At 45.8% G+C, this 230,686-nt stretch carries 206 protein-coding genes, 9 pseudogenes and 2 riboswitches (1 of these 217 cut by a window edge); of the genes and pseudogenes, 157 read left to right on the forward strand and 58 right to left on the reverse strand.

Annotation, left to right across the window (positions count from 1 at the left end):
- The 3 genes from groEL to ACZ07B_RS19415 form a co-directional block, all read left to right on the forward strand.
- On the forward strand, positions 1–876 hold an 876-nt coding region (gene groEL / locus ACZ07B_RS19405), incomplete at its 5' end, for a chaperonin GroEL (RefSeq protein ID WP_464877565.1).
- Between the two features lie 803 nt (positions 877–1,679).
- Positions 1,680–2,750 (forward strand): DNA sulfur modification protein DndB, encoded by a 1,071-nt coding sequence (locus ACZ07B_RS19410; protein ID WP_157796815.1) that lies wholly within the window; start codon positions 1,680–1,682, stop codon positions 2,748–2,750.
- 1 nt (position 2,751) lies between these two features.
- On the forward strand, positions 2,752–3,810 hold the full coding sequence (locus tag ACZ07B_RS19415) for a DNA sulfur modification protein DndB (RefSeq protein ID WP_144483648.1): 1,059 nt from the start codon (positions 2,752–2,754) through the stop codon (positions 3,808–3,810).
- 327 nt (positions 3,811–4,137) lie between these two features.
- On the opposite strand, the gene gutR is transcribed toward ACZ07B_RS19415, so the two are convergent.
- Positions 4,138–6,633: a glucitol operon transcriptional regulator GutR gene (gene gutR / locus ACZ07B_RS19420; protein WP_464877566.1), complete on the reverse strand. Its 2,496-nt coding sequence runs from the start codon at positions 6,631–6,633 to the stop codon at positions 4,138–4,140.
- A 201-nt stretch (positions 6,634–6,834) separates the two neighbouring features.
- On the opposite strand from gutR, the gene gutB reads away from it, so the two are divergent.
- The 7 genes and pseudogenes from gutB to ACZ07B_RS19455 all read left to right on the forward strand — a co-directional run bounded on the left by gutB (position 6,835) and on the right by ACZ07B_RS19455 (position 14,152).
- On the forward strand, positions 6,835–7,896 hold the full coding sequence (gutB, locus tag ACZ07B_RS19425) for a sorbitol dehydrogenase (RefSeq protein ID WP_350416410.1): 1,062 nt from the start codon (positions 6,835–6,837) through the stop codon (positions 7,894–7,896).
- A 72-nt stretch (positions 7,897–7,968) separates the two neighbouring features.
- On the forward strand, positions 7,969–9,360 hold the full coding sequence (locus ACZ07B_RS19430) for an MFS transporter (RefSeq protein WP_350416411.1): 1,392 nt from the start codon (positions 7,969–7,971) through the stop codon (positions 9,358–9,360).
- 94 nt (positions 9,361–9,454) lie between these two features.
- On the forward strand, positions 9,455–10,417 hold the full coding sequence (locus tag ACZ07B_RS19435) for a carbohydrate kinase family protein (RefSeq protein ID WP_128737608.1): 963 nt from the start codon (positions 9,455–9,457) through the stop codon (positions 10,415–10,417).
- A gap of 195 nt (positions 10,418–10,612) precedes the next feature.
- Positions 10,613–11,295: pseudogene (locus ACZ07B_RS19440) on the forward strand (PspA/IM30 family protein).
- A 65-nt stretch (positions 11,296–11,360) separates the two neighbouring features.
- A complete protein-coding gene (locus ACZ07B_RS19445) occupies positions 11,361–12,386 on the forward strand; it encodes a TFIIB-type zinc ribbon-containing protein (protein WP_041336778.1) in 1,026 nt (341 codons plus the stop codon).
- The gene (locus ACZ07B_RS19450) at positions 12,386–13,150 is read left to right on the forward strand and encodes a TPM domain-containing protein (protein WP_123374294.1); all 765 of its coding nucleotides are present in this window, start codon (positions 12,386–12,388) and stop codon (positions 13,148–13,150) included. The genes ACZ07B_RS19445 and ACZ07B_RS19450 overlap by 1 nt, the downstream gene beginning before the upstream one ends.
- A 30-nt stretch (positions 13,151–13,180) precedes the next feature.
- Positions 13,181–14,152 carry an SPFH domain-containing protein gene (locus ACZ07B_RS19455; protein ID WP_464877567.1) on the forward strand — a complete coding sequence of 324 codons (972 nt, stop codon included), beginning with the start codon at positions 13,181–13,183 and terminating at the stop codon, positions 14,150–14,152.
- 46 nt (positions 14,153–14,198) lie between these two features.
- On the opposite strand, the gene ACZ07B_RS19460 is transcribed toward ACZ07B_RS19455, so the two are convergent.
- The gene (locus tag ACZ07B_RS19460) at positions 14,199–15,224 is read right to left on the reverse strand and encodes a potassium channel family protein (protein ID WP_003242752.1); all 1,026 of its coding nucleotides are present in this window, start codon (positions 15,222–15,224) and stop codon (positions 14,199–14,201) included.
- Between the two features lie 584 nt (positions 15,225–15,808).
- Between ACZ07B_RS19460 and iolT the strand changes: the two genes are divergently transcribed.
- Positions 15,809–17,230 (forward strand): myo-inositol transporter IolT, encoded by a 1,422-nt coding sequence (gene iolT, locus ACZ07B_RS19465; protein ID WP_217018784.1) that lies wholly within the window; start codon positions 15,809–15,811, stop codon positions 17,228–17,230.
- A gap of 47 nt (positions 17,231–17,277) precedes the next feature.
- Here iolT and bdhA read toward each other — a convergent pair whose 3' ends face one another.
- Positions 17,278–18,318, reverse strand: coding sequence for a (R,R)-butanediol dehydrogenase (gene bdhA, locus ACZ07B_RS19470; protein ID WP_029946299.1), 1,041 nt, complete (start codon positions 18,316–18,318; stop codon positions 17,278–17,280).
- A gap of 437 nt (positions 18,319–18,755) precedes the next feature.
- Between bdhA and walM the strand changes: the two genes are divergently transcribed.
- Together walM and ACZ07B_RS19480 are read left to right on the forward strand one after the other, a co-directional pair.
- Entirely contained in the window at positions 18,756–19,127 is a 372-nt protein-coding gene (walM, locus tag ACZ07B_RS19475) for a cell wall metabolism protein WalM (RefSeq protein WP_003234013.1), read from the forward strand.
- Positions 19,128–19,192: 65 nt separating this feature from the next.
- Positions 19,193–20,239 (forward strand): PD40 domain-containing protein, encoded by a 1,047-nt coding sequence (locus ACZ07B_RS19480; RefSeq protein ID WP_088325382.1) that lies wholly within the window; start codon positions 19,193–19,195, stop codon positions 20,237–20,239.
- A 33-nt stretch (positions 20,240–20,272) separates the two neighbouring features.
- Here ACZ07B_RS19480 and ACZ07B_RS19485 read toward each other — a convergent pair whose 3' ends face one another.
- From ACZ07B_RS19485 to ACZ07B_RS19515, 7 genes are all read right to left on the reverse strand, one after another.
- On the reverse strand, positions 20,273–20,431 hold the full coding sequence (locus ACZ07B_RS19485; RefSeq protein WP_134156770.1) for a hypothetical protein: 159 nt from the start codon (positions 20,429–20,431) through the stop codon (positions 20,273–20,275).
- Between the two features lie 189 nt (positions 20,432–20,620).
- Complete coding sequence (locus ACZ07B_RS19490; protein WP_003234008.1) at positions 20,621–20,830, reverse strand: cold-shock protein; 210 nt, start codon at positions 20,828–20,830, stop codon at positions 20,621–20,623.
- A gap of 82 nt (positions 20,831–20,912) precedes the next feature.
- A complete protein-coding gene (locus ACZ07B_RS19495) occupies positions 20,913–21,728 on the reverse strand; it encodes an alpha/beta fold hydrolase (protein WP_029317396.1) in 816 nt (271 codons plus the stop codon).
- Between the two features lie 12 nt (positions 21,729–21,740).
- Positions 21,741–22,730 carry a DUF4003 domain-containing protein gene (locus tag ACZ07B_RS19500; RefSeq protein ID WP_216996351.1) on the reverse strand — a complete coding sequence of 330 codons (990 nt, stop codon included), beginning with the start codon at positions 22,728–22,730 and terminating at the stop codon, positions 21,741–21,743.
- Positions 22,731–22,828: 98 nt separating this feature from the next.
- Positions 22,829–24,370: an outer spore coat copper-dependent laccase CotA gene (cotA, locus tag ACZ07B_RS19505; RefSeq protein WP_014479048.1), complete on the reverse strand. Its 1,542-nt coding sequence runs from the start codon at positions 24,368–24,370 to the stop codon at positions 22,829–22,831.
- Between the two features lie 151 nt (positions 24,371–24,521).
- Positions 24,522–25,931 (reverse strand): GABA permease, encoded by a 1,410-nt coding sequence (gene gabP / locus ACZ07B_RS19510; protein WP_041351472.1) that lies wholly within the window; start codon positions 25,929–25,931, stop codon positions 24,522–24,524.
- Positions 25,932–25,968: 37 nt separating this feature from the next.
- The gene (locus ACZ07B_RS19515) at positions 25,969–26,256 is read right to left on the reverse strand and encodes a hypothetical protein (protein WP_464877568.1); all 288 of its coding nucleotides are present in this window, start codon (positions 26,254–26,256) and stop codon (positions 25,969–25,971) included.
- 73 nt (positions 26,257–26,329) lie between these two features.
- On the opposite strand from ACZ07B_RS19515, the gene mneS reads away from it, so the two are divergent.
- The 22 genes from mneS to purD all read left to right on the forward strand — a co-directional run bounded on the left by mneS (position 26,330) and on the right by purD (position 50,543).
- A complete protein-coding gene (gene mneS / locus ACZ07B_RS19520) occupies positions 26,330–27,202 on the forward strand; it encodes a manganese transporter MneS (protein WP_015382984.1) in 873 nt (290 codons plus the stop codon).
- A gap of 151 nt (positions 27,203–27,353) precedes the next feature.
- Positions 27,354–28,316, forward strand: coding sequence for an AAA family ATPase (locus ACZ07B_RS19525; RefSeq protein ID WP_160831930.1), 963 nt, complete (start codon positions 27,354–27,356; stop codon positions 28,314–28,316).
- Positions 28,316–29,512, forward strand: coding sequence for a DUF58 domain-containing protein (locus ACZ07B_RS19530; RefSeq protein WP_024571785.1), 1,197 nt, complete (start codon positions 28,316–28,318; stop codon positions 29,510–29,512). The genes ACZ07B_RS19525 and ACZ07B_RS19530 overlap by 1 nt, the downstream gene beginning before the upstream one ends.
- A 21-nt stretch (positions 29,513–29,533) precedes the next feature.
- A complete protein-coding gene (locus tag ACZ07B_RS19535) occupies positions 29,534–31,741 on the forward strand; it encodes a DUF4129 domain-containing transglutaminase family protein (protein WP_216996353.1) in 2,208 nt (735 codons plus the stop codon).
- A 162-nt stretch (positions 31,742–31,903) separates the two neighbouring features.
- The gene (gene guaA, locus ACZ07B_RS19540; protein ID WP_024571783.1) at positions 31,904–33,445 is read left to right on the forward strand and encodes a glutamine-hydrolyzing GMP synthase; all 1,542 of its coding nucleotides are present in this window, start codon (positions 31,904–31,906) and stop codon (positions 33,443–33,445) included.
- A 143-nt stretch (positions 33,446–33,588) separates the two neighbouring features.
- Positions 33,589–33,690, forward strand: a riboswitch (purine riboswitch).
- Positions 33,691–33,825: 135 nt separating this feature from the next.
- On the forward strand, positions 33,826–35,148 hold the full coding sequence (gene pbuG / locus ACZ07B_RS19545) for a hypoxanthine/guanine permease PbuG (RefSeq protein ID WP_217003357.1): 1,323 nt from the start codon (positions 33,826–33,828) through the stop codon (positions 35,146–35,148).
- A gap of 174 nt (positions 35,149–35,322) precedes the next feature.
- Positions 35,323–36,126 carry a hypothetical protein gene (locus tag ACZ07B_RS19550; RefSeq protein WP_014479057.1) on the forward strand — a complete coding sequence of 268 codons (804 nt, stop codon included), beginning with the start codon at positions 35,323–35,325 and terminating at the stop codon, positions 36,124–36,126.
- 158 nt (positions 36,127–36,284) lie between these two features.
- Positions 36,285–36,452: a Fur-regulated basic protein FbpA gene (locus ACZ07B_RS19555; RefSeq protein WP_003244066.1), complete on the forward strand. Its 168-nt coding sequence runs from the start codon at positions 36,285–36,287 to the stop codon at positions 36,450–36,452.
- A gap of 213 nt (positions 36,453–36,665) precedes the next feature.
- Positions 36,666–37,220, forward strand: a complete 555-nt coding sequence (locus ACZ07B_RS19560; protein ID WP_015482896.1) for a DUF2179 domain-containing protein — start codon at positions 36,666–36,668, stop codon at positions 37,218–37,220.
- On the forward strand, positions 37,220–37,417 hold the full coding sequence (locus ACZ07B_RS19565) for an NETI motif-containing protein (protein WP_003219403.1): 198 nt from the start codon (positions 37,220–37,222) through the stop codon (positions 37,415–37,417). Before ACZ07B_RS19560 ends, ACZ07B_RS19565 begins: the two co-directional genes overlap by 1 nt.
- A 79-nt stretch (positions 37,418–37,496) precedes the next feature.
- Positions 37,497–37,598: riboswitch (purine riboswitch) on the forward strand.
- A gap of 141 nt (positions 37,599–37,739) precedes the next feature.
- Positions 37,740–38,228, forward strand: a complete 489-nt coding sequence (gene purE, locus ACZ07B_RS19570) for a 5-(carboxyamino)imidazole ribonucleotide mutase (RefSeq protein WP_041056904.1) — start codon at positions 37,740–37,742, stop codon at positions 38,226–38,228.
- On the forward strand, positions 38,221–39,363 hold the full coding sequence (purK, locus tag ACZ07B_RS19575) for a 5-(carboxyamino)imidazole ribonucleotide synthase (RefSeq protein ID WP_464877569.1): 1,143 nt from the start codon (positions 38,221–38,223) through the stop codon (positions 39,361–39,363). The genes purE and purK overlap by 8 nt, the downstream gene beginning before the upstream one ends.
- Entirely contained in the window at positions 39,360–40,655 is a 1,296-nt protein-coding gene (gene purB, locus ACZ07B_RS19580; protein ID WP_014476028.1) for an adenylosuccinate lyase, read from the forward strand. Before purK ends, purB begins: the two co-directional genes overlap by 4 nt.
- 72 nt (positions 40,656–40,727) lie before the next feature.
- Positions 40,728–41,453, forward strand: a complete 726-nt coding sequence (purC, locus tag ACZ07B_RS19585) for a phosphoribosylaminoimidazolesuccinocarboxamide synthase (protein ID WP_038428521.1) — start codon at positions 40,728–40,730, stop codon at positions 41,451–41,453.
- A complete protein-coding gene (purS, locus tag ACZ07B_RS19590; RefSeq protein ID WP_003219409.1) occupies positions 41,446–41,700 on the forward strand; it encodes a phosphoribosylformylglycinamidine synthase subunit PurS in 255 nt (84 codons plus the stop codon). Before purC ends, purS begins: the two co-directional genes overlap by 8 nt.
- Entirely contained in the window at positions 41,697–42,380 is a 684-nt protein-coding gene (purQ, locus tag ACZ07B_RS19595; RefSeq protein ID WP_015715440.1) for a phosphoribosylformylglycinamidine synthase subunit PurQ, read from the forward strand. The genes purS and purQ overlap by 4 nt, the downstream gene beginning before the upstream one ends.
- Positions 42,364–44,592: a phosphoribosylformylglycinamidine synthase subunit PurL gene (gene purL, locus ACZ07B_RS19600; protein WP_464877570.1), complete on the forward strand. Its 2,229-nt coding sequence runs from the start codon at positions 42,364–42,366 to the stop codon at positions 44,590–44,592. Before purQ ends, purL begins: the two co-directional genes overlap by 17 nt.
- Positions 44,568–45,998: an amidophosphoribosyltransferase gene (gene purF, locus ACZ07B_RS19605; protein ID WP_003233947.1), complete on the forward strand. Its 1,431-nt coding sequence runs from the start codon at positions 44,568–44,570 to the stop codon at positions 45,996–45,998. The genes purL and purF overlap by 25 nt, the downstream gene beginning before the upstream one ends.
- 101 nt (positions 45,999–46,099) lie before the next feature.
- On the forward strand, positions 46,100–47,140 hold the full coding sequence (purM, locus tag ACZ07B_RS19610) for a phosphoribosylformylglycinamidine cyclo-ligase (protein WP_464877571.1): 1,041 nt from the start codon (positions 46,100–46,102) through the stop codon (positions 47,138–47,140).
- Entirely contained in the window at positions 47,137–47,724 is a 588-nt protein-coding gene (purN, locus tag ACZ07B_RS19615) for a phosphoribosylglycinamide formyltransferase (protein WP_021481301.1), read from the forward strand. The genes purM and purN overlap by 4 nt, the downstream gene beginning before the upstream one ends.
- Complete coding sequence (gene purH, locus ACZ07B_RS19620; protein WP_032722973.1) at positions 47,721–49,259, forward strand: bifunctional phosphoribosylaminoimidazolecarboxamide formyltransferase/IMP cyclohydrolase; 1,539 nt, start codon at positions 47,721–47,723, stop codon at positions 49,257–49,259. Before purN ends, purH begins: the two co-directional genes overlap by 4 nt.
- Positions 49,260–49,274: 15 nt before the next feature.
- A complete protein-coding gene (gene purD / locus ACZ07B_RS19625; RefSeq protein ID WP_041851230.1) occupies positions 49,275–50,543 on the forward strand; it encodes a phosphoribosylamine--glycine ligase in 1,269 nt (422 codons plus the stop codon).
- 39 nt (positions 50,544–50,582) lie between these two features.
- Here purD and ACZ07B_RS19630 read toward each other — a convergent pair whose 3' ends face one another.
- Positions 50,583–51,002, reverse strand: coding sequence for an Lrp/AsnC family transcriptional regulator (locus tag ACZ07B_RS19630; protein WP_327826211.1), 420 nt, complete (start codon positions 51,000–51,002; stop codon positions 50,583–50,585).
- Between the two features lie 143 nt (positions 51,003–51,145).
- Here ACZ07B_RS19630 and ACZ07B_RS19635 point away from each other — a divergent pair, with 143 nt between their 5' ends.
- Positions 51,146–52,420 (forward strand): APC family permease, encoded by a 1,275-nt coding sequence (locus ACZ07B_RS19635; protein ID WP_464877572.1) that lies wholly within the window; start codon positions 51,146–51,148, stop codon positions 52,418–52,420.
- A gap of 14 nt (positions 52,421–52,434) precedes the next feature.
- On the opposite strand, the gene ACZ07B_RS19640 is transcribed toward ACZ07B_RS19635, so the two are convergent.
- Complete coding sequence (locus ACZ07B_RS19640) at positions 52,435–52,662, reverse strand: YgaP family membrane protein (protein WP_124059962.1); 228 nt, start codon at positions 52,660–52,662, stop codon at positions 52,435–52,437.
- A gap of 128 nt (positions 52,663–52,790) precedes the next feature.
- On the opposite strand from ACZ07B_RS19640, the gene ACZ07B_RS19645 reads away from it, so the two are divergent.
- Genes ACZ07B_RS19645 through ACZ07B_RS19655 form a run of 3 tightly spaced genes read left to right on the forward strand, consistent with a single transcriptional unit; the run spans position 52,791 to position 55,872 of the window.
- On the forward strand, positions 52,791–54,533 hold the full coding sequence (locus tag ACZ07B_RS19645; protein WP_464877573.1) for an adenine deaminase: 1,743 nt from the start codon (positions 52,791–52,793) through the stop codon (positions 54,531–54,533).
- Between the two features lie 26 nt (positions 54,534–54,559).
- Positions 54,560–55,555, forward strand: a complete 996-nt coding sequence (locus ACZ07B_RS19650) for a DUF3048 domain-containing protein (protein WP_069837340.1) — start codon at positions 54,560–54,562, stop codon at positions 55,553–55,555.
- A gap of 2 nt (positions 55,556–55,557) precedes the next feature.
- Positions 55,558–55,872: a YerC/YecD family TrpR-related protein gene (locus tag ACZ07B_RS19655; RefSeq protein WP_003219429.1), complete on the forward strand. Its 315-nt coding sequence runs from the start codon at positions 55,558–55,560 to the stop codon at positions 55,870–55,872.
- 37 nt (positions 55,873–55,909) lie between these two features.
- Here the strand turns inward: ACZ07B_RS19655 and ACZ07B_RS19660 are convergent, their stop codons facing one another.
- Positions 55,910–57,487 (reverse strand): FMN-binding glutamate synthase family protein, encoded by a 1,578-nt coding sequence (locus ACZ07B_RS19660; protein WP_336805513.1) that lies wholly within the window; start codon positions 57,485–57,487, stop codon positions 55,910–55,912.
- A 264-nt stretch (positions 57,488–57,751) separates the two neighbouring features.
- On the opposite strand from ACZ07B_RS19660, the gene pcrB reads away from it, so the two are divergent.
- From pcrB to ACZ07B_RS19685, 5 genes are all read left to right on the forward strand, one after another.
- Complete coding sequence (pcrB, locus tag ACZ07B_RS19665) at positions 57,752–58,438, forward strand: heptaprenylglyceryl phosphate synthase (protein ID WP_015715449.1); 687 nt, start codon at positions 57,752–57,754, stop codon at positions 58,436–58,438.
- A 61-nt stretch (positions 58,439–58,499) separates the two neighbouring features.
- Positions 58,500–60,719 (forward strand): DNA helicase PcrA, encoded by a 2,220-nt coding sequence (gene pcrA, locus ACZ07B_RS19670; RefSeq protein WP_101169924.1) that lies wholly within the window; start codon positions 58,500–58,502, stop codon positions 60,717–60,719.
- 23 nt (positions 60,720–60,742) lie between these two features.
- Positions 60,743–62,749 carry an NAD-dependent DNA ligase LigA gene (gene ligA, locus ACZ07B_RS19675; RefSeq protein WP_024573222.1) on the forward strand — a complete coding sequence of 669 codons (2,007 nt, stop codon included), beginning with the start codon at positions 60,743–60,745 and terminating at the stop codon, positions 62,747–62,749.
- A 15-nt stretch (positions 62,750–62,764) separates the two neighbouring features.
- A complete protein-coding gene (locus ACZ07B_RS19680) occupies positions 62,765–63,955 on the forward strand; it encodes a CamS family sex pheromone protein (RefSeq protein WP_076458660.1) in 1,191 nt (396 codons plus the stop codon).
- A gap of 161 nt (positions 63,956–64,116) precedes the next feature.
- A complete protein-coding gene (locus ACZ07B_RS19685; protein WP_217020600.1) occupies positions 64,117–65,127 on the forward strand; it encodes a phosphotransferase enzyme family protein in 1,011 nt (336 codons plus the stop codon).
- A gap of 37 nt (positions 65,128–65,164) precedes the next feature.
- On the opposite strand, the gene ACZ07B_RS19690 is transcribed toward ACZ07B_RS19685, so the two are convergent.
- Positions 65,165–65,863 (reverse strand): MgtC/SapB family protein, encoded by a 699-nt coding sequence (locus ACZ07B_RS19690; RefSeq protein WP_010886431.1) that lies wholly within the window; start codon positions 65,861–65,863, stop codon positions 65,165–65,167.
- A 106-nt stretch (positions 65,864–65,969) separates the two neighbouring features.
- Entirely contained in the window at positions 65,970–67,448 is a 1,479-nt protein-coding gene (gene opuE / locus ACZ07B_RS19695) for a proline transporter OpuE (protein WP_003242814.1), read from the reverse strand.
- 413 nt (positions 67,449–67,861) lie between these two features.
- Here opuE and gatC point away from each other — a divergent pair, with 413 nt between their 5' ends.
- Genes gatC through gatB form a run of 3 tightly spaced genes read left to right on the forward strand, consistent with a single transcriptional unit; the run spans position 67,862 to position 71,069 of the window.
- The gene (gene gatC / locus ACZ07B_RS19700) at positions 67,862–68,152 is read left to right on the forward strand and encodes an Asp-tRNA(Asn)/Glu-tRNA(Gln) amidotransferase subunit GatC (RefSeq protein ID WP_003219442.1); all 291 of its coding nucleotides are present in this window, start codon (positions 67,862–67,864) and stop codon (positions 68,150–68,152) included.
- 15 nt (positions 68,153–68,167) lie between these two features.
- The gene (gene gatA, locus ACZ07B_RS19705) at positions 68,168–69,625 is read left to right on the forward strand and encodes an Asp-tRNA(Asn)/Glu-tRNA(Gln) amidotransferase subunit GatA (protein WP_003242878.1); all 1,458 of its coding nucleotides are present in this window, start codon (positions 68,168–68,170) and stop codon (positions 69,623–69,625) included.
- A gap of 13 nt (positions 69,626–69,638) precedes the next feature.
- Positions 69,639–71,069, forward strand: coding sequence for an Asp-tRNA(Asn)/Glu-tRNA(Gln) amidotransferase subunit GatB (gene gatB / locus ACZ07B_RS19710; RefSeq protein WP_003219444.1), 1,431 nt, complete (start codon positions 69,639–69,641; stop codon positions 71,067–71,069).
- A 14-nt stretch (positions 71,070–71,083) separates the two neighbouring features.
- On the opposite strand, the pseudogene ACZ07B_RS19715 reads toward gatB, so the two are convergent.
- Positions 71,084–71,954 (reverse strand): annotated as a pseudogene (locus ACZ07B_RS19715) (TetR/AcrR family transcriptional regulator).
- Between the two features lie 131 nt (positions 71,955–72,085).
- Here ACZ07B_RS19715 and srfP point away from each other — a divergent pair.
- The 4 genes from srfP (at position 72,086) to ACZ07B_RS19735 (ending at position 79,209) form a co-directional block, all read left to right on the forward strand.
- On the forward strand, positions 72,086–75,244 hold the full coding sequence (gene srfP / locus ACZ07B_RS19720) for a surfactin resistance protein SrfP (protein ID WP_217020604.1): 3,159 nt from the start codon (positions 72,086–72,088) through the stop codon (positions 75,242–75,244).
- Positions 75,245–75,394: 150 nt separating this feature from the next.
- On the forward strand, positions 75,395–76,306 hold the full coding sequence (locus ACZ07B_RS19725) for a diacylglycerol kinase (RefSeq protein WP_003233894.1): 912 nt from the start codon (positions 75,395–75,397) through the stop codon (positions 76,304–76,306).
- Between the two features lie 254 nt (positions 76,307–76,560).
- Positions 76,561–77,943, forward strand: a complete 1,383-nt coding sequence (rlmD, locus tag ACZ07B_RS19730; RefSeq protein ID WP_464877574.1) for a 23S rRNA (uracil(1939)-C(5))-methyltransferase RlmD — start codon at positions 76,561–76,563, stop codon at positions 77,941–77,943.
- Between the two features lie 102 nt (positions 77,944–78,045).
- Complete coding sequence (locus tag ACZ07B_RS19735) at positions 78,046–79,209, forward strand: MrcB family domain-containing protein (RefSeq protein WP_268556194.1); 1,164 nt, start codon at positions 78,046–78,048, stop codon at positions 79,207–79,209.
- Positions 79,210–79,404: 195 nt separating this feature from the next.
- On the opposite strand, the pseudogene ACZ07B_RS19740 reads toward ACZ07B_RS19735, so the two are convergent.
- From ACZ07B_RS19740 to ACZ07B_RS19750, 3 genes and pseudogenes are all read right to left on the reverse strand, one after another.
- Positions 79,405–79,620 (reverse strand): annotated as a pseudogene (locus tag ACZ07B_RS19740) (hypothetical protein).
- A gap of 127 nt (positions 79,621–79,747) precedes the next feature.
- Positions 79,748–80,131 (reverse strand): Imm50 family immunity protein, encoded by a 384-nt coding sequence (locus ACZ07B_RS19745; RefSeq protein WP_070548667.1) that lies wholly within the window; start codon positions 80,129–80,131, stop codon positions 79,748–79,750.
- A gap of 15 nt (positions 80,132–80,146) precedes the next feature.
- Positions 80,147–81,895 carry a T7SS effector LXG polymorphic toxin gene (locus ACZ07B_RS19750; RefSeq protein WP_464877575.1) on the reverse strand — a complete coding sequence of 583 codons (1,749 nt, stop codon included), beginning with the start codon at positions 81,893–81,895 and terminating at the stop codon, positions 80,147–80,149.
- A gap of 210 nt (positions 81,896–82,105) precedes the next feature.
- Here ACZ07B_RS19750 and ACZ07B_RS19755 point away from each other — a divergent pair, with 210 nt between their 5' ends.
- From ACZ07B_RS19755 to ACZ07B_RS19925, 35 genes and pseudogenes are all read left to right on the forward strand, one after another.
- Positions 82,106–83,128: a hypothetical protein gene (locus ACZ07B_RS19755; protein ID WP_464877576.1), complete on the forward strand. Its 1,023-nt coding sequence runs from the start codon at positions 82,106–82,108 to the stop codon at positions 83,126–83,128.
- 142 nt (positions 83,129–83,270) lie between these two features.
- Complete coding sequence (locus ACZ07B_RS19760; protein WP_445214540.1) at positions 83,271–84,113, forward strand: hypothetical protein; 843 nt, start codon at positions 83,271–83,273, stop codon at positions 84,111–84,113.
- A 164-nt stretch (positions 84,114–84,277) separates the two neighbouring features.
- Complete coding sequence (gene rapH, locus ACZ07B_RS19765; protein ID WP_015715464.1) at positions 84,278–85,408, forward strand: response regulator aspartate phosphatase RapH; 1,131 nt, start codon at positions 84,278–84,280, stop codon at positions 85,406–85,408.
- Positions 85,398–85,571 (forward strand): phosphatase RapH inhibitor PhrH, encoded by a 174-nt coding sequence (gene phrH / locus ACZ07B_RS19770; protein WP_003242557.1) that lies wholly within the window; start codon positions 85,398–85,400, stop codon positions 85,569–85,571. Before rapH ends, phrH begins: the two co-directional genes overlap by 11 nt.
- Positions 85,572–85,730: 159 nt before the next feature.
- Positions 85,731–86,450 (forward strand): YebC/PmpR family DNA-binding transcriptional regulator, encoded by a 720-nt coding sequence (locus ACZ07B_RS19775; protein ID WP_464877577.1) that lies wholly within the window; start codon positions 85,731–85,733, stop codon positions 86,448–86,450.
- A 133-nt stretch (positions 86,451–86,583) separates the two neighbouring features.
- Positions 86,584–87,030, forward strand: a complete 447-nt coding sequence (yeeK, locus tag ACZ07B_RS19780) for a spore coat protein YeeK (RefSeq protein WP_015715466.1) — start codon at positions 86,584–86,586, stop codon at positions 87,028–87,030.
- Positions 87,031–87,145: 115 nt separating this feature from the next.
- Positions 87,146–87,730, forward strand: a complete 585-nt coding sequence (locus tag ACZ07B_RS19785) for a TetR/AcrR family transcriptional regulator (RefSeq protein ID WP_464877578.1) — start codon at positions 87,146–87,148, stop codon at positions 87,728–87,730.
- Positions 87,731–87,808: 78 nt separating this feature from the next.
- The gene (locus ACZ07B_RS19790; RefSeq protein WP_032722988.1) at positions 87,809–88,255 is read left to right on the forward strand and encodes a nuclear transport factor 2 family protein; all 447 of its coding nucleotides are present in this window, start codon (positions 87,809–87,811) and stop codon (positions 88,253–88,255) included.
- Complete coding sequence (locus tag ACZ07B_RS19795) at positions 88,252–89,097, forward strand: NmrA family NAD(P)-binding protein (RefSeq protein WP_464877579.1); 846 nt, start codon at positions 88,252–88,254, stop codon at positions 89,095–89,097. Before ACZ07B_RS19790 ends, ACZ07B_RS19795 begins: the two co-directional genes overlap by 4 nt.
- 146 nt (positions 89,098–89,243) lie before the next feature.
- Positions 89,244–89,492, forward strand: a complete 249-nt coding sequence (gene cotJA / locus ACZ07B_RS19800) for a spore coat-associated protein CotJA (protein WP_464877580.1) — start codon at positions 89,244–89,246, stop codon at positions 89,490–89,492.
- Entirely contained in the window at positions 89,476–89,739 is a 264-nt protein-coding gene (gene cotJB, locus ACZ07B_RS19805; RefSeq protein ID WP_003219491.1) for a spore coat protein CotJB, read from the forward strand. Before cotJA ends, cotJB begins: the two co-directional genes overlap by 17 nt.
- 14 nt (positions 89,740–89,753) lie before the next feature.
- Positions 89,754–90,323 (forward strand): spore coat protein CotJC, encoded by a 570-nt coding sequence (gene cotJC / locus ACZ07B_RS19810; RefSeq protein ID WP_003233850.1) that lies wholly within the window; start codon positions 89,754–89,756, stop codon positions 90,321–90,323.
- Between the two features lie 124 nt (positions 90,324–90,447).
- The gene (locus ACZ07B_RS19815) at positions 90,448–90,990 is read left to right on the forward strand and encodes a GNAT family N-acetyltransferase (RefSeq protein WP_014479097.1); all 543 of its coding nucleotides are present in this window, start codon (positions 90,448–90,450) and stop codon (positions 90,988–90,990) included.
- 22 nt (positions 90,991–91,012) lie between these two features.
- Positions 91,013–91,311: pseudogene (locus ACZ07B_RS19820) on the forward strand (YesK-like family protein).
- Between the two features lie 114 nt (positions 91,312–91,425).
- Positions 91,426–92,055, forward strand: coding sequence for a YesL family protein (locus tag ACZ07B_RS19825; RefSeq protein ID WP_072173406.1), 630 nt, complete (start codon positions 91,426–91,428; stop codon positions 92,053–92,055).
- Complete coding sequence (gene yesM, locus ACZ07B_RS19830) at positions 92,052–93,785, forward strand: two-component system sensor histidine kinase YesM (RefSeq protein WP_086343545.1); 1,734 nt, start codon at positions 92,052–92,054, stop codon at positions 93,783–93,785. Before ACZ07B_RS19825 ends, yesM begins: the two co-directional genes overlap by 4 nt.
- On the forward strand, positions 93,785–94,891 hold the full coding sequence (yesN, locus tag ACZ07B_RS19835) for a two-component system response regulator YesN (protein WP_021481266.1): 1,107 nt from the start codon (positions 93,785–93,787) through the stop codon (positions 94,889–94,891). Before yesM ends, yesN begins: the two co-directional genes overlap by 1 nt.
- Positions 94,892–94,995: 104 nt before the next feature.
- Positions 94,996–96,279, forward strand: a complete 1,284-nt coding sequence (locus ACZ07B_RS19840; protein WP_464877581.1) for an ABC transporter substrate-binding protein — start codon at positions 94,996–94,998, stop codon at positions 96,277–96,279.
- A complete protein-coding gene (locus ACZ07B_RS19845; protein WP_003233835.1) occupies positions 96,276–97,205 on the forward strand; it encodes a carbohydrate ABC transporter permease in 930 nt (309 codons plus the stop codon). The genes ACZ07B_RS19840 and ACZ07B_RS19845 overlap by 4 nt, the downstream gene beginning before the upstream one ends.
- Positions 97,206–97,208: 3 nt before the next feature.
- Positions 97,209–98,099, forward strand: coding sequence for a carbohydrate ABC transporter permease (locus ACZ07B_RS19850; protein ID WP_015252615.1), 891 nt, complete (start codon positions 97,209–97,211; stop codon positions 98,097–98,099).
- 15 nt (positions 98,100–98,114) lie between these two features.
- Complete coding sequence (gene yesR / locus ACZ07B_RS19855) at positions 98,115–99,149, forward strand: rhamnogalacturonyl hydrolase YesR (RefSeq protein ID WP_019712810.1); 1,035 nt, start codon at positions 98,115–98,117, stop codon at positions 99,147–99,149.
- Between the two features lie 22 nt (positions 99,150–99,171).
- Positions 99,172–101,457 carry a transcriptional regulator YesS gene (gene yesS / locus ACZ07B_RS19860; RefSeq protein ID WP_464877582.1) on the forward strand — a complete coding sequence of 762 codons (2,286 nt, stop codon included), beginning with the start codon at positions 99,172–99,174 and terminating at the stop codon, positions 101,455–101,457.
- Positions 101,458–101,470: 13 nt separating this feature from the next.
- A complete protein-coding gene (gene rhgT / locus ACZ07B_RS19865; RefSeq protein WP_464877583.1) occupies positions 101,471–102,169 on the forward strand; it encodes a rhamnogalacturonan acetylesterase in 699 nt (232 codons plus the stop codon).
- A complete protein-coding gene (locus ACZ07B_RS19870) occupies positions 102,162–102,824 on the forward strand; it encodes a YesU family protein (protein ID WP_217003328.1) in 663 nt (220 codons plus the stop codon). The genes rhgT and ACZ07B_RS19870 overlap by 8 nt, the downstream gene beginning before the upstream one ends.
- Complete coding sequence (locus ACZ07B_RS19875) at positions 102,821–103,447, forward strand: YesL family protein (RefSeq protein WP_464877584.1); 627 nt, start codon at positions 102,821–102,823, stop codon at positions 103,445–103,447. The genes ACZ07B_RS19870 and ACZ07B_RS19875 overlap by 4 nt, the downstream gene beginning before the upstream one ends.
- 138 nt (positions 103,448–103,585) lie before the next feature.
- Positions 103,586–105,430, forward strand: a complete 1,845-nt coding sequence (gene rhgW, locus ACZ07B_RS19880; RefSeq protein WP_464877585.1) for a rhamnogalacturonan lyase — start codon at positions 103,586–103,588, stop codon at positions 105,428–105,430.
- Between the two features lie 45 nt (positions 105,431–105,475).
- Complete coding sequence (gene rhgX, locus ACZ07B_RS19885; protein ID WP_217020626.1) at positions 105,476–107,314, forward strand: rhamnogalacturonan exolyase; 1,839 nt, start codon at positions 105,476–105,478, stop codon at positions 107,312–107,314.
- A 158-nt stretch (positions 107,315–107,472) separates the two neighbouring features.
- The gene (locus tag ACZ07B_RS19890) at positions 107,473–108,126 is read left to right on the forward strand and encodes a rhamnogalacturonan acetylesterase (RefSeq protein WP_217020628.1); all 654 of its coding nucleotides are present in this window, start codon (positions 107,473–107,475) and stop codon (positions 108,124–108,126) included.
- 7 nt (positions 108,127–108,133) lie between these two features.
- Entirely contained in the window at positions 108,134–110,125 is a 1,992-nt protein-coding gene (yesZ, locus tag ACZ07B_RS19895) for a beta-galactosidase YesZ (protein WP_217020630.1), read from the forward strand.
- A gap of 43 nt (positions 110,126–110,168) precedes the next feature.
- Complete coding sequence (locus tag ACZ07B_RS19900) at positions 110,169–112,742, forward strand: exo-rhamnogalacturonan lyase family protein (protein ID WP_464877586.1); 2,574 nt, start codon at positions 110,169–110,171, stop codon at positions 112,740–112,742.
- Positions 112,743–112,863: 121 nt separating this feature from the next.
- Positions 112,864–114,372, forward strand: coding sequence for an extracellular solute-binding protein (locus ACZ07B_RS19905; RefSeq protein ID WP_464877587.1), 1,509 nt, complete (start codon positions 112,864–112,866; stop codon positions 114,370–114,372).
- A gap of 54 nt (positions 114,373–114,426) precedes the next feature.
- The gene (locus ACZ07B_RS19910) at positions 114,427–115,383 is read left to right on the forward strand and encodes an ABC transporter permease (RefSeq protein WP_014479122.1); all 957 of its coding nucleotides are present in this window, start codon (positions 114,427–114,429) and stop codon (positions 115,381–115,383) included.
- Between the two features lie 13 nt (positions 115,384–115,396).
- On the forward strand, positions 115,397–116,284 hold the full coding sequence (locus ACZ07B_RS19915) for a carbohydrate ABC transporter permease (protein ID WP_003242715.1): 888 nt from the start codon (positions 115,397–115,399) through the stop codon (positions 116,282–116,284).
- Between the two features lie 8 nt (positions 116,285–116,292).
- Positions 116,293–117,633, forward strand: a complete 1,341-nt coding sequence (gene lplD, locus ACZ07B_RS19920; protein WP_130573215.1) for an alpha-galacturonidase LplD — start codon at positions 116,293–116,295, stop codon at positions 117,631–117,633.
- Between the two features lie 74 nt (positions 117,634–117,707).
- A complete protein-coding gene (locus ACZ07B_RS19925) occupies positions 117,708–118,403 on the forward strand; it encodes a DUF421 domain-containing protein (RefSeq protein ID WP_069964043.1) in 696 nt (231 codons plus the stop codon).
- A gap of 36 nt (positions 118,404–118,439) precedes the next feature.
- Here ACZ07B_RS19925 and hmoA read toward each other — a convergent pair whose 3' ends face one another.
- The 3 genes from hmoA to ACZ07B_RS19940 form a co-directional block, all read right to left on the reverse strand.
- Positions 118,440–118,766 (reverse strand): heme-degrading oxygenase HmoA, encoded by a 327-nt coding sequence (gene hmoA / locus ACZ07B_RS19930; protein ID WP_124059987.1) that lies wholly within the window; start codon positions 118,764–118,766, stop codon positions 118,440–118,442.
- A gap of 103 nt (positions 118,767–118,869) precedes the next feature.
- A complete protein-coding gene (locus tag ACZ07B_RS19935; RefSeq protein WP_003233803.1) occupies positions 118,870–119,232 on the reverse strand; it encodes a VOC family protein in 363 nt (120 codons plus the stop codon).
- Between the two features lie 91 nt (positions 119,233–119,323).
- A complete protein-coding gene (locus tag ACZ07B_RS19940; RefSeq protein ID WP_064671886.1) occupies positions 119,324–119,866 on the reverse strand; it encodes a hypothetical protein in 543 nt (180 codons plus the stop codon).
- A 197-nt stretch (positions 119,867–120,063) separates the two neighbouring features.
- Here ACZ07B_RS19940 and ACZ07B_RS19945 point away from each other — a divergent pair, with 197 nt between their 5' ends.
- From ACZ07B_RS19945 to ACZ07B_RS19960, 4 genes and pseudogenes are all read left to right on the forward strand, one after another.
- On the forward strand, positions 120,064–120,936 hold the full coding sequence (locus ACZ07B_RS19945; RefSeq protein WP_116316367.1) for an STAS domain-containing protein: 873 nt from the start codon (positions 120,064–120,066) through the stop codon (positions 120,934–120,936).
- 154 nt (positions 120,937–121,090) lie between these two features.
- Positions 121,091–121,258 (forward strand): YezD family protein, encoded by a 168-nt coding sequence (locus ACZ07B_RS19950; RefSeq protein ID WP_003244522.1) that lies wholly within the window; start codon positions 121,091–121,093, stop codon positions 121,256–121,258.
- 109 nt (positions 121,259–121,367) lie between these two features.
- Positions 121,368–122,012: a Bax inhibitor-1/YccA family protein gene (locus ACZ07B_RS19955; RefSeq protein WP_464877588.1), complete on the forward strand. Its 645-nt coding sequence runs from the start codon at positions 121,368–121,370 to the stop codon at positions 122,010–122,012.
- Between the two features lie 63 nt (positions 122,013–122,075).
- A pseudogene (locus ACZ07B_RS19960) lies at positions 122,076–122,219 on the forward strand (DMT family transporter); the annotation flags it as partial.
- 23 nt (positions 122,220–122,242) lie between these two features.
- On the opposite strand, the pseudogene yetL reads toward ACZ07B_RS19960, so the two are convergent.
- Positions 122,243–122,572, reverse strand: a pseudogene (gene yetL / locus ACZ07B_RS19965) (transcriptional regulator YetL); the annotation flags it as partial.
- Here yetL and ACZ07B_RS19970 point away from each other — a divergent pair.
- A pseudogene (locus ACZ07B_RS19970) lies at positions 122,567–122,776 on the forward strand (oxidoreductase); the annotation flags it as partial. The pseudogenes yetL and ACZ07B_RS19970 overlap by 6 nt on opposite strands.
- A gap of 35 nt (positions 122,777–122,811) precedes the next feature.
- On the opposite strand, the gene ACZ07B_RS19975 reads toward ACZ07B_RS19970, so the two are convergent.
- Complete coding sequence (locus ACZ07B_RS19975; RefSeq protein ID WP_161621417.1) at positions 122,812–123,882, reverse strand: DUF3900 domain-containing protein; 1,071 nt, start codon at positions 123,880–123,882, stop codon at positions 122,812–122,814.
- A 149-nt stretch (positions 123,883–124,031) separates the two neighbouring features.
- On the opposite strand from ACZ07B_RS19975, the gene cypD reads away from it, so the two are divergent.
- From cypD to ACZ07B_RS20010, 7 genes are all read left to right on the forward strand, one after another.
- Positions 124,032–127,217: a bifunctional P-450/NADPH--P450 reductase gene (gene cypD / locus ACZ07B_RS19980; protein ID WP_464877589.1), complete on the forward strand. Its 3,186-nt coding sequence runs from the start codon at positions 124,032–124,034 to the stop codon at positions 127,215–127,217.
- Positions 127,218–127,918: 701 nt separating this feature from the next.
- On the forward strand, positions 127,919–129,838 hold the full coding sequence (gene ltaS1 / locus ACZ07B_RS19985; protein ID WP_024572622.1) for a lipoteichoic acid synthase LtaS1: 1,920 nt from the start codon (positions 127,919–127,921) through the stop codon (positions 129,836–129,838).
- 237 nt (positions 129,839–130,075) lie between these two features.
- Positions 130,076–130,840: a glucose-1-phosphate cytidylyltransferase gene (locus ACZ07B_RS19990; RefSeq protein ID WP_076458618.1), complete on the forward strand. Its 765-nt coding sequence runs from the start codon at positions 130,076–130,078 to the stop codon at positions 130,838–130,840.
- Between the two features lie 6 nt (positions 130,841–130,846).
- Complete coding sequence (locus tag ACZ07B_RS19995) at positions 130,847–131,815, forward strand: GDP-mannose 4,6-dehydratase (RefSeq protein ID WP_003244102.1); 969 nt, start codon at positions 130,847–130,849, stop codon at positions 131,813–131,815.
- Positions 131,816–131,838: 23 nt separating this feature from the next.
- The gene (locus tag ACZ07B_RS20000) at positions 131,839–132,750 is read left to right on the forward strand and encodes a putative nucleotide-diphospho-sugar transferase (RefSeq protein ID WP_017695588.1); all 912 of its coding nucleotides are present in this window, start codon (positions 131,839–131,841) and stop codon (positions 132,748–132,750) included.
- 28 nt (positions 132,751–132,778) lie between these two features.
- On the forward strand, positions 132,779–133,957 hold the full coding sequence (locus ACZ07B_RS20005; protein ID WP_003233779.1) for a glycosyltransferase family 2 protein: 1,179 nt from the start codon (positions 132,779–132,781) through the stop codon (positions 133,955–133,957).
- A complete protein-coding gene (locus ACZ07B_RS20010; protein WP_015482937.1) occupies positions 133,958–134,893 on the forward strand; it encodes a putative nucleotide-diphospho-sugar transferase in 936 nt (311 codons plus the stop codon).
- A gap of 29 nt (positions 134,894–134,922) precedes the next feature.
- On the opposite strand, the gene ACZ07B_RS20015 is transcribed toward ACZ07B_RS20010, so the two are convergent.
- The 3 genes from ACZ07B_RS20015 to ACZ07B_RS20025 all read right to left on the reverse strand — a co-directional run bounded on the left by ACZ07B_RS20015 (position 134,923) and on the right by ACZ07B_RS20025 (position 138,449).
- The gene (locus tag ACZ07B_RS20015) at positions 134,923–136,152 is read right to left on the reverse strand and encodes an MFS transporter (RefSeq protein WP_003233775.1); all 1,230 of its coding nucleotides are present in this window, start codon (positions 136,150–136,152) and stop codon (positions 134,923–134,925) included.
- 111 nt (positions 136,153–136,263) lie between these two features.
- Entirely contained in the window at positions 136,264–136,971 is a 708-nt protein-coding gene (locus ACZ07B_RS20020; RefSeq protein ID WP_464877590.1) for a YjjG family noncanonical pyrimidine nucleotidase, read from the reverse strand.
- Positions 136,972–137,063: 92 nt separating this feature from the next.
- The gene (locus ACZ07B_RS20025) at positions 137,064–138,449 is read right to left on the reverse strand and encodes an amino acid permease (RefSeq protein ID WP_029946523.1); all 1,386 of its coding nucleotides are present in this window, start codon (positions 138,447–138,449) and stop codon (positions 137,064–137,066) included.
- Positions 138,450–138,698: 249 nt separating this feature from the next.
- Here ACZ07B_RS20025 and yfmT point away from each other — a divergent pair, with 249 nt between their 5' ends.
- The 7 genes from yfmT to ACZ07B_RS20060 all read left to right on the forward strand — a co-directional run bounded on the left by yfmT (position 138,699) and on the right by ACZ07B_RS20060 (position 145,872).
- Positions 138,699–140,156, forward strand: a complete 1,458-nt coding sequence (gene yfmT, locus ACZ07B_RS20030; protein WP_464877591.1) for a benzaldehyde dehydrogenase — start codon at positions 138,699–138,701, stop codon at positions 140,154–140,156.
- Positions 140,157–140,625: 469 nt separating this feature from the next.
- Entirely contained in the window at positions 140,626–141,030 is a 405-nt protein-coding gene (locus ACZ07B_RS20035) for a methyl-accepting chemotaxis protein (protein WP_369888597.1), read from the forward strand.
- 133 nt (positions 141,031–141,163) lie between these two features.
- The gene (locus ACZ07B_RS20040) at positions 141,164–143,053 is read left to right on the forward strand and encodes an ABC-F family ATP-binding cassette domain-containing protein (RefSeq protein ID WP_464877592.1); all 1,890 of its coding nucleotides are present in this window, start codon (positions 141,164–141,166) and stop codon (positions 143,051–143,053) included.
- Between the two features lie 122 nt (positions 143,054–143,175).
- The gene (locus ACZ07B_RS20045) at positions 143,176–143,622 is read left to right on the forward strand and encodes a YfmQ family protein (protein ID WP_003243426.1); all 447 of its coding nucleotides are present in this window, start codon (positions 143,176–143,178) and stop codon (positions 143,620–143,622) included.
- A gap of 124 nt (positions 143,623–143,746) precedes the next feature.
- Entirely contained in the window at positions 143,747–144,169 is a 423-nt protein-coding gene (locus ACZ07B_RS20050) for a MerR family transcriptional regulator (protein ID WP_043857940.1), read from the forward strand.
- Between the two features lie 65 nt (positions 144,170–144,234).
- Entirely contained in the window at positions 144,235–145,425 is a 1,191-nt protein-coding gene (locus ACZ07B_RS20055) for an MFS transporter (protein ID WP_264240322.1), read from the forward strand.
- A gap of 291 nt (positions 145,426–145,716) precedes the next feature.
- On the forward strand, positions 145,717–145,872 hold the full coding sequence (locus ACZ07B_RS20060) for a hypothetical protein (RefSeq protein ID WP_086343561.1): 156 nt from the start codon (positions 145,717–145,719) through the stop codon (positions 145,870–145,872).
- Between the two features lie 119 nt (positions 145,873–145,991).
- Here the strand turns inward: ACZ07B_RS20060 and ACZ07B_RS20065 are convergent, their stop codons facing one another.
- Complete coding sequence (locus ACZ07B_RS20065) at positions 145,992–147,548, reverse strand: ABC-F family ATP-binding cassette domain-containing protein (protein ID WP_134156879.1); 1,557 nt, start codon at positions 147,546–147,548, stop codon at positions 145,992–145,994.
- Between the two features lie 172 nt (positions 147,549–147,720).
- Here ACZ07B_RS20065 and ACZ07B_RS20070 point away from each other — a divergent pair, with 172 nt between their 5' ends.
- Both ACZ07B_RS20070 and ACZ07B_RS20075 read left to right on the forward strand, forming a co-directional pair.
- The gene (locus tag ACZ07B_RS20070; protein WP_015715493.1) at positions 147,721–148,851 is read left to right on the forward strand and encodes a DEAD/DEAH box helicase; all 1,131 of its coding nucleotides are present in this window, start codon (positions 147,721–147,723) and stop codon (positions 148,849–148,851) included.
- 68 nt (positions 148,852–148,919) lie between these two features.
- Positions 148,920–149,366, forward strand: coding sequence for a GNAT family N-acetyltransferase (locus ACZ07B_RS20075; protein WP_217003318.1), 447 nt, complete (start codon positions 148,920–148,922; stop codon positions 149,364–149,366).
- Positions 149,367–149,414: 48 nt separating this feature from the next.
- On the opposite strand, the gene ACZ07B_RS20080 is transcribed toward ACZ07B_RS20075, so the two are convergent.
- From ACZ07B_RS20080 to ACZ07B_RS20105, 6 genes are all read right to left on the reverse strand, one after another.
- Positions 149,415–150,434, reverse strand: a complete 1,020-nt coding sequence (locus tag ACZ07B_RS20080; protein WP_130573227.1) for an NADP-dependent oxidoreductase — start codon at positions 150,432–150,434, stop codon at positions 149,415–149,417.
- Between the two features lie 104 nt (positions 150,435–150,538).
- The gene (yfmF, locus tag ACZ07B_RS20085) at positions 150,539–151,339 is read right to left on the reverse strand and encodes a Fe(3+)-citrate ABC transporter ATP-binding protein YfmF (RefSeq protein ID WP_003233737.1); all 801 of its coding nucleotides are present in this window, start codon (positions 151,337–151,339) and stop codon (positions 150,539–150,541) included.
- A 12-nt stretch (positions 151,340–151,351) separates the two neighbouring features.
- Positions 151,352–152,353 carry a Fe(3+)-citrate ABC transporter permease YfmE gene (gene yfmE / locus ACZ07B_RS20090; RefSeq protein ID WP_003243506.1) on the reverse strand — a complete coding sequence of 334 codons (1,002 nt, stop codon included), beginning with the start codon at positions 152,351–152,353 and terminating at the stop codon, positions 151,352–151,354.
- Positions 152,350–153,351 carry a Fe(3+) dicitrate ABC transporter permease FecD gene (gene fecD, locus ACZ07B_RS20095; protein ID WP_015482945.1) on the reverse strand — a complete coding sequence of 334 codons (1,002 nt, stop codon included), beginning with the start codon at positions 153,349–153,351 and terminating at the stop codon, positions 152,350–152,352. The genes yfmE and fecD overlap by 4 nt, the downstream gene beginning before the upstream one ends.
- Positions 153,352–153,423: 72 nt before the next feature.
- Complete coding sequence (gene yfmC / locus ACZ07B_RS20100; protein WP_464877593.1) at positions 153,424–154,371, reverse strand: Fe(3+)-citrate ABC transporter substrate-binding protein YfmC; 948 nt, start codon at positions 154,369–154,371, stop codon at positions 153,424–153,426.
- Positions 154,372–154,480: 109 nt separating this feature from the next.
- Positions 154,481–154,849 (reverse strand): YfmB family protein, encoded by a 369-nt coding sequence (locus ACZ07B_RS20105; protein WP_003233730.1) that lies wholly within the window; start codon positions 154,847–154,849, stop codon positions 154,481–154,483.
- A gap of 242 nt (positions 154,850–155,091) precedes the next feature.
- Between ACZ07B_RS20105 and ACZ07B_RS20110 the strand changes: the two genes are divergently transcribed.
- The 10 genes from ACZ07B_RS20110 to nosA all read left to right on the forward strand — a co-directional run bounded on the left by ACZ07B_RS20110 (position 155,092) and on the right by nosA (position 165,382).
- Entirely contained in the window at positions 155,092–155,439 is a 348-nt protein-coding gene (locus ACZ07B_RS20110; RefSeq protein ID WP_003233729.1) for a YflT domain-containing protein, read from the forward strand.
- A gap of 190 nt (positions 155,440–155,629) precedes the next feature.
- The gene (locus tag ACZ07B_RS20115) at positions 155,630–156,892 is read left to right on the forward strand and encodes a pectate lyase (protein ID WP_003244025.1); all 1,263 of its coding nucleotides are present in this window, start codon (positions 155,630–155,632) and stop codon (positions 156,890–156,892) included.
- A 126-nt stretch (positions 156,893–157,018) separates the two neighbouring features.
- On the forward strand, positions 157,019–158,455 hold the full coding sequence (locus ACZ07B_RS20120; RefSeq protein ID WP_015383080.1) for an anion permease: 1,437 nt from the start codon (positions 157,019–157,021) through the stop codon (positions 158,453–158,455).
- 127 nt (positions 158,456–158,582) lie between these two features.
- Entirely contained in the window at positions 158,583–160,211 is a 1,629-nt protein-coding gene (yflR, locus tag ACZ07B_RS20125) for a two-component sensor histidine kinase CitS (RefSeq protein ID WP_134156891.1), read from the forward strand.
- The gene (gene citT, locus ACZ07B_RS20130; protein WP_038427522.1) at positions 160,183–160,863 is read left to right on the forward strand and encodes a two-component response regulator CitT; all 681 of its coding nucleotides are present in this window, start codon (positions 160,183–160,185) and stop codon (positions 160,861–160,863) included. The genes yflR and citT overlap by 29 nt, the downstream gene beginning before the upstream one ends.
- A gap of 2 nt (positions 160,864–160,865) precedes the next feature.
- The gene (locus ACZ07B_RS20135; RefSeq protein WP_003233718.1) at positions 160,866–161,825 is read left to right on the forward strand and encodes a tripartite tricarboxylate transporter substrate binding protein; all 960 of its coding nucleotides are present in this window, start codon (positions 160,866–160,868) and stop codon (positions 161,823–161,825) included.
- Positions 161,826–161,851: 26 nt separating this feature from the next.
- On the forward strand, positions 161,852–161,977 hold the full coding sequence (locus ACZ07B_RS20140) for a hypothetical protein (RefSeq protein ID WP_003233716.1): 126 nt from the start codon (positions 161,852–161,854) through the stop codon (positions 161,975–161,977).
- A gap of 43 nt (positions 161,978–162,020) precedes the next feature.
- The gene (gene citM, locus ACZ07B_RS20145) at positions 162,021–163,322 is read left to right on the forward strand and encodes a citrate transporter CitM (protein ID WP_003242978.1); all 1,302 of its coding nucleotides are present in this window, start codon (positions 162,021–162,023) and stop codon (positions 163,320–163,322) included.
- 55 nt (positions 163,323–163,377) lie between these two features.
- Positions 163,378–164,172 (forward strand): MBL fold metallo-hydrolase, encoded by a 795-nt coding sequence (locus tag ACZ07B_RS20150; RefSeq protein ID WP_129137515.1) that lies wholly within the window; start codon positions 163,378–163,380, stop codon positions 164,170–164,172.
- A 118-nt stretch (positions 164,173–164,290) separates the two neighbouring features.
- Positions 164,291–165,382, forward strand: coding sequence for a nitric oxide synthase (gene nosA / locus ACZ07B_RS20155; protein WP_440671356.1), 1,092 nt, complete (start codon positions 164,291–164,293; stop codon positions 165,380–165,382).
- On the opposite strand, the gene ACZ07B_RS20160 is transcribed toward nosA, so the two are convergent.
- The gene (locus ACZ07B_RS20160; RefSeq protein WP_003243829.1) at positions 165,373–165,648 is read right to left on the reverse strand and encodes an acylphosphatase; all 276 of its coding nucleotides are present in this window, start codon (positions 165,646–165,648) and stop codon (positions 165,373–165,375) included. The genes nosA and ACZ07B_RS20160 overlap by 10 nt on opposite strands.
- 66 nt (positions 165,649–165,714) lie before the next feature.
- Between ACZ07B_RS20160 and ACZ07B_RS20165 the strand changes: the two are divergent.
- Positions 165,715–166,381, forward strand: a pseudogene (locus ACZ07B_RS20165) (MOSC domain-containing protein).
- A gap of 40 nt (positions 166,382–166,421) precedes the next feature.
- Here the strand turns inward: ACZ07B_RS20165 and ACZ07B_RS20170 are convergent.
- The 4 genes from ACZ07B_RS20170 to map all read right to left on the reverse strand — a co-directional run bounded on the left by ACZ07B_RS20170 (position 166,422) and on the right by map (position 168,123).
- Positions 166,422–166,559: a YflJ family protein gene (locus ACZ07B_RS20170; protein ID WP_003233704.1), complete on the reverse strand. Its 138-nt coding sequence runs from the start codon at positions 166,557–166,559 to the stop codon at positions 166,422–166,424.
- Positions 166,560–166,715: 156 nt separating this feature from the next.
- Positions 166,716–166,871 (reverse strand): hypothetical protein, encoded by a 156-nt coding sequence (locus ACZ07B_RS20175; RefSeq protein ID WP_464877594.1) that lies wholly within the window; start codon positions 166,869–166,871, stop codon positions 166,716–166,718.
- Positions 166,872–166,977: 106 nt separating this feature from the next.
- Positions 166,978–167,292 (reverse strand): DUF3243 domain-containing protein, encoded by a 315-nt coding sequence (locus ACZ07B_RS20180; RefSeq protein ID WP_003233700.1) that lies wholly within the window; start codon positions 167,290–167,292, stop codon positions 166,978–166,980.
- Between the two features lie 81 nt (positions 167,293–167,373).
- The gene (gene map / locus ACZ07B_RS20185) at positions 167,374–168,123 is read right to left on the reverse strand and encodes a type I methionyl aminopeptidase (RefSeq protein WP_003233698.1); all 750 of its coding nucleotides are present in this window, start codon (positions 168,121–168,123) and stop codon (positions 167,374–167,376) included.
- Between the two features lie 171 nt (positions 168,124–168,294).
- Here map and nagE point away from each other — a divergent pair, with 171 nt between their 5' ends.
- Positions 168,295–169,653 carry an N-acetylglucosamine-specific PTS transporter subunit IIBC gene (nagE, locus tag ACZ07B_RS20190; RefSeq protein WP_014479158.1) on the forward strand — a complete coding sequence of 453 codons (1,359 nt, stop codon included), beginning with the start codon at positions 168,295–168,297 and terminating at the stop codon, positions 169,651–169,653.
- 33 nt (positions 169,654–169,686) lie between these two features.
- Here the strand turns inward: nagE and ltaS are convergent, their stop codons facing one another.
- A complete protein-coding gene (ltaS, locus tag ACZ07B_RS20195; RefSeq protein WP_003233694.1) occupies positions 169,687–171,636 on the reverse strand; it encodes a lipoteichoic acid synthase in 1,950 nt (649 codons plus the stop codon).
- A gap of 100 nt (positions 171,637–171,736) precedes the next feature.
- Here ltaS and ACZ07B_RS20200 point away from each other — a divergent pair, with 100 nt between their 5' ends.
- The 3 genes from ACZ07B_RS20200 (at position 171,737) to ACZ07B_RS20210 (ending at position 173,825) form a co-directional block, all read left to right on the forward strand.
- Positions 171,737–171,874 carry a hypothetical protein gene (locus tag ACZ07B_RS20200; protein ID WP_086343571.1) on the forward strand — a complete coding sequence of 46 codons (138 nt, stop codon included), beginning with the start codon at positions 171,737–171,739 and terminating at the stop codon, positions 171,872–171,874.
- Between the two features lie 18 nt (positions 171,875–171,892).
- Positions 171,893–172,285, forward strand: a complete 393-nt coding sequence (locus tag ACZ07B_RS20205; RefSeq protein ID WP_003233692.1) for a DnaJ family domain-containing protein — start codon at positions 171,893–171,895, stop codon at positions 172,283–172,285.
- A gap of 124 nt (positions 172,286–172,409) precedes the next feature.
- On the forward strand, positions 172,410–173,825 hold the full coding sequence (locus ACZ07B_RS20210; protein ID WP_015252561.1) for an alanine/glycine:cation symporter family protein: 1,416 nt from the start codon (positions 172,410–172,412) through the stop codon (positions 173,823–173,825).
- Here ACZ07B_RS20210 and ACZ07B_RS20215 read toward each other — a convergent pair.
- Genes ACZ07B_RS20215 through ACZ07B_RS20230 form a run of 4 tightly spaced genes read right to left on the reverse strand, consistent with a single transcriptional unit; the run spans position 173,822 to position 177,814 of the window.
- Positions 173,822–174,898, reverse strand: coding sequence for an endospore germination permease (locus ACZ07B_RS20215; RefSeq protein WP_464877595.1), 1,077 nt, complete (start codon positions 174,896–174,898; stop codon positions 173,822–173,824). The two genes, ACZ07B_RS20210 and ACZ07B_RS20215, sit on opposite strands and share 4 nt — an antisense overlap.
- Before the next feature lie 23 nt (positions 174,899–174,921).
- A complete protein-coding gene (locus tag ACZ07B_RS20220; protein ID WP_003233686.1) occupies positions 174,922–175,122 on the reverse strand; it encodes a hypothetical protein in 201 nt (66 codons plus the stop codon).
- A gap of 15 nt (positions 175,123–175,137) precedes the next feature.
- On the reverse strand, positions 175,138–176,292 hold the full coding sequence (locus ACZ07B_RS20225) for a Ger(x)C family spore germination protein (protein WP_047182277.1): 1,155 nt from the start codon (positions 176,290–176,292) through the stop codon (positions 175,138–175,140).
- Complete coding sequence (locus ACZ07B_RS20230) at positions 176,273–177,814, reverse strand: spore germination protein (RefSeq protein WP_134156903.1); 1,542 nt, start codon at positions 177,812–177,814, stop codon at positions 176,273–176,275. The genes ACZ07B_RS20225 and ACZ07B_RS20230 overlap by 20 nt, the downstream gene beginning before the upstream one ends.
- A gap of 188 nt (positions 177,815–178,002) precedes the next feature.
- Between ACZ07B_RS20230 and treP the strand changes: the two genes are divergently transcribed.
- The 4 genes from treP to ACZ07B_RS20250 all read left to right on the forward strand — a co-directional run bounded on the left by treP (position 178,003) and on the right by ACZ07B_RS20250 (position 182,716).
- Positions 178,003–179,415 carry a PTS system trehalose-specific EIIBC component gene (gene treP / locus ACZ07B_RS20235; protein ID WP_003233682.1) on the forward strand — a complete coding sequence of 471 codons (1,413 nt, stop codon included), beginning with the start codon at positions 178,003–178,005 and terminating at the stop codon, positions 179,413–179,415.
- Between the two features lie 70 nt (positions 179,416–179,485).
- Positions 179,486–181,174: an alpha,alpha-phosphotrehalase gene (treC, locus tag ACZ07B_RS20240; RefSeq protein WP_464877596.1), complete on the forward strand. Its 1,689-nt coding sequence runs from the start codon at positions 179,486–179,488 to the stop codon at positions 181,172–181,174.
- Between the two features lie 20 nt (positions 181,175–181,194).
- The gene (gene treR, locus ACZ07B_RS20245; RefSeq protein ID WP_429107163.1) at positions 181,195–181,911 is read left to right on the forward strand and encodes a trehalose operon repressor; all 717 of its coding nucleotides are present in this window, start codon (positions 181,195–181,197) and stop codon (positions 181,909–181,911) included.
- A gap of 139 nt (positions 181,912–182,050) precedes the next feature.
- Positions 182,051–182,716 carry an NAD(P)H-dependent oxidoreductase gene (locus ACZ07B_RS20250; RefSeq protein WP_029317487.1) on the forward strand — a complete coding sequence of 222 codons (666 nt, stop codon included), beginning with the start codon at positions 182,051–182,053 and terminating at the stop codon, positions 182,714–182,716.
- 36 nt (positions 182,717–182,752) lie between these two features.
- Here the strand turns inward: ACZ07B_RS20250 and ACZ07B_RS20255 are convergent, their stop codons facing one another.
- Positions 182,753–187,141 carry a multifunctional 2',3'-cyclic-nucleotide 2'-phosphodiesterase/3'-nucleotidase/5'-nucleotidase gene (locus tag ACZ07B_RS20255; protein ID WP_464877597.1) on the reverse strand — a complete coding sequence of 1,463 codons (4,389 nt, stop codon included), beginning with the start codon at positions 187,139–187,141 and terminating at the stop codon, positions 182,753–182,755.
- Between the two features lie 242 nt (positions 187,142–187,383).
- Here ACZ07B_RS20255 and yfkM point away from each other — a divergent pair, with 242 nt between their 5' ends.
- Positions 187,384–187,902 carry a general stress protein 18 gene (gene yfkM / locus ACZ07B_RS20260; protein ID WP_464877598.1) on the forward strand — a complete coding sequence of 173 codons (519 nt, stop codon included), beginning with the start codon at positions 187,384–187,386 and terminating at the stop codon, positions 187,900–187,902.
- Between the two features lie 37 nt (positions 187,903–187,939).
- Here yfkM and ACZ07B_RS20265 read toward each other — a convergent pair whose 3' ends face one another.
- Complete coding sequence (locus ACZ07B_RS20265; RefSeq protein ID WP_464877599.1) at positions 187,940–189,142, reverse strand: MFS transporter; 1,203 nt, start codon at positions 189,140–189,142, stop codon at positions 187,940–187,942.
- A 92-nt stretch (positions 189,143–189,234) separates the two neighbouring features.
- The gene (locus tag ACZ07B_RS20270; RefSeq protein WP_010330293.1) at positions 189,235–189,450 is read right to left on the reverse strand and encodes a DUF1128 domain-containing protein; all 216 of its coding nucleotides are present in this window, start codon (positions 189,448–189,450) and stop codon (positions 189,235–189,237) included.
- Between the two features lie 202 nt (positions 189,451–189,652).
- On the opposite strand from ACZ07B_RS20270, the gene yfkJ reads away from it, so the two are divergent.
- From yfkJ to ACZ07B_RS20285, 3 genes are read left to right on the forward strand one after another with little or no spacing between them, the layout of a single operon-like run.
- Positions 189,653–190,123 (forward strand): protein-tyrosine-phosphatase, encoded by a 471-nt coding sequence (yfkJ, locus tag ACZ07B_RS20275; RefSeq protein ID WP_024573443.1) that lies wholly within the window; start codon positions 189,653–189,655, stop codon positions 190,121–190,123.
- A gap of 17 nt (positions 190,124–190,140) precedes the next feature.
- A complete protein-coding gene (locus tag ACZ07B_RS20280; protein ID WP_003233665.1) occupies positions 190,141–190,461 on the forward strand; it encodes a hypothetical protein in 321 nt (106 codons plus the stop codon).
- Positions 190,462–190,484: 23 nt separating this feature from the next.
- On the forward strand, positions 190,485–191,312 hold the full coding sequence (locus ACZ07B_RS20285) for a YihY family inner membrane protein (protein ID WP_014479170.1): 828 nt from the start codon (positions 190,485–190,487) through the stop codon (positions 191,310–191,312).
- A gap of 198 nt (positions 191,313–191,510) precedes the next feature.
- On the opposite strand, the gene ACZ07B_RS20290 is transcribed toward ACZ07B_RS20285, so the two are convergent.
- Positions 191,511–192,686 (reverse strand): MFS transporter, encoded by a 1,176-nt coding sequence (locus tag ACZ07B_RS20290; RefSeq protein ID WP_151870334.1) that lies wholly within the window; start codon positions 192,684–192,686, stop codon positions 191,511–191,513.
- Between the two features lie 167 nt (positions 192,687–192,853).
- Between ACZ07B_RS20290 and cax the strand changes: the two genes are divergently transcribed.
- Together cax and ACZ07B_RS20300 are read left to right on the forward strand one after the other, a co-directional pair.
- Complete coding sequence (cax, locus tag ACZ07B_RS20295) at positions 192,854–193,909, forward strand: calcium/proton exchanger (RefSeq protein WP_014476152.1); 1,056 nt, start codon at positions 192,854–192,856, stop codon at positions 193,907–193,909.
- A gap of 70 nt (positions 193,910–193,979) precedes the next feature.
- Positions 193,980–194,774, forward strand: coding sequence for a YfkD famly protein (locus ACZ07B_RS20300; protein ID WP_003233657.1), 795 nt, complete (start codon positions 193,980–193,982; stop codon positions 194,772–194,774).
- A gap of 38 nt (positions 194,775–194,812) precedes the next feature.
- Here ACZ07B_RS20300 and mscC read toward each other — a convergent pair whose 3' ends face one another.
- Positions 194,813–195,655 (reverse strand): mechanosensitive ion channel protein MscC, encoded by an 843-nt coding sequence (gene mscC / locus ACZ07B_RS20305; protein ID WP_010886444.1) that lies wholly within the window; start codon positions 195,653–195,655, stop codon positions 194,813–194,815.
- Entirely contained in the window at positions 195,656–196,777 is a 1,122-nt protein-coding gene (gene yfkAB, locus ACZ07B_RS20310; protein WP_003233655.1) for a radical SAM/CxCxxxxC motif protein YfkAB, read from the reverse strand. It abuts the gene before it with no gap.
- A gap of 144 nt (positions 196,778–196,921) precedes the next feature.
- On the opposite strand from yfkAB, the gene ACZ07B_RS20315 reads away from it, so the two are divergent.
- Positions 196,922–197,107 (forward strand): SE1561 family protein, encoded by a 186-nt coding sequence (locus tag ACZ07B_RS20315; protein ID WP_003223132.1) that lies wholly within the window; start codon positions 196,922–196,924, stop codon positions 197,105–197,107.
- Between the two features lie 100 nt (positions 197,108–197,207).
- Positions 197,208–197,999 carry a delta-lactam-biosynthetic de-N-acetylase gene (gene pdaA, locus ACZ07B_RS20320; protein WP_014479173.1) on the forward strand — a complete coding sequence of 264 codons (792 nt, stop codon included), beginning with the start codon at positions 197,208–197,210 and terminating at the stop codon, positions 197,997–197,999.
- 36 nt (positions 198,000–198,035) lie between these two features.
- Here the strand turns inward: pdaA and ACZ07B_RS20325 are convergent, their stop codons facing one another.
- Positions 198,036–198,896: an NAD(P)-dependent oxidoreductase gene (locus ACZ07B_RS20325; protein ID WP_464877600.1), complete on the reverse strand. Its 861-nt coding sequence runs from the start codon at positions 198,894–198,896 to the stop codon at positions 198,036–198,038.
- A gap of 98 nt (positions 198,897–198,994) precedes the next feature.
- Positions 198,995–199,954 carry a magnesium/cobalt transporter CorA gene (gene corA / locus ACZ07B_RS20330; protein WP_003233650.1) on the reverse strand — a complete coding sequence of 320 codons (960 nt, stop codon included), beginning with the start codon at positions 199,952–199,954 and terminating at the stop codon, positions 198,995–198,997.
- A gap of 117 nt (positions 199,955–200,071) precedes the next feature.
- Here corA and ACZ07B_RS20335 point away from each other — a divergent pair, with 117 nt between their 5' ends.
- The 12 genes from ACZ07B_RS20335 to ACZ07B_RS20390 all read left to right on the forward strand — a co-directional run bounded on the left by ACZ07B_RS20335 (position 200,072) and on the right by ACZ07B_RS20390 (position 213,447).
- Positions 200,072–200,935 carry a DNA-3-methyladenine glycosylase family protein gene (locus ACZ07B_RS20335; protein ID WP_464877601.1) on the forward strand — a complete coding sequence of 288 codons (864 nt, stop codon included), beginning with the start codon at positions 200,072–200,074 and terminating at the stop codon, positions 200,933–200,935.
- A 113-nt stretch (positions 200,936–201,048) separates the two neighbouring features.
- Positions 201,049–202,449 (forward strand): 23S rRNA (uracil(1939)-C(5))-methyltransferase RlmD, encoded by a 1,401-nt coding sequence (rlmD, locus tag ACZ07B_RS20340; RefSeq protein ID WP_003233644.1) that lies wholly within the window; start codon positions 201,049–201,051, stop codon positions 202,447–202,449.
- A 604-nt stretch (positions 202,450–203,053) separates the two neighbouring features.
- A complete protein-coding gene (locus ACZ07B_RS20345) occupies positions 203,054–203,338 on the forward strand; it encodes a YfzA family protein (protein ID WP_024572064.1) in 285 nt (94 codons plus the stop codon).
- Positions 203,339–204,063: 725 nt separating this feature from the next.
- Complete coding sequence (locus ACZ07B_RS20350; protein WP_464877602.1) at positions 204,064–205,041, forward strand: tRNA dihydrouridine synthase; 978 nt, start codon at positions 204,064–204,066, stop codon at positions 205,039–205,041.
- 195 nt (positions 205,042–205,236) lie between these two features.
- Complete coding sequence (locus ACZ07B_RS20355) at positions 205,237–205,689, forward strand: DUF6884 domain-containing protein (RefSeq protein ID WP_014479178.1); 453 nt, start codon at positions 205,237–205,239, stop codon at positions 205,687–205,689.
- 29 nt (positions 205,690–205,718) lie between these two features.
- On the forward strand, positions 205,719–206,408 hold the full coding sequence (locus tag ACZ07B_RS20360) for a YfjL-like protein (RefSeq protein WP_024572067.1): 690 nt from the start codon (positions 205,719–205,721) through the stop codon (positions 206,406–206,408).
- 231 nt (positions 206,409–206,639) lie between these two features.
- On the forward strand, positions 206,640–207,641 hold the full coding sequence (acoA, locus tag ACZ07B_RS20365; protein WP_464877603.1) for an acetoin:2,6-dichlorophenolindophenol oxidoreductase subunit alpha: 1,002 nt from the start codon (positions 206,640–206,642) through the stop codon (positions 207,639–207,641).
- 3 nt (positions 207,642–207,644) lie between these two features.
- The gene (gene acoB / locus ACZ07B_RS20370) at positions 207,645–208,673 is read left to right on the forward strand and encodes an acetoin:2,6-dichlorophenolindophenol oxidoreductase subunit beta (RefSeq protein WP_024572068.1); all 1,029 of its coding nucleotides are present in this window, start codon (positions 207,645–207,647) and stop codon (positions 208,671–208,673) included.
- A 13-nt stretch (positions 208,674–208,686) separates the two neighbouring features.
- Positions 208,687–209,883 (forward strand): acetoin dehydrogenase complex dihydrolipoyllysine-residue acetyltransferase, encoded by a 1,197-nt coding sequence (gene acoC / locus ACZ07B_RS20375; RefSeq protein WP_029946307.1) that lies wholly within the window; start codon positions 208,687–208,689, stop codon positions 209,881–209,883.
- Between the two features lie 20 nt (positions 209,884–209,903).
- On the forward strand, positions 209,904–211,280 hold the full coding sequence (gene acoL / locus ACZ07B_RS20380) for an acetoin dehydrogenase complex dihydrolipoyl dehydrogenase (RefSeq protein WP_124060001.1): 1,377 nt from the start codon (positions 209,904–209,906) through the stop codon (positions 211,278–211,280).
- A 116-nt stretch (positions 211,281–211,396) separates the two neighbouring features.
- The gene (gene acoR / locus ACZ07B_RS20385) at positions 211,397–213,214 is read left to right on the forward strand and encodes an acetoin dehydrogenase operon transcriptional activator AcoR (protein ID WP_464877604.1); all 1,818 of its coding nucleotides are present in this window, start codon (positions 211,397–211,399) and stop codon (positions 213,212–213,214) included.
- 53 nt (positions 213,215–213,267) lie between these two features.
- A complete protein-coding gene (locus tag ACZ07B_RS20390; protein WP_003244276.1) occupies positions 213,268–213,447 on the forward strand; it encodes a small acid-soluble spore protein H in 180 nt (59 codons plus the stop codon).
- Positions 213,448–213,483: 36 nt separating this feature from the next.
- Here ACZ07B_RS20390 and ACZ07B_RS20395 read toward each other — a convergent pair whose 3' ends face one another.
- Genes ACZ07B_RS20395 through ACZ07B_RS20415 form a run of 5 tightly spaced genes read right to left on the reverse strand, consistent with a single transcriptional unit; the run spans position 213,484 to position 216,766 of the window.
- Positions 213,484–213,813 (reverse strand): YnfA family protein, encoded by a 330-nt coding sequence (locus ACZ07B_RS20395; RefSeq protein ID WP_010886445.1) that lies wholly within the window; start codon positions 213,811–213,813, stop codon positions 213,484–213,486.
- 49 nt (positions 213,814–213,862) lie between these two features.
- Positions 213,863–214,420 carry a YfjD family protein gene (locus ACZ07B_RS20400; protein ID WP_167560151.1) on the reverse strand — a complete coding sequence of 186 codons (558 nt, stop codon included), beginning with the start codon at positions 214,418–214,420 and terminating at the stop codon, positions 213,863–213,865.
- A gap of 23 nt (positions 214,421–214,443) precedes the next feature.
- Positions 214,444–215,211 carry a hypothetical protein gene (locus ACZ07B_RS20405; protein WP_464877605.1) on the reverse strand — a complete coding sequence of 256 codons (768 nt, stop codon included), beginning with the start codon at positions 215,209–215,211 and terminating at the stop codon, positions 214,444–214,446.
- 11 nt (positions 215,212–215,222) lie between these two features.
- Positions 215,223–216,446, reverse strand: coding sequence for a hypothetical protein (locus ACZ07B_RS20410; protein WP_445214512.1), 1,224 nt, complete (start codon positions 216,444–216,446; stop codon positions 215,223–215,225).
- A gap of 5 nt (positions 216,447–216,451) precedes the next feature.
- Positions 216,452–216,766: a WXG100 family type VII secretion target gene (locus ACZ07B_RS20415; RefSeq protein WP_003243177.1), complete on the reverse strand. Its 315-nt coding sequence runs from the start codon at positions 216,764–216,766 to the stop codon at positions 216,452–216,454.
- 335 nt (positions 216,767–217,101) lie between these two features.
- Between ACZ07B_RS20415 and glvA the strand changes: the two genes are divergently transcribed.
- The 8 genes from glvA (at position 217,102) to ACZ07B_RS20455 (ending at position 226,987) form a co-directional block, all read left to right on the forward strand.
- Complete coding sequence (gene glvA, locus ACZ07B_RS20420; RefSeq protein ID WP_014476180.1) at positions 217,102–218,451, forward strand: maltose-6'-phosphate glucosidase; 1,350 nt, start codon at positions 217,102–217,104, stop codon at positions 218,449–218,451.
- A 64-nt stretch (positions 218,452–218,515) separates the two neighbouring features.
- Positions 218,516–219,280, forward strand: a complete 765-nt coding sequence (gene glvR, locus ACZ07B_RS20425) for a MurR/RpiR family transcriptional regulator GlvR (RefSeq protein ID WP_038428631.1) — start codon at positions 218,516–218,518, stop codon at positions 219,278–219,280.
- A 14-nt stretch (positions 219,281–219,294) separates the two neighbouring features.
- Complete coding sequence (gene malP, locus ACZ07B_RS20430; protein ID WP_003233606.1) at positions 219,295–220,878, forward strand: PTS maltose transporter subunit IIBC; 1,584 nt, start codon at positions 219,295–219,297, stop codon at positions 220,876–220,878.
- Positions 220,879–220,983: 105 nt separating this feature from the next.
- Positions 220,984–222,705: an ABC transporter ATP-binding protein gene (locus ACZ07B_RS20435; protein WP_464877606.1), complete on the forward strand. Its 1,722-nt coding sequence runs from the start codon at positions 220,984–220,986 to the stop codon at positions 222,703–222,705.
- Complete coding sequence (locus ACZ07B_RS20440) at positions 222,699–224,513, forward strand: ABC transporter ATP-binding protein (RefSeq protein ID WP_042978122.1); 1,815 nt, start codon at positions 222,699–222,701, stop codon at positions 224,511–224,513. Before ACZ07B_RS20435 ends, ACZ07B_RS20440 begins: the two co-directional genes overlap by 7 nt.
- Positions 224,514–224,666: 153 nt before the next feature.
- A complete protein-coding gene (gene catD, locus ACZ07B_RS20445; RefSeq protein ID WP_003244204.1) occupies positions 224,667–225,071 on the forward strand; it encodes a DoxX family oxidoreductase CatD in 405 nt (134 codons plus the stop codon).
- A gap of 17 nt (positions 225,072–225,088) precedes the next feature.
- Positions 225,089–225,946, forward strand: a complete 858-nt coding sequence (gene catE, locus ACZ07B_RS20450) for a catechol 2,3-dioxygenase (RefSeq protein WP_464877607.1) — start codon at positions 225,089–225,091, stop codon at positions 225,944–225,946.
- 96 nt (positions 225,947–226,042) lie between these two features.
- Positions 226,043–226,987 carry an AraC family transcriptional regulator gene (locus ACZ07B_RS20455; RefSeq protein ID WP_124060006.1) on the forward strand — a complete coding sequence of 315 codons (945 nt, stop codon included), beginning with the start codon at positions 226,043–226,045 and terminating at the stop codon, positions 226,985–226,987.
- A 66-nt stretch (positions 226,988–227,053) separates the two neighbouring features.
- On the opposite strand, the pseudogene ACZ07B_RS20460 reads toward ACZ07B_RS20455, so the two are convergent.
- Positions 227,054–227,212, reverse strand: a pseudogene (locus ACZ07B_RS20460) (MFS transporter); the annotation flags it as partial.
- A gap of 146 nt (positions 227,213–227,358) precedes the next feature.
- Between ACZ07B_RS20460 and ACZ07B_RS20465 the strand changes: the two are divergent.
- The 3 genes from ACZ07B_RS20465 to lnrJ form a co-directional block, all read left to right on the forward strand.
- Entirely contained in the window at positions 227,359–228,300 is a 942-nt protein-coding gene (locus tag ACZ07B_RS20465; RefSeq protein ID WP_464877608.1) for a sugar phosphate isomerase/epimerase family protein, read from the forward strand.
- Between the two features lie 9 nt (positions 228,301–228,309).
- Positions 228,310–229,491: a Gfo/Idh/MocA family protein gene (locus ACZ07B_RS20470; protein ID WP_464877609.1), complete on the forward strand. Its 1,182-nt coding sequence runs from the start codon at positions 228,310–228,312 to the stop codon at positions 229,489–229,491.
- Positions 229,492–229,614: 123 nt separating this feature from the next.
- Positions 229,615–230,686, forward strand: the 5' portion of a protein-coding gene (gene lnrJ, locus ACZ07B_RS20475; RefSeq protein ID WP_464877610.1) for a two-component system sensor histidine kinase LnrJ. It continues 131 nt past the right edge of the window; only the first 1,072 of its 1,203 coding nucleotides appear in the window; its start codon is at positions 229,615–229,617; the stop codon falls past the right edge of the window.

Genomic DNA, 230,686 nt, shown 5'->3' on the forward strand with positions numbered 1-230,686 from the left:
GAAGGCGAAGCACTTGCAACACTTGTTGTGAACAAACTTCGCGGCACATTCAATGCAGTGGCTGTTAAAGCTCCTGGCTTCGGTGACCGCCGTAAAGCAATGCTTGAAGACATCGCTGTCCTTACTGGCGGAGAAGTCATCACAGAAGATCTTGGCCTTGACCTGAAATCTACTCAAATCGCTCAATTGGGACGCGCTTCTAAAGTTGTCGTTACTAAAGAAAACACAACAATCGTTGAAGGCGCTGGCGAAACAGACAAAATTTCTGCCCGCGTGACTCAAATCCGCGCTCAAGTGGAAGAAACAACTTCTGAATTCGACAGAGAAAAATTACAAGAGCGTCTTGCTAAACTTGCTGGCGGCGTAGCTGTCATCAAAGTCGGCGCTGCGACTGAAACTGAGCTGAAAGAGCGTAAACTTCGCATCGAAGACGCCCTGAACTCAACTCGCGCAGCTGTTGAAGAAGGCATCGTATCCGGTGGGGGTACAGCGCTTGTAAACGTATATAATAAAGTCGCTGCAGTTGAAGCTGAAGGCGATGCTCAAACAGGTATCAACATCGTGCTTCGCGCGCTTGAAGAGCCAATCCGTCAAATCGCACACAATGCTGGTCTTGAAGGATCTGTCATCGTTGAACGCCTCAAAAACGAAGAAATCGGCGTAGGCTTCAACGCTGCAACTGGCGAATGGGTAAACATGATCGAAAAAGGTATCGTTGACCCAACGAAAGTTACACGCTCAGCTCTTCAAAACGCTGCGTCTGTAGCTGCAATGTTCTTAACAACTGAAGCCGTTGTCGCTGACAAGCCAGAAGAAAACGCTGGCGGCGGAATGCCTGACATGGGCGGCATGGGCGGTATGGGTGGAATGATGTAATCATAGCCCCTAAAACCCAGTAAAAATGGGGTTTCTAGACTCTTATCTACTCTAAAAATAACCGAATAGTAACAAAAGGGTAACATTTTCTTGAATAAGGGTAGAGGTTTTCCATGAGTTCTTTGAACTTTTGGGAAGCCTCTTTTTTTCTCTTTTGTTACAAGTAAATAAACAATATGATGTTCATTTCCTTCTATATTATAAAATAAATTCATTAAGAACCTTCATCAGTCAAGATATTATTTTTCCATATTACAAAAGTGGAATCATAAAAACTGTAACAATTCTCCCGAAACCTCTACCACTTCTCTTTTTTAATGATTTAAAACTCAATATATTTGAATCTATTGCGTTTGGTTTTTAGGACGTTTTAAACTTTCGGTAATGAACATTTGGATATTGATTCGAAGCAGTTGCGCATTGTACGGTTAAAATGAAAGATATATTAAAAAAGATTGTTTATCGAATCACTCGAATTAAAGAAAATTGTGTTGGAAGGGACTTTTTTGTACTTGGCCAGGTCGAATTTTGGAAATGAATAAGCAGGTTCTTTTTTGATTTTATAATTTAAGGAACATAAGCAGCTGTTAGACAAGGATTTTAAATATAGTAATACATTTGAAGAAGAAGTTATATAAACTATAACAATGTTAATTATACAAACAAAACTATGAGAAAGATTAATTAAAAAGCTTGAATAAAAAAATAAAGCGAAGGTTTACTTTTTTATGTAAAATCAAACATTTTTGGACAATCATTGTGTATAATTATTACAGAACCTAGAAAGAAAGGGGATTTTCAGGGTGGATTTAACGGGAATTTCAAGAAGGAGTAGTAATTTTATAACTTTAAAAGGTGTTATAGGAAAACAATTTAACCACCAAGTAATATCTATTCAATGTACTGTAAATGAGGTTTTGAAGTTTTTAGAGATAGATCAAGATGTTCAAAGAGAAGCAGATGAAAATAAAATTTCAAGTATAAAAAAATATATTCAATATGGATTAGAAGGAAATGATATTTATTTTCCCCCTCTTATATTTTCAGCTAGAGGGCAAGGAATTTATGATGAGGACCAACTACAATATAGGTTGCAATCTGACGAAAAATTGGTGATTTTAGATGGTCAGCACCGTATAAAGGCGTTTGAAATTTTGAAAAGACAGCTTCAATCACAAAATGATTTGACTAGCTTGGATAAAGTAAAAGATTTTCCTCTAACTATCCAAGTTTTTGTTGATTTATCTATCGATAAAGAACGTCAATTATTCACAGATATAAACTCAAAATCATCTCCAGTAAATAACACCCTGTTAATTATGTATAAAGAAAATGATCTTTATGGACAGCTAGTTAAAGAAATTGTCTATAATCATCCAACTATACCTGAGGATCTTTTTGAGATTAGATTAAAGGCAACACGATCAAAACTACTAACAGCAGCTACGCTATACCTAGTAGCAATAGCTTTGAATGATGGGGGATTTAGTCGAGATTCACGTAAAACAATAAATGAAAATAATTTTTCACAATATAAATTCAAAACAGAAAAATTTCTTACACTACTAAGAAAGTATGCCCCAATTGATGCCTTAGATAGGGATAAATATGTGATTTTTTACCCTAATGTAATTCTAGGAATTGCTAAGTTTGTCAATTTAGCACTTAAGGAATATCCGGATATAACCATGGAAGATTTGTTTGAAAATGTTGTAGGGAAAATTAACTGGTCACACAAAAATAAAGATTTTGATCGGTTAGCTACAAATTACAATTCCCAAACAAAAAAATACAAATTTGGTGCAAGAGGGAAATCAACAGTTGAAATGTCTAAGTTTTTGTTAACCCTTTACTGTAATTCGAGGGGGAAATAATATGTCAACAGTTACTATATTTGGAACTATAGATATTATAAATGGAAATAAAGAAAAAGGGATGCTCTCATCTCAAATGAAAATAAGAGATATTTTAGAGCTTTATAAAATTGATAAAAATATAAATAGGGATATATCATATGGAAGAATTCCGAAAATTGTTAAATACCTTGAGAACCAAGATAATGAAATGGGTATTTTCTTTCCGGCTATGGTTTTTTCGTTCAGAGGTAACCCAATTAATTATTATAGTAAGGATTTCGAGTTAGAATTGCCACTTGAAAAAAAACTTATTGTAATTGACGGCCAACATCGTATAAAAGCAATGGAGCGGCTTTTAGAAAACACAGATGATAAAAATAGAAGGGAGAAAATATTAAATTCATTTCTTACAGTTCAGATATACTTTGGACTACAAATTGAAGACGAAAAGAATTTGTTTGCTGATATTAATTCTAATGTTAAAAAAGTTTCAATGTCTCTAATAACTAAATTTGATACTAGAGATGTTTTAAATGTACTAGTTACAGAGCTATATGAGGTTTGTGATGCACTTCAAACTGCTAAAATTGAATTTAATAAAAGTAGGTTAGCTAGACCAGGAAATGATTATTTTTCAACTAGCTCTCGACTTAAGGAATTAATCAGCATAATACTTTTTGGGAAAAAGAATCCAAACCAGAAAGACACTGCTAACTTAACACAACAATATGATGATATAATTGTTTTTTTAGACAAGTTGTTTACAGAACTCTTTAGGAATTTACCACCTAATCCAGGAAACGTTTTAGAAAATATACTTGGGCATTATGCAACACAACATGCTCTTGGATATTATATAAATGATGCAATAATTATAAATGAAACAAAAATTGAATGGATAACTAGTTGGGAAGAAGATATTGAAGCACTATCCCAAATTAGTTGGAATGTCACGAATTCATTGTGGAAGAAATTTTTAATAGTGACAAGAAAAAATACTCCTTATGAATATTCAACGATTGAGGAATATCAATCAAATCAATTGTTTGATGTAATAAAAAATGAAATAAATTCTTAATTTTTATAGGAAGAGTATTTGTTAAATCTTCATTAAAGAAAAAGGAATTGTGGATAAAGTGGAGTAACAAAAAGGTAATATAACCTTATGTTACTCCATTAAGTTATTAAATAGTTTTATATCTCCCATCTAAAGAAAAAGCGTTTATAACCCGGATTAGTTTGCATGCGTAATTAACATCTTTTATAACTTGAAGGTAATAGAGGTAGTCTGAAATGTATTAAAAATCAGTTTGTCAAAAAAGATTTCTCATGTCTTTCTTTTATATAGAAAGTAAAAAGATTATTAAACTCTTTTTGTGAAAAAGAAAACGCATTGAGTCCAATTTTATATCGTGACATTTCTCACAATCACCTTATGAAATTGTTCCACCTCACCCCGAATCCCAATCGCAGGCTCCCACGAATCAATCAAACGAATCGCTTTCTGATTAGCTTCCATCGCTTTCGTTTTCTCTCCTTTACGGTTCAACAGCTGCGCCATCCCGTAAAAATAATAGATCAACTCAACCTGATTCGCGTTTTGTTTGTCATAGAGCATTTGCTCAAAGGCTTCTTCTGCTTTCTCAAACTGATCAGACTTCACGTAAGCGACACCCAGATTAAAATAGGCTTCTATCGTTTTTTCGCCGCCGTACGTGGAGCTGATTTCATTTGCGGCTCCGTATAATTGAATGGCTTCTTCATGATGACCTCTCGCAAAGCTTAAGTCACCGCGAACAAGCAGAACCCTATGTTGAATCGTAGGGGAAATCGCTTGATCTTCGATTTTGTTTAAAATGGTCTTTGCTTTTTCCTGTTGCCCGGCTTTTAAAAACAGCCTTGCTTTGAGTGCGTGTCCCCAAACCTTTAGATCATGGGCATCGTGAGCGTCAGATTGTTCCAGAATCTTCAGGCCGGCTTCTATTTGCTGAAGCGCTCCGTCTAAATCATTGACTTCCATCAATGCCCAGCCTGAGGTGTCGATTCGGAAGAACGCTTCTCGTGTGTGTTGGCCTAATTGATGGGCGGCGTCGGCCGCTTTACGTCCGTATTCGATTCGCAGGGGCAGGTTGATTCTGCTTAGAAAATGGCTAATTCGGGTGATGAGTTCGATTAGGATTTCTTTTTGATCGGTGTCGCTTGCCCATTGGATGACCTTTAAGATGTTTGGCCAATCTTGTTTCATTTGATCTAAATTCCGTCCCAGCAGGTAGCTCCAATAGATAGAGTTGGGCTGTTCCCGTTTTAAATGGGTTTCGGCATAATCAACATAATAGTGCGCCCAGCGATTGCGGGCTTCTTTTTCATATTCGTGCTGTTCGGACAAGTGCTGTTCTCCGTAAGCGACAACGGTTTGGTGCGCTAAGTATTGTATCCTGCCTTGGCTTCGTTCCGGCTGAATCAGCGCATATGACCGCATTTGTTCCATAGCGTAATGAAAACGGCGGGCGTCTAATCCGGCTGCTGCCGCCATGCTTTTTTCATCAGGCGGCTTGCTGAAAAAGCAAAGCGTCTGCCATAGCTTTCGCGTATCTTCATTGCATCTATCCCAGGTGCGGCCAAAGAGGAATTCAAACAATTCCAGCAGTGAGTAGCCTGCTTTTCCAAGCTCATGAATCAACTGCTGAGCGGGGATGTCATCGTCTGACATATAGGCGATGCTGAGTGCCATGGCTTTCGGGTTTCCGGCAGTCGCTGAAATGAATTCGTTTTTCAGGTCAGTCGATAGTTGTAACAGCTGCTCTAGCTTTTCCCGTTTACGTGGGAGGTTGCATGTTTGTAAGCAGTGATGCACTTCTTGTTGAAAAAAATCCAAGGCATCTGTTTGGTCAAGACAGCTTAGCTGGATGGCCACCATTTCTCCGAAGCTTTCCAGATAGGTCTGCTTTACGTTTTCCCGCGCTGTGAGGAGGACTTTCACTCCTTGCGGAAGGCTGGTGATAAATTCATGAATGTCACGTTCTGCGGTATCGATGCTGTCAACGATCAGCAGGATCGGTTTTTCTCTAGTGTAATTGGCTAACGCATTGCGGACGACAAACCGTTTTTCATTGATTGATTTATCGATTTGTTCTGTGCGTCCGAGCTGATAGGCGATCGTATTTAAAAAATCGCTAAAGCTCAATCCTTTCCAATCAGCGCTAACCCAAATGATACTGTTGAACGCCGGCCAAACTGAAGTATCGTCGACACAGGAATAGGCGGCTTCAAGAGCGATTGTGGTTTTTCCCATGCCGGCCCAGCCGGTGATTAAACAGACTGGTGATGGAGAAAGCATCCATTGCCGTATCGCTTCCATATCAAAGCTGCGTCCGATAAAGCGTCCGGACCAGCGTGAGGGTAAATTATGCGTGATAGGCTGTTCTGTAAGCGCATTCTCTTCATGGCCGGGTCTGTCATGAAACAGCCGTTTTACTACATTTTCAATTTCGTCTTCACTCGGAGCCCCGAATAATCCGTCTTTTCGCAGTATTTTCGCTTTTTTCAAACAAGATGCTGCCCATACAGGCAATGCGGGTTTGATGACTGGGATAGTGGTGGCTTCCAGCAGGTCGGTCAACCACTCGATATCCAAGTCGGTCTTTTCGAGAATGATCCAGATCATCCCGAACAGTTTTCCGTCGTCAATTCTTCCGGGAATGTAGTTTGCCCCCATCTGTCCGATCCAGCTTTTGATCGTGTTTGGGGAAACCCCCAGCTGGAGCGCGATTTTATCTATGTAAGACTGCCCTGTTTTTTCGTTCTTTTTCCTTCTGACTTTATAATCAGGATGAAGTTTTAGCGTTTTGACGCCAGGTGCCAGCAGTTGTGCAAATTGTTTTCGGTTTTCAAGTTCAGCCATAAGCCTGCACCTCCTATTAGTACTATTTTATCAATCCAGCGTTTTTTGTATATGAAAAAATAAAAGTACAGTGCCGCTGTCCTTTTATACAGCAGGAAAGGCTGTTGAACGTATTGAAAAGCAGATAAAATGGGGGCAGTAACAGAGAAAACAAAAATGTATGCACTTACATTTTATTTTCTAAAGAAAGGAATTTGCCAAATGACTCACACAGTACCTCAGAACATGAAAGCGGCTGTTATGCACAATACAAGAGAAATCAAAATCGAAACATTGCCTGTGCCTGACATCAATCATGATGAAGTGTTGATTAAGGTGAAGGCTGTCGGAATTTGCGGATCAGATCTGCATTACTATACAAATGGACGAATCGGCAACTATGTAGTGGAAAAACCATTTATCCTTGGCCATGAATGCGCGGGTAAAATCGCCGCTGTCGGATCATCTGTCGATCAATTCAAGGTGGGAGACCGCGTCGCTGTAGAGCCGGGTGTTACGTGCGGACGATGTGAAGCGTGCAAAGAAGGACGCTATAATCTTTGCCCGGATGTACAGTTTTTGGCTACACCGCCGGTAGACGGTGCGTTTGTCCAATATATTAAAATGCGTCAGGACTTTGTTTTTTTAATCCCAGATTCACTTTCTTATGAAGATGCTGCTTTGATCGAGCCGTTTTCTGTCGGCATCCATGCGGCGGCCAGAACGAAGCTACAGCCCGGATCAACGATTGCGATTATGGGGATGGGCCCTGTTGGGTTAATGGCTGTTGCCGCAGCTAAAGCATTTGGGGCAGGCACAATCATTGTCACCGACTTAGAGCCGCTGCGGTTAGAAGCTGCGAAAAAAATGGGAGCGACTCATATTATTAATATACGTGAACAGGATGCACTTGAAGAGATTAAAACGATCACGAATGATAGAGGCGTTGATGTTGCTTGGGAAACAGCAGGGAATCCAGCGGCATTGCAATCCGCACTGGCTTCTGTGCGCCGGGGCGGAAAATTGGCGATTGTCGGTTTGCCTTCACAGAACGAGATTCCGCTCAATGTGCCGTTTATTGCGGATAACGAGATTGATATTTACGGGATCTTCCGTTATGCCAATACGTATCCGAAGGGAATCGAATTTCTCGCTTCCGGCATTGTGGACACGAAGCATCTAGTAACGGACCAATATTCGCTGGAGCAGACGCAAGATGCGATGGAACGGGCGCTTCAATTTAAGAATGAATGTTTAAAAGTGATGGTGTATCCAAATCGCTGAGTGAACAGGGAGGATCTTCGTATTCTCCCTCTTGTTTACTGGTAATGAAAACGGATTCTTGGGGTGGGAAATATGATTGAAACAGAAAAAGTAACGGCAATGAATGCGAAGCGTCAGTCAAAATCCAGTACCGGACTGTCCTGGTTTGAACGAATCGGTTATGGATTCGGCGATATGTCTTATAATATTATCTTTCAGTTTGTAAACGCATACTTATTATTTTATTATACAGACGTCGGCGGCATTCAGCCTGCGGTGATCGCAACTTTGTTTCTTGTTGTGCGTGTGCTGGATGCTATTTTTGACCCGATCATGGGATTGATTTTAGATAAAACGAATACAAGGTGGGGAAAAGCAAGGCCATATTTGCTGTGGGTGGCATTTCCTTTTGCGCTATTCACATTCTTATGTTTCACGACGCCTCATTTCGGTGAGACCGGAAATATGGTATATGCGTATGTCACCTATATTCTGCTTGGGATGTCCTTTAGTATGCAAACGATCCCGGTGAACAGCTTAACGGGGCGGATGACGAATTCTGTGGAGGAGCGAACGGTTCTGACCACAACCCGGATGATTTTGGTGTATATCGGCATTCTTTTATCCATTTCCTGTGCGACACCGCTTGCAACTGCTATCGGAGGAGAGGATCAGGCGTTTGGATTTCAGATGACGGCGCTCATCTACGCGGCGGTCAGCATTGTTTTGAATCTATTCAGTTTCTTTACTGTCCGGGAGCGGATTCAGCCTAAAAAGAGAAAAAAACAAGGGATCCAAAAGACGTTATCCGTTTTATTCCAAAACAAACCCTTGCTCATGTTAATTTCATCATTTTTGGCTTTTGCGATCGGGTTTAATATTAAGCTCAGCACGATGGTGTATTATTTTACGTATAACGTAAACCATAAAGAGTTCGTGTTTATGGGCACCGTTTTATTTTTCGGGGCAGCGCTGATCAGCAATTTGTTTATTCCTTTCTTTTCTGAGAAGTGGGGCAGAAAACAAGTCATGATCATCACGGCAGCTCTATCGCTTATTTCTTATGCCGGCCTGCATTTTACGCCGTATTCTTCAATTCCACTCATTTTCATTTGGCTTTTCGCTTCGGGATTTTTCACAACGCCTTTAAATACGCTTGCTTGGGGAATGGTTGCGGATTGTGTCGATTATGCGGAATGGAAAACCGGAATTCGCGCGGATGGTGTGGTGATTTCGAGCATGAGCTTTATTAATAAGCTGGGTGTTGCGTTAGCCGGGTCATTTTCGGCCATTTATTTAGGAATCGCCGGGTATGTGGCGAATACAGACCAGACAGTTGCGTCGTTGAATGCGATCAAAAATATGAATGCTTTGATTCCGGGATTTTTCATTTTGCTTTCTATTATTCTTATCGCCTTCTATCCTTTAACGGAAAAAAGATATAAACACATCATCTCTGAGCTGGAGCAAAGGTCTGCGAGATAAATATATGTAAAATTTTTAATATTCAATGTTGTATTTATGGCAAAATGTAATATACTGAGACTGTAATCTAGACTTTATAAATGAGTGTGATAATATGCGTAGTCATTCTGTAGTTTGTATTGGGGAATTGTTGATTGATTTCTTTTGTACCGATGTTGACGTTGATTTAATGGAAGGGCGCCATTTCCTGAAAAGTGCCGGCGGGGCACCGGCGAATGTGTCAGCAGCGATTGCCAAGCTGGGCGGAGACGCCGCTTTCAGCGGAAAAGTAGGAAAGGATCCGTTTGGGTATTTTCTGAAGCAAACATTGGACGCTGTACACGTCGATACCTCTATGCTGGTGATGGATGAGAAAGCGCCTACAACGCTTGCTTTTGTTTCATTAAAACAAAATGGAGAGCGTGACTTTGTTTTTAATAGAGGTGCGGACGCTTTGTTTACGCTGGAGGATATTGACCAGGAAAAACTAAACGGAGCGAAAATCCTTCATTTCGGCTCTGCGACGGCACTGTTATCAGATCCATTTTGCTCAGCCTATTTACGGCTGATGTCGATTGCGAAAGACAATGGACAGTTTATTTCGTTTGACCCTAACTACCGTGAAGATTTATGGAGGGGAAGAGTCTCAGAGTTTGTAAGTGTTGCGAAAAAAGCGATCGCTGTAAGTGATTTTGTGAAAGTCAGTGACGAGGAACTTGAGATTATCAGCGGTGTGAAGGATCATGAAAAGGGAGTCGCGATCCTTCATGAGATCGGAGCCAACATTGTCGCTGTGACACTTGGGAAAAGCGGAACGCTTCTTTCCAATGGAAAAGACCGTGAAATCATTCCAAGCATTCCGGTGACATCAATTGACTCAACAGGGGCGGGAGATGCTTTTGTCGGTGCGGCTTTATATCAATTGGCAAACACGGATCAGATTCAATCTGTAGATGCTGATTTTGTGAAACTGCGTGAGATTGTGGCGTTTGCCAATAAGGTCGGAGCTCTTGTGTGCACTAAAATTGGAGCGATTGATGCACTGCCGAGCTTGGATGAGATCGAAGTTTCTTTGTAAATCATTGAAGATGTTTCTTGAAAGTCTTTGGACTTTTGGGGGCATCTTTTTTTATTGCTTACATTTTTGTTCAGGTAAAAAGTTGTATATTTTTTGTTTGAAATGTCATTTTTTATTAAAAAAGTGAAACTTTTAACGATAATAAATAGTATATGTAACAAGGGTTACCGAATTAGCTTTAGGAGGAACGTTATAATGAGTATAATTGGAAGATTTAAAGATATTATGTCTGCGAATATCAATGCTTTATTGGACAAGGCTGAAAATCCGGAGAAAATGGTAGATCAATATTTAAGAAATATGAATAGCGATTTGGCTAAGGTTAAGGCAGAAACAGCAGCTGTTATGGCTGAGGAGCAGAGAGCAAAAAGAGAATATCACGAATGCCAGGCGGATATGGAAAAGATGGAAAGCTATGCAATGAAGGCGCTGCAAGCTGGGAATGAGAGCGATGCGAGAAAATTTCTTGAAAGAAAAACATCTTTGGAGTCAAAGCTTTCTGAGCTGCAGGCGGCGAATCAAATTGCTGCAACCAATGCCGCACAGATGAGAAAGATGCATGACAAATTGGTATCTGACATTGGAGAGCTGGAAGCACGTAAAAATATGATCAAGGCGAAGTGGGCAGTAGCGAAAACGCAAGAAAGAATGAACAAACTGGGCGCTTCTGTTTCAAGTACAAGCCAATCAATGTCTGCATTCGGCCGAATGGAGGACAAAGTAAATAAGGCACTTGATCAGGCCAATGCAATGGCTGAACTGAACAGCGCTCCGCAGGATGATATGGCTGATCTGACTGCAAAGTATGACACTGGCGGTTCAAGCCAGGTTGATGATGACTTGCGGCGTTAAAAGCGAAAATGATGCTCGATAAGTAATACATAGGAGGCCGCAGCTTTCGGCTGCGGCGTCATTTTATCATAAGATGTGAGAGGGAACGGTAATGATAATATCTTATAAGTGTCCGAACTGCGGCAGTGATATGGCATTTGACAGTGAAACCGGCTCGTTATCCTGCGGCAGCTGCGGAAGACAGGACAATATTGAAAGCCTTCCGAAAGAAAACATTGCGGCACGGTTTTCTGATGATGAAGCAAAAGAATATCAATGTGAAAACTGCGGTGCCGTTTTGATCACGGAAGCTGAAACGACAGCAACGACGTGCAGCTTCTGCGGAGGTGCTGCAATACTTGCCGATCGTTTATCAGGACATTTGGCGCCGGCGAAGGTCATTCCATTTACAATCAGCAAGCAAGAAGCGGAGCAGGCATTTCGAAAGTGGTGCAAAAAAGGCCTTCTGACACCAAGAGGTTTCATGTCTGCCGATCGCATTAAAAGCATCACCGGCATGTATATTCCGTTTTGGATGTTTGATTTAAATAGTGAAGTACAGGTGAGAGCAAACTGTACCAGAGTCCATCAATATGAAGAAGGAGATTATATTTGCACGGAAACAGAGCACTTTGAAGCGTTTCGTGATATCAATCTCGATTATTTGAAAATCCCTGTCGATGCCTCTGAAAAAATGAAAGACGAATTAATGGACAAATTGGAGCCTTATTCATACGAAGAGCTGAAGGACTTTCAAACGGCATATTTGGCCGGTTATATTGCGGAAAAGTACAATTATACCGATGAGGAGCTTTTTCCGAGGGCAAAAGAGAAAATCAGCAGTTATATAGATTCATACATCCATTCTACTTTTTCCGGATATACGTCAGTCAATGTGAGGGACAAACATATTCACACGAAAAACGTGAACAGCTTTTACGTTTTGCTTCCCGTTTGGATGGTCAGTTACGATTATGAAAGAGCGGAGCATATCTTTGCGATGAACGGGCAAACAGGAAAGGTTGTTGGAAAGCCGCCGATCAGTCGAGGAAAAGTGGCAGCATGGTTTAGCGGAATAGCAGGCGGGACATTTCTTGCGTTGAAGCTCGTCTCATTGATGATGGGAGGCGGATTTTGATGCGGGGATTTTTAGGGAAAGCGATCTTTGGTGTGCTGGCTGTCTTCATCATGATGCCTTTACTGGGTATCGAAGCGGCAAGAGCCTCTGAATCGCAGCAGCATGTGTACGATCGCGCTCATCTATTGTCAAAAGCGGAGATCGGAAAACTTGAATCTCTCTCGGCAGAGCTGGGTGCAAAGAGAGACACTGATTTCATCATTATTACGACTAAAAGCACAAATGGTGAAGATATTGCCGATTATGCCGGCGATTTTTATGATCGTTACGGAAAAGGCAGTACAGCCATTTTGACCATTGATATGACAAACAGAGAAGTGTTTATCGCAGGCTTCAAAAAAGCCGAACAGTATTTGGACAACAGCAGGCTCAATAGCATCAGAAATACGATTTCATCTGATTTATCCAATGAAAATTATTTTAAAGCTTTTGAGACATATATTCAGCTTTCCTATAAAGATATGGGCATAAAACCGGGAGTAAACCCCGACAACATATTCTTTACATGGTGGTTTCAGCTGATTGCTGCCATCGCAGTCGGGGGAATTGCGGTTTCAATCATGCTTTATCATGCAGGCGGCAAAGTAACGGTTAATGGAAATACATATATGGATCAGCGTACGTCTGATGTGATTGATCAATACGACACTTATATTAGAACGACTGTAACAAGAGAAAGAAAACCATCAGATAAAGACAGCGGCAGCGATGGCGGTGTTACGAAAGGCGGTACGTCATACAGTGGGAGCCGGGGCAGTTTTTAAATGTAAGAAATAGAGAAAGGGAGAGGCGTAATGTCGTTTTTCAGAAATCAATTAGCGAATGTAGTAGAGTGGGAAGAATTTAGAGATGATATGATTTTTTATAAATGGAACAATCGTGAAATCAAAAAAGGGAGCCGTTTAATCATTCGTCCCGGACAGGATGCTGTCTTTTTGAACAATGGGCGGGTTGAAGGAGTCTTTCAAGATGATGGCGATTATGATATTGAATCAGAAATTATTCCATTCCTTTCAACGTTAAAGGGCTTTAAGTTTGGCTTTAACAGCGGCATGCGAGCTGAGGTGCTGTTTGTCAATACGAAGGAATTTACCGTAAGATGGGGAACAAAACAGGCGATAAATATTCCGGCAGCGGGAATGCCAGGCGGGGTACCCATTCGCGCAAACGGCACATTTAATTTCAAGGTGCAGGACTATATCAGCCTGATTGATAAAATCGCTGGCGTGAAAGATCAATATTTTGTAGAGGATATTAAAACCCGTATCATTTCTATTCTGGATCAGCTTCTCATGAAGTGGATCACAAGAGAAGGGAAAGATATGTTTAATCTTCAAGCAAACGCTTTTGATATTGCCAAGGGAATTCAAGAGGACTTAGATATGCAATTAATAAGCGACGGGATGACGGTCACTGGTTTTCAAATCATGAGCTTTAATTACCCTCAAGAGGTTCAAGATATGATTACAAAGAACGCTTCCTACGGTATGGTTGGGGATGTGAACAGATACCAGCAAATATCAATGACGGATGGAATGGCATCCGGAAAGATGAGCGGAGGCGGAGCGGCTTCGGATATGGCTGGAATGATGATGGGAATGAATATGGCCAATCAGATGATGAACCAAATGAATCAAAATCAGCAGGCACAGTCATCAGGCCCACAGTCAACTGGCAGCGGAAGCAAACCGAATTTCTGTCCAAACTGCGGAACAAAAACGGGCGAAGCCAATTTTTGTCCGAATTGCGGACAGAAGCTTGTGTAAGACTTATACAGTGAAAAGTCCGGAGTGATCAGCACTCGGGACTTTTTTATTTAGGAGAATAAGCGTTACCTATTGCTTGCTCCTGAACAGGCCATTTTCGAGCCCCCGCTTGGATAATTCCCAGCAGCAATTGACGACGTTCCTTTATTGAATTGACGGCAATTTGAAATGTTTGCTTTGATAAAGCCGGTATGCCTGATTGTTGAAGCTTTGAGATGTCTGGTTCCGGCGGCGCTTGTTCTGCAGGATGGATATAGGCAGTATGAACGGTATCCAGATAGTTTTTGATACTTGAGCGCGCTTCTTTGATATGAAGCTGATTCGGCTGATATTGTTCAGGAATTCCGTATTTGAAAATGGTTAGGGCCTCATCCAATACAGCAACAGCTATAATGGATGATTCCTGATGCTGCGTGCTGTGGTAAAAATGAAGGATGGGGAAGGCGTTATGCTGAGCGGTCAGCTTTCCCAGTTCTGATGAGGCAGCGACAAGAAGAAAATCAATGTCGTGAAAATCTTTGCCATTCCATGCATTATGGACGATTTCTGTTCCGTCATGCCCTAGACTTAATACACTTTGGGCAAAGGAGCGTTTTTGATTAACCGCACTCAAGACGGAAATCAAATACGTGACAGAAAACGTGATGGTAAGCAGTCCTTGAGCTGTTTCAATAATCGTGACAAGCTTCCATAGGCCTCCGTTCGGAGCGAGGTCGCCATTTCCTAATGTAAACATGACATAGCCGGAAAAATAAATTCGGTCTGACCAGGAAGCCGGTTCTTTTGATTGAGTTTCCATAAGTGAGTGAGGGTCACTCGAGTAAATCAAAACCCACCCGCTCCAAAATAGACTGATCCATATCACTAACGTCAGGCATAACAGCAGAGGACCAGCCATACTTAGAACCTTTGCGTGGTCACCGCTGATTTTGCGGCAGCCCTTCCACAGCCAGGCAGACAGGCATCTTGTGATCGGGCCGGCACCGCTCTCTAACCATAACGTGGTCCATAAAAAATCAATCATCCCCGCTGTCAATAATAAAAGGCCTGCAATGATATAACCCTCATTCATTTTGGTTGCCTCCCTTAAGTCAGCCTTCTTTTATTTTCTTCTCTATTTCCTTTTATCCTGAGTCTGAAACAATTGAACGAATGTTTGATTTTACAGAGAAAAATAGGTGGGAGTTACCCAACACTTACTCATTTTTCGATATGAACAGAAAATCACAGGATTTTTGACTTGATTCACACATTTTCATGAAGAAAAACGTTCATTTTCCCCTTGAATTGGTGATTTTCCTTTTATAGAGTAAAAAATTTTCAGAAATTTATATTGACTGAAAGCGTTTTTATAATTATGATAATATCAGATATAACAAAAATATCACTATAACATCACTACAATTGAACTATTAAGTGACTAATAAATACCAAATGAACGAGGTTATGCACAAAGAAATGACCATTGTTCTTTTAATGAGAAATGAAATCGCTTCCATCGGGATTGACATGCTAAGAAGAAGGGAAGGTTATGAGGTTATTGGATAAAAACATGAACAACTATTTTCTGAAGCCTGCTTACGAAATGTGAGGAAGGCAGCAGCCCTGGAATAAGTTTTTGACATACGCATTTTGAAAAAGACTGGGGGAAACAGTATGAATAAACAAGGCAATCAAATGTCATTTTTACGTACAATTATTTTAGTCTCCACTTTCGGCGGGCTTCTTTTTGGCTATGATACCGGTGTGCTCAATGGAGCTTTGCCGTATATGGGAGAGCCGGATCAGCTTAATCTCAATGCCTTCACAGAGGGTCTTGTCACCAGTTCACTTCTTTTTGGAGCGGCACTGGGTGCTGTGTTTGGCGGCAGGATGTCTGATTTTAACGGCCGCCGCAAAAATATTTTGTTCCTCGCTGTTATATTTTTTATTTCAACGATCGGGTGTACGTTTGCTCCAAATGTTACGGTCATGATTATTTCCCGTTTTGTGCTTGGTATTGCGGTCGGGGGTGCATCCGTAACGGTGCCTGCCTATTTAGCAGAGATGTCTCCTGTGGAAAGCAGGGGACGGATGGTGACGCAGAACGAATTGATGATTGTATCAGGACAGCTTTTGGCCTTTGTTTTTAATGCGATCCTTGGCACAACAATGGGAGACAACTCCCATGTGTGGAGGTTTATGCTGGTCATTGCGTCACTTCCAGCCTTGTTCCTGTTTTTCGGCATGATCAGAATGCCCGAGAGTCCCCGCTGGCTTGTTTCTAAAGGAAGAAAAGAAGATGCTTTGCGTGTATTGAAAAAAATCAGAGACGAAAAGCGGGCAGCAGCTGAGCTGCAAGAAATCGAATTCGCTTTCAAAAAAGAAGATCAGCTTGAAAAAGTGACGTTTAAAGATCTTTCAGTCCCATGGGTGCGTCGTATTGTGTTTATTGGATTAGGGCTTGCGATTGTACAGCAAATTACAGGTGTGAATTCGATTATGTATTATGGGACTGAAATTCTAAGAAATTCCGGTTTCCAAACGGAAGCCGCTTTAATCGGAAATATTGCGAATGGCGTGATTTCGGTATTGGCAACATTCGTCGGAATCTGGCTGCTGGGAAGAGTGGGGCGCCGGCCGATGCTGATGACAGGCTTGATCGGTACGACAACAGCGTTATTGCTAATCGGGATATTCTCACTTGTACTTGAAGGATCTCCGGCACTTCCATATGTAGTCCTGTCATTAACGGTCACATTCCTTGCTTTTCAGCAGGGGGCCATTTCACCAGTGACTTGGCTGATGTTATCTGAAATTTTCCCGCTTCGCCTTCGCGGACTGGGAATGGGTGTTACGGTATTCTGTCTGTGGATGGTGAATTTTGCAGTCAGTTTCACGTTTCCGATATTGCTGGCAGCCATCGGGCTGTCCACAACGTTCTTTATCTTCGTTGGATTAGGAATTTGCTCTGTTCTATTTGTGAAGAAGTTTTTACCGGAAACGAAAGGACTTTCGCTTGAGCAGCTGGAGGAAAACTTCCGCGCTTATGATCACGGCGGGGCGAAGAAGGATTCTGGGGCTGAAGTGATTGGATAATTAAAAAAAGAATCCGCACCCGAGTGCGGATTCTTTTTGGTTTCAAATTAGTTAGGTCTGACAAGGATTTTAACTTGGTTTTTCTCTTTTATAAGAGCCCCGAAGCCTTCCTCGATCAAATCATCTAGTACGATTTTTTTCGTTACGAGTTTGTCAGCTGAGAAATAGCCTTCTTTCATTAATGACAGTACAGCCGGGAAGATGTCGCGGTATCCGATAATTCCTTTTACTGAACGTTCTTTGATCACGATATCGTTCGGATGGATTTCAGCACCTTTTTCCCAAATACTGACGATGACGGTTTCACCGGCAATTGTAGTGGACTGGATGGCTTGTCGTAACACCACTGGGACACCAGTGACTTCAAATGCTACGTCAACACCGCCTCCTGTACGTTCTGCAATCTCAGCGACTACATCGTCTGTTTTAGACGGATCAACGATGATCGCGCCAAGCTCCTCAGCTTTTTGCTGGCGTTCAGGAGAAAGCTCAACAGCGTAAATATCAGTTGCACCGGCAGCCTTCAGCGCTTCAATGACAAGAAGTCCGATCGGGCCGCAGCCGAATACAGCCGCTTTGTCGCCTGCTTTGAGTTTGCTTGAGCGGACAGCGTATAGAGCAACTGCAGAAGGTTCAACGAGCGCGCCTTGTTCATATGATAATTCATCAGGAAGTTTGAACAAAAGCTCTTCATCTACAGAGACGTATTCAGAGAAACCGCCGCCTCCGCCGGCTAAGCCGAGGAATCCCATTTGTTCATCAAGGTTGTAGGCGCCTTGGTGGCCGTGTGTAGCAAAAATCGGCTCGACTACGACGCGGTCTCCAACTTTATAATTTTCAACGCCTTCTCCGACTTCGACAACTTCACCGGAGAATTCATGCCCCATTGTGACAGGTGCCGTTTCATTTGTTAATGGGTGCGGTTTGTCAACCGGAATAAAGATCGGGCCGCCCAGATATTCGTGTAAATCACTTCCGCAGATGCCGCACCATTTGACTTTGATCTTTACTTTTCCCGGCTCCGTTTTTGGCTCTTCGATATGTTCAATACGGATATCCTTTTGGTTATGCCATCTTGCTGCCTTCATGGATTACCACTCCTATAACTTTTGATGTGAGTAATTCCGCACCGGTCAATATGAACTGTTCACAAAATCGCCATTTTTAAAACCAAAAAAGAAATGAAATTTTTATATAATATAATCTACGTTTTTTTGAAAAAAGAAACTTTGAAGAAAAAAGGGTCTCGCACACTCTTTTTTCTTTATATGAGAGTATCAATCGTTTACATAGCTATGAATTTGGTTTGAACAATACGGTAATGGTTCGTTCATATTGAATGCGACAACTACTCTATCAATAATTATAACGCTAATACTGCTATTATAATAGGATAATCTTCCATGGTTTATTTTAGCAGAGGTAACTTTTTTGACTTTGTAACATTACTGTAAGGATATTGAAATAAAAAATAGCTGGTTGATCGTGTATAATCTTCCTAGATGTTAACAAACAGGGGGACGAAATGTTGAAGAAAGTCATTTTAGCCGCTTTTATCTTAGTAGGAAGTACTTTGGGAGCTTTTAGTTTTTCATCAGATGCCAGTGCGAAACATGTGAACGGAAATATTACTTGGTATAATGGAGTCGGGAAAAAAGGCTCTTCAGGTAAGAAACTTGGACATTGGGATTGTGCGACCAAAATCGGATTTGATGTTCCTAGAAACGGGACAAAAATCAGAGCTTATGCAAAAGCGAAGCCTAAAAAGGTGATTACGGTTTATAAAAATGATGTTGGCAGAATGCCTAATGCAGTGCTGGATGTTAGCCCTAAAGCGTTTAAAGCGCTTGGATATCCATTAAGCAAAGGTAAAGTAGCGGGGCATTACAGCTATTAGTGTACATATATAATCTGGAAAGCAAGAAGTCACATTCTTGCTTTTTCTATTGGTGGAGATAAAAGATGAAAAAAAGAATCATATTATTGTTAGCAGTGATAATAGCGGCAGCTGCCGCGGGGGTTGCGTTTTATTTTACAAAGGATAAAGGCCATGAGAAGGCTGCTGATGTTTCAGTCAATACCGAAAGCGGTGATGAGCTGCTGGTTTCAATTACAGATACGGATCTGCTGACAAAGTATTATGAAAATGACAAGGTGATCCATGAGGAGAAGCTGACCAGCTATCCGGCATTTGCCTTGGATCAAAAACAGCAGGTGCTCTATTATACGGGCAATAATGAACAGAATGAAATGAGGCTTTTTAAATTGGATCTGAAGTCTCATAAAAAAACGATGCTTTATAAAGGCGCGGAGAGTGCGGACAGTTTATTTTTATCAAAGGACCGTTCAACCATCTATTTCCGCTTAGGAAAAGCGGACGAAAGCAATTTTCGGATCGCCGCTTTTGATCTGAAGACGAAAAAGTATAAAAATCTTTATCCAGCCGCTAATGATCAGGATGACACCGTCAGCAGCTTCTTTTATAACCAAAAAAACGATTCATTTGCATTGCTTCATTATTCTGTAGAAGAAGACTACAAGAAAACAGATGAAGCAAACGAAAAGGGTATCGACCCTGAACCGACAACGATTCATTTTGCGGAAGGCCGTCAACATAAATTTAATGAGCTGAAAAGCCTGAACCAATTTATCAGCGATATTGCTGTTTCTGATGATGATAAACGTATTTTATTCACATCATATACGCAAAAAGGAACGGAGCAAACCGCTTCTATTCAGATGCTCAATGCGGATACGAAAAAGTATGAAAGCATCATCTCAAATCAAAAATCATTTAAGCTGTTAATTGACGCACAGCCTCAGTTCTCTAAGGATGGAAAGAACATTTATTTTCTTGCCGAAGCCAAGGGGGCTAAAAAACTGAAGGATGAAACAGGGCGTGAAGCTAAGGTGCGGACGATTTATTCCTATAGCCTTGAAAATAAGACCTTCAAAAAAGTATGGGAAAATCCAAACGGCATCATCAACAGCTTTTCTGTGATTAACTAATAAAAACCACTCGGCATGAGCTGAGTGGCTTTTTTAATGGATGAGGTGCAGAGCTAATGATCCGAGCCATTTAAAGATATGAATCAGAGGTGCCGACAAAAACAGAAGTTCAACATATGAGTTCATTGCAACATTCAGCTTTTTGAACGCAGCTCTTTTTTTCAAGTCTTTTTGCTGCTGGTTTGAGATCACGTTATCACTCCTCTTATATCCATATTATACCATTGAAACAGACAAAAAAGCCCTAAACGTTTACAGTTTTGGGCTTCTTTCTTCGTATTTGGCCTCTTGCAATGAGAGGCTTTTATTCTGAAATATAGAATTTTGTCTCCGTTCGGGGTTTGTTTGCTTGCAGGAGACTGCATTTGTTATAGGGAAGAACTAGCTTGTTTTCGTTTGGCTGTTGTTTTGGAGATTCACTAATGAACGGATGCCGTCGACCATTTTACTTCCGCATAAAGGGCACAATGGCGTATCACTGCTGGCGAAGTTTTTTCGGGTCCAGCCATTACAGTCTTCTTTTGTGCATTCCCAAGTACTCACATCTTCTTTTGGCAGCGGTTCTTGATTTCGTTTGTTATAGTAAGACATAAAGTCACTTCTTCCCTCATGTATTTTACTGCACACTTCTTATTGTCTCATACTTTTCCCTAATCTCCTAATTCCTTTTTCTTTATGACTTTCCAATAACCCCATCTAAAAAGGAGAGGAGTGTGCTGTTAAAAGCATCTGGCTCTTCTAAAAACGGGCAATGGCTGCTTTTAGGAAAGGTAACGAGTGTCGCGTTTGGAATATTGCTGCGCAAGTGTTCCCCAGCTGCTGTAGAGAAAAATTTCTTGTCTTCCCCGAAGCACAGCAATGTCGGCACATTGATGTTTTGGAGGGTGCCCCGGTAATCAGCGGCCGTTTGGTTAAATAAAATCGTGCTAGAAATGGCAGCCGGCTGTTTGAGGATTTCTGCCAGCATCCATTCTGTTTCGGTCTCGGCAGGCGGTTCTGCGAACATATTCTGGATGAAGCTTTCGTAGAAAGGCAGCGGGTCAGTTTGAATGGCGTGCATCGCTGTTTTTAAGCCGTCAAAATCAAATGGACCATGTTCCCAGCCCTCCCATTGATAGTCCGAAGCGGATTGATCGATGATCACAGCGGCTTGAATGTTATCATTCCCAAACTGATTGAGATAATCCCATACGACAAAAGCACCCATTGACCAGCCGGCAAGAACGACATGATCAAGCTCCATTGCATTTAGAAATTCCCTTATGTCACGGGCATATTGGGAAATGGTGTGGCCGTGAAGCACTTTGTCAGATTCGCCGTGTCCTCTAAGATCAAGACGAATACATTGATAATTGGCAGAAAGCGCCGAAAATTGTTTGTGGAAAAATTGTCCGCTCATCAGCACCCCATGTATAAACAGGATCGGCGTCCCGCTCCCGTGAGTTTCATAGTAAAGGCGTGTCTGATCTTCTAATGTGATGTATGGCATGTTTCTCCTCCTTTAGTTTCCATCATGAGTATGGCTGGCTGCTGTTGAGCTGATGATGGCAGCTGTCGCGGCTGCCTGCTGCGCTTGAATGACTGTTTCGATAGCGGTGTATAGTCCTGATTCCATCAGCAGATTTTTCTCCATATGCTCACTGAGATAGAGGCTGACAGCAATTTTAAAATTCATTTCCTTTTGCCATTTAAAAGCTTTTTCCTGGTTTAATTCGTCAGTGATGCACAAAACCGTTTTGATATCTGGCTCTTCCAGAAATGTGAGGAGAGCAAGGTCTGGATAATGATAATCCTTTGGTTTTTTGACAGATTCAGTGATCGATTGATATATCTGTTTGCAAGCGGAAACAAGCATTTCGGGCTCTTTTTCACTTTGCAAGGCCAGAATATGGCTGACCTGATGTAAGTACTGTCCTTTTTTAAAGCCGTTGGCTGCCAGCAGCTGATAGCATGTTTCCGCCTTCTGTAGCGCCTGCAAACCTTTTTCGTTTTCTCCAAGCAGTATGGCAAGCGGAACATTCTGAGTTGAAGTGAGGAAATAATGATTTTTCTTCATCTGCTGATAAACAGCTAGCCCCAAGTTCATCTGTTCTTTTTGGTTTGTCGTTTCAGATTTGCCGGTGAGCAAGATCAGAGCGGAAAGGTATGTGAACATATCCCGCTTATATCCTAGCTTCACCATTTCATTGTATACATCGATGAAAGTATGAAATGTTTGTTTTGCCTTATGCTGAAAATGAATGTCCAGAATAGATGCAACAGTAAAGCGGTGGTGTGAATTGAGTGTTGAGAAGCTGCCGATGTTTGATTTGATATAGCTGCTCAAATCATAAAAGCGCTGAAAATCAAACTCTCTTTTATTCACAATATATGCAGAAGAAATGAGCATTAATATCTGATCGTGTGAAACTTTCCATTTTAATTTTGATTTTAATTCAGCATAAATGGAAATGTATTGCTTTATTTTTTCATGTAGGTCGTGTGTCAGCATAAAAAGCAGCTCCTTTTTGCTGTTTTTACGTATTACGATAAATAGGGCCAAAGGTTTCATAAAGAAAAAACTTGCCTGCTAGAGGCAAGTTTGTCGGGTTATTTATGGGGATCAGTTATATCCATCGGTCTCATCATGTCATAGTCTTCATGCTCTAGAATATGGCAATGCCATACGTATCGTCCGCTGTACGGACCGAATGTCGCCGCGATTCTCAGGACTTCACCTGCATGCGCTTGAATGGTGTCTTTCCAGCCCTTTTCACTTGGCGGCGGCGGGACAGCCGGACCGGTATAGGACAATTCCCCGCTCTCTTGATAACGGGCGATATCAAACGGCCGCCGGTCTAATACACGGAAGGAGACTAGATGCAGGTGGATCGGATGTGTTCCGCGTGTCGGGTTGATAATGGACCATATTTCAGTTGTGCCGACTTTTGGTGCTTCTGTGACGGGATCGTGCCAGCGTTTGTTATTAAGCAGAAGGACGGGTCTGCCGTATTCGTCCTGGGTGCCTGCCAGTTTTAGCGTTCTGATGTTTTGTATTCTTTCATGCTGTACTGAAGGGTATGAGGCGAGGTACTTCGGCTTTCTGCTTTCGTCTTTTTGTGCCAATGGTTTTGTGACTCTGAATTGCATGATATTCGCATCTGTTTCAGGATTGACGTCACCGCCGCAGCCCGCGCTGTTTGCCAAAATGATCGATTCTCCTTCATATGCTGTGAAGTCAATGATGATATCGTAACGTTCAGCAGGCGCAAGGCTGAAAGAATTCAGTTTAACAGATCGCGGCAGGAGACCTCCATCTGAACCAATCTGAATAAACTCTCCGCCATTATCGAGTGACAGGTTATAGGTTCTTGTATTGGAGGCGTTGATGACTCGGAATCGGTATTTCCTCGGCTCGACCTCCAAGTATGGCCATACCTTCCCGTTGACGAGTATGGTTTCTCCGCAAAAAGCCGGAACGATTGAAGGATTAGGCAGTGACGGAGAAGGGTTTTCCGGTGCGCTCGGATAAAACAAAGAACCATCCTCATTGATCGTGCGGTCTGTGATAAGAAGCGGCACATCGTATTCGTCTGAAGGCAGTTTTAAGCGTTTTTCCTTTGGGTCATGAATGATATAAGCACCGACAAGTCCAGCATAGACATTTAGCCTGGTGAGCGCCATGGCGTGATCGTGATACCACAATATAGCCCCGCGCTGCTGGTTGGGATAATGATAAACCTCTCTTTTGAAATAAGGTCCTGTTTGTTCAAAGTCTTTGGAAAACCAAGCCTCCGGATACCCGTCACTATCATCTGGCGTGACGCCGCCGTGTAAATGAACAACAGTCTTTACCTCGGGCTCTTCATGCTGGCTGTCACTGTGATGAATGGTGTGATCAATTGGAAGGAAATGCGTGGAAGGAAGGTTATTCATCCATTTTACATATACGTTTTCATTTCTTTTAACCTCAATGGTCGGCCCCGGAAATAAGCCGTTGTAGCCCCACAGGCGGGTTGGAGGGAGATCGCGATGGAGCTGATGAGTGCATTCCTCCATGGTGACTTCGTAGTATGTTTTTTCTTTTGATTGCTGTACTGGCTTTAGTGTATCTGGGATTGGGAGAGCATCCACAAATTTTTCAAGTGTCATTTTCATCTGTCCTTATCTAAATTTTCCAAATTGGTATTATAGTTAATGACAATAAGGACGTGATGGTTACAAAAAATCTTCGTGCTGCAGCCCGCCCGAAGAAGAAAATAACAAAATCCTAAACGACAGGCCGTTTAGGATTTGATCAGCATTAAGGCAGGATATCGGGCTGCTGCTGTGTAACTGGGTTGGCAGCCGCTTTCTCGCTCACCTTGCGTTTTCTGAACACAAGGTAAGAAATCAGAACGATTCCCGTGATGACGCCTGTCAGCAGCAGCTCGTCTCTCATGGAATCAATAAACGCCATGGACACTAAAATTCCGCAAATGGCGATGATGGTCAAGTAGGTTAGGAAAGGGAAGAGCCACATTTTGATCTTCAATGCTTCTGGGTTTGTTTTTTCGAGTTTTTTTCGCATTTTCAGCTGGGAAACAGCGATGACAAGATAGACGAGTAAAGCGATTGCGCCTGATGAGTTGACTAAGAATAAAAAGACGGTATCCGGTGAAAAATAGTTCATTACGACCGCGATATAAGAGAAAAATGTCCCGGCCACAATGGCTTGTACGGGAACGCCTTTTTTGCTCAATTTCATAAAACGGCGCGGCGCTTCGTTTCTTTCTGCAAGAGAATACAGCATTCTGGATGTGGTGTACAAACCTGAATTCAGGCAAGAGAGTACAGCTGTGAGGACGATAAAGTTCATAATCTGTGCGGCTGCCGGCACTCCTATATGCTCAAGTACAGCGACGAAAGGGCTTTCTAAAATATTTGCTGAATTCCATGGCAAAAGCGCCACGACAATGGCGATTGAGCCCACGTAAAAGACGATGATGCGCCATACAACGGATCTGGTTGCTTTTGTCACAGATTCGATCGGGTTCGATGTTTCCCCTGCTGCAATGGCAACGATTTCAGTTCCCATAAAAGAGAAGATGACAACGACAATGCCGAGCAATACGGAGCTGATGCCTTCCGGGAAAAATCCGCCTTTGCCTGTAAGATTCGATAAACCGACTGGCTCACTGCCCGGTGCAAAGCCAAAAATAAAGGCGAAACCAACGATTAGAAAAGCAATGATAGTCACAACTTTAATGAGGGAGAACCAATATTCAAACTCACCGAAAGACTTAACGGAGTAGACGTTTGTCAGGGTGAGCACAATGGTCAAGATCAAACTTGTCAGCCACAGCGGAATATCATGGAACCAGTATTGAATAATGCCAGCACCGGCAATGGCTTCGATCGCGATGACGATCACCCAGAAAAACCAGTACAGCCAGCCGATTGTAAATCCTGCCCACGGTCCGATGGCGTCGTGAGCGTATTGAGAAAACGATCCGCTCGTCGGGTTTACGGCAGACATCTCACCGAGCATTCTCATAATAAAAATCACCAATAATCCGGCTAACGCGTAAGAAACAACGGCACCCGGACCGGTCGAGTGAATCACTGAACCGCTGCCTACAAATAGGCCGGCTCCGATTACACCGGCAATCGAAATCATTGTCATATGGCGGGTCTTTAATTCCTTTTTTAATCCTGATTGAGACTGGTTCATAAGTTACCTCCTTTTAAAATGCAATCATTACTGAATATTATGATAATTGAAACTCTATCATAAATATACAGTTTGTCGAAAATTCGTGTAAGAAAATATAACGTTTTATTTCAAATTTGTAGTGTTTTGTTTGCGCTTTCATCGGATGCGTGGAAAAAATGTTTCGTTTTTTATTCGCTGTGTGATTTTGCGTACTATTTACAATTCGATAGAATACGAGAAGCACTGGTGTCATTGGGTTTGATGGGCTTTTTGGCGGAGCAAATAAATTGGATGAGAGAAAAAGTGTTCCATCATCACTATTTTTCTGTGGCAGGTGAATCATGTTTCTGTAGACCCACTGCGGTTCAGCTTTGTAAGATAATAATAGGAAAATGTGAGCGGGGAGGAGGTTTTGTATGGAGAGATATGATGAACTGAAAAAGGGAGAATCCGGGGCGCTGGTCAGCATTGCCGCGTATCTTGTTCTTTCCGCAATTAAACTGATCATCGGTTATCTTTTTCACTCGGAAGCACTTACGGCAGACGGGTTAAATAACACAACTGACATTATTGCTTCTGTTGCTGTGCTGATTGGCCTGCGCATCTCTCAAAAGCCTCCTGACGAAGATCATCCATACGGCCACTTTCGAGCAGAAACGATTGCATCGCTTATCGCATCGTTTATTATGATGGTTGTCGGACTGCAAGTGCTGTTCAGCGCCGGAGAATCTATTTTTTCTGCTAAACAAGAGACGCCGGATATGATTGCTGCTTGGACGGCAGCGGGCGGGGCAGTCCTGATGCTGATCGTTTATCGGTACAATAAAAGGCTGGCCAAAAAGGTGAAGAGCCAGGCGCTCCTTGCTGCGGCTGCTGATAATAAATCAGACGCATTCGTCAGTATCGGCACATTTATCGGCATTGTGGCTGCTCAATTCCATCTTGCTTGGATTGATACGGTCACTGCGTTTGTGATCGGTCTGCTTATTTGCAAGACCGCATGGGATATCTTTAAAGAGTCATCTCACTCTTTGACAGATGGATTCGACATAAAAGACATTTCCGCTTATAAACAGACAATCGAAAAAATCTCCGGTGTGAGCCGTTTAAAAGACATAAAAGCAAGATACTTGGGCAGTACGGTTCATGTTGATGTGGTGGTTGAGGTATCGGCAGATTTAAATATTACGGAAAGCCACGATATAGCCAATGAAATTGAGCGGAGAATGAAGGAGGAGCATGCGATTGATTATTCGCATGTTCATATGGAGCCTTTAGAACACAAATAATTGAGCTTCCTGCCACAGGAAGCTTTTTTTGTGTGTTTTGGCCAGCTTTATTGGAAACAATTTGCTAGAATCGTTTTTTTATACAGATTGCTTTTTGTGGTAAAGTTAGGTTACATTATGATGAATTTTGTAGATGACTAGGAGGAAAAGAATGGCATATCAAGAAGACCTGCATCCTTTGCTGGGGAAAGCAGTTGAACATATTAATAGAGTAATGGTTGGAAAACGAGACATCGCCATACTCAGCTTAGCAGCCCTTCTTGCCAAAGGGCATGTGCTGCTTGAGGATGTACCCGGAGTCGGAAAAACGATGATGGTCCGCGCGCTGGCAAAGTCAATCGGCGCCGATTTCAAAAGAATCCAATTCACTCCGGATTTGCTGCCATCTGATGTAACAGGGGTATCTATCTATAATGCGAAAACGATGGAGTTTGAATATCGTCCCGGCCCGATTATGGGAAATATCGTGCTGGCCGATGAAATCAACCGTACCTCTCCGAAGACACAGTCGGCTTTGCTCGAAGCGATGGAAGAGGGAAGCGTCACGGTAGATGGCCATACGATGCAGCTTGCCGCTCCTTTTTTTGTGATGGCAACGCAAAACCCGGTCGAATATGAAGGAACCTATCCTTTGCCGGAAGCCCAGCTTGACCGTTTTTTATTCAAACTTCGGATGGGTTATCCGTCCTTTAATGAAGAGCTTGACGTCTTATCTCTTCAGGAAAAAAGCCATCCGATTGAGACGCTTGAGCCGGTTATTGCAAAAGAAGACTTCATCCGTTTACAGAGGGAAGTGCAGAATGTCCGTGCTGATGACAGCATTAAGGAATATATCGTTGAAATCGTGCAGAAAACGAGACAGCATCCTTCTGTTCAATTAGGCGTCAGTCCGCGCGGCTCAATCGCCCTCATGAAAGCGGCACAGGCATACGCGCTGCTGCATTATCGCGACTATGTCATCCCGGATGATATTCAATATTTAGCTCCTTTCACGCTGCCGCACCGGATGATGCTTCATCCTGAGGCGAAATTTGAAGGGATTCAGGCAGAAGCGATTGTAAGGGAGATCATGTCAGCTGTGAAGGTGCCGGTTCAAAGGTCGTCGGTCCGCTAATGAATAAGAAATGGCAATGGCTCGTTTATGGTTGGAAGCTGATTATATTAACTTTATTGACGGCTGCTGTTTTTTCTTATGCGATGTTTCAGGGCGGCTTTGTCAGCTGGTTTTTGTTTTACGCGTTTCTCCCTTTTGTCTTGTATGCCGGGCTGCTGGCCTTGTATCCGCTCCGTTCTTTTCAGGCTACACGGCAAATGGATAAAACACAATTGCATGCGGGGGACAGGCTGGGCGTAACGGTTACGCTGAGAAGGAAGCTGCCATTTCCCCTGATGTATATGGTGATTGAAGATTGCCTGCCAGAAGGTATTGAGTCCTTCAACCGAGACGAAACCGCGGCCAAACGGCTCGTTTTTCCTTGGTTTAAGCGGAGCATGACGATGTCGTATGAATTAGCTCGGGTACCGCGCGGAGAGCATCACTTTCATTCTGTCAGGGTGCGAACCGGGGATGTTCTTGGCTTGATTGAAAAAACAGCATTTTTTGAGCTGGATGATACCCTGTTTGTTTATCCATCCTTTCAGCGTTTTTCCTATCAGGTGAATGAGAGGCATCAGGAAGACGGTGTAAGCGGTTCTTCTCCTATTCATCAGCACCATTCCTCAGTCGCAGCAAGTGTGCGGAATTATCAGCCGGGAGACCGGTTTGCTGCGTTAGATTGGAAGACCTCTGCACGGCGGAGCCAGCTGATGACGAAGGAATTTGAGCCTTCTCGCAGCAAAAATCTGTTTCTGCTGATGGACCGTTTTTCCTCAGACGCATTCGAAGAGGTCGTTTCAGTGACAGCTTCGATTCTTCATTCTGTTTTAAAAAACGGCGCGGGTGCTGGTCTGGCTTCCATCGGGAAGGAAAAAAACATTTTCCCTATTCAGGAAGGGGATCAGCATTTTAAGCACATGCTTCGGCATTTAGCCATCGCTCATTGTGATGCGGCAGACCCGATAAGCCGATATGCACGGGAAGAGCTGGGAAAGCCATCTGTTCGCCAAGCTGATCAAGTTGTTGTCACGGGACAGTTAACGGAAGATATGCTGCACCTCGCAGAAATAGGAGGCGGCCGGGTTACGGTGATACTGGCAAAAGAGAAAGATGCTGAGCTCTCTCAAGCTGAAAATGTCATGATTGAACGCATGATGAAACGCCAAATCAGAGTTCGGGTCATGAGGGGCGGGCGAGTTTCGCGTGTTGTTTAGAAAGAGAGGTGACTAGCTCACATGCCGCACGATGATCACAAGGGAAGCCGTTTGAGCTTGCTGTTATTTTATTTTCTGGCTTTTTTATTGCTGTGGGAGTGGCTCAGGCCGCTTGACAGTTTTACTGAAACGAAACATACAGGCTTTTTTAGTGTCTTTATCGGTTTGACGTTTCTGCTGACTTTTTTCAGGATGAGGTGGTTTGTCACCGTTCCTTTTTGTGTCATATTTACATTGATCTCGATACACATCCTGTTTTATCAAGGATCTATATTCGACTTGAGCTGGGTCAGCTCTTTTTTGCAGGATGTCTATCTGAATATCACGCTGATTCAATCTGGGCAATGGAATGACATGATTCCTTCATTTCGGACCCTGCTGTTTTTTGTGCTGCTGTGGCTGCTGGTCTATCTCCTGCATTATTGGGTGATTTACCAGAGAAGAATTTTGTTTTTCTTTATGATGACAGTAGCGTATATTACGATTCTTGATACCTTTACGCCATATGATGCTACTTTTGCCGTCATCCGTATCGTGCTGATCGGCTTCTTTATGCTGGGCCTTTTATACTTGGAGCGCATTAAGCTGATGGAAAGAATCACACTGCCAAAAACATCTGTCCTGAAATGGTTTCTTCCTTTATCTGTATTGGTTTTGGCTGCAACGGGATTCGGACTCGCCGCTCCAAAATCAGAGCCGGCTTGGCCTGATCCGGTGCCTTTTCTTAAAAAAATCACTCATCAAGACCGCGTGTCTGCAGGGGAAAGCAAAATCGGATACGGGAATCATGATGAATCACTCGGCGGCCCGTTCCAGCAGGATGCTACACCTGTTTTTACATGGCAGGGAAAAGAGCGTACGTATTTCCGTGTGGAAACGAAGGATACGTATACCGGGAAAGGCTGGATTGAAACAGACACAGGCATGTCGTATCAGCTTAGCAATGGAAAAGTTGAAAATCTGTGGTTTGACCATAAGGTTGCGACAGAGCGCCGCACCGTCCGTGTAAAAGTTGATAAGCACTACGGGTATAACCATCTGATGTATCCGATTGGTGCGGAAACCATTCAGCCAAAGCAGGCTGTCTCACTTGAAATGAACGGCAACACGGAGCAAATTTCTCCGATCAGTGAACAAGCCGGTGAAATCAGAAATATGGGGAATTATACTGTAACGTACAATTCCCCGGTCTATAAGCTGGATGAACTGAGAAAGGTAAAAGTGAGAAAAAACAGTGAGGAGTACACATTCAGCGATCGCTACATGCAGCTTCCAGATTCACTGCCAGAGCGGGTGAGAACCCTTGCGATCAAACTGACTCAGGATCACGACAATATGTTTGATAAGGTGAAAGCGGTTGAGGACTATTTAGGGTCAAATGCGTTCACATATGAAACAGAAAACGTGACCATTCCTAAGAATGATGAAGATTATGTCGATCAATTTCTCTTTGAAACGAAAATGGGTTATTGTGATAACTTTTCTTCCGCCATGGTGGTGCTCTTGCGCTCGGCCGGGATTCCGGCCCGCTGGGTAAAGGGTTATACGTCCGGCGAATACAAAGAAGCAGGAAACAAAAATGGCAACATCTACGAAGTGACAAATAACAATGCCCATTCCTGGGTAGAGGTGTATTTCCCGGAACAGGGCTGGGTTACATTTGAGCCGACTAAAGGGTTTACAAATCCGGCTGAATTTACTTCTTCTGACACAAAGGACTCCGGCAGCGATAACAGCAGCTCGCCGAAGAAAGCAAAACAGAAAGAAGAGAAAAAACAGCCGCAAAAAGAGGAAAAACAAAAGGAAAAGCGGGAGCCAGCTGTTTCTAAAAAGCCGTCCGCTTCACATACCAATGCCGGTGCGGGCTTGTATGCAGCGCTTGCGATTCTTGCAGTCCTCCTGGTGGCAGCTGTATTGCTGTATGTTTTCCGCTCGTTATGGATTCCTGTTTTCGCCGTGAGGAAACTGAAGCGGCGCAGCGATCAGCACGCGTTTTTTGAGGCATATGGCGCGCTGCTGAAACAACTGAAGAGAAAAGGACTGCCGAAACGAGACAGTGAAACGCTGCGTGATTATGCAAAACGAATCGATGAAAAATACGACATAGAAGACATGTCAAAGCTGACATTAAGCTATGAAAGGGCGCTTTACAGAAATGAAGATTCTTCGGCGCTATGGAATGATTCGAGAGAGTTATGGGAAAATTTAATTAAAAGAAGATGGTCTTGACCACTTATCGACGTGTTGTTAGAATTAGTGAATATTATCGGAGTCTGGGAGCGAGTTGGCCTGACTCCGGCAAACGGCCTTGCCAAAGAGGGCGGAGCGAGCTTCATATCTGTCCTCGTTTTTTTCTGTGTCAAAAAACTTAGAGGAGATTAGGTGACAACCATGACAAAGTTAGTGAATGAAATGATTCTTGTCCTTGATTTCGGCAGTCAGTATAACCAGCTGATTACACGCCGTATCCGTGAATTCGGTGTATACAGCGAGCTGCATCCACATACATTGACGGCTGAAGAAATTAAAAAAATGAATCCAAAAGGAATTATTTTATCCGGCGGTCCAAACAGTGTGTATGATGAAAATTCTTTCCGCTGTGACGAGAAAATCTTCGAGCTTGATATTCCTGTTTTGGGAATTTGCTACGGCATGCAGCTGATGACTCATTACCTTGGCGGTAAAGTTGAAGCGGCAAGCCAGCGTGAATACGGAAAAGCAAACATCCACATCGAAGGCACACCTGATTTGTTCAGAGATCTTCCGAATGAACAAGTGGTTTGGATGAGCCACGGCGATTTGGTTGTAGAAGTTCCTGAAGGCTTCACTGTTGACGCGACAAGCCATCACTGCCCGAACTCAGCAATGAGCAAAGCAGACAAAAAATGGTACGGCGTTCAGTTCCACCCGGAAGTGCGCCACTCCGAATACGGCAATGATCTTCTGAAAAACTTTGTATTCGGTGTTTGCGAATGCGAAGGCGAATGGTCAATGGAGAACTTTATCGAAATCGAAATGCAAAAAATCCGTGAAACGGTCGGAGACAAACAGGTTCTTTGCGCGCTAAGCGGCGGCGTTGATTCCTCTGTTGTTGCTGTTTTGATTCATAAAGCGATCGGCGACCAGCTGACTTGTATCTTTGTAGACCATGGTCTTCTCCGTAAAGGCGAAGCTGAGGGTGTTATGAAAACATTCAGCGAAGGCTTTAACATGAACGTGATTAAAGTAGACGCACAAGATCGATTCTTAGATAAACTAAAAGGCGTTTCTGATCCTGAGCAAAAACGCAAAATCATCGGTAATGAATTCATTTACGTGTTTGATGATGAAGCGGACAAGCTCAAAGGCATCGACTACCTTGCACAAGGTACGCTTTACACAGATATCATCGAGAGCGGTACAGCAACGGCACAAACGATCAAATCTCACCACAATGTCGGCGGACTTCCTGAAGACATGCAGTTTGAGCTGATCGAGCCGTTAAACACGCTTTTCAAAGACGAAGTGCGCGCGCTTGGCACAGAGCTCGGCATTCCGGATGAAATCGTATGGCGTCAGCCGTTCCCAGGACCGGGACTCGGAATCCGTGTTCTTGGCGAAGTAACAGAAGAAAAACTTGAAATCGTTCGTGAATCAGATGCAATCTTGCGTGAAGAAATTGCAAATCACGGCTTAGAGCGTGATATCTGGCAATACTTCACTGTTCTTCCTGACATCCGCAGCGTTGGTGTTATGGGTGACGCAAGAACATATGATTACACAATCGGAATCCGTGCCGTTACATCAATCGACGGCATGACATCTGACTGGGCGCGTATCCCGTGGGATGTGCTTGAAGTCATTTCGACACGTATCGTAAACGAAGTGAAGCACATTAACCGCGTGGTGTACGATATTACAAGTAAGCCGCCTGCGACGATTGAGTGGGAATAAGAATCAATTAATGGAAACCATCTTTTTGGCAATTTTGCCGGGAAGATGGTTTTATTTGTTTATTACGAACAAAATCCGATTTTGTGTGACTATTGTTCGCTTTTTGTATTGTTTTTTCAAAATGAAGTTGGTACAATAGACACAGAAATCAAATAAGATGAATTCGTATAATCGCGGGAATATGGCTCGCAAGTCTCTACCAAGCTACCGTAAATGGCTTGACTACGTAAACATTTCTTTCGTTTGATATAAATAAAACACGTTTATTTATTCGAACTGAAATCCGTCTGTAGTCAAGCGTCCCAAAATGTATTGGGGCGTTTTTTATTTGGCGTTTTCAGGACAGAATAAATAGCAAAGAGTGAAGGGAGTCAAATAGCTTGAAATCGTTTTTTCAGTTTGATGAGCTGGGCACCAGCTATCGCAATGAAATCATTGGCGGATTAACGACTTTTTTATCTATGGCATATATTTTGTTCGTCAATCCGATTACGCTTGCTTTGGACAGCGTGAAAGATTTTCCGGAGGCGCTGAGAATTGACCAGGGTGCAGTCTTTACGGCGACAGCGCTGGCGTCTGCAGCAGGCTGTATCTTAATGGGATTAATAGCGAGATATCCGATTGCCATTGCGCCGGGTATGGGGCTGAACGCGTTTTTTGCGTTTTCTGTTGTCCTTGGTATGGGTATTTCATGGCAGGCAGCTTTGTCCGGTGTTTTTATTTCAGGTCTTATTTTCGTTGCTCTTTCTTTAACAGGTTTTCGTGAAAAAATCATCAACGCCATTCCGCCTGAGCTGAAATTGGCAGTCGGTGCGGGGATCGGCCTGTTTATTACATTCGTTGGCTTACAAGGCTCAGGAATCATTACTGCAAATCCTTCTACGCTCGTCACGATCGGAAACATTCACAGCGGTCCTGTGCTGTTAACGATTTTCGGTGTGATTGTCACGGTTATTTTAATGGTGCTTCGCGTGAACGCAGGCGTGTTTATCGGGATGCTATTAACAGCGGTAGCCGGCATGATTTTCGGTTTGGTTCCGGTTCCGACTCAAATTATAGGCAGTGTGCCAAGCCTTGCGCCGACTTTCGGACAAGCGTGGATTCACCTCCCGGATATTTTCTCTGTACAAATGCTGATCGTTATTTTAACATTCTTGTTTGTCGGATTTTTTGATACAGCTGGTACACTTGTTGCTGTGGCAACACAAGCTGGTTTAATGAAGGAAAACAAATTGCCGCGTGCGGGCCGTGCGCTTTTAGCTGATTCATCTTCTATTGTGATCGGTGCCGTGCTTGGTACGTCTACAACAACTTCTTACGTGGAATCAAGCTCAGGTGTCGCTGCGGGTGCCCGTTCAGGATTTGCCGCAATTGTAACAGGGATTCTCTTTTTACTGGCTACGTTTTTCTCTCCGCTCCTATCAGTCGTTACGTCAAATGTAACAGCGCCGGCGCTTATTATCGTTGGTGCATTGATGGTGGCGCCGCTTGGCAAAATCGCTTGGGATAAGTTCGAAGTGGCTGTTCCTGCTTTCCTTACCATGATCATGATGCCGTTAACGTACAGCATCGCGACTGGTATTGCCATCGGATTTATTTTCTATCCGATTACAATGGTGTGCAAAGGAAAAGCAAAAGAGGTTCACCCAATCATGTACGGGCTGTTTGTCGTATTTATCCTGTACTTTATCTTCTTAAAATAAGAATTGAAAAAGATAAAACCATTTCATACGATATACCGTCATGTAGATGTGCCGCCATGCTTTACTTAAATGGAAATGACTTGACTGTTCAGGAAGGCTTCGGTACCTTATATAAGTGTTTTATTTTCTTGCTGAATGGTATTCCGCCGTATTTTTTTGATAGGAGTTGCTGACATGACGGAAGAAAGAAAAGAAACGTTTGAAGAAGAAATTAACCAGAGTGAAAGAATAGATGCAGATGAAGAACCGCTATCGAGAATGTCCAGAAAGGCGAGCCGGCAAAGCAAGCAGAAGCAAAAACAAAAGCAGAAACCGCGCCAGGAACGCGGTGAATCAACTGTTAAAGACAAGCTTGCGTCTGTTTGGGCAGCCATCAACAGATATTGCGGTTTTGCGTTCTCGATTTTAAAATCACCGGCGAAAACTGTCGTAACGGATGGTTTTTCTCATTATAAGTACGGTCTGATTTCAATGCTTATATTCAGTATCATTTTTTCAATTGGGAATTGGTTTCAGTTAAAGGCAAGCTGGAATCGGCCGCTCGGTTTCGGAGAACGCCATCATGCTTTCTATGACGGGTTTTTAGTTGTTCTTGTGTATTTGCTGATCTTTTTCGCGGTAATGGTCTTTGCTATATGGGCTGTCTCCCGCTATATGATGAAGCAGAAGGTGACGTTCAGAGAAGCGGCTGCCGTATTGGGTTCATTGCTTGTACCCGTAATTGCTGTTTCAATCCTTTGGCTGATCTTTGCGATCGTAAATATCCCAATGCTGACAGTACTGTTTACGGTGCTGATCTTGTTTTCCATCTTTTTTATCATCGCGCTGTATGTACAGCGTGTGTACCAGGCGGCACAAGATGCACCAATTGATTATATCTATTGTGTATTTGCAGTGGTTGCGATAGCGCTGCTGTTTACGGCAGTGACTTGGCCGTTTATTTCTGAATATTTTACGGCGTCGCTGATTCCGCTTTAATGAAAAAACCGGCTAATCCTAGCCGGTTTTTTTATGTCACACTTTTTACAAATATATCTAAAAAACATAGTTGATTTGTAGGATTAACCCGTGTATGATGGGGAAAATGCTGAAAACGTCCAGCGCAAAAACCTTTATGTTTAAGGAGGATGATGGACATGGCTGATGTGCTTCGCCGAGCAATTAATCAAAAGAAGCAATTTTTAAAAACCAAATTACTGCTCTCGGAATTTTATCAAGGAAGAGGGGAACAGCTTGCTGACTACACGCTGAGTGAGCTTGAGAAAGAATACAAGTCCCTTCAGAAAATGAAAAAAGAGATCTGACAATAGATATAAAGAGGTGAGTCTGCTGAAAAGCGGGCTTTTTTGTTTTGATTTTGAAAAGGCGAGAAAGAGGGTAAACTACTACTGTTCAACGCATAAAAGCATGTCGAAATATTTTGCTTAAGCTTACGGGCGAAGCTGATTGTAAACGGCTCATTTCTCTAGTAGAATATGAATGCTTTGTGCAAGCTGAAGAGTAGGGGGATGAATAAAATGATGCAAACCATCTTATCAAATGGGATAGCCATGGTTCTCATAATTCTCATTATTAATATTGTCTATGTGTCATTTTTTACGATAAGAATGATTTTAACGCTGAAAGGACAGCGTTATTTAGCGGCCGGCATCAGTACGATTGAAATACTGGTTTATGTGACAGGGCTGAGTCTGGTGCTCGATAACTTAGACCAGATTCAAAATGTGATCGCGTACGCGCTCGGTTACGGTCTTGGCGTAATTGTCGGCATGAAAATAGAAGAAAAATTGGCGCTTGGCTATATTATGGTCAATGTGATTACGAAGGAGCTCGATCTTGATCTTCCGAAGCAGCTCCGTGAAAAAGGCTACGGCGTGACAAATTGGGTGGCAGGCGGGCTTGAAGGCGACCGCACAGCCCTTCAGATCCTAACGCCGAGAAAATATGAACTCCAGCTATATGATACGATTAAAACACTTGATTCAAAAGCCTTTATTATTGCGTACGAACCAAAAACAATCCACGGCGGCTTCTGGGTCAAAGCGGTGAAGAAGAGGAGAATTAAAGAATAATGGCAAAGCCGAAGAAGAAAAAGTTTGAAGTGACAGAGCAGCAAACGATTGATGCGGTGCTTCAGCAAATGAAAGAAGAAGGATATCTGCCTGTAAGGCGAATGGAAGAGCCTATTTTTATGGAAAAAAAGGAAAATGGGTCAATTCAGATCGTTCCGTGCGGGAAAAAAATCGTATTTGAAGGGAAATTGATCTAAAACACGAACATTAGTAGAATGAATTTTTGTATCGTTCGATAATATCGTTGACATTATCCATGTCCGTTGTTAAGATAAACATGAAATCAAAACACGACCTCATATAATCTTGGGAATATGGCCCATAAGTTTCTACCCGGCAACCGTAAATTGCCGGACTATGCAGGAAAGTGATCGATAAAACTGACATGGATATATCGCAGAAGCGAACGACTGACGATACATGTACCATGCCCGGTTTGTATTGCTTCCTCATAAGTGCAATGCAGAGCGGGTATTTTTTATTTTCTGAAAACAAAAGCATTAGAAGGTGGGGAACAGAATGCAGCCGCTAGTAGGAATCATCATGGGAAGCACTTCCGATTGGGAGACAATGAAACACGCATGCGACATACTTGACGAACTCAATGTTCCGTACGAAAAAAAGGTCGTTTCCGCTCACCGGACGCCTGATTTCATGTTTGAATATGCTGAAACTGCTAGAGAAAGAGGCATCAAGGTGATTATTGCCGGTGCCGGAGGAGCGGCGCATCTGCCAGGGATGACGGCTGCGAAAACAACACTGCCAGTCATTGGAGTTCCGGTTCAGTCCAAGGCGCTGAACGGAATGGATTCACTTCTTTCCATCGTCCAAATGCCTGGAGGCGTGCCTGTTGCGACAACATCCATCGGCAAAGCGGGTGCTGTGAACGCAGGCCTGTTAGCGGCGCAAATTTTGTCAGCATTTGACGAAGACCTTGCCCGTAAGCTGGATGAGAGAAGAGAAAATACAAAACAGACAGTGTTAGAAAGCAGTGATCGGCTTGTCTAAACAAATCATCTATCCGGGAGCTGTAATCGGCATTATCGGCGGCGGCCAGCTTGGGAAAATGATGGCTGTGTCCGCCAAACAAATGGGGTATAAAGTCGCGGTCGTTGATCCGGTGAAAGATTCGCCGTGCGGGCAGGTTGCGGATATCGAAATTACCGCTCATTATAATGACCGTGAAGCGATTCGAAAATTGGCTGAAATCAGCGATATCATCACATATGAGTTTGAAAACATCGACTATGATGCGCTGCATTGGCTAAAAGATCATGCGTATCTCCCGCAAGGAAGTGAGCTGCTGCTCATTACCCAAAACCGTGAAACAGAGAAAAAAGCAATTCAATCCGCGGGCTGTGAAGTCGCACCGTACAGCATCGTCAAAACAAAGGATGAACTGAAACAGGCGGTACAGGAGCTCAGGCTTCCGGCAGTTCTGAAAACATGCCGCGGCGGGTACGACGGCAAAGGCCAATTTGTGATAAAAGAAGAGACGCAAATGGAGCAGGCAGCCGCTCTGTTAGAACACGGAACTTGCATTCTTGAAAGCTGGGTTTCTTTTAAAATGGAACTGTCGGTGATCGTCGTCAGATCGGTAAACGGTGAAATTTCAACATTTCCGACAGCTGAAAACATTCACTACAACAATATTCTTTTCCAAAGCATCGTGCCCGCACGGGTAGAGAAAGGGATTCAGAAGAAGGCTGCTGATCTCGCAGTTAAGCTTGCAGATGAGCTTAACCTTGTCGGACCGCTTGCTGTTGAGATGTTCCTGACAGAGGACGGAGAGCTTTTGGTCAATGAACTGGCGCCAAGACCGCACAATTCTGGGCATTATACGCTGGACCTTTGCGAGACGAGCCAGTTTGAGCAGCATATCAGAGCGGTATGCGGGCTTCCGCTTGGGAAGACAGATTTGCTGAAGCCGGGCATGATGGTGAATCTTCTCGGCGATGAAGTGAAGCTTGTTGAGGAAGACCCGGAGCTTTTAAAAGAGGCAAAGCTATATATATACGGAAAACATGAAATCAAAAAAGGCCGCAAAATGGGGCATATTACATTTATGAAGCAGCCTGAAGACGAATGGATTCAGGAGATCACAAATAAATGGATGAATAGAGACGGAGGACAAGCAGAATGATCGAACGTTATTCAAGACCTGAAATGTCCGCGATTTGGACGGATGAAAACAGATTTCAAGCATGGCTGGAGGTAGAGATTCTTGCCTGTGAAGCGTGGGCGGAGCTTGGCGTCATTCCGAAAGAAGATGTAAAAGTTATGCGTGAGAACGCATCATTTGACATCAACCGCATTTTAGAAATCGAACAGGACACGCGCCATGACGTTGTCGCTTTTACGCGCGCCGTTTCCGAATCACTGGGCGAAGAAAGAAAATGGGTGCACTACGGATTAACGTCAACTGACGTTGTTGATACGGCTCTTTCCTACTTATTAAAACAGGCAAACGATATTCTGCTCAAGGATCTTGAGAGATTTGTTGACATTATAAAAGAAAAAGCGAAAGAACATAAATACACAGTCATGATGGGGCGCACGCACGGCGTACACGCTGAGCCTACAACTTTCGGCTTAAAACTTGCGCTTTGGCATGAAGAAATGAAACGTAATCTTGAGCGCTTTAAACAAGCGAAAGCAGGCATTGAGGTTGGAAAGATTTCCGGCGCTGTCGGCACATATGCGAACATTGATCCATTTGTTGAGCAATATGTCTGTGAGAAGCTCGGATTGAAAGCAGCACCGATTTCAACTCAAACCCTTCAGCGTGACCGCCATGCTGACTATATGGCAACACTTGCTTTGATCGCGACAAGCATCGAGAAATTTGCTGTGGAAATCCGCGGACTGCAAAAGAGTGAAACACGTGAAGTAGAGGAATTTTTCGCGAAAGGGCAAAAGGGTTCATCTGCAATGCCGCATAAACGAAATCCGATTGGCTCTGAAAACATGACAGGCATGGCGCGCGTGATCCGCGGCTACATGATGACAGCTTACGAAAATGTTCCATTATGGCATGAGCGCGATATTTCTCATTCTTCAGCAGAACGGATTATTCTTCCGGATGCGACAATTGCGCTGAACTACATGCTGAACCGCTTCTCCAACATCGTGAAGAACTTAACGGTCTTCCCGGAAAATATGAAGCGCAACATGGACCGCACTCTCGGCCTTATCTATTCTCAGCGTGTGCTGCTTGCTTTGATTGACACAGGCCTTACACGTGAAGAAGCCTATGATACTGTTCAGCCGAAAGCAATGGAAGCGTGGGAAAAACAAGTGCCGTTCCGCGAGCTTGTTGAAGCGGAAGAGAAAATCACGTCACGTCTTTCTCCAGAAAAAATTGCTGACTGCTTTGATTACAATTACCATCTGAAAAATGTTGATCTGATCTTTGAACGTTTAGGTTTAGCATAGAAGAAGCTTTAGCGGCTTCTTCTAAGCCGCCGCAGTTTGAAAATTCCCAACATTCGGGTTAGGAGGCCTTCCGTGAATATTGTGAAGAATGAACTTTTATACGAAGGAAAAGCAAAAAAGATCTACAAAACCGATGACGAAAACACGCTGTATGTCGTGTATAAAGACTCCGCCACTGCCTTTAACGGCGAGAAAAAAGCAGAAATCAGCGGGAAAGGGCGCTTAAATAACGAGATTTCAAGCTTAATTTTCAAACACCTTCATGCAAAGGGCATTAACAATCATTTTATCGAGCGCATTTCGGAAACGGAACAGCTCATTAAAAAGGTAACGATTGTGCCGCTTGAAGTCGTGGTCAGAAATGTTGTGGCAGGAAGCATGTCCAAACGTCTCGGCATTCCAGAAGGCACGGAGCTTGAGCAGCCGATTATCGAGTTTTACTACAAGGATGACGCGCTGGGTGATCCGCTCATCACAGAAGATCATATTTGGCTTTTGAAAGCGGCGACTCCTGAGCAGGTAGAAACCATTAAGTCCATTACAAAAACAGTAAATGAAGAGCTTCAAAGCATTTTCGGCGATTGTCATGTCAGATTAATAGATTTCAAGCTTGAATTCGGTTTAGATGCAGAAGGGCAAGTGCTTTTGGCGGATGAAATTTCTCCTGACACTTGCCGCTTGTGGGATAAAGAAACGAACGAAAAGCTGGATAAAGATTTATTCAGACGCAATCTGGGAAGCTTAACCGACGCATACGAAGAGATTTTCAAAAGACTGGGAGGCATTCATCATGTATAAAGTAAAAGTTTATGTCAGCTTAAAAGAAAGTGTACTAGATCCACAAGGGAGCGCTGTCCAGCATGCCTTGCACAGTATGACTTACAACGAAGTTCAAGATGTGCGCATCGGGAAATACATGGAGCTTACCATTGAAAAATCTGACCGTGATCTTGACGTGCTAGTGAAAGAAATGTGCGAAAAACTTCTTGCGAACACAGTGATTGAAGATTACAGATATGAGGTTGAGGAGGTAGTCGCACAGTGAAATTTGCGGTGATTGTGTTACCCGGCTCCAACTGTGATATCGATATGTATCATGCTGTAAAGGATGAGCTTGGCCATGAAGTGGAATACGTCTGGCATGAGGAAACAAGCCTTGACGGATTCGACGGTGTGTTAATTCCGGGAGGGTTTTCTTACGGCGACTACTTAAGATGCGGCGCTATCGCCCGATTTGCGAATATTATGCCAGCTGTCAAACAAGCAGCGGCTGAAGGAAAACCCGTTCTTGGCGTCTGTAACGGATTCCAGATTTTACAGGAGCTTGGGCTTCTGCCAGGTGCAATGAGACGCAACAAAGATTTGAAGTTCATTTGCCGTCCGGTTGAATTGATTGTTCAGAACGACGAAACCTTATTCACAGCTTCCTACGAAAAGGGAGAATCGATTACAATCCCGGTTGCCCACGGTGAAGGAAATTTCTATTGTGATGACGAGACGCTTGCTTCATTAAAGGAAAACAATCAAATTGCTTTCACATACGGATCTAATATCAATGGAAGTGTAAGCGACATTGCCGGTGTCGTCAATGAGAAAGGCAACGTATTAGGCATGATGCCTCATCCTGAGCGCGCGGTCGATGAACTGCTTGGAAGCGCCGACGGTCTTAAATTGTTCCAGTCTATCGTGAAAAATTGGAGGGAAACTCATGTCACTACTGCTTGAACCAAGTAAAGAACAAATAAAAGAAGAGAAACTATATCAGCAAATGGGTGTCAGTGATGATGAGTTTGCATTGATAGAATCCATTATTGGAAGATTGCCGAACTACACAGAAATCGGAATTTTTTCTGTCATGTGGTCTGAGCATTGCAGCTATAAAAACTCAAAGCCGATTCTGCGTAAATTCCCGACAAGCGGTGAGCGTGTGCTGCAGGGGCCTGGGGAAGGCGCCGGAATCGTTGATATCGGTGATAACCAAGCGGTTGTGTTCAAAATTGAATCACATAACCACCCATCAGCTCTCGAGCCTTACCAAGGCGCTGCGACTGGCGTAGGCGGAATTATTCGTGATGTATTCTCAATGGGTGCCCGTCCAATCGCTGTATTGAACTCTCTTCGATTTGGTGAACTGACTTCACCCCGCGTGAAGTACTTGTTTGAAGAAGTAGTAGCGGGTATCGCTGGATACGGCAACTGTATCGGCATCCCGACAGTCGGCGGAGAAGTGCAGTTTGACAGCAGCTATGAAGGAAATCCGCTCGTCAACGCAATGTGCGTCGGTTTAATCAACCATGAAGACATCAAAAAAGGCCAGGCAAAGGGTGTCGGCAACACAGTAATGTACGTAGGAGCGAAAACAGGGCGTGACGGAATCCACGGCGCTACGTTTGCTTCTGAAGAAATGTCAGACTCGTCTGAAGAAAAGCGTTCTGCTGTCCAAGTTGGCGATCCGTTTATGGAGAAGCTTTTGCTTGAAGCATGTCTGGAAGTTATCCAATGCGACGCCTTAGTCGGCATTCAGGATATGGGAGCTGCCGGTTTAACAAGCTCAAGTGCAGAAATGGCAAGTAAAGCCGGTTCTGGCATTGAAATGAATCTTGACCTGATTCCTCAGCGCGAAACAGGCATGACCGCGTATGAAATGATGCTTTCTGAATCACAAGAACGGATGCTTTTGGTTATTGAGCGCGGACGTGAGCAGGAAATTATCGATATTTTTGACAAGTACGATCTTGAAGCGGTTTCTGTCGGACATGTGACAGATGATAAAATGCTTCGCCTGACACACAAAGGAGAGGTTGTGTGCGAGCTGCCTGTTGATGCCTTGGCAGAAGAAGCACCGGTTTACCATAAGCCTTCTCAAGAGCCTGCTTACTATCGCGAGTTTTTGGAAACGGACGTTCCGGCTCCGCAAATTGAAGATGCGAATGAAACGCTGAAGGCCCTTCTTCAGCAGCCGACGATTGCGAGTAAAGAGTGGGTTTATGATCAGTATGACTACATGGTGCGTACGAATACAGTTGTCGCTCCTGGGTCTGATGCTGGTGTTCTCAGAATCCGCGGAACGAAAAAGGCGCTGGCGATGACGACAGACTGTAACGCGCGTTATCTCTATCTTGATCCTGAAGTCGGAGGGAAAATTGCTGTCGCTGAAGCAGCGCGCAACATCATTTGCTCAGGCGCAGAACCGCTTGCGGTCACAGATAACCTTAACTTCGGAAACCCGGAGAAGCCGGAAATCTTCTGGCAGATCGAAAAAGCGGCAGACGGCATAAGCGAAGCGTGCAATGTTCTCAGCACACCGGTTATCGGCGGTAACGTATCGCTTTATAACGAATCAAACGGTACGGCGATCTATCCGACACCAGTTATCGGCATGGTTGGCTTAATTGAAGATACAGCACACATTACAACACAGCATTTCAAACAAGCGGGAGATCTCGTATATGTGATAGGCGAAACAAAACCAGAGTTTGCCGGAAGCGAGCTGCAAAAAATGACAGAAGGCCGTATTTACGGCAAAGCGCCGCAAATCGATCTTGATGTAGAGCTGTCTCGTCAAAAAGCACTGCTTGACGCGATTAAAAAAGGCTTCGTTCAATCTGCGCATGATGTGTCTGAAGGCGGCTTAGGCGTAGCGATTGCGGAAAGTGTCATGACGACGGAAAACCTTGGCGCTAATGTGACTGTAGAAGGGGAAGCGGCATTATTATTCTCTGAATCTCAATCCCGCTTCGTCGTTTCAGTGAAAAAAGAACATCAAGAAGCGTTTGAAGCAGCTGTAAAAGATGCGGTTCATATTGGTGAGGTAACAGCTGACGGAATTCTGGCGATTCAAAACCAAGATGGACAACAAATGATTCATGCGCAAACGAAAGAGCTTGAACGCGTATGGAAAGGAGCTATCCCATGCTTGCTGAAATCAAAGGCTTAAATGAAGAATGCGGCGTTTTTGGGATTTGGGGACATGAAGAAGCCCCGCAGATCACGTATTACGGTCTCCACAGCCTTCAGCACCGAGGACAGGAGGGTGCGGGCATCGTAGCGACTGACGGTGAAAAGCTGACGGCTCACAAAGGCCAAGGTCTGATCACTGAAGTATTTCAAAATGGCGAACTCAGCAAAGTAAAGGGAAAAGGCGCTATCGGGCACGTTCGGTACGCAACGGCTGGAGGCGGCGGATACGAAAATGTTCAGCCGCTCCTCTTCCGTTCCCAAAACAACGGCAGCCTGGCGCTTGCTCATAACGGAAATCTTGTCAATGCCACTCAGCTGAAGCAGCAGCTCGAAAATCAAGGGAGCATCTTTCAAACCTCTTCGGATACAGAGGTTTTGGCTCACCTGATCAAAAGAAGCGGACACTTCACGCTGAAGGATCAAATTAAAAACTCGCTTTCTATGCTGAAAGGCGCCTATGCGTTCCTGATCATGACCGAAACAGAAATGATTGTCGCACTTGATCCGAACGGGCTGAGACCGCTATCCATCGGCATGATGGGCGATGCTTATGTGGTCGCATCAGAAACATGCGCATTTGACGTCGTCGGCGCAACGTACCTTCGCGAGGTAGAGCCGGGGGAAATGCTGATCATTAATGATGAAGGCATGAAATCAGAGCGTTTTTCCATGAATATCAATCGTTCCATTTGCAGCATGGAGTACATTTATTTCTCCAGACCAGACAGCAATATTGACGGTATTAATGTGCACAGTGCCCGTAAAAACCTTGGGAAAATGCTGGCTCAGGAATCCGCAGTTGAAGCCGACGTCGTAACCGGGGTTCCGGATTCCAGTATTTCAGCGGCGATCGGCTATGCAGAGGCAACAGGCATTCCGTATGAGCTTGGCTTAATCAAAAACCGTTATGTTGGCAGAACGTTTATTCAGCCGTCCCAGGCTCTGCGTGAGCAAGGCGTTAGAATGAAGCTGTCTGCGGTGCGCGGGGTTGTAGAAGGCAAACGCGTCGTGATGGTGGATGACTCTATCGTACGCGGAACAACTAGCCGCCGGATTGTCACGATGCTTAGAGAAGCGGGTGCGACAGAGGTGCATGTGAAAATCAGTTCACCGCCGATCGCTCATCCGTGCTTTTACGGCATTGATACTTCCACACATGAAGAATTAATCGCGTCTTCGCATTCTGTTGAAGAAATCCGTCAGGAAATCGGAGCCGATACCCTCTCATTTTTGAGTGTGGAAGGGCTGCTGAAAGGCATCGGCAGAAAATACGATGACTCGAATTGCGGACAGTGTCTCGCTTGCTTTACAGGAAAATATCCGACTGAAATTTACCAGGATACAGTGCTTCCTCACGTAAAAGAAGCAGTATTAACCAAATAAAACTTGAAAAATGACATAAAGGCAGCGCAGTTAGGCTGCCTTTCTCTTTCTGCCCTCTTTCGGGGAGATATTTTGAAAAGCGCCTTAAAGGAGTGAATAGGATGTCTGAAGCATATAAAAACGCAGGAGTTGACATCGAAGCCGGATATGAAGCTGTAAAACGAATGAAAAAACACGTGGAGCGCACGAAACGGCTTGGCGTTATGGGCAGCCTTGGCGGTTTTGGCGGCATGTTTGACCTGTCTGAGCTTTCTTATCAAAAACCAGTTCTCATTTCGGGAACGGACGGTGTCGGCACAAAATTAAAGCTCGCTTTTTCCATGGATAAGCATGACACGATTGGCGTGGACGCTGTTGCAATGTGTGTCAATGACGTGCTGGCACAAGGTGCAGAGCCGCTGTTTTTCCTCGATTATTTAGCGGTCGGCAAAGCGGACCCAGTGAAAATTGAACAGATTGTACAAGGTGTGGCGGAAGGCTGTGAGCAGTCAGGTTCAGCCTTAGTCGGCGGTGAAACGGCTGAAATGCCGGGACTCTATACAGTTGATGAATACGATATTGCCGGTTTCTCGGTCGGAGTGGCAGAAAAGGACGAAATCGTGACTGGAGAAAACATCGAAGAGGGCCATCTTTTGATCGGCCTCAGCTCCAGCGGCCTTCACAGCAACGGATTTTCCCTTGTCAGAAAAGTGCTTCTGGATGATGCGGAGCTGGACCTTGATACAACATATGAGCCGTTTGAACGCCCGCTTGGCGAGGAATTGCTTGAACCGACAAGGATTTACGTGAAGCCTGTGCTTGCCGCGGTCAAAAGCGGAAAAATCGACGGCATGGCGCACGTGACAGGCGGAGGATTTATAGAAAATATTCCGCGTATGCTTCCGGAAGGCTTAAGTGCGGAAATTGATCATGGCTCATGGCCGATCCCGCCAATTTTTTCTTTCTTGCAAGAGTACGGCAAGCTAAAGGAAGAAGACATGTTCAACGTCTTTAATATGGGTATCGGTTTTGTTTTGGCTGTCAAAGAAGAGCATCTGACAGATGTGATCGGAACGCTTGAAAGCCATGGCGAAAAAGCCTTTTTAATCGGGCGTGTGAAAAAAGGTGAAGGCGTCACATTCGGCGGTGCGGCACTTTCATGAAAAAGTTTGCGGTATTTGCATCAGGAAACGGTTCAAACTTCGAAGCCATCGTCACGCGTTTGAAGGAGGAGAACTGGGATGCGTCAGCAGCGCTTCTCGTTTGCGACAAACCGCAGGCGAAAGTCATCGAACGGGCGGAAGCATTCCACATTCCATCCTTTGCATTTGAGCCGAAGTCTTATGAAAACAAGGCTGCATTTGAAAAAGCAATTATTGAACAGCTTCGTCTTCACGAGGTTGAATTGATTGTTCTTGCCGGCTATATGAGGCTGATCGGTGATACGCTCCTTCAAGCATATGGAGGAAAAATCATTAACATTCACCCGTCGCTTCTTCCGGCGTTTCCTGGAATCGACGCAGTCGGACAGGCATACCGGGCGGGTGTGAAGGTGGCCGGAATCACTGTGCATTATGTCGATGAAGGAATGGATACAGGTCCGATCATCGCTCAAAAGGCAATCGAAATTGATGAACATGATACATTGGAAACAATCGAACAGCGTATTCACAAGCTTGAGCATAAATGGTATCCGAGTGTGATTAAACAGCTATTAGGATTAAATAACAGAGGTGAAAAGGCATGACCATTAAACGTGCGTTAATCAGTGTTTCAGATAAAACAAATCTCGTTCCTTTCGTAAAAGAACTGACAGAGCTTGGCGTTGAAGTCATCTCCACAGGCGGAACGAAAAAGCTGCTTCAAGAAAACGGTGTAGATGTGATCGGAATTTCTGAAGTGACAGGCTTTCCTGAAATTATGGACGGCCGGTTAAAAACCCTTCACCCGAATATTCACGGCGGTCTTCTGGCGGTTCGCGGCAATGAAGAGCATATGGCGCAGATCAATAAACACGGGATTCAGCCGATTGACCTCGTTGTCGTCAACCTCTATCCATTTAAAGAAACGATTTCTAAAGAAGACGTCACGTATGAAGAAGCGATCGAAAATATCGACATCGGCGGACCTGGCATGCTGCGTGCGGCATCAAAGAACCATCAGGATGTCACGGTTATCGTCGATCCGGCCGATTACAGCCCAGTGCTGAATCAAATCAAAGAAGAAGGCAGCGTATCTCTTCAGAAAAAACGCGAGCTCGCGGCAAAAGTATTCCGTCATACTGCGGCATATGATGCACTGATCGCTGACTATCTGACAAATGTTGTCGGTGAAAAAGAACCAGAGCAATTCACTGTGACATTTGAGAAAAAACAATCGCTTCGCTATGGAGAAAACCCGCATCAGGAAGCAACTTTCTATCAAACAGCTCTTCCTGTCAAAGGCTCCATTGCGCAAGCAGAACAGCTTCACGGAAAAGAGCTTTCTTACAACAACATTAAAGACGCGGATGCGGCAGTTCAAATCGTTCGTGAATTCACTGAGCCGGCTGCTGTTGCTGTGAAGCATATGAACCCGTGCGGTGTAGGAACAGGAAAAACGATCGCCGAAGCGTTTGACAGAGCGTTTGAAGCGGATAAAACATCTATCTTCGGCGGCATTATCGCGCTGAACCGTGAAGTGGACAAGGCAACTGCCGAAGCGCTTCACAACATTTTCTTAGAAATTATCATTGCGCCTTCATTCAGCCAAGAAGCGCTCGACGTCCTGACTGCGAAGAAAAATCTCCGTCTGCTGACGCTTGACGTATCCGCCGCTGTTCAAAAGGAAAAACAGCTGACATCTGTTCAAGGCGGGCTGCTGATTCAAGATTTAGATATGCACGGCTTCGATGATGCTGAGATTAGCATTCCGACAAAAAGAGAGCCGAACGAGCAAGAGTGGGAAGACTTGAAGCTTGCTTGGAAAGTCGTGAAGCATGTGAAATCAAATGCGATTGTTCTCGCGAAGGACAACATGACAGTCGGCGTGGGAGCAGGCCAAATGAACCGCGTCGGATCGGCAAAAATCGCAATCGAGCAAGCAGGGGAAAAAGCGAAGGGCAGCGCGCTCGGTTCGGATGCATATTTCCCAATGCCAGATACTGTCGAAGAAGCGGCAAAAGCGGGCGTTACAGCCATCATTCAGCCAGGCGGATCGATCCGAGATGAGGATTCCATCAAAAAAGCGGATGAATACGGCATTGCCATGGTATTCACCGGCATCAGACACTTCAAACATTAAGGGGATGAAAACGACGTGAATGTATTAATTATCGGTAAAGGCGGAAGAGAACATACACTGGCGTGGAAGGCAGCGCAAAGCAGCCTCGTCGAGAATGTATTTGCCGCTCCTGGAAATGACGGCATGGAAGCTTCCGCACAGCTTGTAAACATTGAGGAAAGCGACCACGCAGGGCTTGTCTCGTTTGCAAAAGAAAACCAGGTCGGCCTAACCATTGTCGGCCCTGAGGTTCCTTTAATTGAAGGTCTGGTGGATGAATTCGAAAAAGCGGGTCTGCGCGTGTTCGGCCCGTCAAAAGCCGCGGCGATCATCGAAGGAAGCAAACAGTTCGCTAAGGATTTAATGAAGAAATACGACATTCCGACCGCAGAATACGACACGTTTACATCCTTTGATGAGGCGAAGGCATATGTGCAGGAAAAAGGTGCTCCGATTGTGATAAAAGCAGATGGACTTGCAGCTGGAAAAGGCGTTACTGTGGCTATGACAGAGGAAGAAGCAATTGCGTGTCTGCATGACTTTCTTGAAGATGAAAAGTTCGGTGATGCGAGCGCGTCCGTTGTCATTGAAGAATATCTTTCTGGTGAAGAATTTTCTCTGATGGCCTTTGTCAAAGGGGAAAAGGTGTATCCGATGGTGATTGCCCAGGATCACAAGCGTGCGTTTGACGGAGACAAAGGCCCGAATACGGGCGGAATGGGCGCTTACTCTCCAGTTCCGCAAATTTCGGAAGAAACGGTTCGCCATGCTGTAGAAACGATCGTTAAGCCGGCCGCAAAAGCAATGGTACAAGAAGGCCGTTCCTTCACTGGCGTTTTGTACGCTGGATTGATGCTTACTGAAAACGGCTCGAAGGTCATTGAATTTAATGCCCGTTTCGGCGATCCGGAAACACAGGTCGTGCTTCCGCGCATGGAATCTGATCTGGTACAGGTGCTTCTTGATCTTTTAGATGATAAGGAAGTTGACTTAAGATGGAAGGATACCGCGGCAGTGAGTGTTGTGCTTGCATCAGAAGGGTATCCGGAAAGCTACGCAAAAGGCACGCCGATCGGCAGCCTTGCAGCAGAAACTGAGCAGGTCGTGGTCTTCCATGCCGGAACGAAAGCAGAAGGCGGAGAGTTCGTTACAAACGGGGGGCGCGTCGCCAATGTGACAGCTTTTGATGAATCGTTTGAAGCGGCTAGAGACCGAGTGTACAAAGCGGTTGATGAAATATTCAAACCGGGACTCTTTTTCAGAAAAGACATTGGGGCACGCGCTTTAAAGGCTGCCCAAAAATAAGTGAGGAAAACCCGCAGATTAGCTGCGGGTTTTTTGTTATCAAAAAGCGGGATGGCAGCTAGAAGAAGAAAGCACAACGAGCGTGGTTGGTTTTCCATGGGCCATCGTGGCGTCAATAAAATCCTCAAGCGTATGTACCGATTCAGTCACGACCTTTGTCACATAGCTGTACATCCCCGTGATGCGGTGGTTTTCTGCTACATCAGGATGCGATGTTGCAAAGGCGGCGTAGTGCTTGCAGCTTTTCGGCTCCATGAGAATAAAAGCGGTGACATGCTTGTTTAGTTTTTCGTAACAGATATTCGCGCTGTAGCCGGTAATCACTCCTTTGTCTTCCAGCTTCCTGACACGCTCCGCCGCGCTTGGCGAGCTGAGTCCGACAAGCTTTCCCAACTCAACCATCGTTAATCTGCCGTTTCGCTGCAAATGCGAGAGAATCTGAAGGTCTGTATCGTCCATTTGTCTGGCTCCTTTACATATTTAGGCGAATGAATGAAAATTCCTTTGATCGTAAGGTAATGCTGTTGATTTAACTTCATTGTAGCATATGGATGCCGTCTTATTTTTTCTATAATAAAGCCATCAATCAGAGAGGGGGCATCATGTTGCCAGAATTACAGCGCTCTATTACTTGGATACAAGGGACGGCGTTAACGATTGGGGCGGTTTTAGGATGCGGGATATTAATCCTGCCGTCTGTCACCGCGGACACGGCCGGCCCCGCTTCTTTATTTGTTTGGGTGTTCATGTCCTTCTTATCCTTTTTTCTTGTCGGCACGCTGGCCCGGCTTGTGAAAATAGCGCCTAGCGCGGGAGGAATCACGGCTTATGTGCAGCTGGCCTTTCAGAAAAAAGCCGGGGCTATTTTGGGCTGGATCATGTTAGGGTCCGTTCCGATCGGCGTTCCCATCATCGCTTTGACTGGCGCGCATTACGTCAGTTACATCACAGAGGCGGCCGATTGGCAGATTACATTGATTGCTGGTTGCATGCTGGCTATATCTATTTTGCTTCATATGAGGGGGATTCAACTATCAGCAAACATTAGTACACTCGTTATATGTGTCATCGTATTTCTGCTTGTCACTTCTATTGCTGTGTCATTGCCACACGTCACGATAGCAGAATTCAAACCGTTTCTTCCGCATGGCTGGTCTGCCGCTGGATCTGTTTCTGTTATGATTTTTTTCTCTTTTGTAGGCTGGGAAATGATTACCCCATTGGCTGAGGAATTTCATCGTCCTGAAAAAGATGTCCCGCTCAGCTTGTTTTTGGCAGCGTCTTGTGTGGCGGGGCTGTATATCATGCTGTCATTTGTGACCGTGGGTACTCATTCATATGGAGAGAATGGAGAAATTGCATCGCTTGCCATGCTCATCTCAAAAGGAGCAGGGGAAAGCGGTGTATACGTCACGGTATGTTTAGCGCTGTTTATTACATTCGCTACCATCCATGCCAATATTGCTGGTTTTTCAAGAATGGTGTACGCATTGGCGAGAGAGGGGCACATACCCGTATTTTTTGGAAAACTCAGTGCGACAAAACGTACGCCTATCCGTGTTTTGACAGCGATGGCCGCAGTGTTTGGCTTAGTGCTTGCGGCGCATGGCCTGTTTCAAATCGATTTGACGACTCTGTTGAAAGGGCCGAGCGCGGCTTTCATCGCATCTTACATATGTACATTGGCGGCAGCACTGAAACTCCTGAGATGGAGAGATTCAGGCTGGTGGATGGCGCTCGGGGCATTTGTGGCGTGCGCAGTGATTTACTCATTCAGCGGCTGGGCGCTTCTTTATCCGGCAGTGCTGGCAGCTGCAGGATATCTCTATATGAAAACAAAGGGTGGGCATAAAAAAAAGCTTGATCACGTTTTGTGATCAAGCTTTTCCATTTATCCGTTTTGATGCTCGTTATTTCCAGAATCACTGTGTTGAAACATGTAGGTCACAGGACAGAAGCGCAAAATTCCCGAACCCGCTTTCATGGCCCCCATAAAGATGTAAAAGAGATGCATTCTGCACCAAGGTTTTTTCGTAAACTTTGCACTGGCGGCTGACATAATCGTCAATCCGCAGGCGATTCTGAACACGGCATTGATGAGATTGATGTTTGGCTTCAAGGAAATCCGCTCCTTTTACTTAAAAAAGTTTTTTAACCGAACCTTCAAAAATTTGTAACGTTTTTATCGTGCGTGATGAGGAAGGATGTGATACCATGAGTCTAATACATGTAAAGGAGAGTATGTGAATGTCCGAACGCACCTTTAACTGGAAAAACAAAGACATCAGGGCACAGGTTGATGTTGTAGACTCAAAGCTGCTTCCAACGCTCCTTTTACGGAATGCTCTCGTCTTAAATCCATATGTAAAACAATGGCTGAAAAAAAACATTTGGATTTATCAGGACCGCATTGTTTATGTGGGTCATGAACTTCCGAATAGAGCCGAAGAAATTCATACGATTGATTGTGAAGGAAAATACATTGTGCCAGGTTATATTGAACCGCACGCACATCCTTTTCAAATATATAATCCCCAAACACTGGCGGAATATGTGTCTCAATATGGAACAACGACATTCGTGAATGATAACTTATTTTTGCTTTTGCAAAGCGGAAAAAAGAAAGCGCTTACGATTTTGAATGAACTCAAAAAGCAGCCTGTCCAGTATTTTTGGTGGTCACGCTATGACCTCCAGACCGAGGTTCTGAACGAGGACCACGTCCTTCCATTTGACGTCAGAAAACAGTGGATTGAACATCCGGATGTGATTCAAGGCGGAGAAATGACCGGATGGCCTCGCCTGGTAGATGGTGATGATTTAATGCTCCACTGCATGCAAGCTACAAAGAAACAGAGAAAACGCATTGAAGGGCATTTTCCCGGCGCTTCTGGTAAAACGCTTACAAAAATGAAGCTGTTCGGTGCGGATTGTGATCATGAAGCGATGACAGGTGATGAAGTGATGAGAAGGCTGGAACTGGGCTATTATGTTTCCCTTCGGAACTCTTCCATTCGCCCTGATGTAAGAAAAATCTTGCAAGAGCTGCATGAGAAGGGCTTCCGCTATTATGACCACTTCTTTTACACGACAGATGGCGCTACCCCGAATTTCTATAAAGGCGGCATGACAAACGAGCTGATTCGCATCGCGTTAGAAGAAGGCGTACCTGCAATCGACGCCTACAATATGGCATCATTTAATATCGCAAAGTATTACCAAATGGATGATTATTTAGGAGTTGTCGGACCGGGTAGACTGGCATCGCTCAACATACTGGAAGATCCGTTAAATCCGAATCCCGTGACTGTTCTGTCAAAAGGGACTATTCTGCGTGAAGACGGCTGTGATTTGAAGGCGTTTACAAAGACGGACTGGAACAAAGGCGGTCTTGTCCCGCTTGAGCTTTCATATGATATGACGATGGATGACTTGCAGTTTTCTATGCCGATGGGCGTGAAAATGCGGAATGCGGTTATTATGGAGCCATATATGATTGAGATCGACAATTCGATGGAACAGCTCTCGTTTGACCATGATGAAAGTTATTTGACGATGCTCGACAGACACGGGAAATGGCGCGTCAATACGATGATAAAAGGGTTTGCCTCAAGCGTGCAGGGATTTGTAAGCTCCTTTACGACGACGGGCGACATTGTCGCGATTGGAAAAAATAAAGCGGATATGCTGCTCGCTTTCGCTCGCATGAAAGAAATCGGAGGAGGAATTGTTTTAGCGGAGAACGGAAACATTCTGCATGAAATCCCGCTTGCGCTGTGCGGCTGCGCCTCTTCGGAAGCGTATGAAGACGTGCTTGAGAAGGAACAAAAGCTGAGAGATCTTTTGACTGAAAGAGGCTATGAGTTTTGCGATCCTATCTATACGCTGCTCTTTTTGCAAAGTACGCACCTTCCGTATATACGCATTACGCCAAGAGGAATCTTCGACGTCATGAAAAAAACTGTACTCTTTCCATCGATAATGCGTTAAAATATAAAAGAGCAGGGAGCCGACATATGAAAAAATGGATGACAGTTTGCGCGCTGTGTTTCGTGTTTTTTCTGCTGGTATCCTGCCAGCAGAAGGATGCTGTCCCGGATACTGCAAAGAAGCTGAAAGCTCCTTTAACGGGGCTAAAGACTGAACAGAAGGTGACTGAACGCCGGCCTGTTGCTGTTGTGGTGAACAATCACCCGAAGGCGAGGCCGCAGTCGGGTCTGTCTAAAGCCGACATTGTCATAGAAGCGCTAGCCGAAGGGCAAATCACAAGATTTCTGGCCATTTTCCAAAGCCAGATGCCTGAAACTGTCGGACCTGTGCGGAGCGCGCGGGAATATTTCGTCACTCTCAGCAATGGCTTTGACAGCATATTTGTCCATCACGGCTGGAGTCCCGGCGCCAAAGAGCAGCTGGAATCCGGAGCTGCCGATTATATGAACGGATTGGATTTTGACGGAAGCTTATTTTGGAGAGCTGATTTCAGCAAACCGCCCCACAATTCCTATACGTCTTATGATTACATAAAAAAGGCGGCGGAACAAAAGGGTTATAAGCTGAAGCAGGAAACAAATCCGCTGCTGTTTCAAACATCAGATGCAAAACCTGCAAATGAATCTTACAATGTTCGGGTAGATTATGGAACAAAAAACGTTACAAATCTTGTCGAATACAACTATGATAAAAAAGCTGAATCTTATACAAGAAGCTCTGATGGTGTCATAACGACAGACCGGGAAACCGGAAAGCCGGTTGCAATGCAAAATATTTTCATTGTTGAAGCCAGCCATCATATTATTGATCAAGATGGAAGGCGGGACATCGACTTGGAATCAGGGGGAAAAGGTCTGTTGTTTCAGCACGGAAACGTCATTGAAACAGACTGGAAACAAGTGAATGGCAGAATTGTGCCGGTAAAAGACGGCAAGTGGCTTCCGTTTGTGCCAGGAAAGACTTGGATCAATATCGTACCTGATCTTGATGCGGCTTCCATTAGTAAAGGAGAAGGTGTGTAACGATGCAAATCGATAAATTACGCGGCAAAGAGCTGGACCAGTTATTTAACTCGATCTTATCGCTGAAAGACCTGGAGGAATGTTACCGATTCTTCGATGATCTATGCACAATTAACGAAATTCAATCGCTGGCTCAGCGCCTTGAAGTGGCGCGCATGCTTCGCGAAGGAAACACGTATCATAAGATTGAAACAGAAACAGGCGCTTCCACGGCTACGATTTCCCGTGTGAAACGCTGCTTAAATTACGGAAATGACGCTTATGAAATGGCGCTTGACCGTGTGAAGGAGACGGAAACTGAGTCTTCTTCAAAATAACATAGAACCGCCCTGCCGTTCGGCAAGGGCGGTTTCTTTATGAAACAAATTGATGGATCAGGTTGTCGATATCGATGAGACTGCCATCCTCTTTCCGATAGACAACATGCTCCTTGGAAAAATGAATCGGCGAATTGATCCCTGCTGCGGCTGCAAGGTTAAACAGCCCCTCGCGCAGGGAAATAACGTAGTTGCAGACACGATGCTGTTTTTCCTCAACGCTCAACGCTTTTTGCAATTTCGGATCTGTCGTCGCCACACCTGCCGGACAGGTGTTGGTGTGGCAGACGAGAGCGCGGATGCAGCCAACGGAAAACATCATGCCGCGTGCGATGTTGACAAAGTCAGCGCCGAGGGCTAAGGCGACCGCGATTTTATCAGGAGTCAGGAGCTTTCCGGAAGCAAAGATTTTCAGCTGGCTGCGCAAGCCGTACTGTTTAAGAAGCGTGTCCACAATAGGCAGCGCTGTCATAATCGGAAGGCCGACTGTATCCGCGAGCTCGTAAAAGGAAGCTCCGGTACCGCCTTCACTTCCGTCGATCGTGATAAAATCCGGATGCTTTCCGCTTTTCTGCATATAAGAGAAAAGCTCATGCAATTCTTCAGGATGCCCTGCGACAAGTTTGATGCCGACTGGCTTTCGCCCGACATCTCTAAGTTTTTCAATAAAATCGAGCATTTCAGGAGGGTTTGAGAATTCATAAAAACGGTTCGGGCTGTCAATCGACTTTCCAGGTTCGACATTCCGAATGTCTGCCACTTCCTCTGATACTTTGGCGCCGTCCACATGGCCGCCGCGGGTTTTCGCTCCTTGTGCCAGCTTTAGCTCAAACGCTTTAATCTGGTCAATCCTGCTTTTTCTTTTAAATTCCTCCCATGAAAATTCCCCGTTTCTTTTGCGCACGCCGAATAGGCCCGGTCCGATTTGGCAAATGATATCGGCGCCGCCCTTTAAGTGATACTCAGACAATCCTCCTTCACCTGTATTCATCCAGGTTCCGCCTGCCTGATGGAGCCCTTTTGAGAGCGCCGTAACAGCCCGTTCTCCAAGAGAACCGTAGCTCATGGCAGACTGGCCGACTAAGCCCTTCACATAAAATGGCTTCTCGCATGTATGCTCGCCAATCACCTGTACATCATCAGGATGGAGAAAGTACGGGTCTGCCTTGATATGTTCGGCATGCTCCTTGCGTTTGAACAGATTGTCAGCATCCATTTTATAGATTTGGGTTTCAATTTTTGGCGTTTGATTTACATGCATTTCTTCCCTTTGTTTTGGAAACATAGCGTTACGGATATAATAGCCAGGTTTATCAAAATCTCTTACAGATCCAAAGCCCATCATTCTGCTTTTGTATTTGCCGGAGATGACGGTTTGCTCATATTCCTTTCGTGAAAAAGGCTGCTCCTCATTGTCATTGCTGTATAAATACTGCCTCAGCTCCGGCCCGATTTTTTCAAGGATATACCGAAACCTTCCGATGACGGGATAGTTGCGAAGAATTGAGTGCTCCTGCTGTTTTTCATCCTTTATGTAGATCCAGGCAAACAAGACGATCGGGATAGCGATGATCCCTATGATAAATGCGATGAGTGCTATTATGATGGTTTTCATCTCTCAGCCTCCCTTTTTATGTAACCATTTCCACAGTTGAACACTTTCCAAACAATAGCAGAAGGAATCTGGTGAAAAATGTGTTCTTTTGCCGATACAGGACTCAGCAAGCAGGTACTGCCATATGCTCTCTTTTTTTATGAAAAAAGAATCAAAACACCTTTTTCAGTGAATAACGAGATTAACGGCTTTTTCCGTTTTTCCGCGCTATGTGAATTTGTTATAATGTTTAAATGGTAACAAACGAATGGAGGAACGTATGACGTGTACGATGTAACGGAGTGGAAGCATGTCTTTAAACTCGATCCAAATAAAGATTTGCCTGACGAACAGCTGGAGATTCTTTGCGAATCAGGAACGGATGCGGTCATTATCGGAGGCAGTGATGGTGTAACAGAGGATAATGTCCTGCGGATGATGTCTAAGGTAAGACGGTTTTTGGTGCCGTGTGTCCTAGAGGTGTCAGCGATTGAAGCGATCGTTCCCGGCTTTGACTTATATTTTATTCCGAGTGTATTAAACAGCAAAAACGCGGATTGGATTGTCGGAATGCACCAGAAAGCCATGAAGGAATACGGAGAACTGATGTCTATGGAAGAAATCGTGGCGGAGGGCTACTGCATCGCAAATCCAGATTGCAAAGCCGCGGCACTGACTGAAGCGGACGCCGATCTGAATATGGATGATATTGTCGCCTATGCGCGTGTGTCGGAGCTGCTGCAACTGCCGATTTTTTATTTAGAATACAGCGGCATGATTGGAGACATAGAAGCTGTCAAGAAAACGAAGGCTGTATTGGAAACGTCAACCTTGTTTTACGGCGGCGGCATCAAGGATGCGGAAACGGCCAGACAGTATGCAGAGCATGCGGACGTGATCGTTGTAGGCAATGCGGTGTATGAAGATTTTGACAGGGCTTTGAAAACAGTAGCGGCTGTGAAAGGCGAGTAGTAAATTGTACGGATTTGGTTTATGATAGAACATATGTTTTGTATAGGCGGGTGAACAAATTTTGAATTATATTAGCAATCAATTACTAAGCGGTTTAAACCCCGTTCAGCAGGAAGCTGTCAAAACAACGGACGGGCCTCTTTTGCTGATGGCGGGAGCGGGAAGCGGAAAGACGCGTGTCCTGACCCATAGAATTGCTTATTTAATGGCAGAAAAGCATGTGGCGCCGTGGAACATTCTGGCGATTACATTTACAAATAAAGCGGCACGCGAAATGAAAGAACGTGTGGAAAGCATCCTTGGACCCGGCGCGGACGATATCTGGATTTCCACATTCCACAGCATGTGCGTGCGGATCTTGCGCAGAGATATCGACCGGATCGGGATCAACCGAAATTTCTCCATTCTTGATACGGCGGACCAGCTTTCAGTGATCAAGGGGATTTTGAAGGAGCGCAATCTTGATCCGAAGAAGTTTGACCCGAGAAGCATCCTCGGCACGATCAGCAGTGCAAAAAACGAATTGACCGAACCGGAGGAATTCTCTAAAGTTGCTGGCGGCTACTACGATCAGGTGGTCAGCGATGTATATGCTGATTATCAGAAGAAGCTATTGAAAAACCAGTCGCTCGATTTTGACGATTTGATTATGACGACGATTAAATTGTTTGACCGAGTGCCGGAAGTGCTTGAATTTTATCAGCGCAAATTCCAGTACATTCACGTTGATGAGTATCAGGATACGAACAGGGCGCAATACATGCTCGTTAAGCAGCTTGCCGAGCGTTTCCAGAACCTTTGCGTTGTGGGGGATTCTGATCAGTCAATCTACAGATGGCGCGGCGCGGATATCACCAACATCCTTTCATTTGAAAAAGATTATCCGAATGCAAGCGTGATTTTGCTAGAACAAAACTATCGTTCAACGAAACGGATTTTGCGCGCGGCAAACGAGGTCATTAAAAACAACTCTAACCGCAAACCGAAAAATTTGTGGACGGAAAACGATGAAGGCATCAAAATTTCCTATTATCGCGGTGATAATGAATTCGGTGAAGGGCAGTTTGTGGCCGGTAAAATTCATCAGCTTCACAGCTCAGGCAAGCGGAAGCTGTCTGATATCGCCATTTTATACCGGACAAACGCGCAGTCCCGTGTGATTGAGGAAACGCTTCTCAAAGCGGGCTTGAACTATAACATTGTCGGCGGCACAAAGTTCTATGACAGAAAAGAAATTAAAGACATTCTTGCGTACCTGCGCCTCGTATCTAATCCGGATGACGATATTAGTTTCACGCGCATTGTCAATGTGCCGAAGCGCGGAGTCGGCGCGACATCACTTGAAAAAATCGCTTCGTATGCGGCCATAAACGGCTTGTCATTTTTCCAAGCGATTCAGCAGGTTGATTTTATCGGCGTCAGTGCCAAAGCGGCAAACGCGCTTGACAGCTTTAGACAGATGATTGAAAACCTGACCAATATGCAGGATTACTTATCCATTACAGAGCTGACAGAAGAAATTCTTGATAAGACCGAGTACAGAGAAATGCTGAAGGCTGAGAAATCGATCGAAGCCCAAAGCCGTTTAGAAAACATCGACGAGTTCCTGTCTGTTACGAAAAACTTTGAACAGAAAAGTGAAGACAAGACACTCGTTGCGTTCCTGACAGACTTGGCGCTGATCGCAGATATTGATCAGCTCGATCAGAAGGAGGAAGAATCAGGCGGCAAGGATGCGATCACCCTGATGACACTGCACGCCGCGAAAGGACTGGAGTTCCCGGTTGTTTTCTTGATGGGGCTTGAAGAAGGCGTCTTCCCGCATAGCCGTTCTCTCATGGAGGAAGCGGAAATGGAAGAAGAACGCCGCCTTGCGTACGTTGGGATTACAAGGGCGGAACAGGAGCTTTATCTGACCAATGCCAAAATGCGCACCTTGTTTGGCCGGACAAATATGAACCCGGAATCTCGCTTCATTGCTGAAATACCGGATGATTTATTGGAAAACCTAAATGAGAAAAAAGAAACGAGAGCGTCGTCTGCGAGAAAAATGCAGCCGAGACGCGGCCCTGTTTCACGCCCGGTATCCTACGCCAGCAAAACAGGCGGCGACACCTTGAACTGGGCAGTCGGAGATAAGGCGGGCCATAAAAAATGGGGAACAGGAACTGTCGTCAGCGTGAAAGGCGAAGGAGAAGGGACAGAGCTTGATATTGCCTTCCCGAGCCCTGTCGGCGTGAAACGCCTGTTAGCAGCATTTGCTCCTATTGAAAAGCAGTAATTGAAGAGGAAAGGAAGAAGCAGATGGACAAAGAAACAGCGAAGCAGCGGGCAGAAGAACTGCGCCGCACCATCAACAAGTATAGCTATGAATATTACACCTTAGATGAACCGAGCGTCCCAGATGCCGAATACGACAGATTGATGCAGGAGCTGATTGCGATCGAGGATGAGCACCCAGACCTCAGAACGCCTGACTCTCCTACGCAGCGCGTCGGCGGAGCCGTGCTTGAAGCGTTTCAGAAAGTCACCCACGGCACACCGATGCTCAGTCTGGGCAACGCCTTTAATGCTGATGATCTTCGTGATTTCGACCGCCGTGTGCGCCAAGCCGTCGGCGACGATGTGGCGTATAATGTGGAGCTGAAAATAGACGGTCTTGCTGTTTCTCTCCGTTATGAAGACGGCTATTTTGTCAGAGGGGCCACAAGAGGTGACGGAACGACGGGAGAGGATATTACGGAGAATCTGAAGACGATCCGCAATATCCCCCTTAAAATGAACCGTGAGCTGTCAATCGAAGTGCGCGGCGAGGCGTATATGCCGAAGCGTTCGTTTGAAGCTCTTAATGAGGAACGAATTAAAAATGAGGAAGAACCGTTCGCCAATCCGCGAAATGCCGCGGCGGGATCTCTCAGGCAGCTTGATCCGAAAATTGCAGCGAAACGAAACCTCGATATCTTCGTCTACAGTATAGCGGAGCTTGACGAGATGGGTGTTGAAACGCAAAGCCAGGGGCTTGATTTTCTCGACGAACTCGGATTTAAAACGAATCAGGAACGAAAAAAATGCGGCAGCATAGAAGAAGTCATAGTGCTGGTCGATGAGTTTCAGGCGAAGCGCGCTGACCTGCCGTATGAAATAGACGGCATTGTCATTAAAGTCGATTCTCTCGATCAACAGGAGGAGCTCGGTTTTACGGCGAAAAGCCCGCGCTGGGCCATCGCGTATAAGTTTCCTGCTGAAGAGGTCGTGACGAAGCTTCTCGATATCGAATTAAATGTCGGCAGAACGGGTGTGATCACACCGACCGCGATTCTTGAGCCGGTAAAAGTTGCCGGCACAACGGTCTCAAGAGCATCCCTTCATAACGAAGATTTAATTAAAGAGAAGGACATTCGGATTTTGGATAAGGTTGTCGTCAAAAAAGCGGGCGATATCATCCCGGAAGTTGTGAATGTCCTCGTTGAACAGCGCACAGGAGAAGAAAAGGAATTCAGCATGCCGACGGAATGTCCTGAATGCGGCAGTGAGCTCGTCCGGATCGAAGGAGAAGTGGCGCTTCGCTGCATTAACCCTGAATGTCCGGCGCAAATCCGGGAAGGGCTGATCCATTTCGTTTCCCGCAATGCCATGAACATTGATGGGCTCGGCGAACGAGTGATCACACAGCTGTTTGAGGAAAACCTTGTCCGCAATGTGGCAGATTTATATAAGCTGACGAAGGAACGAGTCATCCAGCTCGAGCGCATGGGCGAAAAGTCCACTGAAAACCTGATCAGCTCCATCCAAAAATCAAAAGAAAATTCGTTAGAGCGCCTGCTGTTTGGGCTTGGCATCCGTTTTATCGGATCAAAGGCCGCAAAGACGCTTGCCATGCATTTTGAAAGCTTGGAGAACCTGAAAAAAGCCTCTAAAGAGGAACTTCTCGCGGTAGATGAAATCGGTGAAAAAATGGCTGATGCTGTGATCACCTATTTTCATAAAGAAGAAATGCTTGAACTCTTGAATGAACTTCAGGAGCTGGGCGTAAACACGCTCTACAAAGGCCCGAAAAAAGTAAAAGCAGAGGACAGCGACTCTTACTTTGCCGGTAAAACAATTGTTCTGACAGGAAAGCTGGAAGAGCTGTCAAGAAACGAAGCCAAAGCGCAAATCGAAGCGCTGGGCGGAAAGCTGACTGGAAGCGTCAGCAAAAACACAGACTTAGTCATCGCCGGAGAAGCGGCGGGAAGCAAGCTGACAAAAGCACAAGAGCTGAACATTGAAGTGTGGAATGAAGAACAGTTAATGGGAGAGCTAAAGAAATAAGAGGAGTGTTTTCTATTGAAAAAGACGTTGGCATTGGCGGCAACGGCGGCAGTATTAATGCTGTCTGCCTGCTCGTCAGGTTTCGGGGGGGAGAAGGAGGAAGAGATTACGCAAAAGACGGCGAAATCGTCAGAAAAAGCGATTGTCCCGAAATATAATATCTCTGACTCCTATTACAAAATGGTGCTGCCGTTTAAGGCAGGCAAAGCGCGCGGCTTAACAACGGAACAGCTGAACACTAGGCTGGACATTGACGAGTTTGAAACAGGGCTGATGCGTCTTGCCCAAGATTCTTTCTCGACTGACGATTATCTGTTCCAAGAAGGACAATATTTAGATGAGGATACAGTATTAAGCTGGCTGGCACGGAAAAAAACGGGCTCTGATTTGAAAAAAGCCGAAAAAGAAGATAAAAACTTCAAAAATGAAGGCTTGAATCCAGCGCTCCCGAGCTCTGGTTCAACAGAAGAAAAGAACGAAAGCAGCCCGATTTATTTAGCATCCATGCTTGAGCACGATTATTTAGTCAGAAAAGACAAGAATTCTATCCAGCTTGGCGGCGTCATGATCGGACTGGCGTTAAACTCCGTGTATTACTATCGTGAAAAAACTGGCGACCCGCAAAAAGAAGTGGAGATTAAGGACAGCACACTTCGTCAGCAGGGAGAAAAAATCGCACAGGAGGTTATTAACCGCCTCCGTAAAAAAGATAACTTGAAGAATGTGCCGATTACCGTCGCGCTCTACAAGCAGGCGTCAAAAACATCGATTGTGCCGGGGAACTTCATCGCCAAAACAGAGGTCAAAGCAGGCTCTACTGATATCTCAAATTGGGATGACATCAATGAAAAATATGTATTCTATCCGGCGGATACAACCACAGCAGAAAAGTACCCGGATGACACCGAGGTCTTTAAGCGGTTCAAAAATTCAATTGAAGAATATTTCCCGAACTATACAGGCGTTGTCGGTACAGCGCTGTATGATAATGATGAAATGAAGAAAATGAAGATTGACATACCAATGCAATTCTACGGAAAAAGTGAAGTTGTCGCGTTTACCCAGTTCTTAACGGGTGAAGTGATGGACTACTACTCTAAGAGCTCAGTTGATGTCGAAGTCAATATCACGTCCTCAGACGGACAGGAAGCGGTCATTATCCGCAATGCCGGAGATAAAGAGCCGACTGTTCACATTTATGACTGATAGAAACCCCTTGTGCCATATTGGCACAAGGGGTTTTATGTTACAATTAACAGGAAAAGGGAAAATATTTCCGCTTCTGCCGAAACACAAATCAAGGGGAGGTATGTTGATGCTGGAAATCGTGTGAAAACAATCATTATCAAATCTATAGCAATGAAAGGATGTTAGACATGCATAAAGATATCAAAAAAATATTTGAGGAAGAGCAGGTTTTGGCAGAAGCTGCAGCGAAATACGGTTTCTCAAAAGATCAGGTGCGTTTTCTGGCTGATGCGGAAAACTATGTATATGAATGTATGAAAGACAATCAACCTTATATTTTAAAGATTACCCATACGATTCGGAGATCTTCTGATTATATAATGGGAGAGATGGAATGGCTCCGTCACCTTGCAATAGGGGGAATTTCAGTAGCCAAACCGCTCCCGTCGCTGAACGGAAAAGATGTAGAAGCAGTGCCGGACGGAAACGGCGGGTCATTTTTATTGAGAGTGTATGAGAAAGCGCCGGGGCAAAAAGTGGATGAATCGGACTGGAATGAAACGCTATTTTATGAGCTTGGCAGATACACAGGCAGCATGCACAGCCTGACAAAAAGCTACAAATTGAGCAATCCCGCTTTCAAAAGACAGGAATGGGATGAAGAGGAGCAATTAAAGCTGAGAAAATATGTGCCTGAAGATCAGATAAAGGTGTTTCAGCAAGCCGATTCTTTGATGAATGAACTGCGGAGGCTCCCGAAAAGCCAGGACAGCTACGGCTTGGTGCATGCGGATCTGCACCATGGCAATTTTAACTGGGATCATGGCAAAATCACGGCATTTGATTTTGATGATATCGGCTACAACTGGTTTGTTAACGATATTAGCATTCTTCTCTACAATGTCCTGTGGTATCCTGTTGTGCCATATGATGATAAAGCTGCGTTTACAGAAGAATTTATGACGCATTTTATGAAAGGGTACTGGGAGGAAAATGAGCTTGACCCTACATGGCTGATGATAATACCTGATTTCCTCCGCCTTCGCCATATGCTGATTTACGGATTGCTGCATCAGATGTTTGACCTTAACACAATAGGAGAAGAGGAAAAAGAAATGCTGGCCGGTTTCAGAAGAGATATAGAGAATGGCACGCCGATTACAGCATTTGATTTTTCAGCACTGGTGTAGATAGAAAAAGCCAATGGGATTCCAGTCCCATTGGCTTTTATAATGTATCACACTTCACGCCGACTACGCCTTCAATGGCTTTAATGTCATAGTAGACGTCGGTCGTGTATCTGTTTTTATGGACGCGGACCTTCACTTCCATAATTGGAAAATCCTTTTCGCCTAGGTCGTCGATCCGAACGGAGTGTGCTTTGATATCTCTTCTTTTCATTTCTTTTAAAATCTCTGTCATTTTGTCTTTATCAGAAAGTGACATTCTGATGCGGATGTCTTTTTCCTGCAGGCGGTCGGGGCCGATTTTTCTGACCACCCATGGGAGAAATTCCACGCTGATCAGGATGAACAGAAGACTGGCAAACGCTTCTTTATAAAAACCGGCTCCCGTAGCCAGCCCGAGCCCCGCTGCCCCCCAGATCATGGCCGATGTCGTCAGGCCGGAAATGACATCATTGCTTTTTCGCAGGATGACACCGGCTCCGATAAACCCGACGCCGGAGATGATTTGTGCCGGCAGACGAAGCGGATCCATCATGATGCGGTAGTATTTAGGGAAATGATATGCCGCATTAATACTGACGATCGTCAGCATGCATGAGCTGACTGCGATGACAATACAGGTTTTTAATCCGAGCGGCTTATTTTTTAATTCGCGTTCAAGCCCGATGACCATGCCAATCAATGTGGCAATGCCCAATTTCAATAAAATATCAGGATCAATGTACCAGCTCAACAGCAACTTCCCCCTTCTCTATGGTGTTTTTTAAATAAATATGATTTTCTCACAGTATTTATAGCAAAACAAGAGCACAAAAGCCACCAAGCTGCGCTTGATGGCTTATTGCTTACTTTTTGCGTTTTAACAGCTTTTCCATGACACCGAATAATCGGTAAGAGGCTTTTGCAGGACGTTTTGTGATCATGCTGACAATGATGCCGGCAATCATACTGAGAATAAACCCAGGAATAATTTCGTACACACCGGTTGATTTTGCCAGGCCGGTTGTAATCCAGATCAACACGGTCGCAGCCCCGACAATCATGGCAGCAAGCGCGCCCCATTCGTTCATTCGCTTCCAATACAGACTGAGCAGAATCGCAGGTCCGAAAGCTGAACCGAAGCCGGCCCAAGCGTATCCGACCAAATCAAGAATGGTGCTGTTCGGGTTCAATGATAAGAGTACCGCGATAACGGCAATGACTAAGACGGACAAACGCCCGATCATGACCAATTCTTTATCGGAAGCTTTTCGTCTGAAAAATGACCGGTATAAATCCTCTGTTACAGCACTTGCTGTGACTAAGAGCTGTGAGGAAATCGAACTCATGATGGCAGCCAAAATAGCTGACAATAAGAACCCTGTAATTAATGGGTGGAACAAGATTTTAGAGAAGATAATGAAAATCATCTCCGGATCTTTTACAGCAACTCCGAATTTATGGGCGTATGCAACACCGATTAAACCCGTCAGCACGGAACCTAGAACTGTAATGATCATCCAGCTCATGCCGATTCGGCGTGCAGGTTTTAAATCTTTAATGTCTTTAATGGCCATAAATCGGACGATGATATGAGGCTGGCCGTAGTAGCCCAATCCCCAGGCTAAATAGGAAATAATGCTAATGACGCTCGCGCCTTTAAAAATATCCAATAAATGTGGATTAACAGCGTCGATTTCATGGAAAGTCGGAGCAACGCCGCCCACATGGGTAAAAGCAACGATCGGCACAAGCACTAGTGCTGCAAACATGATCGCACCCTGCACGAAGTCAGTCAGACTGACAGCAAGGAAACCGCCAAACAGTGTGTATAACACGACAACTGCAGTGGTCAGAAACAAGCCTAATTTGTAATCCGCCCCAAAAGCAGATTCAAACAGCCGTCCGCCAGATACCATACCGGAAGAGGTATACAATGTGAAAAAGATCATGATGATCAATGCAGATACGATTTTCAGCAGTGATGAAGAATGCTGGAATCGTTTATCAAAGAAATCAGGAATCGTAATCGCATCATCCGCCGCTTCCGTATAAGCACGCAGCCTTGGAGCCAGCAGCAAGTAATTTGAGTACGCCCCGATTGTAAGACCTAAAGCAAGCCATAAGGTGGACAGCCCTGTCGCAAACATCGCGCCGGGAACACCCATCAGCATCCATCCGCTCATATCGGCCGCGCCGGCAGACAAAGCAGTAACGAATGGTCCGAGGCCTCTTCCTCCAAGCATGTAATCATTGATGTCAGTGGTTTTCTTGAATGCATACCAGCCGATTAACAGCATGGCAATAAAGTAAATTCCTAAAGATATAATAATTTCAATACTCACGTTTTACCCTCTCTTCATTTCTAATAATGTTGCATCACCTCTCAAATTGATGGTGCCAGTTAAGCAGCCTGGCGTAAGTGCAAAACAAAAGAAATTCTTTTGCGGGTGCACTTGGTAACTTAACCTAACAAAGTATTCCCAGCCATTCAAGCGATGAAACCTTGATCATGAGCGAGAAATACCGTTGCAAACCTAGAAGGGAATAAAGAATAAAACGCTTTCAAAAAATAATTAAAGTAAAAATATTCAGAAAAATATTTCGTTTCTCCTTCGCCTCATTTTAGTATAAAATATATAGGGTATTGTTTCGAAAACACAGGCCTGTCTTAAGGCGTTTTGTTGCTTTAAAGGGCTTGTTTTTGATATGATCAGTATTATATGACTTAACGGAGAAATATGTGGAGGTGGATCATATGTCACGAATTTCAATAGAAGAAGTAAAGCACGTTGCGCACCTTGCAAGACTTGCGATTACTGAAGAAGAAGCAAAAATGTTCACTGAACAGCTCGACAGTATCATTTCATTTGCCGAGGAGCTTAATGAGGTTAACACAGACAATGTGGAGCCTACAACTCACGTGCTGAAAATGAAAAATGTCATGAGAGAAGATGAAGCGGGTAAAGGTCTTCCGGTTGAGGATGTCATGAAAAATGCGCCTGACCATAAAGACGGCTATATTCGTGTGCCATCAATTCTGGACTAAAGGAGGGACACAAGAATGTCATTATTTGATCATAAAATCACAGAATTAAAACAGCTCATACATAAAAAAGAGATTAAGATTTCTGACCTGGTTGACGAATCTTATAAACGCATCCAAGCGGTTGATGATAAGGTACAAGCCTTTTTGGCATTAGATGAAGAAAGAGCGCGCGCATACGCGAAGGAGCTTGATGAGGCGGTTGACGGCCGTTCTGAGCACGGTCTTCTTTTCGGTATGCCGATCGGCGTAAAAGATAATATCGTAACAAAAGGGCTGCGCACAACATGCTCCAGCAAAATTCTCGAAAACTTTGATCCGATCTATGACGCTACTGTCGTTCAGCGCCTTCAAGACGCTGAAGCGGTCACAATCGGAAAACTGAACATGGACGAATTCGCCATGGGGTCATCTACCGAAAACTCTGCTTACAAGCTGACGAAAAACCCTTGGAATCTGGATACAGTTCCCGGCGGTTCAAGCGGCGGATCTGCGGCTGCGGTTGCTGCGGGAGAAGTTCCGTTTTCTCTTGGATCTGACACAGGCGGCTCCATCCGTCAGCCGGCATCTTTCTGCGGCGTTGTCGGATTAAAACCTACATACGGACGTGTATCTCGTTACGGCTTGGTCGCATTTGCGTCTTCATTAGACCAAATCGGGCCGATTACACGTACGGTTGAGGATAACGCGTTTTTACTTCAAGCGATTTCCGGCGTAGACAAAATGGACTCCACGAGTGCAAATGTGGACGTGCCTGATTTTCTTTCTTCATTAACTGGAGACATCAAAGGACTGAAAATCGCCGTTCCGAAAGAATACCTTGGTGAAGGTGTCGGCAAAGAAGCGAGAGAATCTGTCCTAGCAGCGCTGAAAGTCCTTGAAGGTCTCGGCGCTACATGGGAAGAAGTGTCTCTTCCGCACAGTAAATACGCGCTTGCGACATATTACCTGCTGTCATCTTCTGAAGCGTCAGCGAACCTTGCACGCTTTGACGGCATCCGCTACGGCTACCGCACAGACAACGCGGATAACCTGATCGACCTTTACAAGCAAACACGCGCTGAAGGTTTTGGAAATGAAGTCAAACGCCGCATCATGCTCGGAACGTTTGCTTTAAGCTCAGGCTACTACGATGCGTACTACAAAAAAGCGCAAAAAGTGCGTACGTTGATTAAGAAGGATTTCGAGGACGTATTTGAAAAATATGATGTTATTGTTGGACCGACTACACCGACACCTGCGTTTAAAATCGGTGAAAACACGAAGGATCCGCTCACAATGTACGCAAACGATATCTTAACGATTCCGGTCAACCTTGCCGGCGTACCGGGAATCAGCGTGCCATGCGGATTAGCAGACGGACTTCCGCTCGGCCTGCAAATCATCGGAAAACACTTTGATGAAAGCACTGTATACCGCGTTGCTCATGCATTTGAACAAGCGACAGACCATCATAAAGCAAAACCTGAACTGTAAGGGGTGAAAAGAATTGAACTTTGAAACGGTAATCGGACTTGAAGTCCACGTTGAGTTAAAAACAAAATCAAAAATTTTCTCAAGCTCTCCAACGCCATTCGGCGCGGAGGCGAATACGCAGACAAGCGTTATTGACCTCGGATATCCGGGCGTCCTGCCTGTTCTGAACAAAGAAGCCGTTGAATTCGCAATGAAAGCCGCTATGGCGCTCAACTGTGAGATCGCAACGGATACGAAGTTTGACCGCAAAAACTATTTCTATCCTGACAACCCGAAAGCGTATCAGATTTCTCAATTTGATAAGCCAATCGGCGAAAACGGCTGGATCGAAATTGAAGTCGGCGGAAAAACAAAACGCATCGGCATCACGCGCCTTCACCTTGAAGAAGATGCCGGAAAACTGACACACACAGGCGACGGCTATTCTCTTGTTGACTTCAACCGCCAAGGAACGCCGCTTGTTGAGATCGTATCAGAGCCGGATATCCGCACGCCGGAAGAAGCGTACGCGTATCTTGAAAAGCTGAAATCCATCATCCAATATACAGGCGTTTCCGACTGTAAAATGGAAGAAGGCTCACTTCGCTGTGACGCCAATATCTCTCTTCGTCCGATCGGCCAAGAGGAATTCGGCACAAAAACAGAATTGAAAAACTTGAACTCCTTTGCGTTTGTTCAAAAAGGCCTTGAGCATGAAGAAAAACGCCAGGAGCAGGTTCTTCTTTCCGGCGGCGTCATCCAGCAGGAAACTCGCCGTTATGATGAAGCAACGAAGAAAACCATTCTTATGCGTGTCAAAGAGGGATCTGACGACTACCGTTACTTCCCAGAGCCGGATCTAGTCGAGCTCTACATTGATGATGAATGGAAGGAACGCGTAAAAGCAAGCATTCCTGAGCTTCCGGATGAGCGCCGCAAGCGTTATATCGAAGAGCTTGGCTTGCCTGCATATGACGCGATGGTTCTGACGCTGACAAAAGAAATGGCTGATTTCTTCGAAGAAACCGTTCAAAAAGGCGCTGAAGCTAAACAAGCGTCTAACTGGCTGATGGGTGAAGTGTCAGCTTACCTAAACGCAGAACAAAAAGAGCTTGCCGATGTTGCCCTGACACCTGAAGGCCTTGCCGGCATGATCAAATTGATTGAAAAAGGAACCATTTCTTCTAAGATCGCGAAGAAAGTGTTTAAAGAGTTGATTGAAAAAGGCGGCGACGCAGAGAAGATTGTGAAAGAGAAAGGCCTTGTTCAGATTTCTGACGAAGGCGTGCTTCTGAAGCTTGTCACTGAGGCGCTTGACAACAATCCTCAATCAATCGAAGACTTTAAAAACGGAAAAGACCGCGCGATCGGCTTCCTAGTCGGACAGATTATGAAAGCGTCCAAAGGACAAGCCAACCCGCCGATGGTCAACAAAATTCTGCTTGAAGAAATTAAAAAACGCTAATAAAAAAGCAGCCCTTAGAGGCTGCTTTTTTTATGGTCAAATTGAGATAAAGACAGAGATGAGAGCACGAAGCCTTTCAACTTCTTTGTCGTTGGTTCCGGTCAAATTGGACAGCATGCCTTTAATAATCGGTTTGCGCGGTTTATCCTGAGTCAATTCTTCCTCGATAACATCAAGTGACACGGTGATATCCTCGGGCAGCGTGCTGTTTTCTTTCACTTTCTGAATGTCCTCAAGCAACTGGTCTTTCTCCGCAGGCATCGGGTTGAAAATGTCTTTTGACACAATCGGATTGAGTGCAGAACGGCTCAGTCCCTGTACAAGATCATCCAGTCTCTCGATGATAAAGGCTGAGATTTCTTCTGCACCGATATTAAGCTCACAATTAAATACCATCACATTCATATAGGAATGCACGATGCCTCTTGCCATGATGGACAGATCTGCGATGTACTGCTCGATTCCTTTTCCATAAGACGACAGCAAGGCGTTCCGGTACAGCTTATCCGTCTCCATGGTTACTTTGTAAAAATATTGCTTGATTTCTTGATTTTCCGGAATGATATTTTCGGTAAGCAAAAGTACGATAAAATCTTTATGATCACGAAAATCCTCAAATTGAGCGCCAATTTGTTTTTTCAAAACTTCTTTAGGCGGCTTTCCAGCAAGATCTTCTTCTATATTTTTCATTTTGTTCATAGACATACCGATATAATATTCACAGGCAGATAACAGCAGCGCTTCTTTCGATTTGAAGTGCAAATAAAAAGCGCCCTTCGAAATGCCGCATTCACTGGCGATTTCTTGGATCGTCGTAGCTGCGAATCCTTTTTTCGCAAATAAACGAATGCTGGTTTTTATAATTCTCTCTTTTTTTTCATTCATGACGTGCTTCCCCTTAATCCTTGAAAAATTTAGTAAAATTTTCTGGTATATGAGTTGACGTTGTTGCGTTATAACGTTTAGTATTATATAGAATGACCAGTCAGTCAATAAAAAATGTAATGGAGGATATGATGAATCACGTTATTAATTTCGTTCTGAAAAACAAATTCGCCGTATGGCTGATGACGATTATTGTAACGGCAGCCGGCTTGTATGCGGGTATGAATATGAAGCAAGAGTCTATTCCTGACGTGAACATGCCTTACTTGACGATCAGCACGACATATCCGGGTGCGACACCAAGCCAAGTGGCTGATGAAGTGACCAAACCGGTTGAACAAGCCGTGCAGAACTTGGACGGTGTCAGTGTTGTGACTTCGACGTCCTATGAAAACGCATCGTCGGTCATGATTGAATATGATTATGAGAAAGATATGGACAAAGCGAAAACAGAAGCAGCTGAAGCGTTAGAAAACGTCAACCTGCCTGATGACGCGAAGGATCCGGAGATTTCACGCTACAGCTTGAATTCATTCCCGATTCTGACGCTGAGTGTGTCCAGTGATAAAGATAACCTGCAAGAGCTAACGAAACAAGTGGAGCACAGCCTCGTTTCTAAGCTTGAAGGCATAGAAGGCGTTGCGTCAGTCCAAGTATCAGGCCAGCAGGTGGAAGAGGTTGAATTCTCTTTCAAAGAAGACAAACTGAAGGAATACGGCCTTGATGAAGATACAGTCAAGCAAGTGATTCAAGGTTCAGATGTGACAACTCCGCTTGGATTGTACACATTCGGAAATGAAGAAAAATCTGTCGTCGTCAGCGGCGATATTGAAACAATTAAAGATTTGAAGAATATGAGAATCCCGACGGCATCTGCTTCAAGTGCAGGAAGCAGCGCAGCATCTCAAGCGGGTGCGCAGAGTGCTCAAGCAGCTCAAAGCGCGCAAGCGGCAGCACAGGCGCAGCAAAGCGCAAGCACAGCAGTGCCGACGGTCAAGCTTTCTGACATTGCTACAATTAAAGATGTGAAAAAAGCTGAATCCGTTTCACGCACAAATGGCAAAGACAGCATCGGCATCAACATCGTCAAAGCAAACGATGCGAATACGGTAGAGGTTGCCGACGATGTCAAAGCTGAGCTGAAGAAGTTCAAAGAAGACCATAAAGGCTTCAATTACAGCGCAACTCTCGACATGGCGGAGCCGATCACACAGTCAGTTGACACGATGTTAAGCAAAGCCATTTTCGGTGCTATTTTTGCGATTGTGATTATTCTCTTATTCTTAAGAGATATCAAATCAACATTAATTTCGGTAATTTCAATTCCATTATCATTGCTGATCGCACTCCTTGTGCTGCAGCAGCTTGATATCACATTGAATATTATGACGCTCGGCGCAATGACCGTTGCCATCGGGCGTGTAGTCGATGACTCAATCGTTGTGATCGAGAACATTTATCGCCGAATGAGACTCAAAGACGAGCCGCTCCGCGGAAAAGCTTTGGTTCGTGAAGCGACGAAGGAAATGTTTAAACCGATCATGTCATCAACGATTGTGACAATTGCGGTATTCCTGCCGCTCGCACTTGTAGGCGGACAAATCGGTGAGTTGTTTATTCCGTTTGCCTTAACAATTGTTTTTGCGCTTGCCGCATCCCTGGTGATTTCAATCACGCTTGTGCCGATGCTCGCACACAGCCTGTTCAAAAAATCATTAACGGGCGCGCCGATTAAAGCGAAAGAACACAAACCTGGCAGACTTGCAAACATCTATAAAAAAGTATTGAACTGGGCGCTGAGCCACAAATGGATCACGTCTATCATCGCTGTTCTGATGCTCCTTGGAAGCTTGTTCCTCGTACCGTTAATCGGTGCCAGCTACCTGCCGTCCGAGGAAGAAAAAACGATGCAGCTCACATACAGCCCAGAACCGGGTGAAACGAAAAAAGAAGCCGAAAATGAAGCTGAAAAAGCGGAAAAAATCCTGCTTGACCGCAAGCATGTCGATACGGTTCAGTATTCATTAGGCTCTGGCAGCCCGCTTGCCGGAGGAGATTCTAACGGTGCGTTATTCTATATCAAATATGAAAGCGACACACCTGACTTTGATAAAGAAAAAGATAACGTTCTGAAGGAAATCCAAAAGCAATCTGACCGCGGAGAATGGAAGTCACAGGACTTCAGCTCTTCAGGCAATAACAACGAATTAACATACTATGTGTATGGCGATTCTGAAAACGATATTAAAGACACGGTCAAAGACATTGAAAAAATCATGAAAGATGAAAAGGATCTGAAAAACGTAAACTCAGGCCTTTCCAGCACATATGATGAGTACACATTTGTCGCTGACCAAGAAAAACTAAGCAAACTCGGTTTAACCGCGTCTCAAATTTCTCAGGCCTTAATGTCACAAACATCGCAAGAACCGCTCACCACAGTGAAAAAAGACGGCAAAGAGCTTGATGTGAACATTAAGACAGAAAAAGACGAGTATAAGAGTGTGAAAGATTTAGAGAATAAAAAGATCACTTCAGCGACTGGCCAGGAAGTCAAAATCGGCGATGTGGCAAAAGTGAAAGAAGGATCAACATCAGATACCGTGTCAAAACGTGACGGAAAAGTCTATGCGGATGTCACAGGTGAGGTTACATCTGACAACGTCACAGCCGTATCAGCTGCTATCCAGAAGAAAATCGATAAGCTTGACCATCCTGATAACGTATCGATTGACACAGGCGGCGTATCAGCGGATATCGCTGATTCCTTCACGAAGCTCGGTTTAGCGATGCTGGCAGCAATAGCAATCGTTTACCTTGTGCTCGTGATTACCTTCGGCGGAGCGCTAGCGCCATTTGCGATTCTGTTCTCATTGCCGTTCACAGTCATCGGTGCCCTGGTCGGACTTTACGTATCTGGTGAAACGATCAGTCTGAACGCAATGATCGGTATGCTCATGCTGATCGGTATCGTTGTCACGAATGCCATTGTCTTAATTGACCGCGTGATTCATAAGGAAGCGGAAGGCCTGTCTACGAGAGAAGCGCTCCTGGAAGCCGGCTCTACACGACTCCGTCCGATCCTGATGACAGCCATTGCGACAATCGGCGCCTTGATTCCATTAGCACTCGGCTTCGAAGGCGGAAGCCAAGTCATTTCAAAAGGACTCGGCGTCACGGTTATCGGCGGTTTAATCAGTTCAACACTTCTGACACTCCTGATCGTGCCAATCGTATATGAAGTATTGGCGAAGTTCCGCAAGAAAAAACCGGGAACAGAAGAAGAGTAAAAAACAAAAAGCCTCAGCTCTGCTGGGGCTTTTGTGCGTTTTCATCTGTAAGATTATGTACATTTTGTTGCGATTTTTTTAACTCATAGTATAATTAAAGGTTGTTAGTGTAAAAATGGATCGGATACTCTTAAGTAGGATGATGAGATAATGAAACGTGCACGCATAATATACAATCCGACTTCAGGACGGGAGATCTTTAAAAAGCATCTTGCCCAGGTCCTGCAAAAATTTGAACAAGCCGGCTATGAGACCTCCACCCATGCGACGACATGCGCAGGAGACGCTACACACGCTGCCAAGGAAGCGGCATTGCGTGAGTTTGACCTGATCATTGCGGCAGGCGGAGACGGAACGATCAACGAGGTCGTCAACGGGCTTGCGCCTTTAGACAACCGTCCGACACTCGGTGTGATTCCTGTCGGCACCACGAACGACTTCGCCAGAGCGCTCGGCATTCCGCGAGAGGATATTTTAAAAGCGGCAGATACGGTCATTAACGGCGTCGCCCGCCCGATTGATATCGGACAGGTCAACGGCCAGTATTTTATCAATATCGCCGGAGGAGGCCGTCTGACCGAGTTGACGTACGACGTGCCAAGCAAACTCAAAACAATGCTCGGCCAGCTTGCTTATTATTTAAAAGGAATGGAAATGCTGCCTTCACTTCGTCCGACAGAAGTCGAGATTGAATATGACGGCAAGCTGTTTCAAGGTGAAATCATGCTGTTTTTGGTCACGCTGACAAATTCCGTCGGCGGGTTCGAAAAACTCGCGCCGGATTCCAGCCTGAATGACGGCATGTTTGATTTGATGATACTAAAGAAAGCAAACCTTGCTGAATTTATTAGGGTCGCCACGATGGCGCTTCGCGGCGAACACATCAACGACCAGCACATTATTTATACAAAAGCGAACCGCGTGAAAGTCAATGTATCAGAAAAGATGCAGCTGAACCTGGACGGCGAGTACGGCGGCATGCTGCCGGGCGAATTCGTGAATCTGTATCGACACATTCACGTCGTCATGCCGAAGGAGAAAGCGGAACAGCTGGATGACTAAACTTGGCTTTGTAAGCCAAGCTCAGAATGTTGACAAAATCCTAAAACAGTTTTCGTTTTAGGATTTTGTCATCTTTTCAGCGTGATTGAAAACCTTTGAAGTCTAGGAAGGACGAGCATTGGAGCGAAGCGAATGTTGAATTCGTGAGCACCGAAGCACAGGACTGACAACGAATGCGAAGGTTTGCCTACACGCTGAAACTTGGCTTGAATAGGCCAAGTTTTTCTTTCGCTTAAAACAAGAGGTGAACATACATGAAGATGAAACCCCCAGTAGAAAAAAACAAATACTATGACGTGACATTTGAGGATTTGACGCATGAAGGAGCGGGCGTCGCAAAGGTACAGGGCTTCCCGATCTTCGTGCCGAACGCCCTGCCGGAGGAAAAAGCCCAAATCAAAGTCACACGCGTCAAAAAAGGCTTCGCCTTCGGCCGCCTGATCGAACTGAAGGAAGAAAGTCCGCATAGAACCGACGCACCATGCCCGATCTACAAACAATGCGGAGGCTGCCAGCTTCAGCACATGACCTACGAAGGCCAGCTCTTGTTTAAACAGAAACAAGTCAAAGACGTCTTAGAACGCATCGGCAAGCTGGACCTGTCAAACGTCACCGTGCACCCGACACTCGGCATGGAAGACCCGTGGAACTATAGAAACAAAGCACAGGTGCCGGTAGGAGAACGGGAAGGCGGACTCGTCGCCGGATTCTATCAGCAAAGAAGCCATGACATCATCGACATGAGCGCCTGCCTGATCCAGCAATCCAAAAACGACGAAGCCGTCCAAGCCGTCAAAGACATTTGTGCCACATACGGTGTCAAAGCCTACAACGAAGAACGCCACAAAGGCTGGCTCCGCCACATCATGGTCAGATACGGCGTCGTGACGGGCGAAATGATGATCGTCTTCATCACAAGAACGAACGACTTCCCGCACAAAGCGAAGATCATCGAAGACATCACAGCAGCGTTCCCGCACGTCAAATCAATTGTGCAAAACATCAACCCAAACAAAACAAACGTCATCTTCGGAAATGAAACAAACGTCATCTGGGGCGAAGAATACATCTACGACCTCATCGGAGACGTCAAATTCGCCATCTCCGCCAGATCGTTTTATCAGGTCAACCCGGAGCAAACAAAAGTGCTCTACGACAAAGCGCTTGAATATGCGGAGCTTCAAGGTGAAGAAACCGTCATCGACGCCTACTGCGGAATCGGAACGATTTCTCTCTTCTTGGCGAAGCAAGCGAAAAAAGTGTACGGAGTAGAGATTGTGCCGGAAGCGATTGAAGACGCCAAACGAAATGCCGAGCTCAACGGCATCACAAACGCAGAGTTCGCGGTCGGAGAAGCGGAAACCGTAATTCCAAAGTGGTATGAAGAAGGCATCACGGCAGATACGCTAGTCGTCGACCCGCCAAGAAAAGGCTGCGACGAAGCCCTCCTGCGGACAATTGTGGAGATGAAACCGAAGCGGGTGGTGTATGTGTCCTGTAATCCTGGCACGCTTGCAAGAGATTTGCGGATGCTGGAGGATGGAGGGTATCAGACGCTCGAAGTGCAGCCTGTGGATATGTTTCCGCATACGAATCATGTGGAGTGTGTGGCTGTGCTTGAGAGAAAAGATATATAAGAAATTTTTAAAAAAACTAAAGCCTCCCAACATCAGGAGAGGCTTTTTATATGATTACGTCGTCTTTAGGTATCTCATTTATATATAGAGGTGTTTGAAATAGTGGCTAAAGTTTTAGATGATTCAAATTTAACCATACTAGAAAAAATGATTAAAGTAATAACAGAATATCATAAAGCTAAAAGGGAAATGTTTAAAGACCATCCTTTAGGGACACTTGTTCGTCATAAGATAAAGGAGTCTCTTTTTAAAGACGCCGAATTGGATCGAAAAATTTATCATATAGTAGGTTCGGTAGGACAAGGTAGATGGGCTGAGGTTCCATGGATCTCTGTCTTTATTAAGAACTTAACGATTTCAGCCACAAGAGGGTACTATATTGTATACTTGTTTAATGCAGATGGCAGCGGTTTTTACATTAGTTTGAATCAAGGTTGGACATATTTTAAAGATAAATATGGAACAAAGCTGGGGAAGGAAAAAATAAAAAAAACAGCTTCTATAATTAGAGGGAAATTAAATACTATACCTAAAAACATGAATCTATTAAATATTGATTTAAAAGGCAAGGGTGATCTTGCTAGAGGGTATGAACTTGGACATATATGTGGACGATACTATGATGTGAACAATATACCTAGTAAGGAAACATTGATAACCGATTTACAAGATTTGTTAATTGCATACAAAGAAATAGAAGGGTTGATTGGAAAGAGATCGATAGAACAGTTTAATGATTTCATTTTATTACAGGAAGACGGATTGTATACGGAAGATACGAATAATGAAGAAGAATATCAGCTAGCAGTTCAGCATTTTATTATATCTGAGAGTGTAAAAAAGACATATGAAGTAAATCAAAAAAAAGTACGTCCAGAACCAATTTATAATAAAGGTGGACAAAAGCAATGGACAAGGAATGCAAGCCTAGCCTCAATGGCAATGATGCTTTCAAATTACACTTGCGAAATTGACGACTCCCATAAAACATTTATCTCTAAATCTACCAATAAGCCTTTTGTTGAGTGTCATCATCTTGTGCCTATAGCTAAGCAAGATGAATTCCAATATGACTTAGATCAACTAGAGAACATGGTAAGTTTATGTCCACTTTGTCATCGTCTTATACATTTAGGTAGAGATGAAGATAAAGAAACACTTTTAAAGAAATTGTTTGACCAGCGAAAGGATCAATTGAAACGTATAGGTATAGAAATAACCTTTTCAGATCTTAAAGAGATCTATGGTTGTCAAATAAAAAGTTAGTGAAATTATTTACATTGTTTTCTAGAAGTATTAATCCTTTAATTATTGATTATAGCAGGTCTATTACTGCAATCAATAGTTTTAAGGGTATTATTGACTCTCGGTAATACGATAGTGAGAACTGTTCATTTAGAAAAAGGCGGAGGAGTTATCAGATGTCCGTTCTTAAACTTTTCACCATCTTTTTAGAAGCTTTTATGTTTGGATAGGATTCATGTAGTCGTTTGCTGATGCTAGATATGCTCTTGTCAGAGTGCCTAATTTATTTTTAATGTAAGAAAACCCCTTCTCCTTCTTCGAATTGCTCCTCGGATGAATGTTGCATAAAGAATTTTGCCACTTCATATCTTTTGAATATGTTTTTCACTATAGGGGTTGGATCTTTTTATTAATTGTTTTTATTGCTGTAATTGTTAATAGAGCTGTATTAAATCATATCTAACCCTCAAAGTGAACGCCTTCTATTAAAACTATAAGCCCTCGATTAAAAGGGCTTACTAGTAGGTTGCTTTATAAACCACAATAAATAGAAATTCAATCAAATATTATTATGATATCCTCCCACAGATTGCACAAGTCCTGCAACAGCTTTTATTCTAGCCTCAACTGTGCCTGTTATGTTAACTTCGATTTCATCGTCTATCTTTTCAATCTCTATGTTTCCGCTGAAATTTCTGCTTAGTGACTTAATGCTAATTTCCTTTATTTCAAATAAGTCAATTTCAATAACGGTGGTGTTATAATTTAAAAGGCTCCATTTTTTTGGCGGATTATCAGCGTGTGATGGCATATCAAATTTAATGCTAACCTTGTCGCCTTCTTGAAGAATATTAATCTCTGCAATTCTAACATTTTTTAATTCAGGTACCTTGTTGTATAAATTACAAATCGCTATGTTTTTGTCTAAAGCTTCATGCCACATATTAACACCTCATATCTATTTATTAAATTCGTAATGATCTTTTGTACCATCAATACTTCCAGTTCGGGGGTTATCGCTTGGTCTTACGTTAAAATGGGGTCCTTGTCCACCTTTTTCATGGCCAGCACTGTGATCTTGGATAATAATTGTTTCACCTTTATTGTTTTTAAAGTAATATTCTCGCGTGTATATAACATTACCTTGTTTATCTTTTATCACATGTCCACCTTCATGGGCTGCAGTTCGCATTGGTTCTGTTTTTACATCAAATGGTTGCTGAACAACAGGAATTCCCGCATCTCTTTTAGCTTCTTTAAAAGCACCTCTGCGTGCATTTGTAACGACTTTTAGATTGGTGCTAACACTTGTATTTTTTCCGCTATTGGACTGATATAGTACACTATTTTTCTCGGTGATATCTTTCAGAGGTTTTGTATCTAATGTATTATGAATATCTTGAATTCGATTTAGATCCCCCGAAAATGCAAATTGAACTGATCCGTTATGAAATGAGTCACTAATCATTCTAGATGTAGTAACAAGTGCTTCATTTCCTTTTGTAATGTTTTTTTTTGCTGTGAGTGTTCCTAGCTTTCCAACTTTATCTATACCTTTAGTTCCAATAAGTGCTGTTACAACAGTGGCCAGGGAATAGGTGATCCAACGTGATCTTGACTCTGCGTCTCCGTTTACCATATCACGCTTCCATGAATCGGATAACGCTGCCCATATATTAACTCCCGTAAATGTAACTGTTGCAAGTTGTTGGGTGGGAGAGGAGTTTAAAAATTTGTATACACTGTTAATTGTCTCTGGTGCATTTAAAATCATATCCTTCACACCAAGAGCAGTGTCTTTGCCAAAATCGTATAATCCCTCACCAATTCCTTTTAAAATTTTAGCTTCCTGTTTAGCCGTTTCTAATTGTATCACATACTGTTGTTGATAATATTCAAGATTCTCATATCCAATCTTCTTCGCAATTTCTAAATATTCATCAGGGTCAGATACACCTTCCGCAAGCTTTTTCTTTAAGTCTTTGATCTCGCGTTCCTTCGCTTCCTCTTTCTTAATCTTCAAGTAAGCCTCAGTCCGCTTTTCAATGTCGCCTTTTTTCTTATGTATGTCACTCTCACGGTACGCCTTGGCGTTGTAGTGGATGGGTGTTGCGTTTTTGCCTTTGCCCGTTGCTTCTTGGAGCTTTTGGAAGTCGGATTTGATGAATTGTTCGTTTGGTTCTGACAGGGCGTATTCAGTCTGCAGGTCTTCGTCCAAGGCGTCCAATTTTTCCAGTGTTTTTTTGCGTTTGTCGTTGGCATCGGCCAGCTCGTCTTTGAAGGTTTCTGTTGAAAACAGGTCGAGCGGGAGGATGTCGTTGATATCGTTCAGTATGTCTTTCATCGCTTTTTTCTGTTCAGACATGATGGACTTTGATTTTTTATTGGCATTTGCCAGTTCGTGCTCCAGAAAGGATTCTTCGATGTATGCGTCTGAGAGGCCTTTGTCTTCGGCGGCTCCGGCGATGCTGTTGAAAAATGCGATTTTCATGTCGATGTAGTCGATCCATTGGTCGGTGACGCCGACGTGGTCGTGATAGAAGGCTTTGATGTTGCTGGCGCCTTTTCCTGAAAATTCGCTGTCACTGAGATCAGCGACGCTTTTTAACGCTTTTCTCAAATTTACCATTTGCGTTCTTAGTTCTTTGTACTCTTTTGCACGGTCTATCGCTTCCGAAAGCAGTGTTTTCGCTTCAAATACTTTCATGACCATTTCCCTTCTTTTGTTCGCTCAATATCACAAATTTTACCACGGGGTGGGATAAGGGTGGGGGTGAGAACGTGTTTTAGTGGAAAAATGAGTCATTTGGCATGTGTCTTTATTCGTGGAGGGATTGGCGGAAACATGGTCGAAATGTATTGTCGCTACACATTTTTTGGAAGTTTGTATTCTATATTGTTTTTAAGGAGCATGATGATGAAGAAAAAATGGATTACATTTGGTTTATTAGGGTTAATGGTATGCATCATCCTGTTTGTTCTGTATGTTCAGTTACGCAATAAAGACAGTATTCCTGTCCAATCTTCCGCCATCCACCCCGAAGAAGACCGCATCTTTTTTATTTACTCCAATCCTTTCATAAAAGAAAGCGTGCTGCTTTCAACCTCAACAGGCGAACGGTTTAACAGGCGTACGTTTAAGGTGGCGGATGTGCCTTATATTCAAACGAAATCTTATGCATCAACAGACCTTGTATTATTGGCGGAACACGAGCCTTTTTACTACACGCTGGAGAAGGATGCGATCAAAGAGCATCCGCTGTCAGATCCATTTGCGTTTTGGTATGAGGGGAAGGATGTCTCTGTTACTGTTAAGGCCTATAATGTTGATACGACGGGAAATGAGATCCACATAAACGACAGAAAAACGAAAAAGGAATATACCCTTACCTTGCCTTCGCTTGTCACGATGGGGGCCAGTGATGAGAACTATATTTATATCATTCAAAGCATGTCTATTTACGTGATTGACAGAAAAACAGAGGAAATGATTGAGACCCTGAGCTTAGCCTCATACGCTGATCAATTCGCAGACTCGAAGGAATTTATTGTTGCGAGCTCGGAGCATGAATTGACTGTGATTGAAAAAGGGACATGGAAGACGACATATATTGCGTATCCTGAAGATCTTGAATATGCAGATACTGTGTATTATGACAAAGAAAGCGGCAGTTTTTACGTTACGTACGAGGACAAAGAGGGTGAGGCGAACTTGCTGGAGTATGGGAAGGAATTTTCTTTTCATACATATAGTTTGAATTTCCCTTATATGGAAGCGAAGTTTAAGGGGAATCTATTGTATATAGTTGCCCAGGAAGAGCATAAAAAGGGCATCGGCGGGTATGTGGGTGTGTTTGATATCCATTCTAAGAAGATGCTTTATCAGTTTGATTTGCCTGAGGAACAGGTGAAGGTTCAGGATTTTGTTGTGGTTGATTAAAGTGAAAGCTCTTAGCGTCTTTTTCTTTTTTGTTCAAGAGTTGATCTTTGCTGATAACAGTGTCGAAATTCTATGAAACTTTCATTCAAAGTACGCGTATATGAACCAAAAGGAGGACGATGAAGCAATGGGTGGTTCATATTTGAGTGATTTGTGTTCAATGTATCAAAAAGATAAGTTCTTTACCGGATTTGTCCCTGAGGAGCTTTTGACATATGCGTGTGAGTTATTCCCGTTATCGAAGAAAGAAACGGTGACGGCCTTACTGAATTGTTCCATGGGAAGTAAAGCGAAAAGCTTTGTTATGTTTACGAGTAAGGGATTGTACTGGAAGAGATTTGGAGAACAAGAGGGATGTGTGACTTGGGAAGCATTCACTGATATCCAATCGATTAAATCGACGGATGATTATGAGATTTGGTTTGATGGAGTAGAGGTTTTTGATGTCGGCTTCAGTTCATATCCCGCGGATCTGTTGGCAGAGCTGTTGAGGATAATTCAGCAATTTCTTAGTGAAAATGGCTTGGATTTGCTTACGGAACCCCGGATAGATCATGTATCTGTTTCTGCCAGTGAATTGAGGGAAATCAGTATTTTGTTTCAGAACAGCCATGACAAGATGTTCGGTTTGACCAATGGGCTACTGGTCGGTAACGAGATTTCTGAAAAGAGAGAGGTACGATTGAGAAAACGGCTGCATATTCCTAAGGATCAGGAGATGATCTCCTTCTGGAGTACTTTTCCCGTGAAGCAAACAGATGGCATCACATTAACAGACAAAGGGATTTATTTTTCAGATCCTTTTCTCAGGTTATTTTATCCTTGGCATGTGTTTAAGGAAACGCCTGTAATGTTAAAAGATCAGGAGTTAATTGTGGGGAAAAAGAATGTCATTCAATTGCTGGAAAACCTGATGCCTGCTAAGGACGTATTTGCTTTTTTAGAACAAGTAAAACGAAGAATCAGCGCTGTTACGAGCTGGTGAATACGTATTTGAAATAAGATTGACATGGGACCCTTGCATAAAGGGTTCTTTTTTATGAAAAAAACAAATTGACAGGATGAAAAAACAATTTCTTCCTTCTATATTGTTTTCAAAATTTGGGATTGATAGAATATGACATATCTCATAGAGAAGGAGGGAAGCCGTTGAGTCAAGCCATACCGTCTTCGCGTGTAGGTGTTAAGATTAATGAATGGTATAAAATGATTCGCCAGTTCAGTGTTCCGGATGCTGAGATTCTGAAAGCGGAGGTGGAGCAGGACATTCAGCAAATGGAAGAAGACCAGGATTTGCTGATCTATTATTCTCTGATGTGTTTTCGGCACCAGCTGATGCTTGATTATTTGGAGCCGGGACAAACATACGGGAATCGCCCTACAGTGACAGAGCTTCTTGAAACGATTGAGACCCCTCAGAAAAAACTCACAGGCCTTTTGAAATACTACTCTTTGTTTTTCCGTGGCATGTATGAATTTGACCAAAAAGAATATGTGGAAGCGATCGGATATTATCGCGAGGCGGAGAAAGAACTGCCGTTTGTGTCAGATGATATTGAGAAAGCCGAATTCCATTTTAAAGTGGCAGAAGCGTATTATCACATGAAGCAAACCCATGTGTCGATGCATCATATTCTTCAAGCCTTGGACATTTATCAAAACCATCCTCTATACAGCATTAGAACGATACAAAGCTTGTTTGTGATCGCCGGCAACTATGATGATTTCAAACATTATGATAAAGCGCTCCCGCATTTAGAGGCGGCGCTGGAATTGGCAATGGACATTCAAAATGACAGGTTTATCGCCATTTCTCTATTGAACATTGCAAACAGCTATGACAGATCAGGAGACGATCAGATGGCTGTAGAACATTTCCAAAAAGCGGCGAAAGTAAGCAGAGAGAAAGTCCCTGATCTGCTTCCGAAAGTCTTGTTTGGGTTAAGCTGGACATTATGTAAAGCGGGCCAAACACAGAAGGCGTTTCAGTTCATAGAGGAAGGATTAGACCATATCACAGCACGTTCTCACAAATTTTATAAAGAATTGTTTCTGTTCTTGCAGGCCGTGTACAAGGAGACTGTTGATGAACGAAAAATTCATGATCTTTTAAGCTATTTCGAAAAAAAGAACCTGCACGCGTACATTGAAGCATGTGCCCGGAGTGCTGCCGCTGTTTTTGAAAGCAGCTGTCACTTTGAACAAGCCGCTGCGTTTTATCGGAAAGTGCTGAAAGCCCAAGAAGATATTCTAAAAGGAGAGTGTTTATATGCCTATTAAGAAAAAAGTGATGATGTGTCTGGCTGTTACTCTAGTTTTCGGAAGCATGTCGTTTCCAACCCTGACAAACTCCGGCGGATTTAAGGAATCAACAGATCGAAATACGACGTATATCGATCATTCCCCTTACAAACTCAGTGATCAGAAGAAAGCCCTTAGCTAGGGCTTTTTCTTGCTTTACGGAAGACGTTCCATTTTCCACATCGCGGCATTCCTTCTATTTCTAACGCAAGACACTCGAAACAACCAAACCATTTGAGGTATAATGGATAAAGTGAATAACAGTATTTAGATTGATATATATGAAAGAGAGTGGAACATCATGGGCCGTAAGTGGAACAATATTAAAGAGAAGAAGGCGTCTAAGGACGCAAATACGAGTCGGATTTATGCGAAGTTTGGCCGTGAGATTTATGTGGCGGCGAAACAGGGCGAGCCTGATCCGGAATCCAACCAGGCACTGAAGGTTGTGCTTGAGCGTGCGAAGACTTACAGCGTGCCGAAAAACATCATTGAACGTGCGATCGAGAAGGCGAAGGGCGGAGCGGAAGAGAATTACGATGAGCTTCGTTATGAGGGCTTCGGGCCGAACGGATCAATGATTATCGTTGATGCGCTGACGAATAATGTAAACCGTACGGCGCCGGAAGTGCGTGCGGCGTTCGGGAAAAACGGCGGAAACATGGGTGTGAGCGGATCTGTTGCTTACATGTTTGACGCGACGGCTGTAATCGGTGTGGAAGGCAAAACGGTTGACGAAGCGCTTGAAATCCTGATGGAAGCGGATGTTGATGTACGTGACATTTTAGAAGAGGATGACAGCGCGATCGTGTATGCCGAGCCTGATCAATTCCATGCGGTGCAAGAGGCGTTTAAAAACGCGGGTGTCGAGGAATTTACAGTAGCGGAGCTGACAATGCTTGCGCAAAGTGAAGTAACGCTTCCGGATGATGCAAAGGAACAGTTTGAAAAATTGATTGATGCATTAGAAGATTTGGAAGATGTTCAGCAGGTATATCATAACGTTGATTTAGGTGAGTAAGGAGTGAGCAGGCTGTTATGGCCTGCTTTTTTTGTCCCGGAAATTGTTTTAGCTGTATGTAGGCGGCCGCCTATACGATCTGTAATATATTCTCATACTCTGGACTGTAACCTATGTGAAGGAGAGAGTGAATATGACTGATACAAGACATATGTATGGCGGACCTGGTTTTGGTCATTATCAGGGCTTTGGTATTGGCCACCCGGGCTATGGCATGCAAAGCACAGGCTATCCGGGCTATGGCATGTATGGAGGCCACCCGGGCTATGGCATGCAAGGCTACCCAGATCACGGCATACATGGAGGAGTCGGCGGCTATCCGGGATATGGAACGTACGGAGGATCCGGCGGTTACCCAAGCGGCGGCTATGGAGGCTCTCCGGGAACTGTAAGTTATCCGAACATGCACCATGAAAATGATGGCCATCACCACTATTATCACCATCATCATGATGGAAAAGATAATCTTCATCACCATCATCACCATGTTGGAAAGGATAATCATCACCACCATCATGATGGTCATTATGGCCACCATCACCACCATATGGGCCACTGGGGAAAAGACGGTTATAAATAAAGAAGATGATGATAAAAAGAGGACACTCTTGCAGATCAAGAGTGTTTTTTTTAGCTTTTTTCTTGACTATTCAGTCTGGAAACTGGTAACATTTGTTTCAGGAGGTGACCGTTTTTTGGGGAGGAATAAAGAATTTGATACGGCGCTTGTTCTTCACAGGGCGATAGAGGTTTTTGGAGAGTATGGCTACGAAGGAACGTCTCTTCAGGATCTGCTCTCTCATTTAGGCATTGCGCGCCAAAGTTTGTATGATACGTATGGCACGAAGCGTGATTTGTTTTTGTCCGCTGTGAAAACGTATCTTGAAGGGAAAAACACTGCCGTTATGGAAAGGCTTGAAGCGCCAGGATCTGTAAAGGAAGCCATTCGTAATATTTTTCAAGAAGGTGTCAATGCTTTGAGGGATCCTGAACGGGCGAAGGCGTGCTATATCATTAACAGCGCGATTGAACAGATTCCGCATGACCCTGAGCTTGCCCGGTATTTTGACAGACAATCCAAGCAGCTTGAGGACGCTTTTTATCAGGCGCTTTTAAGAGCGAAGGATCAAGGAGAATTGAATGGCGAAGATACTGATATATCTGCGCTTGCCCGGTACCTGAATCAAAGCAGGCTGTCTCTGACATTTGTTGCGAAAGTGACGGCTGATATAGATCGGCTTCAGGACCATGTTGACGTGAGTTTATCAGTGCTTGATTAACATGTGGTAAAGGATTCTTTGCCCATGTATGTACTTTTTGGACTGAATAGTCTAGAAATAAAAATGAGGTGATGATGAATGTTGATGAATGAGTTTGAAAAAGCATGTGAAACATTGAGAAAGTTTATGGCTTATATGCTTGAGAAGGACATGAAGAGCTGGACGGAGCTTTGGGATGAGAATGCTGTATTTGAGTTTCCTTATGCGCCGGAGGGATCACCAAAAAGAATAGAAGGAAAAGCGGCCATTTACGATTATATTAAAGATTATCCTAAGCAGATTCATCTTTCTTCATTTACCGCTCCGACAGTGTACCGTTCAGCAGATACGAATACGATGATTGCGGAGTTTCAATGTGACGGCCATGTGGTTGAAACTGGGCTGCCTTATCGCCAAAGTTATATCAGTGTCATCGAAACGAGAGATGGCCGCATTGTGCGTTATAAGGATTATTGGAATCCGCTTGTTGTAAAAGAGGCCTTTGGAGGATCATTTTTGCAAACAGAGGAGAGTGGAAAACGATGAAACAGAATCCGATTTTAATCACAGGCGGGACCGGCACAACCGGCAGCCGAATCGCCAGTCGTTTAATAGAGCTGGGACACAGGGTGCGTATTGCGAGCCGGAAAAAGGGCGCGCTTGCTGATGCTGAGTATGTGTATTTTAATTGGAAGGACGCCTCCAGTTTTACGCCTGCTCTGGAACAGGTAAAACAGATCTATCTTGTTGCTCCGGTCGGTGTATTTGATCCGGCTCCCTATGTGCTCCCCTTTTTAAAGGAGGCAAAGCGTCTCGGTGCAAAGCGTGTAGTGATGCTAAGTGCGTCTGTTGTCCCTGAGAATGGCCCCGTGTTTGGCGCGCTTCATCAGGCAGTGCGTGAGTTTCCAGAATGGACGGTGCTGCGGCCTTCATACTTTATGCAAAATTTCATCAATGTCCAGCATCGAATGTCGATTCAAACTGAGGGGCGCATTATCACGGCTTCGGGCGAGGGAAAGCTAGGATTCATTGATGCTGATGACATCGCAGAAACAGCCGTGCGCGCTTTAATTGATGGTGTTCCTCATCAAACACATCATATCCTGACAGGACCCGAGGCGCTGAGCTATGCCGAAGCGGCAGAGATTATCGGTGCAGCGGCGGGACGCCGGGTGGAGCATGTCAGCATTTCTCGTTCCGAGCTGCAGAATCGGATGGAGGCAGCTGGTTTGCCGGCTAACTATGCGGAATTTATGGCGGGGCTTGATGAGGCAATCAGCCATGGTGCGGAACATCGGGTAACGGATACAGTGAAGCGTGTGACGGGAAAAGAACCTCGTTCGCTGTCAGAGTTTGCGGCTGCTCATGCTGTGTATTGGAAACACTGATCTTATTTCGGACTAAATAGTCTAGAAAGACCTTCGGCGCTTCCGAAGGTCTTCTTATTGAAAAAGCTAAGTCGTGTTTCAGTCATAATCATGCCTCCTGCCTCATACCTATTAAGGTCATTGTTTTTGAGAAAGGAGGAGCCGGAATGAAGGATATGCAGCCGTTTACGCCTGTCAAATCATATACGCCCTTTCACAGCCGTTTTGATCCCTGTCCGCCCATAGGGAAGAAATATTACAGAACGCCCCCTAACCTTTATATGACCTTTCAGCCTGAGCATATGGAGCAGTTTTCGCCGATGGAGGCTTTGAGAAAAGGCACCCTTTGGAAGGATCTCTATGATTTTTATGAAAACCCTTATCGAGGGGGAGACACACATGGCAAAAAAGGTTGACGCCGAATATTATCGTCAGCTAGAGCAAATACAGGCTGCTGATTTTGTGCTTGTTGAGCTGAGTCTTTATTTGAATACACATCCTCATGATGAAGATGCGCTGAAGCAATTCAATCAATATTCCGGCTATTCAAGGCACTTAAAAAGACAGTTCGAATCCTCTTACGGACCGCTTCTGCAGTTCGGCAACAGCCCCGCGGGCAAGGATTGGGATTGGGGAAAAGGGCCATGGCCGTGGCAAGTATAAGGAGGAATGCCTGAATGTGGGTGTATGAAAAGAAGCTGCAATACCCTGTCAAGGTCAGTACGTGCAACCCGACGCTGGCGAAGTATTTGATTGAGCAGTATGGCGGAGCGGACGGCGAGCTGGCCGCGGCTCTCCGGTATTTGAACCAGCGTTATACGATTCCTGATAAGGTCATCGGCCTTTTAACAGATATCGGCACGGAGGAGTTTGCCCATTTGGAAATGATTGCGACCATGGTCTATAAGTTAACGAAAGACGCCACACCGGAGCAGCTGCGTGAAGCTGGGCTTGGCGATCATTACGTCAATCACGACAGCGCGCTTTTTTATCATAATGCGGCGGGCGTGCCGTTTACCGCGAGCTATATCCAAGCGAAGGGCGATCCGATTGCCGATTTATACGAAGATATTGCCGCAGAAGAAAAGGCGCGGGCGACGTATCAATGGCTGATTGATATTTCGGATGATCCTGATTTAAACGATTCCCTGCGTTTTTTGCGTGAGCGTGAAATCGTACACTCTATGCGCTTCAGAGAAGCGGTTGAAATTTTAAAAGAAGAACGGGATAAAAAGAAGATTTTCTAATAGGCAGATTGGCCTCTCTTTCATACACCCTTTTACATACAGAGAAAATGGTCTGTTTTTGCAGTTTGGTCTGCATTATAATCAAGGTGTGTGTGCAAGCTTACTTTTTGATTGGGAGGCCTTTATGTCAGCTTTTAAGATTGAGAACGAAACGATTGCAGATGGATTTTACGCGTGTCCGGCCGTCTATGAGGATGCAGAATCGATTACCGGGTTGCTCGTCCGAACAGCTGAATGGCTCCGGGATCGGGGTTCTAACCAATGGAGCGGACTTCTGAAAGGGCAAGATATACATGATATCACGGGGTCAATTGAAAAGGGACATGTGTTTGTGTTTAAAAAAGATGAAGAGCTTGCGGCTGTCGTGATGCTGCTGCCTGAACCGAGCGAGTGGGACCGGACGCTTTGGGGAGACGATGGGCATGAGGAGTCCATTTATTTGCACCGCCTCGCAGTAAGCCGCCGGTTTGCGGGACAGGGGCTAGGAGCCCGCGTCCTTCAGTGGGCGGAGACGGGCATACACTTTCCGGAAAAAACGCGGATCCGGCTTGACTGTGTCGCTGATAGCGACGCCCTGCATTCCTTTTATCGGCGTATGGGATATGAATTCATGGGTGCTGATGCGTCCGGATATCATTTGTTTGAGAAAGAGATTACGGCAGAATAAGCGTCCTTTGCAGGGGGCTTTTTTGTCTTTTTCTAAAAGGGAGGCAGGCGATGTGTGGCCAATATTATCTGTGACAGGGATTGTGACGGCTTGTCTGTTTGCTGGCGTATCCGTTTTGATGCGGATGAGATTTCCTGACAAAAGTCGGCCGGAATGGATGTTGGCCGGGCTGATCGTCCTTGGTGTGTTTGCGATCTGGTACAGCCTCGTGTACGCGGCTGGGAAGGGGCTGCGCTCGGAATGCTTGGATTCAATGTCATTTTCGGAGCCATTGCCGGATATTTGATCGATAAGGCCATCCGGCGTTACTGGAAAAGATAAGGCTGCTGCTGTCTCTCATCATGTCGAAATTTTCACAGACCGGCAGGAATTTTCTTTCGAAAGGAGAAATACATATTACTTTAAAATGAAAGCGTTTTCCAAAGTGGGAAGGTGATGTTGATGATACACAGTGTGACAAATGGGCTGAATCGTTTTTGTACGTGGGTGATGAGACTGGCCTATTTGAATGTGCTTTGGATTTTGTTTTCTCTTGCAGGCCTGGTTGTGTTTGGGCTGATGCCCGCTACTGCCGCGATGTTTACAGTGGCGAGAGAATGGGCGAAGGGGAATACAGATGCCCCGGTGTTTTCTGTCTTTTTTCGGACGTTTAAAAAGGAATGGCGGGCATCACAGATCCTCGGGCTTATCGTTGTGACGGCTGCCCTGTTTCTGTTTGCGGATATGCGGATAGCGGCTCAGATGGACCAGCCTGTGCTCGTCAATGTATTCCTGAGCATTAGTTTGATTTTCGCGTTTGTTGTGCTGTATGTGTTCCCGGTATTTTCTCATTTTGACGTAAAAATCAGAGAGGTGCTGAGCATCAGCTTTTTCATTGCTTTCAGCCGTCCGGCGGTAACGCTTTTGATGGCGGCGGGCGCTGTCGGTGTGCTTTGTCTCGTTCTGTTTCATGTCACGTTTCTATTGTTTTTCAGCGGGAGTTTACTCAGCCTGATCTTAACGAAGCTGTCCTTTAAAGCGTTTCGGTCAATGGATCAGCGGCAGGAGAAAGAAAAGGCGGCATGAAGAAAAGAGTTGCTGGCTGGTACAGGCGGATGAAGATTAAGGATAAGCTGTTTGTGTTTCTATCGTTGATTATGGCCGTATCCTTTCTGTTTGTATACAGCGGGGTCCAGTATGCCTTTCATGTGTATGATGAGCAGATTTACCGCAAGTCCTCGGAGGTGCTTCGGATGTCTTCTGAAAGGATCGAAGACGAGCTGAAGAAGATAGAGGATGTGTCATATGAAATCATTACAGACGAACAGATTCAGCGCATCATGAGTATGCAAAATCGGGATGATACGTATGATCAATATCAAATGAAGCAGGAGCTGTGGGATCAGCTTGCGGGATATGCCAGCGATGAAAAGTACATCGATTCCATTCATGTGATTGATGCCCGCGGCTCAGAGTATTCAGCCGGAAGCAGTTCTTCAGATCTTTTGCAGCAGGAGCAGGAAGAGGTATTTAAGCGAGCGAAAGCGAAAAATGGAAGAAATCTTTGGATGACGCTCGGCGGGTCAGATCCTGTCCTGATTTCAGCACGGCAGATCAGGTCCTATCACCAGCTGAGTTTGAACGGCTTGGGCATGGTGCTGATCCAGGTCAATGTAAAACAGATGATTCGTGATGTGCCGAAGGATTGGGGCGATTCAGTCGGAGACATTATGATTGCTGACCAAGGCGGTAATTTGGTGTATACGGCACATGCATCAGCGCATGTTCCTGAGGCAGCAAAAGAGACGCTGAAGCACCCCGGTTATGACTTGATAAAAAAGAATGGCAAACGTTACTTTATTTCTTACCTTCAATCATCCTACCAAAATTGGAGCTACTATAACGTTATCCCCTTTGATCAGATGTTCGCAAAAATTTCCTTTATGAAAACAGTGATCGGCACATGCTTTCTTCTCTTTTTCTGTGTGGTTTTGCTTTTCGGAAGGAAAATCGCCAACAGCATCACGGAGCCGATTGAACAGCTTGTGACCGCGATGAAATCGGTGCAGCACGGCGGCATTGAAGCAGGTGTGTCGCTTTCTCTGCCGGAACATACACAGGATGAGGCCGGCATGCTGAACCGCCATTTTACTGTCATGATGAAACGGATTAATGAGCTGATGGAAGAAAATGTGGAAAAACAGCTCATTATTAAAGAAACCGAATTGAAAGCACTGCAAGCCCAGATCAATCCGCATTTTTTATATAACACGCTCGAGTCCATCAATTGGCTGGCTAAGGCGAATCAGCAAAAGCAAATCTCAAAAATGGTGGAATCGCTCGGTTTTCTTCTGCGAAACAGCATACATATGAAAAAGGATATCGTGACCATTCAGGAGGAGGCGGACATTGTACGTCACTATATGACCATTCAGCGATTTCGATTTGAAGAGCGCCTGAATTTCACGTTGGATATTGACGATGAGGTGAAGCATTGCCTCATTCCGAAACTGACGCTCCAGCCGCTTGCGGAAAATGCGATTCAATACGCGCTTGAACCCTTTACAAGGCCATGCGCCATCCGGATTCAGGCGAAAAAGGCGAAGGGCTGTGTCTGTATTACGGTCGAAGATAACGGCCCTGGCATGGATGGACGGATTCTTGAATCAACGGGGGGAAGAGGAATCGGACTTTGGAATATTCGCGAGCGCATCAGCCTGACATTCGGAGAGCCATACGGATTGCGGATTCATAGTGAGCATGAAAAGGGGACGAGGATTGTGATCACAATACCGTGCCGAAATGAGGTGGTGTGATGTATAAAATACTGCTGGCTGATGATGAGAGGATTATCCTTGATGGAATGGCGGGAATCATTGAGTGGGAGTCGCTTGGCGCCTCATTGATCGGAAAAGCGCAGAACGGACATGAAGCATATGAAAAGATTGTACATAAGCAGCCGCATATCGTCATCACAGACGTCAAAATGCCCGGCATGGACGGGCTTGAGCTGATCAAAAAGGTGTCAGCCGTCAGCCCGTCGGTGCAATTTATCGTCCTGTCCGGGTTTGGAGAGTTTGAGTACGCAAAGGAAGCCATGAAATATGGGGTGAAGCATTATTTGCTGAAACCCTGCAATGAGCAGCAGATTATCAGCTCGCTGGAGGAAATCATTGCTGAGCTGAAGCGGCAAGATGTGCACAAAAAGAAAACAGCCCATCTAAAACACGAGCTCGACCATATCCGTTCCTTTGCAGCCGATCAATACTTGGAAGGCTTGATCGCCGGTGTGGCCCAGCTTTCTCCGCCGCCTTCACTTGCCGGAAAAAAGATCCGCCTCTTGATCTTAAAAGGGGAACAATCTATTGATGCCGCAGCCAGAGAGGCACTCGGGTCGGCACTGACAGCGGTTTGCAGCAGCGGAGAATGGACCGTACTCGCCGTAGAGGAGAACGCCGCTGAAAAGGTGGCGGAGGTTTTTGCAACCCGCAAGCTGGCCATCAGTCAGGCGGGAGAACTCCGGCACGCGGGGCAGCTGTTTCGTGACACAGCTGAAGCGTCTGGTGACCTGCATGGGAGCGCAGTGATTTCGAAAATGATCAGGCTTATTGCCGACGAGCTCGGAAATCCGAATCTGTCCTTAAAATGGGCGGCGAAGGATATGTTGTTTATGAATCCTGATTATCTCGGGAAGTTATTTAAGCAGGAAACAGGCGAGAAATTTTCCCAATATGTTACACGAGTGCGTCTTGAACATGCGATGAAACAGATGAAAATGAGGCGGGATGCGAGTGTATCAGAAATTGCTGAAGAAATCGGGTTTGGCGATAATCCGAAGTATTTCAGTCTTGTTTTTAAAAAATATACCGGTCTGACACCGTCAGAATTCAGAAGAAAACAGGGAGGCGCTTCCGCAGGATAGCCATCTCTGTTTTTTTGACTTTCGCCACTGTTTTTTGAGTGTTTCGCCCTATCCGAACGCTTTAAAATAAAATGTAAGCACTTACATTAAAAGGGGGGATTAGTTTGAAGAAGATTTGTTACGTGCTGTTATCCCTTGTCTGCGTCTTTTTGTTCAGCGGATGTTCAGCAGGTGAAGAGGCCTCGGGAAAAAAAGAAGACGTTACACTCAGAATCGCGTGGTGGGGCGGGCAGCCAAGGCATGATTATACAACAAAGGTAATTGAACTTTACGAGAAAAAGAATCCGCACGTCCATATTGAAGCGGAATTTGCGAACTGGGATGACTACTGGAAAAAGCTCGCGCCCATGTCTGCCGCCGGACAGCTTCCGGATGTCATTCAAATGGATACCGCTTACTTAGCCCAATACGGAAAGAAGAACCAGCTGGAGGATTTAACGCCGTATACAAAGGATGGAACGATTGACGTCAGTTCAATCGACGAGAATATGCTGTCGGGCGGAAAAATCGACAATAAGCTTTATGGATTTACGCTAGGTGTCAACGTGCTGTCTGTGATTGCCAATGAAGATTTGCTGAAAAAAGCCGGTGTGTCTATCAATCAGGAAAACTGGACGTGGGAGGATTACGAGAAGCTGGCGTATGATCTTCAGGAAAAAGCCGGTGTCTACGGTTCCAACGGAATGCATCCGCCTGATATTTTCTTCCCTTATTATTTGCGCACAAAGGGTGAGCGCTTTTATAAAGAAGACGGCACTGGCCTCGCGTATCAAGATGATCAGCTGTTTGTCGATTACTTTGAGCGGCAGCTGAGGCTGGTGAAAGCGAAAACGTCCCCAACACCTGATGAAAGCGCACAGATTAAAGGGATGGAAGACGATTTTATCGTCAAAGGCAAATCAGCGATTACATGGAACTACTCCAATCAATATTTGGGCTTTGCCCGGCTGACAGACTCGCCGCTGTCTCTCTATCTGCCGCCGGAGCAAATGAAGGAAAAGGCGCTGACATTGAAGCCGAGTATGCTGTTTTCCATTCCGAAAAGCTCTGAGCATAAAAAAGAGGCTGCCAAATTTATTGATTTCTTCGTGAACAATAAAGAGGCAAACATGCTGATCAAAGGCGAGCGGGGAGTGCCAGTATCCGACAAGGTGGCGGATGCGATTAAACCGAAGCTGAATGAGGAAGAAGCCAACATTGTGAAGTATGTGGAAACCGCATCAAAAAACATCAGCAAAGCCGATCCGCCGGAGCCTGTGGGAAGCGCGGAGGTCATCAAGCTGCTGAAGGATACGTCAGATCAGATTCTGTATCAGAAGGTATCGCCGGAAAAAGCCGCCAAAACGTTCCGGAAAAAGGCCAATGAGATATTAGAGAGGAATAATTGACGGGAAATGGGGCTGACGCAATGAAAAAAAGCCGGAGTATAAGAAAAGACAATCTGGCGGGATATGCTTTTATTTCTCCGTTTATCATCGGGTTCCTATGCTTTACGGTGATTCCGATGGGGGCGTCCCTGTTTCTGTCCTTCACGAGCTATGACTTGTTTACGGCGCCGAAATGGATCGGGCTCGACAACTTTAAGGAAATGTTTACGGGTGACGAAAAGTATTGGCAGTCTCTGAAGGTGACGTTTACGTATGTGCTTGCCGGGGTTCCGCTCCGCCTCGGCTTCGCGCTTTTTATCGCTGTCATTTTAAACAATGCAGCAAAAGGAACGGCCATTTACAGAACGCTCTTTTATCTGCCTTCGATCATCGGCGGGAGCGTCGCCGTGGCGATTATGTGGCGCAATATTTTTGGCAATGACGGGGTCATCAATGCGCTGCTGTTTTTTGTCGGAATTGATCAAAAAATTCTTTGGTACCAGAATCCGACAAGTGCACTGTGGACATTGATTCTGCTGTCCGTCTGGCAGTTCGGGTCGTCAATGCTGATTTTTCTGGCCGGGCTGAAAAACATTCCGTCTTCTTATTTGGAAGCGGCAAGTGTGGATGGGGCAAATCGGGTGCAGCGTTTCTTCAAGATCACGCTTCCGATTCTTACACCGATTATTTTCTTTAACCTAGTGATGCAGACGATTTCTGCTTTTATGACATTTACACCTGCCTATATCATTTCGAAGGGCGAGGGCGGGCCGCTTGACGGGACACTTCTCTATTCGCTCTATTTGTTCCAGCGGGCGTTTAACTATTTTCAAATGGGCTACGCATCGGCGATGGCGTGGGTCATGCTTGTCATTGTCGGGCTGATTACGCTCATATTGTTTAAAACATCGTCATATTGGGTTCATTACGAGTCAAAGGAGGAATGACGGATGGAGCCGGTCAACGAGCCTGTCAGAAAAGCCCCGGTTTTAGAAAGAAAAAAAGCCGGGCGCGTCAGTCCCAAACGCATACTGTTCCATGTTTTTACGGCAACGCTGGCGGTGTTACTGCTGTACCCGGTCATTTGGCTGTTTGTCAGCTCGTTTAAAGAAAGCGCCAGTATTTTTACAACCTCACATTCTCTCATTCCCGACCCTTTTATTCTCAGTAACTATGCTGAAGGGTGGAAGGGTATCGCGGGACAGCCGTTTCTGACGTTTATTAAAAACTCGGCGATCATTGTCGGACTGTCAACAATCGGTGCCGTCCTGTCATCGGCTGTCATTGCGTACGGATTTGCGCGTATTCCGTTTAAGGGAAAAAAATTTTGGTTTGCGTGCATGATGGGGACGTTAATGCTGCCTCATGAAGTGTTGATGATTCCGCAGTATATTATGTTTGCGAAATTAGACTGGCTGAATTCCTTTAAACCAATTGTCGTTCCGCAATTTTTCGGGCATGCGTTTTTTATCTTTCTGATGATCCAGTTTATCCGGACGATTCCCGAGGAGCTGGATGAAGCCGCGCGAATCGACGGATGCGGGCGCTTTGCCTGCTTTTGGCGAATCATTCTCCCGCTGATTGCCCCCGCGCTTGCGACGTCTGCGATTTTCTCCTTCTATTGGAAGTGGGAGGAGCTGATTCAGCCGCTTTTGTATTTGAATAAGCCGGAGCTTTACCCTGTTTCACTTGCGCTGAAGCTTTTTCTCGATACAGAGTCGGCTTCGAACTGGGGCGCGATGTTTGCCATGTCGGCCGTCTCGTTATTGCCTGTGATTCTTGTTTTCTTTTTGTTTCAGAAATATATCGTTCAGGGCATCAGTACGACCGGATTAAAATAAAAAGGAGTGTTGCAGATGGCACAGCTTATCTTTGATGATGAAAAGGTGACGTCCGTCATTGACCGGATCGTGAAACGGACATTTCAGATGGATTTTGCGTGGGATTGGCCGGGCGGCGTCGCGTTTTACGGTGTGGCGGAGGCCTATGAAGCGACGGAAAACGAGGAATATATCAATCTGTTAAAAACGTGGGTGGATGAACAGCTGGAGGATGGGCTGCCGCCGCTTTCGATCAACGGAGTTTCCATCGGGCATACGCTTTTGTTCCTCCACAAGGTGACGGGTGATGACGTGTATTTGGAAACAGCGGCCGAAATGGCGGAATATGTGCTGCATAAGGCGCCGCGCTTTGGCGAGGGTATCCTTCAGCATACGGTGAATGCAGCAGAATACGTATTCCCTGAACAGGCATGGGCGGATACGCTGATGATGGCTGGGCTGTTTATGCTGAGAATCGGGCGGATCATGGAGCGTGAGGATTATTTTGAAGACGGCCTGCGCCAGTTTCACGGACATGAGGATGTGCTTCAGGACCCTGTCACGAATTTGTACTACCACGCCTGGGACAACAAAGCGCAAAATCATCTGTCGGGGATTTATTGGGGCAGAGCGAACGGCTGGGCGGCACTCACGATGGCAAAGGCGCTCCCCCTTATTGAGGTGACACATCCTTCCTTTATGATCATCGACGGATCGCTCAGAGACCAGCTGAGCGCGCTTGTCCGGCTTCAGGATGAATCAGGGCTGTGGCATACGATTTTGGATGATCCGGATTCTTATCTGGAGGTTTCGGCATCAGCGGGTATTGCTTCTGCTCTGATGTCGAGCGGAAAGCTGTATACAAAATATGTGCAGAAATCGCTTGCCGCCATTTTGGATGCGGTGGAAGAGGACGGACGGGTCAGCAAGGTATCGGCCGGGACAGCCGTCATGAAAAATGCCGAGGGATACAAACAGGTGCCTTACAAACGAATACAAGGATGGGGGCAGGGACTTGCGCTGACGTTTCTTGCTGATGTTTTGAAAACGAAAAAACGCGTGTATCAGTAAAGACAGCGGCGGGGGGAAAGGGATGAAAAAACGGCCTCAACAGAAGGAACGGGTTTCTCGCTGGAAGGGAACGTATTTCAAAAGAAACTTTGTCTTCATTTTGCTGATTGCCTGTATTCCCGGATTGCTGACTGGCGGCGCAATCTACTTTCTTTCGATCGACAAGGTGGAGAAAGAGCTGCAAAGGTCGCATGAAACACAGGTGGCGCGTGAGGTCAGCCGAATGGATGAGAAGCTGGGAGTGCTTGAACTGGCTCTCACCCAGATGGCCTACGATTCTTCACTGATGAACGGATTGGCCGAGAGGGATTTGGAGAAAGATTATACGTTCTCCTATCAATTAACGAAAAAGCTGTTTCTTTTGCGGGACCAGCAGCCGCTGATCGAGCAGGCTTCCATCTTTCTGAACAGCCCCCGGCCACTTGTGCTGAGCCCTGAATACAGCGCTTTGACAGAACAAGAGGGCCTTCGCAAGTATCGCTCGCTGCTTGCCACAGACCACAGCATTTATTGGAAACGGTCGGGAAATCAAGCGATGCTGATCCAGCTCATTCCGGGCGCGGCTGAGAAACCGTTCGGCGCGATCATGCTGGCGGTTGATCCGAAAGAAATGGAATCAATCCTGCAAAGCTTGTCCCCCTATCCTGATGGCAGTGCGCTGCTTTTAGATCAAAATCGAGAGGTGCTGTTTCATGAGGGGGAAAAAGATTTTGAAAAGACTTTACTTCATGAGATAAAAAAACAGCCTGCTGAGAACGGCCATTTTCAGATGGAATGGGAAGGCAAGGTGTATTCTGTCTCCTTTGGAGAAATGAACCGGATGCATCAGCAATGGACCTTTGTGTCAGCGGCGCCTCTTTCAGCTATTACAGCGCCGATGGTGTTTTTATCAAAAGTGATCATCGTGATGCTGGTCATTTGCATCGGTTTGGCGGTGTGCATGACATGGTATGCATCAAAAAAAATCTATCGTCCCATCCAGCATTTGCTTGGCTTGTTTACCGGAGGAGAGAAGAAAACATGGCAGGCGTCCGGGCAGGATGAATTCAAATGGATTGAAAAGAGATGGCAGGATCTATCCCTTGAAAGCCGGAAGCTCCAACAGCAGCTCCTGCGGCAGACGCCCCATATGAAAAAAAGTTTTTTGCAGCATCTCTTGCAGGGCGATTTTTACTATGACAACGAGGAAAGCCTCAGATTGCGGATGGAGGAGGCTGGCTGGAACATCGGCGGAAACGTGTTTCATGTGCTTGATCTACAGGTGACAGGGCTCCGTTGTGAAAAAAGCATCTTCCGTGAAGGTGATGAACAGCTTGCCGTGTTTACCCTGACCAATCTGGCTGAGGAATTGGCGGATAAACACGTTTTTCAGCTCTCCATACTTGATATAGGCCGGCTTTCTGTCACCGTTCTTGTGATGAAAACAAACAGCTCTGATCTGAAGGCGTATATAACGGAGCTGGCACGCCAATTTGGGGATGTAACCGGACTATGCCTGACCTCGACATTGAGCAGCAAAACGGAGCGTGTCACGGAAATCCCTTCTTTATTTCAGAATGTGAAATGCGGCAAATCCCGCAGGAAATTTGCTAACCGGGATCAGGTCATTGATTTGCAGGCCGACTTCCCTCGGGATGAGCAGTTCGCTCCTTATTACCCTTTTGAGCTGGAAAAACAAATTGTTCAGGCCATCCGTCTGGAAAGAAAACAGGAAGCCAAGGAACTGATAGATGGATGTATGAGGGAACTGGCGGAAAAGGCGGCCATAGACAGGCATGTGCATTCCGCCCTGATTCAGCTGTTTTCCCGCATTCAGGAGGATATTTTGCATTCCGGGCTCAATCCCAGCGAACTGTTTCAGAACCGGAATCCATTTCTTGATATTTCAGAATTGCGCGAACCTAACGAAGCGGCGGCCTGGCTGATGGATGTAGTGGTGACGCCTTACCTTTCCAAGCTTGAGGGCAGAAAAAACAGACAGCAAAAGCAGCTGGCAGAACGTGTGATTGCGATGATTCACGAACAGTATATGGCGGACATTTCATTGGAAAGCTGTGCCGATGCGCTTGGCATGAATTCCTATACGTTAAGCAAGGCATTTAAGCAAGTGACCGGCATTAATTTTATCGATTATGTGACCCAGATCAGAATCGAAAAGGCGAAAGAACTGCTGGTCAATACGAATAAAAAAATTCATGACGTGTCAGAAGAAGTCGGCTACCGCCACAATTACTTCAATCGGATTTTTAAAAAACAGGTCGGCATGCCGCCGGGTGTCTTCAGGCAAATGTATCAGGAAACGCCGTGAAAGGAGAGAACATGTGATGAAGAAACCGATTCAAGTATTTTTAGCGGGGGATTCCACTGTGAGTGACTGCCCGCCTCATGAAGCGCCGATGGCGGGGTGGGGGCAGGTATTCGGGCAATTGTTTTCTGAAGATGTGCTGGTCCGCAATCATGCCAAAGGAGGAGCGAGCACCAATTCTTTTGTGGAGGAAGGAAGGCTTCAAGCAATTGCCGAGCACATCACACAAGGCGATTATCTGTTGATTCAATTCGGCCACAATGACCAAAAACCGCGGGGGACGAAGCCGTACTCCGCATTTCAGCAGTTTCTTACCTTGTTTGCAGATACGGCACGCGAAAAGGGCGCGCATCCTGTGTTCGTCACATCGGTGCAGCGCCGCCGCTTTGATGAAAACGGACGGATCGAGCATACGCTCGGTGAGTATCCCGATGCGATGAAAGCACTGGCGAAGGAGCTCGATGTACCTGTGATTGATCTGCTTGCGAAAACAAAGGTGCTGTATGAAGCATACGGGCCGGAGGAGTCGAAGCGATTGTTCGTTTGGTTTCAGCCAAATGAACATCCGAATTACCCGGACGGCATTGAGGACAATACGCATTTTTCGGAAGAAGGTGCAATGGAGGTTGCGAAGCTTGTGGCAGAAGGCATTGAAGAGCTCGGACTTCCGCTTAAGAACTATCTTGTGAGCCGGGAGGGGAAAGAACATGTATAAAGAAGGCGCGTGCCTGTACCGCAATCCGCTCCGGTCTAAAAGCGATGTGAAGGACTGGCGGATGGAGGGAGGCGGACAGATCTCATTTGACGATCACAGCTTGCACCTGTCACATGTCCAGGATGAAGCGCACTTTGTCTTTTGGTGTCCGGAAACCTTTCCAGACGGCATCATTGTGACATGGGACTTCTCTCCGATCGAGCAGCCGGGATTGTGTATGCTGTTTTTTTCTGCTGCGGGAATGGGAGGCGAGGATTTGTTTGATCCAAGTCTCCAGAAAAGAACGGGAAAATACCCTGAGTATCATTCGGGGGACATCAACGCTCTCCACCTGTCGTATTTCCGCAGAAAATACGCGGAGGAAAGAGCGTTCCGCACCTGCAATTTAAGAAAAAGCCGCGGTTTCCACCTCGCCGCAATGGGGGCCGATCCGCTGCCTTCTCCAGACGACGCTGATTCTCCGTATCGTATGAAGCTGATCAAAGACAAAGGCTATGTGCACTTTTCAATCAATGGTCTGCCCATTCTTGAGTGGATGGACGACGGCAGCACATATGGGCCTGTGTTAACAAAAGGAAAAATCGGGTTCCGGCAGATGGCCCCCATGAAAGCAGCTTACAGGGATTTTGCCGTGCATCAAGCGGTGAGAAGATGAAGACGACTGTAACGGATGCGCTTTATGCAGGCTGCGAAGCGGTGGTGAAAATAGCATGGCTCAACGGGCTGTGGCTGTTGTTTACACTTTTGGGCGGCGTTCTTTTCGGATGGGCGCCGAGCACAGCCGCGATGTGTGCCGTTATAAGGAAATGGCTGATGGGGCAAAAGGATGTCCCAGTATTTCCGTTATTTTTCGATACCTATAAAAAAGAGTTTCTCAAGGTTAATGCGATCGGATTGGCGTTTTCGGCTCTTTTGCTCATATTGTCCGCGAACTATCATTATTTTTCTGCCAGTACGGATTGGCTATCCTTTGCCGTAACAAGCTGCACGCTGCTTGCAGGGCTTTTGTATATCATCGCGCTGATGTATGTGTTTCCCCTTTATGTGCATTACCAGCTCCCGCTTCGCAAATATATTCCGCAGGCACTGCTTTTTGGCGCCATGAGGCCGCTGACGACCGGCTGTATGCTGATCGGGTGCGGATTTGTCCTTTATTTGCTGTATACGCTTCCTGGCCTAATCCCATTTTACGGCCCATGTTTATTTGGGCTTGTGTTGATGTTTTTTGCTCTTAGGGGATTTCAAAAGACGGAGGCCCAGCATCATCAAGCCGGGTAACAAAAAAATGACAAATACGCAAAAAAGTGCAGTGTCCGAAATAGGCAGATGCAAAAAAGTGAAATTGAAGACAGCTCACAAAGCGCATAAAATCCAATTTAAGTAAGCGCTTACAGATAAATGAGAAGGAGCTGTCTGATGATTACAAGAAGGAAACGCATGTTTACCGCTGTTACGTTGCTGGTCTTGTTGGTGATGGGAACCTCTGTATGTCCTGTGAAAGCTGAAGGGGCAGCGCGGCAGATGGAAGCGCTGAACCGGGGGCTTGTAGCGGTCAAGACGGACGGGGGCATTTTTGTCAGCTGGCGGTTTCTTGGAACCGAAAACGCATCTGTTTTGTTCAATGTGTACAGAGACGGGCAAAAACTGAATGCTGCGCCTGTCAAAACAACGAACTATGTGGATAAAAACGGATCGGCGGGCTCAACGTATACGGTTCGGGCTGTTGTAAACGGTACCGAACAGCCGGCTTCTGAAAAAGCCTCCGTATGGGCGCAGCCGTATCATTCCGTCCCGCTGGATAAACCGGCTGGCGGCACGACGCCAAAGGGTGAAGCTTACACGTACAGCGCTAATGACGCAAGTGTTGGCGATGTGGATGGTGACGGGCAATACGAGCTGATCCTGAAATGGGACCCGTCTAACTCAAAAGACAATTCACAGGATGGCTATACGGGTGACGTGCTGATTGACGCGTATAAACTGGATGGCACAAAGTTATGGCGGATCAATCTCGGCAAAAACATCAGAGCGGGCGCACACTACACCCAGTTTATGGTGTATGACCTTGATGGTGACGGAAAAGCGGAAGTGGCAATGAAAACGGCAGACGGGACAAAAGACGGCACGGGCAAAGTAATTGGAAATGCCAATGCTGATTACAGAAATGAACAGGGGCGTGTGCTTTCAGGCCCTGAATATCTCACTGTGTTTCAAGGTTCAACCGGGAAAGAGCTTGTCACCGCAAATTTTGAACCGGCGCGCGGCAATGTGTCGGATTGGGGAGACAGCTACGGCAACCGTGTTGACCGTTTTCTCGCCGGCATTGCCTACCTTGATGGACAGCGGCCGAGCCTGATCATGACCAGAGGGTATTACGCTAAAACCATGCTAGTTGCCTATAACTTCAGGGATGGAAAGCTGTCAAAGCTTTGGACGCTGGACTCCTCAAAGTCAGGAAATGAAGCGTTTGCCGGACAGGGGAATCACAACCTGAGCATCGCGGACGTTGACGGGGATGGAAAAGATGAGATTATTTTCGGCTCAATGGCTGTTGATCATGACGGGAAAGGCATGTACTCGACCGGCTTAGGCCATGGGGATGCCCTCCATACAGGAGATCTTGATCCGGGCCGGCCGGGGCTTGAGGTGTTTCAAGTTCATGAGGACAAAAATGCAAAATACGGCTTATCTTTCCGGGATGCTGCAACCGGAAAAATCCTTTGGGGCGTTTATGCCGGCAAGGATGTAGGCCGGGGAATGGCTGCTGATATTGACCCGCGTTATCCGGGACAGGAGGTGTGGGCAAACGGTTCTCTTTACTCGGCGAAAGGGGTCAAAATCGGAAGCGGGGCTCCGTCCTCGACCAACTTCGGCATCTGGTGGGACGGCGATCTGCTCCGGGAACAGCTGGACAGCAACCGAATTGATAAGTGGGATTATCAAAACGGCGTATCGAAAAATGTGCTGACTGCATCAGGCGCAGCGGCTAACAACGGCACAAAAGCAACACCAACGCTTCAGGCTGATCTGCTCGGTGACTGGCGCGAGGAAGTGGTGTGGAGAACGGAGGACAGCAGTGCTCTGCGCATTTACACGACGACCATTCCGACTGAGCACAGGCTGTATACGTTGATGCACGATCCGGTGTACCGGCTTGGCATCGCCTGGCAAAATGTCGCCTATAACCAGCCGCCGCACACAAGCTTCTTTTTAGGAGACGGCATGGCGGAACAGCCAAAACCAAATATGTATACGCCTTAACTGAAAGGGGGAAGGAACGGGCTGCGCGCAGCCCGTTCCCATCAAATGAAACCAAAAAAGAGGCAAATGGAATACTTGACCAGAGGTTTGATTGCGGTAAAGACAGATCAGGGCGTGTTTGTCAGCTGGCGTTTTCTCGGAACAGATCATGAGACGACGGCTTTTCACCTTTATCGGGATGGAAAGCGGATCACCCGCGATCCAATCGCTGAAAGCACTAATTTTCTCGATCAAAACGGAACGGCTGACGCTGTTTATCAGGTGGCGGCCGTCAATAAGGGAAGGGAAGAAAAACTGTCCAAAGAAGCTTCCGTCTGGCGGGAAAATGTACTGGAGGTTCCGCTTGCCAGACCGGAAGGCGGTGTGACGCCGGACGGAAAGCCGTACACTTACAGCGCCAATGATGCCAGTGTCGGGGATGTAGACGGGGATGGAGAATATGAAATGATCCTGAAGTGGGACCCGTCCAATTCAAAAGACAACGCTCATGACGGTTATACCGGGGAGGTGCTCATAGATGCCTATAAACTGGACGGCACCTTTTTGTGGCGCATCAACCTCGGCAGAAACATCAGAGCGGGTGCTCATTACACGCAATTTATGGTGTATGACCTTGACGGTGACGGAAAAGCAGAAATCGCCATGAAAACAGCTGACGGCACAACAGACGGGAAAGGACATATCATCGGTGATGAGCATGCCGATTTTAGAAACGAACAGGGCAGAATTTTGTCCGGTCCGGAATATTTGACCGTGTTTAAAGGAGAAACCGGTGAGGCACTCACGACCGTGGAATATGAACCGCCCCGCGGCAAGCTGGAGGATTGGGGAGACGGATATGGAAACCGGATGGACCGTTTTCTCGCTGGAATCGCTTATTTGGATGGGGAGCGGCCGAGCCTTGTAATGGCACGCGGCTACTATACGAGAGCCGTGCTCGTGGCATACGATTTCAGAAACGGAAGGCTCAAAAAACGCTGGGTATTTGACTCCAACCATCCGGGACATGATGCGTACGCAGGACAGGGGAACCACAGCTTGAGCGTGGCGGACGTCGACGGAGACGGAAAAGATGAAATCATATACGGCGCAATGGCTGTCGATCATGACGGAACCGGCCTGTACTCAACGGGGCTCGGGCACGGAGACGCGATGCATGTAGGGGATCTGGACCCGTCACGAAAAGGGCTTGAAGTGTTCCAGGTGCATGAGGACGCCACGAAGCCGTACGGACTGTCGCTGCGAGATGCCGGAACCGGTGAGATATTATGGGGCGTCCATGCTGGAACTGACGTTGGCCGGGGCATGGCAGCTCATATTGATCCAAGCTACAAAGGATCGCTCGTCTGGGGAATTGATCCGCCGGGCAATGATGGCATGTCGTATGGGCTTTTCACGAGCAAAGGCGAAAAAATCAGCGACAAAGCGCCCGCTTCAGCCAATTTCGCCATCTGGTGGGACGGTGATTTGGTCAGAGAACTGCTTGATCATGACTGGGACGGAACGATTGGCAGGCCAAAGATTGAAAAATGGGATGCTGAAAACGGCTGTCTGAAGACGATATTTCAGCCGGCCGGCGTGCTGTCCAACAACGGCACGAAAGGAAACCCGGTTCTTCAGGCCAACCTGTTCGGAGACTGGCGGGAAGAAGTGATATGGAGAACGGAAGACAGCAGCGCGCTCCGTATCTATACAACGACACATCTCACCCGCCACCGCTTTTACACGCTGATGCATGATCCAGTTTACAGGCTCGGCATCGCCTGGCAGAATACCGCCTACAACCAGCCGCCGCACACGAGCTTTTACCTCGGATCGGGAATGAAAAAACCGCCGAAGCCCGCCCTGTACATAGCGGGAAGTAAAGCGGAGGCGCCGCTGTAGGAGGACTAAGGGATAAGACGCAAAGGCTGAACGCTACGACAAGATGATTAACGAACGGGCAGGACGAACCAATGCTCATGCGCTGTACGCACCGGTCTTTTTCAAGGGAAGAGCTATCCGTGATGGAAGCTGTATAAAAAACGAGGGGGAATGAAAAAATGGCAAATCATATTTATCTTGCCGGCGATTCGACTGTTCAAACGTATGGAGACAGCACAAATCAAGGGGGCTGGGGGCAGTTTCTCGGCTCGCATCTGCCGGAGCATATTCAGGTGATCAACAGAGCGATCGGGGGAAGAAGCTCGAAAACATTTGTGGAAGAGGGCAGGCTTCAGGCGATCCTTGATGTGATTGAGCCGGATGATTGGCTGTTCGTGCAGATGGGCCATAATGACGCGTCGAAAAATAAGCCGGAGCGCTACACCGAGCCCTATACTACTTATAAACAATATTTAAAGCAGTATATCGCAGGTGCGCGGGAAAAAGGCGCCCATCCGCTTCTCATTACCCCCGTAGCCCGCTTTCATTACGAAAATGGCGTGTTTTTGAACGATTTTCCTGATTACTGCATTGCCATGAAGCAGACGGCTGAAGAGGAGAATGTCCAGCTCATTGATCTGATGAAGAAAAGCCTTGCTTTCTTTACTGAGAAGGGCGAGGAAAAAGTGTACACCTATTTTATGATTTCAGAAGGGATTAATGATTACACGCATTTTACAAAAAAAGGCGCAAATGAAATGGCGAAACTTGTAGCAAAAGGCATAAAGGAGCTCGGCCTGCCATTGACAGAATCGATCATCAAAGAAAGGTGAAAATGGGATGAGAAAACTGTATCATGGTGCTTGCTATTATCCGGAATTATGGGATGAAGAGACGATTCAGCAGGACATTGACATCATGCGTGAAGTTGGCGTAAATGTTGTGCGGATCGGCGAATTTGCCTGGTCTGTCATGGAACCTGAAGAAGGAAAAATTGACGTCGGTTTTTTCAAAGAAATCATCGCCCGGCTGCATGAAAGCGGGATCGAAACGATTATGTGCACGCCGACGCCTACCCCGCCAATTTGGTTCTCACACGGCCGGCCCGAACGCATGCATGTCAATGAAAAAAGAGAGATCATGGGGCATGGCTCCCGTCAGCATGCCTGTACGAACAACCCGTATTTCCGAAAAAAAGCCGCCATCATCACCACAGCCATCGCCAAGGAGCTTGGCCGGCTCCCGGGGCTGATCGGATGGCAGCTAGACAATGAGTTTAAATGCCATGTTGCAGAATGCATGTGTGAGACATGTTTGCGCTTATGGCATGACTGGCTCAAAAATCGCTACGGGGTGATTGAGCGCTTGAATGAAGCTTGGGGAACCGATGTGTGGAGCGAAACCTATCAGACGTTTGAGCAAGTCCCGCAGCCGGGACCGGCCCCGTTTCTGCATCACGCTTCCCTAAGCACCATGTATCAGCTGTTTTCGATGGAGATGATCGCTTCGTTTGCGGATGAACAGGCCAAAATCATCCGCTGCTATTCAGATGCGCCGATCACGCATAACGGATCAGTCATGTTCAGCGTGGACAATGAGCGAATGTTTCAGAATCTCGATTTTGCCTCCTATGACACGTACGCTTCGCAGGAAAACGCCTCTGCCTTTTTATTGAACTGTGATTTATGGAGAAATCTGAAACAGGGGCGCCCGTTTTGGATTTTGGAAACGAGTCCGTCGTATGCCGCCTCGCTTGAAAGCTCCGCTTACCCGCACGCAGACGGGTATTTGCAGGCCGAAGCCGTATCGTCCTACGCCTTAGGAAGCCAGGGATTTTGCTACTGGCTATGGCGACAGCAGCGTTCAGGCAGCGAGATTTCCCACGGTTCGGTTCTCAGTGCCTGGGGCGAACCCGCCATTGGCTACCAAAATGTGCTGGCGGTTGAGCGGGCAAGAAAGGAAATCGAGCCTATTATTCTATCGACTGAACCCGTTCAAGCCGAGGCGGCGATGACTTACTCTGACAGAGCAAAAGCATTTATTAAAACTGAGCCTCACCGGGGACTCCGGCATCGTTCGCTTGTGACGCATTTTTATGAACGTATTCTCAACACGGGGATTCACCGTGACCTTATTCCGGAAGGCGCTCTACTGGACGGCTATCGCTTGCTGTTTACGCCATTTGTGCCGTATTTGTCTTCTGAATTTATCAAAAAAGCTTCGGCATTCGCTGAAGCGGGCGGCATCTGGATCACCGGGCCGCTGACAGGAGGGCGCACATGCGAGCATACCATTCATACCGATTGCGGACTTGGCGAACTTGAGAAAACGTCAGGGATCAAAACACTTTTTACCTTTCCGATGAATGAGAACGTGAATACAGGAAAAGCGTTTGGCATCACGGCGCCGCTCGGACTATGGAGCGCGGTGTTTGACACAGAGAGCGGAAACACCCTTGGCACGGTTGAATCAGGACCGGGGGCGGGCCATGCATTTCTGACGGAACGGAATTACGGCGAGGGGAAAATTGTCATGCTGGGCTCGCTTCCATCCGGGAAAGAAGGGGATGCGATGCTGGAAGCGCTCGTTAGGCATTACGCGGAGGAAGCTGTTATTTCCAGCCGGTCGGATGTGACCCCCGGCACGATCGTTGCCCCGCGTATAGGCGAAAACGGCCTTGTGTGGATCGTTGTGAATATGGATGGAAAAGGCGGGAGCGTGACATTGCCGGAATCGGGAACGGATTTGTTGACGAACCGTTTGACCAAAGCGGGGAGACTGGCAGTCGGACCGCATGAATACCGTGTGATTCAATTTGACAATCACAGCTGATTCTTTGCATCGAATCAGCTTTTTTCTATGGAGGGAGAGACCGATGAAAAAGATCAAATGGTTATCAGAACAGCCAAAGTTGACAAGCGGCGTGACGTGGGGCATGCCATGGAAAAAAGGAGAATTAAAAAAAGGAGACCGTCTGGCGCTTATGAATGAAAACGCGGAAACGCGATATGTGCAAAGCGAACCGTCGGCCTATTGGCCGGACGGGAGCATCAAGTGGACGAAGCACGCGGCGGTGTTTGGCGGTCAGGAAAACCAAAACTTTATCGTGCAAAAAAGAGAAGTCCCGCAGCCAACTGAATCGCTCAGTATTCATGAGACAGAGCACGATATCCAAGTGGATACAGGAGCACTCGTTTGTACCATTCATAAAACAGGATCTGATTTCATTCAATCATTGCAGATCAATGGAAAGCCGATCGCCGCAGGCGGGAGGCTCGTTGCCATAAGAGAAACGAGAAAAGAGTCGGCGGTGGAAACGGTTCTATTTCAAGAAGCATCTGTCAGCTTTATCAAACGGGCGGCGATTGAGCAGAGTGGTCCTGTCAAAGCAGTAGTCAAAATCGAGGGAGTGCATGTGCTCCATAAAACGAATGAAGAATGGCTGCCGTTTGTTATCCGATTGGCGTTTTATGCCGGGCTGTCTGAGATCGGCCTTGTGCACACGCAGCTGATTGACAGGAGCGGTAAACAAGCATTTATTAAGGGACTCGGCATCGAATTTGACCTTTTTTTGGAGGGGGAGCCGTACAACCGCCATTTCCGGTTTGCGGGAGAGAAAGGGATGTACAAAGAACCCGCCCAGCTGTTTGGCACACGTAAATTCAATGAACGGTATCCGCTTTATGAAAAACAAATCAATGGAGAAATGCTATCTTCAGATGAAGAGCATAAGGAATGGTTTGCGCACGGAACACAGAATACGGTTTGGGACGATGTGAAGCTTGTTCAGGATTCAAGCGATCATTACAGCCTGTCAAAACGGACCGGAAAAGATTATGCGTGGATCGGCATGCTGCATGGCTGCCGGGCGAAGGGGCTTTGCTATGCGGGCGGAGAAAATGGCGGTGTGGCTCTCGGCCTGCGGTATTTCTTTGAGAAATATCCGTCAGCACTGGAAATCACAGGTCTTGCCGGCAGCCGCCCCAAAATGACTATCTGGCTTTGGCCTCTGGACGGCGAAGCGATGGATTTGCGGCATTATACAGGAAACACCCACGTGGCCAGCGCGTATGAAGGCTTTGATGAAATGCGCTCTGATCCGACAGGCATTGCGAACACAAATGAAATCAGCTTGGCGTGCTTTTCGCACATGCCGTCTGACGAAGTCCTCAATGCGCTCGCTGACAAATGGCAGGCGCCGCCGCTCATTGTATGCGAGCCGGACATCTATTACGAATCAAAAGCACTCGGGGTTTGGAGCATCATTGACACATCCCATCCGCTCAAAAAAGAGCTGGAAGAACATCTCGATGCGGCCTTTCTGTTTTATAAAAAGGAAGTAGAGCAACGCAGATGGTACGGTTTTTGGCATTATGGCGATGTCATGCATACGTATGACCCGATCCGGCATATGTGGCGGTACGATCTCGGCGGATACGCATGGCAAAACAATGAGCTCGTTCCGACCTTATGGCTGTGGCAGGCGTTTTTCCGCTCAGGCAGAGAGGATATCTTTCGCATGGCAGAAGCCATGACCCGCCATACGAGCGAAACGGACAGCTTTCACCTCGGTGAATACGCAGGACTTGGTTCACGGCATAACGTTGTACACTGGGGATGTGGCTGCAAGGAAGCGAGAATCAGCATGGCCGGGCTTTATAAATTCTATTATTATCTGACGGGTGATGAACGGACGGGAGATCTTTTGACAGAAGTGAAGGATGCCGATTATGCCCTCGTCAAAACCGATCCGATGCGCGCTTTTTACGAGAAAGGCAAGCACCCGACTCACGCCAGAACGGGACCGGACTGGGCGGCGTTTTGCTCGAATTGGCTGGCGGAATGGGAGCGGACCGAAAATCCGGAATATCTCCACAAAATCCAAACGGGAATCAACTGTCTGAAGCGGCTGCCGCTCCGCTTATTATCCGGCCCGACATTTGAATATGACCCGGCGACCTCGATGCTTCATCACATGGGAGACGGCATTGCGGGCGGATATCATATGATCATTGCCTTCGGCGCGCCGCAAGTGTGGATGGAGCTGGCTGAGCTTCTTGATGACCGGGAATGGGAAGATATGCTGAGTGAATTCGGCGAATTTTACACACTAAGTGATGAGGAAAAACGGAAAAAAAGCGGAGGCGCTCTTCATGACGGGCATTTTCACTGGCCGATGTTCGCCGCCGGTATGACAGCCTACGCCGCGAGAAAAAAACAAGATCCTCATCTCGCCGCCAAAGCGTGGAATCTTTTGCTAGAAGATAAGCTCAGCCATACGCCGCTTCCGATCAAACCGGAGCGCATCGAGACATGGACGCAGCTAGAGGAGCTTCCATGGGTGACAACGAACACTGTCTCTCAATGGTGTTTAAATGTCATAGCGGCACTGGAACTGATCGGAGATTCCCTTCCGGCAAAAAAAGAAACATCGGGCAAAAAAGGATAACAGCCGGAATTTCATAGGAGAAATGGTGCAAAAAATGAAGATTGCAAGAATTTATGTAAGCGCTTTATATTGAGAGGGGAAAAGAGGAAATGCAAATTGAAAAAAGGGGGACTTACGCATCATGAAAATAAGAATGCGAAAAAAATGGATGGCCTTGCCGCTTGCTGCCATGATGATCGCCGGATGCAGCCATTCGGAAACATCCAATTCAGCAAGCGATTCGAAAGATACGATCAAAATTATGGCGCCGCTCTTATCGCCGGAAAGCCCGAGTGATAAGAGTCCTTCATTAAAAGCGCTCGAAAAATACACAGGCAAAGAGATTAAGGTCACATGGGTGCCTGATTCATCCTACAACGACAAATTCAACATCGTCATGGCTTCAGGAGAGATGCCTCACGCGATTGTCATTAAAGATAAGTCAGCCGGCTTTATCAAATCTGTCAAAGCAGGGGCGTTTTGGGAGCTGTCTCCTTATTTAAAAGACTACAAGAATTTAAGCCAGGCAGATGAAAAGATTTTGAAGAACAGCTCGGTGAACGGCGAGGTGTACGGAATCTACAGAACGAGGGATCTGATCAGGGCGTGTATGATCATCAGAACCGACTGGCTGAAAAATGTCGGTCTGGATATGCCGGAAACGCTTGATGATTTCTATGAAGTGCTGAAAGCCTTTAAGGAAAAAGATCCTGACGGAAACGGCAAGGATGATACGTACGGCATGGTCGTGCCGAAATGGATGGGACTCGGCAACGGAAGCCCATGGGATGTTCTGCAAATCTGGTTCGGCGCTCCGAACCGCTACGGTGTTGAAAACGAAAAGCTGATTCCGGATTTTACAACGAAGGAATACATGGATGCGCTCACGTTTTTTAAAAAGCTCTATGATGAGGGATTGATCAATAAGGACTTTGCTGTCATGGATTCTGCGAAGTGGAATGATCCGGTTGTAAAAGGAAAAGCGGGTGTCATCGTTGATACAGGCTCAAGAGCGTCTCAAATCCAAAGCGCGATGGAGGAGGCGGATGAGTCGAACAAGGATATCATTGATATCGTCGGCTCGCTTGAGGGACCGAATGGCAAGCGCACCTTCCCGACATCTGGTTATTCAGGCATGATCACGATACCAAAATCAAGCGTCAAAACCGAAAAAGAGCTGAAAGAGGTGCTGTCCTTCCTCGATAAGATGAATGATAAGGAAGCGCAGATTCTCACGAACAACGGAGTGAAGGGCCGCAATTACGAGCTCAAGGACGGCGTATTCACCTCACTTGAAAAAAACAATAAATCTCTCCTGTATGAGCATGAAGGCTTGGCACAGTTCAGCATGTCGATTCCGAAAAGCGAGTATTACATCGAAGACCAGAAAACCAAGCTCTTCCAGCATCGCAAGGACATCATAACCGAAGGAGAAAAAATAGCCGTCTTTAACCCTGCTGAGTCGCTTGTATCTGATGTCTATACCCAAAAAGGAGCCCAGCTTGACAACATCATCCTCGACGCGAGAACACAATTTATCATTGGAGAAATTGATGAAAAAGGGTTCGATGATGCGGTGGAGCTTTGGAAAAAAAGCGGCGGCAATGAACTGATGAAGGACTTGAACAAATTGTACCAATCGTCAAAATAAACCGATGCGCCTGCCTTTCGGCGGGCGCCCCGGTATCACGAAAGGAGAACAGATATGGAAACAGTGCCGAAGAAGGGAGATGCACCTGTTCTCACCGCTGGAAAAGGTATCAGCTGGATGGCTGCGCTCAAACGGGACAAATGGCTTTATCTTCTTCTTATTCCCGGTCTGCTTTATTTCTTGATTTTCAAATACTTGCCGATGTGGGGTGTGCTGATCGCTTTTAAAGACTATTCGCCATATCTCGGCTTCTGGAAAAGCGAATGGGTCGGCTTTGATTATTTCAAAGACTTTTTTATGAATCCGGATTTTTTCCGGCTGCTGCGCAACACCCTCATGCTGGCGAGCCTGGATCTTTTGTTTGCCTTTCCCGCGCCTCTCATTTTGGCTCTGCTTTTGAATGAGGTAAGAAAGGCCGTGTATAAAAGATGTATCCAAACCTTTATTTACGTACCCCATTTTGTATCATGGACAATTGTGGTCAGCATCACCTTCGTTTTCTTTACTGTCGATACAGGTGTGATCAACAAATTGATTATGAGCCTGACAGGTGAGCAGATTTCTTTCTTGTCGGATGCAGACTGGTTCCGGCCAATGATTGTGATGCAAAGCATTTGGAAGGAGACGGGCTGGGGAACGATTCTATTTTTGGCAGCGCTTGCTACGGTTGATCAAGAGCAGTATGAAGCGGCCATCATGGACGGAGCGGGGCGGTTCAGGAGAATGTGGCATATTACGCTGCCGGCGATTAGAAGCACTATTATCGTTTTGTTGATTTTAAGAATCGGCAGCTTTTTGAATCTTGGCTTTGAACAGGTGTATTTGATGACGAACTCGCTCAACCGCAGTGTGGCTGACATCTTCGACACGTATGTGTACATGATGGGGATTACCCAAGGGGCGTATAGCTACAGCACGGCGGTCGGTTTGTTTAAGTCAGTTGTCGGGATTATCTTGATTTTTGGCGCCAATTACATTGCGAAAAAGTTTGATCAGGAAGGATTGTTTTAGAGGAGGGAGAGGTATGGCTGAAATTCACACGATGCACAACACCAAAGCCGGACGGGTGTTTGACGTCTGCAACATTCTGTTTCTCGGCGGTGTCGGCGCGATTACCATTTTGCCGTTTTTGTATATTATCGCCGGTTCCTTTGCGACAGAAGCGGAACTCGCCCAGCGGAGCTTCTTTATTTTCCCGAAAACCTTTACACTTGATGCTTACAAGTATGTGTTTTCGACACCGACGTTCCTTCGAAGCATGGGTGTGTCCATCTTCATCACCGTGGTCGGGACGGCTGTACAGCTGTTTTTCACCTTCACAATGGCGTATCCGCTGGCGAAGCGGCATGTGAAGGGACGGAATCTGCTGTTGAATCTGGTGATTTTCTCCATGCTGTTTTCAGGCGGCATGATTCCGACGTACCTTGTCGTAAAATCACTTGGCCTTTTGGATACGTATTGGGCATTGATTCTGCCGATGGCGATTAATCCGTTCAACCTTATTATTATCAAAAACTTCTTTCAGCAGCTGCCGCGCGAGCTGGAGGAATCAGCAAAAATTGACGGCTGTTCCGAAATCGGCGTCTTCTGGCGGATCGCCCTGCCACTGTCAAAGCCAGTCATAGCGACCTTTGCGCTGTTTTATGCGGTCGGGATTTGGAATGATTTCTTCCACGCTCTCTTATATATCAATGACAGTGCAAAATGGCCGCTGCAAATGGTGCTTCGCCAAGTCACGATTTTATCGGATTTAACGGCGACCAATGGCGATACGATGCAAAATGCCGTTCCGCCGGAGCAGGGAATTAAACTCGCTGTCATTGTCATAGCGACGCTGCCGATTTTGGCGGTCTATCCATTTTTACAAAAACACTTTGCAAAGGGAATGCTGATCGGTTCGGTGAAAGGCTGAGAAAGGGAGTGTTTCATATCAGTACATTAGATCAGATTAAGATTGCCTATATCGGCGGGGGGTCCCAAGGCTGGGCCAGAAGCCTGATGAGTGATTTGTCGATTGATGAACGGATGTCAGGCACGGTGGCGCTCTATGATCTTGATTTTGAAGCCGCTCAGAAAAATGAAGTGATCGGCAATCACAGCGGGAACGGCAGATGGAGATATGAGGCTGTTTCTACTTTGAAAAAGGCGTTATCAGCCGCGGATATCGTCATTATTTCCATTTTGCCGGGATCACTGGATGATATGGAAGTCGATGTCCACTTGCCTGAGCGCTGCGGTATTTATCAGTCTGTAGGTGATACTGTCGGGCCTGGAGGGATCATCAGGGGCTTGCGTGCTGTGCCGATATTTGCGGAAATTGCCCGGGCAATAAGAGACTACGCACCTGAATCATGGGTCATTAATTATACAAACCCGATGTCTGTCTGTACAAGAGTGCTGTATAAAGTGTTTCCCGGCATCAAAGCGATTGGCTGCTGCCACGAGGTATTCGGGACGCAAAAGTTATTGGCGGAAATGGTCACGGAAAGGCTGGGGATTGAGGTGCCGCGGCGTGAGGATATCCGCGTTAATGTGCTCGGCATTAACCATTTTACATGGATCACAAAAGCCTCTTACCGCCATATTGACCTGCTGCCTATATTCCGTGAATTCAGCGCGCACTATGGGGAATCAGGATATGAGCTGGAGGGGGAAAGCTGGAGGGACAGCGTCTTTTGTTCGGCACACCGTGTTGCGTTTGATTTATTTGAAACGTATGGCGCCATCCCTGCTGCGGGAGACAGGCATCTGGCAGAGTTTCTTCCCGGCCCATACCTCAAACAGCCTGAAGTATGGAAATTTCATCTCACACCTATATCATTCAGAAAACAAGACAGAGCTGAGAAACGACAAGAAACAGAACGGTTGATCGTGCAACAACGGGGCGTTGCTGAGAAAGCTTCGGGAGAAGAAGGCGTGAACATCATAGCGGCTCTTCTCGGATTGGGTGAACTCGTCACAAATGTAAATATGCCGAATCAAGGCCAGGTCTCAAACCTGCCTATACAAGCCATTGTCGAAACAAACGCATTCATCACAAGGAACCGTGTCCAGCCGATTTTGTCCGGAGCGCTTCCGAAAGGTGTGGAAATGCTGGCGGCTAGGCATATATCCAATCAGGAGGCAGTGGCGGACGCAGGTTTAACAAAGGATGCTGGCCTCGCGTTTCAAGCCTTCCTCAATGACCCGCTTGTCCAGATTGACCGCAGTGATGCAGAGCAGCTTTTCAATGACATGCTCCAATTCACCATGCAACGTTGAGCGGAGCTTTTCCGGTTTAGAAAGGAAAGCATTGACCATACTGATAGTATAATCAAGAAGTAGGTGCTATCAATATGGGAAATTATTTAAGCGTTGCGGTAGAACTGGTCTGCGGTCTAGGCATTTTATTTATCATCTTAAAGCTTCTCGGGAAAACCCAATTTTCTCAAATTACGCCGTTTGACTTTATCTCTGCTTTAATTTTAGGAGAATTGGTCGGAAATGCCGTTTACGATCATGAAATCAAAATCAAAGAAATTATTTTTGCTTCGCTATTGTGGGGCGTGCTGATTTATATTATTGAATTTATCACGCAAAAAATGAAATCATCGCGAAAGTTCTTGGAGGGCGAGCCGAATATCGTCATCCGCAAAGGGGAGCTTCAATATAAAGTATTGAAGAAAAATAAGATGGACATTAACCAGCTGCAAAGCCTATTGAGGCAAGCTGGGAGTTTTTCGATCCAAGAAGTAGAATATGCGATTTTGGAAACAAACGGGATGGTCAGTGTGCTTCCAAAATCCGACTTTGACAAACCGACCAATAAGGATTTGCAGATTCCTTCGAAGTCTGTTTCCCTGCCGATCACTTTAATCATAGATGGAGAGGTTGTCCGGGATAATTTGAAGGAAGCAGGTGTGGATGAACAGTGGCTGAAGCAAGAATTGAAAAAGAAGAACATTGATAAGACGGAGGACGTGTTATTTGCAGAATGGCATAAAAATAAGCCGCTGTATACCGTAACATACGAACAAAGCAGATCAACATGACTCTTAGAAAAAAGCTTGCAGCAAGGCGCAAGCTTTTTATTGATTGTATGTCCCTTGTTTGACAGCACGTACATGGTACATGCTCACTTCAGTGCTGATTAGATAGTCAGGCTTTGGTTTGCCTTTGTTTGCTTTGTGGCCGGCGATATGCGCATCGCTTTTTTCCCATTGCTTCCAGCGATCCTCTGATTCCCAGCGAATCATGACAACAACTTCCTCATCACCGCGGCGTACGTTTTTCTCAAGCACTGTCACATCAATTAAACCTTCTTGTTTTTCAATGATTCCTTCAGCGCTGAAACGTTCTATGACTTTATCTGCATAGCCTTCTTTAACCGTCATTTTTCTTAACTGTACAAACATTTGTCTCACTCCAATCATTCTCACATATGAATAATTGTAAATGAAATTCATTCTCAATGTCAAAGAAAGCGCAGGGCGGAATCGAACCGCCGTGCGCAACAGTTTATTCTTTTAATAAAAACACATTTCCGTCTTCGTCCTTAAATTGAACGAAGGTGCCCCACTCCATTTGATTGGGCTCACCGAGAAATTCTACACCGTTTGTCTTCATTTTCTCGTATGTACCAAAGATGTCTTCGCATTCAAACACAATAGAAGCCTTCATTTGCTCTGAGCCTTTCATCATGGCTTTCGGGTAAATGACTAAACGAGTCTCGGCTCCTTTTGGCGCAACCTCCAGCCAGCTTGCTTCAGGTCCCATTGGGTGGTCCGCTGCAATATCAAAGCCTACCTTCTCTGTCCAAAATTGCTTCGCTTTCTGCTGGTCCTCGACATATACAGCAACAGTGCCAATTTGTTTGATCATAGGGAAACCTCCAAGTTGAAAAGATAATAATACTATAACCTGTTTACGGCCGAAGTAACATAAAAAAATCAGCCGGGAAACCGGCTGATTTTTAAAATGAGCAGCTGACAACATCGATGTGATTTGTGTCTAAGGCGAAATAAACCCAGCGGCGCCGTGAGGAATCCCAATAAAAGCCGCCGACGGATCTTCTGCCAAGGATAATTGGGTAGAACCAAAATGAGCGGCCATTGGTTAACCAAACATAGGTAAATCGGAAAAGGCAAGGACGAATGGTGATTGGTTCAACTAACAAAACGGCTCCTTGAGAACCCTGCGGTTTTGGGGGTTTCGCTGGTATTTGGGAAGGAGGAGGTCCCTGCGGCGCACCGCCGAAGCCTGGGCTGGCACCGCTGCCAATACCAGGGCCGGAGCCGCCGCCAAAGCCTGGAACAGCGCCACCGCCAATACCAGGGCCGGAGCCGCCGCCAAAGCCTGGAACAGCACCGCCGCCAATGCCAGGGCCGGAGCCGCCGCCAGAGCCCGGAACAGCACCGCTGCCAATGCCAGGCCATGGATATCGGTATTCATATTCAAAAGCAGGCCAAGGCTCATAAAAATGCCCCGCAAACATATAAGGATCAACATAATACATGTGATAACGTCCTTTCTCATTGTAAACTGTACACTGCAGTTTATGCGGGCGGACTCTTATTGGTGCATTCGCCTAAGGATATGAAGCTGAAATGCTCTCAGAGAGCAGAATCATTTGATTTTTCTCTAGTCTTATTCACAATTCCGATTTATCATTTTATAATGAAAGTGCTTCTATTACGAAAAAGGAGACAGACCGTGAATATCGATCAATTATTATATCAATATATCATAGACAACACTGCGGATATTACTGAGAAATGGTTCAGTTTGCGTTGCCAGCTAAAAGGCGAGCTATATTCCGCCAGCCATTTAAGTGAAGAAACGAAAACACTTTTAACCGAGCAGCATACATTTACCAATATAACAATCGCAAGCGCATTTCTGGAGGATCAAACCGATTTTCAAGACAACATGACAAAATGGGCGGAAAACGTTGCGAAAAACAGGGTAGAGCAGGATGTTCAAGTGCATGAGGTCGTAGAAGCCATATCCAATTCTAGAATCTCATTCTGGGACGCAGTCGCAACATTTATAAAAGAGAATCAGGAGATCGTCACAAATGAGGATGCAGACCGATGGAACCGCATTGTGAATCAGTCGTTCGATAAGCTCATTATTGAATTCTCTGAGCAGTACCAAAAATTCATGCTGATGAGGCTCACATCTCAGCAGGAACTGATCTCAGAGCTTGGCTGCCCGGTCATTTCCATTGCCGATGGAATCGGGATATTGCCGCTTATCGGCTCCATTGATACAAAACGGGCACAGGTCATTTTAGAAACAGTGCCGGTCCGCTGTGTCGAGAGAAAAATCACAAGCCTCGTCGTTGATCTTTCGGGTGTTCCGATTGTGGATACCATGGTGGCTCAGCAATTGTACAACCTGTCTAAAACGCTTTTCTTATTAGGCGTCAAAGCCGTATTTTCAGGGATTCGCCCGGATGTGGCCCAAACATCGATTCAATTGGGGCTTGATTTTAGTGAATATGAAACGTACGGCACGCTGAAGCAGGCATTAGAAAACATGGGTGTCCGCTGTATTGTTGAGGAATTGGAAGAAAACAAATAGGAAGTTTCCAGGCATATGATTGTCCGTCACCGGGTGATCATATGCCTTTTTGATTTGAACAGAAATCACCATTGATTTATCGAAAAAAACATAATATTATAATTCTTATAAGAATACTGTGAATTAAAACCTATTCAACAGGGGGGAAGGTCTTTTGGTTTCAAAATCAACGATTGATCCGGAAGTGATTGAAAAAATCATCAGCTCGCTGGAAACACTCGATTTCGGCACCGTTCAGATTACGGTTCATGATTCTCAGATTACCCAAATTGAGAAAATAGAAAAGCACCGTTTTTCGCTGAAAAGGAAAGAATCAAAATGATAATGTAAAGGGCGTTTGTTTTCATTAAATTCTCCTTAAAACATATACATATTTCATCCAATTTTTATATAATAGACCTTTAAGATCATTTTTTAGGAGGATTTTTGACATGCAAGCTACGGTTCACGAGAGTAAGCAATCGATCATGCAACGCATTTTGACAGTCTTTGTCTTCACTTTGCTGATCGCGACTGTCGGCCTTTTTATCGGCCAATTTGTTCCTGTCGCTTTGATGCTGCCGCTTTCTATTCTTGAAGTGGCGATGATTAGTCTGGCCTTCTGGATGCGCAGAAGAAAAGCGGTCGGGTATGCGTTTGTATATACATTCGCGTTCGTTTCCGGCATTACCTTATTTCCGATCGTCAGCCATTACGCTTCCATCGCCGGCGCCTATGTCGTGCTTGAAGCCTTTGGTTCTACATTTGTCATTTTTGCCGTCTTAGGCACAATCGGCGCAAAAATGAAGAAGGATTTATCCTTCCTGTGGTCATTTCTGCTGGTTGCGGTGCTCGCCCTCGCAGTGGTAGGGATTTTCAACATTTTCAGCCCGTTAAACTCAGCGGCGATGATGGCGTATTCCGTGATCGGAACCATCGTCTTTTCCCTTTACATTTTGTATGATTTGAACCAAATCAAACACCGCCACATTACGGAAGACTTGATTCCGGTTATGGCGTTATCGCTGTACCTTGACTTTATCAACTTATTCATCAACCTGCTTCGCTTCTTTGGCATTTTGAGCAGTGATGATTAATGAAAAAGCGCCTGTCTTTGGATAGGCGCTTTTTGCCATACACAAAAAGGCAGGTGGAGTCGTGCGTCTGTCATGTTGTCAGGCGTGCTATTGAAGGAGCCGTTTGAGCTTGTGCACATTGCATGTGTCATCGGCGGCATATTTGTTACGGCCATAAAGAAAAAACAGCCGGATGCGTATCCGGCTGCAGAAGAAAAGACGCTATAGCCTGTCCGGATCGGACAGGTTTTTTAGTCTTTAAACACGCTCAGCCTTTCAAAAAGATCACCAAGCATCTTCACGAACATGTCTTTTTCCTCGTCGCTGTAGTTTTCCATGACAGCGGATATTTTGCTGAAATGGCCGGGCAGAAATTGCTTCAGGCGTGCTTTGCCTTCTGTTGTCAGTTCAATGCTGATTTTTCGTTTATCCTCTGTGTGATGCCTGCGGCTGACAAAACCGTCCCTCGCCAGCCCGTCCAGCAGGCCTGTAATCGTCGCTTTCGTGACGTTTGACTGTTTGGCAAGCTCTGTCGGACTTAACCTATGTTCCTTGGCATCAAAGAGCAGCATCAGGCGATCGAGGATGCCATCGCCCTCGCCGAAGAACTCCAAAAACACGCCGACCACGAAACAGCATTACTGGCGTACTACAAAAGAAGAGCCCCACGAGCGCTCAAAGTCTAGAACTTATCCTCAGAAATCGTCCGCCGCGGGCTGAAAGGAGAGCCGGGAACGGAAGAACTGATTGGGGAGTGCTATGCGGTGTTGAGGGAAGGGTATTAAATAGGAAAAGTCCAGAAAGTGATTTCTGGACTTTTTTATTCTTGCTCTGTTTTATTCCTTATCCGCTCAATCACCTCATGCAGTCCCTCAGGCTTATAAAACTCCACCGGTGAACTGCCTTTCTCAAACGAAATTGTCTCGGCTTCAATCAGCGCGACATAGCGCCCGTTTACTTTTGCGAGATGAATAGAATCGCCAAAATCTGCTAGCAATCCCTTAATCTCTGTTTCTCCGACTTTCATTTTCAGCTGGGCCTCTGGCGTGTGCTCGATGATTTGGGCGGAGGCTTCGATGACTTGATGGGTGTCGAGGCGCTCTTGGATTTCCCGCTTTTCGCTTGCTTCCCAAATCTCAATGTCGTGCTCGAACTGCTTGAGCTCTTCGCTGTTGTCTTCAAATGTCTCGTAGACGTGCTCCTGTACCATGTTCATGACCTGATTTTTCATGATTTCCGGCATCGATTCGCCGTACTCGACGAATTTCAGAAAGTCCTCAAAATAGCGGGCGTGCGAGGCCTGATGGATTTTTAGCTCACCTTCTTCGACCATTCCTTCCTCTGGCATGTACGGGTATTGGATGCTTTTCATGTTTTTTGTCGTGATCGCCATTTCGACTTTTTTAATGAGAGAAGACGTGTCAGAGATGCGGGCGACCTTCGGCTCAAAGTCACATTTCATAATAAAGACAAATGACTCGTCAAAGTATTTTCTCGGCACGGCCGAAGCGACGAGAAACACGCCGCCGCGAACCGCGCTTGTGTCAAGGTACGTGCGGACGAACTGCTCGCTCAGCTCATTGAAGTCTTCTTTTGTTTCCGCCAGACGCGCGCGGTTGAACATGTTGTAGTTTGGGTTGGAATCGAGCTCGTGGCCGGGCTCGACGATAAAATGGCCGATTTTCGTCGGCACCTGCTCGGACTGCGGATGGCGGTCTGCTTTCCGTTTGACGATTTTTTTCAGTTCCCCGTCGAGAAAGTCCTTCAGCTCGCTTTCTTCAAATTCGCCCGTATCAAGGGTCTGGAAGTGCTTGAACTGCTTGTTCGCCTGCTCATCTTTGCCTTCCACCTGTATGACATAAAAGGATAAAAACCGAATTTCAAAATCCATATATAAACTCACCTTATTCGCGTATTGTACAGCTTCTCAAGTATAGAAAAAACAGCGATCATGCGTCAATTGGGAGAACGGAATAATCATGACCATGAAAGGGAAATGTAGTCAAATAGAAGGCATCTCATACGGAAAGGAATGGTTCGATGAAGGAAACAAGCCCGATTCCTCAGCCGAAGACGTTTGGGCCGCTCGGCAATTTGCCTTTAATCGATAAAGACAAGCCGACGCTTTCGCTGATCAAACTGGCGGAAGAACAGGGCCCGATTTTTCAAATCCATACACCCGCGGGCACGACCATTGTAGTGTCCGGCCACGAATTGGTGAAAGAGGTTTGTGATGAAGAACGGTTTGATAAAAGCATTGAAGGCGCCTTGGAAAAGGTTCGCGCGTTTTCCGGTGACGGATTGTTTACGAGCTGGACGCATGAGCCTAACTGGAGAAAAGCGCACAACATTTTGATGCCGACGTTCAGCCAGCGGGCCATGAAGGACTATCATGAGAAAATGGTCGATATCGCTGTTCAGCTCATCCAAAAATGGGCAAGGCTCAATCCGAATGAAGCAGTCGATGTCCCGGGAGATATGACCCGGCTGACGCTCGACACCATTGGGCTATGCGGGTTTAACTACCGCTTTAACAGTTACTACAGAGAAACGCCCCACCCGTTTATCAACAGCATGGTGCGGGCGCTTGATGAAGCGATGCATCAAATGCAGCGGCTTGATGTTCAAGATAAGCTTATGGTCAGAACAAAGCGGCAATTCCGCCATGATATTCAAACGATGTTTTCGTTAGTCGACAGCATTATTGCAGAGCGCAGGGCGAATGGAGACCAGGATGAAAAAGATTTGCTCGCCCGCATGCTGAATGTGGAAGATCCGGAAACGGGTGAAAAGCTCGACGACGAAAATATCCGCTTTCAAATCATTACGTTTTTGATTGCCGGCCATGAAACAACGAGCGGCCTGCTTTCCTTTGCGACTTACTTTTTATTGAAGCATCCTGACAAACTGAAAAAGGCGTATGAAGAGGTCGATCGGGTGCTGACGGATGCAGCGCCGACCTATAAACAAGTGCTGGAGCTTACATACATACGGATGATTTTAAATGAATCACTGCGCTTATGGCCGACAGCTCCGGCTTTCAGCCTTTATCCAAAAGAAGACACAGTCATTGGCGGAAAATTTCCGATCACGACGAATGACAGAATTTCTGTGCTGATTCCGCAGCTTCATCGTGATCGAGACGCTTGGGGAAAGGACGCAGAAGAATTCCGGCCGGAACGGTTTGAGCATCAGGACCAAGTGCCTCATCATGCGTACAAACCATTCGGAAATGGACAACGGGCCTGTATCGGCATGCAGTTTGCCCTTCATGAAGCCACACTTGTGTTAGGCATGATTCTAAAATATTTCACATTGATTGATCATGAGAATTATGAGCTTGATATCAAACAAACCTTAACACTTAAGCCGGGCGATTTTCACATCAGGGTTCAAAGCCGTCATCAGGAAGCCATTCATGCAGACGTCCAGGCAGCTGAAAAAGCCGCGCCTGATGAGCAAAAGGAGAAAACGGAAGCAAAGGGTGCATCGGTCATCGGTCTTAACAACCGCCCGCTTCTCGTGCTGTACGGCTCAGATACCGGCACCGCAGAAGGCGTCGCCCGGGAGCTTGCTGATACTGCCAGTCTTCACGGCGTAAGGACAGAGACAGCACCTCTGAACGACCGGATTGGAAAGCTGCCGAAAGAGGGAGCAGTTGTCATTGTGACCTCGTCTTATAATGGAAAACCGCCAAGCAATGCCGGACAGTTCGTGCAGTGGCTTCAAGAAATCAAACCGGGTGAGCTTGAGGGCGTCCATTACGCGGTATTTGGCTGCGGCGACCACAACTGGGCGAGCACGTATCAATACGTGCCGAGATTCATTGATGAGCAGCTTGCGGAGAAAGGCGCGACTCGGTTTTCTGCGCGCGGGGAAGGGGATGTGAGCGGTGATTTTGAAGGGCAGCTTGACGAGTGGAAAAAAAGCATGTGGGCAGACGCCATTAAGGCATTCGGACTGGAGCTTAATGAAAACGCCGATAAGGAACGAAGCACGCTGAGCCTTCAGTTTGTCAGAGGGCTGGGCGAGTCTCCGCTGGCTAGATCGTACGAAGCCTCTCACGCATCCATTGCTGAAAATCGTGAACTTCAGTCTGCGGACAGCGATCGAAGCACCCGCCATATCGAAATCGCATTGCCGCCGGATGTTGAATATCAAGAGGGCGACCATCTTGGCGTATTGCCAAAAAACAGCCAAACCAATGTCAGCCGGATTCTCCACAGATTCGGTCTGAAGGGAACCGACCAAGTGACATTGTCGGCAAGCGGCCGCAGTGCGGGGCATCTGCCATTGGGCCGTCCTGTCAGCCTGCATGATCTTCTCAGCTACAGCGTCGAGGTGCAGGAAGCAGCCACAAGAGCGCAAATACGTGAACTGGCGTCATTTACAGTGTGTCCGCCGCATAGGCGCGAATTAGAAGAACTGTCAGCAGAGGGTGTTTATCAGGAGCAAATATTGAAAAAACGAATTTCCATGCTGGATCTGCTTGAAAAGTATGAAGCGTGTGACATGCCGTTTGAACGATTTTTAGAGCTTTTACGGCCGTTAAAACCGAGATACTATTCGATTTCAAGCTCTCCAAGAGTGAATCCGCGGCAAGCATCAATCACAGTCGGTGTCGTGCGCGGCCCTGCGTGGAGCGGCCGTGGCGAATACAGGGGCGTGGCTTCAAATGATTTAGCTGAGCGCCAAGCCGGTGATGATGTCGTGATGTTTGTCCGCACACCGGAATCCCGGTTTCAGCTTCCAGAAGATCCTGAAACTCCAATCATTATGGTCGGACCAGGCACCGGAGTCGCACCATTCCGCGGTTTCCTTCAAGCCCGCGAAGTTTTAAAGCGGGAAGGGAAAACGCTCGGTGAAGCTCATCTCTATTTTGGATGCAGGAACGATCGTGATTTTATATACCGCGATGAACTTGAGCAGTTTGAAAAAGACGGAATCGTCACTGTCCACACAGCCTTTTCCCGTAAAGAAGGCATACCGAAAACGTATGTCCAGCATGTAATGGCTGACCATGCAGAAACGTTAATATCGATCCTTGACCGCGGAGGCAGGCTTTATGTATGCGGTGATGGCAGCAAAATGGCCCCGGATGTGGAGGCGGCACTGCAAAAGGCGTATCAGTCTGTTCATGGCACCGGGGAGCAAGAAGCGCAAAACTGGCTGAGACATCTGCAGGATACCGGTATGTACACCAAAGATGTCTGGGCAGGGATATAGATAAAGAAGACTGGGAACATCCAGTCTTTCAGCGTGTCGGCAAACCCTCGCATTCGTTGTCAGGACTGCGCTTCGGTGCTCAATGCGAAGTGGATCAACGGCTAAATTCTCAGGCGTCCTGCCTAAACGCCGTCGTCATCACATCCTGTGAATATCCGCTCCTATGCTCGTCCTTCCTAGACTTCAAGGGTTTTCAATCACGCTGAAAAGATGACAAAATCCTAAAATGAAAACCATTTTAGGATTTTGTCAACAATCTGGAAGACTGGAGACATCCAGTCTTTTTTGTCCTTTCGAAAAAATAGTGATCGCGCTAAACGTTGATGCATACAATAACTTCAGTCCGCCGGAAGGGCGGGCTGTCTGCAAAACCTATTTTTCGTTTTTGCTAGTTTATGTTATTCTTATACTCGGTATCTATTTCTTTTTTCAAAGGCACACATGACAAAAGAAATCCTTTTTTTATTTCGGAGAAAAAAATGTGAAACGAAATGAAGGTTTCTTTCGTCCAGTGATTGGTTTCCAAATGGTTGTAATAAAAATGATATGGTGCGTAACATAAATATTCCGGCTTGCCGCGGTGTATTTCTTGTTGTGTGATGCCTTGATTTTGTTTGGAAAGAAGGAATTGGAAGGCAGGATATAAAGAGCAGGTAAATATGAATGAAGAACTTAAAGTGTTTAAGAAAGTAGAGGTTGCCATGAAGAAACTTTTTTCTTACAAACTTAGCTTTTTTGTGCTGGCTGTTATACTGTTTTGGGCAAAAACGTATTTATCCTACAAGACTGAGTTTAATCTTGGGGTAAAAGGCACAACTCAGGAGATCCTCCTGATATTTAACCCATTCTCAAGCGCCGTCTTCTTTTTAGGACTGGCTTTGCTGGCGAAAGGGCGTAAATCAGCCATTATTATGCTGATTATCGATTTCTTGATGACATTTGTGTTATATGCAAATATTTTATTCTATCGTTTCTTTGACGATTTCTTGACGTTCCCGAACATTAAACAGTCTGGAAACGTTGGAAACATGGGAGACGGGATTTTCAGTATCATGGCCGGTCATGATATTTTCTATTTCTTAGATATTATCATTTTGATTGCGGTATTGATCTGGAGACCTGAATTAAAAGAATACAAAATGAAAAAACGCTTTGCATCTTTAGTGATCCTTTCTGGGATCGCACTGTTTTTCATCAACCTGCACTATGCGGAAAAAGACCGTCCGCAGCTGCTGACAAGAACGTTTGACCGCAATTATATTGTGAAATATTTAGGTTTATACAACTACACCATTTATGACGGTGTACAGACGGCTCAAACAGAAACGCAACGGGCCTATGCAAGCAGCGATGATTTAACAAGCGTCGAGAATTACACGACGTCTCATTATGCGAAACCGAACGCCGAGTACTTCGGCTCTGCCAAAGGCAAAAATATCATTAAAATTCACCTCGAAAGCTTCCAGTCATTCCTGATTGACTACAAGCTAAACGGTGAAGAGGTGACGCCTTTCTTAAATAAGCTTGCGCACGGCGGGGAAGATGTGACGTATTTTGATAACTTCTTCCATCAGACAGGCCAGGGAAAAACATCTGATGCCGAGCTGACAATGGATAACTCGATCTTCGGTCTTCCTGAAGGCTCCGCGTTTGTGACGAAAGGCGAAAACACCTACCAGTCGCTTCCTGCGATTTTAGACCAGAAGGAAGGCTATACAAGCGCCGTCCTGCATGGTGATTACAAATCGTTCTGGAACCGTGACCAGATTTACAAACATATCGGATATGACAAGTTCTTCGACGCAAGCACGTATGATATGTCAGATGAAAATGTGATTAATATGGGGCTTAAGGATAAGCCGTTCTTTACAGAATCGATTCCAAAGCTTGAATCTCTTAAACAGCCATTTTATGCGCATTTGATTACATTGACAAACCATTATCCGTTTAACCTTGATGAAAAAGACGCGTCTCTTAAAAAAGCGACAACAGGCGATAACACAGTTGACAGCTACTTCCAGACAGCGCGTTACCTTGACGAAGCGCTTGAGCAATTCTTCAAGGAGCTGAAGGAAGCCGGCCTGTATGACAACTCAGTCATCATGATTTACGGTGACCATAACGGTATTTCTGAAAACCATAACCGAGCGATGAAAGAGATTCTTGGAAAAGAGATTACAGATTATCAAAACGCACAGAACCAGCGTGTGCCGCTGATGATCCGCGTTCCTGGCAAAAAAGGCGGAGTGAACCATACGTATGGCGGCGAAATTGACGTTATGCCGACACTTCTGCACTTAGAAGGAATTGATTCTCAGAAATATATCAACTTTGGTACTGATTTATTCTCTAAAGACCACGACGATACGGTGGCATTCAGAAACGGAGACTTCGTAACGCCGAAGTACACATCAGTCGACAATATCATTTACGATACGAAGACAGGTGAAAAACTGAAAGCGAATGAAGAAACGAAGAATCTGAAAACAAGAGTGACCCAGCAGCTGAGTCTTTCAGACAGTGTCCTGTACAAAGACTTGCTGAGGTTCCATAAACTAAGTGATTTCACAGCCGTTGATCCGTCTGACTATCATTACGGCAAGGAAAAAGAAATCAAATAAAGATGAGAAAGAGCCTTGAGCGGGCGCATTGCCTTCGCTGAAGGCTCTTTTTTTTGGTTACATAACCAACTTGAAAAAATAGATTCTATTTGGTCACCAAGGCCGTCTTTCTCTCATATCATTACAGTAGATTTTGAAACCGGATTGAAATCGGACAAATTATCGGGGAAATGCCTTGATAGATTGTGAAGATGTACCAGGTTTCGAACTCAATATTCATAGAGATGAGGGGTAGAGATGAAAGCGGTCATTCTCTGCGGCGGAAAAGGAACGAGAATGAGTGAAGTCACGAATGACATTCCTAAACCGCTCGCCATGATAGGCGGCAAACCGATTCTATGGCATATTATGAAAATTTATCAGTACTACGGAGTAAACGAGTTTATTCTGCTTTTGGGCTATAAAGGAGAAAAAATCAAGGAATACTTTCTCGACTATGAATGGAAGCACAACAGCCTGACACTCGACAGCTCTACGGGAGAGGTACAGATGCTGGGGCAGCCTGAAACGTGGAAAATTACGTTTTTGGAGACTGGGGAAGATACGCTGACAGCCGGAAGAATCTTGCAGGCGAAAGACTATATCGGTGATGAAACATTTCTGCTTACCTATGGGGACGGGCTGGCCAATATCAATCTTTTCCATCTCATCAGCTATCATCAGACAAAAGGTGCTGCCGCGACTGTCACCGGCATTGACAAAGTCTCGCAGTTTGGCACCTTGACGGTTGAGGACGGCATGGCGAAAACATTTTCTGAGAAGACATCAAGTGACGGAATCATCAACGGCGGATTCTTCGTTCTCAGTCCAAAGGTTTTCGATTATTTGCCGAAGGACGGGAACGCGATGTTCGAAGATGAACCGCTGAAGAACCTTGCCAAAGACGGAGAGCTTGCTGTGTACCGCCATTACGGATTTTGGACGGCTATTGATACGTATAAAAATCTCTTAGAAGTCAACAAAATGTGGAATCAAGGACAACAAGTATGGAAGGTATGGTGAATCGATTTGAGTTTCTGGAAAAATAAAAACGTATTTGTCACGGGATGCACAGGTCTTTTAGGAAGCTATTTGGTGAAAGAGCTGATTGAACAGGGCGCAAACGTTACGGGGCTTGTCAGGGATCATGTGCCTCAATCCAATCTTTATCAGGGAGAACATATCAAGAAAATGAACATCGTGCGGGGCTCTCTTGAGGACTTGGCTGTGATTGAACGCGCGCTTGGCGAGTATGAGATCGACACTGTCTTTCATCTTGCTGCACAAGCGATTGTCGGCGTGGCAAACCGCAACCCGATTTCTACCTTTGAAGCGAATATCCTCGGCACATGGAATATTCTCGAAGCCTGCCGCAAGCATCCGTTAATTAAGCGGGTCATTGTCGCTTCAAGTGATAAAGCTTACGGCGATCAAGAAAACCTTCCATACGATGAAAACATGCCGCTGCAAGGCAAGCACCCGTACGACGTCTCAAAAAGCTGCGCAGATCTGATCAGCCACACCTATTTTCACACGTACGGGCTTCCGGTCTGCATTACGCGCTGCGGAAACTTATACGGCGGCGGAGATTTGAACTTCAACCGCATCATTCCTCAGACGATTCAGCTTGTGCTGAACGGGGAAGCGCCGGAAATCCGAAGCGACGGTACCTTTGTACGGGACTACTTCTATATTGAAGACGCCGTTCAGGCTTATCTGCTTCTTGCAGAAAAAATGGAAGAAAACAATCTTGCCGGAGAGGCCTTTAACTTCAGCAATGAGATCCAGCTGACCGTACTTGAACTGGTAGAGAAAATATTAAAGAAAATGAACAGTAATCTGAAACCTAAGGTGCTGAATCAGGGAAGCAATGAAATCAAACATCAATATTTATCCGCGGAAAAAGCAAGAAAGCTGCTGAATTGGACACCGGCCTACACTATTGATGAGGGACTTGAAAAAACGATTGAGTGGTATACGGAATTCTTCAAAAAGTAATGTGAAACGAGGTGAACAAGACTGTGACCAGCGCGTATTGCACCGTTTTATCAAAAGGAAGATTATATCAGGCAGTCGCTTTGTTTAAGTCGTTAGAGCAAGTTGATCAAGACAGTCCCATTTTTATACTTTGCATGGATGAAGATACGCACCGCGTGTTACAGAAGCTGAAGATGAAGCAGCTGAACCTTGTGCCGGTGGCCGCTCTTGAAAATGAATTGCTGCTGAAGCTGAAGGAAACTAGAGATCAAAGTGAGTATTGCTGGACGATGAAGCCGATCTTTCTGCAAGCTGTGCTGAACAGCAATCCTGAGCTGGAGCGTGTGACGTATATTGACGGGGATCTCTTTTTCTATGCAGATCCATCGCCGATTTTTGAAAACCAGCCGGACTGCTCGGTGCTGCTTTCACGGGGGGATATTGTAATCCCTTCTTTTGAGAAAGAGCAGATTGACATGCTGCAGCGTCTTTTAGGCAGATATAATTCCGGGTTTATCAGCTTCAAGCATGATGATGCAGGCACGGATTGCTTGGAGTGGTGGAAGGAACGCTGTCTTGAGGAATGCAAAAATGCACCGGGTGAAGGAAAATTCGGTGACCAAGGCTATTTGGATTATATGTCTGAGCTGTTTCCGAATGTGTGTGACATTACAACACCCGGCGTGAACATCGGGCATTGGAATTATGGGCAGCATACGTTTTCCTGGAAAGATGGCCGGATCGTGCTGGAGGATGGCAGTCCGCTGATCTTTTATCATTTCAGCGGATACCGAATCGTCAGCATCAATGAAATCAAACAGATTCATGAAACAACCCGCACAGATCTGCCGTTTGTGCATGAACTGTATCAAGAGACACTGCCGCATATCATTCAGCACATGAAAACGTTAGACCCTGAATTTAACGGTTTTGCTTCAAAAGATGACAACAAATAAATGAGTAAATACAGGAAGTGAAAATGAAGTGAAAGCAAGCGTTATTATTCCTGCATATAATTCGAAGGAGCGTCTTTACAACAGCCTTCTGTCATTAAACCAGCAGGAGTGCGATGAAGAATTCGAAGTCATTGTAGCGGACAATGGCTCTGAGGACGGGACGCTCTCGATGCTTGAGTCATTTCAAGCTGATTTTCCGCTGATCTTTACACGGATTAAAGAAAACAGGGGCATTGCGTACGGACGAAATCAGGCGCTTCGCAATGCCAGAGGAGACATCCTGATTTTCCATGACAGCGATATGCTTGCGGCAAAGGACCTTGTGGCAAAACATATTAAAGCCCATGAGAACGAAGAGAATCTCGTCGTGTGCGGGTTGTTTTGGAAACGGATCTACAGTTTTTACTATGAACGATTTGAAGAAGAACATAAGGAACAGCTCGCAAAGCTCACAGGTGAAATGCCGAAGAAAGACAAACAAAAGCTGCTGGAGGAAGCGGACATCAAAAACGGAAGCTTTCTTGATAAAAGCTTTGACCTCGATACCGACTTTATAGACGTGCTCAAGAAGATTTTAGATGAGTACGGCGATGACTTGAAAGGCTATCATATGCCATGGCGCTTTTTTATCACGAATAATTCCTCTGTGAAACGCAAGCATGTGGTTGACCTCGGTTTATTTGACGAAGGCATTGTGCGGTACGGGTTTGAGGATTATGACCTCGGGATCAGGCTTCATCAGGCCGGATTGACCTTCAGGCTTCGCCGCGATATTGTCAGTGTTCATCAGGAACATCCAAGCAATTGTAAGTCTGTAGACGATATTCGGGCAAACATTGCCTATATGTGCGATAAATACAATAACATCCGCTCCTTAGACGTTCATCTCGCATTTAATGGGCCGTTCCCGCCTGACATGACGAACAGAATCATGGCTGATATTCAAAAGCTGCTGGAATCACAGAAATATGATATGCTGCTGAATCTGTTTCTTGAGCTTCTGCATGTTGTTAAAGAGCGCAACATTGATCCGGATTGGAGAAAGAAATCCCCAAGGGTGACGGCGAAAAGCTTTGATTTACAAACTGTCCGCAAGCTTCTGCCGAAAGCGAAGAAAAAGCTAGGCGTGAACGATTTTGCCAACGCACTGTATGCGCTTGTCAACGATTTGCTGCACGTGGATCTTAGATCATTGGATGTGGTATAAGTGAGTACATTTCATTTTTCAACGATAGTGTCAAGGACACATATCTTTAAGCTCATGCCTATGATTCATTCTCTCCATGAGCATTGCGATGATTTTCATTTATATGTGCTGTGTGTCGACCAGAAAGCGTATGAATTGCTTCAGCACGTTCCATGGGAGCATGTCACCTTTGTGCAGCTGCATGAAATGGAAGACCCGGAGCTGCTGAAAGCGAAAAGCAACAGAACGTTTCATGAATATTGCTGGACGTTAAAGCCCGCCTTTTTGTTTCATGTGATGAGCAAGTGGGATGACGCTGAATACTTTGCCCATATGGATACGGATCTATTTTTCTTTTCTGATCCGGCGCGTATTTTTGCAGAAAACCCAACGGCGTCTCTGTATTTGACTGATCATCGTAATTCGCCGCGCTTCATGTCCTACTACGACCGAACCGGACGCTTTAATACAGGCTTTGTCGGTGCCGGTAATACAAAGGAAGCATATGAAGCGGTGTGGCAGTGGAGACAGGACTGTATTGAATTTTGCACGGTCGAAATGGATACGGAACGAAAGACATACGGTGATCAAAGGTATGTGGAGAAATGGCCGGCGCAGTTTAAAGGTGTTCATGTTGTCAAATCAATAGGAGCCAATACAGCGCTTTGGAATATCGAAAACTATAAGGTCGGGCAAAAGGACGGCCGCGTGTATATAGATGAAACGCCGCTGATTTTCTATCATTTCTCAGGGTTTACACTGGTGACAGAAAAAGAGTTTAATCTTTGCTGGTACTACCGGATTGAAGACGAAGCAACAATTGAGATGATTTATATGCCGTATATATTAAATCTGAAAAGATGGATTGATGAAATACAGTCGGCGTTTCCGGACTTTGCGGATGGCTTTATCCCGAAGCACGCAGTGCCTGACACTCATTTTATCCAGTTGGATTAAAAAAACCCTGCCGTCTGGCAGGGGTTTTTTCAGCTATGCCATTCTCTCAGCTTCTGGTCACTCGGCAATAGGAAGGCAAGGATGCCGAGAACAGGGAGAAAGGCAATGGCGATCATCGTCGGGGTCAGTCCCGCGGCGTCAATCAGAGCGCCCAGCGCCACAGCGCCGATTGCGCCCATCCCGAAGGCAAGCCCGACGGTTAAACCGGACATTGTGCCGATTTTTCCAGGAACTAGCTCCTGTGCGTAGACGACCGTTACAGAAAAGCTCGACATCAGAACCAAGCCAATCAATGCGAGCACGCCATAGGCGAGAACCGGGCCGGCAAATGGCAGCACAATCGCCAGCGGCGCCGAGCATAACAGCGAACCGAGGATAACGAAGCGTTTTCCAAAACGGTCTGCAAGCGGGCCGCCGAGAAACGTGCCGATTGCGCCGAACAGCAAGAAGACAAAAATATAGCTTTGTGCCTGCTGAATGCTTACGTGATAGGTATCCATCGCGTAAAACGTGTAAAAGTTACCGATCGCACTCGTATACCAAGAACGAGCAAAAATGAGAAATATAATAATAATAAGAGCAGATACAACAGATTTGGTGATGGCCGTGTTTTCAGCCGTTTTCTTTTGTTTGCCTGATTTCTGGGCAAGGCTGCCGAGACGTGAGGCGTACCATTTCGCAATATACATGAGAAACATAACAGCAAGCGCGGCGACAAGCGTGAACCAAACAGCGCCGAATTGCCCGAGCGGCACAAGGATCAGCGCGGTGATCAGCGGCGCCATCGCCTGGCCTGAGTTTCCGCCCACCTGATAAATCGACTGGGCGAGCCCGCGTTTTGTGCCGGCGGCCATATACGCCACACGGGAGCCCTCCGGATGGAAAATGGCCGAGCCTAATCCAATGAAAAACACACAGCATAAGATCGTTGCGAATGACGGGGCAAATGCAAGGCCTAAAATGCCAAGCATGCTGGCGGTCAAACCGACTGGCAGCGCATACGGCCGCGGCCGTTTATCGGTATACCAGCCGACAACAGGCTGCATGACGGATGACACCATGTTTAATGTGAAAGCGATGATGCCGAGCTGTGTAAACGTCAGGCTCATGGAGCGTTCCAAAATAGGGAACATGGCCGGAATCACAGCTTGAAGCGAATCGTTGAGCATATGGCAGATTCCGATAATAATCAAAATCGGATACACCGTGGTGCCTGGTTTTTGAACTGTTTTTTCTTTTAACGGGGCGGCGATAGCCAATTGAGTCTCCTCCTTACATATATAACCAAAGCATACCACCATATTATTCATAAGGTGAAGAATTTATCAAGAGGAAAAAAGACTCTTATGAAAGAAACGCCGTCAGCCTGATTAGCAGCTGACGGTATTTTCGATATTCAAAATGTGATATAGCTCTTCAAGCTTACGAATCTCATAGGTTGGTATGACCTCTGGCACATTCGGCTTCATGTCAGGGTTCATCCAGCAAGTATCAAGCCCGGCAAGCTGTCCGCCTTTGATATCAGCAGTTAGTGAATCCCCGATGATTAATGTGTGCTCTGCTGAAAATTGAGGAATCCGTTCAAACACGTAATCGAAATATTCCTTCATCGGCTTTTGGAAGCCTGTGTCTTCAGAAACGAAAATGTCTTTGAAGAATGGAAATAATCCTGAATCACGGAGACGCTTATATTGTGTGTTAGACACACCGTTTGTCACGATGTACAAATCATACTGTTGCTGCAGATTTGAGATGAGATCAAATGCACCGTCAATAAGCTGATGTCCTTCTTCAAGAAAGCGGCGGTATTTTTGCTCAAGCAAGGCGCCGTCCGCCTCGTAACCGTACTCCTTGAGCAAAGCGGGAAAACGCGTGTTTACGACTTCATCCCGTGTCATCTTACCTTCTTCAAAGGCTCTCCAGAGACCTTGATTGATGGTTTTATACTGCGCCTTCATGTCATTTGTTAAAGGAATGTTCTGATCTTCAAACAGCAAACGCAGGGCTAAAGCTTCTGCCGCTTGAAAATCAAGGATGGTATCATCTACATCAAATAATAAAGTGCGGTATCGTTTCATCTGTGTGTCTCCCTTTCCTCATATGTATTCAAAGTATAGCACATAAAAAAAGGAAAAAGCCGGCGGGTGAGGCACCGCCGGCTAAAAAGAGATTATTTGTTTAATAAGCTGTGTTTTCTCGAATATAGGAAGTAAACCAGCGTTCCGACAGCGATCCAGATGACAAATGAAAGCCATGTGACGCCGGGAAGGCTGTACATGAACCAAATGCAGATGCCTGCGCTGATAATCGGCACAACCGGAACGAACGGCACTCTGAAGGACGCCTTGATTTCAGGATGTTTCTTTCTTAGCACAATGACAGCAATAGATATGACCGTAAACGCGGCAAGTGTTCCCATGTTCACCAGATGGGCCAGCGTTCCGAGGTTAATAAAGCCGGCGATTCCCGCTGCAACGATTCCTGTCAGCCATGTGTTGCGGAACGGGGTTTTAAATGACGGATGAACCTTTGCGAACAATCCAGGCAGAAGGCCGTCTCTGCTCATGGCAAATGTCAAACGAACCTGAGCGTACAGCAAAGCGAGCATCACCGTCGTAATCCCGATAATCGCACCGACAGAAATAATTCCGGCAACAGCGTCCTGTCCGACGAATTTCAGCGCAAAGGATACAGGATCTCCGACATTCAATTTGGCATAAGGCATCATGCCTGTCAGCACAAGCGATACCGCGATGTACAGAACCGTGCAGACAGCTAGAGCTGAAATAATGCCGACGGGCATGTTTTTTTGCGGATTTTTCACTTCCTCTGAAGCGTTAGAAACCGCGTCAAACCCAAGGTACGCGAAGAATACAGTGGCAGCGCTAAGAATGACGCCTTTCATCCCGAATGGCATAAAAGGAGACCAGTTGTCCGGTTTTACATAGCCGATGCCGACAATAATGAACAATAAAATGATCGCGATTTTCATCAGTACGATGACGTTGTTAAAGCGTGTGCTTTCCTTGACGCCTCTGCTGACAATCGCGGTGATGAGGAGAATGATCACCGCAGCCGGAAGATTAAATACGGCGCCCGCCGTGCTTCCCGGCGCTCCTGTCAGTGCAGCCGGAATATGAAGATTGAAGCCGGCAAGCAGTGATTGAAAGTATGAAGACCAGCCGGTGGCAACCGCCGACAGTGCAATGACATATTCAAGCATGAGATCCCATCCGATCAAAAAGGCGAGCAGCTCTCCAAGTGTCACGTATGAGTATGAGTATACGCTTCCCGAAATCGGAATTGAAGACGAAAACTCAGCATAACAGAAAGCAGCCAGCGCACAGGCGAGCCCCGCTAAAATAAACGATATGATGAGGGCGGGACCTGCACCGGTCGCTGCCACTGTTCCTGTAATGACAAAAATCCCTGTACCGATGACACAACCGATACCGAGCAAGGTTAAATCAAATGCGCTTAACGTACGGGCAAGGCTTTTTGACTTGCTCTGCGCACTCAATGTTTCAAGCGGTTTTTTTCTAAATAATGAACTCATCAAAAGTTCCTCCTGGAAATATTCAAAATATTCTAATCATTATATACAGTTCTTGTTGTATTATATTGTCGAAATTTGACGCAGTCAATAAAATATTTTTCTGCTTTAAATGATAGAAGCGAAACAGCGTTGTCGTATCATAGGATAGTAATTTTTACTAATCGTATATTCAATTTTATGCAAGATGAACCGATAGAAAAAATAGATTCGCCCATATTTTGATTTGCGGTTATAAAGGAGATGCTGACCATGTTTCAATATGAAGAGTTGAATAAACAGTTTATCGGCGGGAAATGGCAGGAGGGCAGCAGCCCAAATATATTGGAAAACAAAAATCCTTATACTCAAAAAACATTCACAACATTCCGTAAAGCGACTGCTGACGATGTAGATGAAGCGTATCGGGCAGCGGCGCTGGCAAAGAAAAAATGGGATGCGGTCAACCCGTTTGAGAAAAGAACCATTTTAGAAAAAGCCGTCACGTATATTGAAGAAAATGAAGAAGCCATTATTTATTTGATTATGGAGGAGCTAGGCGGTACAAGGCTCAAAGCGGCTTTTGAAATCGGGCTTGTCAAAAACATCATGAAAGAAGCGGCAACGTTCCCAATCCGCATGGAGGGGAAAATTCTTCCGTCCACAATAGATGGTAAGGAAAACAGATTATATCGCGTGCCGGCAGGCGTTGTCGGTGTCATCAGTCCGTTTAACTTCCCATTCTTTTTATCTATGAAATCAGTGGCGCCTGCACTCGGAGCCGGCAATGGCGTTGTGCTAAAGCCGCATGAGGAAACGCCGATTTGCGGAGGAACGCTGATTGCGAAAATTTTTGAGAACGCGGGAATTCCAGCGGGGCTGCTGAATGTTGTTGTCACAGACATTGCTGAAATCGGCGACAGCTTCGTTGAGCATCCAGTGCCGCGGATCATCTCATTTACCGGTTCTACGAAAGTCGGCAGCTACATCGGACAGCTTGCGATGAAGCATTTTAAAAAGCCGCTTCTTGAGCTTGGCGGGAACAGCGCCTTCATCGTACTTGAGGATGCAGATATAGAATATGCGGTCAATGCGGCGGTGTTCAGCCGATTTACACATCAAGGACAGATTTGCATGTCAGCCAACCGCGTGCTTGTTCATTCTTCTATTTATGACAAGTTCCTTGAGCTGTACCAGGCAAAAGTGGAATCGCTGAAAGTCGGCGACCCAATGGATCCTGATACGATTATCGGGCCATTAATCAACAGCAGACAGACGGACGGGCTGATGAAGACTGTAGAGCAAGCAATTGAAGAAGGCGCTGTACCAGTGAAGCTTGGCGGATTTAACGGGACGATCGTGGAACCGACGATCTTAAAAGACGTCAAACCGTTCATGAGCATTGCCAAGGAAGAGCTGTTCGGACCAGTCGTCTCCTTTATGAAGTTTGATTCAGAAGACGAAGCGGTGGATATCGCAAACGAAACCCCGTTTGGCTTGAGCGGTGCCGTACATACGTCAAATCTTGAGCGCGGCGTGGCTTTTGCGAAACGCATTGAAACAGGCATGATTCACGTCAATGACACGACTATCAATGATGAACCGAATGTAGCCTTCGGCGGTGAAAAGCAATCAGGCCTCGGCCGTTTAAACGGTGAGTGGAGCCTCGAAGAATTTACAACGCTGAAATGGATCTCGGTCCAGCACGAAAAACGCAGATTCCCTTATTAATGAAAAGGAGTGAATGGAATTGACCATAAATACGGAAAAAGAAACCGCAGATATTCTGGACGCATTTATCAAAGTAGCCCCTTATTTAAACAGCCTGGTTCAGGATGATATTACAATCGGCATTTATGATACGGAAAAACTGCTCGTGAATATACCGGCTAAAACCTTTTCGCTGAACGTAAAAGCCGGCGATCCGCTGCAGGAAGGGGATATCATCACAGATGCCATCCGAAGCAATCAGAAGAAGACGAGCATGGTTCCGAAAGAATTGTTCGGCTTCCCATTGATCGCGCGTGCCATCCCGCTGCACGACGAGAATGGAAGAGTCATTGGAGGCGTCGGCCTCGGAACGAGCCTTGAGGAGTCGTCAAAGCTGCATGATGTCGCGGAAAGCTTATCAGCTGTCGTTGAACAAACAGCCGCGGCTATTTCCGACATTTCTGAATCAATTAACGGGTTTTCAACTCAAATGTCGGGCATTTCCTCTCAGGCGAAAAAAGTAAGCGAAAGCGCCGGTGAAATCGCCGATATTTCAGTAACTGTTAAAGGCATCTCTGACCAAAGCAATCTGCTCGGCTTGAACGCCGCGATCGAAGCGGCAAGAGCAGGGGAGTCCGGAAAAGGCTTCTCTGTCGTCGCAGATGAGATCAGAAAGCTAGCAACGCATTCAAAAGAAAATGTCGGCCAAATTGACCAGATTACGAAAAAAATCCACAGTCTGCTGAAAGGGCTGGAGGAATCCATTGAGTCGATTAACCAGCATACAGACGGACAAGCCGCTGCTGTTGAACAAATTTCCGCCACAATGCAGGAGATTTCAGGAAGCGCGCAGCATCTTGCAAAAATGGCTGAAAAAGCGCTTGAGGAAGAGTAAAAGACCGGGGACAAACGTCCCCGGTCTTTTTCTATCCTGCATTTCCATGAAATTCGTCTGACGTTTTACTAGTTTTATTCCAGCGGCTGATTTAAAATGTACACATGAACTTACGTGAGGATTGATAGGAACCATGAGCATATTAAAAGCGGAAAATCTTTATAAAACATACGGAGATAAAACATTATTTGACCATATCTCCTTTCATATTGAAGAGAATGAGAGAATCGGATTAATCGGGCCGAACGGAACAGGAAAATCAACGCTGCTGAAAGTGATTGCCGGCTTGGAATCTACCGAAGAAGGAGAAATCACGAAATCCGGAAGCGTGCAGGTCGAATTTCTTCATCAAGACCCGGAGCTGCCTGCGGGGCAAACAGTGCTGGAGCATATCTATTCCGGTGAATCGGCTGTGATGAAAACCTTGCGTGAATATGAAAAAGCGCTGTATGAACTGGGGAAAGATCCCGAAAATGAACAGCGCCAGAAACACCTGCTGGCAGCACAAGCGAAAATGGACGCAAACAATGCATGGGATGCAAACACCTTGGCAAAAACCGTATTGTCTAAGCTGGGCGTCAAAGACGTAACAAAACCGGTCAATGAGCTCTCAGGCGGCCAGAAAAAACGGGTAGCCATTGCCAAAAACTTAATTCAGCCCGCTGATCTGCTCATTTTGGACGAGCCGACAAACCATTTGGATAATGAAACGATTGAGTGGCTTGAAGGGTATTTAAGCCAATATCCCGGCGCCGTCATGCTGGTGACGCACGATAGATATTTCTTAAACCGTGTCACCAACCGCATTTATGAGCTTGAAAGAGGCAGCCTCTACACGTACAAAGGCAACTATGAAGTGTTTTTAGAAAAACGCGCGGAACGGGAAGCGCAGGCTGAGCAAAAGGAAACGAAGCGGCAAAACCTGCTGCGCCGCGAGCTGGCTTGGCTCAGACGAGGAGCGAAAGCCCGCTCAACAAAACAAAAGGCGAGAATTGACCGGGTAGAGACGCTTAAAGAGCAGAAAGGCCCTCAGTCATCAGGTTCACTCGATTTTGCCATTGGCTCGCACCGTCTCGGAAAACAGGTTATTGAAGCGGAGAACGTCATGATCGCTTATGACGGCCGCATGCTCGTCGACCGTTTTAATGAACTTGTCATACCAGGTGAACGGATCGGGATCATCGGGCCGAACGGCATCGGGAAAACAACGCTGTTAAATGCCCTTGCCGGCCGTCATACGCCGGACGGAGGCGATATTACGATCGGACAGACGGTCAGAATCGGCTACTATACTCAGGATCATAGTGAAATGAACGGTGAGTTAAAGGTCATTGACTATATAAAAGAAACGGCGGAGGTCGTAAAAACGGCAGATGGCGATATGATTACAGCTGAACAAATGCTCGAGCGTTTCCTCTTCCCGCGTTCGATGCAGCAGACGTATATCCGCAAGCTGTCCGGCGGGGAAAAACGCCGTTTATACTTGCTTCAGGTTCTCATGCAGGAGCCGAATGTCCTGTTTCTCGATGAGCCGACGAACGATTTGGATACTGAAACATTAAGCGTTCTTGAGGATTATATTGACCAGTTCCCAGGCGTCGTCATCACCGTATCCCATGACCGCTATTTCCTTGACCGCGTCGTCGACCGTTTGATTGTATTTGAAGGAAATGGTGTCATTTCCCGCTTTCAAGGCTCCTACAGCGACTATATGGAGGAGTCAAAAGCGAAAAAAGCGGCCCCAAAACCGGCAGCTGAGGAAAAATCGGCTGAAGCCGAGCCGAAGAAAAAACGGAAAAAGCTTTCTTACAAAGACCAGCTGGAATGGGACGGCATCGAAGATAAAATTGCCCAGCTGGAAGAAAAGCATGAACAGCTCGAAGCTGACATCGCCGCAGCAGGCAGTGATTTTGGCAAAATCCAAGAGCTGATGGCCGAGCAGGCGAAAACTGCGGAAGAACTTGAGGCTGCGATGGACCGCTGGACAGAATTGTCCCTCATGATCGAAGAACTGGAAAGCTAAAAAGTGTGGCCGCAGCAGGCCGCGCTTTTTTTCACATAATGGACAAAAACGAATCGGCCTGCTTATGTTAGGATAAAATTGTGTGTCAGCGGCACATGGAAAACTAACGGAGATGATGAAGTATGACATGGGCGATCGTGATGTTAATTCTCATGAGTCTGGTGAAAATCGTATTAACCTGTCTTCCTACAGGCGTCATAGAATGGCTGCTCGGCAAATTTGAAGTGCACGCCAAGCTGAGTGACGAAAATGCGAGTCTCTCTCTAGATGGAAAACGCCTCGAGGGTGCAGAGAAGCAGAAAGTGATTGATCAATTTAACGAAGCTATCTTCCTGGAAAAATATTATATCTATCCAGGTGATGAAGAGCGTTATTTACATCCGGAAAACGGCGGCACGCCGCTGGTGATAGATACAAAAAAAGGAAAAAAAGACGTGAAGCTGTTCGTGTACCGCTACGACGACCATATCGACGTCGTGAAACAGTACAAGAAGAAAGTGATCGCGTATCGAGTGCTTTCTGAAAGCCTTCAAAAAGAGTCTCTGTCAGTGGCGGGAAGTTTAGCTTAAACAGGAAAGTGAAAGACGGGTGCTTTATGCTGCTCGTCTTTTTTATTGTTTTTTAAAACTTAACGTTTACGTTAAGGTTCAAAAGGTGTATAATGGTAACAGAAACGGCGAAGGGGGATTTACCTTGGAATGGATGAAGATTGATCAAGTGGCCAAAAGAAGCGGACTGACAAAGCGGACCATCCGGTTTTATGAAGAAATCGGCTTGATTCCGGCGCCGAAACGGACAGACGGCGGTGTAAGGCTTTATTCAGAGGATGATATGGAGGAGCTTGAGAAAGTCATCAGCACAAAAGAGGTGCTCGGTTTTTCCCTTCAGGAGCTTCAGCATTTCATGGAAACCAGCCGCCAGCTAGAGTTAAACAAAGAGGGGTATTTGTTGTCACTGGATCCTAAGGAACGGAAAGAAAAACTGGAGGAAATTCAGGAAACCCTGAATCACCAGCTGAGTTTGATTGATGAGAAAATCCGCACATTCCAAAGCTTTAAAGAACGCCTGCAAGGCATGAAAAATAAAGCGGAACGCGCCATTCAATCAATCGAATGAAAAGTTTGTTAAACGCTATTTTTGTAGCGTTTCTTTTAATGGAATAAAGATGGAGGTCAGGTCAAATGGATAAGACAACACAAGTGAATCAGAAAACAGGCTTGCTCAGCCAGCCAAAAGCGGTATGGGCTGTCGCGTTTGCCTGTGTGATTTCTTTTATGGGAATCGGGCTGGTCGATCCAATTCTTCCGGCCATTGCCGCACAATTACATGCTTCACCTAGTGAAGTATCACTCTTGTTTACAAGTTATTTGCTTGTAACCGGATTTATGATGTTTTTCTCAGGAGCCATTTCCAGCCGCATCGGCGCGAAATGGACGTTAATTCTCGGACTTATTTTTATTATTGTGTTTGCGGGGCTTGGCGGCAGCTCAAGCTCAATCGCTCAGTTAGTCGGCTATCGCGGCGGCTGGGGATTAGGGAATGCTTTGTTTATTTCAACAGCGCTTGCGGTCATCGTCGGCGTGTCAGTCGGCGGCAGCGCCCAAGCGATTATTTTGTATGAGGCCGCGCTTGGTCTCGGGATTTCTGTCGGGCCGCTTGCAGGCGGAGAGCTCGGAAGCATTTCATGGCGCGCACCGTTTTTTGGAGTATCTGTCCTGATGTTTATTGCGTTAATCGCGATTTCTTTCATGCTTCCGAAGCTGCCGAAACCGGCGAAACGCGTCGGTGTGTTTGATGCGATGAAGGCACTCAAATATAAAGGCCTGCTGACAATGGCGATATCGGCATTCCTATACAACTTTGGATTTTTTATTTTGCTAGCTTATTCTCCGTTCGTACTGGATTTAGATGAACACGGTCTTGGATATGTCTTCTTCGGCTGGGGCCTTCTGCTGGCGATTACGTCAGTCTTTACGGCGCCGCTCGTGCACAAAGCGCTGGGCACAGTGCGTTCGCTCGTCGTTCTCTTTATCGCCTTTGCGGCCATTCTCGTTATTATGGGGATCTGGACAGACCATCAGACTTTGATTATTACATGTATCGTTGTCGCTGGTGCTGTCCTCGGTATGGTGAATACGATCATGACAACCGCTGTGATGGGTTCTGCGCCGGTTGAACGTTCAATCGCGTCTTCAGCCTACAGCTCAGTCCGCTTCATCGGCGGCGCGCTCGCTCCGTGGATTGCAGGAATGCTGTCAGAACATTTCACTGCAAGCACACCATATACAGTAGGCGGAATCGTCGTTTTTGTCGGCATGCTTGTCCTTCTCATGGGACGTAAACATCTTGCTGGAATTAAGGCGGGGCATTAATAACGAAAGACACTGCGAAGATGCAGTGTCTTTTTATTCGTTATAATGCATCATAATCGAATTGGTGAAGGAAAGGACAACCTTTATGACACAATTTTACTATTTTTCGGCTGAAAACTCCCTTTAGAAACCGGTTTTTTCGGTCAGCAAGAACGGCGTTCGCGGAAAGGGCATCCGCTTCGGTCAGACATTGATGCGGCTGGGATTTATCTTGCAGAAGCTGAGAATGTGTCCGTTCATTTACGATTGCCATTTCAAGTGATGGTTCATGCTGTAGAGGGGACGTTTGCCATGGATAAGGCAAAACCTGACGAATATGATCATAAATGTTTAGAAACGCTCTATCAATACATACACAGCGTCATGAAAAACAGCTTTTCTCGGTCGAGTGGTTTACCGCTTGGGCAGATGAGGAGGATTTTGAGCTGTCTGCCAAAAGAGAGCTGACACTTGATGAATTCACATCTCCATTGCAGCTCATTTTAAAAGACAGAGAGCTTTTGAGAATCGTTCAGAAAAAATGGCAGTAAAAAACCCGCCCTTTAGCAGGCGGGTTTTTTTATAAATTAAAGCACTTTCGTCGTCCAAGACTCGCAGTTCCACGTTTCTGTCGCAATATCCATATAAAAGTCTGGCTCGTGGGAAATGAGCAGAATGGAGCCTTTATATTCTTGCAGGGCGCGCTTGAGCTCTTCCTTGGCATCGACATCCAAGTGGTTTGTCGGCTCATCGAGCACCAGCAGGTTTGTTTCTGAGTTGATTAGCTTGCACAATCTGACTTTCGCTTTTTCGCCTCCGCTTAATACGGAGACGCGGCTTTCGATATGCTTTGTCGTCAGTCCGCATTTTGCCAGAGCGGCACGGATTTCATACTGCGTATAAGAAGGGAATTCGCTCCATACTTCTTCGATGCACGTATTGTTGTTTGTTTCCTTGACCTCTTGCTCGAAATAGCCGGTATAGATGTGCTCACCGCGTTCAACAGAGCCCTCAAGCGGCTGGATTTCGCCAAGCAAACTTTTCAGCAACGTCGTTTTTCCGATCCCGTTTGCGCCGTAAAGGGCGATTTTTTGGCCGCGCTCCATGCGGAGGTTGAGTGGACGGGACAGCGGGGAATCGTAACCGATCACGAGATCCTTCGTTTCGAAAATCAGCTTGCCTGACGTTCTCGCCGGCTTGAAATGGAATTCCGGCTTTGGCTTTTCTGCCGCAAGCTCGATCATATCCATCTTATCGAGTTTCTTTTGGCGCGACATCGCCATGTTTCTCGTGCTGACACGCGCTTTGTTGCGGGCAACGAAATCCTTCAGCTCCGCGACTTCCTGCTGCTGCTTTTTGTAGGCCGCTTCAAGCTGCTGTTTTTTCACCTCGTAGACTTCCATAAACTGATGGTAGTCGCCGACATAGCGTGTCAGCTCTTGATTTTCAACGTGATAAATCAGGTTGATGACGCTGTTTAAGAACGGAATATCGTGGGAAATCAGAATGAACGCGTTCTCGTATTCCTGCAGGTAGCGCTTCAGCCATTCAATATGCTGTTCATCAAGATAGTTGGTCGGCTCATCGAGAAGCAGAATTTCCGGCTTTTCAAGGAGCAGCTTAGCGAGAAGGACCTTTGTGCGCTGTCCGCCGCTCAAATCCGTGACATCGCGCTCTAATCCGATATCGCTCAAGCCGAGGCCGCGGGCGATTTCCTCCACCTTGGAATCAATGACATAAAAATCATTGTTTGTCAGCGCGTCTTGAATGACGCCGACTTCTTCAAGCAGCTTTTCGAGCTCGTCGGGATCAGCCTCGCCCATTTTGTTGTAAATCTCGTTCATTTCCTCTTCCATCGCAAATAAATAATGGAATGCGTCTTTCAGGACGTCGCGAATGGATTTTCCTTTTTCCAGCACGGTATGCTGATCAAGGTATCCGACACGGACATTTTTTGACCATTCGACTTTTCCCTCATCAGGTTCAAGTTTTCCGGTAATAATATTCATGAAGGTTGATTTTCCTTCACCGTTTGCGCCGATCAAGCCGACGTGCTCGCCTTTTAACAGGCGGAAGGAAACGTTATTAAAAATGGCCCGGTCCCCGAAGCCGTGGCTTAAATCCTTTACAGATAAAATACTCATGTTTACACCTCTATCGTTATCAAACACGCACAATCGGCGTGTAATATTCACCCTTTTGATTATAAAGGAGGATTCGGAATGTTGAAAGGTATAGGAAAGAAAAAGAAAAATTGCGTTCCGGGCGAGGTTTTGAGATACTATGGAATAGATTTCAGGAATTGAGGAGAACAAAATGACGCAAACTTGGCCATTTTTACATAATGCACAATCATTTATACAAGAGAATTGGAATGCTTCCGGCTTTCAAACGCCAACCCCTGTTCAAGAGCAGGCAGCCCAGCTGATCATGGACGGAAAGGATGTCATTGCAGAATCGCCGACAGGCACAGGGAAGACGCTGGCGTATGCGCTGCCGGTTTTGGAGCGGATCAAACCAGAGCAAAAGCATCCGCAGGCGGTGATTTTAGCGCCTTCCCGTGAGCTGGTGATGCAGATTTTTCAGGTGATTCAGGATTGGAAAGCGGGCTCAGAGCTGCGCGCGGCTTCCTTAATCGGCGGGGCGAATGTGAAGAAGCAGGTCGAAAAGCTGAAGAAACATCCGCATATCATCGTCGGCACGCCAGGCAGGGTATTTGAACTGATTAAAGCAAAGAAACTCAAAATGCATGAAGTGAAAACGATTGTACTTGATGAAGCGGATCAGCTTATCCTGCCGGAGCATCGCGAGACGATCAAACAAATTATTAAAACGACATTAAGAGACCGCCAGCTTCTATGTTTTTCCGCGACACTCAAAAAGGAAACAGAGGATGTGCTCCGCGAATTGGCGCAAGAGCCTGAGGTGTTGAAGGTACAGCGAAGCAAGGCGGAGGCAGGGAAAGTGAAACATCAATACCTGATTTGCGACCAGCGCGACAAAGTGAAGCTGCTGCAAAAGCTGTCAAGGCTTGAAGGCATGCAGGCACTCGTATTTGTGAGAGACATCGGCAACCTGAGTGTATATGCGGAAAAGCTGGCATATCACCACGTTGAACTCGGCGTTTTGCACAGTGAAGCGAAAAAAATGGAGCGGGCAAAAATCATTTCCGCATTCGAAGACGGAGAGTTTCCTCTTTTATTGGCGACTGACATTGCCGCACGCGGTTTAGACATTGAAAACCTGCCATACGTGATTCATGCTGATATTCCTGATGAAGATGGCTATGTCCACAGATCAGGACGAACAGGCCGGGCCGGAAAAGAAGGAAACGTGCTGAGCCTTGTGACGAAATTGGAGGAATCAAAGCTGAAAAAAATGGCGAAGAAGCTTGGTGTTGAGCTGAGTGAAGCTGTGTATGCAGGCGGAAAACTGAAGACGAAATAAAAAGGAGGGCGGAAAGCCCTTCTTTTTTGTTGTAAAATAATAGAAAAGATTATGCGCGGGGTGGGAAGATGGTTTCAATAGACAGGTTTCAAGCAGTGAAGGAGTCAGAGCTGAAAATCCTTAAACACTGGTTTGAAAATGAGGATACCAGACGGAGAATGGATGGGATGCTGCCATTAGATGAGTGGTATGCACGAGTAAATAAAGATAAACACTATACTGTCATCATGGCGTATGATGGACAGCTGCCGGCAGGGATGGCCGTTATTGAGTTCGGGGAGGAGCGGACGTATATTGGATTGATCGTCAATCCCTTGTACCGGCTTCAAGGGTACGGAAAACGGATATTGCAAAAACTGCTGACCGAACCTGATTTTACTAGCGTACGGGAATGGGTGGCATGCATTGAAGAAGACAATCGAATCAGTTTAGCTTGCTTTCAAGCAACAGGATTCACTTTGGAAGATACGGAACCTGATGAAGATGGTTTTCTTACGCTGATTCTTCGCAGCTGACCTCATCTAAACACATAAGGAGGGCAAAAAGCCCTCCCGATTTCATCTTCAGCTCGGATCGCTGACCTTGATCAGCTGTTTCCCTTTATTTTCTCCCTTAAATAAACCGAGAAACGCGTCAGGAATGTTTTCGAAGCCTTCTGTGATGGTTTCCTCGTAATGGAGTTTACCAGCCTTCAGCCATTGGGCCAGCTGTTTTGCTCCCTCAGAAAAACGATCGGAGTAGTCGCTAACGATAAACCCTTGCATCAGCGACTTTGTTTTAATGAGTTTTGATTGAACACGAGGGCCCATGTCATCTGCTTCGCTTTCTGCGTTATAGGAAGAAATGGCGCCGCACACCGGAATGCGGGCAAATTCATTGAGCAGGTTCATGACCGCGTCTGAAATCGGTCCGCCGACATTGTCAAAATACACATCGACACCGTCAGGACAAGCGTCTTGAAGCGCTTTTTGGATATCACCCGCTGTTTTGTAATTGATGGCTTCGTCAAACTGCAGCTCCTGTTTTAAGTAGTCGATTTTTTCATCAGAGCCCGCGATACCGACAACTCGAGCGCCTTTGATTTTGGCAATTTGCCCGACTGTTGAACCAACGGCTCCCGCAGCTCCGGAGACAACCACGGTTTCGCCTTCCTTCGGGCGTCCGATGTCCAGCAATCCGAAGTATGCTGTTAAGCCGGTCATTCCCAAAATGCCGAGATAGGCCGAAGCGGGAGCAAGGCTTGTATCAATTTTTCGCAAGGCAGACTCGCTCACAGCGGAAAATTCCTGCCAGCTGAGATTTCCGATGACGATATCGCCTTTTTTCAGATGATTCCCGTCTGACACAACTTCAGCGATAACCCCGCCAGAAAGCGCTTCATCTAAAGCGAACGGCTCAACATATGATTTCGTATCCTGCATACGGCCGCGCATATAAGGGTCAACCGATACATAAAGCGTTTTGACAAGCACTTCCCCTTGCTTGGGTTCAGGAACCGGAATGGTTTCAAAGCGAAAGTCTTCATGAACAGGAATACCTTGTGGACGTCTTGCTAATTGAATTTGCTGCTGAGATGCTGTCATTTTCATCCTCCTATCACTTGGTTGACACCACTGTAACATGGACAGGAGAGGAAATACAAAAGGTAAGCTGGCATACAAAAAAGGAGAGGGGGCTCCTCTCCTTTTCATTTCGCCCGTAATTTCGGGCACAGTCCCGTCGGCAGGCACATTGGCTTCTGGTCGATCGGGCTTCTCATGATGCAGCATTCCAAGCCGAAGACTTCACGGAAAAATGGCTGGGTGAACACATCTTCCGGTGTTCCGGCATTGTATATTTTTCCGTCCAGCACACTGATCAGATAGTCAGCATATTGAGCGGCTTGGTTTAAATCATGGAGCACCATGACAACGGTGCGGCCATGGTCGCGGTTCAGCTTTTTCAGCAGTTCAAGCACTTCAATCTGGTGTGAGATGTCTAAATACGTGGTCGGCTCATCAAGCAAAAGCAAATCAGTGCCTTGCGCAAGTGCCATGGAAATCCAGGCTCTTTGTCTTTGGCCGCCTGAGAGGGCATCAAGTGTCCGATCCTTCAGTTCAATCATGCCCGTTGCTTCCAGTGCCCACTCTACCATGTCATGATCCTCTTGGGTATGCTTGGATAACAGCTTTTTGTGAGGATGTCTGCCAAAATAGCATAATTCCTCTACCGTCAATCCTTCAGGAGCCTGAGGAGATTGTGGAAGAATGGCCAGTTTTTTTGCGACTTCTTTTGATGGCTGGCGGTGGATGTCTTTTCCTTCTAGTAGCACTGTACCGCTTTTCGGGGCCATCAGCCTGGCGAGCGATTTGAGGATTGTTGATTTACCGCAGCCATTAGCGCCGATGAGCGCAGTGATTTTTCCTTCTTCTATCTTTAAGTCGACTCCGTCAATAATCACTGTACTGTCATATGAAAGAGTGAGCTGGTCTGCAGCCAGTTTTCCCATGGTATCCTCTCCCTACTGTTTCCTCGCTTCGAATTTCAATAAATATAAGAAATAAGGCGCGCCGATCACGGCTGTCAGTATTCCGGCAGGTATTTCAACCGGAGGCATGATGCCGCGCCCTAACGTATCTGCAATTAATAATATAATAGCACCAATCAATGCCGATGCAGGCAGTAAATATTTAGCTTTTTCTCCGGTAAGCCGTCTGGCGATATGCGGAGCAAGCAAGCCGATAAAACCGATTGAGCCGACGACGGCTACACAGCTTCCCGCCAGCGCCACCGCGGTGAAAATCAGGATGAATCTCAGCCGGTTTGCGTTTTCTCCGAGACCCTGTGCAAGCTCATCCCCGAGTGACATAAGATCCAGCTTCGGTATGAGTATGCAGACGATCGGAAAAAGAATCAAAAGCCATGGCGCAAGCAGCTTGACTTCTTCCCAGTTTCTTCCCCAGAGGCTTCCTGTCAGCCAAATGAGTGCAGCATTCACGTCGCCTGGAAACTTGACCATCATATATTGCATTCCGGCGTGGCAGACCGCGCCTAAAGCAATGCCTGATAAAGCCAGTGAAGAGGGCTGAATGCTCTTTTTTCGGGCTATCATTAATAATAGTACAGCAATAATGGCGGCTCCGGCAAATGCGGAGAACGGAAGCACATATACCGGCGACTCAGGAAAGATGAGAATCACAGCCATCGCCGCAAGTCCGGAGCCTTTTGAAATGCCGACAACGTCGGGGGAAGCGAGCGGATTTCGGATCACACCCTGTAAAATCGCTCCGGCAGCGGCAAGCCCAGCACCGGCCAAAATCGCTAATATAATGCGGGGCAGACGATATTGCTGGATGATAAATTCAAAGGAATGATCCAGTCCCAGCAGATTCGTCACTACCGCATCAGGTGAAATGTATAATGCACCGATTCCAATGCTGATGACGGACAGAACGATCAAAATCACGGCCAATATGAGTATCGCCAGCAAGGGGCGTTTTTGTTTTCTGGTTGTTTTCTTCATTTCAGATGCCGCCCTTTCCTTGCCAAATATAAGAAAAACGGCGTTCCGATAATCGCGGTGACAATGCCGACCGGTGATTCATAAGGAAATGCAATCCATCTGGCCAGAACATCTGCGTACACCAGCAAAATGGCACCGAATAGTGCCGAAAACGGAAGCACGTATTGATAATGTTCTCCGATCAGCTTGCGGACAATATGCGGGACGAGCAGCCCGACAAAGCCAATCGGCCCGGCGACGGCTACGGAAGCGCCGGAAAGGATTAAAATAATCAAACTGATCAGAATCCGGATGCCGTTCATATTTTGTCCAAGCCCTTTTGCTGTTTCGTCTCCGAGACCGAGAACAGAAACAGAACCGGAAAATACGAGGGCAAGCCCGATGCCAATGACAGAAAACGGAGCGATGGTTATGACGTCCTGCCAGTTGCTGCCGTCGATTGCGCCTGTCATCCAGTACAGAACATCCTCACCTGACTCATTTAAAATAATGATGGCCTGTGTCATAGAGGAGAGGAACAAGTGCACGGCCATTCCTGACAGCGCCAGCTTGACAGGTGTCATTCCGCCGGATGAGGCAATCATATACACAATCGCGCCGCCTGCTGCCGCACCCGCAAAAGCGAATATAACAGATGAATAGGGCGATGCCGGCAGAATGACGAGAGAAGCAACGACAAAAAGCGATGCACCCGCATTCACACCGAAAATTTGGGGTGAAGCCAGAGGGTTTCTGGTCATAGCCTGCATCAGCGCCCCTGCTACAGCTAGGCTGGCGCCGACAAAAACGCCGATTAATGTGCGGGGAAGGCGAAGAGTAGAGATGATGAGCTGTTCCTTTGAACCGTCCCATACAAAAAGATATTTCAATGAATCTATGATGCCGATGTCTGAGGCTCCTACTGAAAGATTCAGCCCAAGCCCAAATATAAAAATAATCAGTGCAATGATGAACATCATCAGTCTTGATGATGAGCGCCGTTTGGCTGAATGATACAACAGTCTCACTTCCTTACTGCGTCTGGTTGCAAAAACGAAGAAGCAAGGATTTCCCCTCGCTTCTCATTTGTCCTATTTATTATACACTTTTTTAAGCACATCTTTGGCGCTTGTTTCACTAGACTTGATGCCTCTGAATCTTGTCCAAGTGTCACGGTCCGCATCATAGACTTGTCCTTTTTTCACCGCTTTGAGATTTTTCCAGAGCGGGTTCGTTTTCCACTCGTCTACAATGGTTTTGCCTTCGTTGGCTGAGATGAACAAAATATCAGGATCGATTTTGCTCAATTGCTCGAGGCTGACCTCTTGATAGGCGTTATCTGACTTCACAGCGTGTGTAAAGCCTAGCATTTTAAAGATTTCTCCGTCATAGGATGATGATGTATGAAGCTGGAAGGAATCCGCCCTTGCAACGCCGAGAACGATGTTGCGGTTTTCATCTTTCGGAAGTTCGGCTTTTAGATCGTTGATGACTTTTTTGTGATCGGCAAGCTTTTCTTTTCCTTCATCTTCTTTATTTAATGCTTTAGCAATGGTCGTAAAGCTGTCGATCGTTTCGTCATATGTCGCTTCACGGCTTTTTAATTCAATCGTCGGGGCGATTTTTTTCAGCTGTTTATAAATGTTTTTATGGCGCTCAGCGTCAGCGATGATTAAATCAGGCTTCAAGGAACTGATGACCTCAAGATTGGGTTCGCTGCGTGTGCCTACAGATGTGTAATCAATGGAGCTGCCGACAAGCTTTTTAATCATATCTTTTTTGTTGTCATCGGCGATGCCCACCGGCGTAATGCCGAGATTGTGAACGGCATCCAAGAATGAAAGCTCAAGCACAACCACCCGCTTAGGTGTGCCGCTTACTGTCGTTTTTCCTTCTTCGTCATGGATCACTCTGGAATCCTTAGACTTGCTTTCGCCGCTTCCGTTGTTATTCTGGCTTGATGAACAGCCGGATACAATGAGGCAGGCGAGCAATAAAACACTCATGATGGCAATCAACTTGTTAGAATAGGTGCGCATGTCATTCTTCCTTTTTTCAGATTTAGTAATGAGAATCATTATCACATGTAACACTATAATAGCATGGCTTATCATGTCAATATTTTTTTAGTAAAGAAAGCTGCGTTTTTTACTGCTTTCTCATGAAAGCATCATCAGACACAAATAAGTGGTATGCAGCGTTACCGTGTCTTCGAGACAAAAACGCATGGGCGTTGGCTTTAGAGGTTTCGAACATATCAGCAGTGACATAAGGAAGGAGAGTGCTGAGATAACCGGACAATTTCTTTTCTATTTCATCTGTTAGTGCAAATTCAATGTCGCCGATATTCATGATAATCGAGAAAACAAAGTCGATATCGATATGAAAATGTTCCTCGGCAAAAACCGCAAGCTCGTGAATTCCTGGTGAACATCCGGCACGCTTATGGAAAATCTGTTTGACTAAATCACTCACAATCCAAGCATTGTATTGCTGTTCTGGTGAAAAATATTGCATTAGACATACCTCCTGCTCGTACGGATAAAGGCAGCATTTCATGGTCGTGTGCTCCGTGCAGCGGCTTCTCTTTAATTTTGACTTTTCTGAAAATGGTCCCGTTCCTATCACTTTACCATGGACGGAAAATAAATAGCTACTACCATTCTTCCTGTTTTTCTATTCAATGTTCTGGAATCTGTTTCAGGTACAGACGATCGGGTATGAAAGAAATATAGAAAACATGAAGGAGGAATATCGACATGAAACCAGTTGTAAAAGAGTATACAAATGACGAACAGCTCATGAAGGATGTAGAGGAATTACAGAAAATGGGTGTTGCGAAAGAGGATGTATACGTCTTAGCTCACGACGATGACAGAACGGAACGCCTGGCAGACAACACGAATGCCAATACGATCGGAGCCAAAGAAACAGGTTTCAAGCACGCGGTGGGAAATATCTTCAATAAAAAAGGAGACGAGCTCCGCAATAAAATTCACGAAATCGGTTTTTCTGAAGATGAAGCCGCTCAATTTGAAAAACGCTTAGATGAAGGAAAAGTGCTTCTCTTTGTGACAGATAACGAAAAAGTGAAAGCTTGGGCATAAAGCAAAGAAAAAACCAAAAGGCCAATGTCGGCCTTTTGGTTTTTTTGCGGTCTTTGCGGTGGCATTTTGCAGAATGCCGCAATAGGATAGCGGAACATTTTCGGTTCTGAATGTCCCTCAATTTGCTATTATATTTTTGTGATAAATTGGAATAAAATCTCACAAAATAGAAAATGGGGGTACATAGTGGATGAAAAAAGTGATGTTAGCTACGGCTTTGTTTTTAGGATTGACTCCAGCTGGCGCGAACGCAGCTGATTTAGGCCACCAGACGTTGGGATCCAATGATGGCTGGGGCGCGTACTCGACCGGCACGACAGGCGGGTCAAAAGCATCGTCCTCAAATGTGTATACCGTCAGCAACAGAAACCAGCTTGTCTCGGCATTAGGGAAGGAAACGAACACAACGCCAAAAATCATTTATATCAAGGGAACGATTGACATGAACGTAGATGACAATCTGAAGCCGCTTGGTCTAAATGACTATAAAGATCCGGAGTATGATTTGGACAAATATTTGAAAGCCTATGATCCTAGCACATGGGGCAAAAAAGAGCCGTCGGGAACACAAGAAGAAGCGAGAGCACGCTCTCAGAAAAACCAAAAAGCACGGGTCATGGTGGATATCCCTGCAAACACGACGATCGTCGGTTCAGGGACTAACGCTAAAGTCGTGGGAGGAAACTTCCAAATCAAGAGTGATAACGTCATTATTCGCAACATTGAATTCCAGGATGCCTATGATTATTTTCCGCAATGGGATCCGACTGACGGAAGCTCAGGAAACTGGAACTCACAATACGACAACATCACGATAAACGGCGGCACACACATCTGGATTGATCACTGTACATTTAATGACGGTTCGCGTCCGGACAGCACATCACCGAAATATTATGGAAGAAAATATCAGCACCATGACGGCCAAACGGATGCTTCCAACGGTGCTAACTATATCACGATGTCCTACAACTATTATCACGATCATGATAAAAGCTCCATTTTCGGATCAAGTGACAGCAAAACCTCCGATGACGGCAAATTAAAAATTACGCTGCATCATAACCGCTACAAAAATATTGTCCAGCGCGCGCCGAGAGTCCGCTTCGGGCAAGTGCACGTATACAACAACTATTATGAAGGAAGCACAAGCTCTTCAAGTTATCCTTTCAGCTATGCATGGGGAATCGGAAAGTCATCTAAAATCTATGCCCAAAACAATGTCATTGACGTACCGGGACTGTCAGCTGCTAAAACGATCAGCGTATTCAGCGGGGGAACGGCTTTATATGACTCCGGCACGTTGCTGAACGGCACACAGATCAACGCATCGGCTGCAAACGGGCTGAGCTCTTCTGTCGGCTGGACGCCGTCTCTGCATGGATCGATTGATGCTTCTGCTAATGTGAAATCAAATGTTATAAATCAAGCGGGTGCGGGTAAATTAAATTAAGAAAGTGAAAAACACAAAGGGTGCTAACCTTTGTGTTTTTTAATTAATTAAAATGTTTATTAACTTAGTTAAGGAGTAGAATGGAAAAGGGGATCGGAAAACAAGTATATAGGAGGAGACCTATTTATGGCTTCAGAAAAAGACGCAGGAAAACAGTCAGCAGTAAAGCTTGTTCCATTGCTTATTACTGTCGCTGTGGGACTAATCATCTGGTTTATTCCCGCTCCGTCCGGACTTGAACCTAAAGCTTGGCATTTGTTTGCGATTTTTGTCGCGACAATTATCGGCTTTATCTCCAAGCCCTTGCCAATGGGTGCAATTGCAATTTTTGCATTGGCGGTTACTGCACTAACTGGAACACTATCCATTGAGGATACATTAAGCGGATTCGGGAATAAGACCATTTGGCTTATCGTTATCGCATTCTTTATTTCCCGGGGATTTATCAAAACCGGGCTCGGTGCGAGAATTTCGTATGTATTCGTTCAGAAATTCGGGAAAAAAACCCTTGGACTTTCTTATTCACTGCTATTCAGTGATTTAATACTTTCACCTGCTATTCCAAGTAATACGGCGCGTGCAGGAGGCATTATATTTCCTATTATCAGATCATTATCCGAAACATTCGGATCAAGCCCGGCAAATGGAACAGAGAGAAAAATCGGTGCATTCTTATTAAAAACCGGTTTTCAGGGGAATCTGATCACATCTGCTATGTTCCTGACAGCGATGGCGGCGAACCCGCTGATTGCCAAGCTGGCCCATGATGTCGCAGGGGTGGACTTAACATGGACAAGCTGGGCAATTGCCGCGATTGTACCGGGACTTGTAAGCTTAATCATCACGCCGCTTGTGATTTACAAGCTGTATCCGCCGGAAATCAAAGAAACACCGGATGCGGCGAAAATCGCAACAGAAAAACTGAAAGAAATGGGACCGTTCAAAAAATCAGAGCTTTCCATGGTTATCGTGTTTCTTTTGGTGCTCGTGCTGTGGATTTTTGGCGGCAGCTTCAACATCGACGCAACCACAACCGCATTGATCGGTTTGTCCGTTCTCTTATTATCACAAGTTCTGACTTGGGATGATATTAAGAAAGAACAGGGCGCTTGGGATACGCTCACTTGGTTTGCGGCGCTTGTCATGCTCGCCAACTTCTTGAATGAATTAGGCATGGTGTCTTGGTTCAGTAATGCCATGAAATCATCCGTATCAGGGTTCTCTTGGATTGTGGCATTCATCATTTTAATTGTTGTGTATTATTACTCTCACTATTTCTTTGCAAGTGCGACAGCCCACATTAGTGCGATGTATTCAGCATTTTTGGCTGTCGTCGTGGCAGCGGGCGCACCGCCGCTTTTAGCAGCGCTGAGCCTCGCGTTCATCAGTAACCTGTTCGGGTCAACGACTCACTACGGTTCTGGAGCGGCTCCGGTCTTCTTCGGAGCAGGCTACATCCCGCAAGGCAAATGGTGGTCCATCGGATTTATCCTGTCGATTGTTCATATCATCGTATGGCTTGTGATCGGCGGATTATGGTGGAAAGTACTAGGAATATGGTAGAAAGAAAAAGGCAGACGCGGTCTGCCTTTTTTTTATTTTCACTCCTTCGCAAGAAAATGGATTTTGAAAAATGAGAAAATTTCCTGTGAAAAATGGTATGATCTAGGTAGAAAGGACGGCTGGTGCTGTGGTGAAAAAGCGGTTCCATTTTTCCCTGCAAACAAAAATAATGGGGCTGATTGCGGCCCTGCTGGTCTTTGTCATTGGTGTGCTGACCATTACGTTAGCCGTTCAGCATACACAGGGAGAACGGAGACAGGCAGAGCAGCTGGCGGTTCAAACAGCGAGAACCATTTCCTATATGCCGCCGGTTAAAGAGCTCATTGAGAGAAAAGGCGGACATGCGGCTCAGACGCAAGAGGTCATTGAACAAATGAAAGAACAGACTGGCGCGTTTGCCATTTATGTTTTGGACGAAAAAGGAGACATTCGCAGCGCCTCTGGAAAAAGCGGATTAAAGAAACTGGAGCGCAGCAGAGAAATTTTGTTTGGCGGTTCGCATGTTTCTGAAACAAAAGCGGATGGACGAAGAGTGATCAGAGGGAGCGCGCCGATTATAAAAGAACAGAAGGGATACAGCCAAGTGATCGGCAGCGTGTCTGTTGATTTTCTGCAAACGGAGACAGAGCAAAGCATCAAAAAGCATTTGAGAAATTTGAGTGTGATTGCTGTGCTTGTACTGCTGCTCGGATTTATTGGCGCCGCCGTGCTGGCGAAAAGCATCAGAAAGGATACGCTCGGGCTTGAGCCACATGAGATCGCGGCTCTATATCGTGAGAGAAACGCAATGCTTTTCGCGATTCGAGAAGGGATTATTGCCACCAATCGTGAAGGCGTCGTCACCATGATGAACGTATCGGCGGCCGAGATGCTGAAGCTGCCCGAGCCTGTGATCCATCTTCCTATAGATGACGTTATGCCGGGAGCAGGGCTGATGTCTGTGCTTGAACAAGGAGAAATGCTGCCGAACCAGGAGGTAAGCGTCAACGATCAAGTGTTTATTATCAATACGAAAGTGATGAATCAAGGAGGGCAGGCGTATGGAATTGTCGTCAGCTTCAGGGAGAAAACAGAGCTGAAGAAGCTGATCGACACATTGACAGAGGTTCGCAAATATTCAGAGGATCTCAGGGCGCAGACTCATGAATTTTCAAATAAGCTTTATGCGATTTTAGGGCTGCTCGAACTTGGGGAGTATGATGAAGCCATTGATCTGATTAAAGAGGAATACGCGATACAAAATGAACAGCATGATCTTTTATTCCATAACATTCATTCGCAGCAGGTGCAGGCCATTTTGCTAGGGAAAATAAGCAAGGCATCGGAAAAGAAGGTCAAGCTGGTGATTGATGAGAACAGCTCACTTGCACCTCTTCCTGCACATATTGGCTTGTCCCATCTTATTACAATTATCGGAAATTTAATTGATAACGCTTTCGAAGCTGTAGCAGAGCAAAGCGTGAAGGAAGTTTTGTTTTTTATCACGGATATGGGCCATGACATTGTCATTGAAGTATCAGACACAGGGCCCGGTGTGCCGCCAGATAAGATGGAAGAAGTGTTTGAGAGAGGCTATTCTTCAAAGGGGATGAAGAGAGGCTACGGTCTGGCCAATGTGAAAGACTCAGTGCGTGAACTGGGCGGCTGGATCGAACTGGCGAATCAAAAAACTGGCGGGGCGGTATTCACTGTATTTATACCAAAGGAGAAACAAAGGGGGAATCCATTTGATTCACATCGCGATTGCGGAGGATGATTTTCGAGTTGCGCAAATCCATGAGAGATTGATCAAACAGCTTGATGGATTCAAGATTATCGGCAAGGCGGCTAACGCAAAAGAGACATTGGCGCTTTTGAAGGGACACAAGGCTGATTTGCTTCTGCTGGATATTTATATGCCGGACGAGCTTGGGACCGCGTTGATTCCTGAAATACGAAGCCGATTTCCTGAAGTGGACATTATGATTATCACAGCGGCAACAGAAACCCGGCATTTGCAGGAAGCGCTAAGGGCAGGGATTGCCCACTATTTGATCAAACCCGTAACGGCTGACAAGTTCAGGCAGGTGCTGCTTCAGTATAAAGAAAAAAGGAAGCTGCTCATGTCTCAGCCGGAGGTCAGCCAATCCATGATCGACCATATTTTTGGGAACGGTGTGAAGACAGCTTTGCCGGCAGAGGATTTGCCGACTGGCATTAATTCGATTACACTGCGAAAAATTAAGGAAGCGCTTCAGACTGCGTCAGAAGGATTGACAGCGGAGGAACTTGGGGAAAAAATGGGGGCGTCACGAACAACTGCCCGCCGTTATGCCGAGTACCTTGTGTCAAAGGAAGAAGCAAGAGCCGAGCTTGAATACGGGATTATCGGCAGGCCGGAGAGAAAATATTATTTGGCGGCGGATTAGATATGAAAAAATCTATAATATTATTGATTTTTCTATTGATCTTTATGCAGGGTGATATCAGGCAGGCGGCTGCGCCGCGCCTGCCGGACGGGCCGATAGAAATTGTCGTCCCTGCCGAACCTTCTGGCGGTTGGGATGTCACAGCGCAGGCGATCCAATCAGTTTTGAGACAGAAGCAGATCGTGAAGGATGATGTTCATATCGTCTATAAATCCGGCGGCGGGGGAGAGAAAGGCTGGAAATATGTCAACAAAAGCAGCAAACAAACCATCAGCATGACGTCCAGCTTAATATTGAGCAATGATCTTCTCGGGCAAAGCAAATTAAAAATGGCCGATTTTACGCCGCTCGCCATTCTCTCCAAGGAATGGCAGACGGTTGCATTGCCAAAAGGATCAGCGTTAACAAATGGCAAAGATGTGCTGAATGAGATCAACATGCATCCCGGCAAGGTGAGAATCGGCTTTGCCCCGGGGTTTGGCAATGATGATCAGCTCTCGTTCGTCAGAGCGGCAGATATGTACGGCATTGACCCGTTTGACATTCAATTCTCACAGTATGACAGCAGCGAACAGCTCATTCAGGCGCTGATCAGACATGAGATAGAAGCGGCTTCCATGACACTTTCTGAAGCGAAACCATATGAACGAAACGGCGATATCACGTTAGCCGCTGTAACATCTGATAAAAGACTTCCCGGTTTTCCAAATGTACCGACGTGGAAGGAGCAGGGAATCCCGTTTGTTTTTTCTCATTGGAGAGGGATTTTGGGCCCGAAAAATATGTCTGAGGAAGAGATTTCTTACTGGGATCAAGCGCTAAAGAAGGTCACCTCTTCACCTGAATGGAAGCGGAAAATAAACGAACAGGACTGGGAAAGCTTTTATTTAAACAGCAGGGAAACGAAACGGTTTTTAGAAGAGCAATCTGCTTTTTATCAAAGCATCATGACAGGAAATTAAGATCCCGGCATCCCGGGATTTTTTTCATGCCGAAAATTGATCAAAAAGAACAAAACGGTTTTAAAAAATTAAAAATACAAAAAAACCAAATTATTTACTTGCGGTTGGTTTTCCCATACGATGGCAAAAAGGCAAGACAAAAAGGGGAGTAAGGGAGAAAAAAATGTAAGCGGATTCATTTAAGGGGGAATGGATGTGTTAGCAATCTTAGGCTTTCTCATGATGCTTGTGTTTATGGCATTGATCATGACAAAACGGCTTTCTGTTTTAACAGCATTAGTTTTGACGCCGATTGTGTTTGCGCTTATCGCCGGATTTGGATTTACTGAAGTTGGGGACATGATGATTTCGGGGATTCAGCAAGTCGCGCCGACTGCGGTCATGATTATGTTTGCGATCTTATATTTTGGAATTATGATTGATACAGGCCTGTTTGATCCAATGGTTGGCAAAATTTTAAGCATGGTCAAAGGAGACCCTTTAAAAATTGTTGTCGGGACAGCGGTTCTTACAATGCTCGTCGCCTTGGACGGAGATGGCTCGACAACGTACATGATTACGACAAGCGCCATGCTTCCGCTCTATTTGCTGCTAGGCATCCGGCCAATTATCTTGGCAGGAATCGCGGGAGTCGGCATGGGAATCATGAACACGATTCCATGGGGCGGTGCGACGCCGAGGGCGGCGAGTGCGCTGGGGGTTGATCCAGCTGAGCTAACAGGGCCGATGATTCCTGTCATTGCAAGCGGGATGCTTTGTATGGTGGCGGTTGCGTATGTGCTTGGAAAAGCGGAACGAAAGCGCCTTGGTGTGATTGAACTGAAACAGCCAGCCAATGCCAATGAACCGGCTGCTGCGGTTGAAGATGAGTGGAAGCGGCCGAAGCTTTGGTGGTTCAATTTATTGTTAACGCTTTCTTTAATAGGATGTTTAGTATCGGGTAAAGTCAGTTTAACCGTACTGTTTGTCATTGCGTTTTGTATTGCGCTGATTGTGAATTATCCCAATCTCGAGCATCAGAGACAGCGCATCGCGGCGCATTCCAGCAACGTGCTGGCTATCGGTTCAATGATTTTTGCTGCGGGGGTGTTCACGGGGATTTTGACAGGCACGAAAATGGTTGATGAAATGGCGATCTCGCTCGTGTCCATGATACCGGAACAAATGGGCGGATTGATCCCGGCGATTGTTGCCTTAACAAGCGGCATTTTCACATTTTTGATGCCGAATGATGCGTATTTCTACGGGGTGCTGCCGATTTTATCAGAAACAGCTGTCGCATACGGTGTGGATAAAGTGGAAATTGCCAGAGCCTCTATTATCGGCCAGCCGATTCATATGCTGAGTCCGCTTGTGCCATCCACTCATTTGCTTGTCGGACTCGTCGGAGTTTCTATTGATGACCATCAAAAATTCGCATTGAAATGGGCGGTTCTCGCAGTGATCGTCATGACGGCTATCGCTCTATTGATCGGTGCGATCTCTATTTCCGTATGATAATTCAGGCGTAATGACACACACTAACGGCATACAACATTCCGGAGGTGTCATTATGAGTGATCCTTATATGCCACTGACTTCAGTCAGAAGCGGAACGGGGTTCGAAGCGGCAAAAGGGGTGCACGGCCTGACTGTGCAAATTGCGAATGTCTATTTTATTCAGCTGCCTTCTGAACCTCACTCATTTGTTTTAATTGATGCCGGCATGCCCCAATCAGCCGGCATGATTGTCAATGAAGCCAAACAAAGATTCGGTGAAGGGTTTCAGCTGAAGGCGATTATCCTCACACACGGGCACTTTGACCATATTGGGGCAATCGAAGAGATCCTTGAGCATTGGGATGTGCCTGTTTATATCCATTCTCGGGAAATGCCTTATGTAACAGGTAAAGAGGATTATCCTCCGGCTCGTCCTGACAGCAAGAGCGGGCTGGTCGCTAAGCTGTCGCCGCTGTTTCCGCGGCACTCCATCGATATTTCCTCACATGTCCAGGCACTGCCGGAAGACGGTTCAGTCCCTTTTCTTGACGAGTGGATATGGATCGCGACACCAGGACACACGCCGGGTCATATTTCGTTATTCCGCGATGACGGCCGCGTGCTTGTGGCAGGTGATGCTGTTATTACAGTGGAACAGGAGAAAATGGCTGACGTCTTGATACAAAAACAGGAGCTTCACGGTCCGCCGGCTTATTTCACGCCTGACACAGAGACGGCCGCGGAGTCCATTCTAAAGCTGGCCGGTCTTGAACCGGAAGCGTTATTGACCGGGCACGGCATACCGATGACCGGCAAAAACTTTCGAAGTGACTTAACTGAATTGGCAAATCGGTTATCGTCTATTTGACACCCGCACCACGCGGGTGTTTTTTATTGTTTTCCAGGAAGTTGCAGAAAAATCATTTGTCTTGCCGCTTAAAAACGATACAATGAAAAGCATGAAGTGATGTGAAGGGGAGAGTTTGTTGGAAGAAAAAGAAATACTCTGGAACGAAGCGAAAGCGTTTATTGCCGCATGCTATCAGGAATTGGGAAAGGAGGAGGAAGTGAAAGACCGTCTCGAGGACATTAAAAGTGAAATTGACCTGACCGGAAGCTATGTACATACGAAGGAAGAGCTGGAGCACGGAGCGAAAATGGCTTGGAGAAACAGCAACCGCTGCATCGGCAGATTGTTCTGGAATTCGCTGAATGTTATCGACAGACGAGACGTCCGGACGAAGGAGGAAGTGCGTGATGCCCTCTTTCACCATATTGAAACCGCCACCAATAACGGGAAAATCAGACCGACCATTACGATTTTCCCTCCGGAAGAGAAGGGTGAAAAGCAAGTCGAGATCTGGAATCATCAGCTGATCCGGTACGCTGGATATGAGTCAGACGGAGAAAGAATCGGCGACCCGGCTTCCTGTTCCCTGACAGCAGCCTGCGAAGAGCTCGGCTGGCGCGGAGAGCGAACGGATTTTGACCTGCTGCCGCTCATTTTTCGCATGAAAGGCGACGAACAGCCTGTCTGGTATGAGCTGCCGCGTTCACTTGTGATTGAGGTTCCAATCACACATCCGGACATCGACGCATTTTCTGATTTGGAGCTGAAGTGGTACGGCGTGCCTATTATTTCTGATATGAAGCTTGAGGTCGGGGGCATTCATTATAATGCCGCGCCATTTAACGGCTGGTATATGGGCACGGAGATCGGAGCGAGAAACCTCGCAGATGAAAAGCGGTACGACAAGCTCAAAAAAGTAGCGTCCGTGATCGGCATCGCCGCTGATTACAATACGGATTTATGGAAGGATCAAGCGCTAGTTGAATTGAATAAAGCTGTGCTGCACTCGTATAAAAAGCAGGGTGTCAGCATCGTTGACCATCATACAGCGGCAAGCCAGTTTAAACGGTTTGAAGAACAGGAGGAAGAAGCGGGCAGAAAGCTGACGGGGGACTGGACGTGGCTGATTCCGCCAATTTCACCCGCTGCCACTCATATCTTCCACCGCTCCTATGATAACTCAATCGTTAAGCCGAATTACTTTTATCAAGATAAGCCTTATGAGTAAACAATAGAAAATCGATGATGGCCTTCAAGGCTCCGGGATTCAGTCACAGAGATGTCGGTAACCTTTGAGAAAGGGCTTCCGTTCTTTACAGCCTCAACAAACGATTGCAGGGCGTTTTCCGGACCCTCTGCCAAAATCTCGACACGCCCGTCATCACGGTTTTTGACCCAGCCGGCCAGTTTTCGCTTATCAGCTTCCATTTGAACAAAATAGCGAAAGCCCACACCTTGAACCCGGCCGTCTACAATGATTCGGTATTGAAGCATGTAAAAACCACCTTTTCTTTTTATGATAATCAATCATTTTACAACCTGTAAAGGGGATGTGTTTGTATGAAACCAGAGCGCTATTCAGTTCTTTCTCTTAATCTGGGAAAACCGCAGACGCTTGAATATGACGGAAAGAAAATCGAAACCGGCATCATGAAGCGGCCGGCTGAATCAGCCGTCATGCTGTATCGGGAGAATTTTGAAGGCGACGGACAGGCGGACCTCGTCAACCACGGCGGACCTGATAAGGCTGTCTGTGTCTACCCGGCGGAGCATTATCCGTTTTGGGAAGAGTTCCTTTCAAGACCGCTGTCAAATGCCGCATTTGGAGAAAATCTGACGGTCGCGGGCCTGACTGAGGAGAATGTTTGCATCGGGGATGTGTTCAAGCTTGATGAAGCTGTTGTTCAGGTCAGCCAGCCGCGCCAGCCGTGTGTAAAGCTGGCGAAAAAGTTTGGTGTAAAAGAAATGGTGCTGAAGGTCCAGCAAACCGGCTATACAGGGTTCTATTTTCGCGTGCTGGAGGAGGGCAGGGTGTCTCCCGGCGCGAACCTTGAATTGCTGTCCAGAGGAGAGAAGGGCATATCCGTCCAGTTCGCCAACCGCATCAACTACCATGATGCAAAAAATCTCACCGCCATTGAACGAATTTTAAGTGAGGCTGCACTATCGGAAAGCTGGAGAGCGTCCTTTATGAAAAAAAAAGGACAGGCTGCAGCCGGTTGAATAGAAAAAAGCCGCGCATATCAACGTGCGCGGCTTTGCCATATTTAAGATTGTTTTTTCTTTGATTCAAGCAGGTTGGCAAGAAAATAGGTTTTATAGCTTTGAAGCTTTCTTCCTTCATGGTGCGTGATCCCCTGCTTTTTTAGTTCTGCCACATACCAGCCTTTACTGCCGTAATGCATGTCAGAAAACTCCTTTCCCTATCTGATTTCGAAACGATTGGCATTGTAACATCTATAAAAAGATGCTGAAAAGAGATACGGGGAAAACTGAGCCTTTCGCACTAGATGTACGAATGTTCCTCTGTATGTATATGCGGAGCAAAAGCCGAATATGATTTAATGGCCGGTTAGTTTGATCATGATAACGCCAAATGTCATAATGGCGAAAACAATGCCGATATATGTGAGCATCCCGTTTTTTTTCTTAACGCCGTAAACGGTCATAATGATGCCTTCAATGAAAAAAATGATGCCGAAAATAATAAACCACATGCAGATAAAGGCTCCTTTCACAGACATAATAGTAGTGTAGCATATCTGAAAGAGCCGGGCTGTGACAATATCAAGAAAGCCGGGCGCATATCGCCCGGCTCATGTTTTATTGTTTATCAACCAATTTGACCAGAAGCTGTGCCAAATGTTCTTTCTCATCTTCGTCTGCAACGCTCCAAAGCTCTTGCAGCAGCATTTCTTCACCGTTTTGCGGCTCTTCATGCTTTGCAAGGTAGTCTCCCAAGATCGCAGCGCTTTTTACAAGCTTGCCGTCATCCAATCCCAGCTTTTTGCCTCGGTTGACTTGTTTTTTCAGGTAGCCTTTAAATTCATCAAAGTCTTTTAAAATGTCTTCTTTTATTGTGCCATGCATCGCGTTCATTTCGTTTTCAATTTGGATTTTTTCTTGATCTCTGTTCATTGCAAGACCTCCTCGTGCAGAATAATGATGTTTTACCTGCTATTGGAGGAGGTTAAACCTGCCGGAAGCCCGGAATGTGTTTTACAGTTTCGTCAGGATAATCGGTTCATCTTTTGTGATGACGATCGTGTGTTCAACTTGGGCAACCATGCTTTTATCCGGCGTCTTGAACGTCCAGCCGTCGCCAGCTTCAACAATCGTTTCTGCTTTCGTTGAAATAAACGGTTCAAGCGCGATGACTGTGCCATTTTTGAACAGCGCGTTATCAAACGGATCATAATAGTTCATGATGTGATTCGGCGCTTCATGCAGGCTTCGGCCGATTCCGTGGCCGGTCAGGGTTTTGATGACGGTAAAGCCTTGAGAGCGTGCTTCATGATAAACGGCTCTTCCGATCTGGTTTTGGCGCTTGCCCGCTTTTGCCTGCTGAAGCCCCTTTTGAAAAGCGTTTTCCGCGCATTGGCAAAGCTTATGAAGGCGTTCTTCTCCTTCACCGAGCACAAATGAGATGCCTGTGTCGGAATAGAAGCCGCCAAATTCAGCGGAGATGTCGATGTTGACAAGGTCCCCTGCTTTTAAAATTTTGGATGTGCTTGGTATGCCGTGAGCCACTTCATCATTTACGCTGATGCATGTCACGCCTGGAAAATCGTATTCCTTCTCAGGAGCTGAAACGGCGCCGTGCTCATCAAGCACAGCTTTTCCGATAAGGTCAAGGTCTTTTGTGCTCATGCCGGGCTCTGCCTTCCGCTTCATTTCTTCACGCGCAAGCGCGACGATTCTTCCGATTTTTTTCAGGCCTTCTAATTCTTGATCGTTTGTTACAATCATCTGTCATTCCCGCTTTCTTTTTAAATAATCTAGATTAAGCTTACCACAACTGTCTTAAAAATAGGAAACACACGGGCCTGGGAAAAAAGAAATACCCTCGGGAAAATTGGTATAGATCACTAGATATCTTATATGGTATATTTGAAAAAAAAGGGTATGAGGGGGATGGGTATGCTTTCATTTTTACAAAAACTCGGGAAGTCATTTATGCTCCCGATTGCAGTTCTGCCTGCGGTTGGAATTATCCTTGCGCTTGGCAGAGAGGATGTATTTAATATCCCGTTTGTCTATCAGGCGGGGACGGCGGTTTTTGATCATCTGCCGCTTATTTTTGCGATCGGAATTGCCATCGGCATTTCAAAAGACAGCAATGGGGCCGCGGGTTTATCAGGGGCGATATCGTATCTGATGCTTGACGCGGCAACAAAGACAATTGATAAAACAAATAACATGGCGGTGTTTGGGGGAATTATTGCCGGTTTAATTGCCGGTTACACCTATAACCGCTTCAAGGATACCAAGCTGCCTGAATATCTCGGATTTTTCAGTGGCAGACGGCTTGTGCCGATTATAACAGCCATTATTACGATCATTTTAGCGGGCATATTCGGAGTCGTCTGGCCGCCGATTCAATCTTGTATCAACTCGTTTGGAGAATGGATGCTCGGGCTCGGCGGCATCGGGGCAGGCATATTCGGCCTTTTCAACAGGCTGTTAATTCCGCTTGGCCTTCACCATGTGCTGAACAATATTTTCTGGTTCCAATTCGGAGAATATAACGGAGTGACAGGGGATCTGGCGCGCTTTTTCGCGAAAGATCCGACAGCGGGCACATATATGACGGGATTCTTCCCAATCATGATGTTCGGTCTTCCGGCGGCGTGTCTGGCTATGGTTGTGACTGCGAAGCCGTCTAAACGGAAAGCGACGGCTGGGATGATGATTGGGTTTGCTTTAACGGCGTTTATCACAGGGATTACGGAGCCGATTGAGTTTGCATTTATGTTTTTATCTCCGCTTTTATACGCTGTTCACGCGGTCTTAACCGGGTTATCTTTATTTATCGTCAACTGGCTCGGCATCCGCTCAGGCTTCTCTTTTTCAGCCGGAGCTATCGATTATGTGCTCAGCTATGGAATTGCGGAAAAACCGCTGCTTCTGCTTTTGGTAGGTATATGCTATGCGGCAGTATACTTTATCGTGTTTTATGTACTGATTAAGGCTTTAAATTTAAAAACGCCTGGACGGGAAGACGATGATGTGGATGAAGTGCTGGATGAAAATACTGTTCAGGATGTAAATGAAAACATCATGCTGAAAGGGCTCGGCGGAAAAGAAAACCTTCAAACCATAGATCATTGCGCCACAAGGCTGCGACTGACTGTGAAGGATACCGCTTTGGTGGATGAAGCGCTGCTAAAGAAAGCAGGCGCAAAAGGGGTTGTCAAATCAGGGGGGCAATCGGTTCAAGTCATTATTGGCCCGAATGTGGAATTTGCGGCGGAAGAATTGAGAGCTGCTGTCAAATAAAAAAAGCGGAGAGGGCAACCTCTCCGCTTTTTCTTATTTATCTTCGTTATCCTTTGACGTTTCGGAAGAATCTTCGTCATGTTTTGTGTAATCATAATCAGAAGGATTCACCTTCTTAAAACCTTTTGGCTCGTAGAACCGCAGCAGGTCTCCGTTTATGATTTTATCGGACATTTCAAGTTCCTTCTTGACGAGCGAGTCTTCTGACTTGTCGACTTCGGATTCATCGAGTTCTTTTCCGGTTTTCGTGTCGTAATACTTACCGGATATTTTCGTGTACTTCGGTGAAATAAAGTCTCCGTTTCGGAACGGAATCACTTCACGGTGTTCTTTCGATAAAATATCAGAACCGGACATCAGATAGTCCTTCGTATCCACTCCGAGCAGATGCAGAATGGTAGGAGCCACATCAACGTCTCCGGCATATTTATGAACTTTCTCGCCCTTCACGCCGGCAGCGTGGATAAAGAGCGGCACCCGTTGAAGCTGGGCGTTGTCGTAATCAGTGATTTCATCCTTGCCAAGCACTTTCGCCATCGCTTTATTGTGGTTTTCAGAGATGCCGTAGTGGTCTCCGTACATCACAATAATCGATTTATCATATAACCCGTCTTTTTTCAGATCATTGAAGAATTGTTCAATAGACTGATCAAGGTAATGGGCTGACTGGAAGTAGTTATCGACGACAGAGTCACCAAAGTCTCCAGCCGGGAAGTCTGTATCTCCCTCATCCATTCCGAATGGGAAGTGGTTAGACAGGGTAATGAACTTCGTATAGAACGGCTGCGGCAGGCTTTCCAGCAGCGGCATTGATTCTTTGAAGAACGGTTTGTCTTTCATGCCGTAGTTTTTCGTGTTTTCTTCGTTCATGTCATAGTAAGCAGAATCAAAGAATTTATCAATGCCTTCCGCTTTGTACATTTCGTTACGGTTCCAGAACGTCTGCGTGTTCCCGTGGAAAGTAGCAGATGTGTAATTCTTAGACTTCAGAATCGCCGGAACGGATTGCAGCGTGTTTTGTGCTTTGTTTACGAAAACTGAACCTTGAGCCAGCGGGTACAGAGAGTTTTCCATCATAAATTCAGCATCAGATGTTTTGCCTTGTCCCGTTTGGTGGAAAAAGTTATCAAAGTAGAACGTTTCGTTATCATGTGCCAGTTTATTTAAGAACGGTGTCACTTCTTTGCCGTCAATTTTATAGTCGATGATAAATGACTGCAAAGATTCAAGTGAAACGTAAATGACGTTTTTTCCTTCCGCTTTGCCGAAATACACGTTATTCGGCACATCGTAATTGGCTTTCATGTAGTTTTCTACTTCCGTTACGTCGCTGGAATCGGCAAGCGCGCGCTGGCTGTTGGACTTGATATTCTGTACAGCGTCATAAATCGTGAAATTGTATGTTCCCAAGTATTTCACAAGATAGTTCCGGTCGAATGATCTTGTCAGCAATTCAGGACGGTCTGATTCCGCAACTGCCAGGTTGATCAAGAACACAAGAATTGAAGACGCAAAAATAATTCGGAACGATTTTTTGCTTGACGTTTCGGCAGGCTTGTTTACTTTGATCGCCAAGATGATCAGGATGATCGTATCGATAAAGTAAAAGGCGTCAGTCGGTCTCATCAGCGAAAATGCGCTGTCACCGAGTTGGCCGCCGTTTGTTTTAGCCTGCATAATGACCGGAATTGTAATAAAATCATTGAAAAATCTGTAGTACACAATGTTGGCGTACAGTAAAAAAGACATTAAAAAATGAATCACTATAATGGCTGTCTGCTGTAATTTTTTCTTGAACAAGAGTCCAAAGCCAAGAAAGAACAAGCTTGAGCTAAGAGGATTCACAAAAAGCAATATTTTTTGTATCGTGTTGTCTATTCCCAAGTTGAAGTTCAGGACATAACCGACATACGTTTTGATCCATAACAGGACGACCGCAATTAAGAAGAAGGCCAGTCCTCTTTCTTTTATAAATGTTTTCATTGTTACACTCCTTTTTTCCGATCCAGTTCGAGCGAAACGATAGAAAAAACGAACGTATCCAATATAACACGAATCAGCAGATTAGAAAAGTGAAAATCGTATGATGGAGAAAGTGGCGAAAAACGCCGTCGAATCAACGTTTCGCTTTGATATTACCAAATGTAAAACAAGGTATCTTTCTAGAAATAAAGGAATAAAATGGTACATTGGGAATTGTATGATAAAATATAAGGTATAGATAAAAAGAGGTGAAATGATGGATTTTTCCCATATTGTGTCTGAAGATAAAATTAAGCGCGCCATCAAAGACGGGGACTTTCAAAACCTCCCGGGAATGGGGAAGCCGCTGCCGAAGGATGACGCGGCACACTTGCCGGAATCGCTGCGCATGGGCTATCGTATTTTGAAAAACGCGGGAATGGCAGAGGACGAGGGCGCTCTCAAAAAAGAGCTTATGACCATCGACCATTTAATCGAAAAGTGCTATGACGAAAAAGAACGCGAGCAATTAATCAGGAAAAAATCTGAAAAGCAATTGCTGCTTGATAAGCTTGTCGACAAAAAAGGCATGTTTTCAAAGCCAGCATCCGCTTTTTATAAGAATAAAGTATATGACCGGCTTGGACGAAACAGACCTTCTTCCAGCTGATTTGTCTTGTCTGCAGGATGGCGATTGATAAAAGCCATCCTTTTTATGTTCCAAGTTCTATGTCAAAAGGTTTATGTTTTTCCATCTATGGGAAATGACCCATAAACGAAAAAAGGGTGATGGGATGGAACGTCTATTAGTATGGATAGAGCATATATCTGATTGGCTGTGGGGGCCGCCGCTAATCATCCTGCTGACGGGGACGGGGTTGTATTTCACAATTTTGCTGAAAGGTTTTCAATTTCGCTATCCTTTATACATTTTCAAACAGACAATCGGCAGCGTAGGAAAAAAGCCGAAGGGAGAGGGCACAGTCACACCGCTTCAGGCATTGACCTCAGCCCTCAGTTCAACGATCGGTGCAGCGAACATTGTCGGTGTGCCCGCCGCTATTATGTTTGGAGGACCGGGAGCGGTTTTTTGGATGTGGCTGATTGCCTTATTTGCCATGGCGATTAAGTTTTCTGAAAGTGTTCTTGCTGTTCATTACAGAGAAAAAAATGAGCAGGGTGAATACGTCGGGGGACCGATGTATTACATAACAAAAGGGCTGCGCATGAAATGGCTCGGCGTATTCTTCTCTGTTGCGCTGATTGTGGAGCTGATTCCCAGCATTATGGTTCAGGGAAATTCGGTTTCAGTCTCGCTTGCCGAGACGTTTTCTTTCAATAAAATATACGCAGGAATCGGAATTGCATTTTTGATTGGGTTAGTGGTGATAGGAGGGGTAAAGCGGATCGGAAAAGTAACAGAGTTTGTCGTGCCTCTTATGGCAGGGGCATACGCAGGTGCCGGTCTCCTGATTGTTCTCATGAATCTATCATCAGTGCCGGCGTTTTTCTCTCTCGTCTTTTCAAATGCGTTTACCTCTTCTTCAGCAGTTGGAGGGTTCGCAGGTGCTGCGTTGGCGGAAACCGTTCGCTGGGGATTTGCCCGCGGGCTTTATTCTAATGAAGCCGGAATGGGAACAGCCCCGATTGCACATGCGGCAGCAATGACTGATCATCCTGTGCGGCAAGGGTTTTGGTCTGTGATCGGCATTGTCATTGACACCTTGATCATCTGCACGACCACCGCTTTTGTCGTTCTTGCATCTGGTGTCTGGACAGGGAAGAACGCCTCAATTGACCCGGCAGCACTGACGACGGCTGCATTTCAGCATTATTTCGGTTCTGGCGGAGGGTACTTCGTTTCGGTTTCCCTAGTCTTCTTTGTCGTATCAACCATTATGGTTGTCATTTTTTACGGCGTAAAGCAAGCTGAATTTCTGTTCGGGCGGCTGGCAGGACACGTGATCAAATTCGTTTATTTAGCGGCTATTATCATAGGTGCCGCAGGCGGAGCAAAAGCCATTTGGGGCTTTTTGGACTTAGCATTGGCTTTTATTCTCGTTCCAAATGTGATTGCGCTGTTGTTATTGAGCAGAAAGGTAAAAGCGCTGTACACCGAATTCTTTACATCTGAACAGTACTACCTGAAAGATATAAGAAAAACAAAACAGAATCCTGTTTATCAAACAAAAGAAGCTAAAAACTCCTAGTGCTTTGCTTTGGCGCCGAACAACGCTTTGCTTTTTATGATCAAATAAATGAGTAAAGGCAGCAAAAGAGAAATCACTACATTAATGATTGGTTTGATTCTGTTAAAGTCGATTAGCTGATTTGTATTTAAAAAGAACCAAAAGCTGCATACGACTGAGAACATGCCGATTGGTGTATACATGGCCTTCGGGTCGATTTTTGAGTGTGAAAACGAAAGGCCGTATACCACGATATATAGGGAACCTGCTATCTTCACCATAATGACCGGAATCCAAAAGGCCGCGATGATCAGGTCTGAGCGATCCAGAAAATCCGTAATGCGGATCTGCCTGATGACCATATAAGCAGGATCAAAGAAAGTAGATGTCAGGTTGGGACCAAAGACAGAAATTGAAGAAAATAACATCACGGCCAGCAATAAAGCGCCCAGCAGTATCGCGAAAATGGTGTATTTTAGCGGGACGCTCCGGTTTGAGAAGAGAAGCGGAAGGATAATCAATTCCCCCATTGTCCCAAACGCGTAATAGCCTGATTGAAGGTATGGGATTAGACCTTCAAAAACAGGCGTCAAGTTTTGAAGCTCAATTTGTGTGGCCAGCGTAAATGGAAGGAACAAGACCAGGATGCCGAATGGAAATAGGAATATCTGCGCCATTCTGGTCAATGTTTCTTTTCCCTCTCTGGCAATACAGATCGCCACAAAGATAATAACACCGCCAAGAACAGCCATTGGTGTTCTCGGGAGAAATAAAATGTTAATCAAATTGATGAAAAAACGTATATCATGAGCATTGATTAACAGGAAATACAAAGAAAACAGTAAAATGATAATCCGGCCTGCGATTGGTGAGGAATCGCTCAGCAGCTCATAGATATTTTTATCCTGATGCTTTTTCATCAGCCTATGCATGAGCCAGAGTGCCGGAATCACGATGACAACGCCGAGGATGTAGCTGTGCCAGGCATTTTGTTTTGCTGATTCGATCATGAGAATCGGAGCATGCTTTAATCCGACCGCTAACGTATACAGAGCTCCGAAAAATAATCCTTGGTATGCAGAGGTCTTGTCCATAAAGCACATCCTTTCTGTCATGTTCAAAACGGAATATATTTAAACAGGTGCCCCAGCCGCGGAAGCAGGGGATTCACTCTCATATAAATCCATAGAAAAGCACTTCCTGCAATCAGCAGGCTGAAGGCCCATTTTGTTAGATTGTTAGCGGAACGAAAATTCTTCCATTCATATGCGTATATGGCAATGCACACAATCAATGTCTGTACGATATAGCTGATCATGCTGACGCACCTCCATTAATGGCTGATCGTTTTGTATAGGACACCGCCCTGCTCAATGGTCACAATTGGGACGACGTGAACCTCCATATCCTTATATACCTCTTCCCATTCCTTTTTCAGCAGATTCTTCGTGGTTGCCGTGCTTCTAATAGTCCGGTCTTGAAAGCCGGCCGGGTCCGCCTTTAGCTTTTGCAAACGATGAACGGTGCTGGTCACGTCCTTCTTTATGGTTCTGTTTAGTGCTTTTTGAATGATGTAATACTGGTCATTTTCTCTCGTCTCATAGGTTGATTGGTTTTCCATAATAATTCCTTTAGCTCTGATCTCGATTGTCATTGACAGCTTTCCGTTTTTTTCAGCGGCATGAAAGGATGCATTGGACTTTTGAAGCTGAATGGATGCTTGCCCCATTTGATTCGGCAGGTCTACTATGAATTCTGGCTGGCGGGCTTGATTCAGCAACATCAGGGCTGCTGTCATGTGTTCATCTTTGAAAATATCCATCAATCTGTCCTTTTTAAAGATCGCAAGCCCGTCAATTTTCAAATTAGATTTGCCTTTCCCTCCAGGTTTTGTTTTAGATGCAGAGATGACCGGTGCATACGGATCACTGCCTATTTCTACTAGATCAGACATGAATCTGCTTAAAAAAACGGGGCGGCTCGTTGCGATAATGGCCAGCTCCCGAATCATTTCCGCCGGAAACTGTTCAAGCTGGACATCGGTGTTTAAAATGTCCCGCGCTTCTCCCCGGCTGACTAAAATGAGCGCCGTTAATCTGTTCTGCGGATTTCGCGTTAAAATATCAAAGACTGGGGCAACGCCGTCTCTCGCCATATCCTCTCCAATAATGACTGTACGTCTGTGGGACGTATTGATTGTCCGTGACAAGGAGGTTTGCAGCTTGTTGTTCGCTTCTCTGATCGTAGTGCCGGAAGCTGAATCAACATACCATGTTTTTGAACCGGCAGTTCCGCCGCCGCCCCCTGTTTGTCCGCCTAATTGGCCGACCAAGGGAATCTGCAAGGCTACTCGATATTGATCTTTTTTCTTATCAATGGCTGAGCTGACAACAAATGCAATGTCATTGATTTCTGTCCGGTCCCAGCACCCCGTTAGAAGGATACAAATGAGAAGCGGCACAACACACTTATATATTGTTTTCTTCATCTTTTGGGTCCTCTCTTTTCGCTCCCTTCTGTCCGTTGCCGCGCGAATACGTGCCCGGCCTTCTGGTCATCGTCCACCAAGGCGCCCTGACAAAAATATCTTTTACTTCATCTCGTTTAAACGGAGAAATGCCGGATAAATAAGGAATGCCGAAAGATTGCAGCTTGCATAAATGGAGTACTAAGATAATCGTGCCGAGCATAATGCCGAAAATCCCGAAAATACTCGCCAAAAACATAAGCGGGAAACGAAGCATCCTGATGGAGATAGCTAAGTTAAATCGCGGAATTGTAAATGACGCGATCCCTGTTAACGATACGATGATCACCATGGGGGCAGACACAATTCCCGCTTCAACAGCGGCTGTCCCAATGACAAGGGCCCCGAGAATACTGACGGTCTGGCCGATGGTTTTCGGCAGGCGCACTCCCGCCTCACGGAGAGCCTCAAAAGAAATTTCCATAATCAATGCTTCTATGATGGCGGGGAAAGGAATCGGTTCACGCGCAGAGGCCACACTGAACATTAAGTTTGTCGGCATTAAGTCCTGATGGTATGTAATAACGGCAACATAAATAGCCGGCAAATATAAAGCAACGAATAAAAACATATAGCGAAGCCAGCGGATTAAGTTAGACATCAAATAACGCTCATAGTAATCTTCACTGGCCTGCATAAGCTGCCAAAACGTAATCGGGCCTGTTAAGACAAAGGGCGTATTATCTGTGAAAATGGCAAATCGGCCTTCGAGAAGCTGAGCGGCGACGGTGTCCGGCCTTTCTGTGTATTGCAGCTGGGGGAATGGTGAGTACGTGTCGTCTTCGATAAACTCTTCAATATATCCGCTTTCTAAGACAGCATCAATCTTAATCTTTTTGATTCTTTTTTTTACTTTGTCAATGACCTTTGGATCGGCAAGCCCGTCAATATAGGCCAAGACAACATCGGTTTTGGTTTTCGTGCCGATTTTAAACGAGATCATTTTAAGCTGAAACGTTTTGACGCGAAAGCGCACAAGAGCGGTATTGACCCTGAGGCTTTCAGTGAAGCCCTCTCTTGACCCTCTGATGGTCGATTCTGTTATCGGCTCTTCAATGCTTCTTCTTTGTCCGCTTTTTATATTTAAGATCAGCCCTTTTGAGTGCCCGTCGGCAAATAAAACCGCGTTCCCCTCAATGATGGATGCAGCCACTTTGCTCATACTCGTTTCTATTGCAACACTTGAAATGGATAGAGTATTTTGCAGCGCCTCTTCATGTTCATCTATTTGATCCGTCAAATGCATTAAGAAAGGGCGGAGGGCGTGATCCTGAATATGTTCAGATTTTACAATTCCTTCGATATAAACAATAAATCCGCACAGCCCGTTTCCAAAGTCAAATTGTCTAAATACGATGTCTGAACAGCCTTCTGTTAATAAGGTCAGATTATCGAGGTTTTCCTTCAAATTGGGAGAGATCGGTCTGTCCTGATTGTCTTCAAGCTCTTTGATGAGCTGAAGCGCTTTGTCGCGTTTATTCATAGAGACTCACCCTGCTTTTTAATGTCACAATAAGTGCTTGTGACTTTTAGGGTAACCTTGTCTGTTTCATATATTCCAGACTAGGATGAAAGCGCTATAAAAAAGTGTTGACTACCTGTATATACAGGAATACAATATGATTATAAGTTGTATATACAAGTTATAAAAACGGATACGGAGGGGTTGGCATGGGGGAACTGAACAAATCGGCACGTCAGATTGTCGAAGCAGTCGGCGGTGCTGAAAATATTGCAGCGGCAACTCATTGTGTTACACGTTTGCGTTTTGCTTTAATAGATGAAAGCAAGGTTGACCAAGAGATGCTTGATCAAATTGATGTGGTAAAGGGATCATTCTCGACAAACGGACAGTTTCAGGTCGTAATCGGCCAGGGAACTGTCAATAAAGTATATGCTGAACTGGTTAAGGAAACGGGGATTGGCGAGTCAACAAAGGATGAAGTGAAGAAGGCCTCAGAAAAAAATATGAATCCTTTGCAGCGTGCTGTGAAAACGCTTGCAGATATTTTTATTCCAATATTGCCTGCGATTGTCACGGCGGGTCTTTTAATGGGGATCAATAACATTTTAACGGCGGAAGGCATTTTCTTCAGCACAAAATCGATTGTGCAGGTTTATCCGCAGTGGGCGGATCTTGCTAATATGATTAACCTGATTGCAGGCACGGCCTTTACGTTTTTGCCTGCGTTAATCGGATGGTCTGCCGTCAAGCGGTTCGGCGGCAATCCGCTTCTCGGCATTGTGCTCGGGGTTATGCTCGTGCATCCTGATTTGCTGAATGCGTGGGGATATGGCGCTGCAGAACAAAGCGGAGAGATCCCGGTATGGAATCTATTCGGCCTAGAGGTGCAGAAAGTCGGCTATCAGGGCCAGGTGCTCCCAATTTTGCTTGCTTCTTATATGCTGGCGAAGATTGAGGTATTTTTAACAAAACGCACACCTGAGGGCATACAGCTGCTCGTTGTCGCACCAATTACGCTTCTCTTAACAGGATTTGCCTCTTTTATCATTATCGGCCCGATTACATTTGCGATCGGTAATGTACTGACTTCAGGGCTTATCTCGGTGTTTGGTTCTTTTGCCGCACTGGGCGGTCTGTTATATGGCGGTTTCTACTCAGCGCTCGTGATTACCGGTATGCATCACACGTTTCTTGCAGTCGACCTGCAGCTCATCGGTTCAAAGCTCGGCGGCACCTTTTTATGGCCGATGCTGGCGCTTTCTAATATCGCACAAGGTTCGGCGGCTCTGGCCATGATGTTTATCGTGAAGGATGAGAAACAAAAAGGCCTCTCCCTCACATCAGGGATTTCTGCTTATCTTGGCATTACAGAGCCTGCCATCTTTGGGGTGAATCTGCGATACAGATTCCCGTTTATCATTGCAATGGTCAGCTCTGGCCTGGCCGGAATGTATATTTCTTCTCAAGGTGTGCTGGCAAGCTCCGTCGGTGTCGGCGGCGTGCCGGGGATTTTCTCAATCATGAGCCAGTACTGGGGCGCGTTTGCAATCGGGATGGCTATTGTATTGATCGTGCCGTTTGCCGGAACATACGCGTATGCGAGATTCAAACATAAATAACAAATGGGGAGCGGGACGTGTTGAACGTTCCCTTTTCCCGTTTTCAATTTAAATATGGTGGTGGAAACAGATGAAAACAGAACAAACGCCATGGTGGAAAAAAGCTGTGGTTTATCAAATTTATCCGAAGAGCTTTAACGATACGACGGGAAACGGTGTCGGCGATTTGAACGGCATTATTGAAAAGCTGGATTACTTAAAAACACTTCAAGTGGATGTGCTATGGCTGACGCCGATTTATGATTCTCCTCAGCATGATAATGGGTACGATATTCGTGATTATTACTCGATTTATCCTGAATACGGAACGATGGAGGATTTTGAGCGGCTAGTGTCCGAAGCACATAAAAGAGACTTGAAAGTCGTCATGGATCTTGTTGTCAATCATACGTCAACAGAGCACAAATGGTTTCGCGAGGCGATCTCTTCCATAGACAGCCCGTATCGTGATTTTTATATATGGAAAGACCCGCAGGAAAACGGTTCTCTTCCGACGAACTGGGAATCGAAATTCGGGGGATCGGCATGGGAACTTGATGAAGCGTCGGGCCAATACTATTTGCATCTGTTTGACGTGACACAGGCTGATTTGAATTGGGAAAATGAAGAGGTCAGAAAGCATGTCTATGACATGATGCATTTTTGGTTTGAAAAGGGAATAGACGGCTTCAGGCTTGATGTCATCAACCTGATTTCTAAAGATCAGCGCTTTCCGAATGCGGAGGATGGCGGCGACGGCCGCTCTTTTTACACTGATGGGCCGCGGGTGCACGAATTTCTGCATGAAATGAACGAAAAGGTGTTTTCGCATTACGACAGCATGACGGTCGGTGAGATGTCTTCAACAACCGTAGACCACTGCATCCGGTATACGAATCCTGACAATAAAGAACTTGATATGACATTCAGCTTCCATCATCTCAAGGTTGACTATCCCAACGGCGAAAAATGGGCCTTGGCGCCGTTTGACTTTTTGAAGCTGAAGGAGATCCTATCCGACTGGCAAACGGGGATGCACGCAGGAGGGGGATGGAACGCTCTGTTCTGGTGCAATCATGATCAGCCGCGCGTTGTATCAAGATATGGAGATGATGGCGCATATAGGGTGAAATCGGCGAAAATGCTTGCTACGGCCATTCATATGATGCAGGGCACGCCTTATATTTATCAGGGCGAGGAGCTGGGAATGACGAATCCGAAGTTTAATGACATCAGCTCCTATCGGGATGTCGAATCGCTGAACATGTATCACGCCTTTAAGGAAAAAGGAATGGCTGATCAAGAGATCACAGCCATTTTACAGGCGAAATCCCGTGACAATTCCAGAACCCCTGTTCATTGGGATGCTACGGAGAATGGCGGTTTTACAACGGGCACACCATGGATACCGGTTGCAGGAAATTATCGGGAAATCAATGCTGAAGCGGCGCTGAGGGATCAAAATTCGGTGTTTTACCATTATCAAAAATTGATTCGAATTCGCAAAATGTATGACATTGTGACAGAGGGAACGTATGAGTTAATCGCAAAGGATGACCCGAACATTTTTGCGTATCTCAGACATGGCAGCAATGAAAAGCTGCTCGTGATCAATAATTTTTACGGGACAGAGGCGGCCTTTACACTGCCGGACTCTTTAGCGCCTGACGAATGGAAGGCAGAGGTGCTGTTGACGAACGATGAAGCAAGGGAAGGGCTTCAGAACATGACGCTTCGCCCGTATGAGTCCATTGTTTATCGTTTAACGAAACCGTGTTAAACTAAGCTGGGTGGTCCATAATGAAGGTGAATAAATTCATCACAATTTATAAAGACATCGCACAGCAAATTGAAGGCGGCCGATGGAAAGCGGAGGAGATTCTTCCGTCTGAACATGAGTTGACCGCACAGTACGGTACATCAAGAGAAACGGTCCGAAAGGCGCTTCATATGCTCGCGCAAAACGGTTATATCCAGAAAATCAGGGGAAAAGGCTCCGTCGTGCTCAACCGTGAAAAAATGCAGTTTCCCGTTTCGGGCCTTGTCAGCTTCAAGGAGCTCGCGCAAACGCTTGGCAAAGAAACGAAAACAACTGTACACAAATTCGGGCTGGAGCCTCCGTCAGAGCTGATCCAAAAACAGCTCCGGGCCAATCTGGATGACGACATCTGGGAAGTCATCAGGTCTAGAAAGATTGACGGGGAACATGTGATTTTGGACAAGGATTACTTTTTCAGAAAGCATGTCCCTCACCTGACGAAAGAAATTTGTGAAAACTCCATATATGAGTATATAGAAGGAGAGCTCGGTCTTTCGATCAGTTACGCCCAAAAAGAAATTGTCGCCGAGCCGTGTACGGACGAGGACAGAGAGCTGCTCGATTTACGCGGCTATGACCATTTGGTCGTGGTGAGAAACTACGTCTTTTTGGAGGATACCAGTTTGTTTCAATATACGGAAAGCAGACACCGTCTCGACAAATTCCGATTTGTTGATTTTGCGCGGCGGGGGAAATGAGAGAGGCGCCTGCCTGCGGCAGCGCGCTTTTTTGTTTGGTATCAAAATTGATACTATCCAACAAAAATGTGCGTACTTTTACTTTTTATCATAATGGCTACAATAGAGATGAGAGTAACCTAAAGGAGAGGTGTTTTACATGACAGAACTAAAGAAACAAATTCTGGATGCATACAATTTCAGGCATGCGACTAAGGAATTTGACCCGAATAAAAAAGTGTCAGACAGCGATTTTGAATTTATTTTAGAAACAGGAAGACTGTCTCCGAGCTCACTCGGCCTTGAGCCTTGGAAATTTGTCGTCGTCCAAAATCCGGAATTCCGCGAGAAGCTTCGTGAATACACATGGGGCGCGCAAAAGCAGCTGCCGACCGCAAGCCATTTCGTCCTGATTCTTGCGCGTACAGCGAAGGATATCAAATATAATGCGGACTACATCAAACGTCATTTAAAAGAAGTAAAACAAATGCCTCAAGACGTGTACGAAGGCTATTTAAGCAAAACAGAAGAATTCCAGAAAAACGATTTGCATTTGCTTGAAAGTGACAGAACATTGTTTGACTGGGCATCAAAACAAACCTATATCGCGCTTGGCAACATGATGACTGCCGCTGCGCAAATCGGTGTTGATTCCTGCCCGATCGAAGGCTTCCAGTACGATCACATTCACCGTATTCTTGAAGAAGAAGGCCTTCTGGAAAACGGAAGCTTCGATATTTCTGTGATGGTGGCATTCGGCTACCGAGTGAGAGACCCTCGTCCGAAAACAAGATCTGCTGTTGAAGATGTTGTGAAGTGGGTTTAAAAGAAGAAAGCTGCTCGCATAGCGAGCAGCTCTTTTTTATGCCTGATTCGCTCTATTCTGTTTTCTCCTCTGATGTAAGTACAATGCCGTGCCGAGTGCACTAATCAGAAATCCGGCCAACAGGATCGAGTACATGGATGTGGCTGTGTCCGGAAGCAGGCCGCCAGCCGGACCGTCTGTTCCTGATCCGCCCGAACCGTTTCCACCAGAGCCGTTAGTCAGTTGAGTGCCGGGAGGCGTATCATTTCCTCCGTTTCCGTCAGTTGGCTGTTTTCCGCCTGGTTTGTCGGAGCCTCCGCCATGATTGCCGTCATCACCGCCTGTCGGTTGGTCGGACGGGAATGCCGGCGGTTTGTTGTTTGAACCGGAATTTAAGATCGTGTATTCGCTGAAGTGGTTTGTATATCCTGTCACCATATCATCATCGACTGATCCGTGACCTGTCTTTGTGAAAGCTTTCTTTTTTCTATCGACGTGATAAATGGCAGGGTTATGGGCTTCTTCAATATCAAACATGCGAAGCGAAAGCTGTACGGGCTCCTTGAATGATTTTATTTCCTTTCCTTTTTGCTTTACTGTAAAGTCATATACATCTGCCAGTGACACATCCAATTCTCCCGTCGACTTGATTCCGATTGCAGTGTCTGCGGTTTTAAGGTTCGCCATTGGCATCTTCATGCTGTACCAGTAGTTGAACACCGTCAATGAAGGATCTGACTCTCTTTCTTTCAAAAGTTTGACCTGATCTTTTTTTACTTTGAGATTGATAGGCTTCTCTTGTGATCCTTCATGTGTTCTGTAATAGACAAACGGCGTGTTGGCATTTTTAGCGTAAATCGCAAATTTGTCTTCATCAAGTGTCCAGCTGCCGTCCTTCTGCTTTGTCGGCAGGAATACTTCTTTGATCCGTCCTTCAAGCTTAGGAGAGACCTTGTTTCCTAGTTTTTTCAGCTGTTCGGTGAAAATCTCATAATCAACGTAGCCAAGGTCTTCACCATGGGAGGCTTCTGTAAAGACAGAATATCCGTCTCCTCCGGCACCGACAAAATTATTTGTTGCCACGCGGTAGGTATCATCCGTATTTATAGCAACTTTGTCTCCGTTAGGCGATTCAATTTTCACTTCTAACACACGGTGTCCAGGTTCGTTGTTTAATGTAAAGGTATATTCGATTCCGGCCACCTGAGGGAAAGCGCCGCCGCCATTTTCCACATTGCTTAGGCCTTGTTCAAGGGCTTCTTTAATTTGTTTTCCGGTTAAATCGGCCACGTAAAGCGTATTGCCAAACGGCATCACGTTGAGCACCTCGCCGAGTGTGATATCACCTTTGTCAATGCCTGCTCTGATGCCGCCGCCATTTGTTATCGCTATTCTGGCGCCGGCTGCTTCTTTCGCTTTTGCCAGCATACCGTCCGCGATGAAGTTTCCGAGATTCGTTTCTTTCGTGCGCACATGCTCACGCTGGCCGTCAAGCGCCACATCCGTATAGCCGACTTTTTCATTTTTCACGTCTTCTAATTCACTTTTGAACTGATCAAGCTCTTGTTTTGCTTCTGCGTTTTCTTCTGTATGCTCATCAATTGGCAGCACGCTCAGATTTGATTTGTCTGTTTGCACAACGCCATTTTCATCAAACGCGACATCAACGCGCCCCAAGAATTGGCCGTATTCTTTTGCCTGCGCCACGATCGTCGGTTCTTCGTTGTTTACGACCTCCATTTTGTCAACGAGGGTGTGAGTGTGTCCGCCGATGATCAAGTCAATGCCTTTTACTTTTTTGGCTAGCTCAAGATCACGGTTATGCCCGATGTGGGTTAAAGCAATAATCTTATTTACCTTTTCTTCTTCTTGAATCGCTTTGACGGTGTTTTGTGCTGTTTCAAAGGCATCATTGAATATGATGCTTTTGCCCGGGCTTGATGTGGTAGCCGTATCTTCCGTTGTCAGGCCGAATACGGCGACTTTCTCCCCGTCAACGTCTAACAGAATGTAAGGGTGGATGCCGGCCTCTTTCTCTTCACCTGCCGTAAAGGTTTGCGGCTTTTTGACAAATGATTTCAGCTTGGGTTCATTTGACACATCTACGTTTGCACTGACAATCGGAAATTCCGGTGCTTCAAAGTGATAGCGGTTCGCCGGATCAACGGTTGCGCTGTTTCCGCTTAGAAAATCAGAAAGCACTGTCGGACCTTTATCAAATTCATGGTTCCCGAAGGTCATGGCGTCATAGCCCATCATGTTCATCATTTTCAGATCGGCCAAACCGTTCCATTTTGTAAAATACAGATCGCCGGAAAACACATCTCCCGCATCAAGGAGAATGTTGTGATTTGTTTCGCTGCGTACTTCGTTGATTTTCGTCATTCGTCTCGCTGCATCATCGAGATGTGCGTGCGTATCATTGGTGTGCATGACGGTCAGATCCCACAGTCCGTCTTTAGGAGGATCTGGATTTGAATCATCATCGAATTGCAGCTTATACACACCATAGCCTTCATTCGCAGACTTGCCTACATAAGCGACGTCGTCTGCTTTATCGGCAAATGGCTTCGCCAAAAGCGAGGATTCAAACGTCAGATTCGTGCCGGAAACAGGCGCGATTGACCAGTTGTTGTCTGCCTTTGGATTGACTGTTTTTTGTTCAATAATGTAATCCATCAGCACCTGCCTGTTTTCAACCGCAGAGCCGTGGACAATTTTATCGCTCGTCAAGTGAGGGAAACCGCCGCCTCCGGACGCACGATAGTTATTGGTGACCACGAGAAATTCCTGGCTTGGGCTGATCGGCTTGCCTTCATAGGAAAGGTTGATGATCCGGGATGAATCCGCATTGATCACTTTTCCGTTCTCATTGTATTTAGCCGGTTTTGTCACATCGACCTGATATGTGACACCGTCAATCACGTCAAAATTATAGGAGCGGAAATTCTCGTTCAGCAAGGCCTGATCGCCGCCTTTGGCTGGATCAATTTGATTGAATTGGCCTGCTGACATCTCCAGCCAGTCCTTGACTTCGCTGCCTGTCAGTTTGACGATTTGAACAGTATTATCGTAAAGGTACAAGTCACCGACATTTTTAATCGCAAGATCTCCGGCTGGAATGTTTGTATAGTAATTGGCTCCGTTTCTGCCGCCTGCTTTAAACGGCGCTCCAGCGGATAAAATCGGCAGGTTCTTGTACTCGGTATCCTTCATTTCTTTTTCGGCATACCATTTTTGCGCGTCAGTCACGATCTGAATGGAAGGATCATCTTTGACCTGTGCAAAGAAGCTGTTAATATCTGCTTCGGTTTTGCCGACTGGCTTTCGGACATACTCCAGTGTGTTTTGATGTGTTTGCTGAATGGTGTTTGTAACGGTTTCGTTTCTTGATGTGACGTTGCCAGCAATAGATTCAATACTTCCTTTGGAATCTGCTACCTTCCATGAGCCGTCCGCCTTTTCAAGCTTGAGGTCAATCACGCCTAAATATTTGCCCCAGCTGCTTGGCATGACGACAGGAATGCCGTTAATTGTTCCCTTTTCCACATCGAACTGAGCAACACCCGCATACTCGGCGGAAGGAAAGAGTCCGTGCTGATGGCCCGAGATAATCGCGTCAATGCCTTTCGTTTTGGTGGCAAGGTCAAATACGGCGTTTTCTGCACCTGATGATTGTGACTGCTTTTCAATGCCGGTGTGGGCGAGGGCAATAATGACATCTGCGCCTTCCGCCTTCATTTTCGGGATCGTTTCATTGGCGGATTCTACGATATCCTGCACCTGCACCTGTCCCTCGAGATTCTTTTTGTCCCATGTCATGATTTGCGGCGGGACAAAGCCTATGTAACCGACTTTTACTTTTTGCTCATTACCATTTTCATCAATGAGGGTTTTTTCATTAATCACATACGGCGTATAACGGTTTTCACCGCTAGTTGTTTTGACGTTGGCATTTACAATCGGGAAATCGGCTCCTTTGATTGTGCCGTCGAGAAAGTCGAGCCCGTAGTTGAATTCATGATTGCCAAGCGTTCCGGCGTCGTATTTCAGCGCATTCATGACGCTGATAATCGGATGGGTTTTCGTGCCGGAGATAATGTCGTCTTTTTGATATTTCACCGCGTATTCACCCAGCGGATTCCCTTGAATCAAGTCGCCGTTATCCACAAGCAGGGTGTTAGGGTTTTGCTCGCGGTGCTTTTGGATCAATTGCGCTGTTCTCGCCAGACCGAAATCCGCCGTTTCTTTGTCGCTGTAGTAATCGTAATCCATCATGTTGGCATGAATATCAGTTGTAGCCAAAATACTCAGATGCACCTGAGGAGCCGCGCTTTCTTCTGCATGAATGGGTGGTGTTGGGAGGATTAGGCTAAGTATCATAATTGGGGGCAAAAGAATACGGAGAATGTTTTCGACGTGTGTTCGTCTTTTCTGTATTCTCACCAGTTCTCCACCTTTCAACGAAATTTGTGTTACAGCTCCTATTGTAAGAATATTTTGTAACTATTTGTAGGTGTTTCTTTATGATTATTGTAAAAGGGAGAAAAATGAGTATTATGTAGCAGTAACAAACGACAAATACTGGGTACTTATGCTTATCGTTTGTCACAATCGCGGAATGTTTATTTTAGTGTGGCTGGGGTAGAGTGTTTTATGTAGACATATAAAGCGGGAGGTTATGAATCATGGGGAAAAAAATTGCAGTTGTTTTGACAGATTATTTTGAGGACAGCGAGTACACTGAGCCTGCGAAAGCCTTTAAAGAAGCGGGACATGAACTGACTGTCATTGAAAATGAGAAAGGAAAAACAGTAAAAGGCAAGCAGGGAAATGCTGAAGTGACGGTTGACGCGTCCATTGAAGACGTAAACCCTTCAGACTTTGATGCGCTTTTGATTCCCGGAGGATTTTCACCAGACCAGCTTCGCGCTGACGATCGTTTTGTCCAATTTGCAAAAGCGTTTATGACTGACAAAAAGCCGGTATTCGCTATTTGCCATGGCCCGCAGCTTTTAATCAATGCGAAAGCGCTCGACGGCCGAAAAGCGACAGGCTATACGTCCATTCGTGTTGACATGGAAAACGCCGGTGCCGACGTTGTGGACAAGGAAGTGGTTGTTTGCCAAGATCAATTGGTCACTAGCCGCACACCGGACGATATACCGGCATTTAACCGCGAGTCATTGGCATTGCTTGAGAAATAAAGAAAGAACGGACGCCCGCGGGCGTCCGTTTTTTTGATCATAACGTGACATCAGCTTGAACAGCCGTCAGTTTCTTGTACCTGTAATACAAGAAAGCAGCTGCAGCCGTTCCGATGACCGCAATGCCGAAGTCGAATATGAAAATATGGGCGATGCCCCCCGCTTTTGCGATAAGCCCTGTTGCAATCGGCAGCAGAATCGATGCAAGGCTTGAAGCGGTCGCTACAATTCCGGTAACGGTTCCTTTTCGCTTCCAGAAAAGCTCTGTCATTAACGTAATGGTAATTTGAAACACACCCGCAGTTGAAAAGCCTAAGAAAAAGGCAGTGATGTCCAGCACAACTGGGATATGAACGGTCAGCATGACTGCGAGCGTACATAAAGTAATAATAGGATATAAGAGCGTTATGAAGACAGGTTTGACCCATCTGTTCAGCAAAACGGCTAATAATAAAACAGATGCCAGAGATCCTATACTATAATAGCTCAGCAATTGTACAGATGCTGATTCAGCTAAACCGGCTGCCTTTTGCGCGTAGCTCGGGAGCCAGATTTGAGAAACCGTAAATAAAGCCGTGGATGTAAAACCGATAATAATCAGTGCGGTGCCTTCTTTCTGAAAAACGGGTTCAGACAAGAAAACGGGAGATTCCTGTTGGCCGCTATTAGTTGGTTTCTTATGTTTTTTAGGAAACGAAAGCGTTGATAAATAAATAATATTCAGGAGATAGACCGCTGCCGGCAGATAAAAAGCAAATCCGTAAAACATGCTGTGGTCTGCTAAAAATGTGATCAAAAACGGCAAAAGTGCGGCCCCGACAGACATAAAGGCTTTGACCAAGACATTTGCCGAACCGGAAGCAGACGGAAAGAGCTCGGTTAGCGCCGGATATGTTCCGGCATCCATCGCTGAATTTGCGACCCCGGCTAATAAAGCGAACACAAACGCCAGTTCATAGCTCGGTGATAAAGGAATACCGACTAAAAAGACGGCCATAATTCCCGCAGAAGCGACAACAAGCGGCTTTCTGCCGATTTTATCTGATAGAACGCCGGAAATGCCGTATGTCAGCAGTTTGCCAAACCCGATAGCGGCAATGACATAACTGATGCCGGTCGGATCGGTATTCCACTGTTTTGTTAATGAGGACATATTGGATGCGAGAATAATGTTGACCATCCCCAGAAAGAAGTAGTTGATATACATTCCGGATGCTGTTTTGATAGATGTCGTTTGCATGCTTGTACTCCTTCAGATCTTATTCGAACACTTTACTGTTTTGGTTTGAGGAAATGATAAAAAAGACTCGCCGAGTTTCCGGCCAGTCTCCATTATTTACGAAGCGAGGCTAATTCTTGAGCAATCGCCTGCATTTCACTTGGGCTGAATGATTCTTTTTTCATCACCATGCTGTGAAGGTACGTGAGGTCTTCAATCTTCTCATCACTGAAATCCTCCGCTTTGATTACGCCGACGTTCAGCATGTTCAGCTTTTGGGAAATCTCTTCAATCATTTGAGTTAATGTTTCTGTATTTGGGCTGGACAAATGGTTCCATCCTTTCTATGCGCAATATAGGTATGTTTTATTCTAACAGAATTCCATCAGAAAAAAACCCTATTCTAAAAGCAGGCTTTTAATTCCAAAAAAGTGAAGACATCAGTTGAAAAGGAAATGAACATCCTACTAAGATATTCATGAAGGTTTCTTTTTAGAGAAATAGGGGCAAAGAATAGGGAGGTTGCACATCATGATAAGCGTGTTATTTGTTTGTTTAGGAAACATTTGCCGGTCTCCGATGGCGGAAGCGATTTTTCGGGACCTGGCAGCCAAAAAAGGATTAGAGGGGAAAATCAAGGCGGACTCAGCCGGTATTGGCGGCTGGCACATCGGCAACCCCCCGCATGAGGGAACGCAGGAGATATTGCGCAGAGAAGGAATCAGCTTTGATGGCATGCTGGCGCGTCAAGTCAGCGAACAGGATCTGGCCGATTTTGATTACATCATTGCAATGGATGCAGAAAATATCGGAAGTCTCAGAAGCATGGCGGGATTTAAAAACACCTCACATATCAAAAGGCTTTTGGACTATGTTGAAGATTCAGATCTTGCCGACGTTCCCGATCCTTACTACACAGGGAATTTTGAAGAAGTCTGCCAATTAATCAAATCGGGCTGTGAGCATCTGCTTGCGTCTATTCAAAAAGAAAAACAATTGTGAGTGAAAGGAGAATTTGCATGAACAACGAACGTTTAATGCTGAAAGGGATATTTCTCGGAGCTGCGGCAGGCGCGGCGTTATCACTGCTCCATAAGCCGACAAGACAGGCGTGCGGCATGAGATGGCTGACATGCAAGCATAAACTTTCACTGTATAAAAGCAATCCGGAGCTGTTAAAAAACACTGTTATCACAAAAGTGGATGAGGCCAAAAAGCTCGCCCAAACGCTTTCAAAGGAAGTCGACTTTGTGAACCAGCAGGTGAAAGAGCTGAAGAAAACAACGCCGCAAGTGATGGAACTCGTGCAAGAAACGAAAGAGCATTTTTCAAAAAAATGATCAAACATGCGAGGTGAGACGACATGAGTTTTTTGAAAGAGCTTTTCAGCAGATATACCCTTCATGAAGGACAAAGTAAATCAGCGGAGCTGGCGTATTTTTTTCTATTGTCACTGTTTCCGTTTTTGATTTTTATGCTGACGCTCACCGCGTATCTTCCGCTTTCTACCGATGATGTTTTAGGAGTCATAGAACAATATGCTCCCGCCAGTGCGATGTCTCTCGTTGAATCCATTACCCATCAAACCTTAAATAATCGAAATGGCGGTTTGCTGTCATTCGGGATTATCGCCGCATTATGGTCTGCGTCTAATGGAATGAACGCGATCGTCCGGTCGCTGAACCACGCGTATGATGTGGAAGAAAACCGCTCTTTTATCATTGTTCGTCTAACCTCTATTTTTTTGACGATTGCCATGGTATTTACGATTTTAGTGGCTTTGCTTCTGCCGGTATTTGGCCGGGAGATTGGAAGGCTCGCTTCTGACTTTGTCGGCGCGTCGGATCTGTTTTTATCCGTCTGGGCCGCCATTCGCTGGGGTGTCAGCCCGCTTGTGCTTTTGATTGTTTTTTCCGCGCTGTATGTGATTGCGCCGAACAAAAAGCTGTCTCTCCGGTTTGTCATGCCGGGTGCGGTCTTTGCGACCATCGGCTGGATCGTTGTCAGCACATTGTTTTCATTTTACGTCAGCACGTTTGCGAACTATAGCGCCACTTACGGGAGCATCGGGGGAATCATCGTTCTGATGATTTGGTTTTACTTGAGCGGCATTTTAATTATCCTAGGCGGAGAAATCAACGCTCTTTTACATAAACGTAAAAAGCTTCCTGATGAAAATCCCTACCATTAGCGCACCCTATAAACGAACTTCGGTTCAAAAAGAAGTCGGGGGGATATCGTGATGACCAAGCATACGAAAAAAGGCGGAAGCCATAACAAACAAAATTCGAAAAGTAAATCGAGCCATAAAACAAGCGGAAGCGCCAACGGACAAAACGGCTACCATTAGCATAAAAGCCTCCTGACATGATGTCGGGAGGCTTTTTGATTAAGAAGATGAAGAATAGGTTTCAGCCGGTGACCAGCTTTTCGGTTTGCCCAGCACAAGGGCCAGCCACACAGCGCTAAGCGTGAGAGTAATGAAGTAGAACAAGTTTGCGCTTTCAAATGTCTGCATATACCAGCCGCCGGCAACCGGGCCGAGGATGCTGCCGAGACTGAATGTAATGCCGCAAAGCAGGTTTCCCGCCGGCAGGAGATGAGGCGGAAGAAGATCTGTCATATAGCTGATGCCAAGTGTAAAGGTTGATCCGACTGCCATTCCCGCAATAAAAAAGCAGCCGCCGATCACGTAGGGCGAAGGAAATACACCGGCGATGAAAAAGCAAAGAGCCCCAGTCAGTAAAATCACCAGCAGCACATTCCGCCTGCCGTATTTATCGCTGAGGATGCCGAGCGGAAACTGAAAGATAATGCTTCCAATCGCAAATGCGGGAAGGATGATCGCTACTGCGTCTACTGATATCCCCAAACGGAGCGCGTACACCGGAAAGCTTCCGTTCAGCGCCGTTTCCAGAAAGCCGTAGCCAAATGTAGGCATAAAGGCAACCCACCCAAACAGCATGGCCTGATAAAATCGCCTGAAACTATTGTCTGATTTGGTTTCATGAGGACTGGTTTCCGGGTATGCATTTTGTAGAAAGAAAACAAAAAGCCACGCAAACAGACTGAAGCAGCCGGACACGATAAAAGGAAGCGACGGACTCAGCTTGACAAGCGGCACCATGAACGGGCCTGCGGCAAAGCCAAGGCCAAAGGAAAGCCCATAAATAGACAGGTTTCTTCCGCGATTTTGTTTTGATGACATGGAGGTCACCCACGTTTGCGTAGAAAAGTGAAGCATGTGGTCGCCGATTCCAATGAACAGGCGAAGCAGGAACCAGACCCAAACTGACTGAAGCCAAATAAATCCGAATAAGCTTAAAATGACAATGCTTCCGCCCATGACGATCAGCGGCTTGAACCCGAGCTTTCTGAGCGGTGCTTCCATAAACGGCGAAGCCAAAAGCACACCGATATACAGCCCGGTCGCGTGCAGGCCGTTGATAGCAGCGGATTCTCCATTTGTTTCAAAAATGATTGAAATGACAGGCAGCAGCATGCCTTGTGAAAACCCGGAAATGGAAACGAGCAAGACAAGGATAAAGAAATGAAATCGTGACATCGTGTCAGTTCTCCTTATGTGGAATCTATGTTGATCGTACAACGTTTTCCAAAAGCAGGCAACCTGAAAAAAGCCTATATCACGCTATACATTTGCCCTCGTGTAATCATGAAGGTTTTTGTGAAGAATAAAAATAAAACAAGTCATAAAAAAGGAGTTATTTCACCATGAATCGTATCTTTTTTATTTTAGTGGCGGCCGGTGTTCCGCTTTCTGTGATTGGCAGTTTGATGCATTGGCCTTCCGCGGTTCTTTTTGCGGTTTATTGCGTGACGATTATCGCGCTTGCAAGCTATATGGGGAGGGCGACAGAATCACTTTCCATCATTGCAGGACCGCGTATCGGCGGTTTGTTGAACGCCACCTTCGGGAATGCGGTGGAGCTGATTATTTCCCTTTTTGCATTAAAGGAAGGCTTGACAGGAATCGTACTTGCCTCTTTAACCGGTTCAGTGTTGGGGAACCTGCTGCTGGTAGCGGGCCTATCGTTTTTTGTCGGCGGTTTAAAATATAAGCGGCAGGAATTTAATATCCATGATGCCCGCCATAACTCCGGGCTTCTGATTTTTGCCATCATTGTCGCCTTTGTGATTCCGGAGGTATTCTCTGTTGGTATGGGAAACGCCAGCAAGCTCAATTTAAGCATCGGCATCAGCATCATTATGATTCTGTTATATGTGGCGGCGCTGTACTTTAAACTTGTCACGCATAGGGGCGTTTATCAGCCGAATAATGCCGCTCAGCCTGAAGAAGAGGAAGAGCCGGAATGGTCAGGGAAGGTTGCGACGATTGTCTTGTTTGCGGCAACGATTGTGGTTGCATACATATCCGAAAACCTGGTCCATACCTTTCACTCGGTGGCTGAACAGTTCGGCTGGAGCGAGCTGTTTATCGGGGTCATCATCGTGGCGATTGTAGGAAATGCGGCGGAGCACGCGTCAGCGATTATTATGGCCTTCAAAAATAAAATGGACATTGCGGTTGAAATTGCAGTCGGCTCTACGCTGCAGATCGCTATGTTTGTCGCACCGGTTCTCGTCATCTGTTCTATCTTTTTTCCGACAAGCATGCCGCTTGTATTTACATTGCCGGAGCTCGTCGCGATGGTATCAGCGGTTCTCTTGATGATCGCGATTTCGAATGACGGGGATTCCAACTGGTTTGAAGGGGCGACACTGCTTGCTGCATATGTCATTATGGCGATCGGCTTTTTCCTTCTTTAACCTGAAAAAATGATGGATAACAACAAAGCGGGATGAAAAGACTAAGGGAAAATGCCATAGAAAGAGTGATATGATGAAAAAGCTATTTCATTCCACACTTATTGTGTTGTTATTCTTTAGTTTTTTCGGCGTTCAGCCCATCCACGCGAAAAAGCAGTTTAAGGTTCCTAATTCTGTCGCAAGCATTTCAAAGGAAAACACGTATCCGAATGCTTCACAGGATCAGCCAATGCTTCAGCCGAGCAAGCTGGCAAAGGAATTGCTCGATCATTCTGAGGTAAAGATTGAAAATCCGCATCTCATCAAAATGCTGAATGAATCCAACATATCCGGCACACCGCTTGCAGTAGGGTACCGGGCGACAATATTTCTCGGGAAATGGGCGCTCGGCTATGAATCAAATGAAACAGTCGCAAACTGGGAATATAAAAAAATCAATACAAACCGTGCGGATAACCGCGGCGGGAAAGAAACGGCTGAAATGCATTATGCCCAGGAACAGCAGTACAGAGTGAAGGGTGGCTTGACAGCTAAAGTTCCAAATGCTGAAGATGTCAAAAGCATGATGATGCAAAAAGCAATGAAGAAAACGAACCTCCCGCTTGCATTTGAGACGGTCATTGGGGCTGGCACAAAACGGGATCAGATTTATAAAGTCGCTCCTAAAAAAATCGGTTATCTACATGCATATGCACCGGCTGTGAATGAAAAAGGAAAAGTGACTTACGGAGAAGTGTACTTAGTGCTGAAAGGAAATAAACGAAAACTAGTCGTGAAAAATGTCACTTCACAGGGAATCGGCGCGTGGATTCCGGTTCAAGATCATGTCACGTTTGGCTTTCAGCTCTCCTCACTGCCAAGATAAATAAAAAACTGATTCCAACTCGGAATCAGTTTTTTTGTTTATTGGGTTCTCTCGATTCGGACCGCTTCCTCAAGCATTTGCACATTGTTTTGGTAGAGCTGGCGAACGAGAACCCGTCTTACTGCAAGGCTGGCACTGAAATAATCATCATCTTTCACCATGCCTTTTACCGTAAATTCGACGCCGCGATTGATTTTATTCAATGCGGTGATGCCGTGGATTTGAAATGGTTCTGTCGGATTGCCGAATTCATCCCGCTTCAATGAATCACGAAGCTCTTCATTCAGCATGTCACATGCCTCTTCCAACACGCTGTACACGCGGTCCGGATCTTCTTTAAAGCTGATAAGAAAGGATTCGGTAATCCGCATAAAATCAATATTATAGTTCTCTATTTGTCTGACCTCGCCGTTGCTAATGGTGAGCAGCTTCCCGCTCCATTCCCGGATTTGCAGCGAGCGGAGGCCGATTTCCTCCACTGTCCCGTTGAACAAGTTGTTGACGGTGACATAATCGCCTTTGTGCAGCTGGCGTTCATATATTAAGAACACACCAGCCAGCACATCTTTGATCAGCGATTGGGCGCCAAAACCGATCACGATACCTGCTACGCCCGCCCCGGCCAATATCTTGCCGAAATCATGCACAAATAAAGAAATAACGTAAAAGATAAAACCAATTGTCGCCGTATACTGGGTGACAGAACGGACAAGGCTTTCAATCGTTTTTTCCTTTTTTTCTTCAATAAAATCCGTCCGTTTAAAAAATAGCTGTACCAGCCGGTTGATGATAAAGACACCGATCCAAAGGATAACGGCAACGAGGAGAATATCGACGATTTTATTTTGAAAAATCTCCGTAAGTGTTTCTTTCATCCGCATCTAACTCCTGGCTTGACGTTTTGTGAAGTCTGTATCCTGATAATAACTGTTTTTGACAAGAACATTCGGTCCGAGGCACCGGACATTCGGGCAGTGGCAACTTAGTTCCTTCGCAAGCTTGGTCTCTCTCCACTTTTCATAGGCGGAAGGGAGGCTGTCCGTCTGAATGTTGCCAAGCGGCGGGGTATCACCGAAATCGGTCACGATAATGTTTCCGTCGAAAATGTTCACATTCAGGCGGGATCGGCCGTCAGGGTCATTTCGCACTGTGACGTTTTTCGCCGCGCGAAGCCGGCGAAGCAGCTTTTGGTCGTCTTCGTCCGGACTGCAGGCATAAAACGGCAGCGTTCCGAACAGCATCCACGTATTTTCATCACGAATATCCAGCAAGCGGTGAATGGCCTGTCTCATCTCTTTCAGGCTGAGGGATTCAAGAGCGCTTGCGAAATCGCTTGGATACATTGGGTGGACCTCGTGACGCTGACATTTCATATCTTCTGTGATTTGGCGGTGAATATGCTCAATATGCGGAAGAGTTCGTTTGTTCAGCATCGTTTCCGCAGATACCATTACTCCGGCATCCACGAGCGTGCGGCTGTTTTCGATCATTTTTTCAAAATAGCGCGCGCGCTGTTCGAAGGTCGGTTTTCTGTCCATCATGGCAAAGCCGATTTCAGCAAAATCTTCAACTGTACCCCAGTTATGAGAAATATGTAGCACATCGAGATACGGAATGATCCATTCGTACCGCTCGATGTCGAGGGTCAGATTTGAATTAATTTGTGTCCGCACACCCCGTTCATGGGCATATTTCAATAAAGGAACAACATATTCTTTTACTGATTTCAACGAAAGCATCGGCTCTCCGCCTGTGATGCTGATGGATCTGAGGCGCGGGATTTCCTCCAGCCGTTTTAACAGAAGATCTATTGGCAGAGCATTCGGGTCTTTAGGCTGCAATGTATAGCCTACAGCACAATGCTCGCATCTCATATTGCACAGTGTCGTCGTTGTGAATTCAACGTTTGTCAGCTGCATGTCTCCGTATTGGTCAACATCCATATAGGCTTCCCAAGGGTCAAACTCGGGCGTAATCGGACGCAGCTTCGTGTTTTGTGTCATGACTATCTAACTCCTTTATAAATGGGCATACTAACGCTGCCAACAGTTAATTTTAGACCTGATTTGCCAAGATCGCAAGTAGCGCGGCGATTGAAAAACGGCAAAAAATGAGCTACCATAATAAAAAATGAATGGAGGAACAGAATGGGGAACGCCGTAAACAATAAAGATCAGCAGATTGATTATTTAAAGAACAGACTTGACATGTTTATGAACGTCATCGATTCATTAGACCCTGAAGCAACCGACGTTGAAGATATAGACAGGCTCATCAGCATGCTTGATGACCTGGAAGCCAAATACGAACGTTTTAAAAAAGATTGGGAATAAAACCGCGCGCCCGCCGCGGTTTTTTTATTGGCATAAAGCAACAGTATAAAACAAAGTCTCTATCTGTAAAATAAGAAAAAATGCAGAAGGAGCGCTGGCCATGAAGTGGATGTGTTCAATATGCTGCGCCGCCGTATTGCTTGCCGGAGGTGCAGCACAGGCGGAAGCGGTGCCGAATGAGCCGATTAATTGGGGCTTTAAACGAAGTGTCAATCATCAGCCGCCAGATGCCGGGAAGCAGCTGAACAGTTTAATTGAAAAATATGACGCGTTTTATTTAGGGAATACAAAGGAAAAAACGATTTACTTAACGTTTGATAACGGATATGAAAATGGCTATACGCCAAAAGTGCTTGATGTCTTAAAAAAACATCGCGTAACAGGAACGTTTTTTGTCACCGGGCATTTCGTAAAGGACCAGCCTCAGCTGATCAAACGTATGTCAGATGAGGGCCATATTATCGGCAACCATTCCTTTCACCATCCGGATTTAACGACAAAAACAGCTGATCAGATTCAGGATGAACTTGATTCAGTCAACGAAGAGGTTTATAAAATTACGGGAAAGCAGGACAACCTGTATTTGCGTCCGCCGCGCGGCGTGTTCAGTGAGTACGTACTGAAAGAAACGAAACGCCTCGGCTATCAAACCGTTTTCTGGTCGGTCGCTTTTGTTGATTGGAAAATCAACAACCAAAAGGGGAAGAAATATGCCTACGATCATATGATTAAGCAGGCGCACCCGGGAGCCATTTACCTGCTGCACACCGTATCAAGGGACAATGCTGAAGCACTGGATGATGCGATTACAGATCTGAAAAAACAGGGCTACACTTTTAAAAGCATTGATGATCTGATGTTTGAGAAAGAAATGAAGATGCCGTCCTTGTAATGAGAAGAGCCTCTCCTGAAATGGAGAGGCTTTTCTTTATTTTATACATTTAATCAGTGCGGCCCAGTCCAGATCTCCGAAGCCCTGTTCAATCCCGCTTTCAAAATGGCTCTTGGCCAGCTCGGCAAGAGGAAGATTTGCATAAACCCGTTTTGCGGCGGCGAGTGCCAGGTTGGTATCCTTCAGCCCTAAAGACATTTTGAAGCCGGCCGGCTCAAATTTCTGCTCGGCCATAATGGTTCCGTAATTTTGATAGACTGGAGAACCAAAGAGCGCGCTGGCGATTTCTAAAAATTGTTTTTGTTCTAAGCCGTATTTCTCCATCATTAAGAAGGATTCAGATAACGCCTCCAGCATGGACACGAGCAAGAAATTGATGCTGATTTTGGCTGCATTTGCCGTCTTGCTTTCTTCGCCGACGTCAAATACCTGCTGGCTCAGGCTGTCGAGCAGAGGCTTGGCAGCTTGCTTTGCTTCCGCCGGTCCGGCTGTTATGATACGAAGCGCGGCTTTGGCTGCGGCATCCGGTCTGCCAAGGACAGGAGCGGCGAGAAAAAATTGTCCTTTCTCTGCATGAGCCGCTGCGAGCTTTTCTGAGAACTCAACACTGATTGTGCTCATCGAGATGTGAATGCCGTTCTCTGCTAATCCTTCAAGCAGCCCGTCTTCTCCGAATGTCACGGTGCTGACTGAATCATCATCTGCAAGCATTGTGATGACAATATCAGTGGATTTTGCCGCCAGCCGTGGCGTATCAGCTGCCTGTGCGCCTTCTGTGACAAGGTCTTCTGTCTTTTGTTTCGTCCGGTTATAGACAGTCAATTCGTAGCCTGCTTGAAGAACATTTCGGGCAATGGGCTGTCCCATATTGCCGAGTCCGATGACAGCAATTTTCAATCTGATCACTCCCTGAATATTTTTTCCATTATAAACAATATGAACAGAATATGTATAGCGATCGGCTTACAACAAAAAAGAACAGCTGCTCGCTGTCCTCATTTAAAAATATTGAACCATCCTTTATGTACAAACCAAATCAGCATTCCAATCACAAGCGCGGCCATCAGGCCAAGTACAGCGAAATATCCGTATTTCCAATGCAGTTCCGGCATAAAGTCGAAGTTCATACCGTATACACCGGCAATAAAGGTGAGCGGGATGAAAATGGTTGATACGATCGTCAGTGTCATCATAATCGCATTCATCCGGTTTGAGTTTAGCGTCACGTAGCTGTCACGCAAGTCGGACGTCATGTCACGGTTGGATTCCACGATTTCAGACAACTTTAACAAATGATCATATATGTCGCTGAAATAGGCTTTCGTTTCCCGCTGCTCTTTCACATGGTCAAGGCTTAAAATCCGATAGAGCAAATCACGCATCGGGATAATCGTCCGTCTCAAATGCAATAGGTCTGTTCTGAGATCAAACACCTCATTCATCAGCGTTCCATACGTTTTGTGGGGACGGCTTTCTTCAATTTCATTCAGCCGGTCTTCGATTTTATACACGAGAGGAAAATATTCATCAACAAGCTGATCCATGATCATATAAGAAATATGCCCGGGCCCTTTTTTCAATATGTCCGGTGAAGCATACAAACGCTCCCGGACTTTAGCGATACCGGGCGTTTCGTGTAAATGAAAGGTGACGACAAATTTTTCGCCTTGAAAGATATCGACTTCCTCCGTCTCAAGTGTTTCCTTATTCAGCGCATGAATCACGTAAAAACGATAGCCATCATAATGGTCAAGCTTCGGCCGCTGCATATGCTGGAAGCAATCCTCAATGGCAAGCGGGTGAAAATGAAAAAAATCTCTCAATAACGCCGTTTCCGTATCCTCCGGGCCGTAAAAATCAACCCAGTACCATGCAATATCAGGCTGTTCCACTCGTTCGATCGGTATATTTTTCAGCAGCTGATGCTCTGTTGTGATTGCGGTAATGTTGATCATAAACAACCCTCCACCTGCCATTATATCATGCGGTCTTTATGAGAAAAGTATACGGTACTCTCTGCCTAATTCAAGCAGCATGTTATACTGAACAAAAACGGAAAAAGGGTGGATCTCATGTGGAAGGAAAAAGTATCTGTCACGCCTCCGTATCATTTTGACCGCGTGCTGGACAGGCTGTCTTTAGACCCCCTCAATGCTGTTGATCGAGAGGCGAGGGAAGTCCGTGTGCCAATCAGAAATCAAGCGGGGGACGTATGTATTGTAAAGGTACAGGCGTTAGGCCATGCGGGTGAGCCTGAGTTCCTCGTCAGCGGGGAAACGGATCAGGGAGAAATGATGAAGGAAATCAAGCGGATTTTTCAATGGGAAAATCATTTGCAGCACGTTCTGGATCATTTTTCAAAAACGAGCCTGTCCGCCATTTTTGAAGAGCATGCCGGGACCCCGCTTGTTCTGGACTACAGCGTGTACAACTGCATGATGAAATGCATTATCCACCAGCAGCTTAATCTTTCCTTCGCTTACACGCTAACAGAACGGTTTGTTCATGCGTTTGGCGAGCAGAAGGATGGCGTGTGGTGCTATCCAAAGCCGGAAATGATTGCAGAACTCGATTATCAGGATCTGCGTGATCTGCAATTCAGCATGAGAAAAGCGGAATACACCATTGATACATCAAGGATGATCGCAGAAGGCACACTCAGCTTGTCAGAGCTGCCGCATATGGCGGATGAAGACATTATGAAGAAACTGATCAAAATCAGGGGTATCGGCCCGTGGACCGTGCAAAATGTCCTCATGTTCGGACTTGGCCGTCCCAATTTATTCCCGCTTGCCGATATCGGCCTCCAGAATGCAATCAAACGCCATTTTCAGCTGGATGATAAGCCGGCAAAGGATGTCATGCTGGCGATGAGCAAGGAGTGGGAGCCTTATTTAAGCTATGCGTCTTTGTATTTGTGGAGAAGTATAGAATAATTCATCTGACAATGAAGGAAATCCTGCAAACGTGTTATACTAGAAAGATGTGAAAAAACCATTTCACTTTCTGCCATCTGCAGAAAGCTTTATATAGAAACGGAGAGAACAACGTGAACCAACAAAAGAAACAGGCGCCTGTCGAACTGAAGGTCGGACAAACCTTTCCGCTGACGATTAAGCGTCTCGGCATTAACGGAGAAGGTGTCGGCTATTTTAAGAAAAAAGTCGTCTTCGTGCCCGGCGCGCTTCCTGGCGAAGAAGTTGTTGTGCAGGCCACAAAGGTCCAGCCGAAGTTTTCGGAGGGCCGCATTAAGAAAATCCGCAAGGCGTCTGAGCACCGGGTGGCACCGCCTTGCCCTGTTTATGAACAATGCGGCGGCTGTCAGCTTCAGCACCTTGCATACAGCCAGCAGCTTCGGGAAAAACGCGATATCGTCATTCAGTCTCTTGAACGCCATACGAAGTTTAAAGTTGAAAACATGGAAATCAAAGAAACGATTGGCATGGACAACCCGTGGAATTACCGCAATAAAAGCCAATTCCAGATCGGACGCTCGCAAAGCGGCAGCATCATCGCCGGCTTATACGGCCTTGATTCTCATGATATCGTGCCGATTAAAGACTGTATCGTTCAGCATCCGGCAACGAACAAAACAACAGGCATCGTCCGCCGCATTTTAGAGGACTTCAATGTGTCTGTTTATAATGAAAGAAAACGAAAAGGCGACGTTCGCACGATCGTGACGAGAGTCGGCTTTGAAACAGGCGAAGTGCAGGTCGTGCTTGTAACCGCAAAAGAAACGCTTCCGCACAAGGAAGAAATCGTCAAAGCGATTCAAAAGCGATTGCCAGAGGTCAAATCCATTATTCAGAATGTAAACGGGGCGAAAACCTCAGTGATTTTTGGTGAGAAAACAAAACAGCTCGCCGGAAAAACAGTGATTCAAGAAGTGCTCGGCGACGTATCTTTTGAATTGAGCGCCCGCGCTTTCTTCCAGCTCAATCCGGAACAGACCGTCAAGCTGTATGATGAAGTGAAAAAAGCGGCGCAGCTGACCGGAAAAGAAAAAGTCGTTGATGCGTATTGCGGCGTCGGCACTATCGGCATGTGGGTTGCGGACGGAGCGAAGGAAGTCCGCGGCATGGACGTCATCAAGGAATCAATTGACGATGCTAAGAAAAACGCCAAAAAACACGGCATGGCAAATGCCACATACGTAACAGGAACAGCCGAGCACTGGCTCCCGAAATGGACGAAAGAAGGCTTCCGCCCGGACGTCGTCATTGTAGACCCGCCAAGAACGGGCTGTGACAGCACGTTCTTGGACACGATCAAAAAAGTCAAACCGAAACGCTTTGTCTACGTTTCCTGCAATCCATCCACGCTCGCGAAGGATTTGCAGACGCTGTCGAAGGACTATCGCGTGGACTATATTCAGCCTGTCGATATGTTTCCGCAGACGGCGCATGTTGAAGCAGTGGCGAGACTTGTATTGAAATCGTCTAACTAAAATAAACAATACCTAATCAGACCTGGATTTCGGTAAAATAAACAATTCCGATTTCCGGGTCTTTTTCGTGCGCAGCCCTTGTCCTAACTGTCTTTTCCCAATTTTATCTTTCTTCTTTTCGCGGAGATCTTTATTTTAACTGGCGAAAGGAGTTGAAAAAACGTGTTGAAAAGTGGGTGAAAAACAGCGTTATTTAACCGGAAAAATTTCCTTCCAGTATGATTAAAATACATGAGTAGAATGATGTAAAATCATAGATGTATTTTCATAATTTGTAAAATTATATATTGACTTGCAGTTATTACGTGTGAAATATTGATGATAGGAATATAAGGAAAAGTATGGCGTATATCATTTCAAGAGTCATTCGATGTAAAAAGTTGAAACATTGTAATAAATGAAAGAGGTGAAAATGATGGCCAACCCCATTTTAAAATGCATAACGTATGAGCACTACAACAATTAAATAATAGTGCCGAGACGATAACAACTATTACATTAATACCTACAATGGTTATATCCTTGCGACAATCATGCTTCATAATATAAATTTTAGATTGTCACTTGGCTAAAAAGTATTGCAGAGAAGGAAATGGATAATTAAATGGATAAAGTATATAAAAAACGACCGTTATATAAAAGAAGTTGGTTTCAAACATTTTTGGCATTTTTAGTATCTCAGCTTTATTTTAATTTTGTAGAATTAACGGGATGGGGTCCTAAGTATAGAGAAATGAATGGATTCCCAGCAAACATAGTTGAACAAGATTTCTTTCAAACATATCTTTCATTCTATGATAATCCATGGTTTAATATTATTACTGTTTTCTTGGGAGTTTTCACTATTATACAAATAATTACAGGGATAACAAAGGATATTCGAAATTAAAGCAATAACTTCTGATGGCTTATTTAATGATGAAAGAAAATGAACACTTTCTTAATTATCTTATGAGTGAAGACTGCGACACTTAGTTAGCAGTCTATTTTATTGGTTCTGGATCAGGATTACCGAATTATAACTCTATAGTAGGTTGCCACTTGCTGCGTTGGTTATTTTCTAAATCATGAGCAAATCCCAAACGATCCAGATTGAAGTTCTTGAATTCTTTAAAATAAGGGTTTATTTTCTCTTCTCATCCTCTTTACTCCATATGATTCACAAGTGGTAGCAGCTTAAGTAGGTTTTTTCGTTCTCTTGAGTACTCAGTTATACCACCTCCAACTCAATTTGCTTTATCTCTATTAGTTTTTCCGCAAATATGATATAGAGATACGGATATGGTGTAGTGTTAATTATCTTATCTTCAATAACAGGGCAATTATTTTGCGTTGGTAATATGGAGAACTCATATGATATTCTATTTAGGTTGGAATCCTTTTTATCCAAAAGTTCAAAAGTAAGGCCACTAAGAAAGACGAAGGTCAGCGCCAGTTAACCACAATATAAAAAATAGGGTAGATAATCATCCCACGTGAAATGTTCAAAATTTACTATAGATTGATAAGAAATGCTTTCGCATGCGATATAGTGTAAAAAGAAGCATGGTCAGTTTTTTAATATTTAGATACAGGTATAGCCGTATCCCCTAATGAAAGGATTTGATTTTTGTTATGACAGAAATTTTCTGGCGTGAATTACCACGGCCATTTTTTGTACTGGCACCAATGGAAGATGTGACAGATGTTGTTTTCCGGCATGTAGTAAGTGAAGCAGGCAGACCGGATGTATTTTTTACAGAGTTCACAAACTCAGAGAGCTATTGTCACCCGGATGGGAAGGATAGCGTGCGCGGCCGTTTGACTTTTACAGAGGATGAACAGCCAATTGTAGCCCATATATGGGGAGATAAGCCTGAAAACTTCCGTAAAATGAGTATTGGCATGGCAGAGTTAGGATTTAAAGGACTAGATATCAATATGGGCTGCCCAGTGCCTAATGTGGCGGGGAATGGAAAGGGAAGCGGCCTTATTTGCCGTCCTGCAGTTGCGGCAGAATTAATACAAGCTGCAAAAGCAGGGGGATTGCCTGTAAGCGTGAAGACAAGACTTGGATACACGGATGTGGATGAATGGCGCGAGTGGCTGACACACATTTTGAAACAGGATATTGCCAATCTTTCTATTCATTTGCGTACAAGAGCGGAAATGAGCAAAGTAGATGCCCATTGGGAGCTCATCCCGGAGATTAAGAAACTTCGTGATGAGGTGGCACCAGATACACTTTTGACGATCAATGGTGATATCCCTGACCGTCAAACTGGTTTGAAACTTGCTGAACAATACGGTGTTGATGGAATTATGATAGGGCGCGGTATTTTTACAAATCCATTTGCCTTTGAAAAGGAGCCGAAAGAGCATAGCAGCAAGGAATTGCTTGATCTCTTAAGGCTGCATCTGGATCTTCATGATAAATATTCAGCATTAGAAGCCCGTCCGTACAAGCCTCTTCCTCGCTTTTTTAAAATTTATCTCCGCGGGTTCCGAGGGGCAAGTGAATTAAGAAATCAATGCATGAACACAAAGTCAACAGATGAAGTGCGTGCATTGCTCGACGACTTTGAGAGAAAGTATCTTGATGGGGTAGAATAACAGCAGTGCTTGATTCAAAAAAGGCTAACAAAATAAAGGGATTTTTACACCATTCTTGACTAAAATAAACCTGGATTTTCGGTAAATCCGGGTCTTTTTTGTACGCAGCTTTTACTCAGCCTGTCTTTTCTCTAATTTATTGTAAGAAAATAATGGTATATTTAGTGGAGATATCTTATAAAGGGGGAGAGGAAAATGAAACGGCTATGCATCATCCCCTGCGGCAAGAAAAAAATCTGGGACGTCCAGCCTGATGCCGGGCCGGTAAGAGCAGAGGACGCTTATCTCAGCCCGTTTCATCAGGCGTGCGAACGGTATGCGAAAGCATTTTTCGATGAGTGGGTGATTTTGTCTGCGAAGCACGGGTTCCTCCGCCCTGATGATCTCGTTTCGGGAAATTACGATGTCACTTTTGGCACCGGTCATCCGGAAATCATGACAGCGGACGAGCTGAGCCGCCAATTTCACGAAAAAGGCTTTTCTGATATCGAAGAGCTAGTCATGCTTGGCGGAAAAAAATATCGAAGCGTTCTAAACGCCGTCATCGGAGAACACCAGCATATCAGCTGGCCGCTATCATCTTACAAAGGCATAGGCTATATGCTCCAAGCGCTGAACCGGGCTGTTGAAGAAAAGCATGAACTGTAGCACGTACATATGAAGAAAAGAGTGGGAACATGAAAAAACTTGTGTTTGGCTTGCTTGCCATTGCATTATTCGGATGCGGACTATATATCTATCATGTATGGTTCGGTGATCCATTTTCGAAAAATGCTGCAGAACAGAAGCTAGTCTCTTATGTGAAACAAACCTATCCTAAGAAAGAAATCAAGATCACGAATGGGGTATATAACGCTAAAACCTCTGAATATGTATTCGAAGCAACCTCCCAATCTCATCGCTACCCAATGTGTACGAAGGGATTTCTGCATCCTAAAGTAACGTGCGATGGAATTGAAGAAGCGTATACCGAATCAGTATCAAAACATGTAAATGAAGAAGCAACGAAGGCAATCGAAGCAGATCTGAAAAAAGCGGTTCCTCGACTTATAAAAGCTGATGCTGCTTTGAGTTTTGAAAACGGACAGTTCACGTTAGATACAAAATGGAACAAACAGCTGGCTGAAAAAGCGCCTATGAGCATGACGATTCAGTTAGACGCCAGCGGGTTATCAAAAACAGATGCCGCAAAGATGGCGGAAACAGTCAGAAAAACGCTTAATGAAAAGGGATATACATACTCAAACGGCACGATAGACTGTATGCAGAAGGACGGGGACGGCGGTATCGGATATGTCAAATATTCAATTGATTTTCTTTCAAAAGCAGCTATTCAGTCAAACGATGCAGAGGAACTAGGAAGTTAAAAAGATTTCCAAGGAAATAAATACGTCGATCATTGTCAAAGGCCGGGTGATATCCGGTCTTTTTTTTGCATGCTGTAAAACGAGACAAATGAATCAGTTTGAGACAAAACGAGACACACGTCTCAAACTGTCTCCAAAGTGAAGACGAGAAGACTGATTTTACGGGCTCAAAAGACTGGCACACTTCTTGCATTTATAATGGTGAACCCTAAATAGAAGGAGGCGCACAAAATGGAATTGTTAAAACGAGAAGGCTTGTCATTAACTGAGGAAAAAGCGCTGTGGATGTACCAAAAGATGCTGGAGATCAGGGGCTTTGAAGACAAAGTGCATGAACTGTTCGCCCAGGGAGTGCTTCCCGGATTCGTTCATTTATATGCCGGTGAGGAAGCCGTGGCTGTAGGGGTGTGCGCTCATTTACATGATGGCGACAGCATTACAAGCACCCACAGGGGACATGGACATTGTATCGCCAAAGGCTGTGATCTGGACGGCATGATGGCGGAAATTTTCGGGAAAGCGACCGGATTGTGCAAAGGCAAGGGCGGTTCTATGCACATTGCGGATCTTGATAAAGGCATGTTAGGCGCAAATGGAATCGTCGGGGGCGGCTTTACGCTCGCATGCGGATCAGCGCTCACGGCTAAATATAAACAGACTAAAAATGTAAGCGTTTGCTTTTTCGGGGACGGGGCAAATAACCAAGGCACCTTTCACGAAGGGCTGAATTTAGCGGCTGTATGGAACCTTCCTGTCGTGTTTGTCGCCGAAAATAACGGCTATGGCGAAGCCACCCCATTTGAGTACGCATCAGCCTGTGATTCAATTGCCGATCGGGCGGCTGCTTATAACATGCCGGGGGTGACAGTTGACGGCAAAGATATTTTAGCAGTTTACCAGGCAGCCGAGGAAGCGATAGAAAGAGCAAGAAACGGCGAAGGCCCGTCTTTGATTGAATGTATGACCTACAGAAACTACGGCCATTTCGAAGGGGATGCCCAGACCTATAAAACGAAGGATGAAAGAGTTGAGCACCTTGAAGAAAAGGATGCCATTCAAGGTTTTAAAAACTACCTTTTAAAAGAAACAGATGCTAATAAGCTGTCAGACATTGAACAGCGTGTCAGCGAATCGATTGAAAAAGCCGTCTCGTTCAGCGAAGACAGTCCATATCCAAAAGATTCGGAGCTGCTGACAGATGTGTACGTGTCATATGAAAAAGGAGGAATGTAAGAGATGGCGAGAGTCATAAGCATGTCAGACGCGATCAATGAAGCAATGAAGCTTGCGATGAGAAGAGACGAAAATGTGCTTTTGATCGGTGAGGATGTCGCCGGGGGAGCGGCGGTCGATCATTTGCAGGATGATGAAGCATGGGGCGGTGTATTAGGGGTCACAAAGGGACTCGTACAGGAATTCGGGCGCACAAGAGTGCTGGACACACCGATTTCTGAGGCGGGCTACATGGGTGCGGCTATGGCTGCGGCATCAACCGGTTTGAGACCGATTGCCGAGCTAATGTTTAACGATTTTATCGGCACGTGCTTTGACCAGGTGATCAACCAAGGGGCGAAATTCCGTTATATGTTCGGCGGAAAAGCGCAAGTACCGATTACCGTCCGCACCACATACGGAGCAGGGTTCCGGGCCGCTGCCCAGCATTCACAAGCGCTTTATGGCCTTTTCACGAGCATCCCTGGACTGAAGACAGTTGTTCCATCCAATCCGTATGATGCCAAAGGTCTTCTGCTTGCAGCAATAGAAGATAATGATCCGGTGTTCTTCTTTGAAGACAAAACGTCCTACAACATGAAGGGCGAGGTGCCGGAAGATTATTATACAATTCCGCTCGGAAAGGCGGACATCAAACGTGAAGGCAATGATGTCACGCTATTTGCAGTCGGCAAGCAGGTCAATACCGCGCTTGAAGCAGCTGCACAGCTTTCAGAGAGGGGCATCGAAGCTGAGGTCCTTGATCCGCGCAGTCTGTCTCCTCTGGATGAGGATGCGATTTTCACATCGTTAGAAAAAACAAACCGGCTGATCATCATTGATGAAGCCAATCCGCGATGCAGCATTGCCACGGATATTGCTGCGATTGTCGCTGACAAGGGCTTTGATTTGCTTGATGCGCCGATTAAACGGATTACAGCGCCGCATACACCGGTTCCGTTTTCACCAGTGCTTGAAGATCAATATTTGCCGACACCAGATAAAATTGTCAGCGTCACGCTTGAATTGCTTGGCGAGCCGGCAATGAATTAAAGGGGGGACACAAATGGCGGTAAAAGTAGTGATGCCAAAATTGGGAATGGCCATGAAACAAGGGGAAGTATCGATATGGAATAAAAAAGTAGGCGACCCGGTTGAAAAGGGAGAAAGCATTGCCAGCATTCAATCGGAGAAAATTGAAATGGAGATCGAAGCGCCTGAAAAAGGAACGCTGATCGATATCAAAGTGAAAGAGGGAGAAGAGGTTCCGCCCGGCACAGCTATCTGCTATATCGGGGACGCCAATGAGTCGGTGCAGGAAGAGGCGAGTGCGCCTGTTGCTGAAGACAATATGCCGCAAGCCGTTCAGCCCGTCAAACAAGAAAACAAACCCGCAGCCTCCAAAAAAGATCGAATGAAAATATCTCCAGTCGCCAGAAAAATAGCAGAAAAAGCAGGATTAGACCTAAAACAACTGAAAGGAACTGGACCAGGCGGACGAATCGTGAAGGATGACGTAACAAAGGCTCTTGCTGAACAGAAAAAAGATCAGGCAAAGCCTGTTTCGGAACAGAAAGCGCAGGAAATCCCGGTGACAGGCATGAGAAAGGTCATCGCTGCCCGAATGCAGGAAAGCCTGGCAAACAGCGCGCAGCTGACGATCACGATGAAGGCTGATATCACTAAGCTTGCCACTCTTCAAAAACAGCTTTCATCAACTGCGGAAGAGAGATACGGCACAAAACTGACGATCACTCATTTTGTCTCAAGAGCCGCCGTTCTCGCTCTGCAAGCTCACCCTGTGCTGAACAGCTTTTATCAAAATGAGCGCATCATCACACATCCCCATGTACACCTTGGTATGGCTGTAGCCTTGGAAAACGGCTTAGTGGTGCCTGTCATCCGCCATGCTGAAAAGCTATCGCTGACTGAACTGGCTCAATCCATCTCAGAAAATGCCAAAAAAGCACGCGAGGGACGTGCGGGAAGCGAAGAACTGCAAGGCTCTACCTTCTCCATTACAAACCTTGGCGCGTTTGGAGTTGAGCATTTCACACCGATACTAAATCCGCCGGAAACAGGCATTCTCGGCATCGGAGCAAGCTATGACACGCCGGTGTATCAAGGGGAGGAGATCGTCAGAAGCACGATCCTGCCGCTCAGCCTGACATTTGATCACAGAGCGTGTGACGGCGCCCCAGCCGCTGCATTCCTGAAGGCGATTAAAACATATTTGGAAGAACCCGCAGCATTAATTTTATAGGAAAAGCAGGTGAAAACGACATGACATTAGCCATTATCGGCGGCGGACCTGCAGGCTATGCGGCTGCGGTCTCCGCGGCACAGCAGGGCAGAAACGTGCTGCTCATTGACAAAGGCAAGCTTGGGGGAACCTGCCTGAATGAAGGCTGCATCCCGACAAAGTCTTTGTTAGAAAGCGCAAACGTTCTTGATAAAATCAAGCATGCCGACAGCTTTGGAATTGAACTTCCGGCAGGTGCGATATCAGTCGATTGGAGTAAAATGCAAAGCCGAAAACAACAGGTTGTCAGTCAGCTTGTCCAAGGCGTTCAGTACCTAATGAAGAAAAATCAAATAAAGGTTGTAAAGGGAACAGCCTCCTTTCTTTCTGAAAGAAAGCTCTTGATCGAAGGAGAAAACGGAAAAGAAATCAGAGAGGCGGACCAAGTATTGATTGCCTCCGGGTCAGAGCCAATCGAGCTGCCTTTTGCCCCGTTTGACGGCGAATGGATCATCGACAGCAAAGACGCGCTTTCTCTTTCCGAGATTCCGTCTTCACTAGTCATTGTCGGCGGCGGTGTCATCGGGTGTGAGTATGCAGGGCTGTTCGCCAGATTGGGATCGAAGGTGACCATCATTGAAACAGCGGACCAGCTGATCCCGGCTGAAGATGAAGATATTGCCCGTCTCTTTCAGGAGAAACTTGAGGAAGACGGTGTCGAAGTGCATACTTCATCCAGATTAGGGCGGGTGGATCAAACGGCCAAAACGGCAATATGGAAAAGCGGTCAGCGAGAGTTTAAAACGAAGGCCGATTATGTGCTGGTGGCGATCGGCAGAAAACCCCGTCTTGACGGGTTACAGCTGGAACAGGCCGGAGTTGATTTTTCTCCAAAGGGCATTCCGGTGAATGGGCACATGCAGACGAACGTGCCTCATATTTACGCGTGCGGAGATGCTATAGGGGGCATTCAGCTGGCGCATGCCGCTTTCCATGAGGGCATCATCGCTGCTTCTCATGCTTCCGGAAGGGATGTCAAAATCAATGAGAAACATGTGCCGCGCTGCATCTATACGTCCCCGGAAATCGCGTGTATCGGAATGACAGAACGACAGGCAAGAAGCATATACGGGGATGTGAAGATCGGCGAATTTTCATTTTCCGCAAACGGCAAGGCGCTCATTAAACAGCAAGCGGAAGGAAAGGTCAAAATCATGGCTGAACCGGAATTCGGCGAAATCGTGGGCGTCTCGATGATTGGCCCGGATGTAACCGAGCTCATCGGCCAAGCGGCAGCGATCATGAATGGTGAGATGACGGCAGATATGGCGGAGCATTTTATCGCCGCCCATCCGACTTTATCGGAAACATTGCATGAGGCGCTGTTAAGCACGATCGGCCTTGCGGTACATGCATAATAAAGGAAAAAGCAGGCGCATGGATATAAGGCGCCTGCTTTTTTTATTGTTGAAAGCGCTTTATTTTTCCCCTACAATAGATGAAAACGGCGTGTAAGGGAGGAGCGATCAAGGAAATGAATTCGGTCCCAAACGATTTGCAAACCTGGAAACGTTTTGTGAAAGACGGTGTGCTTGACGAAGCCCGATTAAGAAAACGGATTGCCGAGTCATGGCATCGCTGCCAAAAAGCTGAGGTCAATCCTTATTTAGAAAAAGGCCCGAAGGTTTTACAGCAAACGGAGCTGGATCAGCAGTCAAAAAAACATTCATTCTTCTTGACGACCGCAAAGCCTTACCTCGAAAAACTGCTGCCTGCCATAAAAGAAATGGAAATGATGGCGCTGTTAATTGATTCAGACGGTGTTGTTCTGGCATTGGACGGCCATCCCCGCGCGCTCTATGAAGCCAAACGCATCAACTTTGTCGAAGGGGCATGCTGGACGGAAACGGCTGTCGGAACAAATGCGATTGGCACGGCGCTCCACATCGGCGAGCCGGTTGCGATACAAGGATCAGAGCATTACTCCATTGCTTCCCATCTTTGGAACTGTTCAGCCGCTCCGATTCACCATGAGGATGGCAGCCTTGCGGGTGTGATTGACATATCGTGTCCGGCGGCAGGCGCTCATCCTCATATGCTCGGTATTGCCACTGCGATCGCCTATGCAGCTGAACGGGAACTCGCAGCTAAAAGCCGTGAGAAAGAGCTCGAGCTGATCAGCCGTTTTGGAGAGAGAGCTGCATCCAGTGTGCCGATGGTGCTATGCAATAACAAGCAGCACATCATCAGTGCGAGCATACCGATTCGAACCTCAATACCGGATTGGCAGGGCCGGCACCTGTATGAGTTGAAGGAACGGGGCTACTCAATCGAAAAAGCTGTCACCATAGGAGATGGCGGCACTTGTTTTTATCTTTCGGAACAAAAGAAAAAGAAGGTGTTTCGATTCAATGGAGTGATCGGAAAAAGCGGCCGATCACAAGCAATGCTGATGAACCTTGAACGTGCAGCTGCGGCAGATGCAACGGTCTGTTTGTCGGGCGAAACTGGTACGGGAAAGGAAGTCGCGGCTCGCGCGCTTCATGAGAACAGTGAGAGACGGCAAGGTCCGTTTGTTGCTGTCAATTGCGGAGCGATTCCGTCTGACTTGATTGAAAGCGAACTGTTCGGATATGCAGAGGGCGCTTTTACGGGAGCGAAACGAAATGGCTATAAAGGCGCCTTTCAAAAAGCGAATCAAGGCACATTATTTTTAGATGAAATCGGAGAAATTTCCCACTCGATGCAGGTTGCACTTTTACGGGTGCTTCAGGAACGCAAGATAACGCCAATCGGCGGGACGAAAGAAATTCCAGTTGATATCAGAGTTATTGCCGCCACGCATTGTGATTTACGCGAGCTTGCCGAAAACGGAAAAATCAGAGAGGACTTGTTTTACCGTCTTCATGTCTATCCAATTGAACTCCCTCCATTACGCGATCGCACCGAGGATATCCCGGATCTCTTTGAGTACTACAAACAGAAGAATCATTGGCCAGGCGAACTTCCTTCTGATTTTTGTAATGTGCTGAAGCAATGGAAGTGGCCGGGGAATATCCGTGAGCTGTTTAATGTGTTTGAACGTCTTTCTATCAGATTTCCGGACGGCCGGCTGAGGGATGAATCGCTTCCCGCTTTACTGGAAGCCGCTGGATTGCCGGCCAGCTCTGCAGAAAAAAAGCCGGCTGCTGCCGGCGTGCTTACTTTTCGTGAGCAAATCCAAAAGGATATGATGATCAAAGCGCTTGAATCTGCAAAAGGAAACGTCTCTCAAGCCGCAAAAATCAGCGGGATCCCCCGAAGCACTTTCTACAAACGCCTGAAAAAATTCAACTTGTCCGCTGAATCATAAAGCATACTTCCTTCAGGAAATGGAAACGTTATGTATTGAAGGAGGGTGTTACGATGAATATTCAAAGGGCGAAAGAAATTGTAGAATCTCCCGACATGAAGAAAGTAACATATAACGGCGTTCCTATTTACATTCAGCACGTAAATGAAGAAACTGGAACAGCAAGAATTTATCCGCTTGACGAACCGCAAGAGGAGCATGAAGTGCAGCTGAACAGCTTAAAAGAGGATTAAACAAAAATGGCCCGCTTCATAAGCAGGCCATTTTTGTTATCCGCGCGGCGCAAATAAAATAACACAGACACCGATGAGACAAATGAATGCGCCGATCCAGTCATACAGATCAGGTGTTTTCCGGTCAACAAGCCATCCCCACAGGACCGCAAGCACGATGAATACTCCGCCATAAGCGGCGTATACACGGCCGAAAGATGGGAAGGACTGAAACGTCGGAAGAATGCCGTATACAATGAGGATCAGCGCCCCGGCGATTCCATAGCCGGCTGGCTTTGCCTCTCTCAGCCATAGCCAAACCAGATATCCGCCGCCAATTTCAGCAAGCCCTGCCGCGAGAAATAAAAGAATGGTAATCAGCATCATGAGCACTCCTCAATTTGCATTTATCTTTCATTATAGAGGAGGAGACCTTTTAAAGCTTCGGATGATTCTCAAATTCCTTCAAATACGCTTTTCGCTGAACCTCTGTAAATTGGCTGATCCAATTGTTTTGAGCCTCTTCACTCAAATGGGGAAGGATATAGCGTTCAACCGCTTCGAAAAACAGCGGATTCGCGATGATGTTCCAGGTCGGGATTCGAACGATTTTGCCGTCTGTTTTCTCGATGATAATATCCTCAAAAAAGATCCCTTTCAAACTGTATTGATGGCGTCCCATATAAAGCCGCTTCACCTCGGAAAACAGCACGCTGCGCTTTCTCGAGAAGATTTCGCCACTAGGTCCGGTCTTTATGGTGAAAATGACATTTCCACGGCTTGTGAACGCAGGAAAAGCCATAAAGAATGTGATCAATCCATAAATCATCGCCAGTAATCCGCCGCCCAAATAAAGCAGGGCATATTTAGATTCAAACGTGAGGGCTTCAGACACCAGCCAGACTCCCACAATAAAGGCGCCCCCTGTAGCGAGGAACAGCCATATTCTAAAAAACAGTCTGCTTTTGACCTTAATTACTTCATTGTTTTTCAATTGCTATTCTCCTTTATCGCTCTTTAGCCAAAAAGTATTCCTTTTATCACATCTTTATTTGCTGTTACGATAGAAAATTCATTTTGGGTAATACCTGTTACCAGCCAAGTATGATGGCTGCCAGGCAGAACGAAAGCCATGTCAGCCACTTCCGGGGAGTTGTCTTTGTCATAAACCAGCCGCATCAGCGTATCCATTTTTCCTTTTCGCAAAGCCAGATCATTTACAAAACGGGTAACGTCCTCTTGGTGATCATGCTTATCTAGAAACTCCTTGAGATGTGTGGGAGTGTCTGAAGCGCCCTCCAAAAGCAATTCAAATTCAGTTGATGTCAGAGAGATCAGTGATTCTTTGTGATCTTCTGCATCTATTATATTTAAAAACTCGGATGTTTTAGAGAGTAATCCATTAGTTGAATCCATTTTTTTGATTCTATGCACCTGTTCATCAAACAGCAATTCATGAGAGTAAGTACCAAACTTTGAAACATGGCAGGATATATTCTGTTCTTTGCCTTGTTCATCAAATTTGGACAGCTTAACTGTATAGTCGGCGTCGTTTAACACATGGATAAACGGACAGTATTCGTCCTTTAGCCGATATTGATGATTCCGATATTCCGCCGCATCTTTGGCTAAGAGTGAGCGGCACGCGGCTTCAAATAAGGCGCCGAGCTGTTCATCTTCTATTTCGGGAAAATAGGCTTGTTTTAAGGCCATTCCCTGTTCGAAAAACCCTTCGCTGTAAAAACAAAACAAGAGTTCTTCTATGCTGATGGTAAACTGCTTCATTGTTTATTCTCCTATCCAAATGAAAATTTCCCTTTAAGGAAATGGGTTGCGCCGTGTATGAGCGAATCCGCTGTTTTCTTTGCTTTTTCTATTCCTTTTTTCGCACTGTCTATCCCTTTATGTATCGTTTTATTCGCCGCATCTATGCCGTCATTCACTGATTTGACGACTTTGCCGGCTGATTCCAGTCCTTTTTTGGCTGTATCAACGACAGCATGGATCGGTTCTTTAAGTTTTATCGCTGCTTTTTCAGCATAGACTGATGTGAATTTTGCGATTTTTTCCCCAACAAACCCTCCTACTGCCGAACCAATTGTGCCTCCGATTACTGTGCCGACAGGACCTAACACACTTCCTACGGCACCGCCCACAACAGCACCAGCTGTGGCACCGCCCGCAATAAAAATGGTGTTATTCACAGCATTTCCGACAGCCTTGGCGTTTTCACGCTTGAGAACTTCGGGTTTGTCCTGGTATTTTGCATAATTTTCAGCAATTTTCACGCCTGCTCCGAATGTTTCGGTCGCTCCGGTAATCAGTGTGGCGGTAATGGCATTTCCTTTCGCGAATTTCAAGCCCGTTTTCCCCACATCCTTCAAAGTGGAGCGTACGCCGGCTTCATTAAGAAATCCTTTTGTGTAGCTTCTGACGCTGTTTGAAAAATCCACCGTGTCCTGAGGGAAGTATTTTGTAAACTTTTTATGTACCAAATCTGAAAATGGACGGTTTGTCTTTTTCAACAAATATTTAGGATTCAAAAGCACTCTTGCCGCTTTTTGATAACGTGAGCTGTCAACGGCCCTGGAAATATCCAAGAGAAGTTTTGAGTGCTGGGCTGTATGCAAGCCGCTTGGCTGTTTCACAAATTTCGTAAGCCCTAATCCGTAATATTTTCCCTGCGTCAGCATAAGAGCGGTTAAGCTTGTCATCGTACCGTATTTGTCGTAGGCATTGTAGAGCTTTCGCAAAATATCATCTTGTTCCACAAATTTATCGCCCGTTTTTCTGATGAAAATCTCATTGTCACTCAGCTTGGTGACGAGTGCTTTTCCTGAGCTCCACGCATCGCCCACTCCGGAAAAACAGCTGCTGTAGCGGGGATCGCATTGCAAAATCATCTGCCCCAGCTCCACATGCAGATCCTTATATTTGTTTTCCATATCAGTTAATTCAGTGACAACATCATTTGCAAGCTGTTCGAGCTTATCCGGATCAACTGCAATGTTTCCTGACACACCGTTCACCTCCCGAGTTTATGTCTTTCCTCTCTTGCTTTACGCTCCAGTTCTTCCATTCTGGCAATTTCAGCTTTTCGTTCTTCTATTTTGACAGCGGCAGCCTTCAGCTCTTGGCTTGTTTCAAGCAGCTCCTGTTCGAATTGATCGTAGGCGGCTTTCGTTTCCTCGAAATCCTGGTCAAACGAATCTCTTGCTTTGCCCTGCCAAGCATCTCCCAATGCAGATAACCGGGATTCAAGCAGCATTTTGGAGCTTCTGACCTCTTCGGCGGCCGCACTGTACTTGTTTGCCAGCTCAATGACTTTATATGAGTCCAACTTTTGTCCCCTGCCTTTTCTAAATTCACGCACAATTGGATGTTTTATATAAATGATTATAAATAATTCGGCATGTATCCGAATCGTACAAAAGAACCTTTTCATAAGAATTGGAAGGGCGTATATTCACTTAAAATTCACAGTTGGTGAGACTTTAAGATTACAAAAAAGGTAAAAAAAACAAATCCCTCAGACATAAGGCAAATGAGAAATTTCCCGCTCTATGGGAAAAAACACTAAAGTTGATCAAATGACCTAAGTGCGCCAAACGTGTTACGGGACGGGCTATCTCATGGTATAAATGGAATTGTAAACGTTATCAAGGAGGTCGTCATATGAAGAAAAAATCATTCTCAATCGTAATAGCGGGCGGAGGGAGCACTTTCACTCCAGGGATCGTACTCATGCTCTTGGACCATTTGGAGGAGTTTCCGATCAGAAAGCTGAAGCTGTATGATAATGATAAGGAGAGACAGGATCGAATTGCAGGCGCCTGTGACGTTTTTATCAGAGAAAAAGCGCCGGATATTGAATTTGCAGCGACGACTGACCCGGAAGAAGCTTTTACAGATGTCGATTTTGTTATGGCGCACATCAGAGTAGGGAAATACGCGATGCGCGCGCTTGATGAGCAAATTCCGTTAAAGTACGGAGTTGTCGGCCAGGAGACGTGCGGGCCGGGCGGGATCGCATACGGTATGCGTTCGATCGGCGGTGTGCTTGAAATATTAGATTACATGGAAAAATACTCGCCTGATGCGTGGATGCTCAATTATTCCAATCCGGCGGCAATTGTGGCTGAAGCTACGAGACGCCTTAGACCGAATTCTAAAATTCTCAATATCTGTGATATGCCGGTTGGGATCGAAGACCGGATGGCGCAAATTCTTGGCTTATCCTCAAGAAAAGAAATGAAGGTCCGCTATTACGGATTAAATCACTTCGGCTGGTGGACATCAATTCAGGATCAAGAGGGCAACGATTTAATGCCGAAGCTGAAGGAGCATGTATCTCAATACGGCTATATTCCGAAAACAGAGGCTGAAGCGGTGGAGGCGAGCTGGAATGACACATTCGCCAAAGCGCGTGACGTGCAGGCCGCAGATCCTGACACACTGCCGAATACGTATTTGCAATATTATTTGTTCCCGGATGATATGGTGAAAAAATCAAATCCGAATCATACGCGGGCAAATGAAGTGATGGAAGGGCGCGAAGCTTTTATTTTCAGCCAATGTGACATGATTACACGTGAGCAGTCCACAGAAAACAGCGAAATCAAAATCGATGACCACGCATCATATATCGTTGATCTTGCCCGGGCGATTGCCTACAACACAGGTGAAAGAATGCTGTTGATCGTTGAAAATAACGGCGCAATTGCGAACTTTGACCCGACTGCGATGGTCGAGGTTCCATGCATTGTCGGCTCAAATGGGCCTGAACCGATTACCGTCGGCACCATTCCGCAATTCCAAAAAGGGCTTATGGAGCAGCAGGTATCTGTTGAGAAGCTGACTGTTGAAGCGTGGGCGGAGAAATCGTTCCAAAAGCTGTGGCAGGCGCTAATTTTGTCAAAAACAGTGCCGAACGCGCGTGTGGCAAGACTCATTCTCGAGGATTTAATGGAGGCCAACAAAGACTTCTGGCCTGAGCTTGATCAAAGCCCGACCCGCATATCATAACTGAAATTCCCCCATTTTCGAATCTGTAATTGTATATAATAGAAAGAAAATGGGGGGATCTGATATGCAGCTCGAAGAACTGATCAATCAGCACTACAGCAAATTGAATGACAACGATTTTCATATTTTAAAATATATATTGAATCATAAGCACACATGCTATCACCTTGGAATCGACGCGCTGGCCAAAGCTTGCAGTGTATCGCGTTCCTCAATTTTACGGCTTGCCCAAAAGCTCGGTTTCAGCGGCTACAGTGAATTTCGCGTCTTTTTAAAGTGGGAAGATCAGCCGGAAGAAGGCGAGAATATGAGTTTTCAAAAGCTGCTTGATGATATTGAAGCAAATTTGAAGTTCTTACGGACAAAGGACATGACGGACATGTGCCAGCTGATTGATGAAGCGGACCGCATTTTCGTCTACGGTTCAGGAAATGCGCAAAAGATATGCGCCCGCGACCTGCAAAGAATGTTTATTCCGCGCCATCGCTATCTTATTTTAATTGAAGATACAAATGAATTTAATTTGATGCGCGATGATTTTAAAGTAAACGATCTGTTTATCATCATTTCTCTTTCCGGAGAAACACCGGAGCTGATTCCTCAGGCAAGAATGCTTTCTGCAAAGGGTATTCCCTTTATTTCCATTACGAATTTAAAAAACAATGTCCTCGCCCAGCTGACTCCGCATAATCTTTATGCGACAAGCAAACCTGTGACATTAAGCGATAAAACGGAAATTGTCGCTTTTGCACCGTTTTTTCTCGTTGGCGAAGCATTGTTCCGCGCATATGTTGATTACAAAGAGGCAGAAAAAAATGACAATGAGTAGCAGGGGGTTCTGGTATGATGCAAAAAATTCAGCGCTTTGGAAGCGCGATGTTTGTGCCTGTTTTATTATTCGCGTTCGCCGGCATTATCGTCGGTATCAGCACGCTCTTTAAAAATAAAACCCTCATGGGCCCGCTCGCCGATCCCGACGGTTTTTGGTATCAGTGCTGGTATATTATTGAGCAGGGCGGCTGGACTGTTTTTAACCAAATGCCGCTCTTATTCGCCATCGGCATCCCGGTTGCTTTGGCGAAGAAAGCTCAGGCACGCGCTTGTTTGGAAGCGCTTACTGTTTACCTGACATTCAACTATTTTGTCAGCGCGATATTGACGGTATGGGGAGGAGCATTTGGCGTCGATATGAACCAAGAGGTCGGCGGAACGAGCGGGTTAACGATGATTGCAGGCATTAAGACGCTAGATACCAACATTATCGGGGCCATCTTTATTTCTTCGATTGTCGTCTTTTTGCATAACCGCTATTTTGATAAAAAACTGCCCGATTTTCTCGGCATCTTTCAAGGCTCAACATATATCGTGATGATTTCCTTCTTTATTATGATTCCGATTGCCTTGGCTGTGTCTTATATTTGGCCGATGGTTCAATCGGGAATCGGCTCGCTTCAAAGCTTCCTGGTTGCTTCTGGGGCGGTGGGCGTTTGGATATACACGTTTTTAGAACGGATTTTAATTCCGACCGGCCTTCATCACTTTATTTACACGCCGTTTATTTATGGCCCGGCTGTAGCGGAAGGCGGGATCGTCACGTATTGGGCACAGCATCTCGGCGAATATTCGCAAAGCGCCAAACCGCTGAAGGAGCTCTTTCCGCAAGGCGGATTCGCGCTTCACGGCAACTCGAAAATCTTCGGTATTCCGGGTATCGCCCTGGCTTTTTATGTGACAGCCAAAAAGGAAAAGAAAAAACTCGTCGCAGGGCTGCTGATTCCTGTCACACTGACAGCGATTGTCGCCGGTATTACAGAGCCAATTGAGTTTACGTTCTTATTCATTTCACCTTTCTTATTTGCGGTTCACGCCGTGCTTGCCGCCACAATGTCGACAGTTATGTATATGGCCGGCGTCGTCGGAAATATGGGAGGCGGACTGATTGAGGCGGTGACCTTGAACTGGATTCCGCTCTTTGGCAGCCACGGTATGACATATGTGTATCAAATTTTGATCGGGCTCTCGTTTACAGCAATTTATTTTTTCGTCTTCAGATTTTTAATCCTCAAATTCAATATCGCTACACCAGGACGGGAAAAGGATGAACAGCAGGAAACAAAGCTATATTCGAAAAAGGAATACAGAGAACGAAAAAACAAGGATGAAACGGCCTCCGCTGCTGAAACGGCTGATGACACCGCTTTTCTGTATATTGAAGCGCTGGGCGGAAAAGACAACATCACTGAAGTCACAAACTGCGCCACCCGCCTCAGAGTCAGTGTCAAGGACGAAACAAAGGTTGAACCCGACAGCGTATTCCGCGCGCTTGGCGCACACGGCGTCGTCAGGAACGGGAAGGCGTTTCAGGTGATTATCGGATTAAGCGTACCGCAGATGCGGGAGCGTGTGGAAAAAATATTGAATCAATAAAGACAGCCCTCCTTTTCGGGAGGGTTTTCGTTTGCCGTCAAAAAGACCGCCATAGTAAAGTAAAGAAAGAGACAATCGAGTAAAAAGGGGTTTGGAGGCTTTTACATGCAAAAGGCTTTGTCGTTTTTAAAACCATATTCATTGCTGGCGGGAATTGCTCTGATTCTTATGTTGACGGAGCTTGCAGTTGAACTGATGCAGCCTTTATTGATTGCAAAAATCATCGACGATGGGATATTGAAGCAAGATCTGCGGCATGTATGGATATGGGGCGCGGTCATGATCGGGCTGACCGTGTTATCCTTTGCGGCGGGGATGCTGAATTCCTTTTATGCCGCCCATGTCAGCCAAAGCTTTTCCTATGATACGAGAAAAGGGCTTTTTCAAAAAATCCAGTCCTTCTCCTATTCCACATTTGGCCAGTTTTCGTCCTCTTCTTATATTACAAGGCTGACAAACGACGTCATACAGGTTCAAAATATGATTTTTATGAGTTTGCGGTTTATGCTGCGGGCTCCCTTAATGATTGCAGGCGGCATTGTGCTGTCGCTTGCCGTTAATGTGAAACTCGGCTTTTTTCTGCTTGTGACCATTCCGATCCTGATCTTGTTTTTGCTGTGGGTATTAAGGAAAGGCGGGGCGCTGTTCCGCTCAGTGCAGAAAAGGCTGGATCAAGTGAACACCATCATGCAGGAAAATTTAATCGCAATCAAGCTGATCAAAGCGCTGCTTCGCGGCAGCCACGAAGTCAAACGATTTATCAAAGCCAACACAAGGCTGATGGAAAAAACGGTTTCGGCCTTTCAGCTTGTGGAATTCACGATGCCTGTACTGATGCTGCTGATGAATCTCTGCATTCTTTTGATTTTGTGGGCGGGGTCCTACAGTATCACGAGCGGAAGCACTCAGGTCGGCGATGTTGTTGCGATAATTAACTACGCAACACGAATTACAGGCGCGCTTTCGATGTTTCCGTTTTTGATTATGATTTTCACCAGGGCGAAGGCTTCAGGGGATAGAATCGGCGAGGTGCTTGAAACAGAAGGCGATGAGCGGGAGGAAGGCATCATATCTGATCGTTTGTCAGGACGGATTGAGTTTCAGCATGTATCCTTTCGCTATCCTGAAATGGACAGAGAAGCGCTCAGGAATGTCTCATTTTCCGCAAAGCCAAGAGAAACGATCGCGATTCTCGGTGCGACGGGCTCGGGCAAGTCCACGCTTTTTCAGCTCATTCCGCGGCTTTATCAGCCGGATTCAGGCTGCATTTACATAGATGAAAAGCCGGTTCAAGATTTTCCGGCTGAAGGGCTGCGCAGGCAAATTGGATATGTACCGCAGGAAGTCCTCTTGTTTTCCGGCACAATCAAAGAAAACATCGCTTGGGGCAAAGAAAATGCTTCACTAGATGAAATAATGGATGCGGCCAAACATGCGCAAATTCATGAAACGATTTTGAAGCTCCCAAATGGATATGATACAGTTTTGGGGCAAAGAGGCGTCAACCTGTCCGGCGGCCAAAAGCAGCGAATTTCCATTGCGCGGGCGCTGATTCGAAAACCGGCTATCCTTCTTTTAGATGACAGCACAAGCGCGCTTGACCTGCAAACGGAGGCGAAGCTGCTTGAAGCAATCAGCACATACCATTGCACAACTTTGATCATTACACAAAAAATGACCACGGCGATGAAAGCTGATCAGATTTTGTTGCTTGAGGACGGCGAACTGATTGAAAAAGGCACTCATAGTGAGCTGCTTTCTGAATCTCAGTTATACAAGCGCATTTACGAGTCACAATTCGGAAGGGAGGGGAGCGAGTCATGCTAAAAGATATCCGCAAGCCTTTCCAATATCCCAAACTGCCAATTGACAAAAAAGAAGGCGCGAAAAAGCGGGCGAAAGCAAAGGATACAAAGGGCACACTGAGACGAATCTGGTCTTACTTGGCTGAAAGAAAAGGACTGCTCATACTTGTCATGCTAATGGTTGTCATCAGCGCCATATTCGGGCTCCTTGGCCCCTTTGTGATCGGAAAGGCCATCGACCATTTTATCGTCGGGAAAACGGTCAGCGGCTTGATTCCCGTTTTGCTTCTTCTGCTCGCTATCTATATCATTCAGTCTCTGTCGCTTTGGTTTCAAAACTATTGGATGATTACGATCTCGCAGGGCACGGTTTTCAGAATGAGAAGCGAATTGTTCACCCATCTGCATGAGCTGCCGATTCCATTTTTTGATAAACAGCGGCACGGCGAGCTGATGAGCCGGGTGACGAATGACATTGAAAATGTCAGTTCTACCTTAAACACGTCAGTCATTCAAATTTTGTCAAGCGTGATCACCTTTGTTGGGACCATTGCAGTGATGCTGTACATGAGCCCGCTCCTTACATTGATTACGCTGACCATTATTCCGGTGATGGCAGCGAGCCTGAAATGGATCACCAACCGAACGGGAAAGCTGTTTAAAGAACAGCAGAAAAACCTTGGTGATCTGAATGGGTATATTGAAGAATCTGTTTCAGGCGCAAAGGTCATCAAAGCATATTCACGTGAGAAGCAGATTACTGCTGAATTTCTCGAAAAAAACGCTGCACTCAAGACGTCGGGCTTTTGGGCGCAGACGATTTCCGGGTTTATCCCGAAGGTCATGAACTCTTTGAATAACTTAAGCTTTACAATGATAGCGGCAATCGGCGGTTTGTTTGCGCTGAAAGGCTGGATCTCGATCGGCTCCATCGTCGTCTTTGCCGAGTATTCAAGACAATTTACACGCCCTTTAAACGATCTGGCCAACCAGTTTAATACGATGCTGTCCGCAATCGCCGGCGCTGAACGGGTGTTTGACGTGCTTGATGAAAAAGAAGAGCGCGAGGATGAAAAGAACGCCGTGCATCAGCCCATCCAAACAGGCAGCATTGAATTCCGGGATGTGTCCTTCGGTTACGATAAAGGGCAGCAGACGCTGAAGCATTTACAGTTTACCGTGCCTGCCGGGCAGTCCATCGCGTTTGTCGGGCCGACGGGGGCGGGGAAGACAACCGTCACTAACCTTCTCGCCCGTTTTTACGAGCCTAACGAAGGAAAAATTTTAATCGACGGTACAGATATTAAAACCCTTACTAGAGCAAGCCTCAGAAAAAACATGGGGTTTGTTCTTCAGGATTCTTTCTTATTTCAGGGAACGATCAGAGAAAACATTCGCTATGGCAGGCTCGATGCTTCTGATCAGGAAGTCGAAGCCGCTGCAAAAACAGCGAATGCCCATAGCTTTATTGAAAGGCTGCCAAAAGGGTATGACACCGTGCTGACGCAAAACGGTTCGGGCATCAGTCAAGGACAGAAGCAGTTGATTTCTATAGCGCGGGCGGTGCTTGCCGATCCGGTTCTTCTCATTTTGGATGAAGCGACAAGCAACATTGATACCGTAACAGAAGTCAACATTCAAGAAGCGCTCGCCCGTTTAATGGAAGGAAGAACAAGCGTCATCATTGCCCACAGGCTGAACACCATTCAAAGAGCGGACCAGATTGTGGTGCTAAAAGACGGTGAAATGATTGAAAAAGGCAGCCATGACGAGCTGATTCGGCAAAAAGGATTTTACAGTGACTTATATGAAAGCCAATTTGAGAAATAGACCTTTGTCCTGCACAGAGGTCTTTTTTGTTACAGATTTATAGTACTTTTATTTCATTTTCGTAAAATGTAACAAAATTACTTGACGTAAACAAGTTATGTATATATACTAGCTTACATTAAGTAAGTGATAACATTTATCAAGGAGGATAAAATGAATAAATCATTTGAAATTGGCACATTACTTTTAAGAGTTATTACAGGTATTATCTTTTTTGTTCACGGTTTATCAAAGTTTCAGGGAATGGAGGGCACCATCCAATTTTTCGGCAGCATAGGCCTTCCAAGCTTTATGGCGTATGTCATCGCAGCGATTGAACTCATTGGCGGAGTGCTTGTCTTCTTCGGATTGGCTACACGTATTGTCGGTGTACTGTTCGCTCTTACACTGATCGGCGCCATCATCACTGTTAAGCTGAAAGCGCCATTCATGGGCAATGCAGAATTTGATTACCTTCTGCTTTTGACATCCATTCACCTGGCGCTTACTGGAAGTCGATTCCTGGCGCTGGACCCATTTGTGTTTAAAGGAAAAAAGAACGGAAACGTTTCAGCATAAGAAAAGAGGCATACAGCATGACCAGCATTCATGAGGATACACACATTGGCTATGCCAAACTCACAATTCGCAGTCTGGAGCGTTCGCTTCAGTTCTACTGTAACGTCATCGGTTTTCAAGTCTTAAAAAAGACGGATCGCCAAGCGGAATTAACGGCTGACGGGAAACGCGTACTGCTTATTCTTGAAGAAAATCCGAGCGCTGTCGTCTTGCCTGAACGGTCTGTGACAGGCCTTTATCACTTTGCGATTCTTCTTCCGGACAGGAAAGAACTTGGGATCGCGCTCGCACGCCTGATTGAACACGGCATTGCTATCGGACATGGAGACCATGCTGTCAGCGAAGCGCTCTACCTGTCTGATCCTGACGGAAACGGCATTGAAATGTACGCTGACCGCCCCCGCAGCACGTGGCAGCGTGATCGGGAAGGAAACTACGTCATGACGACAACCGCTGTTGACATTGAGGGCCTTCTGGAAGAGGCAGGAGATGAGCGGAAAACATCGCTCCCGAACGATACAATCATCGGACACATTCATCTGCATGTCAGTGATTTGAAAGAAGCAAAGGCGTTTTATACAGATGTACTGGGCTTTGACATTGTCGGAAACTATGCGGGCATGTCCGCCCTCTTCGTTTCAGCCAGGGGGTACCACCATCATATCGGCTTAAACATTTGGGCGGGAAGAAATGCGCCGCCTAAACCGACAAATGCCAGCGGACTAGACTATTACACTGTTGTCCTGCCTCACCAAGAGGAGCTGGATTTAGTGGCAAACCGAGTCAAACATGCCGGGTATTCGATTGAAGAGACGGAAAACAGCTTTCGTGTGAAAGACCCTGTTTCCGGCGCCTATATTACATTTTTGATTTAACTGCAATCCCCTTGCCGAAAAAACGGCAGGGGGATTTTTTATTTTTGTCCGCCTTGTTATGATGAGAGAACCACCAACTTGTTAGGAGGCGTTTACATGGAACTCGATCACCTTGTGACAGGCAAAATCGCTTTAAATCAGTATGTGCATCGCTTAGAGCAAAAGGATGTTTCATTTTACGTCCATTATTGGGGAGCAATGACGAATCACTATAACACACTGCTTCATAAGCATTCCTTTTATGAAATTTGTTACGTGGTAAGAGGTGAAGGATATTATCTTGAAGGCGATCGTACATATCCGCTTCGGGAACAGACGATTTTTTTGTCAAAGCCGGATCATTTGCACCAAATCAAAAGTGAAACAGGACTGTTCATTTTTTATGTCGCTTTTGAGCTGAGTGAGGATCAATCAAGCGCTGAATGGATCAACGTGATGGAAGAAGTGAAACAAAGCCCCGTTGTCACAGTGCAAATAAAAGATGGCGAACCTCCGGGCATTCTTTGGAAAACGTTAATGCTGCAAGCAGCTCAGCCAGTCAATGCTTTTGACAAAGAGATCCTATCCCAATTGTCGCACGCATTGATCCTGTCATTAATCCAAACCTTTCTCCCGTCCGCCCGCCGCCCGAAAAACAAGCAGCTCATTCAAAGCTCATCTGCTTTGCTGACGGAGGTCAAACTACACATTAAAGACAATCTGTCACAGCCGTTAAAGCTGACGGATGTCGCCGGCCATTTTCATATCTCTGGTAGGCACTTATCACGTTTATTTGCAGCAGAACTGGGTGTCAGCTACTCTGAGTTTGTCCAAAATGAAAAAATCAATAAAGCCGCCGCGCTGCTGAAGTCAACGGATCTATCGATAAAGGAAATAGCAGAAGAAATAGGATTCTCTGTACATTATTTTACACGCGTATTTTCTGCCAAAATCGGCAGCTCTCCAGGGCTTTTCCGTTCCCTTTATAAAGACTCAAAAATGACCGCATTTCAAATCAATAAGCCTTTTCAAAAAATCGAACAGGCCGAGCCGCACGAATAAGATGTCCTGAAATGACAAAATAATGTCTCCATATGATAAAGACGCGAGAAATCTCGTTGTCTTATAATTTTTTAAGAAAGCGGTTTCTGTTTGAAAGCCGGCTTTTCTTAACATTTCTGTCCCATAGTACATGATCGAATTGACATCGGTAATTTGCTGTACGATGGCGATTCCGATCTCAGTAAATAGCATGCGCCTGATCTACGGCTCTTGAAAATCTTTAAAAATATGTGCCTGAGACGAAAGGGCGGTCACTTGAACGGCTTTAGCATTCATTTCGCCAATATGAATATGGCCGGCAAGTTGATCAGGACATGCCGAATCAATCGACTCACTTATCGTAATCTGCAGATATGAGGAGGAATCTATCAATGAAACTATCTTATGTAACAGACAGCCTAGGGCATTTGCCTTTTGAAGACATGCTCGATTTTGCCGCAAAGCTTGGGATCGATACACTTGAAATGACAACCGGGGGCTGGTCGCCGGCACCGCACTTGAATCTTGATGAACTGCTGCAAAGCAGCGAAAAAAGAAAAGAATTTTCACAAGCGCTGGAAAAGCGGAACATGACACTTTGCGCATTAAACTGCTCGGGGAACCCTTTAGATCCGGGTGAATTGGGCAAATCGCACAGAGACATAACTGACAAAACGATGGAGCTGGCTGGATTATTAGGCGTCAAAAAAGTGATCATGATGAGCGGTTTGCCAGCCGGCGGCCCGGACGACAAAGTGCCGAACTGGATCACATACACAGTAAGCTGGCCTCCCGTTTTAAAAGATATCCTCAACTATCAATGGGAAGACGTTGCGATTCCATATTGGAAGAAGCTTGTCAAAAAAGCGGGGGCCTGCGGCGTAGAAAAAATAGCGCTTGAGAACTTCAGCTCTCAATTAGTCTATAACCCTGAGACTCTCTTTCGACTCAGAAAAGCGGTCGGCCCGCTGGTCGGTTTGAATCTTGACCCGAGCCATTTATTATGGATGGGCGCAGACCCGATCATCGCAGCAAGGGAGCTCGGCTCAGCCATTCACCATGTCCACGGGAAAGATGTCAGAATTGAAAGATATTTATCAGCGGTCAACGGACTTTTAGAAACAAAAGAAGTGACAGATCCTGCAAACCGGGCGTGGAATTACGTAGCTGTCGGCTGCGGACAGGATTTACAGTGGTGGAAGGAATTTTTTTCAGTTGTAAAAATGATGGGATATGATGATGAGGTTTCTTTAGAAATGGAGGATCTGACGATGTCACCTGAAGCGGGCATCCGCACTTCTGTAGAAGCATTAAAACAAACCATCAGCCAATAGGAGGTTTTCATGATGATAAATGGAGAAAGAATCATCTCCAAGCCGCTGCGCTGGGCAATGGTAGGCGGCGGACGGCTTAGCCAGGTTGGGTATAAACATCGTACTGGAGCGCTGAGAGACAATACTGCTTTTCAATTAACTGCCGGCGCTTTTGATATCGATGCCGAAAGAGGAAAAGACTTCGGGATGAACCTTGGAGTGGATGCGGAACGCTGTTATCCCAACTATCAAACCATGTTTGCCGAGGAAGCGAAAAGACAGGATGGCATAGAGGTAGTATCGATTGCCACTCCGAACGGCACTCATTATGAGATTTGTAAGGCGGCGCTTGAAGCAGGACTGCATGTCATCTGTGAAAAACCGCTGTTCTTCACTTCAGCAGAGGGTTATGAAATCAAAGCGCTCGCAGAGAAAAAAGGGAAAATTGTCGGCGTGACGTACGGTTTTTCAGGCAATCAAATGCTTCTTCAAATGCGTGCGATGATTGAACAAGGAATGATCGGCGATATTCGGGTGGTTGACTTGCAGTACACACACGGTTTTTGTGCAACAGATGAAGGTGAAAAGATAAGCGCTGCACAGAAATGGCGTGTCGACCCTGCGATCGCCGGGCCAAGTTTTGTACTAGGCGATTTATCTACCCACACGTATTATATGTCACAGCTTATTATGCCAAAGATGAAAATTAAAGAGCTGCTGTGTGACCGACAGAGCTTCGTCGGCAGCCGCGCACCGCTAGAGGATAATGCCCATGTGCTGATGCATTATGAAAATGGAGCGGTCGGAACGATGTGGGCATCGTCAATCAATGCCGGATGTATGGATGGCCATAGAATCCGGATTGTCGGCTCAAAGGCAAGCATTGAGTGGTGGGACAGCAAGCCAAATGAACTGACGTATGAAGTGCAGGGAGAGCCGGGCCAGACACTCGTTCGCGGCATGCCGTATTTAGATGATGTTTGCAGCGCCGATGAACGACTGGGCGCCTTACACAGCGAAGGGCTGTCCGAAGCATGGGCCAATATTTATCTTAAATTTGCCATTGCGATAGACGCCAAAAACCGTGAAGAGGAAGAAATCTTGAATAACTTGGTTTATCCTGACATTGATGCAGGGATTGAGGGCATTCGCTGGATTGATAACTGCGTGCGCTCGGCAAACCAAGGGTCAGTTTGGGTTGAATTTAAATAAATGAGGGGATGCGCCGCATATGACATAAAGTTCATATGCGGTTTTTATTTTCCAGAAACTCCTGTCAAAAATGCCCTGAGACAGGTATGATAAGAAGGGAATTGGGTAACGGGAGTGATGAGCGTGAAGGCTCTTTTTTTTACGAGAATGTTCACCTTGATGGTGAGCTGTTTAATGTATCTGTCCATTGTGAAAGAGGATAACTGGTTTGGATATGTATTTATAGCAGCAGGTGCTGCCATGTATGCAGCCAATCATGTTTTGCTGACAAAAGAGACAAATGCCATCTGGTTCTGCCTGATTGATATTGCAATCGGCTTTTCGTTCGGATTTATCTTTCCCGGCACAGGTTTGTTCATTATTATGCTTTGTCCGGTTGCGGTCGCCTTTTTTCTGCGGGGGTTTCCTAAAAGAACAGCATGGTCTGTCTTATGTCTTTCCTCTATTTTATTTTTGACGGTCCTCATCCGTACATATGCGATGTTCGGCAATGAATTTGTCATTGATCATTTAACTAGCATGACATTCGTTGTCTTCTGCGGTGTCGTGGGCAAATTAATCCGCAAGCTGTTGGATGCGCAGGAAACGGCAAAACAGCAGTACCGGGAACTGACAGAATCCCACTTGGCGCTGTCTTCCGCACATCAGGAGCTGCATTTATATGCGAAGCAGGTTGAAGAGCTGACCGCCATTTACGAGCGGAACAGAATGGCGCGGGAAATCCATGATACAGTGGGGCATAAAATGACGGCCCTTCTCGTCCAGCTGCAGCTTTTGCGTGAATGGCAAAAAAGAGACAGCCAAAAAGCGGATGAGACAGTAGGTGTCTGTGAAACACTTGCCCGTGAAGCGCTTGATGATGTCCGCTTATCAGTACGCACTCTGCAAACTGAAAACGATCCTTCGCTAATCGAATCGCTGAAACAGCTGACAGAGGACTTTTGCAAAAATGCAGGAGTCACAACAGAATTTGCGGTCAGCGGTGATCCTGCAATCATCCCGCTGTCTCTCCATCCGACCCTGATCAGAACGGTGCAGGAAGCACTGACCAATGCCAAACGGCACGGCGGCGCCACAGCTTGTTCGATACAGCTTGCCTGCACAACGGACAGCATCAGCCTTGTCATTAAGGATGACGGAAAAGGCAATCCCGAGGCAGCACTTGGATTTGGCCTCTTGAATATGAAAAAGCGGG

The organism is Bacillus sp. 9.4 (genome assembly GCF_055486415.1).

Excerpts from the sequence above, each read along its gene's own strand:
- ACZ07B_RS20315 (WP_003223132.1), top strand. The coding sequence starts at position 196,922 with ATGGGGAACGCCGTAAACAATAAAGATCAGCAGATTGATTATTTAAAG.
- ACZ07B_RS20350 (WP_464877602.1), top strand. The coding sequence starts at position 204,064 with ATGACAGAAATTTTCTGGCGTGAATTACCACGGCCATTTTTTGTACTG.
- ACZ07B_RS20300 (WP_003233657.1), top strand. The coding sequence starts at position 193,980 with ATGATGAAAAAGCTATTTCATTCCACACTTATTGTGTTGTTATTCTTT.
- ACZ07B_RS19955 (WP_464877588.1), top strand. The coding sequence starts at position 121,368 with ATGCAAGCTACGGTTCACGAGAGTAAGCAATCGATCATGCAACGCATT.
- ltaS (WP_003233694.1), bottom strand. The coding sequence starts at position 171,636 with ATGAAAACATTTATAAAAGAAAGAGGACTGGCCTTCTTCTTAATTGCG.
- ACZ07B_RS19815 (WP_014479097.1), top strand. The coding sequence starts at position 90,448 with ATGTCAGCTTTTAAGATTGAGAACGAAACGATTGCAGATGGATTTTAC.
- ACZ07B_RS20035 (WP_369888597.1), top strand. The coding sequence starts at position 140,626 with ATGTCGGGCATTTCCTCTCAGGCGAAAAAAGTAAGCGAAAGCGCCGGT.
- catD (WP_003244204.1), top strand. The coding sequence starts at position 224,667 with ATGAATAAATCATTTGAAATTGGCACATTACTTTTAAGAGTTATTACA.
- gutB (WP_350416410.1), top strand. The coding sequence starts at position 6,835 with ATGACTCACACAGTACCTCAGAACATGAAAGCGGCTGTTATGCACAAT.
- malP (WP_003233606.1), top strand. The coding sequence starts at position 219,295 with ATGATGCAAAAAATTCAGCGCTTTGGAAGCGCGATGTTTGTGCCTGTT.
- ACZ07B_RS20120 (WP_015383080.1), top strand. The coding sequence starts at position 157,019 with ATGGCTTCAGAAAAAGACGCAGGAAAACAGTCAGCAGTAAAGCTTGTT.
- ACZ07B_RS20220 (WP_003233686.1), bottom strand. The coding sequence starts at position 175,122 with ATGATCAGCTATATCGTACAGACATTGATTGTGTGCATTGCCATATAC.
- ACZ07B_RS19460 (WP_003242752.1), bottom strand. The coding sequence starts at position 15,224 with ATGAATGAGGGTTATATCATTGCAGGCCTTTTATTATTGACAGCGGGG.
- ACZ07B_RS19490 (WP_003234008.1), bottom strand. The coding sequence starts at position 20,830 with ATGTCTTACTATAACAAACGAAATCAAGAACCGCTGCCAAAAGAAGAT.
- ACZ07B_RS19755 (WP_464877576.1), top strand. The coding sequence starts at position 82,106 with ATGAAGAAAAAATGGATTACATTTGGTTTATTAGGGTTAATGGTATGC.
- ACZ07B_RS19630 (WP_327826211.1), bottom strand. The coding sequence starts at position 51,002 with ATGGACGATACAGACCTTCAGATTCTCTCGCATTTGCAGCGAAACGGC.
- cotJB (WP_003219491.1), top strand. The coding sequence starts at position 89,476 with ATGGCAAAAAAGGTTGACGCCGAATATTATCGTCAGCTAGAGCAAATA.
- ACZ07B_RS20285 (WP_014479170.1), top strand. The coding sequence starts at position 190,485 with ATGAGTTTTTTGAAAGAGCTTTTCAGCAGATATACCCTTCATGAAGGA.
- ACZ07B_RS19685 (WP_217020600.1), top strand. The coding sequence starts at position 64,117 with ATGTTAGACATGCATAAAGATATCAAAAAAATATTTGAGGAAGAGCAG.
- yfkJ (WP_024573443.1), top strand. The coding sequence starts at position 189,653 with ATGATAAGCGTGTTATTTGTTTGTTTAGGAAACATTTGCCGGTCTCCG.
- ACZ07B_RS20115 (WP_003244025.1), top strand. The coding sequence starts at position 155,630 with ATGAAAAAAGTGATGTTAGCTACGGCTTTGTTTTTAGGATTGACTCCA.
- ACZ07B_RS19890 (WP_217020628.1), top strand. The coding sequence starts at position 107,473 with ATGGCAAATCATATTTATCTTGCCGGCGATTCGACTGTTCAAACGTAT.
- ACZ07B_RS19515 (WP_464877568.1), bottom strand. The coding sequence starts at position 26,256 with ATGATTCACCTGCCACAGAAAAATAGTGATGATGGAACACTTTTTCTC.
- map (WP_003233698.1), bottom strand. The coding sequence starts at position 168,123 with ATGATTGTAACAAACGATCAAGAATTAGAAGGCCTGAAAAAAATCGGA.
- ACZ07B_RS20160 (WP_003243829.1), bottom strand. The coding sequence starts at position 165,648 with ATGCTTCAATACCGAATCATTGTAGACGGCCGGGTTCAAGGTGTGGGC.
- yfmC (WP_464877593.1), bottom strand. The coding sequence starts at position 154,371 with ATGCGCACCTATTCTAACAAGTTGATTGCCATCATGAGTGTTTTATTG.
- phrH (WP_003242557.1), top strand. The coding sequence starts at position 85,398 with ATGCCTATTAAGAAAAAAGTGATGATGTGTCTGGCTGTTACTCTAGTT.
- treP (WP_003233682.1), top strand. The coding sequence starts at position 178,003 with ATGGGGGAACTGAACAAATCGGCACGTCAGATTGTCGAAGCAGTCGGC.
- rhgX (WP_217020626.1), top strand. The coding sequence starts at position 105,476 with ATGAAACCAAAAAAGAGGCAAATGGAATACTTGACCAGAGGTTTGATT.
- yesN (WP_021481266.1), top strand. The coding sequence starts at position 93,785 with ATGTATAAAATACTGCTGGCTGATGATGAGAGGATTATCCTTGATGGA.
- ACZ07B_RS19910 (WP_014479122.1), top strand. The coding sequence starts at position 114,427 with ATGGAAACAGTGCCGAAGAAGGGAGATGCACCTGTTCTCACCGCTGGA.
- ACZ07B_RS19550 (WP_014479057.1), top strand. The coding sequence starts at position 35,323 with ATGACGGAAGAAAGAAAAGAAACGTTTGAAGAAGAAATTAACCAGAGT.
- ACZ07B_RS20335 (WP_464877601.1), top strand. The coding sequence starts at position 200,072 with ATGTGGAAGGAAAAAGTATCTGTCACGCCTCCGTATCATTTTGACCGC.
- ACZ07B_RS20470 (WP_464877609.1), top strand. The coding sequence starts at position 228,310 with ATGATGATAAATGGAGAAAGAATCATCTCCAAGCCGCTGCGCTGGGCA.
- ACZ07B_RS20345 (WP_024572064.1), top strand. The coding sequence starts at position 203,054 with ATGGATAAAGTATATAAAAAACGACCGTTATATAAAAGAAGTTGGTTT.
- glvA (WP_014476180.1), top strand. The coding sequence starts at position 217,102 with ATGAAGAAAAAATCATTCTCAATCGTAATAGCGGGCGGAGGGAGCACT.
- ACZ07B_RS20080 (WP_130573227.1), bottom strand. The coding sequence starts at position 150,434 with ATGACAGCATCTCAGCAGCAAATTCAATTAGCAAGACGTCCACAAGGT.
- ACZ07B_RS20200 (WP_086343571.1), top strand. The coding sequence starts at position 171,737 with ATGATGGAGAAAGTGGCGAAAAACGCCGTCGAATCAACGTTTCGCTTT.
- ACZ07B_RS19645 (WP_464877573.1), top strand. The coding sequence starts at position 52,791 with ATGTCCGAACGCACCTTTAACTGGAAAAACAAAGACATCAGGGCACAG.
- bdhA (WP_029946299.1), bottom strand. The coding sequence starts at position 18,318 with ATGAAGGCAGCAAGATGGCATAACCAAAAGGATATCCGTATTGAACAT.
- purH (WP_032722973.1), top strand. The coding sequence starts at position 47,721 with ATGACCATTAAACGTGCGTTAATCAGTGTTTCAGATAAAACAAATCTC.
- cotJC (WP_003233850.1), top strand. The coding sequence starts at position 89,754 with ATGTGGGTGTATGAAAAGAAGCTGCAATACCCTGTCAAGGTCAGTACG.
- ACZ07B_RS19415 (WP_144483648.1), top strand. The coding sequence starts at position 2,752 with ATGTCAACAGTTACTATATTTGGAACTATAGATATTATAAATGGAAAT.
- ACZ07B_RS20105 (WP_003233730.1), bottom strand. The coding sequence starts at position 154,849 with ATGCAATATTTTTCACCAGAACAGCAATACAATGCTTGGATTGTGAGT.
- ACZ07B_RS20025 (WP_029946523.1), bottom strand. The coding sequence starts at position 138,449 with ATGAGTTCATTATTTAGAAAAAAACCGCTTGAAACATTGAGTGCGCAG.
- ACZ07B_RS20065 (WP_134156879.1), bottom strand. The coding sequence starts at position 147,548 with ATGAGTATTTTATCTGTAAAGGATTTAAGCCACGGCTTCGGGGACCGG.
- ACZ07B_RS19935 (WP_003233803.1), bottom strand. The coding sequence starts at position 119,232 with ATGATCAAACAAATTGGCACTGTTGCTGTATATGTCGAGGACCAGCAG.
- ACZ07B_RS19500 (WP_216996351.1), bottom strand. The coding sequence starts at position 22,730 with ATGCTGACACACGACCTACATGAAAAAATAAAGCAATACATTTCCATT.
- ACZ07B_RS19775 (WP_464877577.1), top strand. The coding sequence starts at position 85,731 with ATGGGCCGTAAGTGGAACAATATTAAAGAGAAGAAGGCGTCTAAGGAC.
- mscC (WP_010886444.1), bottom strand. The coding sequence starts at position 195,655 with ATGCGGATGAAAGAAACACTTACGGAGATTTTTCAAAATAAAATCGTC.
- ACZ07B_RS19870 (WP_217003328.1), top strand. The coding sequence starts at position 102,162 with ATGTATAAAGAAGGCGCGTGCCTGTACCGCAATCCGCTCCGGTCTAAA.
- yfkM (WP_464877598.1), top strand. The coding sequence starts at position 187,384 with ATGGGGAAAAAAATTGCAGTTGTTTTGACAGATTATTTTGAGGACAGC.
- ACZ07B_RS19900 (WP_464877586.1), top strand. The coding sequence starts at position 110,169 with ATGAAAAAGATCAAATGGTTATCAGAACAGCCAAAGTTGACAAGCGGC.
- gabP (WP_041351472.1), bottom strand. The coding sequence starts at position 25,931 with ATGAACCAGTCTCAATCAGGATTAAAAAAGGAATTAAAGACCCGCCAT.
- ACZ07B_RS20280 (WP_003233665.1), top strand. The coding sequence starts at position 190,141 with ATGAACAACGAACGTTTAATGCTGAAAGGGATATTTCTCGGAGCTGCG.
- ACZ07B_RS20215 (WP_464877595.1), bottom strand. The coding sequence starts at position 174,898 with ATGGACAAGACCTCTGCATACCAAGGATTATTTTTCGGAGCTCTGTAT.
- purN (WP_021481301.1), top strand. The coding sequence starts at position 47,137 with ATGAAAAAGTTTGCGGTATTTGCATCAGGAAACGGTTCAAACTTCGAA.
- acoB (WP_024572068.1), top strand. The coding sequence starts at position 207,645 with ATGGCGAGAGTCATAAGCATGTCAGACGCGATCAATGAAGCAATGAAG.
- purL (WP_464877570.1), top strand. The coding sequence starts at position 42,364 with ATGTCACTACTGCTTGAACCAAGTAAAGAACAAATAAAAGAAGAGAAA.
- ACZ07B_RS19435 (WP_128737608.1), top strand. The coding sequence starts at position 9,455 with ATGCGTAGTCATTCTGTAGTTTGTATTGGGGAATTGTTGATTGATTTC.
- yesS (WP_464877582.1), top strand. The coding sequence starts at position 99,172 with ATGAAAAAACGGCCTCAACAGAAGGAACGGGTTTCTCGCTGGAAGGGA.
- yeeK (WP_015715466.1), top strand. The coding sequence starts at position 86,584 with ATGACTGATACAAGACATATGTATGGCGGACCTGGTTTTGGTCATTAT.
- gatC (WP_003219442.1), top strand. The coding sequence starts at position 67,862 with ATGTCACGAATTTCAATAGAAGAAGTAAAGCACGTTGCGCACCTTGCA.
- hmoA (WP_124059987.1), bottom strand. The coding sequence starts at position 118,766 with ATGTTTGTACAGTTAAGAAAAATGACGGTTAAAGAAGGCTATGCAGAT.
- ACZ07B_RS19790 (WP_032722988.1), top strand. The coding sequence starts at position 87,809 with ATGTTGATGAATGAGTTTGAAAAAGCATGTGAAACATTGAGAAAGTTT.
- ACZ07B_RS19825 (WP_072173406.1), top strand. The coding sequence starts at position 91,426 with ATGTTGATGATACACAGTGTGACAAATGGGCTGAATCGTTTTTGTACG.
- ACZ07B_RS20290 (WP_151870334.1), bottom strand. The coding sequence starts at position 192,686 with ATGTCACGATTTCATTTCTTTATCCTTGTCTTGCTCGTTTCCATTTCC.
- guaA (WP_024571783.1), top strand. The coding sequence starts at position 31,904 with ATGACAAAGTTAGTGAATGAAATGATTCTTGTCCTTGATTTCGGCAGT.
- ACZ07B_RS20455 (WP_124060006.1), top strand. The coding sequence starts at position 226,043 with ATGGAACTCGATCACCTTGTGACAGGCAAAATCGCTTTAAATCAGTAT.
- ACZ07B_RS19450 (WP_123374294.1), top strand. The coding sequence starts at position 12,386 with ATGCGGGGATTTTTAGGGAAAGCGATCTTTGGTGTGCTGGCTGTCTTC.
- ACZ07B_RS19525 (WP_160831930.1), top strand. The coding sequence starts at position 27,354 with ATGGCATATCAAGAAGACCTGCATCCTTTGCTGGGGAAAGCAGTTGAA.
- ACZ07B_RS20390 (WP_003244276.1), top strand. The coding sequence starts at position 213,268 with ATGAATATTCAAAGGGCGAAAGAAATTGTAGAATCTCCCGACATGAAG.
- iolT (WP_217018784.1), top strand. The coding sequence starts at position 15,809 with ATGAATAAACAAGGCAATCAAATGTCATTTTTACGTACAATTATTTTA.
- ACZ07B_RS20205 (WP_003233692.1), top strand. The coding sequence starts at position 171,893 with ATGGATTTTTCCCATATTGTGTCTGAAGATAAAATTAAGCGCGCCATC.
- rlmD (WP_464877574.1), top strand. The coding sequence starts at position 76,561 with ATGAAGATGAAACCCCCAGTAGAAAAAAACAAATACTATGACGTGACA.
- ACZ07B_RS20045 (WP_003243426.1), top strand. The coding sequence starts at position 143,176 with ATGACATGGGCGATCGTGATGTTAATTCTCATGAGTCTGGTGAAAATC.
- ACZ07B_RS20140 (WP_003233716.1), top strand. The coding sequence starts at position 161,852 with ATGCCGAAAATTGATCAAAAAGAACAAAACGGTTTTAAAAAATTAAAA.
- yfmT (WP_464877591.1), top strand. The coding sequence starts at position 138,699 with ATGTTTCAATATGAAGAGTTGAATAAACAGTTTATCGGCGGGAAATGG.
- ACZ07B_RS20440 (WP_042978122.1), top strand. The coding sequence starts at position 222,699 with ATGCTAAAAGATATCCGCAAGCCTTTCCAATATCCCAAACTGCCAATT.
- ACZ07B_RS19445 (WP_041336778.1), top strand. The coding sequence starts at position 11,361 with ATGATAATATCTTATAAGTGTCCGAACTGCGGCAGTGATATGGCATTT.
- ACZ07B_RS19650 (WP_069837340.1), top strand. The coding sequence starts at position 54,560 with ATGAAAAAATGGATGACAGTTTGCGCGCTGTGTTTCGTGTTTTTTCTG.
- ACZ07B_RS20225 (WP_047182277.1), bottom strand. The coding sequence starts at position 176,292 with ATGAAGAAAACAATATATAAGTGTGTTGTGCCGCTTCTCATTTGTATC.
- ACZ07B_RS20175 (WP_464877594.1), bottom strand. The coding sequence starts at position 166,871 with ATGTGGTTTATTATTTTCGGCATCATTTTTTTCATTGAAGGCATCATT.
- ligA (WP_024573222.1), top strand. The coding sequence starts at position 60,743 with ATGGACAAAGAAACAGCGAAGCAGCGGGCAGAAGAACTGCGCCGCACC.
- ACZ07B_RS20265 (WP_464877599.1), bottom strand. The coding sequence starts at position 189,142 with ATGCAAACGACATCTATCAAAACAGCATCCGGAATGTATATCAACTAC.
- ACZ07B_RS19990 (WP_076458618.1), top strand. The coding sequence starts at position 130,076 with ATGAAAGCGGTCATTCTCTGCGGCGGAAAAGGAACGAGAATGAGTGAA.
- ACZ07B_RS20150 (WP_129137515.1), top strand. The coding sequence starts at position 163,378 with ATGAGTGATCCTTATATGCCACTGACTTCAGTCAGAAGCGGAACGGGG.
- ACZ07B_RS20360 (WP_024572067.1), top strand. The coding sequence starts at position 205,719 with ATGAAAAAACTTGTGTTTGGCTTGCTTGCCATTGCATTATTCGGATGC.
- ACZ07B_RS20465 (WP_464877608.1), top strand. The coding sequence starts at position 227,359 with ATGAAACTATCTTATGTAACAGACAGCCTAGGGCATTTGCCTTTTGAA.
- acoA (WP_464877603.1), top strand. The coding sequence starts at position 206,640 with ATGGAATTGTTAAAACGAGAAGGCTTGTCATTAACTGAGGAAAAAGCG.
- ACZ07B_RS19725 (WP_003233894.1), top strand. The coding sequence starts at position 75,395 with ATGAAACGTGCACGCATAATATACAATCCGACTTCAGGACGGGAGATC.
- rhgW (WP_464877585.1), top strand. The coding sequence starts at position 103,586 with ATGATTACAAGAAGGAAACGCATGTTTACCGCTGTTACGTTGCTGGTC.
- ACZ07B_RS20395 (WP_010886445.1), bottom strand. The coding sequence starts at position 213,813 with ATGATGCTGATTACCATTCTTTTATTTCTCGCGGCAGGGCTTGCTGAA.
- ACZ07B_RS19975 (WP_161621417.1), bottom strand. The coding sequence starts at position 123,882 with ATGGATTTTGAAATTCGGTTTTTATCCTTTTATGTCATACAGGTGGAA.
- purE (WP_041056904.1), top strand. The coding sequence starts at position 37,740 with ATGCAGCCGCTAGTAGGAATCATCATGGGAAGCACTTCCGATTGGGAG.
- ACZ07B_RS20020 (WP_464877590.1), bottom strand. The coding sequence starts at position 136,971 with ATGAAACGATACCGCACTTTATTATTTGATGTAGATGATACCATCCTT.
- ACZ07B_RS19555 (WP_003244066.1), top strand. The coding sequence starts at position 36,285 with ATGGCTGATGTGCTTCGCCGAGCAATTAATCAAAAGAAGCAATTTTTA.
- ACZ07B_RS19795 (WP_464877579.1), top strand. The coding sequence starts at position 88,252 with ATGAAACAGAATCCGATTTTAATCACAGGCGGGACCGGCACAACCGGC.
- catE (WP_464877607.1), top strand. The coding sequence starts at position 225,089 with ATGACCAGCATTCATGAGGATACACACATTGGCTATGCCAAACTCACA.
- yfmF (WP_003233737.1), bottom strand. The coding sequence starts at position 151,339 with ATGGGAAAACTGGCTGCAGACCAGCTCACTCTTTCATATGACAGTACA.
- ACZ07B_RS20110 (WP_003233729.1), top strand. The coding sequence starts at position 155,092 with ATGAAACCAGTTGTAAAAGAGTATACAAATGACGAACAGCTCATGAAG.
- ACZ07B_RS19495 (WP_029317396.1), bottom strand. The coding sequence starts at position 21,728 with ATGCCATACATCACATTAGAAGATCAGACACGCCTTTACTATGAAACT.
- ACZ07B_RS19660 (WP_336805513.1), bottom strand. The coding sequence starts at position 57,487 with ATGAAAACCATCATAATAGCACTCATCGCATTTATCATAGGGATCATC.
- ACZ07B_RS19430 (WP_350416411.1), top strand. The coding sequence starts at position 7,969 with ATGATTGAAACAGAAAAAGTAACGGCAATGAATGCGAAGCGTCAGTCA.
- ACZ07B_RS19850 (WP_015252615.1), top strand. The coding sequence starts at position 97,209 with ATGGAGCCGGTCAACGAGCCTGTCAGAAAAGCCCCGGTTTTAGAAAGA.
- ACZ07B_RS19940 (WP_064671886.1), bottom strand. The coding sequence starts at position 119,866 with ATGTATTATGTTGATCCTTATATGTTTGCGGGGCATTTTTATGAGCCT.
- ACZ07B_RS20075 (WP_217003318.1), top strand. The coding sequence starts at position 148,920 with ATGGTTTCAATAGACAGGTTTCAAGCAGTGAAGGAGTCAGAGCTGAAA.
- ACZ07B_RS19745 (WP_070548667.1), bottom strand. The coding sequence starts at position 80,131 with ATGTGGCATGAAGCTTTAGACAAAAACATAGCGATTTGTAATTTATAC.
- ACZ07B_RS20210 (WP_015252561.1), top strand. The coding sequence starts at position 172,410 with ATGGAACGTCTATTAGTATGGATAGAGCATATATCTGATTGGCTGTGG.
- yfkAB (WP_003233655.1), bottom strand. The coding sequence starts at position 196,777 with ATGACACAAAACACGAAGCTGCGTCCGATTACGCCCGAGTTTGACCCT.
- purF (WP_003233947.1), top strand. The coding sequence starts at position 44,568 with ATGCTTGCTGAAATCAAAGGCTTAAATGAAGAATGCGGCGTTTTTGGG.
- yesZ (WP_217020630.1), top strand. The coding sequence starts at position 108,134 with ATGAGAAAACTGTATCATGGTGCTTGCTATTATCCGGAATTATGGGAT.
- ACZ07B_RS19915 (WP_003242715.1), top strand. The coding sequence starts at position 115,397 with ATGGCTGAAATTCACACGATGCACAACACCAAAGCCGGACGGGTGTTT.
- srfP (WP_217020604.1), top strand. The coding sequence starts at position 72,086 with ATGAATCACGTTATTAATTTCGTTCTGAAAAACAAATTCGCCGTATGG.
- yesR (WP_019712810.1), top strand. The coding sequence starts at position 98,115 with ATGGCACAGCTTATCTTTGATGATGAAAAGGTGACGTCCGTCATTGAC.
- ACZ07B_RS19535 (WP_216996353.1), top strand. The coding sequence starts at position 29,534 with ATGCCGCACGATGATCACAAGGGAAGCCGTTTGAGCTTGCTGTTATTT.
- ACZ07B_RS20250 (WP_029317487.1), top strand. The coding sequence starts at position 182,051 with ATGACAGAACTAAAGAAACAAATTCTGGATGCATACAATTTCAGGCAT.
- gutR (WP_464877566.1), bottom strand. The coding sequence starts at position 6,633 with ATGGCTGAACTTGAAAACCGAAAACAATTTGCACAACTGCTGGCACCT.
- ACZ07B_RS19530 (WP_024571785.1), top strand. The coding sequence starts at position 28,316 with ATGAATAAGAAATGGCAATGGCTCGTTTATGGTTGGAAGCTGATTATA.
- ltaS1 (WP_024572622.1), top strand. The coding sequence starts at position 127,919 with ATGAAGAAACTTTTTTCTTACAAACTTAGCTTTTTTGTGCTGGCTGTT.
- ACZ07B_RS19875 (WP_464877584.1), top strand. The coding sequence starts at position 102,821 with ATGAAGACGACTGTAACGGATGCGCTTTATGCAGGCTGCGAAGCGGTG.
- purB (WP_014476028.1), top strand. The coding sequence starts at position 39,360 with ATGATCGAACGTTATTCAAGACCTGAAATGTCCGCGATTTGGACGGAT.
- acoC (WP_029946307.1), top strand. The coding sequence starts at position 208,687 with ATGGCGGTAAAAGTAGTGATGCCAAAATTGGGAATGGCCATGAAACAA.
- ACZ07B_RS20405 (WP_464877605.1), bottom strand. The coding sequence starts at position 215,211 with ATGAAGCAGTTTACCATCAGCATAGAAGAACTCTTGTTTTGTTTTTAC.
- ACZ07B_RS19455 (WP_464877567.1), top strand. The coding sequence starts at position 13,181 with ATGTCGTTTTTCAGAAATCAATTAGCGAATGTAGTAGAGTGGGAAGAA.
- gatA (WP_003242878.1), top strand. The coding sequence starts at position 68,168 with ATGTCATTATTTGATCATAAAATCACAGAATTAAAACAGCTCATACAT.
- ACZ07B_RS20355 (WP_014479178.1), top strand. The coding sequence starts at position 205,237 with ATGAAACGGCTATGCATCATCCCCTGCGGCAAGAAAAAAATCTGGGAC.
- ACZ07B_RS20180 (WP_003233700.1), bottom strand. The coding sequence starts at position 167,292 with ATGAACAGAGATCAAGAAAAAATCCAAATTGAAAACGAAATGAACGCG.
- ACZ07B_RS20060 (WP_086343561.1), top strand. The coding sequence starts at position 145,717 with ATGGATAAGGCAAAACCTGACGAATATGATCATAAATGTTTAGAAACG.
- glvR (WP_038428631.1), top strand. The coding sequence starts at position 218,516 with ATGCAGCTCGAAGAACTGATCAATCAGCACTACAGCAAATTGAATGAC.
- treC (WP_464877596.1), top strand. The coding sequence starts at position 179,486 with ATGAAAACAGAACAAACGCCATGGTGGAAAAAAGCTGTGGTTTATCAA.
- acoR (WP_464877604.1), top strand. The coding sequence starts at position 211,397 with ATGAATTCGGTCCCAAACGATTTGCAAACCTGGAAACGTTTTGTGAAA.
- walM (WP_003234013.1), top strand. The coding sequence starts at position 18,756 with ATGTTGAAGAAAGTCATTTTAGCCGCTTTTATCTTAGTAGGAAGTACT.
- acoL (WP_124060001.1), top strand. The coding sequence starts at position 209,904 with ATGACATTAGCCATTATCGGCGGCGGACCTGCAGGCTATGCGGCTGCG.
- ACZ07B_RS19925 (WP_069964043.1), top strand. The coding sequence starts at position 117,708 with ATGGGAAATTATTTAAGCGTTGCGGTAGAACTGGTCTGCGGTCTAGGC.
- mneS (WP_015382984.1), top strand. The coding sequence starts at position 26,330 with ATGGAGAGATATGATGAACTGAAAAAGGGAGAATCCGGGGCGCTGGTC.
- ACZ07B_RS19565 (WP_003219403.1), top strand. The coding sequence starts at position 37,220 with ATGGCAAAGCCGAAGAAGAAAAAGTTTGAAGTGACAGAGCAGCAAACG.
- ACZ07B_RS19480 (WP_088325382.1), top strand. The coding sequence starts at position 19,193 with ATGAAAAAAAGAATCATATTATTGTTAGCAGTGATAATAGCGGCAGCT.
- ACZ07B_RS20435 (WP_464877606.1), top strand. The coding sequence starts at position 220,984 with ATGCAAAAGGCTTTGTCGTTTTTAAAACCATATTCATTGCTGGCGGGA.
- ACZ07B_RS20230 (WP_134156903.1), bottom strand. The coding sequence starts at position 177,814 with ATGAATAAACGCGACAAAGCGCTTCAGCTCATCAAAGAGCTTGAAGAC.
- corA (WP_003233650.1), bottom strand. The coding sequence starts at position 199,954 with ATGATCAACATTACCGCAATCACAACAGAGCATCAGCTGCTGAAAAAT.
- ACZ07B_RS19560 (WP_015482896.1), top strand. The coding sequence starts at position 36,666 with ATGATGCAAACCATCTTATCAAATGGGATAGCCATGGTTCTCATAATT.
- cotA (WP_014479048.1), bottom strand. The coding sequence starts at position 24,370 with ATGACACTTGAAAAATTTGTGGATGCTCTCCCAATCCCAGATACACTA.
- ACZ07B_RS20040 (WP_464877592.1), top strand. The coding sequence starts at position 141,164 with ATGAGCATATTAAAAGCGGAAAATCTTTATAAAACATACGGAGATAAA.
- nagE (WP_014479158.1), top strand. The coding sequence starts at position 168,295 with ATGCTTTCATTTTTACAAAAACTCGGGAAGTCATTTATGCTCCCGATT.
- treR (WP_429107163.1), top strand. The coding sequence starts at position 181,195 with ATGAAGGTGAATAAATTCATCACAATTTATAAAGACATCGCACAGCAA.
- ACZ07B_RS20055 (WP_264240322.1), top strand. The coding sequence starts at position 144,235 with ATGGATAAGACAACACAAGTGAATCAGAAAACAGGCTTGCTCAGCCAG.
- ACZ07B_RS19635 (WP_464877572.1), top strand. The coding sequence starts at position 51,146 with ATGTTGCCAGAATTACAGCGCTCTATTACTTGGATACAAGGGACGGCG.
- purS (WP_003219409.1), top strand. The coding sequence starts at position 41,446 with ATGTATAAAGTAAAAGTTTATGTCAGCTTAAAAGAAAGTGTACTAGAT.
- ACZ07B_RS20170 (WP_003233704.1), bottom strand. The coding sequence starts at position 166,559 with ATGCATTACGGCAGTAAAGGCTGGTATGTGGCAGAACTAAAAAAGCAG.
- cax (WP_014476152.1), top strand. The coding sequence starts at position 192,854 with ATGAATCGTATCTTTTTTATTTTAGTGGCGGCCGGTGTTCCGCTTTCT.
- cotJA (WP_464877580.1), top strand. The coding sequence starts at position 89,244 with ATGAAGGATATGCAGCCGTTTACGCCTGTCAAATCATATACGCCCTTT.
- yfmE (WP_003243506.1), bottom strand. The coding sequence starts at position 152,353 with ATGAAGAAAACAACCAGAAAACAAAAACGCCCCTTGCTGGCGATACTC.
- cypD (WP_464877589.1), top strand. The coding sequence starts at position 124,032 with ATGAAGGAAACAAGCCCGATTCCTCAGCCGAAGACGTTTGGGCCGCTC.
- pdaA (WP_014479173.1), top strand. The coding sequence starts at position 197,208 with ATGAAGTGGATGTGTTCAATATGCTGCGCCGCCGTATTGCTTGCCGGA.
- ACZ07B_RS20135 (WP_003233718.1), top strand. The coding sequence starts at position 160,866 with ATGAAAAAATCTATAATATTATTGATTTTTCTATTGATCTTTATGCAG.
- ACZ07B_RS19655 (WP_003219429.1), top strand. The coding sequence starts at position 55,558 with ATGCAAATCGATAAATTACGCGGCAAAGAGCTGGACCAGTTATTTAAC.
- ACZ07B_RS20070 (WP_015715493.1), top strand. The coding sequence starts at position 147,721 with ATGACGCAAACTTGGCCATTTTTACATAATGCACAATCATTTATACAA.
- yesM (WP_086343545.1), top strand. The coding sequence starts at position 92,052 with ATGAAGAAAAGAGTTGCTGGCTGGTACAGGCGGATGAAGATTAAGGAT.
- ACZ07B_RS19750 (WP_464877575.1), bottom strand. The coding sequence starts at position 81,895 with ATGAAAGTATTTGAAGCGAAAACACTGCTTTCGGAAGCGATAGACCGT.
- ACZ07B_RS19905 (WP_464877587.1), top strand. The coding sequence starts at position 112,864 with ATGAAAATAAGAATGCGAAAAAAATGGATGGCCTTGCCGCTTGCTGCC.
- purM (WP_464877571.1), top strand. The coding sequence starts at position 46,100 with ATGTCTGAAGCATATAAAAACGCAGGAGTTGACATCGAAGCCGGATAT.